Genomic DNA, 230,686 nt, shown 5'->3' with positions numbered 1-230,686 from the left:
GAGAATGTCGGCGTCATCGTGCGCACAGCGGCCGAAGGTGCGACCGAAGAGCAGCTCACTCTCGACGTGCAGCGACTGACGAGCCAGTGGGCCGAAATCAGTCGCTTGGTCGAGACCCAGCAGGCTCCTGCCTTGCTGCACTCCGAACCGGACCTGCTCATCAAAATCGTCCGCGATGTCTTCAACGAAGACTTCCAGAAGCTCGTCGTCGATGGCATCGATGCCAAGGGCACGATCGAGGGTTACCTGAACGCGGTGGCCCCCGACCTGTCCGAGCGCGTCGAGAGCTACGACGACACGAACATCGACTCCTTCGATAAGTTCCGCATCACCGAGCAGATCGAGAAGGCGCTCGACCGCAAGGTCTGGCTGCCCTCCGGTGGCTCGCTCGTCATCGACCGCACCGAGGCCATGACGGTCGTGGACGTGAACACCGGCAAGTTCGTGGGCTCAGGGGGAAACCTCGAAGAGACAGTCACGAAGAACAACATCGAGGCTGCCGAGGAGATCGTCCGCCAGCTCAGGCTGCGCGACATCGGCGGAATCATCGTGGTCGACTTCATCGACATGGTGCTCGAGTCGAACCGCGACCTCGTGCTGCGTCGACTCGTGGAGTGCCTGAGCCGCGACCGCACCAAGCACCAGGTCGCCGAAGTCACGAGCCTCGGTCTCGTGCAGATGACCCGCAAGAAGCTCGGTCTCGGACTCCTGGAGACCTTCAGCGAAGCCTGTGAGGTCTGCGCGGGTCGCGGCGTCGTCGTCCATCACGACCCCGTCACCAAGCACCGCCAGCAGCAGCAGACCGCACAGCCCGCAGCCGACGGCAACAGCCGTCGTGGTCGCAACCGTAACGGCGGCGGGAACAACGGCGGTGGCTCGAACAGCGGCAACGGAAACAGCAACGGCAACGGGCAGTCCGCTCCGTCGAACGCCGTCAAGAACGGCATGGGCAGTGCTGGCACGCACGCCATCACCGAGGATGTCCGCAACGCGCTCGCACGGGTCGCTGCGAGCACCGTCACTCACACCACCGAGATCCCCGTGCAGCAGGCTGCCGCCTCCGAGGCGAAGGCCGCTCCCGAGCAGCCCAGGGCAGAAGAGCAGTCGAAAGCGGAAGAGGCGTCAGTCGCGGCCGCTGAAGCAGCCGTCGCGATCCTCGACATCCCCGTGAAGAAGAACTCGCGCTCGCCGCGCAAGATCTCGACGCACGACGCCGAACAGATCCTCGATTCTGTGCTGGATGCCCTGCCCGAGCCCAAGCAGGCGGGCCAGGGTCGCTCACGGGTGTCCCGGCGCGTCTCGTCGCCGGTGATCACGACCGAGAGCAGCGCGTCAGAGTAGAACGTCGCGATTCGCCGGGTGCGCTGTAGAGGCGCCCGGCGGACCGCAATTCACGCGAGGGTGAGAAACAGCTTCTCCAGCTCATCGGGGGTGACGGACTCGCTGTCGGGATCTGACAGGCAGTTGCGCATGGCCGACGACACGATGGTATAGCCGGCGCGATCCAGGGCTTTGGAGACGGCGGCGAGTTGCGTGACGACGTCACGACAGTCGTCACCACGATCCACGGCCGCGATGACAGCGGTGAGTTGCCCCTGTGCTCGCCGGAGCCGGTTCACGATCCTGCGCTGCTGGGCGGCACGGTCCGCCGAGGGATCGGTGCGGGCAAAGTCTGTCATCGGATTCGTCCTGTCGTCGTCGTTCCGGCCAACCAGGTGAGGTAACCGCCGTCGAGGTTGGTGACAGTGTGCCCGGTCTGGGTCAGGATGCGCGTCGCCGTGTTGCCTCGCTGGCCGACCTGGCAGTGCACGATCACCGGTCCCGCCGGTATCTCTGAGACTCGATCGCGGATCTCGTCCAGTGGGATGTTGATCGCGCCAGGAATCTGCCCGCGTTGGAACTCGGCGGCGGTGCGTACATCCAGGATGGTGGTCCCGGCGTCGGCGACGGCATCCACCTCGTGCCACTGCACCGTCGGCACGAGCCCGGAGGCGGTGTTCTCGGCCACGTAGCCGGCGATGTTGATGGGATCTTTGGCCGAGGCATACTGCGGCGCGTAGGCCAGTTCGAGGTTCTTCAGCTGCGATGCCGCGATACCGGCACTCATGGCGACGGCGAGCACGTCGATGCGCTTATCGACACCCTCACGCCCGACCACCTGCGCGCCCAGAATAAGGTCGGTCGCTGGATCGACCAGGAGCTTGATCGCCAGGGGAGACGCGCCGGGATAGTAGGTGGCGTGGGAGGCAGGATGCACGTGGATGATGCGGTGCGCCCGACCACTGGCGCGCAACCTGGACTCGTTCCACCCCGTCGAGGCCGCGGTGACGCCGAACACTCCGATGATGGAGGTGCCGAGCGACGGCACGGTGTCTTCTGGCGTGCCCGCGATCACATCGCCGACAGCGCGACCGTGGCGGTTCGCGAGGCCCGCGAGGGCGACCAGCGTCGCAGTGTCGGACACGAGATCGGTCTTCTCCGCGACATCGCCGACGGCGTAGACGAATGGATCGCTCGTGCGGTGCCGGGCGTCGACCCGGATGCCGCCGGTCTCGCCGATGCGCAGGCCGGCGGCGGCCGCAATGCTCGCGCTGGGTGTGACACCAGTGGAGTCGATGATCAGGTCGGCCCTGATCGTGCTGCCATCGCTCAGGGTCACGGTGTCGCCGTCGATCCCGCGCACCTGCGTGCCCGTGCGGATCGTGACCCCGTGCTCGGCCAGTTCGGCGACGAGGGGTGCGACCATCTCGGGGTCGAGCAGCGGGAACAGTTGGGGGCCGCGCTGGATGATCGTGGTGGCGAATCCGCGATGCCGGATGTTTTCTGCGGCCTCCAGCCCGATGAATCCGCCGCCCACGACCACCACCGACTCTGTGCCGGGGTCGCCCAGGATGGCGTGGATGCGGTCCATGTCGTCGATCGTTCGCAGGGTGTGGGTTCGCGGCGACTCGAGGGCTGCTGGGAGGTTGGCTGTCGCACCAGCGGCGATGATCAGCGTGTCGTAGTTATCGACGCTGTCGGTGCCAGCCTCGTGGTTGTGCACCGTCACCGTCTTCGCGGCTGGATCGATGGCCGTGACCTCGTGGTGGAGCTTCACGTCGATCTGGAACCGGTTACTGAACGATTCAGGGGAGTGGGAGATGAGGGCGTCGCGGTCGGTGATCACGTCGCCGACGAAGTAGGGGAGTCCGCAGTTGGCGAACGATACATACGGCCCGGCTTCGAACACGACGATCTCGGCCAGTTCATCCAGCCGTCGAAGTCGGGTTGCCGCAGCCATGCCGCCGGCAACCCCGCCGATGATGAGTGTTTTCATGTATGCCTCCGTCGAAGAGTATATACCCCGGGGGGTATAGCATTCGGATCAGCAACCAACCGAAGGAGACCCTATGTGCCGAGCTGTGACGTGTAAGAAGTGCGGAAAGACGACCTGGGCGGGATGCGGTGAACACGTCGACCAGGTCATGCGCGGAGTTGCCAGCGCGGATCGATGCCGCGGCCATGAGGCCGAGGAATCCGTAACGAAGCCGAGCCTCCTGACACGCCTTTTCAGACGGACCTAGGCTCGAACCACCCCCGATCTGCGGAGGTCAGGCGATTCACCCCCGACCCTGACATCTCGAGCAGTAGCATTCTCCCGTGGCAACGGGCGTACAGGAACTGGTGCACGATCACTCCCGGCACCGCAAGCCCAGCCGTAGACGATGGACCTGGCTGGCGGTGGGAACGGCAGGATTGGCGGGCCTGTTCCTGCTCAGGGGAATCATCGAGGGCTCCGGGTTTTCGCTCCCGAACGAGATTCAGGATCTGCTGACCCTCAGCATCAGTGTCGTCATCGAGTCGCTGCCGTTCGTGATCCTCGGCATCCTGTTGTCCATCATCGTGCAGGTGTGGCTACCCGACGGTGCCTTGATGAAGTACCTGCCCCGCCACCCCGTGCTGCGGCGCGCCTGCATCTCGATGTTCGGCATCTTCCTGCCGGTATGCGAGTGCGGGAACGTGCCGCTGGCTCGCGGCCTGATCGTCGGCGGATTCACGGTTCCCGAAGCCATGACCTTCCTGCTGGCTGCGCCTATCGTGAACCCCATCACGATCATCACGACCCATCAGGCCTTCGGTTTCGACGACGGCATTCTGGTGGCTCGAATCGCGGGAGGGCTCGCGATCGCGAACCTCGTCGGCTGGCTGTTCAGCAGGCATCCCAACCCGGTCGCCATGCTCACCCCCGGATTCGCCCTGCAGTGCAGCCGGCCGCCCGACGAACACTCGCACTCGCGCCGAAGCGGGAGCGTCGACATCTTCGTGCGCGAGGCGAGCGTGATCATGCCAGCCCTGTTCATCGGTTCGCTCGTGGCCGGGGCTATTCAGGTTCTCGTGCCTCGCGACGTACTGGTGACTCTCGGCGGAAATCCGCTCTGGTCGATCCTCGCCATGATGGTGCTGGCTTTCGTTATTGCGGTGTGTTCCAGCGTGGATGCGTTCTTCATCCTTCCGTTCGCGAGCACCTTCATGCCGGGATCCATCGCGACATTCCTCGTCTTCGGGCCGATCATCGATATCAAAATGCTCGCCATCCTGCGCACCACGTTCACCACGAAGGTGCTTGTCCAGCTCACGGTCATCGTGGCCCTGGTGAGCGCCCTGATCGGACTGGTGGTCAATTATGTGGCGTAGTGCAGCACCGTGGCGGGGTGTGGTTCTCATCGGAATCGCCGTCATCGCGACCCTGTGGTTGGCCGTGCGGAACGAGCTGGTGCTCTACATCCACCCTCGGTACATCGTCTTCACCGTGATCATGGGTGTATTCGCTCTCGCGTTGGTGGTTGCCAGCGTGCTGTCCCGGCCTCGACATGACGAGGATGAACCCCCGTCGCGTCGCACCGCGAAGACCCTCTCGATCGTCGCCGCGTCGGTTGCGGGCCTGCTGGCGGTCTCGATGGTCGTCATCCCACCCGCAACGCTGACGAGTGCGACGGCGAGCCAGCGTGATATCAACAGCACCTCGATCGGAACCGAGAAGCAGTCGGTGAGCGAGGCATCGACCGCGCCTACCGCGGTGTTCGCCACGTTCACCGTCGTCGACTGGTCGTCCCTGCTGCGCCAGTCCAGTGATCTCGCGTTCTATGACGCCAAACCGGTCGATGTGGTCGGTTTCGTCACGGCTGACCCGGACGACCCGAGGAACGTCTTCTACGTATCGCGATTCGTGGTCACGTGCTGTGCCGTCGATGCACAACCAGCAGGGATTCCCGTCTACCTCCCCAACTGGCCCGACACGCTCGCTGTCGACCAGTGGGTGCGGGTGACCGGCGAGTTCGAGGCAAACGGCAGCGCGAAGAGCATGCAGTCCATCGCGCTCGATCCCGAGACCGTCACACCTGTGGAGCGGCCGAGTGAGCCATACCTCTATTGACACGGGGGGCGGGCGGCGCTTCAGGATCACGTTCGGTGTCACGGCAGCCGCCCTCACCCTCCTGTGCGCGCTCTTTCTCGGGCTCGGATATCTCCAGGGTCCGAAACTGTCGAGCGCGCAGGTCGACACCAGCGGTGTCGTCACCCAGGGCAACCAGCAGTTGCGGCTGTTCGCGAACCAGGATGTCGCGCAGGTACGCGCCGATCAGGTGACGGTGTCACCTTCCGCCGACGTCAGCGTGACGACGACCGATGACGTGATCTCTGTCCAGTTCGATGAACGACTGGATTACGGCACGGAGTACACGGTGAGGGTGGAGGGGGTCTCCAGCGTCTACCTGTCGCAATCGTCCACCATCGAGTACAGCTTCATCACCGATTCGCCGACGATGCTGTTCCTCGATCGGGCCGACCCCGCGAGTGGATCTAGCGCGGCCGACCAGATCATCAGCACTGGACTGTCCGGGGCCGACCGTTCTGTCATCTACTCCGGCACCCAAATCCAGGACTTCCGACAGCTCCTCAATTCGCTTGCCGTGGTCTCGCTGGCGGACGATGACTCGAGCATGTTGGAACTGGTGAGCATCAGGGACGGGGTCACCGAGCAGGTGAGGTTGCCTGGGGCGGTCACGATCCGGGACCTGGACGCGGCATCATCCGGTACCGTCATCGGATTCACGCTCACGAGCACGGCGGACGGCGCCGATCCGGCCGAGGCGAACACCCTGTACACGCTCGACCTCGATTCCGGCCGCTCGGTGGAGGCCGTCGTCGGAATCGACGGCCAGCCGCTGCGGGTGCTCGGCTGGCAGTTCATTCCAGGGACGTCGACGCTGTTGGCGCTGTCGACCGACAAGAGCCTCGTGCTGGTCGACACCGTGGACCGCGCGGTCACGCCCCTCGGGCAGTTCTCGGAGTTCGGCAGGATCTCGGGCGATGGCAGCATCATCACGATGGTGGATACGGCAGGAGCGGTAGCCCTGACGATCGCCGATGGCTCGCAGGAGCGGCTGGTGGCGTCTCCCGTGCTCGGTGAGGCCGGTTTCCTGGGCGAGACAGCTGTAATGGCTAACGGCGATCGCATCGAGAAGGTGGTCGTGCCCGATGAGAGCGGCACCAGGTTCGCGAGCCTCCTCGTCTACGATGACGGCACTGAGTCGCGTGTTATTTATCAGACGCCAGAGGGGAAAGGGAGCATTACCGGCTTCACCGTCTCGCCTAATGACCAGTATGTCGGCATCGACGTCGTGTTGGACAACAGTTCGAGCGAGTCGGACGGCTATGCCGTCGATGCGCGGTCGACGACCGCGACGACCATCATCGTCGATATCGCGTCGGGTGCTCAGGTGCGCAGCTTCGAGGGTTTTGCGCTCGAATGGTGAGTGGCGCTACCGGTCCCGCTGGGGCACCCTGAGTCCGCTGGCCTCCAGCCTGCGGACGAATTCGCGGATGCTGACGGGCTCGGCACCCAGAGCGACGAGTTCGATCCACATTCTGGCCGGCACGTCGTAGTGGTCGAGGTCGAAGGCCCGGCGGGGGAGCCCAGCGGATGCCGCGAACTCATGCAGCTCGACCAGTGACGAGTCGCTCACGATGTGGGCCCAGACCGTGTCGTGCGCGGGCCAGATCGGCTGGTCGATCAACACGGTCATCCGAAAATACTAGGGGTTAGCATGGGGGCCATGACCATGACCATGAAGCAACTCGTCCGCAGGCACGGTGCCTTCGTCTCGGGGATCACGGGAATCGCGCTGGTCGTGGTGCTCGTCACCCAGGACATGGTTCAGACGGCGACCAATTACCTGTATGCGAGCGGGCAGGTCATGCCGAACATATTCCTGCTGACTGTCGGCTACTCGATCGTGCGAGCTATACCGTTCGGAATCGGGTTCTTCCTCAGCCTGTGGCTCGTCGCCCCGATCGCGGAGGAGCTCAGGGTGCCGCATGTGATAACCCGTGCGATCCTCGCCACGGGAATCGCGGCAACCCTGACGTTCGTCGTGATGGCGGTGATGGCCGTGATTGGCTCTTTCGACACCTCAGGCTCACTGTTCGGCAACTCATTCCCGCTCCCTACCTTCAGTGGCAGCAGTGCTGCAGCGGGGCTCCTGAACGCCCTGGCGGGGGCGATCAGCCTGTTCGTCATGCGACTGCCCCTGGGCGTGCTGGCGGGCATCCTGCTGTGGATCTGGCGCAAGGATCACCCACCGAAGCGCCCCCTCGAGGGCATCATCGACCTGTAGACTCGAGGCACGCCTTTCGGGGCGTATTGGGTTTGACCGCTCCGACACTCTCGGGTACTGTTGACCCTTGGTGTCTGCTGGGCCGAGCCCGCTCTGAACACCAACAGCTTCCAACAGGTTTGATTCATTGCATTGATTCGTTCGAGCGCTCCGGATTTCCGGTCGACTCGACAAAATAGGTAGGGAAACCAAGTGGTTTACGCAGTTGTGCGCGCCGGTGGGCGCCAGGAAAAGGTAGAGGTCGGCACGATCGTCGTCCTCGACCGCATCAAGGGTGACGAGAACGGCAACGTCGAACTCGTTCCCGTGCTGCTTGTCGACGGTGAGAAGATCACGCACGGCGCGAAGGACCTGGCCAAGGTCAAGGTCGTCGCCGAGGTGCTGAACGACCTCCGTGGCCCGAAGATCGTCATCCAGAAGTTCAAGAACAAGACCGGATACAAGAAGCGCCAGGGCCACCGCCAGGAGCAGACCCGTATCAAGATCACCAGCATCGCGTAGAGGAGTCGACTAATGGCACACAAAAAGGGCGCAAGCTCCACCCGTAACGGGCGCGACTCGAACGCGCAGTACCTCGGCGTCAAGCGCTTCGGCGGCCAGGTCGTCAAGTCGGGCGAGATCATCGTCCGCCAGCGCGGCACCCACTTCCACCCCGGCGTCAACGTCGGTCGTGGCAATGACGACACACTGTTCGCCCTCGCCGCCGGCGCGGTCGAGTTCGGCGCAAAGGGTGGCCGCAAGGTCATCAACATCGTCACTGCTGTCTAATTTCACGTTTCACCGCGATGGCGAGCTTCGGCTCGCCTTCGCTGTTTAAGACCAGAACCAAGCAAGAACGGAGAGTGCCATGGCGTCATTCGTCGACCAGGTCACGCTCCACCTCCGCGCCGGGCACGGCGGAAACGGCTGTGTGTCGGTCAAGCGCGAGAAGTTCAAGCCGCTCGCTGGCCCTGATGGCGGCAACGGTGGTGACGGCGGCAGCATCGTGCTCGTGAGCGACTCCGGCACGACGACGCTGCTGGGCTTCCACCGCGCGCCACACCGCAGGTCGGACCACGGCCAGCCCGGCCAGGGAGATCACAAGAGCGGAACATCCGGCGAGGAGATGATCCTGCCGGTTCCCGTCGGCACCGTCGTCAAAGACGCTGACGGCAACCAGCTTCTCGATATGGATGCCCCTGGCCTCAGGCTCGTCGTCGCCCAGGGAGGCCAGGGCGGCCTCGGCAATGCGGCCCTTGCGACCACGAAGCGTAAGGCGCCGGGATTCGCCCTTCTGGGCACCCCCGGTTTCGAAGGTGATGTCTTTCTCGAACTGAAGGTCGTGGCGGATGTCGCGCTCGTCGGGTACCCGTCAGCGGGCAAGTCGAGCCTGGTCGCCGCCATGAGCGCCGCGAAGCCCAAGATCGCCGACTACCCGTTCACGACCCTTCACCCCAACCTCGGAGTCGTCGAGTCCGGCGAGACGCGATACACGATCGCCGACGTTCCCGGCCTCATCGAGGGCGCGAGCGAAGGCAAGGGTCTCGGCCTCGAGTTCCTGCGGCACGTCGAGCGCTGTACCGCCCTGCTGCACGTGCTGGACTGTGCCACGCTCGACCCCGGCCGCGACCCGATCAGCGACCTCGAGATCATCCTCGCCGAGCTCGCCGCCTACCCGGTTCCCGAGGGCCAGTTGCCGCTGCTCGAACGTGAGCAGCTCATCGCCCTCAATAAGGTCGACGTGCCGGAGGGGCGCGAACTCGCCGACTTCGTGCGCGCAGAACTCGAGGGTCGCGGATACCGCGTCTTCGAAGTATCTGCCGTGTCGCGATCCGGACTGCGTGAGCTCTCTTTCGCCCTCGCGGCCCTGGTCGAGGCAGATCGCGCCGCTCGGATTCTCGAACCGGCCAAGCAGCGCATCGTCATCCGCCCCCGCGCCGTGGACGAGAAAGACTTCGTCGTCAAGGTCGAGGGTGGAACCTTCGGAAACATCTATCGCGTCATCGGAGCGAAGCCGGAACGCTGGGTCGCGCAGACCGACTTCGCGAACGAAGAGGCCGTGGGCTTCCTCGCAGACAGGCTCGCCAAGCTCGGGGTAGAAGACGACCTGTTCAAGGCCGGCGCCGTACCCGGGTCGACCGTCATGATCGGTGCCGGCGGCGGCGTCGTCTTCGACTGGGAGCCGACCCTGTCGTCAACGGCAGAGCTCATCACGAGCCCGCGCGGAACAGACTCCAGGCTCGACAATAACCAGCGGGACACCAACCGCAAGCGTCGCCAGACCTACCTCGAGCGGATGGATGCCAAGTCCGCCGCTCGCGCAGAACTCCAGGCCGAGCGCACCGCCGGCATCTGGGTCGACGACGAAGGATTCGCGATCGACAAGTCCGGCCGCGGCGCCAAGAAGACCGATGGCGACGACGACGGTTCCACGGTGTTCAGTGACTAGCGGTGTTCGGTGACCGGCGGCGTCCGGTCCCGATCTGATCTCTCCACCGCGCGACGCATCGTCGTCAAAGTGGGTTCATCATCGGTCAGCGGGCCGAACGTGGGTCAGATCGCGCCCCTTGTCGATGCACTGGCCGCGGCGCATGCCCGCGGTTGTGAAGTGATCCTCGTCTCGTCGGGGGCTATCGCCACGGGCATCCCGTTCCTGAAACTGGATGGCAGGCCCACCGACCTCGCGACCCAGCAGGCCGCGGCCGCCGTCGGCCAGAACGTGCTGATCTACCGCTACCAGGAGAGCCTCTCGCGCTACTCGATCGTCGCGGGACAGATCCTGCTCACGGCGGGAGACATGGAGAACGCCACGCACCGCAGCAACGCGCAGCGCGCGATGGAGCGCCTGCTCGGGCTGCGCATCCTTCCTATCGTGAATGAGAACGACACGGTCGCGACCCAGGAGATCCGGTTCGGGGACAATGACAGGCTCGCGGCGCTCGTGTCGATCCTGGTCAGCGCCGACGTGCTCGTGCTGCTCAGCGATATCGATGCGCTGTACTCCCGACCTCCCGGCGAACCCGGCGCGATGAAGATCGATCATGTGGAGTTCGCTGACGACCTCTCGGGGGTCACGTTCGGCGACATCGGCTCGGCCGGAGTGGGAACCGGGGGAGCGGGCACGAAGGTCGCCGCGGCGAGGCTCGCCGCTGCATCCGGAATCCCTGTGCTGCTCGCCGCCACGGGGAGCGTCTCCCAGGCTCTCGAAGGCGCAGATCTCGGCACGTGGTTCGCCCCGGCACTCCCGCACTGACAGCGCCGAGGTGAGGGTCTCGCGGATAAACTACGGCCATGGCCGACACCCTCACCCTGACCCTCACCGATAAGCTCACGGCCGCTCGCGAAGCGGCCAGGGCGCTGGCGACGGCGACGACGGCACAGAAGAACGCCGCGCTGCGGTCGATCGCCGAAGCAGTGGTGGCCGATGCCGCCCGAATCCTTGCGGCGAATGAGGAGGATCTCGTTCGCGGTCGAGAGTCCGGCATGCCCGCAGGGCTGCAGGATCGACTGCGGCTCGACGAGAAGAGGCTCGGGTCCCTGTCTGCCGCGGTGCTCGAGATCGTCGCCCTTCCCGATCCCGTCGGTGACGTCGTGCGGGGGTCTTCTCTGGAGAACGGGTTGAAACTCACCCAGGTGCGCGTGCCTTTCGGGGTGGTCGGCGCCATTTACGAGGCTCGACCGAATGTGACCATCGACATCGCCGCCCTCACGCTGAAGAGCGGCAACGCCGTCGTGCTGAGGGGCGGGTCGGCAGCCGAACGCACGAACACCGTACTCGTCGAGGTGATCCGCTCCGCGCTCGATGCGACGGGGATGCCGGTGGATGCCGTGCAGTCCATCGACGAGTTCGGCCGCGAGGGCGCGCAGCAGCTCATGCGTGCGCGTGGGTTCGTGGACGTGCTGATCCCTCGGGGAAGCGCTGACCTCATCAACACCGTGGTCGCGGAATCCACAGTTCCGGTGATCGAGACGGGTGCCGGAATCGTGCACGTGTATCTCGACGAGTCGGCCGATCTCGACCAGGCCGTCGACATCGTGCACAACTCCAAGGTGCAGCGACCGAGCGTCTGCAACGCCCTCGAGACTCTGCTGGTGCACGAGAGCGCGGCGGCGAGGCTGTTGCCGCCTGTCCTGGCCCGACTGCGCGAATCCGGAGTGACGATCCATGCCGACCAGCGCACGCTGGCCGTGTTCGGCGATGCGGTCGCTGCCACCGATGATGACTGGGCGACCGAGTACATGAGTCTCGACCTGGCGGTGCGGGTGGTGGATGACCTCGACGAGGCTCTCGACCACATCCGCCGATACTCCACCCATCACACCGAGTCGATCCTGACCAACGATGTCGGGCGGGCGGAACGGTTTCTCGCCGAGGTCGACTCCGCCGTGGTGATGGTGAACGCATCCACCCGATTCACCGATGGCGGTGAGTTCGGATTCGGAGCCGAAGTAGGCATCTCCACCCAGAAGCTGCATGCCCGCGGCCCGATGGGCCTGTCGGAACTGACCAGCACGAAGTGGGTCGTGCGCGGCTCAGGCCAGGTTCGCGGCTAGTATTTAAGAGCAACCCCGAATGGAGAAACATGTCGCTGCTCGTCGTCCTCGCTGAAAGCACCGAGGAACTCGCACCACTGCTCATGCCTCCGCTGGCGTTCGCTGGCATCGCGGCGGCCATTTTCATCGCTCTCGGGTTTGTCGTGTTCAGCTTTCGTGACGTCGCCAACCGGCAGGGACAGGGCGCTGGCAAGTCCAGTGATACCCACGGCGCTGGTCACTAGGGCTTTCGAGCTTCAATGGCCGAACTAGCTCCGGTGGCCGAGCCAGCGCTGGATTCGACCGCGCAGGAATCGGTTCCGCCGAGGCGGGCCCGCATCGGCGTGATGGGCGGCACGTTCGACCCGATCCATAATGGCCATCTCGTCGCCGCCAGTGAGGTGCAGCAGAAATTCGATCTCGACGAGGTCATCTTCGCTCCGACCGGCGAACCGTGGATGAAGAAGACCGTCACCGAGGGCGAGCATCGTTACCTGATGACCGTGATCGCCACCGCGGCGAACCCGAGGTTCACCGTCAGCCGAGTGGACATCGATCGCCAGGGCCCGACCTACACGATCGATACCCTTCGGGATATTCGCAGGGCCCGGCCCGAGGCCGACCTCTTCTTCATCACCGGGGCTGACGCGGTCGCTCAGATCATGGAGTGGAAAGACGTCGAAGAAGTCTGGTCCCTTGCTCATTTCGTCGCGGTGTCCCGACCGGGCCACCCCCTGACCATTAGCGGTTTACCAGAGCAGGGCGTAAGCTCGTTGGAAGTGCCCGCGCTCGCCATCTCCTCCACGGACTGCCGAAACCGGGTAAGCGGGGGCTTCCCGGTCTGGTATTTGGTTCCCGATGGTGTGGTTCAGTACATCGCCAAGCACCATTTGTATCGGAGTATTTCATGACGACATTCCAAGAATCGCAGCCCCAGTCGAGGCGGGCGGCTCGTCAGAGTGAGCGCGGAGAAAGCGCCGAGCAGGCTGACTTCACCGGAGAACAGCCCGACGCACCGCAGACCTACTCGCCCGACTCCGCGGCAGTGGGCGCCTGGAGCGCACCAGACGGTGCCGCAGAGTCAGCGCCCAAGGGCCGCCGCGCCGCCGCGCCGGCTGGACCACCCAGTGCTGTCACCGAGCAGATCGCCATCGTCGACCAGGCCGATGCCCTGGCCGCGGCCGAGCATCCCGTGGTCGAGCCCGGACTCGAGAACTTCCCTCCCACCCAGGCCATCCAGCAGACAGACCGCCCCGCGTACCGTGTCAGGGACTACAGCCCGGAGGGCCGTCGATCCTCGGTGCCGTCTGCGGCCGGATGGATGCCTGCTGCAGCCGACACCGCGCAGCCCAGCGCTGTGGACAATCCCCCCGCGGTGACGGCGTTCAGCCCTCCGGCTGCAAGCGCACTCGCCGGAGTTCGACCCCAGTTCTTCGTCCCTGAATCTGCGCTTCAGGACACCATCGTGCCGCCCGCGCCGGCGACATCGACTCCGAAATCCGAGGCCACGGCCGTCGACGAGATCGATGTTCCTCTCGCGCCTGCGCCGGCATTCGTTATTCCGGAACACACGATGACCCGTCGTGAGTTGCGTGCCCTAGAGGCCCAGCAGCTCGCGGCCCAGCAGCTAGAGGCCCAGCAGCTCGCGGCCCAGCAACTCGGCGAGCAGGCACCGCCGCGACTGCCGGAATTCGCGCCGGACGGATCACTCACTGGCGCGGCGGCTGCTGTGTTCGTCGAGACCACCTTCAACGATGACAACGAGGGCGATGCGGAGGCAGAGTCATTTCCCGCGGCGGAGTCACTTCCCGCGGCAGAGTCACCTCCCGCGGCAGAGTCGGCACCGGCGGAATCGGACGTCACCAGCACCCCGCCGCCACTCGTCGATCCGACCATTCCCGCTGGGAGCGCCGAAGAGATCGCGGCCGATGATGCTGCCGCTGTCGACGAGGTGGCCTTCACTGCTCCCGCTCTCTCGCCCTTCGACAGCCTGTTCCAGGTCCCTCCGGCCGCGCCTACGGTCGCGCCTGCCGACCTTCTGTCCCCGGTTCCGGCGGATTCCACCGACGCCGCCTCGCCGACGCCGCTGGTCGACCCGCTTCTGCCGCCCGTCGCGCCCGCGGCCGAGGAGAGTCCCGCTCTCTCTGACGCCTTGGCGGAGTTCGACGCTCTGACGAGAGTCCCCGCCGAGGATGGCTCCCGCGACGTCGAAAATGCTGCCGTCCCCGTTGCGCCGACCGAGTCTCACTGGACGCCCCCTACGGGCCACTGGTCGGCCCAGGACGACGTCGATGAGGATGGACCTGCTGAAGGCACCATCAGCCGCACGATCGGCAGTGGAATCTCCACCACCAATGCCCTGGTCCTGCCGTCCATTCCCGATGGTGCTGACATCCGCGGGCCGCTGACGGGCGCGGGTGAGATCATGCTCACCGGCTCCATCGATCTGCCTCGCAATCTCTCGTCGACCGGTCAGTCTGACCGCTTCGACGGCGAAAGCATGGATGCACTGTTCGACCTGAACGATGCCGAAGTCATCTCGACCGACTCGTCTCCGGTGCGCGCCATCCGTGCCGTCAGCACCCACGCCTCGGCTCATGGGGTCACCCACACCCAGAAGCCCAAGGGCACCAAGGCCCTGACCGGACTGCTCATCGCTGCGTCGTCGCTTGCCGTCGTTGTCGCCGGACTGTTGGTGGCGGCTTTCGCCTTCAACGTATTTTGATTCTCTTCCCTTGCTCAATTCCCTCCCACTAAGGATCTTGTGACTGCCACTTCGCGCGCCCGCGAACTTCTCACCGTTGCCGCTCTTGCCGCCGACGCCAAGCAGGGTGAAGATATCGTCGCGCTCGACGTATCCGGACCCCTCCCGCTGACCGACATCTTCCTTCTCGTGACGGGGCGTAACGAGCGCAACGTGCAGGCTATCGCCGGTGAGATCGAAGAAAAGATGCTCGAAGCCGGAGCAAAGACCCTGCGCCGTGAAGGTCGAGCGGAGGGCCGATGGATCCTGCTCGACTTCGGTGACATCATCGCGCACGTCTTCCACGAGGAAGACCGGCTGTACTACTCGCTTGAACGCCTGTGGAAAGACTGCCCGGCGATTCCCCTCGAACTCACTGCCGCCAAACCAGCGGAGTAGGCGCCGCAACACGGGGTAACGAATTCGCTGCGAGCAACGATCGCGGCGAGACTGAGTACTGAGCCTGTTGTTTTTTGTCGCCCGTTGTCGTGTGACCTTTCACCACGACCCCGGAAAGACGATGATTCAACTCCAGCATGTCACCAAGTTCTTTGGGCGCGCCGACAACTCCGTGCGTGCACTCGATAACGTGAGTCTGGATGTCGCGCCCGGCGAGATCTTCGGAGTCGTCGGGCAGAGCGGCGCAGGCAAGAGCACGCTCATCCGCACGATCAATATGCTCGAGCGGCCCGACTCAGGATCCATCGTGGTTGCCGATCGCGACCTCACCGCGCTCCCGGTCGGGCAACTGCGCGAGGCCCGCCGCAGCATCGGAATGATCTTCCAGCACTTCAACCTGCTGTCGAGCCGCACGGTGCGCGGCAACGTTGAGCTGGGGCTCGAGATCGCCGGCGTCGGGTCGAAGGAGCGCTCGAAGCGGTCATCCGAGATCCTGGATCTGGTGGGGCTGGGCGATAAGTCGGGCTCCTATCCCTCGCAGCTTTCCGGCGGCCAGAAGCAGCGAGTGGGTATCGCGAGAGCCCTTGCGTCGAAGCCCAGTGTTCTGCTGTCTGACGAGGCGACATCGGCGCTCGATCCGGAGACCACCCGTTCCATTCTCCAGCTCGTGAAGACGATCAATGCCGAACTCGGACTGACTGTGCTTCTCATCACGCACGAGATGGAGGTAGTCAAGTCGATCTGCAACTCCGCGACCCTGCTCGAGAACGGGCGGGTCGTGGAGACCGGCAAGCTCGTCGATCTCATCTCCACGACGGGCTCCCGCCTCGCCCGTGACCTGTTCCCTCTCGGTCCCGTGGAGCCACGATCCGGGGGGACGGTCATCGACATCACCTTCAGCGGGGGCACCGCCGACCGGCCCGTCATCTCGCAACTCTCCAGGACCCACGGTCTCGACGTCAGCATCCTCGGTGCCGTCATCGAGACGATCGACGGAAACCAGGCCGGCCGCACGCGACTGGAATTGCCCGGCTCGCCGGGGGAGAACGATGCTGCGATCGCTGACCTGAGATCCCAGAACCTGCTCGTGGAGGTGGTGACGTGATCGACCCTAATGCTCCGGGCTTCTGGGAGGGCCTCATCCAGGTGCTGCTCGTCGGCACCGGGCAGACGCTGTACATGGTCGGCGTCGCCCTGCTCGTGACCGTGATCGTGGGCCTTCCGCTCGGCGTCGTTCTCGTCGGGACCGAGGCAGGGGGAGTGTTCGCGCGCCCCTTCGGTTCGCGAACGGCCGGTGTGGTGATCAACCGCGTCCTCGACTTCCTGGTGAATCTCGGCCGTTCCGTGCCATTCATCATCCTCATGGTGGCGCTCATCCCGTTCACCCGTCTCGTCGTAGGAACGTTCATCGGCTCGACGGCGGCGATCGTTCCGTTGTCGGTGGTGGCGATCCCGTTCTTCGCGCGCATGGTCGAGATCTCGATCAAGGAGGTCGACTCTGGCCTCATCGAGGCCGCAGATTCCCTCGGAGCCACGCGCTGGCATGTGGTGTCGAAGGTGCTCGTTCCCGAGGCACTGTCGTCGATCATCCTGGGCCTGTCGACCACCGTCACGTCGATCATCAATTTCTCCGCGATGGTCGGTACGGTGGCCGGCGGTGGGCTGGGCGATGTCGCCATCCGCTACGGCTACCAGCGCTACAGCGTCATCCACATGACCGCCGTCATCGTCATCACCTTCGTGATCGTCATGATCCTGCAGGCAATCGCCACCCACTTCGCTCGTCGGTTCGCGAGGCGCTCATCGTCGACATCGAGAGTGGATGCCGCGTCCCGCTCGTTGCTGCGCAGCGTGCGCCCCGGCGCCTGACCCCCCAACCCTTCCCACCTCCGTCACCACTGCAGAAAGAGACTCCACCATGCGATTCACCTTCCCCCGCCGCGCCCGACTGGCCGTGGCAGCCTCCGCCGCCGTCGTTGCGCTCGGCCTGTCCGGCTGCGCCTCGACCCCTGCCGCCGACGACACCTCGGGCGCCGATGGCAGCCTCGGCTCGATCTCGGTCGGCGCTCTCGCGACCCCGGCGGGCGACATCCTGAACTTCGTACAGGAGAATCTGGCGGCGGATGCCGGCCTCGACATCACGTTCCAGGAGTTCACCGACTACAACACCCCCAACATCGCGCTCAGCGACGGGTCGATCGATGCGAACCTGTTCCAGAACTCGACCTTCCTGGAGACCTACAACGAGTCGACCGGCAGCGACCTCGTGAGCGTCGGCGAGGCCTACCTCCCGAGCGCGGCGTTCTACAGCGATTCGGTGTCGAGCCTCGACGACCTGAAGAATGGCGCGAAGATCGCCATTCCGAACGACCCGACGAACGAGGGTCGCGCTCTCGGCCTGCTCGCGAGCGAAGGGTTGATCGAGATCGCCGATGGCGCGACCACCCTGAATGACATCACCGACAACCCGAAGAAGTTCGAGTTCGTCGAGATCGAGAACGCGACGCTGCCGCAGGCGCTTCCGGACGTGGATGCCGCGTTCGTGACGATCTCGTTCGCCCTGCCCGCCGGCCTCAGCTCAGAACAGGCCATCCTGATTGAGGGCGATGACAGCCCGTACTTCAACATCCTCGCGACACGACCTGAACTGCAGGACGACCCGCGCATCCAGAAGCTCTTCGAACTGCTCACCTCGCCCGAGGTCGCACAGTTCGAGCAGGACACCTGGGGCGGCCTCGTCGTCCCCGTCTCCTAGGTTCTGTCGCAGCGTCCCTGGCGGCCCGCTCAGCGGGTCAGCCAGGGGCGCAGGGCCCTCGTGACGAGCGGCATGGCGAGGTAGGTCATGACCGGCGTGACCAGCACCACGGTGATGAGCACCCGGAAGACGAGTGGCCAGTCGTGGGTGAGGGGCGTCAGCGCCCAGTTGGCGAGCAGGCTCAGCGGGAAGAACGCCACGAAGATCGAGATCATCTGCTTCCAGCGCGGCGGAGTGGATGTCGCGGTGTCGATAATCTCGACAGTGGACGGTGTATCGAACCACCCTTCGATCCCGGTGCGATGTTCCTCGGCATCGTGCTCCACCATCCCGAGGGCGGAGGCAACCCACCACGCACGTTCGGGGGATTCCTGCCAGCGGGCGAGGGATGCGGCATCCGCGAACCTGAAGAGCATGTGCCACTCGGGGCTCGCGGGATCGGGTCTGACCCAGCCCGAGCCGAGATACCCGGGGGAGGTGCTGAGCAGATCCTGCCCGGCCCTGGCCCAGGCCGCGACCTCCTTCGCCCGCTCGGGGTCGACGTGGCGGGTGACAGAGACGGTGATCGGTTCCGGGGCCATGGTTCCATTGTCCCCGGGTTCGCGACCGCATCCGGATGTAGTATCCTTGACAAGTTGTCTTCGCGCTTGCGGGAAGGCTGGGGTCCATGGCGCAGCCCGGTAGCGCACCTGCATGGCATGCAGGGGGTCAGGGGTTCGAATCCCCTTGGATCCACCCAGGAAGCCCCGGAATCGAAAGGTTCCGGGGCTTTTTCCTTGCCCGGGCGGGTTCCGGCCCCGGTGAGAGCGCACCTTTCGCCCCCAACCGGTGCGCAAAAGGCGAAAACTGCGCTCTCAGCGCCGCCGGCCTCGACATCGCCACGAAACGTGATCGAGAGTGCAGTATCTGCGGGAATCCGGTCCCGGATAACGACACAAGCTGCACTCTCGATCCGCCGCGACGAGTCTGCGGCGAGTCTGGGACCGTGAAGATCCGCGAAGTCGAGCGGGTGAGAGCGCACTTTTCGCCCTCAAGCGATGCGTAGAAGGCGAAAACTGCGCTTTCAGTGCCGACGGCCGCCGGCGGGGGTGCGGCAGCAGCATCCTGTCTGCAGGTCCGGATATGGTTCTACGGGGCGCTGCGTGTGACCACGCCCCGAGTCGAGCGACATCCGAAAGGACCCTCCGATGCACGAGATCACGTGCCCGCACTGTGGCAAGGCCTTCACGATCGATGAGGCAGGATACGCCGACATCGTGAAGCAGGTTCGCGACAGCGAATTCGAACAGCAGTTGCACGACCGGCTGGAGCTGGCTGAGCAGGACAAGCGCAGCGCCGTCGAGCTCGCCGAGGCGCGACTCACCACCGAACTGCAGCGGGCGGCGGCCACGAAAGACGCCGAGATCCAGGCCCTGACATCGAAGCTCGAAGGCGGAGAGGTCGCGCGAAAGCTCGCGGTAGTCGAGGCCCTCAGTGAGGTCGAGAAGGAACGGGATGCCCTGCGATCCGAGCTGGATCAGGCCAGGCGGAGCTCGACTTCGGCGGAAGAGCTGGCCGAAGCGAAGCTGGCCAACGAGGTGCAGAAGATCGCCGCGGCGAAAGATTCGCTGATCCAGGACCTCGAGGCGAAGCTGCAGGCGGGAGAAGTATCGCAGCAGCTGGCCATCACCCAGGCGCTCGGCGCCGTGGAGAAGGAGCGCGACGAGCTGAAGAACGGTTTGGAGCGTGTCGAGCTGGAGAAGAAGCTGGCCGAGACGTCGCTCAGGGATAAGTACGAGACCCAGATCCGGGATCGCGACGACGCTATCGAGCGACTGCGCGACATGAAGGCGAGGCTGTCGACGAAGATGATCGGCGAGACCCTGGAGCAGCACTGCGAGGTCACGTTCAACCAGATCCGCGCGACGGCGTTCCCGCGGGCATACTTCGAGAAAGACAACGACGCTCGCACCGGCAGCAAGGGCGACTACATCTTCCGTGACTCCGACGACGCCGGCACGGAGATCGTCTCGATCATGTTCGAGATGAAGAACGAGAGCGACACGACCGCGACGAAGCACAAGAACGAGGACTTCCTCAAGGAGCTCGATAAAGACAGGATCGAGAAGGGCTGCGAGTACGCGGTGCTCGTCTCCCTTCTGGAGCCGGACAGCGAGCTCTACAACTCGGGAATCGTCGACGTCTCGCACCGCTTCCCGAAGATGTACGTGGTGCGCCCGCAGTTCTTCATCCCCATCATCACGGTGCTGCGTAACGCCGCCATGAACTCGCTCACGTACAAGTCCGAACTGGCGCTCGTGAAGGCGCAGAGCATCGATGTGACCCGCTTCGAGGAGGAACTCGAATCGTTCAAGGGCGGATTCGCGCGCAACTTCGACCTGGCATCGCGGCGGTTCCAGACTGCCGTGGACGAGATCGACAAATCCATCGATCACCTGCAGAAGACGAAAGAGGCCCTGCTCGGCACAAACCGCAACCTGCGGCTCGCCAATGACAAGGCTCAGGATGTCACGATCAAGAAGCTGACCCGCGGCAATCCGACCATGGCGGCCAAGTTCGTCGATCTCCGGGGAGAACAGCTCGGCGACTGAGCAGCTCGGCGACTGAACAGCACTGAGCCGTCAGGCGGCCTCGAGTTCCTTGCGCAACCTCGCCAGCCCGGTGCGGACTCGGGTCTTGACGGTGCCGAGCGGCACGGACAGCAGCTCGGCCGCCGCGGTCTGCGTCAGGCCCTGGAGGTGGGTGAGATCGATGGCCTGGCGTTGGAGTTCGGGAAGGGCATCCATCGCCTCTGCGATCTTCACGCTCTGGAGACGGAGTGAGACTACCTCGTCGGTCGAGTCCTGCGAGTTGTTGAGTTCCCGGATGCCCTGCCGCCAGTCACGCGCGGTGCTGGCCTCGGACGCCCTCACCCTGTCGACCGCGCGGTTGTGGGCTGTGCGCAACATCCATCCCACGGCGCTGCCACGTGCGGGATCGAACCGTGCCGCCTGCTGCCAGATCTCGAGGAAGACGTCCTGGGCGACCTCTTCGGACTGCGCGCGGTCGCGGAGTATCCGGACGATGAGCCCGAGGATGCGCGGGCTCATCCGGTTGTACAACTCGCTGAAGGCGGCAATATCGCCGGTTGCCGCACCCTGCAGGAGCCTGGCTTCAATCTCTGTGACAACAGCGTTGGCAGACATCTCTTCCGTTCGTCTCGACCGTGCACGCGGGTACGCGCGCGAGCAGGGGGTAGCTGCTCACGGGAAGAGACTGCGGATCGGCACCGCTATGACGCCGATCCACAAAGAAAATCAGGCCGCAGAAATCAGGCCGCAGAAATCAGGCCGCAGAAATTCAGGCTGCGACGTATCCGTACTTATTGCGAAGCGAGTTCTCGACGATGGTGAGCCCGTCGAGCCCCGGCATGCGGGAGATGTGCTCGTCGAGCTTGCGGATCTCGCGCAGCCCCTCGGGCCCGGCGAAGATGTGACCCATCACGTGGGTGACCTCGGCCGGCTCCATGACGCTCGAACCGACGGGGCCCCAGGCGTTCTTGAGCGCGAAGCGCGCGAGCACCTGTGCCTTCCTGCTCTTGCCGAGTCGCTCCCTCGCCTGCGTCGCGTAGAAGGCCACGTGACGCGCCTCCTGCTTGGCGATACGGCGCAGCAGCTCGGCCAGCACGGGGTGCTGCTCGAGCTCGGCCATGCGGTTGTAGGCGGCAACAGCCGACCATTCGTTGGCGGCGCCCCAGATCATGTGCACGGCGATGAAATCCTTGCCGACGATGTTGCCGAGCAGTGACTGCTTGATCGGATCGAGGCGGTCTTTCCAGCCCAGCTTCAGGCGCGTGGCCTTGAGCTGGTCGAAGTCGAGAGTCACACCGTGAGCGCCGAGGACAGCAGCGAGAGCCTCGCCGTGCCAGAACTCTTCGCGGTTCCACATGGTCATGAACGCACTGACATCGGCCTCCTTGTGGGAGGGAGTGACAAGCAGGTCCCGAAGGTAACAGACCGTGTGGTACTCGATATCTGCCATGTACCTGAGGCTCCGCAGCGTGCTTTCGGGCAGCGGGTTGGTGCGGAACTGGTCGAAATCGAGGTCACCCCAAACGACCTTCTTGGACGTGGAGGTGTACTTGTCGATATCAAATGCCATGGGATGCCGCGGACCGACCTAGGAGGTCTGCCCGACTCCTTCCGTGCTCTGTGGTGCTTCGGGTGCAGCGGTGTCTGATGCTGTTCTCTTGTTGTTCGTAGGCATCGGCAGGATGGGCTTGGATGTCGCGGAACCGCGTTTCCAGTCGAGCACGTTCCAGTGCTTTTCCATGGCGTGCCGGTAGAGGCTGATGTCGGGATTCACCACGCTCGGGTTTCCGAGCAGCTGGAGCCAGACGAGGTCGGCGTGGCTGTCCCCGTAGCCGTAGGAGTGCTCGAGATCGAACCCGTTCTTGGCCGCGTAGTGACGCAACCACGCTGCGCGGGCTTCATCGACCAGCGGCGGATCGGCGAGGAATCCGGTCAGGACGCCGTTGCGTTCGTGCATGCTTCCGGCAACGACCTCGTCGAAGTAGGGCAGGAACGGTTCGACCATGAGGTCGATGGTTCCCGTGACCAGCACGGTGCGGTGCCCGGCGTCGCGATGCGCCTGGACCCGGCGGAGGGCATCCGGCAGCGCCCGCCTGAGCATGGCGCGACCGAAACTGCCGCTGACGAGACCCTGGATCTCGCTGACCTTGAAGCCCTGGTAGCGGCGCATGAAGGTGCGGATGAACTCTCCACGGTCGCGACGCTCTGCCCTGAAGTATTTGGGCAGCGAGAATGCGAAGTTGCCGAGGTCGTGAGCGACCCGCTTGCGGGGAACGCTTCCCGACCACAACTGCAGGTACTGCTTGACGAGGTTCGACTCGAGCACCGTACCCTCGAGGTCGAAAATCGCGACGACATCGGACCGCTGGGGGAGGGCGCGGGTGGCGCGCTCCTTGGCGGCCGGTCGCTTGCCGAATGCGCGAGTGAGAGTGGTGACCGCGGGGAAGTGCACCTTTTGGAAGTAGTCTTCCCAGTCGATCTCGGTGACGTCGAATCCCTCGTTCTTCTGCACATCGTCCGGGAGGGAAAGGAACAGTGCCCTGGTGTTCGTGTCGTCGAAGATGATCTCCGTCTGCACGTATGCACGGTAGAGCTCGGTGAAGGCGCGGAGCTTCTGCAACCCGTGCTTGCCCTTGGTGACGGTATCGAGCCAGGTTCGAGTGCGCGGGGTCGTCGGAAGGTGCTCGATGAGCCGCTCGGCGGTCGCCGCCTGCTTCTCGCGGCGAGCCAGCGCGTTCTCGACGCGGACGCCGCCGGGGAATCGCCACAGCGGAACGGTGATGTGGCCGGTGCCATCGGGAAGCGGGTTCTCGGTGAAGTAACGGTTGACGTTCTCGTACATGCGGTGGAACGGCAGCGGATTGCTGGCTCCCGAGCTCACGTGGTAGTACTTCGGCTCGTTCGGCTTCGCGTCGCGAGCGGCGACAGCCAGCGCGGCGTTGACCACGAAGTCGACGGGGATCACGTCGAGGATCGAGTCCGGCAGACCCGGGAAATCCGGGAGCTGGCCGCGGCCGTAGGCGATGATGAGCGGGTCGGCGACCTTGTAGCCGTCGATCCAGCCCGGGAACGGGTGATGCAGCGAGCTCTCGATGATGGACGGACGCACGATCGACAGGCGGTGGCCGGACTGTGCCCACAGCTCTTCTGCCGCGCGCTCGGCGAATGCCTTGGTGAGCGTGTAGACGTCGGTCCAGCCCAGGCTCTCGGCGCGGGTGCGGCCATAGTCGACGAGGCGCTCGCGCACCCAGGCTGTGCGGGCGGCTTCGGCGAATCCTGCAACGGCCTGCGGGCCGGTCTTGCCGTGGCGAGCCTTCGCCGCGGTGAGTTGCGCGCGTAGGGCTTCCGGCTGGCGTGACTCAAGCTCGACCCTGATCCTGGCCGACTTCGCCGCTTCGTACTCCGCGCGCCAGTCGACGTTGTGGGTGAGGGATGCCTCGGGCGCGATGCCCTTGCGGATTCCGCCGACATACGCCGTGGAGATGTGCACGACGTGGGGGGTGCTCTTGCTGGCCAGCAGGGCGCCGTAGATGCCGTGCGCTCCGCCGACATTGGTGTCGAATGCTTCGTCGATCGGTGGATCGAATGAGACGGTCGAAGCGCTGTGGATCACGACGTCGATGTCATCCGGAAGCGTTCCGACGTTGCCGAGGCTGCCCTCGTGGGCGGTGACACGGGTCGAGAACTGGCGGTGCGCCTCATCCTCGCCCACGGTCTCGATCCAGTTCTTGAAGACCGGCTTGCGCAGCAGCCCGGCGAGTCGCGCCTGGCCCGTCAGGCTGCCCTTTCCGCGCACCAGCACGGTCATGCGGGTGTCAGGATGCGACGACAGCAGTCGTTCGAGCAGTGCCTGCCCGACGAACCCCGTCCCTCCCGTAATGAACACGTGCTCGTTGGTGAGCACGGTGTTCTTCGTGGCCGGAGCCCGTGCCGCAAGGGGTTTCTTGCGAACGGGCGTCTTGCGTGCAGGCTTTGCGCCTGCGGGAGTGTGGGGAGCGTCAGTCACAGCCTGGCGGCCTTTCCGATGAGGTTGAGCCCGGACTGGCCGGGAAGGGTATCGATGCGGGCGTCGAGCTCGCTGATGATCTCTTTCGCTGATCCGAAGAGCCGCTGGAAAAAGAATTCTGTTTCATGGGGCGGCTCGGCTTTCGCACCGACCGGCCATGGGGTCTTCTGAAGTCGTCGCTTCGTGATCTTTCGAGCCTGCGCCGACTCTGTGAGACGGTACCGGGACTGGAGTTCGAAGAACTCGAGCTGACGGTCTTTCAGCGCAAGGAACTTCTCGATAGTCCTGGTGAGCTGCGGGTGCGGCTCGATCTCGATGAGTCGACGGTAAGCCGCCTGGCTCAGCCAGGTGTCGATCGTGCCGAGCGTCATGTGCACTGCGATCATGGGGAGCCCCACGATGTTCGCGTAGATGGCTTCACGGATGGTGCGCTCCACGGGCGTGATGAACGGAGCACGGTCGACATCGGTGCCGTCCGGCTGATGCGCGAGACCGATCTGTTCGAAGGCGTCAGCGATCCAGTACTTCTCGAAGGCCCAGGTCGTCAGGAACGCCGTGATCCGAGCGTCCTTGTGGGTGGCCGTGACCAGGACACCACGCAGGTGTGTCATGGTGGCGCGTTCGATGATCTGCAGGTACCTGAGCAGGCGCAGGGCGTCTGCGCTGAGCGGAGCGCTCTTGTATTCGTCGAGCTCCAGTTCGTCGCGATGACTCGCTGCAGCGTCCCTCGCATACTCCCGGACATCGAAGTCGGGTGCGGGGAATCGCATGATGTCGACCTCCCTCTCCGCGGGAGCTTCTTTATGTTCCGGCATGCGAACTACCTCCAAAGCGCGGGACGAATCCCGTCAAGTGTACTAGCCAGTCGCTACGGGGCCCGTAGCGTAATGTAAGGGACATGGCAACGGCTCTCATCACGGGCGGCACATCCGGCATCGGAGCCGAATTCGCCCGGCAACTCGCTGCCCAGGGGTTCGATCTGGTGCTCGTCGCCCGCGATAAAGCGAGGCTGGACGCGATGGCGGCCGAGCTGTATGCCGCTTCAGGCATACAGGTAGAGACGATGGCCGCCGATCTCGCCGATCGGACGGATGTCGCGAGAGTGGTCGCCCGCATCGAGGACCCAGCTCGCCCCCTCGACGTGCTGGTCAACAACGCCGGCTTCGGACTGCGGGCACCGTTGACGTCCACCGACACGTCACCGCATGACCACGCGTTCGACGTCATGTGCCGCGCAGTCCTCGTGCTGGGCGGAGCAGCCGGACGCACGATGAAGGGGCGCGGCGGGAAGATCATCAACATCTCGAGCCTGCAGTCGTACCTCGCCACCGGCTCATACGGCGCCATCAAGGCGTGGGTGACAGCGTTCAGCGAGGGATTGTCCGTAGAACTCCGTGGCACCGGTGTGAGCGTCACCGCAGTGCTTCCGGGCTGGGTGCGCACGGAGTGGCACGAACGCTCAGGGGTGCGTCGGAGTTCGATTCCCGGGGTCCTGTGGACCGAGCCCGATACCGTCGTGCGCATAGCTTTGCGCGACGCACAGCGCGGCAGGGTCATCTCCATACCGACTCTTCGCTACCGTGTACTCGGGTGGTTTGCCCGGCACGCGCCTCGAGCCGCAATCCACTGGATCTCGTCCAAAATTTCGTCAAGCAGAACTGACACAGCCCAACCAGCGCAGGGCTCCGAACATAACGACATGAAGGCCGAAAACCAGTGAGCCCGTCGATGGATCGATTCACGTCTTCAGGGGTTGCGGGAGTCAGGTTCCTCGCCCAGCGCGGAATCCTGAAGCCCGTGGTCTGGCGGCTCGTGCGGGTGACGATCCGTGGCGAAGACGCGATCCGCAACCTCGACGCGCCCTACATCGCGGTCGCCAATCATTCGAGCCACCTGGATGCCCCGCTTGTGATCGGGGGACTGCCGAGGCGGCTCTCGCGGTACCTCGCTGCCGGGGCGGCCGCCGACTACTTCTTCGACGTGCAGTGGCGCAAATGGCTCACGACACTGTTCTTCAACGCCTTCGCCATCGAGCGGAACTCCGAGGGCAAGCGCACGGGATCCTCGCGCGCGCTGCTCGAGCGCAAGGTGCCCCTTCTCATCTTTCCCGAGGGCGGCCGGTCGAAGTACGGCGAGATGGGCCCGTTCAAGCCCGGCGCTGCAGCGCTCTCCATCACCACGGGAGCACCGTGTCTCCCCATCGCTCTGGTCGGGGCGAGTGAGGCCATGCCCCGGGGCGTGAACTGGCCCCTTCGCGGACGGTATCCGGTCACCATCGTGTTCGGTGCACCGATGCGACCTGACGAGGGCGAGACTGCCGAGCAGTTCTCGCGACGACTTTCAGGCGAGGTTCGTCGCCTGCATGAAACTGTGCGACCGATGCCGGCTCGCGCCCGGAAAGGAACGACATGACCAAGGCTATTGACCGCACCGCTGTGCACCACATGAAGTGGTGGGGCTGGGGCGTTGACGGTGTGGGGTTCCACCATGAAGACAAGCCGGGTTTCGCGCCCTTCGTCAAGTTCGCGGTCGGCCTCGACCTCGGCACCGCAGTGCGCGCGGGGGAGCCGTCGTTCGACGACCTCAACGTGCCATCCAGCAATGCCACCGAGGAGTTCACCGCGCGGTTGACGGAGATCGTCGGCGCCGAGAACGTCACGACAGACGACATGGCTCGCGTGGTCCACACCTACGGCAAGAGCATCCGCGACCTGATCCGCGTGCGAAGCAACGCGATCCTCCGTAGCCCCGACGTCGTGATCTACCCGGCCGACGAGGCCGAGATCCAGCAGATCGTGGATGCCGCGGTCGCAGCCAACGCCGTCATCATCCCGTTCGGCGGCGGCAGCAACATCGCCGGCAGCCTCGAGCCGATCCCCACTGAGACCCGCACGATCGTCTCCCTCGACCTCGGTCGCCTGCGGGCCGTGATCGACATCGACACGGATTCGGGACTCGCCCGCATCCAGGCCGGATCCCAGGGTCCCGATCTCGAGGAGCAGCTGAACAAGCTGGGCTGGACCATCGGTCACTTCCCCGACAGCTTCACCCACTCCACCGTCGGTGGCTGGGTCGCGACCCGGTCATCCGGAATGCAGTCTGACAAGTACGGCGACATCGCCGACATCGCGCGCGGCATGCGCGTGGTGCGCCCCGGCGGGGTGCTCGTGCTGCGACCGCTGCCGTCGACGTCGAGCGGCCCGAGTGTGCGCGAGATGATCCTCGGAAGCGAGGGGAAGCTCGGCGTTATCACCGAGGTGACCGTGCAGGTGCACCGCATCCCCGAGAAGCGCGATGTCTATGCCTACTTCTTCCCGAACTGGGCGTCGGGGATCGCCGCCATGCAGGCCATCAGCGAATCGGATGCCGCCCCCTCGATCACCAGGATCTCGGACTCGCGAGAGACCTCGTTCTCGCTCGCGACGTCGAAAGACCGCAAGGGCGTGTCGAAGTTCATGGCGGAGTCGGCGCTCCCGGGCATCATGAAAGCCAAGGGCTGGAACCTCGACGACATCTGCCTGTCGTTCATCGGATTCGAGGGCAGCGTCTCCCACGCGAAGCACCAGAAGTCGCTCGTCGATGACATCGTGAAGAAGCACGGTGGCATGGGCGTGGGCACCGGCCCCGGCATCCTGTACGACCAGAAGAAGTTCGACACCCCGTACCTGCGCGACTTCCTGCTCGACATGGGGGCGGCGGGCGACGTGTCAGAGACCGCGGCGCCGTGGTCGAAGCTCGTCGGTGTGCACAAGGCTGTTTACGAGGCGGCCCAGGGCGCCTACGACCAGCTCGGTAACGACGGCTGGATCATGAGCCACATGTCGCACTCCTACCACTCGGGGGCCTGCCTGTACTTCACGTTCGCCTTCACCTTCGGTGACGACCCGATCGCGGAGTACAACCTCGTCAAGAACGCCATCCAGCAGGCCTTCGTCGACAACCACGCCACGATCTCGCACCACCACGGTGTGGGCCTCGAGCACTCGCCGTGGATCACGCAGGATATCTCGGAGGAGGGCGTGAAGATCATGACGGGGCTGTTCGAAAGCGCAGACCCCGCTCAGAACTTCAACCCGGGCAAGATCCTCCCGCACTGAGCCCGATAACCCTCGTGGCCCGCCGGCTCAGACGCTGAAGGCGGGCCACAGCAGGGTGAGTACAGAGTCGACCCAGGCTTCGTCTGTCGCGCGGCCGCGGATCAGTTCGGCCACGACCACGCCGAGAAGGATGCTCATGGCCAGCTCGATATCGACGTCGCGGTTGATCTCCCCGGCGATCGCGCGTTCGCGCAGGTCGTCTCTGAGTGCCTTCGTGGAGCCCCGGATCATCCCGAGCAGCAGTTGCGTGAACTGCGGATCCTCGTTCATGATGATCGCGGCCACCGTGCCGCGACCGACCACGTTCTCGATGGTGTCGCTCGCGTGACGCAGCACCCACCTCAGCGAATCCTTCGCGGTGAGTCCTTCGGGAAAGCTGACCGAGGTGGCTGCGGTGGAGATCGCGGCGGTGAGCAGCGACTCACGATTCTCGAAGCGACGGTAGATGGTTGTCTTCGCGACCCCCGAGGCCGCAGCGACCGATTCGATGCTGACGGCGAGCGGGCCCCTGCCGCGCAGGATGTGGAGAGCAGCCTCGAAGATGCGGGCGTCGACATCGGGATGCCGCGGCGGGCGTGCCGGTGTCGCTTCGGTCACACGCCATCACCTCGCAGGGTCTCGGGCTCCCATGATATCGGCGACCCTCGCAGGTGCGGATGACTGTCGCTGACGGTACCCTGCGACGAGGTGACGTCGGGGTCGCCGCCGAAGGGGGAGCAGATGCCGTTCATCGATAGCGCGGGCCGGGAGTTGGCATCCATCGAACTGGGCCAGGTTCCGGTGACGGCGCCGACCTTCCAGCTCAGGGAGCGCATCGGTTATGTGGAGGCCGGCGCCTCCCCGGAACACATCACCTGGGCGGAGGCGCACATTCGCGCCACAGAGCCGTTGCCCGGCAATCGCACCGACCTGGCCTCTGTCCCGCTGATCTTCTGGAGCCTGATCGCGTCATACGGGAGGCAGACGGCCGCCGCGGTGGTGCACGACAGCGAATGCTGGAGGGTGCGGCAGTCTGTGCTTCCTGTCGTGGATGCACTTGCCGAGCGTGAGCGCATTGACCGGGCGTTCCGGCTCGGGCTCCGCGAGCTCGGAGTAGCTCCATTCAGGGCCTGGCTGATGTGGACCGTGGTGTCGTTCGAGCGCTACCAGAAGCACTCGACCTCCCGCTTCGTCGCAATGCTCGCGCTAGGCATCATCGGTCTCCTTCTCGTGGTGGCGGGCACCACTCTCGCCGTCACCGGAACTCCTGCCGCAGCGGCCCTCATCGCGCTTCCCCTGGCGTCGAGTACGATCGGCGGTCGCCACTGGAGGCTCCTCGTCTGGGCCAGCTACGCCGGAGCGCTCATGCTGCCGGTCGCCGTGCTCCAGGTCGCGGCCTATCTCCCGTATTTCGCGATCGAGAATATCGTGTGGGCGCTCGTCGACCTGCCCAGGAGACGGGGATCTCCCGTGCTGGGGCCGACCGACGTCCGCAACCTCCGCCGGGTGGGAAGCTAGCGGGGAGCGGGTGCCGGAGGCACTTCTTTGGCGGCGATCACGGTGTCGACCGCGATCCGTTCCACCCCGCGCTTGCCGTCGACTACGAGCGTCGATGCGTCTGCGCTGATCAGCATGCCGAGAGCATCCGTCGCCTGGCCCGACGGCAACCTGTACCGCACGACGACCCGCATTCCCGGGGTGGGGATGGCTACCATGACCCGGGTGCGTAGTCCTTGAGGAAGATGCCGAACAGGTCTTCGCCGGCCTCTCCACGCACGATCGGGTCGTAGACGCGAGCGGCTCCATCCACCAGGTCGAGTGGCGCGTGGAAGCCCTCCTCGGCGAGCCTCACCTTCGTCGGATGCGGTCGTTCGTCGGTGATCCAGCCGGTGTCGACACTCGTCATCAGGATCCGGTCGCTCTCGAACATCTCGCGCGCGCTCGTGCGGGTGAGCATGTTGACGGCGGCCTTGGCCATGTTGGTGTGGGGATGCCCCGGCCCCTTGTACCCGCGACCGAAGACACCCTCCATCGCGCTGACGTTCACCACGTATGTGCGGTGCGCGTCGCTCGACGCCATCGATGGCCGCAGTTTGGAGATCAGGATGAACGGCGCCGTGGTGTTCGCCAGCTGCACCTCGAGCATCTCGAGTGGGTCGACCTCGTCGACGTGCTGTGTCCACGAATTGACGGTGTCGAGGTCCGGAAGCAGCCCGCCGGCATCGATCGCCGTCCCTGCGGCGAGCCGCTCGAGCGAGCTCGAGCCCGGCGCCATGGCCTGCTCGGTGAGTTCGTCGGCCCTCGCGGCCGCTGCCGCCAGGATCGGGTGCGCGCTGACGGATCGCGCGAGAGCCTGGGGGTGCTGGTCGTTGGTGTGCCCGAAGGTCACCAGCTCGGGCCGCGGCCCATCCGGCAGCGGAGCGAGCTCGGCATCCACGAGCGGCTGGTAGGCGCCGGGGGAGCGCCGCACTGTCTGGGTTGCGTTATTGATCAGGATGTCGAGGGGTCCGGCGGCCGCGACATCGTCGGCGAGACCGATCACCTGGGCGGGGTCGCGCAGATCGATTCCGACGACCTTCAGCCTGTGCATCCACTCCGCCGAATCGGGAAGGCTCGTGAACCTGCGCACGGCGTCCCGGGGGAACCTGGTCGTGATCGTCGTGTGGGCGCCGTCTCGCAGCAGCCGCAGGGCGATGTACATCCCGATCTTTGCGCGACCGCCGGTCAGCAGCGCGCGCTTGCCGGTCAGGTCGGTGCGTGCGTCGCGCTTGGCGTGGCTCATCGCCGCACAGTCGGGGCAGAGCTGGTGATAGAACGCGTCGACATGCGTGTACGGCTTCTTGCAGATGTAGCAGGCGCGCGCCTTGATGAGTGTTCCGGCGGTGGGCGCGGTGGTGGTCGTCGAGATCGGGATGCCGCGGGTCTCGTCGTCGATTCGATCCGGCGCTCCGGTGGCGGTCGCGGCGATCACGCTGCGGTCGGCGTCGGCGATCACTGCGCGTTTCTCGAGCCTTCGTTCCTTCTTGACGGCCTTGAACATCTTCGCGGTCGCCCGGCGGACCGTGATGAAGTCAGGATGTTCCTCGTCGATATCCGCCATCTGCGACAGCACTTTCAGCACGACATCGAGATCGTCAGGGTCGATGCCGCTGGGCTCGTTCTTCTCGAAGGTCACACGAGATTCTACGGCGAACCCCGGGCGTGCCCGGCCCGCGGTCACCTATGGTGAGGGCATGAAGGTTGTCGCCGTGTACAGCACTAAGGGCGGGGTCGGTAAGACGACGGCCGCGGTGAACCTCGCGTGGGAAGCCGCCAAAGACCTGCGCGTGCTGCTATGGGATCTGGATCCGCAGGGTGCGGCGACGTTCCTGTTCGACGTCAAGCCGAAGGTCAAGGGCGGTGTCGATGCCCTGATCAGCGGCAGGACCGATGCGGGCAGCGCTGCCAGGCCCACAGCGTTCGAACGACTCGACGTGATTCCGGCCGACGACAGTTACCGTGACCTCGAACTCGTCATGGACGGGGCCAGAAAGTCGACTCAGCGCATCGCGAAAGTGCTGGATTCGATCAGGGGCGACTACGACGTCGTCATCCTGGACTGCCCACCCGGCGCATCGCTGGTCGCGGAGAACGCCATCCATGTCGCGGATGTTGTCGTGCTTCCCCTGGTGCCGTCACCGCTGGCGCTGCGCTCGCTCGAGCAGGTCGGCCGCCTCGTCGCAGACACGGATAAGAAGACACCGGTGCTGGCCTTCCTGTCGATGGTGGATCGACGCAAGACCGCTCACCGTGTCGCCCTCGAAACGTTGCCGACAGCCCACAGGGACGTCATCGATGTGTTCGTCCCCGCGACCGTGCTCATCGAGCGGATGGGAATGGAGCTCGCGCCCGTCGGTACCTTCGGGCCGACCTCAGAGGCCGCGCGATCGTTTGCCGCACTCTGGGGCGCTGTGCGGAAGGCCGCCGGGCTGAAAAGCGCCGGCACGAAAAAGTCCAGGCACTAGCCTTCAGCTATGCCGTACAAGCTGCTTCTCGACTGCGATCCAGGGCTCGATGACGCGCTGGCGCTGCTGCTCGCGCACGGTGATCCGGATATCGAGCTCGTCGCGGTGACGACGGTCGGCGGCAATGTCGCCCTGCAGAACACCACCAGGAACGCGCTCCAGCTGCGGGAGTACCTGAAGTTCCCGAAGGTTCCGATCTCCGCGGGCGCGGCCGGGCCGCTCACGAGGTCGTTCCGTGACGCGGCACACGTGCACGGGGCCGGCGGCCTCGGCGCCGTGACACTGCCCGAGGCGACTCTGGAGGTCACCGGCATCCACGCCGTCGACGCCATCATCGATGTGCTCAGGGCGACTCCCGGCAGCATCCACCTGGTGGCGACCGGCCCCCTGACCAATATCGCCCTGGCGCTTGAGAAGGAACCGGCCATCGCCCGCTGGGCTGCGTCGTTCACGATCATGGGTGGGTCATACACCCGCGGCAACGCGACAGTGGCCGCCGAGTTCAACATCTGGGCAGATCCAGAGGCCGCCCGGATCGTGTTCGACGCCGACTGGCGCGTCACCATGATCGGGCTCGACCTGACCCTCCAGGCGCAGGCCAATTCGATAGTTATCGAGCGGATGACGCGGCTGGGCGCGCTCGCCGACGAACTGATCGTGCCGCTGTCGACCTTCTACTTCAATCCGAACGTTCCAGACTGGGACGGCCAGGCCGTCCACGACGTCTGCGCTGTCGCCTACGTGGCGCGGCCCGACCTCTTCGACACCCGGCCCGCACGCGTCGACATCGAGACCACCGGTGAATTCACCACGGGGATGACCGTCGTCGACTTCGATTCGCCGTCGCCCAACGCCGTGGTGGCGACGACTCTCGACGTGAGCGGATTCTGGGCATACGTGGAGACCGTCTACGCGCGAGTGGCCGCCGAGCACTCGGCGTAGCGCCGCCGCTGAGCCGGACCGCCGCCGCGCATCCGTCCCCTCGCGCCCGTCCCCTCGCGCATCCTTTCCCTCGCGCCCGTCCCCTCGGATCCGTTCCCTCGCGCATCCGTCCATCTCGCGAACTGCGCCATATCGTGGAGGCGGCCTGAGCGCTCCCACGATATGCCGCAGTTCGCGGCAGGGTGAGCGCGGTAGTGACGCGAGAAAGGTAGTGGCGCGGCGGGCGGCGGGCAGCGCAGCGCGGCAGGCCGGGCAGCGGGCGGCGCGGCGCGGCGGGCGGCGCGGCGGGCGGCGGGCAGCGGCGGGCGGCGCGGCGGCCCCGGTGCGCGCAGCCGGATACGGTTGAGGGATGGCAGCCCTCCTCGACCTCGCGCCGAGTCCGTTCGATGCGGATGCCGCATACACCGCGTTCGCGGGTTGGGCCGAAAGCCGCGGACTCCCGTTGTACCCCGCGCAGGATGAAGCCCTCATCGAGATCGTCTCCGGCGCCAACATCATCCTGAGCACCCCGACCGGAACCGGGAAGTCCCTGGTCGCGATCGCGGCCCACTTCACGGCGCTCGCGCAGGGCAAACGCTCGTTCTACACGGCACCCATCAAGGCCCTCGTGAGCGAGAAGTTCTTCGCTCTCGTCGACATCTTCGGCGCCGAGAACGTGGGCATGGTCACAGGCGACTCGAGCGTCAACCCCGACGCCCCGATTATCTGCTGCACAGCGGAGATCCTGGCCAACATGGCCCTGCGGCAGGGCGCTGACGCCGAGGTCGACCAGGTCGTCATGGACGAGTTCCATTTTTACGCAGACCCGGATCGCGGCTGGGCGTGGCAGGTCCCTTTGCTGACACTGCCGCGCGTGCAGTTCATCCTGATGTCCGCGACTCTCGGCGACATGAAGCCGATCGCCGACGACCTGACGCGCCGCACGGGCCGCGAGACCGCGCTCATCACCGGTGTCGATCGTCCGGTGCCTTTGCACTATTCCTACGTGATGACTCCGGTGCATGAGACGGTCGAGGATCTGCTCGGGACCGGGCAGTCACCGATCTACATCGTCCACTTCTCCCAGGCTGCCGCGCTCGAGCGAGCGCAGGCCATGACGAGCATCAAGGTCATCAGCCGCGAGCAGCGCGACGAGATCGCGGAGGCGATCGGCGGATTCCGCTTCACCACGAGGTTCGGGCAGACCCTCAGCCGCCTGATCCGATCCGGAATCGGCGTGCACCACGCCGGCATGCTGCCCAAGTACCGCAGGCTCGTGGAGCAGCTCGCCCAGCGTGGCCTGCTGCGCGTGATCTGCGGCACAGACACGCTCGGCGTGGGCATCAACGTGCCCATCCGCACGGTGCTGCTGACCGCTCTCACCAAATACGACGGCGTCAGGATGCGCCAGCTGAGCGCTCGCGAATTCCACCAGATCGCGGGCAGGGCCGGGCGCGCCGGCTACGACACGGCCGGAACCGTCGTCGCCGAGGCTCCGGACCACGAGGCCGAGAACGCGAGACTCGTCGCCAAGGCGGGGGACGACCCCAAGAAGGTGCGCAAGATCGTGCGCAAGAAAGCGCCGGAGGGCTTCGTGTCGTGGGGTCAACCCAGCTTCGAGCGGATGATCGCCGCGGAGCCCGAGCTGCTCACGAGCCACATGAAGGTCAGTCACTCGATGATCCTCAACGTGATCGCCCGCGGTGGTGACGCGTTCGCGAACATGCGGGACCTGATCTTCGACAGCCACGAAAGCTGGAACGGCAAGCTGGCCCTGGCGCGCCAGGCGCTCGCGATCTACCGCACCCTGCGTGCCGCCGGTGTCGTCGAGCAGATCACCGTGCCCGTGATGGCGCTGTACGACGGCGAACTCGTCGAGACCTTCGAGGAGAACATCGAGATCAGGCTGACCGTCGACCTCCAGCCGAACTTCGCGCTCAACCAGCCGCTCTCGCCGTTCGCGCTCGCCGTGTTCGAGCTCCTCGACCCGGAGTCGCCGACCTACCCGCTCGACATGATCTCGATCCTCGAATCGACCCTCGACGACCCCCGCCCGGTTCTCCAGCAGCAGCAGTTCATGGCTCGGGGCGAGGCCGTCGCCGCGATGAAGGCCGAGGGCATCGAGTACGACCAGCGCATGGAACTGCTCGAGCAGGTCACGTGGCCTAAACCGCTCGAAGAGCTGCTGGATGCCGCGTTCGAGCAGTATTCCGCGACCCAGCCGTGGATCGGAGACTTCGCTCTCAGCCCCAAATCGGTCGTGCGCGACATGTTCGAGCGTGCAATGACGTTCGCCGACTTCACCGGCTTCTACCAGCTCGCGCCCCGGGAGGGGCTTGTGCTGCGCTACCTCTCGGATGCCTACCGGGCGGCTCGCCAGACCATCCCTGACGAGGCCAAGACCGAGGGGCTGCTCGACGTCATCGAGTGGCTGGGCGAGCTCGTGCGCCAGGTCGACTCGAGCCTGCTCGACGAATGGGAGGCGATGATCAACCCGTCGGCCGACCCGACCGCGCCAGTGGTGCCCCCCGCGCCACCCAGCGTGCTGGGGAATCCTCGGGCGTTCCGCGTGCTCGTGCGCAACGAGATGTTCCGCCGCGTGCAACTCGCGGCGCTCGAGAACTGGGAGGCGCTCGGGGAGCTGGATGCGGCATCCGGATTCACGGCCGACGCCTGGGCCGACGCGATGGACCTGTACTTCGACGAACACGACACGCTCGGCACCGGCGGCGACGCTCGCGGCCCCTCGATGATCGTGATCGAGGAGGGCGCCCGGCAGTGGACCGTCCGGCAGATCTTCGACGATCCGGCGGGCGATCACGACTGGGGGATCAGCGCGACTATCGACCTCGCCGAATCCGCCGAGCTGGGTCTCGCGGTGGTGCGCCTCACCGCCGTAGGAATGATCTAGAAGACGTTGCGCTGCAGGTAGTCGTTGCGGAACTTGCCCGTCGGGTCCAATTCTTCGGCCAGGGAGACGAACTCGCCGAGCTTCGGATACAGCTCACGGCGCACCGCGTGGAACAGCTTGCCCCAGTGCGGTCTGGCGTCGAACGGCGCCAGGGCATCCTCGATCACGGGCAACAGGGCGAGCACAGCGTCTGGCTCGAACTTCCAGGTGAAGTGGATGCCCACCGCGTCGGTCTCGTATGCGCCGCTCAGCCACAGCGAATCCGCCGCCATCGTCCGCAGTTCTGAGACGTAGAGGTGGGGCGCGATGCGGTCGCCCAGCCCCCGGATCGCGGAGATGGCAGCGACCGCGTGCCGGCGCGGCACGAGGTACTCGGTCTGAAGCTCGTCCCCGTTGCTCGGGGTGAACCCCATCCTGAAGTGGGGGAGCCTGTCGATCCACGGTCCGGGGATTCCGCCCTGGGTGGTGGTGCTGCTGGACGAGGCGTCGGGCAGCGGATGCAGGTCGGTCGCAGCGCGGGCGGCACCGTAGAGCTCCTGCGGGGGCTTGCGGTCGCCGATCCTGGATTTCAGCCACACGTCGCCGACCGCGTCATCCACCCAGCGGGTGAAGATGCTCGTGCTGTAGGCGCGCGTCACGATGCCGTCGTAGTTCTCGAGCAGCGAGTTCCAGCTGAGGCCCGAGAAGACATCCTGTCTCACGTCGAAGGTCGGCTCGATATCGAGGGTGATCCTGGAGACGATCCCGAGTGCCCCCAGGGAGACGACGGCGCCGTCGAATTCGGGATCGACCGGTCCGATGGTCCGCAACTCTCCGCTCGCCGTGACGATCTCCAGCCCGGAGACGGCGCGCGCGAGGGTGCCGTTGGTGACACCGGAACCGTGGGTGCCGGTCGCGATCGCCCCGGCCACCGAGATGTGCGGTAACGACGCCAGGTTGCGAAGGGCCCAGCCAGCGCCCTGCAGTACTACGCCGAGTTCGCCGTAGGTGAGCCCGGCCGAGAACGACACGGTCTCGGTCTCCTCGTCGATGACGATGTTCGGATCCATCGCCGCGAGGCTGACGAGTTCGGTGGAATCGGCCAGGTCGTTGAACGAGTGCCTGCTGCCGAGAGCCCGGATGGTGCTGGCCGCTGAGACGAGCTGCTGGAGCTCATCGATCGTTCCCGGCTGGTGGAGGGTGCTGGCGCGATATTCGTGGTATTTCGCCCAGTTCGTTCCTATGCTCACCTGCCCATTCTGCTCCAGCGGCAGGCTCAACCCTGCATTCGTCGCTGCCCGCGCGCCCGATGCAGTGCTCGCCGCCGCGGTTGCCGGGGGATCGGTGCGCTCGGGTGTTGAATGAACCAGTGACTTCAGAAACCTCCCAGCAGGCGGGGATGACGCGCGAACAGCGCCTCATTCTCGTGATCGCCATACTCGCGTCGTTCGTGGCATTCCTCGACGGTTCGGTGATCAACGTCGCGCTGCCGAAGATCAGCGAAGAACTCGGCGGAGGGCTCACGACCCAGCAGTGGGTGGTGGATGCGTACCTCATCACGCTCGGCTCGCTCATCCTGCTCGCGGGCTCACTGTCTGATGTGTTCGGTCGCATCGTGGTGTTGCGCACCGGGCTCATCGCCTTCGGCGTGGCCTCCGTGCTCATCGTGATCGCACCCACCGCCGAGCTCGTCATCATCCTGCGGGCCGTGCAGGGGATCGCGGGAGCCCTGCTCGTGCCGAGTTCGCTCGCGCTGATCATCTCGACGTTCCGCGGAGCGGCCCAGGCGAAAGCCATCGGCACGTGGACGGCGTGGACGAGTGCCTCGTTCCTGGCCGGTCCGCTCGTCGGAGGTCTCTTCGTCGACTATCTCTCCTGGCGACTGGTGTTCGCGATCAACGTGATCCCGATCGGCCTGACCCTCGTGCTGCTGTTCGTGCTCAGGCACAAGGACACCAGGGCCGAAGGGGTGAAGCTCGACTTCGTCGGCGCAGCGCTCGGGATTGTCGGTCTCGGCGGCCCGGTCTTCGCGCTCATCGAGCAGGCGAATTTCGGTTGGGGAGACCCCAGGATCTTCCTCCCGTTCGGTCTGGGACTGCTGTCGTTCGCGGCATTCATCTGGTGGGAATCACGCGTGAAAGCTCCCATGCTGCCGCTCGGCATCTTTCGCAACCGCAACTTCGCGTGGGGCAACCTCGCGACCCTGTTCATCTATGCGGCGCTCTCCATCGGTGGGTTCATCGTGGTGATCTTCCTGCAGCAGGTGGCCGGATATCCCGCGACCATCGCCGCGCTCGCGTTCCTGCCGGTCTCCCTCGGCAACGTGTTCCTGTCGGGAATCTTCGGCTCGCTCAGCGGCAGATACGGTCCACGGCTCTTCATGACGGTGGGCCCGATCATGGCGGGATTCGGCTATCTGCTGCTGCTCACGATGGGGGAGAACGTGAACTACTGGTGGAACGTGCTGCCGGGCATCCTCGTGTTCGCCGTCGGCATCTCGATCACGGTGGCCCCGCTGACCTCCGCCATCCTCGGCTCCATCCCGTCGAAACAGGCGGGAATCGGCTCGGCGACGAACAACGCCGTGGCGCGGGTCGCCGGTCTTGTCGCCATCGCTTTCATCGGGGTGATCGTGGCCGGCCAGCTCGACGTGGCGAGCTTCCACCGCGTGCTCATCGTCACGGCCGCACTGCTGTTCCTCGGGGGGATCGTGTCCTTCGTCGGCATCCGCAATCCGACCGCCCCTGTCGCCGAGGATGCACAGGTCTAGGCGAGCAGCCTGGCGCCGGACAGCGCCAGCATCACGACGTCGATAAGGGCGCCGAGGATGATGATCCTGAACACCAGGCGGGTGGGTTGCCCCCGCACGATGAGCACGGCACTCGTGATGGCGAGGATAAGGCTGAGTGCGAGCCCCGCCAGCAGATAGGCGGGTGCCGGTCCCGGCATGACCACGATGCTGATGGATGCCGCCGCCAGCGCTCCCGCAACGACGAGTCCGCTTGACCGCGGTCCGAGCCGGTGCGGCAGCCCTCTCACGCCGGTGGCCCTGTCGTCGTCCAGGTCCGGGAGCACGTTGGCGAAGTGTGCGGACACCCCCAGCAATGCCCCAGCGAGCATCGCCCAGGGGGATGCGACGGCAGGCTCGCTGCGCGACAGCGTGACGATGAGGGGCAGCAGGCCGAAGCTCACGATGTAGGGAGCGACCGAGAGCGCAGTGGATTTCACCCCGAGGTTGTAGGCCCAGGCCGATGCGATGAAGACCGAGTGGGCCACCGTCGCCGCCCAGCCGAGGGGAACCGTGAGAGCGATCGCTGCCGCCGCAGCGATGATCGCGGCGTTTCGGGCCGTGGTGCCGCTCAGCAGGCCGGCCGCGACGGGCTTATCGGTGCGACCGACGGCGCGATCCCGTCCAGCGTCGATCCAGTCGTTCGACAGTCCCACCGATGCCTGGCCCAGCAGGAACGCGGCCCCGAGCGTTGCCCATTGCCATGGGTCCAGCCCGATGCCGACGCCGAGGATGACCGTAATGGCCGTCACTGCGACGGTCGGGCCGGGGTGGGTCGACCGCGCCAGCGCGCTCGCTGTGCGAAGCATCCTGTCATCGTATGTGCCGACACGCAGGTCGGCTGTCACTATCGAGGGTAGTTTGGTCGGATGCACGTGCCACTCGATGACCAGGCCCTGGCCGACCTGCTGCCCGGCAGCTGGATCGTGGCTGCGACGAACTTTCCGATGTGGTTATCGGGGGAACGGCGCGAGCCACGCTTCAACTACGGCCTGATCTCGCGCGACCCACTGGTGCTCTCCGACGATGTGACCTTTGTGGCGGCGCACGGGAAGCGCTCGGGAGCTCATCGGCACATCCTCGGTAAGGACACCTATACCGACGGCGGCTTCGTCTGGCGTGGCACCGGGATGCTGAAGCTGTTCACCAGCCGCTGGCGCGTCGGTGGCCTGAGCGACGACGGTTCGATCGCCGCTATCCACTTCACGAAGACCCTCGGCACCCCGGCCGGTGTCGACATCATCGTTCGGGAGGGGACGGCGGTGCCCGAGCTTCGCGCCATCATCGCCCATTCGACCGAGGATTACGGTCTCACCCCCGAGCAGTTCGCCTCTCTCACCTGGCTCGGCTCCGGCGTCACAGTCTGAGTGACCTGATGCCAGCCCTGCGATGGAGCACCGCGACGGTCTCGCTCGCGCTGCTGGTGGGAACCTCAGCGCTCGTTGGCTGCACGGCGCCCGCTGCTCGCCCGTCGCCACCGTCGGCCTCGCCATCCGCGTCGAGGCCAACGCCGCCCCCGGTCGACCCTGTCCAGCACTACGCGGACGACCGGCTCAGCGTCATGACTCTCGACGAGAAGATCCGCTCGATGATCATGGCCCACCAGCCCGGTCTCGACGCGGAGGCACTGGGCCGATACGCCTCGGAAAACGGTCTCGGCGGGCTGATCCTCATGGGCGACAATATTCCAGGCAGTGTCGATGAACTGCGGGCCATGACGGGAACGATGGCCGGGGAGGCGGGGCTGCCCGTGCTCGTTGCGACAGACCAGGAGGGCGGGGTCGTGCGTCGCATCCCGTCCGACGAGTTGCCCTCTGCCCTCCAGCTACGGAACCTCCCAGCGACGGCTGCCGACAGCGCATTCACACAGCGCGGGTCGCTGCTCGAGTCGGCGGGAATCACCGTCAATTTCGGGATCGTCGCCGACGTCGTCCCCGATGCATCGTCGTTCCTCTACGACCGTTCGCTGGGGTCGACGGCGCAGGATGCCGCGGCCAGGGTTGCGGCGGCGGTCGCCGGTGAGCGTGGCGAGGTGCTCTCGACGCTCAAGCATTTCCCCGGCCACGGTGCGGCCCCCGGCGATTCGCACTCGAGTGTGCCGCAGACGGCGCTGACTCTTCCGCAGTGGCGTGCGGACCACGCGCCCCCGTTCGAAGCGGGGATCGACGCCGGCGCTGAGCTCGTCATGTTCGGGCGCCTCCAGTTCGATGCCGTCGACCCGGTTCCGGCGACCCTCTCAGCGCGCTGGCACGAGATCCTGAGCGACGAACTCGGTTTCGATGGCATCACCATCACCGACGATATGAACATGCTCGAGAATTCGGGCAGGCCCGAATACCTGTCACAGGGCCAGAACGCGGTGCTCGCCATCGCCGCGGGGAACACGATGCTGTTGTACGTGCAGCAGGTCGACATCGCCGCCGTCGTCGCGGCCGTGCACGCTGCCGTCGAGGCCGGGACCATACCGATGGCGACGATCGACGACGCCGCTCATGCGCTGCTGGTGGCCCGACGCACGATCTCGGGGGAGACGGGCAGGTTCGTGCACTGCTTCGACGAGTGCCTCGCGGTTATCGACTGAGGGCGCCGACGAGCTGCATCGCGTCGAGCACGGCATCCGGTCGCTCGATATTCGCGAAGTGACCACAATCGGCGACGACCACGGTTCGGGATGCCGGGAGCAGCCCCCGGAGCCGCTCGAGGTCGGAGTCCCGCACGAGCGCATCCCGGTCTCCCTTCAGGGCGGTGACGGGGCAGATGATGCCAGCCCACACCGCATCGGGGTCGTAGCCGCGCGTGATGTCGACAGCGGCCAGGAACGACGGCGGACGGATCTCGCGGGCCAGCGCATCGACGACGCTGGCGCTGATGCGGAACGGGTGTCGAAACAGTGGAACAACCGCGGGGCGAAGCAATCGGGCGGACTGCATCCAGTTCACGAGCGCACGGCCCGCGGGGCCGAGCGCGGACAGCAGGGCCATGATGCGCCAGAGGGCGATGAAGTTCGGTAGCACTGAGAAATTCCGCACGGGGTGCGCGACACTCTCGACGAGCGACCACGTCGTGCCCGAGACGGTGACGACCGACTGCACCTCGTCGGGCCAGCGAGCGGCCAGATGCATCGCGATGAATCCACCCATCGAGTGCCCGACCACATCCCAGCTCGCATAGCCGAGCTTCAGGGCCGCGGCCCGCACGAGTTCGCACACGGTGTCGATGGTGGGCCCGCCCGCCAGGGGGTCGAGAGCTGCCTCACCCCACCCTGGCAGGTCGAGAAACACGGGATCGGTGAGCGCGGATCCCGAGTCGGCAGCAGCACGCATCAGGGGAGTCCAGGTGCTCCACGAGCCTGCGGCGCCATGCAGGAACAACGTCGCACGGTCCGACCGACGCTCGGGCAGGTGGTGTGCGACGGTCGAGCCAGCGAACCCCGACACTGTCGTGCTGACGAGCCCCAGGGCCGCGTCCTCGAGCCCATTGGGCGCATACAGGCGAGTGCGGGTAGGGCGGTTGGAAAGCATGACAGGTATTCGTCACCACAGCTCCGGGTGATGGGTCTGCCGGCGGCCCGACTGATCCCCGTTCAGCGCTGATCCTCGTCGGCGGAGGCACATGGCGGGCGGGTAGGCGACCCACCAGGTGCTATCTCGTCGACGAGGATCACTAGCGCTGTCACCGCACTGAGTCCCGCCGTGAAGCGGCTCAGCAGAGCGTCGGTCGCACACGCGGCCGAGTTCGGGGTGAACAATTGCTGCGTTCCGTCGGGGGAGGAACCAGGTCCGTCGGGTGCGGACCTGAAGCACCGATGTCCCCCGTTAGGAGGACACCGGCCAGCTCTCAAAAAGTAGCAGCGCGCTCCGCCGGCGTCAAGTCAATGTTTGAGTTTAGTTCAACCCTGTCGACCGGGTCACTGCCGTGGAGATCGCGTCAGCCGCCCGCACGAGTGTCAGGTGGGTCAGAGCCTGCGGCGTATTCCCGGCCTGACGGGAGTTTCCGACGTCGTATTCCTCGCTCAACAGGCCGACATCGTTGGCATAGCCGACAAGCCGGTCCATGAGCTCCCTGGCATCATCCAGTCGTTCCGACATCGCATACTGCTCGACCAGCCAGAACGAACACGCGAGGAACGGATTCTCGCCGGCCGGCAGTCCGTCGACTCCTGACTCGCTGCGGTACCTGAGCAGCAATCCCCCCTCGAGCAGTTCGGCTTCGATCGCTGCCACGGTGCCGAGCATGCGGGGATCATCGGCAGCGATATAGCCGACGTGGGAGAGCTGCAGCAACGAGGCATCCACCCCATCGCTGCCGTAGTACTGGGTGTAGGTATTGCGCTTCTGGTCGAATCCCTTCGCCTCGATCTCGTCGCGGAGCTGCTCGCGGAGTTTCTCCCAGCGTTCGACCGGCCCTGCGAGCCCGAAGTCTCGCACGGCAGAGATTGCGCAATCCAGCGCGGCCCACAGCATCACCTTCGAGTGGGTGAAGTGGCGCTCCGGTCCCCGGATCTCCCAGATGCCGCGATCGGGTCGCTGCCAGTTCTCTTCGACGAAGCTCATGAGAGCCCTCTGGACGGGCCAGGAGAAATCGGGCTCCTCGGTGCCCCGTTGCCGTGCGGCGCGCAACGCGATCATCACCTCACCGAAGACGTCACCCTGGTACTGGGTGTACGCCGCGTTTCCCACCCTCACCGGGCTGGCGCCCTGGTAACCGGGAAGGCTCGGGACGTCCCATTCCTCGAGCCGTCGCTCGCCCGCGAGCCCGTACATGATCTGCACGTCTGCGGGGTCCCCTGCGATCGCACGCAACAACCAGTTGCGCCAGGAATCGGCCTCACCGACGAATCCGTGATCGAGCAGGACATGGAGGGTCAGGGATGCGTCCCTGAGCCACACGAAACGGTAATCCCAGTTGCGGGATCCCCCGAAATCCTCGGGGAGGCTCGTCGTAGCTGCAGCCACGATGCCGCCGGTGTCTTCGTGCGTGAGTGCTCGCAACACCAGCAGCGACCTGCGCACCACGTCGGAGTATTCGGGGGAGACGGAACCCGCTGACGCCCAGCGCTGCCACCACTTCGTCGTCTCCCTGATCCGCTTGGTGACTTTGATGGGCACAGGAGGTTCGCGGTGCGACGAGTACCACGCCATGGTCTGGTCGACCGTCTCTCCCGCGCTGACGGTGAACTCGGCAGTGTGGTTGTGATCTTCTGCGTGCAGCCTGGGTCCGCGCACGACCACCGCATCCGGCCCGGCGACCGCGATGAGCTCATGGTGGCCTTTTCCGGGCATCTGCCGGATCCACGGCATGGCATTGGCGTAGTCGAACCTGAATCTGAGATCGACGTGCATGACGACGGTCCCCGTGATCCCGCGGACACGCCTGACGATGTCTGCCCGCCGGTCTCCGACGGGCATGACGTCGGTGACCTCGACTTCTCCTGTGGGGGTCACCCACCGCGTGACAAGGGTGAAGGTGTTCGGGATATAGCTTCGCGTGGACGTGACGCCATGATGGCCGTGTACTGACGCTTCGGGCGCGAGCAGCCAGCGACCGTGATTCTCATCGCCCAGTAGTGCACCGAACATCGACGCGGAATCGAACCTGGGAAGGCACAACCAGTCGATGCTGCCGTCGCTGCCGACGAGCGCGGCAGTATGGGTATCGCCGATGACGGCGTATTCCTCGATGTTCAGGGGCATTCATCCATCATGACAGTCCTGAATCGTGCGGAGCCCGGCGGTGCTCAGATCGATCTGGACCTGTGTTTGACTCTGTTATGGCCAACACCGCAGTCGCCCTCACCGAGATCGTCATCGACCAGAAGCCGGATGGTGCGAGCCCTGTGCTGCGTGGGCTTCTCGGTATTCCGGCAGGGAGCGGTCCGTGGCCCGCTGTGGTGATCGTGCACGAGGTGTTCGGGATCGAAGAGCAGATGCGCAAGCAGGTTGAGCATCTCGCATCGCTCGGCTACCTGGCGGTCATGCCGGACCTCTACAGCGACGGCGGCGCACGCCGATGTCTCGTCGCGACCATGAAAGCCATGCGCAGCGGAACCGGGCGGGCCTACCTCGATATCGAGGCAGCGCGGCAGTGGGTCCTCGCGCGACCGGAAGCCAACGGCGCCGTGGGTGTGATCGGATTCTGCATGGGTGGCGGATTCGCGCTCATGACGGCAGCGTCGGGTTTCGATGCTGCCGCGAGCAACTACGGCATGCTCCCGCAGGATCCGGATGACGCACTGGGGCAGGCCTGCCCGGTCATCGGGAGCTATGGCGCCACTGACTCGAGCCTCAAGGGGGCCGCCGCGACCCTCGAGAAGTCGCTCACGCGCCAGAACATCGTGCACGACGTCAAGGAGTACCCGAATACCGGCCACGCCTTCATGAACGAGGGTCCGGCGGGTCCCGTGTGGTTCAGGCCGCTCGCCAGAGTGATGAAGATGGGGCCGAATCCGGATGCCGCGGCCGACGCCTGGCAGCGGGTGGACGCGTTCTTCCGCGAGCACCTTCAGCCACCGAAGCTCTAGGGCCGGGTCGGCTCATCCACCAACAGGCCGGCAGCGGATAATTCGGCTGCGAGCTCAGCGCCGTTCTGCCCGTAGAACCACCGCACGTTCGAGGTGCGTTCGCGCTCGGCCGCCGTGCTCCGACCACCGGCCAGCACCGCCTCGCCGTTCGAGAGCTGCCTGATGGCGATCCCGGCGACGTTCTCTGGATGAGCTGCGGCGAACTCGCCGTAGAGCGATTCGTCGTGCTGCCCGTCGTCGCCGATGAGCAGCCACTTCATGTCGGGAAACTCATCGGCCAGCCGCGCGAGACTGGAGCGTTTGTGTTCCTGACCGCTGCGGAACCAGCGGTCGTGGGTCGGCCCCCAGTCGGTCAGCAGCAGCGGACCCGCGGGGTAGAGATTCCTGCCGAGGAACCTGGTCAGGGTGGGCGCCACGTTCCATGCGCCGGTCGAGAGATAAATGACCGGCGGAGTCGGTGCAGCACGGGTGAGGCGCTCGTAGAGCACGGCCATTCCGGCGACGGGGGTTCGCGCGTGCTCATCCAGCACGAAAGTGTTCCATGCTGCGAGGAGCGGTCGCGGCAGGGCCGTGACCATCACCGTGTCATCGATATCGGAGATGATCCCGAAACCAGCGCCGGGGTCGAGCGCGAAGATCGGTGCCGTCACGGACTCCGTGTCGGCGGCTCCGATGGTCACCTCCTGCCATCCGAGATCGAGCGGGGCGTCCAGTCTCACGTCGACGATGCCGCCTCGGGTGGGCCGCACTCGATGTTCGATCCCTCCGACCGTCACCGTGACATCCACGTCCTCGACGGGGATGCTGAAAAAGCTGCGCCAGCCCCGGACTTTATCGGCACGTTGGGTGGGAGCTTCGGTCGGTTGGGCCAGCACGACACGACAGAGAACCCGCGCCCAGGTTGTCGTGCCATACCCGGCATAGGGCACGATCGTCGTGACGAGTCCGCGCTTGCGGCCCCGTCGTTCGCGCCAGCGATGGAAGCTGTCCTCGATGCGCGCTGCCCTGTGGGACAGTCGCTCGGAAGGCTCCGACCCTGCTGTCGTCGCGTCGGTTACCATTGCTCAAGCCTACGGGCGACCGGGCCTGCCAGCTCTCAGGCGGAGCCGACGGGCTCGATCAGGGACGGTCCAGAGCTCCGGACATTGCCGACGCCACTGTCTACCTCGTGGAATTCGGTGTACTCGGCGACCTCCACGCCGCCGGCCGAGATCTCGTCGAGTAGCTCGGTGCTGCCCTCTGTGTGCGGATCGAGCCACTCGTCGAGCAACCCGGGGGAGAGGAACACCGGCATCCTGTCGTGGATGCCGGCAAGCGCGCCGGTCGAATCGCGGGTCAGAATCGAGGTCGACAACAGCCATTTATCGGCAGAGTCGTCTGCCTCTGCGGGGTTGCGCCACCATTCGTACAGCGCAGCGAACACCATCGGCTGGCCGTCGGGCATGTGGATGAAGTGCGGGCGTTTGACGCCGTCCGTCACCGTCCACTCGTAATAGCCGGTCGCGGGGATGATGGCGCGGCGCTTCTTCACCGCCGTCGCGAACGTCGATTTCTCCGCAGCGGTCTCGATGCGCGCGTTGATCGCACTGGCTCCCGATTTCGGGTCTTTCGACCAGACCGGCACGAGCCCCCAGCGCGCGGCTTCGATCCTCCGCACCGGTTCATCGTCCTCGGCGGCATCCTTGCCGATCGTGTCGAGAATGATACTGACGCGGTCTGTCGGGGCGACATTGAACGAGGGGCCGGGAAGGCCGGGAGCCACCAGATCGATGTCGAACATCTCGACCAGGTCGGCTGTCGCACCGGCAACGACGAATCTTCCACACATGCTCCCATTGTGCCAGCGGACGATCTCCCGCGTGGGGATTGCGCCCTCGCGCGAAACTTGCTGTATAACCGAGAAGCGAGGTGGGGCGCGCAGTAATGTTTGGACAGAAGAAACGAGGCACACTGTGGCACTTCAAGAGATCCCGATCCCGAGTGATCCGGTCGCTTCATTGCGCAACGAGCCGGTCCAGGCCCGCAGCACCGCGCGCCTGACCGCGTTGCTCGATGCCGCCGCGGCTGTTGTCGACGAGATCGGCTTCGAACGGATGACCACAGCCATGGTCGCGGAGCGGGCTGGTGCATCCATCGGCACCGTCTACCGCTACTTTCCGGACCGCATAGCGGTGTTGCAGGCGCTGTCCACCCGCAATCTCAATCGTGTTCTGACGAGGGTGAGCGACGAGATCCTTGATGAGCGTCACACCAACTGGGCCGATGCGTTCGCCTCAGCGTTCGGCGTCTTCACCGAGGCGTACAGGTCGGAGCCGTCGTTCCGCGGCCTTCGATTCGGTGACGTTCTCGACATGCGCCCGGCCCCGCAGGAGGCCACGTTCAATTCGATCGTCGCGAATCGACTGCTCGACAACATGCTCTCGCGGTTCGGGCTCGCCGACGGCCCCGACGTGCGCTTCACGTTCGAGACGGTCGTAGAAGTATCGGATGCGCTCGCGACACGCGCCTTCGCTCGGGACTCGAACGGGGACCAGGCCTTCCTGGACGCCGGTCGGGAGCTCGTGTTCGGCATGCTGGCCCGACATTTCGGCAGCGCGCAGCCGACAACCTAGCGCCGCACGGCGCATTGTCAAGGGTTCGTAATACTTAGACGCTGATGTATGTCTGCGGCCCCGCATAGGGTTAAGTGGATGTACTGGCAAGTGTCGATCCGTGTCCGCACGAGGAATGAGCCCCGCTGATGATCGAGTTCCGTGGTGTGTCCAAGCGCTTCCCCGACGGGACAGTCGCTGTAGAGGACTTCAACCTCGTCATACCATCCCGCAAGACGACCGTGCTCGTCGGTTCGTCCGGCAGCGGCAAGACGACGCTCCTGAGGATGATCAACCGCATGGTCGACCCGACTTCCGGTTCCATCGAGATCGATGGCGACAGCATCCTCGATAGCAACCCCGTAGCACTGCGTCGCAGCATCGGTTACGTGATGCAGAACTCGGGCCTTCTTCCCCATCTCAAGGTCATCGACAATGTCGCGACAGTGCCCGTGCTCAACGGGGTTCCCCGGAAGAAGGCTCGACAGGACGGTCTGGAGCTGCTCGACACCGTCGGTCTCGAGAGGTCGGTCGCCAACCGCTACCCGAGCCAGCTCTCCGGCGGGCAGCAGCAGCGAGTGGGGGTGGCGCGCGGCCTTGCTGCGAACCCCAACATCCTGCTCATGGATGAACCGTTCGGCGCTGTCGATCCGATCGTGCGTGCAGAACTGCAGCAGGAGACCATCCGGTTGCAGCGGGATCTCGACAAGACTGTGGTCTTCGTCACTCACGACATCGATGAGGCGTTCCTCCTCGGCGACCAGGTCGTGATCCTCGAAAAGGGTGCGAGGGTTGCGCAGATCGGCAGTCCGCGGGAAATCCTCGCGAACCCGGCCAACGACTTCGTCGCGAGCTTCATCGGCGCAGACAAGGGCAAGCGGTCGCTCACGATCCAGCAGACCGAGCACGGCTCGATCCTCGTCGACAGTGAGGGCAGGCCGCAGGGCGTCCTGGCAGAAGGACCGGCGGCGTGAATTGGGTCACCAACAACCTTGACCTGATCGCCCAGCTGACCCTCGAGCACCTGAGGCTGAGCATCCCGCCGATCCTCATCGGCTTCATCATCGCGCTCCCGCTCGGCTACCTCGCGTATCGCTTCAAGCTCACCCGGGGCCTGCTGCTGACACTGGCGGGCCTGCTGTATACGATCCCGTCGCTCGCGCTGCTGCCGATCCTGCCGACGATCTTCGGAACGAGCTTCCTAAGCCCGCTCAACCTCACCATCGCGCTGACGATCTACGCCGTCGCGATCATGGCCAGGTCGATCGCGGACGCCCTGCAATCGGTCGACCCGGCGATCCGCCAGGCCGCCACCGCCATGGGGTACGGGTCATGGCGTCGATTCTGGACTGTCGAGTTCCCCCTCGCCGGACCCGTCATCCTCGCCGGGCTGAGGGTCACCGCCGTCAGCACGATCAGCCTCGCGACAGTCGGCATCCTGATCGGCGTCCAGAGCCTCGGGTATCTCTTCACGAACGGCCTCCAGCGCCGCATCGTGCCCGAGATCCTCGCTGGCCTCGTGATGGTCGTCGTCATCGCGCTGCTGGTGGATCTGCTGCTCGCACGCGTCGGCAGGGCCCTCATGCCGTGGGCGCCGACCCAGGCGGTGCGGCCGAAGCTCGAGCGACTGCCTCTTGTTCCCATGGCGGGACGCGGAGCATGAACCTTCTCGCCGAGGCGTTCGCCTGGATCTTCTCGCCTGACAGGCTGTCAGGCTCGTCGCCGCTGCCGGCAGCCATTGCTCTGCATCTGTACTACACCTTCATTTCGGTGGTGCTGGCCGCGATCATTGCCGTCCCGCTCGGGTACTTCATCGGCCACACCGGCAAGGGCCGTAATGCCGCGATCGCGATCTCCGGTGCGGCGAGGGCAGTGCCGTCCTTCGGTCTCATCCTGCTGCTCGTGCTCGTCATGGGCGTCACTCAAAAGCCGCTGGCAGCGACCATCGCCTTCGTGCTGTTGGGAATCCCTTCGATCCTCGCCGGCGCGTACTCCGGGCTCGAGGCGGTTGACCGCCGAGTCATCGATGCCGCACGGGCGGTCGGAATGACGGAATGGCAGATCCTCACCAGGGTGGAGATTCCGCTCGGCCTTCCGTTGCTCATCGGGGGAATCCGTGCCGGTGCGCTCCAGATCGTGGCGACTGTCGTGCTCGCGGCCTATGTCACGCTCGGCGGCCTCGGCACGTACATCATCCAGGGCATCCCGCTCAGCCGCTACGACATGATTCTCGGTTCCGCGATCGTCATCGTCGCGCTCGCCCTCGTGCTCGACGGCCTTTTTGCGCTGCTGCAGCGCATCGTCGTGCCCCGTGGAGTTGCCGCTGGGCGCACTCAAGACATCCGCACGGCGTCACCCCGACGCCGCGCGGTGGTGGGAACTCCCCTCCAAGAAGGAAAAGGATAAGAAATGTTCACAGCGAAGAACAAGGGCCGGCTCGCCATTGGCGCAGTCGCGGTCGGGGCGGCATTGGCCCTGTCAGGGTGCGCGTCGGGTGATCCACTGGACACCGGATCGGATGCGCCGAGCGACAGCAGCACGATCACCGTCGGCTCGCAGGCGTACTACTCCAACGAGATCATCGCCGAGATCTACTCGCAGGCCCTCGAAGATGCCGGATTCACGGTCGAGCGCCAGTTCAACATCGGCCAGCGCGACGCGTACCTGCCGTCGCTCGAAAACGGTGACGTCGATCTCTTCCCGGAATACACCGGAAACCTCCTCCAGTTCTATAACGCCGAGACGACGGCCACCACGTCTGACGACGTCTACGCCGCCCTCGCCGACGCGCTTCCCGACGGCCTGACTGTGCTCGACCAGGCCGAGGCCACCGACGAGGACTCCTACAATGTCACGTCCCAGTTCGCCGAAGACAACAACCTGGAGAGCCTCGCCGACCTAGCGAACGTGACCACGCCTCTCACCCTCGGCGGCAACGCCGAGCTCGAGGAGCGCCCATACGGCCCCGCCGGGCTGCTCGCCACCTACGGTGCGACCGTCGGGTTCTCGGCCACCGGTGACACCACGGTCGAAGACCTCGTCGCGGGAACTGTCAACATCGCCAACGTCTACAGCGCGGACCCCCGCATCCAGACGGAGAACCTCGTCACGCTCGACGACCCCGAGGGACTGTTCCTCGCGTCGAACGTCGTTCCGCTCGTGAACGCCGACATCGCCGACGAGATCGCTGACGTCATCAACGCCGTCCAGGCCAAGCTGACGGCAAAGGGCCTTGTCGCCCTGAACGTGGAATCCACGGTCGACCAGCAGTCGCCGGCCGACATCGCCACCAAGTGGCTGACGGACAACGACCTGCTGTCGTAGTACCGAGTTCGGAAGGGGGCGGATGCTGCGGCATCCGCCCTCTTTGTCGTTAGGGTCTCGGCGTTAGGTGTCGCTGCTCTCGATGGTGTTCGCGTCACCGTCGCCGCGGCGGCTCATGTGTCGCGCTTCCCTGCGTTCGATGAGCTTCTTGGCGACGAGCACGACGATCGAGAAGACCAGGATGATGCCGACGAACAGGTATCCGGCGTAGTGCAGGCGGTCGATCGAGGCGGTGAAGCTGTCGGCGGCAAGACTTCCCACCGAGACGTAGGCGAAGCTCCAGATCACGCAGGCCGGCAGCGTCCAGGCCATGAACTTGCGATAGCTCATGGTGCTCATGCCGACAGTGACGGGAATCAGCGCATGAAGCACGGGAAGAAACCGTGAGATGAACACGGCGATACCACCACGCCGGTCGATGTAATTCTCGGCGCGGATCCAGTTCTTCTCGCCCAGCCGGCGGCCGAGGCGCGAGGCGCGGATTCTCGGTCCGAAGAAGCGGCCGAGCAGGAATCCGATGCTCTCACCACACAACGCCCCGATGATCACGGTGATGGCGAGGGCGAAGTACTCCAGCGGCCCGTCGACCGCGGTGGCAGCGACGACCACGATCGTATCCCCCGGGATCACGAGTCCGATGAAGATCGAGGTCTCGAGCAGAATGCCGACTCCGGCAAGAATGGTGCGGAGCACGGGATCCACCGATTGCACGATGGCCAGGATCCACGCGAGCCCGCCACTGAGCAGCTCGCCCAGCCATTCGACCGGATTGGCGACCTGTGCGACGAGCTCGAGCACGGTCAGATCTCCCTGCGCAGCGCGTCTAGTCGCGCCCGCCAGGTCGCCAGCCGGCCCGGCTGTTCTGCGAGTTCCGGCCCATCGACCCAGGCCGTGGCGATGCGGATGCCGTGCAGGGCGCTCAGCGCCCAGAGCTCGGTGCCGTCCAGTTCCTCCGGGGTCACAGCTTCTTCGTGCGTGTCGAGACCGAGAGCAGCAGCGAGGGTGAGCGCACTCCGGCTCGTCACACTGTTCACTCGCGCGAGGTCAGCGGGAGGGCCGCACAGGATGTCGCCGCGCCACCACAGCAGCCCGGAATATGCGCCCTCCACCACGAACCCGTCCTCGGAGAGGATCACGGCCTCTGAGGCACCAAGCGGCTGGACGGCGGTGCGGATGCGCAGCATGGCATCGAGATCAGGGCCCTTCACGGACGGCCGGGTGCGCGGATCCGGGCCCGTCCAGGTGGCGAGCACGGCGGCGCGCTGGCGTTCCGGGGCGGTACGCAGCCTGAACAGCAGCCGTCCATTCGCGTGCTTCTCGACCCGGGGAAACCAGTCGCCCTGCGACGGAATGGCGGCGATCGAGGCATCCCAGAACGACTCGGCCTCAGGTGCGTTCTCCAGGAATCGTTCGCGGTGCAGCCCGATCGCGAGCGCGCGACCGTCACTGACGAACCAGGAGTCCGCGGCCACCATCGACGTGTCGATCATGTCGCAGTACTCGAGCGGCACGAGGGCGTCCTCATGCCACCGGGAGATCGACGTGACACTCATAGTCTTAGGGTATGCCCCGCGTGCTGTGTGCTCCCCTTGGTCGCTGGGTCGATCCCGCTGTCGCCTTCCGCGCCATCTGCGGTAACGCGGATGCCGCATTCTGGCTCGACAGCGGCCCCGGTGCCACCACCGGCATGAGCTACCTCGGTCTCGCCTCAGAGGTCGTGTCGGGCTTCGACCGACCGGTGCTGGACTGGCTGCGTGAATCACTGGCGGCGGAGCAGGTGGACGCGTCGGATGCCCCACCCGGATTCTCCCTGGGCTGGGTCGGCTGGCTGGGGTACGAACTGCGCGGGGAGACCATGTCGTTGCCGGTGCAGCGAGAGTCGCGGTATCCGGATGCCACATGGCTGAGGATCGAGCGCGCGCTCGCCTTCGACCACTCGACGGGGGTGGTCACGGCCATGGCCCTCGACGACGCCGAAGCCTGGCGTGCCGAGGTGCTGGTCGCACTCTCGCAGGATGCTCAGCCTCTGCCTGCGCCGGGCGCCCTGGGCGAACCGGCCTGGGCGTATCCGGACGATGAGTATCTGGAGCTGATCGCGCGGTGCCAGCACGCGATCGTGGAGGGTGACGCCTACCTGCTGTGCCTCACGACCGAGGTTCGCGTCGATGGCAGCCCCGACCCGTTCGCAACCTACCTCGCGCTGCGGGAGTCGAGCCCCACCCACCACGGCGCTCTGCTGCAGGCCGGCGGCATCTCGCTGCTCAGCGCGAGCCCTGAACAGTTCCTGGCGGTGAGCCCGGATGGCGTCGTGACGACGAGTCCCATCAAGGGAACCCGTCCCAGGGGGAGCACCGAGGCGGGGGACTGGCGACTCAGGCGCGAGCTCGAGGCCAGCGTGAAGGAACGCGCGGAGAACGTGATGATCGTCGACCTGATGCGTAACGACATCGGGAGGGTGTCGAAGCCGGGCACGGTCGGCGTGACCGGCCTGCTCGCCGTCGAGAGTTACGCCCAGGTGCACCAGTTGGTGAGCACAGTGCGCGGAGAGCTCGAGGATGGCCTCACCGGCGTCGATGCGATCGCAGCGTGCTTCCCCGCCGGGTCCATGACAGGCGCGCCCAAGCTGTCGGCGACCACGATCCTCGATCGGCTCGAGCAGAGACCCCGGGGGATCTACTCCGGGGCCTTCGGCTACCTCGGCTTCGACGGCACGGTCGACCTCGCCATGGTCATCCGGTCGATCATCATCGACCAGGATGGCGCGACCATCGGGACCGGCGGCGGAATCACCGCGCTGTCTGTGCCCGCGGAGGAGCTCGCCGAGACGAAACTGAAGGCGGCGGCGCTGCTCGCAGCCCTCGGAGTGGTCACTCCCTGACGAGAACGAGAGGACCGCACGCGTAACCGGTAGCCTTGACGGGGTCGTTCGCGCTGCCGCGACCGTCCGCGATCAACGGCGATCGTCACCAGCCCCAACCTGAAGTGAGAACCAAGTGACCGAGCCCCGTGATCCAGACCACCGCGACGAGCGTGACGACACCCACGGCTACGACATCGCGGCGATCCAGGCGAAGTGGCAGCCGATCTGGGACGAGCTGAAGCCGTTCGCGACCGACGACCCCGCCGACAAGCGCCCGCGCAAGTACATCCTCGACATGTTCCCCTACCCCTCGGGCGACCTCCACATGGGTCACGCCGAGGCGTACGCCTTCGGCGATATCGCCGCACGCTACTGGCGCCAGCGCGGATTCAACGTGCTGCACCCCATCGGTTGGGACTCATTCGGGCTCCCGGCCGAAAACGCCGCGATCGAACGCGGCATCGATCCCGTCGGCTGGACCTATGACAACATCGCGCAGCAGAAGGCGAGCATGCGCCGCTATGGCGTCTCGTTCGACTGGAGCCGTGTGCTGCATACGAGCGACCCCGAGTACTACAAATGGAACCAGTGGCTGTTCCTCAAGCTGTACGAGAGGGGTCTCGCCTACCGCAAGGAGAGCTGGGTCAACTGGGACCCGAAAGACCAGACCGTGCTAGCCAATGAGCAGGTGCTGCCGGATGGCACCTCTGAGCGTTCAGGGGCGATGGTCGTCAAAAAGAAGCTCACCCAGTGGTACTTCCGCATCACCGAGTACGCCGACCGGCTGCTCGACGACCTGAACCAGCTCGAGGGTTCGTGGCCGGCCAAGGTGCTGTCGATGCAACGCAACTGGATCGGTCGATCCATCGGTGCCGACGTCGACTTCGAGATCGAGGGCAGGGACGGAAAGCTCACCGTCTTCACGACCCGACCCGACACGCTCTACGGCGTCACGTTCATGGTCGTCGCCCCCGACTCCGACCTGGCGGCAGAACTCGTCGCGGGATCCACCCCGGCGGTACAGGAGGCCTTCGCGGGCTACCTCGCCTCGGCCCAGAAGAACACCGAGATCGAACGCCAGGACGCCAACCGGGAGAAGACGGGCATCCCGCTCGAGCGATTCGCGATCAACCCGGTGACCGGTGAGCGCATCCCGATCTGGACCTCGGATTACGTCCTCGCGGACTACGGCCATGGCGCCGTGATGTCGGTGCCGGCCCACGACCAGCGCGACCTCGACTTCGCCATCACGTTCGACCTGCCCGTGCGCGTCGTGCTCGACGTCAACGCGCCGATGACCGGAGCGATCCCGGTGCTCGAACTCGACGAGAACGGCATGGCGATCCTGCCGGATGACCTGCCTCCGCTCGACCCGAAGAACACAGGCAAGGCCCTCATCGGCGACGGTCGCATGATCAACTCGGGCCCGCTCGACGGGCTCAGCAAGAACAACGCCATCAAGAAGGTCATCGAGCAGCTGGAGACCGCTGGCACGGGTCGCGCAGCCAAGACCTACCGGCTGCGTGACTGGCTGATCTCGCGCCAGCGCTTCTGGGGCACGCCCATCCCGATCATCCACGGTGATGACGGCGAGCTCATGACCGTTCCGTTCGACCAGCTGCCCGTCGTGCTTCCCCCGACTGATGGTCTCGACCTCAAGCCGAAGGGGCAGTCGCCGCTGGCCGCCGCGACCGACTGGATCACCGTCGCGGACCCGCGCGATGGACGCCCGGCGCTGCGCGATGCCGACACGATGGACACCTTCGTCGACAGCTCCTGGTACTTCCTGCGCTTCCTGTCGCCGAACGATCTCGATAAAGCCTTCGACGTCGCTGAGGCTGAGAAGTGGGCTCCGGTCGACCAGTACGTCGGAGGGGTCGAGCACGCCATCCTGCACCTGCTGTATGCGCGCTTCATTACCAAGGTGCTCTTCGACCTCGGGTACGTGAGCTTCACCGAGCCGTTCAGCGCGCTGCTGAACCAGGGCATGGTGCTCTCTGAGGGCAAAAAGATGTCCAAGCGCAGCCCGAAAGGTACGACGTTCACCGCCGAGGTCGATAAGCATGGTGCAGACGCACTGCGCCTGACGCTCGCCTTCGCCGGGCCGCCGGAAGACAACATCAACTGGGAGGATGTCTCGCCCGCCGCGTCGGCGAAATTCCTCGCCCGCGCGTTCAGGCTCGCCATCGACGTCACGAGCGTTCCCGAGATCGAGTGGAAGACCGGGGATGTGGCGCTGCGCCGCCAGACCCACCGCTTCCTCGCGGATGGGCCTGCCCTCGCCGAGACCCTCAAGTTCAATGTGCTCGTCGCCCGCATGATGGAACTCACCAACGCCACCCGCAAGGTCATCGACTCCGGCGCCGGCGGAGGCGATGCCGCCGTGCGTGAAGCCGTCGAGGTCATCACGATCGCGCTCAGTATGTTCGCTCCGTTCACCGCGGAAGAGATGTGGGAGCGGCTCGGTTACCAGCCGACGGTGGCTCTAGCGGGCTGGCGCAAAGCGGATCCGACGCTCCTGGTCGAGGAGTCCGTCACCGCCATCGTGCAGGTCGACGGCAAGGTGCGCGACCGCATCGAGGTGGCGCCGAAGATCTCGAGCGACGACCTCGAAGCGCTGGCACGGGCATCCGGTGCCGTCGCTCGGGCCACCGCTGGCAGGGAGATCGTCAACGTGATTGTCCGAGCCCCTCGACTCGTCAACATCGCGACGAAGCCCGCGTAGTCCACCAGGCGTCGCAGGAGGTCAGAGACGGGTCGAGGTCCACGTAGCGTTCGTGCGTGGATGACGTTCCAGACCCGCGGCGACAGCGACGTCGCGTCAGGGTCGGCGCCGTCGTGGTGCTTCTGCTGGTTGCTCTCGCCTGCGCGGTGCTCGTTGCCGCGCTCGGAGACCACGGCACGGCCGCGAACGTCGTCAGGACGCCACCGACGAGCGCCGCGGGGGAGCCAGGCGCAGCGGCATCGGGGTCGGGCGGCACGATCCTCGTGCACATCCTCGGTGCGGTCGAGCGCCCGGGGTTGTACGAACTGGCCGAAGGCGACCGGGCGATCGATGCGGTGGCGGCTGCTGGCGGATTTCTCGACACAGCAGACCAGCGCCAGTTGAACCTGGCCCGGTTCGTCGTCGATGGCGAGCAGATTGCGGTTCCGGCCATCGGCGAGATACCCGATGCAGTCCCCGGTGTTCCCGGGTCGGCTGCCGGGGGCAAGGTGAACATCAATACCGCCGACGAAGCGGCACTCGATACCCTGCCGAGAGTCGGCCCGGCCATGGCGGCCCGCATCATCGCCTACCGCGAAACCAATGGCCGGTTCACGACGATCGAAGACCTGATGAACGTGACAGGGGTCGGCGACAAGACGTTCGAGGGTCTCCGCGACCTGGTCACCGTGTGAGCGTCGACCTCAGGCTCGCTATCCCGGCGGCAGCGGGGTGGCTGGCGGCCGGCGTGATCATCGGCTGGCCCGGCGCGGCGGTTCCCGCCCTCGTGGTGGCGTGGGTCGCCGCGGGCTGCCTGGTCCTCCTCAGGCCTCAGCTGGCTCTTGTGTGTGCGGCGATGGCACTGTGCTGCACGTCTGTCGCACTCCAGGCGCCAGCTCGCGCGCCCGCCGTGCTGGTGGATGCCGCTGCGCACCATGAGCGGATCGACGCGGTCGCCACGGCCACCCAGACCGTGCGGCCGGGCCGTGGCTCTTTCGAGGTGCAGCTGGAGTTCGCGGATGGGGTGCCGGTCTCCGTTCCTGTGCTCGTGTTCGGTGAGGGTCCCGCGAACCGCCTCGGCATCGGAACCGTCATCGGCGTCGAGGGCACCGTCGTGCGAGCCGAACCCGGGGATGATCGTGCGTTCCTCCTGTTCCCCGATGACGCTCCTGTGGTCATCGAATCGCCACCGTGGTACCTCGACTGGGCGAACGGGCTGCGCAGCGGGTTCCTCGCGGCCACTGAGCAACTACCGGGAAACGGAGGAGACCTGCTTCCCGGCCTTGCCATCGGCGACACCTCTGCGGTGTCCACGGAGCTGGACAACTCGATGCGATCGAGTTCGCTCAGCCACCTGACCGCGGTATCGGGAGCGAACTGCGCGATAGTGATCGGGCTGGTGATGCTCGCGGGCGGGGCACTGGGGCTTCCGAGATGGCTCAGGATCGGGGCATCCATGCTGATGTTGCTCGCCTTTGTCGTGCTCGTCACCCCCGAGCCGAGCGTGCTGCGCGCCGCGCTGATGGCCACGCTCGTGCTGCTGGCACTGCTGGGCGGTCGGCCAGCGAGAGGGCTGCCGATCCTGTCTCTCGCCACGCTCGCGCTGCTGGTGATGGATCCCTGGCTGGCCAGGAACTTCGGCTTCGTGCTCTCGGTGCTCGCGACCGCGGGGCTCCTTCTGCTCGCGGGCCCGCTCGCCGGTGTACTGGGGCGCTGGCTGCCGCGCTGGCTGGCCCTGATCATCGCGGTGCCGCTCGCCGCACAACTCGCGTGCCAGCCCGTGATCGTGCTGCTCAACGCCTCACTGCCCACCTACGGAATCGTCGCGAACATTCTCGCTGCTCCCGCGGCACCGATCGCCACGGTTGTGGGCCTGGCCGCGTGCGTCGCGCTGGTGATCCTGCCGCCGCTGGGCACGATCCTGAGCCAGCTCGCCTGGGTACCGTCGGCATGGATCGCCGCGGTAGCGACCTTCTGTGCGGCGGCGCCCGGCGCACAGTTGCCGTGGCCACCAGGAGCGGCTGGGTTGGCACTGCTGGTCTGTGCGAGCGCCTGCGCCGTCGTCGCCGTTCTTGGCCGGGGCCGGTGGCGGCGATGGTCGAAGAAGGCGATCGTCGTGGCGACCGTGCTGTACCTCGCGGCAGTTACCGGCCTGCGAATCGGCGAACAATGGGGCCGTCCCGACGACTGGCAGATGGCCGGGTGTGACGTCGGCCAGGGGGATGCATTCGTCGTCCGAAGTGCGGGAGCGGTTGCCCTCATCGACACGGGTCCTGACCCCGCCCCACTCGCCGCCTGCCTGAAAGACCTCGGCATCGACCGCATCGACCTGCTCGTTCTCACCCACTACGACCTGGACCACATCGGTGGTGTCGATGCCGTGGTCGGCCGAGTCGATGTCGCGATGATCGGTCCCATCGGGGAGCCGGACGACGACGGCATCGCAGCCGCCCTGAGGGCGGGAGGGGCCGAGGTGCAGCAGGTATCGAAAGGTCCGAGCGGGCTGCTCGGCGAACTGCGGTGGCATGTGTTGTGGCCACCGGCACGGCTGTCGGGAATAGAGCCCGGCAATCCGGCCAGTGTGACAGTGGAGTTCGACCCGGTGGGAGAGTGTTTCCCCGGCTGCCTCAGCTCGATGTTCCTCGGTGACCTCGGCGAGGAAGCTCAGAATCGGGTCCTCGCCGCGAATACTGTGCGTCCGGTCGACGTCGTGAAGGTGAGCCACCACGGCTCTGCCGACCAGAGCACACGGATGTACGAGCGGCTCACAGCGCTGGTGGGGATGATCGGTGTCGGCGCAGACAACGGATACGGGCATCCGACTGAGAAGATGCTCGACATCCTTGAGAGCACAGGAACTGCGGCGCTTCGCACTGACCTGCACGGGCTCATCCTGCTCTCACCGGGAAGTAAGCCCGGCTCCGTTGCCGTGTGGAGCGAACGTTAGTCGGCACTGAAGTGTCGGGCCCGCGCAATAGGCTTAGCCGGTGGCAGCCTCCAAAGTCGTGATCCCTCAGCTCGCCTTCAACAAGGTCAGGCCCGCTCCGGTCGTTCTCGTCAGCGGCACGGAGGGTTTTCTGGCGGATCGCGCCATCAGAGCGCTTCGCGAGTTGCTGAAGGCCGAGGATCCGAGTCTCGAGATCCACGATCTCGAAGCCGACCAGTACTCGCCGGGCGAGCTGATCACTCTCGCGAGCCCGTCGCTGTTCAACGAGCCTCGCCTGATCAGGGTCGTGAACGTTGAGAAGTGCACCGATGCGTTCATCACGGAGACGATCGCGTATCTGGCGCATCCCGCGGACGACACGTACGTCATGCTCCGCCATGCAGGGGGAGTGCGCGGAAAGAAGCTGCTCGATGCGATCCGCGGTGGCGCCGGTGGCGGCATCGAGATCATGTGCCTCGAGCTCAAGAAGGACTCAGAAAAGACGGATTTTGCAGCCTCAGAGTTCGCGACGGCCGGTCGCCGCGTGACCGGGGGAGCGCTCCGTTCCCTCGTGTCGGCGTTCTCCGATGACCTCGCTGAGCTCGCGTCTGCCTGCCAGCAGTTGCTCGCCGACGACAGCGACGAGATCACTGAGATCACCGTCGAGCGGTACTATTCCGGCCGGGTGGAGACCAATGCGTTCAAGGTAGCCGACGCGGCCATTGCTGGGCGCACGGGTGAGGCGCTGGTGCTGCTGCGCCACGCCCTGTCGTCAGGGGCGGATCCCGTTCCGATCGTGGCGGCGTTCGCCTCGAAGATCCGCACGATGGCGAAGATCTCGGGTACGAACGCCCCGTCGGGCCAACTCGCGTCGAAGCTCGGTCTCGCGCCGTGGCAGATCGACCGCGGCCGTCGCGACCTTCAGGGCTGGAACGATGAGGGCCTCGGGCACTGCATCGAGGCCATCGCGTCGACCGATGCGCAGATCAAAGGACTCGGTCGCGATCCGGTCTTCGCTCTCGAGCGAATGGTCACCGTCATCGCCGGTCGCGGGTACTAGAGGTTCGACTCGACCCGGATCTGGATTGCCGATCGAATCGTCTTGGCGTTGTCACACTCCGGTGTTCGTAACTCCTGCACGTGTCGGTCCGACGCGTTCGGATCGAGGAGTTTCCGGGAGTCGCAGCCGTAGTGAGCGCGTGCTGCAGGAGTTATGAACCGCGCGGGAGGCACGCGGGCCTCAACGCAGAATGCCCCCGCCGTAAGGCGAGGGCATTCTGTCGAAGACGGTGGTTACAGCGATGCAACCTGCTTGGCGATGGCCGACTTGCGGTTCGCAGCCTGGTTCTTGTGGATGACGCCCTTGGCGGCAGCCTTGTCGAGCTTCTTGCCAGCGACGACGAGCGACGCTGCAGCTGCGGCTTTGTCGCCCGTGGCGATCGCGGTGCGGGCGGCGCGGACGGCGGTCTTGACCTCGCTCTTGACGGCGCGGTTGCGGTCCTGCGACTTCTTGTTGGTCAGGATTCGCTTGATCTGCGACTTGATGTTTGCCACGTTGTTGTACCTTCTCGTTCGTTGAGTGATTATGGGCAGCCGAGGGAATCGTTGTCCTGAGACGACCGATCCTGCTCGATCCCGGCTGCATTCGCATGATCAAAAACCACGCGCAAGCCAAATAGCAACAATACCAGCGCGGTGGAGCTATGGCAATTGCGCCAGCAATTGTGCGACCCCAGCGCCGAACGAGCTTGCGAGCGCGGTGGAGCTATGGCAATTGCGTCAGAGCCTCGAACAGCGCCCGAGTGAATTCCGCTGACCGGGTCACCGACACCATGTGGGTGGCGCCGCTGATGTGCACGAGCGTTGCGCGGGGCGCTGCGGCAAGGTAGGCACGTTCCTGAAGCCTGAAGTGGTCCAGCGTTCCGTTGACGAGGGTGACGGGAACGTCGATGCGTCGCAGCGAGGCGACAGGATGCAGCTGCCTCAGCTCGCGGAGCGCATCATCCATCACCTCCAGCGCCACCCCGCCCCGCAGTACGTCATCGGCGAGCCTCGGGTCCTTCACCGCTGCACGCACGGCCCAGTTGTTGAGTACGAGACCGCGGTCGGGCAGACGGTGGATCGCTTTCGCCGCAATCCGCCAGGAGTCGAGGACGACCCGGTGGGGCTGGGTTCCGCAGCTCGCGGCGAGCAGTCCGGCGATCGGCCGGGCGCCGCGTCCCGCGTAGTGGATGGCGGTGTACCCGCCGAGCGAGAATCCGCACAGCATCACGGGGTGGGCAGCCGAGTCCACGGCCTCTGCGATCGTGGCGACAGCGCCGTCGAGGGTGAAGCGCCCTCCGATCCTCGAGCCGTGCCCGGGGAGGTCGACGGCGATGGCCTCGTGCCCGGCCGCTTCGAGCGCTTCGACCTGGGCGCGCCACATCGTTGCCGAGGTGCGCAGTCCATGAACGAGCACAACGCTGAAGGTCATCGTCCGAGAGTAATAGCCTGTGATCATGCCTTCGATCGCCGCCCACATCGCTGCAGTTCCCGGTAGCGGCATCCGTCGCATCCACGAGATCGCGCTGACGATGGATGACGTGATCTCGCTGGCTGTGGGGGAGCCGGATGTCGCGGTCGCCCCGCACATCGGCGAAGCCGCTGCCGGCGCGTGGCACCGTGACGCCACCAACTACACGGCCAACGGGGGAATAGCACCGCTGCGGCGGGCCATCGTGGACAAACTCGCGCGCGACAACGACGTCCACGTCGACACTGAGCAGGTGTGGGTCACTGTCGGTGCGACTCAGGGGCTGCACCAGGCCATGGCGATCACCCTGGCGCCGGGAGACGAGGTGCTGCTCCCCGATCCCGGTTACACCACCTTCACCATGAACGCCCATATGCTCGGAGCAACGCCAGTGCCGTATCCGCTGCGCGCCGATGCCGGCTTCATGCCCGATGTGGATGACCTCGAAAGACTCGTCACGTCGCAGTCCCGCGCCATCATCGTGAACTCGCCGTCCAACCCGCTCGGCACGGTCTTTCCGCGAGAGCTGCTGCAGCGGCTGCTGGACTTCGCGAGGCGCCACGACCTCTGGGTGATCAGCGACGAGGTCTACGAGGTCTTCACCTGGGACCAGCCCCATGTCAGCATCGCGAGCCTTGACTCGGATGACAGGGTCTTCTCCGTATTCTCACTGTCGAAGACCTACGCGATGACGGGCGCCAGGATCGGGTATCTCGTGACCCCGCCCGGGCTCGCCCATACCCTTCGCACGGTCCAGGAGGCGACCATCAGTTGTGCGAGCGAGCCGGGCCAGTTCGCGGCCCTCGCGGCGATCAGCGGCTCGCAGCAAGCCGTTGTGGAGGCTCGCGAGCACTATCGGGCCAACCTCGCGGCCGCGACGGAACTGCTCGACTCGCGCGGAATCGCATTTCTGCAGCCGGGCGGCACGTTCTATCTCTGGATCGACATGGGCCACGCCTCGGAGGGGGACGTTGCCGGCTGGGCCGAGACCTTCCTCATGAGGGACCGGGTCTCGGTGGCTCCGGGCAGCGCGTTCGGGCGGTCGGGCGAGGGCTGGATCCGCGTCAGCCTCGCGGCCGATCGCGACACTTTGCTGGAGGGTCTCGGGCGGTTGCCCTCCCCGAGACCCGGGGGTTAGCCGGATACCGGGCCGCTGCGCCGATTCTTATCGTTGGGGTATGACAACGACAGCCCCCACCACTTCGATCCACACACCCGCCACCACGTCCGCAGACCGCGCTCTCGGTATCCTCGCGATCGTCTTCGGCATCGCGTCTATCGCTCTCGGTTTCCAGTTCGTTTTCGCTGTAGCCGGACTGGTGCTGGGAATCCTCTCCCTGCGGCGTGAACAGGTCACCAGAGGCCTCGCCATCACCGGCATCATCACGAGCTCGGTAACACTCGCGGGAAGTCTGTTCGGCGCCGCTATCGCGCTCGCCGTATTCCCGTTCATCGCGCTCGCGGCACTCTGGAGCTGACCCGCTCCAGCACATACAACAGGGGCATGGGGCCAGCTGGCCCCACGCCCCTGTTGTCGGTTCTAGCTAGGCCTTGGCGAGAGCCTTGCGTCGCATCGAGTACAGGAGGAATCCTGCGCCGGACACGAGGAGCACAACGGCCCCGATCGTGGCAGTCGACGGGTCGACGCCGGTATTGGGGAGTGTGGGCGCTGCTGGGGTGACGACGGCGTCAGCGACGACGGAGAACGTCGTGGTCGCCTGGAACAGGGCGCTGACATCGGAGAACGTGAAGCTGTAGTCGCCGATTTCTCCGGGCGCACCGGTGAAAGCGATGATGGCATTTCCGTCGGCGTCGGCCACGACCTCCTCAGTGCCACCTGAACTCGGTGCTGACACACCGATGATCACAGTCTCACCCGGCGCGAAACCGGAGCCGATGATGGTGACCGCGGTGGTCGTGTCCGACACGGCAACGCTGGATGGCGTCGCCGTTGCGGTCGGAGCAGCGGCAAACAGGAAGTTATCGCCATTCCAGCCGATCGCGCGGACTGTGACGGTCTCGCCAGCGTTCACGAACACTCCGTAGGCGAGGACCTGGGCGGGTTCCCCAGCGTCGAGAAGCGCTACGTGGGTGTCCAGGGGGGCCTCGGTGCCGGCCGGCGTGGCACCGATAGCGCGACTGTTGACCCAGTTGCCCGCCAGATCGCCAGCGACGACAGGGCGGAGGGTGGTGAACTGCTTGTCGCCATCGGAGGTCGGCTCTCCGAACACCGAGACCTGGTAGAACGCGTCCCCTCCGGTGGTGCTGACACCCAGGCCGGTCGCCGCTGCAAGGGTGACAGTGCCGGCGACAGCCGGATCTCCATTGAGCAACTGGTAGCCCGCAGCGCCCCCGACGATCTCGAGTCCCGCGGCAGACTGGGTGGCGGAGCCGTTGCCTCCAGAGACATCACCAGCGAACCAGCCACCGGAATACGGACTCGTTTCCGCCGGAACAGGGGTGGGGACCGTCGTGACGATGGTCTCCGCGCTGGCGGGCGCAGCTCCCAGTAGCACCGAACCGGCGACAAGCGCCACTCCTGCGAATGCGGCTCCAGTTGATCTGAGCTTCATATCTGTGTTCCATTCCATGGCCGATTAATGTCTGCAAAAGTCGTGCAATTATCAACATAACGAATTCTCAGGAAATTCCTAGCACAAGCTCGAATTTCCTGCGAAAAACTCACAATCGTGATGTGGTTGCAGTTACTGCAGGCATGAACCGGGTGTGTGACCCCATCGGGTTCGGCGTACCCGTCCTCGTCTCGTAAACTTGGTGCTCGACCCTGCGTCGCCAGGGCCGTTACGAGAGGCACGCGTTGAGTCCCAGAGCCACCACGGCATTACAGCCGGCCTCCACCGACCCCGCGTTCATCCGCAATTTCTGCATCATCGCCCACATCGACCACGGCAAGTCGACGCTGGCAGACCGGATGCTCGGCATCACCGGTGTGGTCTCGGATCGCGACATGCGCGCGCAGTACCTCGACCGCATGGACATCGAGCGCGAGCGCGGCATCACCATCAAGAGCCAGGCCGTCCGCATGCCGTGGGCGCTCGAGGGACAGTCGTTCGCCCTCAACATGATCGACACACCCGGTCACGTCGACTTCACCTACGAGGTATCCCGCAGCCTCGCCGCCTGCGAGGGCGCGATCCTGCTGGTGGATGCCGCCCAGGGCATCGAGGCGCAAACTCTCGCCAACCTGTACCTGGCTCTCGATAACGACCTCACGATCATCCCGGTGCTCAACAAGATCGACCTGCCGGCGGCCGACCCGGATAAGTACGCGAAGGAACTGGCCAGCCTCATCGGTGGCAAGCCCGAAGACGTACTGCGGGTGAGTGGCAAGACCGGCATGGGTGTCGAGCAACTGCTCGACCGCGTCGTCGAGCTTATTCCGGCGCCGAAGGGTGACCCGAACGCTCCGAGCCGGGCGATGATCTTCGACTCCGTCTACGACTCCTACCGTGGTGTCATCACCTATGTGCGCATGATCGACGGGCACCTGAGCCCGCGCGAGCGCATCCAGATGATGTCGACGCGAGCTGTGCACGAGTTGCTCGAGATCGGTGTGTCCAGCCCGGAACCGACTCCCACCAAGGGGCTCGGCGTCGGCGAGGTCGGCTACCTGATCACGGGCGTGAAGGATGTGCGCCAGTCGAAGGTCGGCGACACCGTCACGAACGCCCAGCGTCCCTCGACGACGGCGCTCGCGGGCTACACGGACCCAAAGCCGATGGTGTTCTCGGGGCTGTACCCGATCGACGGCAGCGACTATCCGGTGTTGCGTGAAGCGCTTGACAAGCTGAAGCTCTCCGACGCCTCCCTCAACTACGAACCGGAGACCTCTGTGGCACTCGGATTCGGGTTCCGCTGCGGATTCCTCGGACTGCTGCACCTCGAGATCGTCACCGAGCGCCTCGAGCGCGAGTTCGGCCTCGACCTCATCTCCACGGCTCCGAGCGTGACGTACGAGGTGATGACAGAAGACAAGAAGCAGTTCACCGTCACCAACCCGAGCGAGTTTCCCTCGGGCACGAAGATCGCACACGTCAGCGAGCCGATGGTGCGGGCCGCCATCCTCGCCCCCAAGGATTACGTCGGCACGATCATGGAATTGTGCCAGTCCCGGCGCGGCACCCTCATCGGCATGGATTACCTCGGCGAAGACCGGGTCGAGATCAAATACACGATCCCGCTCGGCGAGATCGTCTTCGACTTCTTCGACCAGCTGAAGAGCAAAACCGCGGGCTACGCGAGCCTGGATTACGAGCCATCCGGTGAGGCCGAGGCCGACCTGGTGAAGGTCGACATCCTGCTCCAGGGCGAGGCCGTCGATGCTTTCAGCGCCATCGTGCATCGCGACAAGGCCTATGCCTATGGCGTGCTCATGACGGAGCGCCTGAAGAAACTGATTCCTCGCCAGCAGTTCGAGGTGCCGATCCAGGCCGCGATCGGCGCGCGCATCATCGCGCGTGAGTCGATCAGTGCGATCCGTAAAGACGTGCTCGCCAAGTGCTACGGAGGTGACATCACCCGTAAGCGCAAACTCCTCGAGAAGCAGAAGGAGGGCAAAAAGCGTATGAAGATGGTGGGTCGCGTCGAGGTTCCGCAGGAGGCGTTCGTCGCAGCGCTCACCGGGGACACCGAGAAGAAGGACAAGAAGTAGCGCTGTTTCGCGGATACGCTGGCTCAGGTGAGCTCACTCGACGACCTCGAACTGACCTACCGTGCGGTGGGCGCTACGGCTGATCCGTTCGCGGCATCCTCGCCTCCCGATGGGTACCGCGGGATCGAGCGGACCGCCCGGATCGGCACCGGTTCCGCCCACTTCGCCGCGGCGTCCAAAGCGGTGCTCGAGTGGGGCGTGCAGCGGGGCAGCGGCTTCGGCATCCGGGGTTCGCAGGTCGTGACCGAGGGCAGCACCGTCACACTCCTCATTCCGTTCGGTCCATTCAGGGTGCCCGCGGCTGCCAGGGTCGTGTTCGTCGTACGGGAGCCGCGCAGGGTCGGTTTCGCGTACGGCACCCTGCCGGGGCATCCGGAGAATGGTGAAGAAGCGTTCATCGTCGAACACCGCGACGATGACTCGGTGTGGATCGACATCCGCGCGTTCTCGCGCCCGGCGAACCGCTTCTGGTGGCTCGTCTCGCCCGTGTTGCGCCTGACGCAGGAGTTCTACACCCGCCGGTATCTCCGCTCGCTCGCCTGACCGGGTCGGGAGAGCTGTTCCCTTGCCGGCATGGTGATGGCGCAACCCGTCACCTGCGAGAATTGACGGATGACCCGGAACCGTCGGCATGCCTAGCGCCCTGCCGATCGCCGACCCCGCTCCGCTGGACGGACTGCTGCCGGCGAGCGTGAGCATTGGCGCTTCCTCGCGCAACTTCGGGGTCTACCTGCACGTGCCCTTCTGCCGGGTGCGCTGCGGGTACTGCGACTTCAACACCTATACGAGCGACGAACTCCGCGGAGCGAAGCGTGGCGACTTCGCGAGCCAGGCGATCGCGGAGATCGCGCTGGCACAGGGCGTGCTGCGCACCTCGACGGTGCCGGAACGGCCGGCATCCACGGTGTTCTTCGGGGGAGGGACCCCGACCATCCTTCCCGTCACCGATCTCGCCGACATGCTTGCCGCCGTGGTCGACACCTGGGGGCTCGCCGAGGGTGCAGAGGTGACGACCGAAGCGAATCCGGACTCCGTCGACCGTGACTACCTGTTCGCGCTCCGCGCCGCAGGATTCACGAGAGTTTCGTTCGGGATGCAGTCCGCCGTGCCCCACGTGCTCGCCACCCTCGAACGCACTCACGATCCCGAGCGGATTCCGCTCGTCGTCCAGTGGGCTCGGGAGGCCGGGCTGCAGGTCAGCCTCGACCTGATCTACGGCACGCCGGGGGAGTCTCTCGCTGATTGGGAGGCGTCTGTCTCGCAGGCGCTCGCGCAGCATCCCGACCACATTTCGGCTTATGCGCTGATCATCGAAGACGGCACGAAACTCGCCGGCCAGATTCGTCGGGGGCAGGTCGAAATGCCCGATGACGACCTGCAGGCCGACATGTACGAGCTCGCCGAGTCACGATTCTCCGCGGCTGGATTCCAGTGGTACGAGGTATCGAACTGGGCCAGGGCTGACGGCTTCCGGTCGGCACACAACCTCGGATACTGGGTCGGCCACGACTGGTGGGGCGTCGGGCCGGGAGCACACAGCCATGTCGGCGGGGTGCGCTGGTGGAATGTCAAGCATCCCGCGGCGTACGCCGATCGCATGGCTGTGGGAGCGTCACCCGCTGCGGGCAGGGAGACTCTCGACGACGAGACGCGCAGGGTCGAAGCCGTGCTGCTCCAGACCAGGGTGCGGGACGGCCTGCCAGTCGCCCGGCTCGACGCCGCCGGCCGCACCGCCGTGGCCGGGCTCATCGCCGATGAACTGGTGGATGCGCGCGCGGCCCTCAGCGGCCGCGTCGAGCTGACGATGCGCGGCAGGTTGCTCGCGGATGCGGTCGTGCGACGACTGCTCGACGACCCGACGCCCTAGCTTACAAACTTGATCGCGAGCGGGTACTGGTAGGCCTGCCCGTTATTCGCAGCGATCGCGGCCATGATGCCGAACACGATGGACAGCACCCAGGCTGCGAGCAGGATGAGCAGTCCGATCCCGATGAGGGACGTGATGGTTCCCGCGATGTACGCGATCATCAGCGTGATCTGGAAGTTCAGGGCGGTGGCGGAGTGGGCGCGGATGAACGGGCCGCGATCCTTCAGCACGATGTATCCGATCAGGGCGGGCAGGAACGAGAGGATGATCCCGCCGACGTGGATCAGCGTCGCCCAGAGTTTCTCGTCGCTCGGGCTCAACGGCTGAACTGTTGCATACGGGCTGGTGGGAGGCGTGGAATCTGACATGGCCCCATTAAAGCAGCAGGGGCGGCGATAGTCGCCGCTTAACGACAACGGGCCCGCGAGCACGTGCTCACGGGCCCGATGTCGGGCGGGATTACTTGATGAGGCGCAGCGCGAACGGGTAACGGTACGCGATGCCGTCCTTCGCCTTGAGGAAGCCCATGATGGAGAAGATGACCGAGATGATGATGATCACCCACGACAACCCACTGAGGAGGAAGCCGATACCGAAAGTGATCACGGCGAGCACCGCAGCGAGAATCTGAACCGCGACCTGGCCGATCGCAAGTGTGATCTGGAAGTTCAGGGCCTCCTTTGCCTCGGTGTTCGTGAACGATCCGCGATCCTTGAAAACGAGCCAGATGATGAGGGACGGGAGGAATCCGATGATGCCGCCGAGGTGAGCGAACGACGCCCACTGGCGGTCTTCGGTCTCGGTAAGGGGAGCTGACGGTGCTGCCTGCTGGTGGGAATCGGTCATGGTGATGTGCCTTTCGAGGGTGACGTTCGGCGTGGTGCCTGGGTCGGTGCTGGGAGAACGGTGCGGCTGAGCTAGGAATCGTCGCTCTGTCTCAGCACAGGGAACAAGGTAGTGCCTACCGCGCAGCGCGTGCAACGATCGTTGCGCGGTGTGTCACGGTACAATTGGCAGTCCACATGGTGGAGTGCCAATGGCGAGAGGCGGACGGGGCATGGTTTCAGATCGTGGACTCGAAGTCCTGCGTGTCATCGTGCAGGATTACGTCGCCTCCCGGGAGCCCGTCGGCTCCAAATCGATAGTCGAGCGACACTCCTTCGGTGTCTCGGCCGCCACCATCCGCAACGACATGGCGCTCCTCGAAGACGAGGAACTGATTACAGCCCCGCACACGTCGTCCGGCCGGGTGCCGACGGATAAGGGCTACCGTGTCTTCGTCGACCAGCTCGCTGATCTCCGGCCGCTGACCGTCGCTCAGCGTGGTGCGATCGAGGCCTTCCTCGGCCAGTCCGTCGACCTCGATGACGTGCTTGCGCGTACCGTCAGGCTGCTCTCCCAGCTCACCCACCAGGTCGCACTCGTCCAATACCCATCGTTGTCCACGGCCCGTGTCCGGCATGTGGAACTCGTCCCACTCGCGGAAACGCGGTTGATGACGGTGTTCATCACGGACTCCGGTCACGTGGAGCAGCGCGTGCTCGATGTCGCGTCACCCATCGACGACGTGCTCATCGGCGAACTCCGCGCGAAACTGAACGCCTCGCTCGGTGGGCTCGGACTGCAGGATGCCGCCGCAAAACTGGCCACGTTCGTGGACGGTTTCGCACCGGAGCGACACCCCGTGGTGCAGCAGATCGTGGCGAGCCTGTCTGAGCAGGTGCTCGCCAATAAGCAGGACCGGCTGATCATGGCCGGTACGGCGAACCTCGCCCGCACCGAGGACGATTTCAGCGGAAGCATCTTCCCGGTGCTCGAAGCGATCGAAGAGCAGGTGACCCTGCTCAGGCTCTTCGGTGAAATGGAGATCCAGCCCGGCGGGGTGCTCGCGAGGATCGGCCGCGAGAATGCGGGATACGGCCTCGGCGAGACATCCGTTGTGACCAGCGGATATTCGTCGTCGGGGGGAAGTGTGGCGCGACTCGGGGTGTTGGGCCCGACGCGCATGGACTATTCGAACAACATGGCCGCGGTGCGAGCAGTCGCCCGCTATCTCTCGCGGCTTCTCGGCACGGAATAACTGAGGAATATCGACTCTTGGCAGACCATTACGAGGTACTCGGCGTAGAACGCAGTGCCACTCCAGAAGAAATCAAGAAGGCCTACCGCCGTTTGGCGCGCGAACTTCACCCCGACGTGAACCCGAGCGCTGATGCCTCGGAACGCTTCAAGTCGGTCACGCACGCCTACGACGTGCTGAGCGATGCGCAGCAGCGCCAGCAGTACGACATGGGCCCGCAGGCGGGATTCGGCGCCGGCGGTGCCAATTTCGGATTCGGCGACATCTTCGAGACGTTCTTCGGCGGCGGCGGGGGTGGCGGCCGCTCGACGGGACCGCGATCACGCAGCGAACGCGGGCAGGATGCGCTCGTTCGTGTCGAGGTGGACCTCGACGAGGTCATCTTCGGCACCAAGCGCGACCTCGAGGTCAACACAGCTGTGCTGTGCGAGACCTGCCACGGTTCGTGCACGGCACCGGGAACCTCTCCGGTCACGTGTGACATCTGCCACGGTTCAGGCCAGATCCAGCGCACGATGCGCAGCCTGCTGGGCAACGTCATGACGTCGAACCCGTGCGGAACCTGCCGCGGCTACGGTTCGATCATCCTGAACCCGTGCGCGACGTGCGCCGGGCAGGGTCGCGTACGTGCATCGCGCACCATCCCGGTCGACATCCCGGCCGGCGTCGAGACCGGACTGCGCCTGCAGATGCCGGAGCAGGGAGAGGTCGGGCCCGCGGGCGGACCGAACGGCGACCTGTTCCTCGAGATCAAGGTGCGCCACCATGAAACGTTCAGCCGCAACGGCGACGACCTGCTCGCGACGGTCGAGGTCGCCATGACCGACGCGATCCTCGGCACGCGCACGACCGTGAAGGGGCTCGACGGCGACATCTCGATCGAGATCAAGCCGGGTATCCAGAGCGCGGAGGTCATCACGATCCGCGATCGCGGCATCACCCACCTTCGCGGAGCGGGCCGCGGTGACCTGAAGATCGGCGTGCAGGTCATGACCCCGACGAAGCTCAACCATAAGGAGCAGGAGCTCATCAAGCAGCTGGCCGGAGCCCGCAAGGCCACGCCGCCGCACTTCGCGCACTTCCAGCAGGGACTGTTCACGAAGCTGCGCGATCGGTTCCTGAACCTGTAACCGTGGCCCACTTCTACATCGATGAGACCCTGGAGTCGGCCGCGGTCGGCGACAGGGTCTCGATTGTGGGCTCTGAAGCTCGGCACGCCGTGACCGTGTCGCGCCTCGCGGTGGGGGAATCCATCGCTATCGGCAACGGCTCGGGTCTCGTCGTCACCGGCGCCGTCGTCACGGCCGAACACACCGAACTCGCGATCGAGGTCGACACTGTCGACAACGATGAGCGACGCACTCCTGCCGTCTTCCTCGCTCAGGCGCTTGCCAAGGGCGATCGCGACGAACTGGCGGTGCAGGCAGCGACCGAGCTCGGTGTCGACGGGGTCATCCCGTGGACGGCGGCGCGCAGCATCTCCCGCTGGGAGGGCGCGAAAGTGGCCAAGGGTCGTGATCGCTGGACGGCAGTGGTGCGCGAGGCATCCAAGCAGTCCCTTCGATCCTGGATTCCCGACGTGCTCGACCTGGTCAGCACCCGCCAGCTCGTCAAGCTCGCCGAGGGGGCCAGGATGCTCGTGCTCGAGCCGACCGCCGAGCTGACCCTGAGCGCGCTGGAACTCGACGATCGCGACCTCATCCTCGTCGTCGGTCCGGAGGGTGGCATCGCCCCCCACGAGCTCGACGCCCTTGCAGCGGCGGGAGCCTCCGTCGTCCGGCTCGGCAGCGAGGTGCTGCGCACCTCGACCGCGGGGCCCGCAGCCCTCGCCGTCCTGAACGCGAAGCTGGGGCGCTGGTAGGCGCGCTGTCAGCTATCGCGCCTTAAGCTGTATTCATGTCGAATTCGCCGAGCATCTTCTCCCGCATCATCGCGCGCGAGATCCCGGCCGACGTCGTCTTCGAGAGCGATACCCTCATCGCGATCCGCGATATCGCGCCGAAGGCGCCCGTGCACATTCTCGTCATCCCGAAGACCGAGGAATTCAGCAACGTCGCCGAGCTCGCTGCCGGAGACCCCACCCTGCTGTCCGAACTGGTCGCGGTCACCCAACAGATCGCCGATGAGCACTGCGGCGGCCAATACCGCCTGATCTTCAATACCGGTGAGAACGCCGGACAAACCGTCTTTCACGTGCACGCACACGTGCTGGGCGGAACCCTCACGGAAGGCTCCCTTGGGCTCTAGCGACACATCCACAGCACGCGGCCGCGACGACGACGGCCAGCTCGAGAACAGGGTCGACCTTGAGGTGGACGGGGTCGCCATGGTGCGACTGCTCGGCCCTCAGGATCGACTGCTGCTCACCATAGAGAAGCAGTATCCGCTCGTCGTGGTCGCCGTCAGGGGCAACAGGATCACCCTCAGCGGCGACGCCGACCAGGTACATTCCGCGCGCGTCCTCGTCGACGAGCTCGTGCACATGGTGAGAGAGGGAGTCGATCTCGGCCCCGTCGAGGTCACGTCATCGGCGCGCATCCTCGAGTCGAAGTCAGGCAGCCCGGCCGAACTGCTCAGCCAGTCGATCCTCACCTCGCGAGGCAGGAGCATCAGGCCGAAGACCCTTGGGCAGAAAGAGTATGTCGACGCGATCGACACCAACACGATAGTTTTCGGTATCGGCCCCGCCGGCACCGGCAAGACGTACCTCGCGATGGCCAAGGCCGTGCAGGCCCTGCAGCGCAAAGAGGTCGAGCGCATCATCCTGAGCCGGCCGGCGATCGAGGCGGGCGAGCGGCTGGGGTTCCTGCCGGGTTCGCTCACCGACAAGATCGACCCGTACCTGCGGCCGCTCTACGATGCGCTCAACGAGATGATGGATCCCGAGCTCGTGCCCAAGCTGCTCGCCGCGGGAACCGTCGAGGTGGCGCCTCTCGCGTACATGCGCGGCCGCACGCTCAACAACGCCTTCGTGGTGCTCGATGAAGCGCAGAACACCACGCCTGAGCAGATGAAGATGTTCCTCACCCGACTCGGGTTCGGCTCCAAGATGGTCGTCACGGGCGACGTCACCCAGGTCGACCTGCCGGCCGGGGCATCCGGACTCCAGTTGGTGACGACGATCCTCGACGAGATCGATGAGATCCACTTCGCTCGGTTGACCAGCGCCGATGTCGTGCGTCACAGCCTCGTCGGGCAGATCGTCGACGCGTACACCGAATACGACGCCGGGAAGCAGCTCGAAAAGTTCGAGCGCGACGAGCGCCGCTCCAGGAAGGCCACTCCGTGAGCATCGAGATCAACAACGAATCGGGCGTCGAGGTCGACGAGCAGGCGATCCAGCGACTGTCCGTGTTCGCTCTCGACCAGATGCACGTGCATCCGGACGCCGAGCTCGCTATTGTCTTCGTCGACGAAGCCGCCATGGAACAACTCCATGTGCAGTGGATGGACGAGCCAGGGCCCACGGACGTGCTGAGCTTCCCGATGGACGAGCTGCGACCCGGCAGTGAAGAGGCCCCGACACCGGCTGGGCTCCTCGGAGACATCGTCGTGTGCCCCCAGGTCGCGATCGCGCAGGCAGAGACCGCCGGGCACAGCCCCATCGAGGAGATGCTGCTGTTAACGACCCACGGCATCCTGCACCTGCTCGGTTTCGACCACGCGGAGCCGGATGAGGAGAAGGAGATGTTCGGGCTGCAGCGCGATATTCTCGTCGGTTTCGCCCTTGCCGAACAGCGGAAGTAGCCTGTCATGCTGATCGGAATCTTCATCAGCGTCGCGGTTCTGCTCGTCGTGTTCGGCGGCCTGCTCGCGGCAGCCGACGCGGCGCTCAGCGTGCTGAGCCGCACCGACCTGTCGGATCTCGCAGCGACGAGCCGGTCACGATTGTCCCTCCTCGCGATAGCGCGGGATCCCGGCGCCCATATCAACGCCCTCAATTTCATGAGGATCGTCTCGGAGACGACCGCGGCAGTGCTGGTGACCCTCGCCTTCGCGTACTCCATCTCGCAGTGGTGGATCAGCCTTCTGCTGTCAGCGCTCATCATGACCGGGGCATCGTTCGTGCTCGTCGGCTCCAGCCCTCGCAGCGTCGGCCGGGCCAACGCCAGGCCGATCATGAAGTTCGCGGCCCCGATCGTGCACGCCGTCAGGGTCGTGCTCGGCCCGATCGCCGCCGCCCTCGTCGCCCTCGGCAACAGGGTTACTCCGGGCCGGCCCCCGAGCGCCACCTTCTCCAGCGAGGAACAACTGCTCAGCATGGTGGATGAGGCGACGGAACTCGAGGTGCTCGAGGAAGACGACCGCGAGCTCATCCACTCCATCTTCGAATTCAACGACACTGTCGTGCGCGAAGTGATGCTCCCGCGAACCGACATGATCACCATCGACGACGACGAGACGATGGGCGCGGCCATGGGGCTGTTCCTGAGCAAGGGCGTCTCGAGGATGCCCGTGCTCGGCGGCAACATCGACGAGGTGCTCGGCATCATCTACCTCCGAGATGTGTCACGGGTCGTGTACGAGCAGACCCTGGATGCGGAGACCCTGACCGCCGCTGAACTCGCGCGACCGGCCCTGTTCGTTCCCGAATCGCAGAAGGCAGACAGCCTGTTGCGCCAGATGCAGCTCGAATCGAACCACCTCGCCATGGTGGTCGACGAGTACGGCGGAATTGCCGGGCTCGTCACGCTCGAAGACCTCATCGAAGAGCTCGTCGGCGACATCTCCGACGAGTACGACAACGACGTTGCCGAAGTGGAAGACCTCGGCAACGGGCGGTACCGCGTCAGCGCGCGTCTCGCCATCGACGAACTCGGCGACCTGTTCGGTCTCGAACTCGAAGACGACGAAGTCGACTCCGTCGGCGGACTCATCACCAAGGTGCTCGGCAAACTGCCCGTCGCCGGATCCAGTGCAGAATTCTCGGGGCTCGTGCTCACCGCCGACCGCACAGAGGGGCGCCGCAAGCGCCTCAGCACCGTGCTGGTCGAACGTGACCAGGCCCTCATCGACGCCGTCGAGGCGTTCTCTCACGAAAAGGCGGACTAACCGTGGCCCAGACCGATGGCGCACCATTCCGGGCGGGGTTCGTTTCCTTCGTCGGGCGACCCAATGTGGGAAAGTCGACGCTCACCAACGCGCTGGTGGGGGAGAAGGTGGCGATCACCTCGTCGAAGCCGCAGACCACCCGCCGCGCCATCCGGGGCATCGTGCATCACCACGATGGCCAGCTCGTCATCGTAGATACCCCCGGAATGCACAGGCCGCGTACGCTGCTCGGCGAGCGACTGAACAGCATCGTGCAGGAGACGCTCGGCGAGGTCGACGTCATCGGGCTGTGCCTGCCGGCCAACGAGAAGATCGGCCCCGGCGACCGCTACATCAACGAGCAGCTCGACTCCTTCCCGCGCGCGAAGAAGGTGGCGATCGTCACCAAGATCGATGCGTCGTCGCGACCGGGCGTGGCCGAGCAGTTGCAGGCCGTCAGCGAACTGCGCGACTGGGATGCGATCATCCCGATCTCGTCGTTCGACAAGATCCAGCTCGACATTCTCGCCACGGAACTCGTGAAGCTCATGCCCGCGTCACAGGCCCTGTACCCGGATGACGCGGTCACCGACGAGTCGACAGAATCGCGGATCAGCGAACTCATCCGCGAGGCCGCGCTCGAGGGTGTCACGGATGAGCTGCCGCACTCGATCGCCGTCACCATCGACGACATGATCGAGAGCGAGTCGAAGGACCTGCTCGAGATCTACGCGAACCTCTTCGTCGAGCGCGATAGCCAGAAGGGCATCATCATCGGCCACCAGGGGCAGCGGCTCCAGGAGGTCGGCGCAAGGGCGCGCACCCAGATCGAGAAGCTGCTCGGTCGCCAGGTGTTCCTGTCGATGCGGGTGAAGGTCGCCAAGGAGTGGCAGCGCGACGCGAAGCAGCTCGGCCGGCTCGGGTTCTAGGCCGCGAGTCAGCCCCGTTCGGTCGCCTGTCGCGCCCGAAACTCCACTTTTTGCGTCGTCGGGCCTCTATTCCGCAACAACTGGAGTTTCGGCGCCGGTGTCGACCGTTTTGGGGAGCGGCATCAGGGGCTCACGGGTGCAGCGCATGCTCACGTCATGTCAACACCTGCGCCCCTTCCCCCTGAGCTTCGATACGGCCCGTTCTCGGTGGCCGAGGCGCGATCGCTGGGAGTGCCGGATGCGCGCTTGCGACGCAGGGACCTGGTCACCCCGTTCCGCGGTGTGCGGACCATCGGTCAGCCGACATCCGTCGTCGAACGGGCGCACTCGTTCGCCCCGATTCTCGGATCGGACCAGTTCTTCAGCCATTCGACGGCGGCAGCCCTCTGGGGCATGTGGCTTCCCCGGCGGTTGTCCGGCAGTGATATCGACGTGTCGGCGATCCATCCCCGGCGAGAGCCCAGGATGACCGGAGTTCGCGGACACAGGCTCGGCGGTGCTTCAGTGCGGCTGATGCTGCGTGACGGCATCCCGCTGAGTGCTCCCGTGGACACCTGGCGACTGTTGGGCAGCCAACTGTCGCTCGACGAGCTGGTGGCGTCGGGCGACAGTCTGGTGCGCCGGCAGAATCCGCTCGCCACGCTCGACGAGCTCGTCGCCGAGCTCGACAGTCACCCTGCTGTACCGGGGATCGTCCGGCTGAGGCGAGCACTGTCATGGGTTCGGGCTGGAACTGATTCACCGCGCGAGACCGACCTGCGGCTGCTCATCGCGCGAGCCGGTCTTCCGGAGCCCACGGTCAACGAGCGCGTCTCCGCGGATGGGGCACCCGTTCGATTCGGCGACCTGGTTTTTCGGAAGTGGCGCACCATCGTCGAATACGACGGGCGTCACCATCGGGCGGATGCTCGGACGTTCGCCAGCGACGTGCTCAGGCTCGAACAACTCGCAGCAGACGACTGGAGTGTGATCCGTGTGTTGAACGAGCACATGAGCGATCCGCGGGCCGTCGCGCGGCGGATTGCGGCCGCGCTGGCGCGAAACGGATGGCGCCCACCGCGGTCGAAACTCCACTTATTGCGATCATCCTGACGGAAACCGCAATAGCTGGAGTTTCGGGAAGGGTCAGCGACGGCCGCATACCTCGGGAGGATGATTCACTGCGTCGAGAGGATGATCATCCGCTGTCCACTGCAGTATTCGGCATAGCGTGGGGGAATGATCAGAGCCATCACTTCGCGGCAGCTTGCTTTTGACGTGTGCTGTGGGCTGGCTTTCACGGTCTTGCGCTTGTTGTTCGGAGTGGACAACACAGCGTTCGCCCTCGCGGTCGGCCTTCTGGGGATTTCGCTTGCGCTGAGGCGGGTGAGTCCAGCACTCGCACTGGCAGTCGCCTGGCTTGCCGCCATTCTCCAGATGCACTCCGGAACAACACCCGACTTAGCGGATGTCGCCATTCTGGTCGTGCTCTTTTCGACAGCCAGGTACGGCAACCCTGTCGTGAAATGGCTCGGTCTCGCCTCGGCAGTAGTCGGTGCTTTCGTCGCAACCCTCTACCTCCTCTTTCGCCGACCTCCGACGGTCAACGCCACTGAGTACCTGGATTTCGTCTCTAGCATGCTCAGTCCCTCGTTTTTCGTCGCCCTGATCGGGTATTTCGTAGCGCTTTTAGCGGTACTCGTCCTCAGCTGGACGGCCGGTCTGCTGGTGAGAACAAGAGCAACTGCCAGAGACAGCCGACGCGACCAGCTGCTGGCCGAGCAGGCAGTCGCGGTGGAGCAGGAGCGCAACCGCATAGCCCGCGATATGCACGACGTCGTGGCGCACAGCCTCGCCGTGGTCATCGCGCAGGCTGACGGCGCGCGGTATGCCCGCGAGGCCGATCCTTCGGCCGTCGATGTCGCCCTGACGACCATCTCATCCACGGCTCGAGAGGCGCTCGCCGATGTGCGGATCCTGCTCGGCCAGTTGCGACATAGCCAGGACGCGGGCCCCCAACCTGCGCTCGTCGACCTCGAGCGGCTGGTCGACCAGTTGCGGGCATCCGGGCTGCTGGTGTCGCTCGAGCAGAACGGCGACCCCCTCTCCATCCCGGCCGGTCGCCAGCTCGCGCTGTATCGCATCGTGCAGGAAGGGCTGACGAATGCTCTGCGACACGGCGACATCGAGCGGGAGGTCGTTGCCGCCATCGACTGGTCGCCGGATGCCGCGAGCCTGACCATCAGGAACGCCGTGGCCGAGCACGCCTCCGTGGATCACGTGGGGCACGGCCTCGTCGGCATGCGTGAGCGTGCGCTGCTCGCGGGCGGCACGTTCTCGGCGGGCCCGGAGGGCGGCGATTTCGTCGTGAGGGCGAGCATTCCCGTGCTGGTGGCGTCGTGAAGAAGATCCGCGTCGCCCTCGTCGATGACCAGTCGCTGTTCCGGGCCGGCATCCGGATGCTCGTCTCCTCCCAGCCCGATCTCGAGTTCGTGGGCGAGGCGGGCGACGGCCGGGAGAGCATCGGCATGGCCGCCTCCACCCGGCCCGACGTCATCCTGATGGATATCCGGATGCCCATCATGGACGGCATCGACGCGACCTCCGCGATCCTGGCCGCAGCCGGACCGGTGCCGCGCATCATCGTGCTCACGACGTTCGACCTCGACGAGGCGGCGGCGCGGGCCATCAGGGCTGGGGCGAGTGGCTTCGTGCTGAAGGACGCAGACCCCGAGTTCCTGCTCGCGGCGATCAGGGCCGTCCACACCGGCAATTCGGTTATTGCGGCCTCCGCGACGAGAGAGCTGTTCGAACACTTCGGCGCCTCGCGGATCCCCGTGCCGGCGGCGTTCGAGTCGCTCACGGCGCGAGAGAAGGAGATCTTCCTGCTGGCGGCCAGGGGGCTCAGCAACGCCGAGATCGCGGCGGGGGAGTTTCTCAGCGAGGCGACGGTCAAGACTCACATCAGTCGGGTCCTCGGCAAGCTCGGTCTTCGCGACCGGGTGCAGCTCGTGGTGTTCGCCTACGAGAACGGCCTCACGTAGATCATCCTTCCGATGTAGTTGAGGGAGACTCCAGACCGATTCGGCGGATGCGGCTTCTGCGGGAGGCTGGGACCATGGACAACACCGCGCAGGACAGCGACATCGTCGCTCGGGTCTCTGACCTCACCAAATCGTACGGATCGGGATCGACCAGCGTGACGGCGCTCGACTCGGTATCGGTCGAGCTTCGCCGCGGTGAATTCACGGCGATCATGGGCCCGAGCGGTTCGGGCAAGTCGACCCTCATGCACATCATGGCTGGACTGGATTCCGCCACCTCGGGCGGGGTGTTCATCGGGGACACCGACATCTCGAACCTGGATGACACCGAGCTCACCCTGGTCCGTCGGCGCCGGGTCGGGTTCGTCTTCCAGTCGTACAACCTCGTGCCGACACTCGACATCCGCTCGAACATCATGCTGCCGTTCGAACTCGACGGTCGGGAACCCGGCGTCGAGGATCACCGGTGGATCGATGAGCTCGTCATCACGCTCGGGCTCGCGCCGAGGCTGGGTCATCGGCCCCACGAGTTGTCAGGCGGGCAACAGCAGCGCGTCGCCATCGCCCGCGCCCTGGGTGCCAGGCCCGAGCTCGTGTTCGCCGATGAGCCGACCGGAAACCTCGACTCCCGCACCAGCCGCGAAGTGTTGGGATTGCTCGCCTCGGCCAGCGCCGACTATGGACAGAGCATCGCGATGGTCACTCATGATCCCATCGCAGCGAGTTATGCCGACCGGGTGATCTTCCTTGCCGACGGCAGGATCGTGGCAGATCGCGGCAGGTCGAACGCCTCGGAGATCAGCCAGTTCATGCTCAGGATGGATCACGTCTCATGAACACGTTCAACGTGCGCGAGCATGCCCCGAGCATCCTTGTCGCCACCCTCAGCACGGCTTTCGGGGTCTCCCTGCTGCAGGTGACGACCAACCTGTCGATCATGATCGCGGCCGACGATGTCGTGGGCTCCAGCGGGACTGTCGGCGTCATCCTCGCCATCATCGCCGCCGTGTTCATCGTGATCGCGACCTACGTCGGAGCCGTCGTCACGACGAACACCTTCTCCACGATCATCGCCGGACGCACCCGCTCCATCGCACTCATGCGATTGATCGGCGCCACGGCCCGGTCGCAGAGAAACGCCGTCACCGTCGAGGGATTGTTGGTCGGCATCGTGGGCGCGATCTCCGGACTGGTCATCGGCACTATCGTGTCTACCGCGCTCGTGCTCATCGCCGTACGCACCGCCCTCATCCCCGACCTGGGATACATCTTCCTTGAGCCCATAGTGCTCGCCCCCATGGCGGCGGTGCTGGCGACGACCTGGCTCGCCTCGTGGGCGGGGTCACGGCGGGTGCTCACGGTCAGCCCGATGCAGGCCACAGGGGCGGTCGTCGAAGAGAGCCGGGCCGAAGCCGCCGGTCATCGCGGGCGCAACCTGGCAGCGGTCATCCTGTTCTCGGCGGGCTCACTCCTGCTCGCACTGGGGGTCGTCGCCGGACTCGTGAGCCCCGTCGGCATCCTCATCGGCGTCGTGGGCGGAGTGCTGTCGTTCTCGGGCGTGGTGCTCGGGTCAGAACTCGTGATGCCACCGGCCCTGAAGCTGGTCGGCAGGATGCTCGGCTCGCGCGCCCCGGCGAGACTCGCTGCCGAGAACGCCGTGCGGTACCCACAACGCAGCTCACGCACGACCATCGGACTCGTGATCGGGGTCACGCTCGTGACGATGTTCGCCGTGGCGACAGCGAGCTTCCAGCGACTGATCGACGCGGCACGGGTTGCGGAGCCCGAGGTCTACGAGGGCATCGAACCGATCATGCAGACGACCGTCGGTGTCTTCTCCGTGCTCGTCGGATTCAGTGCGCTGATCGCCGCCGTCGGTCTCGTCAACACGATGTCGCTCAGCATCCTGCAGCGCACCCGCGAATTCGGCCTGCTGCGCGCCCTCGGCTTCAGCGCCAGCCAACTCCGGGCGATGATCCGGGCCGAGAGCGCCCAACTGGTGATCGCCTCGATGCTCGTCGGTGTCGTGCTCGGGATCGGCTATGGCTGGGCGGGAGCGCAGTCGATGCTCGGGTCGATCAACGGATCACCCGGGCTCATCTTCCCGGTGGTGCCACCGTGGCTGCTGGCCGTGATCGCCGGTTCCGCCGTCGTGCTCACGGTCGCGGCATCCACTCTTCCGGCCCGCAGAGCGAGCAGGATCTCACCCGTGGTCGCGCTCGCGGTGGACTAGTCGTGCCTCAGCGCTCGGTGAGGTCCTGCAGGGCAGATCGCACCGCGACGACATCCGGCCCGTAGGTCTGGTCGGCCCACGCCTGGACTGATCCGTCGTCGTGCACGACCTGCACGAACAGGTAACCGTTCTGCGGAAAGCTCGAGAGCACTTCGACCGGAGCTGTGTCGGATATCTCGGCCTGGATGTCGGCGAGCTGCTGCTCGCTCGACGCTCCGGCGTTAGCCTCATCGAGCTGGGGATCGACAACGGGGACGGTGTCATAGAGGGCGAGCATGATGGCGCTGTCGACGGCGAGGGCAGCGCCGTCCCAGCTGCCGAAGACCGCATACGTGCCCCAGGTCACGTCGCTCGCGGTCTCCGAGCCCTCGTTCGCCGCCCAGTCCCAGCCGACGAGCTCAGGGCCGGAGCACTGCGGCGGGTACGACTCGGCCACGGCACCCAGGCAGAACTCGGGAGCGGCATCGCCGACCTGGATGACGGTGCCCTGCCCGACGACGTCGACGGGAGCCGCTATTCCGCCGTCGCTGGGAGAGGCGGAGGGCGTGGCACACGCGCTCAGGAGGAGAGCTGCAGCGACGATAGCGGGGAGCAGGGCGACACGGGTGCGGGGCGACATGAGTCAATTGTTCGCGGTGGCAGCGGCATCCACCACCCAACGTTTTGGGCCATTCACACGTCAGCTTCTTGGCAGTGCTACCCTGAATTCGTGCTGTTCGGTCTGCTCCTTCTTAGCTGCCGCGACGAGTCCTAACTTCAGGCCTCACTCGTCGCGGTGTTTCTGCGTTCTCACACGCAGTGGCTGACCACATCCAACACGAGAGACTACAGAGACCATGAAGAACACACAGTCGGCTTCTGCAATGCCGATCCACAAGTACCGCCCGTACCACGAGACATTCGCCGTCGACCTGCCCGACCGCACCTGGCCGACGAAACACATCACCGAGGCGCCGCGCTGGTGCGCGGTCGACCTGCGCGACGGCAACCAGGCGCTCATCGACCCGATGAGCCCCGAGCGCAAGCGCATCATGTTCGACCTGCTCGTGAAGATGGGCTACAAAGAGATCGAGGTGGGGTTCCCGTCGGCGTCGCAGACGGACTTCGACTTCGTCCGCTCGCTCATCGACGGCAACCTGATCCCGGATGACGTGCGCATCCAGGTGCTCACGCAGGCCCGTGGTGAGCTCATCAACCGCACCTACGAATCGCTCATCGGGGCGAAGCAGGCCATCGTGCACCTGTACAACTCCACGAGCGTGCTGCAGCGCGATGTGGTGTTCCGCACCGATAAGCAGGGCATCATCGACATCGCCCTGAACGGTGCCCGCCTCTGCAAGGCCGCGGAATCCATCGCCACGGGCACCGAGATCTTCTACGAGTATTCGCCGGAGAGCTTTACCGGCACCGAACTCGAATTCGCGCTCGAGGTCTGTAACGAGGTGCTCGAAGTGCTCGAGCCGACCCCCGATCGCAAGGTCATCATCAACCTGCCGTCGACTGTCGAGATGGCGTCGCCGAACGTCTACGCCGACTCCATCGAGTGGATGTCGCGCAACATCAACCACCGCGAGAACGTGCTCATCTCGCTGCACCCGCACAACGACCGCGGCACAGCGGTCGCCGCCGCCGAGCTCGGATACCTGGCCGGAGCCGACCGCATCGAAGGCTGCCTGTTCGGCAATGGCGAGCGCACCGGGAACGTGGACCTCGTCGCCCTCGGCATCAACATGTTCACACAGGGCGTCGACCCGCAGATCGACTTCAGCGACCTCGACGAGGTCAAGCGCACCGCCGAATACTGCAACCAGCTTCCCGTACACGAACGCAGCCCGTGGGCCGGTGACCTCGTGTACACCGCGTTCAGCGGATCGCACCAGGACGCCATCAAGAAGGGCTTCGAGGCGATGCAGGCGGATGCCACGGCCAAGGGCGTCTCGGTCGACGAGCTGCTCTGGGCCGTGCCGTACCTGCCGATCGACCCCAAGGACCTCGGCCGCGGGTACGAGGCCGTGGTGCGCGTCAACTCGCAGAGTGGCAAGGGAGGCGTGGCCTACCTGCTCAAGGCCGACCACGCGCTCGACCTGCCGCGCAAGCTCCAGATCGAGTTCAGCGGAGTCGTTCAGGCCAAGACCGATGCCGAGGGTGGCGAGGTCACGAGCGACCAGATCTGGGAGATCTTCCACGACGAGTACCTGCCGGCCCACCACGTCGACAACAAGTGGGGGCGGTTCGAGCTGCACTCCACGGCGACGGCGAGCGATCTCGCGGGATCGACCAGGCTCGATGTCACTCTCCGCGTCGGGGACACCTCGGCTCCGGCCGCCGGCACGGGCAACGGTCCGATCGCGGCGTTCCTCGGCATCATGGCCGAGCAGGGCGTCGAAGTGAAGCTCTACGACTACGTGGAGCACGCGCTGTCTGCCGGAGGTGACGCCCTGGCGGCCGCCTATGTGGAGCTGAACGTCAACGGCAAGCGCCTCTGGGGCGTCGGTATCGATGCCGACATCTCGACGGCATCCCTCAAGGCTGTCGTCTCCGCGGTGAACCGCGCGGTGCGCCTCGAGGCCGGCGACCGAGACCTCGTCAGCGCCTAGCTGCCTGTGGGATCGGCTTTCACGGCGCCTGCTTTCGGAAATTCAGGAAGTCCGGCGCGGAACGGCATCATTCGCCGAGTTCCGCGACGGAATCGTGCTGAGTTCCTGAATTTCCGAAAGAGGGTGCGCGGCCGGGGCCGTCAGCGACGACGGATGCGCGGCATCTTCTCGATGGCGCGCTGCTCCGGCAGCGTCCAGTTGAACAGCACTGCGAGGATCCGCACCCCGAACGTCAGTGCGACGCAGGTGGATGCGGCAAGGAAGACCTCGACGTCGAGCCGCAGCAGCAGTGTGAGAGTGCCTGTGCCCGCCACCGCGGCCAGGGCGTAGAGCGAACCGACGTGCATGAGCGCGATCGGCCGGTTCAGCAGCAGATCGCGCAGGATGGAGCCGCCCACGGCCGACAGTACGCCGACGAAGATCGCGGGCACTTCCGGCAGGCCGATCGCCAGCGCCTTCGTCGTACCGATGGCGCCGAACAGCCCGATGGTGAGCGCATCGAGAACGGTGACGAGCGGCCCGAGCCGCGAGATCAGTCTCTCGAGCAGCATGCCCATGAGGGCGGCGCCGGTCGCCACGATCAGATACCAGTTGCTTGTGAGTGCCGCCGGCACCTGTGCCAGCAGCACATCGCGCAGAATTCCGCCGCCGAAACCCGTCGCGATACCGATGATCGCCACGCCGAGCAGGTCGAGCCTGCGGTCGCGGAACTGGGCAGCGAATAGCGCGCCCTGAGCCGCTCCGATACCGATGGCAAGAAGGTCCGCCCACAGGGGGATCACAAACGTGGGAGTCACGCCCTATTCGTACCATGACGAGCGAGACCTCTTGTCGCGGCCCCACCGTTTCGCCGCGGATGTCGCGCAGATCCGCCGAGGCTGTCGGCCGGGCATCCAGACAGTGACGGTGGAGGAGAGGATAATCGAGGTGTGCCGACCTACCGTGACGAAGCCGTTGTGCTGCGGACCCACAAGCTGGGTGAAGCCGACCGCATCGTGACGATGCTCTCCCGGCAGCACGGCAAGATCCGCGCCGTGGCCAAAGGAGTTCGCCGCACGGCGTCGAAATTCGGCGCCAGGCTGGAGCCGATGATGGTCGCCGACGTGCAGTGCTACATCGGGCGGAGCCTCGACATCATCCAGCAGGCGGAGTCCCTCGGATCGTACGGAGCCGAAATCGCTGACGACTACGCGAGCTACACGGCGGCCAGCGCCATGATCGAAACGGCCGACAAGATCACGGATGATGACGGCAGCCTCCAGCAATACCTCCTGCTGGTGGGCGCCCTGCGGTCGCTCTCGCGGCGCGAGCATCATCCGAGCCTCACACTCGACTCGTACCTGTTGCGGTCGCTGTCGATCGCGGGATGGGCGCCCAGTTTCGAGGACTGCGCCGTGACCGGCGCCCCCGGACCGCACACCGTCTTCGTCGCTCAGCTGGGTGGAGTTGTCGCGGATGAGGTTGCTCCTCCCGGTGCCCCGCGGCTGGACCCAGACACCCTCGACCTTCTCGGGGCTCTCATCGAGGGCCGCTGGGAGGTCGCTGAGGCCGCGGACGACCGCTCGCGTAACCAGGCGAGTGGCGTGGTGGCGGCGTACACGCAGTTCCACCTCGAGCGATCGCTCCGATCGCTGCAGCACGTCGATCGCTCCACCGAGGCGGGGCCCGCCCGGATGGGACGCACGGCATGAGTCCGGTCGGTAAGACGCATAAGGATGCCGTCGAGTTCCGCCCGATCGACTGGACGGGCATCCACCCTCCACCCACGCCTCGTAAAGCTGTGCCCGAGCATGTCGCCATCGTCATGGATGGCAACGGCCGCTGGGCCAATGCCCGCGGCCTGACCCGCGTCGAGGGGCACAAGGCGGGTGAGGCGAGTCTTCTCGACGTCGTGGCCGGCGCCATCCAGATCGGTGTGAAGCACCTGAGCGTGTATGCGTTCTCCACGGAGAACTGGAAGCGTTCGCCCGACGAGGTGCGGTTCCTGATGGGGTACAACCGCGACGTGCTGCACCGCAGGCGGGATCAACTCAACGACTGGGGCGTGCGGATCCGCTGGGCGGGCCGGCGACCGCGGCTGTGGGGCTCCGTCATCAATGAGCTGCAGTTCGCCGAGAGGCTCACCGCGCACAACTCGACCCTGACGCTCACCATGTGTGTGAATTATGGCGGGCGCAACGAGATCACCGACGCTGTGCGGGCGCTTGCGGAAGAGGTCGCGGCCGGGCGGCTGAAGCCGTCCGGCATCTCGGAGAAGAGCATCCAGAAGCACCTGTACGTGCCCGACCTGCCCGATGTCGACTTGTTTCTGCGCAGCTCGGGGGAGCAGCGGACGAGCAACTTCATGCTCTGGCAGAGTGCCTATGCCGAGATGGTGTTTCTCGACACTCTGTGGCCCGACTTCACGCGCGAGGACCTGTGGCAGGGGATCACCACCTACGCGAACCGCAACCGGCGCTTCGGTGGAGCGATCGACGCGCCCACCGCCTGACGGCAGCGCCGACAGAGTGTTCACGCTCGCGTCATGTTGGAAATTCAGGAAATCGCGCATGCCCGCTGATTGCACGCCCGGCTTCTGGCGGGGTGCGTCACGGCACGGCCGCGCAGTTCCTGAATTTCCGAAAGGGGAGGGGGCGGAACCCGGCATTCCGGCGTTTAGGTCACGCTGACCTGAAGTGATACACTCGCTTCAGGTCACAATGACCTTTACTGATCGGATGCAGATGTCGGCTTCACCGCGAGACGGAATCCCGCTGGCCGTATCCACCGTGATCTTCGCGCTGCGCGCCGATGCCGAGTCCGGTCTCGGCGCGCTGTGGATCCCGTTGGTGCGCCGCATCACCGAGCCGTTCGGCGGTCGCTGGGCACTGCCCGGTGGCTGGGTGCGCGCCGAGGAGGGGCTCGCGGATGCCGCATCCAGGAACCTGCTCGAGACCACAGCTCTCGAGCCGAGCTACCTCGAACAGCTGTATGCGTTCGGTGATGTGGACCGCTCGCCCTCCGGTCGCGTCGTCTCCATCGTGTACTGGGCGCTCGTGCGGGCCGACCAGGCCGCTCAGGCGAACGAGGGCGAGAACGTGCGCTGGTTCCCGGCCGATGACCTCCCCGAACTCGCGTTCGACCACAACGTGATCATCGACTACGCGCTGTGGCGCCTGCGGACCAAGCTCGAGTACAGCCGAATCGCGCAGGCGTTCCTCGGCGAGACTTTCACGCTGACCGACCTGCGCGAGGTGCACGAGGCCGTGCTGCGTCGACCGCTGGATCCCGCGAACTTCCGGCGCCAGGTCGAATCGACCCTCGTCCCGACGGGTGCAGTCGTCTCCGGCGGCAGGCACCGCCCACCCAAGCTCTACCGCTACAACCAGACCATCGAACTGGTCGACAATGGCCCACTCGGTGATCAGAAAACACTCGGTGATCAGAAAACACTCGGTGAGAAGAAAACTCTGGGTGATCAGAAAGCACTCGGCCCGGAAAGAACAGGGAGCACCCATGTCATCAGTTGACGCCATCATCCGCAGCGCCCCGGGGGAGAGTTGCGCCCCGGCACTCGCCGACGGCCCGTGGACATTCGACCTCGGAACGCCGGGCTACGGCCCGGGTTCGTCGATGGGTGACGTGATCCCGACGGGATCCCCGCGCCAGGGGCAGTTGCCGCTCGAGTACCAGAACGCGTCCAACGAGGAGCTGCACGAGCGCATCCGGGCGGCCAAAGCGCGCCTCGGAAGCCGCGCCATCGTGCTCGGACACTTTTACCAGCGTGACGAGGTCGTGCAGCACGCCGACTTCCTCGGTGATTCGTTCCAGCTCGCCAACGCCGCGCAGACCGTGCCTGATGCCGAGGCGATCATCTTCTGCGGCGTGCACTTCATGGCAGAGACAGCGGACATCCTCGCTAAGCCGGGCCAGGCGGTCATCCTCCCGAATCTCGCCGCGGGCTGTTCGATGGCCGATATGGCCGACATCGATTCGGTCGAGGAGTGCTGGGAGCAGCTCACCGAGGTGTACGGCACAGCGCCGGATGCCGCGGGCCGGGTTCCGGTCATCCCTGTCACCTACATGAATTCCTCGGCGGCGCTCAAAGACTTCTGCGGCCGCAACGGAGGCATCGTCTGCACGAGTTCGAATGCGGCGAGCGTGCTGGAGTGGGCCTTCGAGCGCGGGCAGCGCGTGCTGTTTTTCCCCGACCAGCACCTCGGACGCAATACGGCGAAGGCCATGGGGATTCCGGTCGAGCTCATGCCGATGTGGAACCCGCACAAGCCGCTCGGCGGTAACGCCGAGAGCGACGTACTCGACGCGAAGGTCATCCTGTGGCACGGATTCTGCAGCGTCCATAAGCGATTCACGGTGGCGCAGATCGAGGCGGCGCGAGCCGAGCACCCCGGTGTCAGGGTGATCGTGCACCCGGAATGTCCGATGGCCGTCGTCGATGCGGCAGACGAGGCGGGGTCGACCGACTACATCCGCACGGCGGTTGCCGCGGCGACCGAGCCGACGACCTTCGCCATCGGTACCGAAATCAACATGGTCAACCGGCTTGCGGCGGAGTATCCACAGCACCGGATCTTCTGCCTCGACCCCGTGATCTGCCCGTGCTCGACGATGTACCGCATCCATCCCGGCTACCTGGCCTGGGTGCTCGAGGGGCTCGTACGCGGGGAGGTCATCAACCGCATTTCCGTGTCGGAGGATGTCGCCACCGGCACCCGCGTGGCGCTCGAGCGCATGCTCGCTGTGCGGCCGTCACCCCCTCGGGTCGTGGCCTGATGGCAAGGATCGTCATCGTCGGCACCGGAATCGCCGGGCTGATCGCCGCCTATAGGGCCAGCGCCGAGCACGACGTGGTGCTGGTGACCAAGGCGGACCTCGGCGAGAGCAACACGAAATATGCCCAGGGCGGCATTGCGGCGGCGCTCTTCCCCGACGACAGCCCTCGGGCTCATGCCGCAGACACCGTACGCGCGGGTGACGGGCTGTGTGACGCGGCCATGGTCGACATCCTGTGCACGGAAGGCCCTGGCCGGGTTCGCGACCTGATCGCGCTCGGTGTGGAATTCGACCGCGTCAACGGAGAACTCGAGCGCGGCCACGAGGCTGCTCATTCGGCGCGGCGCGTCATTCATGCCGGAGGGGACGCCACGGGGCTCGCGATCGAGACGGCCCTGGTCGCCGCAGTGCGTTACCTCGCTCTCGAGGTGCACGAGAACACGTTCATGCGCGACCTCGTGATCGACGACAGCGATGTCGACCAGATCGGCGACCGGCGCCGGGTGTGCGGCATCGAGGTCGTGCACGGGGATGGCGGCTCACGGGTGATCGACGCTGACATCGTGATCCTCGCGAGCGGCGGTGCCGGCCAGTTGTACACTCACACGACCAACCCGCTCGTGGCAACGGGTGATGGCACGGCGGCGGCGCTGCGCGCGGGAGTCGAGCTCGCCGATCTCGAGTTCTACCAGTTCCACCCGACGGCGCTTGCCGTTCCCGGCACACCGCTGGTCTCCGAGGCCGTGCGCGGCGAGGGCGCAGTGCTGCTGGACGAGGCGGGTCACCGTTTCATGATGGACGTTCACCCGGATGGCGAGCTCGCACCGCGCGATGTCGTAGCCCGCGGGATCGCGGCGGCGATGGCGAGGCAGGGCGGTCGACCCGTACTGCTGGATGCCACGACCCTCGGCCGCGAATTCCTCGAGCAGCGCTTCCCCGGTATAGACAGGTCATGCGCCGCCCACGGTTTCGACTGGGCGACTACCCCGATCCCCGTGACGCCGGCGGCGCACTACTGGATGGGCGGAATCCGCACCGATGCCCACGGCCGAACGTCGCTTCCCGGGCTGTTCGCGGTCGGCGAGGTCGCGTGCACGGGTGTTCATGGCGCAAATAGGCTCGCATCCAATTCGCTGCTCGAATCTCTTGTGTTCGCGTGGCGCGCCACCGACGTGCTGGGAGATCCATGGTCCACGCCCGGTCGACGCGACGTGACTGTCATCGAGCCGACCTCCGGCACCCAGCCCGTGGAGCGTGGACAGCTGCAGCAGCTGATGTGGGACCTCGTGGGTATCGAGCGCACCGCGGACGGCCTGGGGGCGGCGGCCGCCCAGCTCGCACGATGGACGGTGCCGGGCGAGTCGATCCATGACCTCGAAACCCGCAACCTGCTCGATCTCGCGCGATTCGTGGTCTTCGCGGCGCTGCGGCGCGAGGAATCCCGGGGCGCCCACTCGCGCACTGACTTCCCGGAGATGTCAGAAGATTTCGCCAGCTCGTTCGACTGTGCCGGCGCCGTGAATGTGAGACAGAAGGCTGAGGCACTCCAGTGAATCCCGACGTTGTGGATGACATCATCCGTCGCGCCCTCGAGGAGGATGCGCCGTGGGGCGACATCACCTCCGAGGCATTCCTTCCTGAGTCGGCGGTAGCGCAGGCGAGCCTGGTCGCACGCGAGCCGGGCGTGCTGAGCGGCATCGGGGTCTTCTCGAGGGTGTTCGAGCTGGTCGACGCCGGTGCTGCGATCGAGGTGCTCGTCGAGGACGGTGCCGTGTTCGAGCCAGGGGACGTTCTTGCTCGCGTCGACGGCAGCGCTCGCGGAGTGCTGCGGGCTGAGCGGATCGCACTCAATCTCTGCCAGCGCATGTCAGGCATTGCCACTCTCACGGCCAGCTACGTGCAGTCCGTGGCCGGCACCTCGGCGCGCATCGTCGACACCCGCAAGACGACTCCGGGGCTCAGGATGCTCGAACGGAAAGCCGTGCGCGACGGGGGTGGCCACAACCACCGCTATTCGCTCTCCGATGCCGTGCTCGCCAAAGACAACCACCTCGCGATCCTCCAGCAGGCTGGCATCCCGCTCGAGGACGCGATCCGCGCAGCCCGGCAGCGACTCGGGCACACGACCCATCTCGAGGTCGAGGTCGACCGCATCGACCAGATCGAGGCCGTGGTCGCGGCGGGCGTCGACACGATCATGCTCGACAACTTCACCCCCGCCCAGCTGCGCGAGGGCATCGCCATCGTGGCCGGCCGCGCCCTCGTGGAGGCCAGCGGCGGCGTGAATCTCGCTACCGTCGGCGAGATCGCCCGGTGCGGCGTCGATGTGATCTCTGTAGGAGCGCTGACCCACAGCGTGCGGGCTCTCGACCTCGGCCTCGACATGGCCATCTCGTGATCTACCTCGATGCGGCAGCCACGACCGCGGTGCGCCGAGAGGTGCTCGAAGCGATGTGGCCGTACCTCACCGGGGACTTCGGTAATCCGTCCAGCCATCACGAACTGGGCGAGACGGCATCCGCTGGGGTGATGGATGCCAGGGCCACCGTCGCCGATCTCTTCGGGGCGAGGCCATCCGAGGTCGTCTTCACGTCAGGAGGAACCGAATCCGACAACCTCGCGATCACGGGTCTCGCGCTCGGCAACCCCAGGGGCAGGCACCTCGTCATCTCGGCGGTGGAGCACGAGGCCGTGCAGGAGTCGTGTGCGTATCTCGAACGGTTCCACGGATTCGACACCACCGTGGTCGGGGTAGACGAGTTCGGGGTCGTCGACCCGGCAGCGGTGGCCGCAGTCCTGAGGCCCGATACGACGCTCGTCAGCGTCATGCTCGCCAATAACGAAGTGGGCGCAGTCCAGCCCGTCCGGGAGATCGCTGCTCTCACGCACGGAGTCGGAGCCGTCATGCACACCGACGCCGTGCAGGGCGCGGGGTGGATCGACCTGCGTGAGCTCGACGCCGACGCGATCAGCATCTCCGGGCACAAGCTCGGCGCTCCCAAGGGGATCGGCGCGCTCTACGTCCGGCGTCGACTCCCGCTGGAGCCGCTCATCCACGGCGGCGGCCAGGAGCGGGGTCGCCGCTCCGGCACCGAGAACGTGCCGGGAATCGTGGCGCTCGCGGCGGCCATCCGCCTCAGTGAGGGCTCCCGCGCGGCCGGTGCCGCCCGAGTCTCTGCGCTTCGGGACGACTTCATCACCGAGGTGCTCGACACAGTGGTCGGCGCACAGTTGACCGGTCCGCGGCAGGGGCGGCTGGCATCCAACGCCTCGTTCTGCTTCCCGGGCACGAGCGGCGAGTCGATCCTGCTCGAACTCGGCCGGCGCGGGGTGATCTGCTCAGCGGGCTCGGCCTGTGCCGTCGGCAGCGACGAGCCATCGCACGTGCTGCTCGCGATGGGTATCCAGCCGGAGGTCGCGCAAACAGCCGTGCGGTTCAGCCTGGACTCGACCGTCACCGCGGAACAGCTTCGGGAGGCCGCGGGGCATCTGGCTGAGGCATCCCTCGCCGTGCGCACTCTCGGCTCATCCCTCTTTGGCTAGGCTTGCGGGATGCCCACCACGCAGAACTCCAGCCCCATCCGCACCGGCATCATCGGCTTCGGCCTGTCGGGCCGGGTGTTCCATGCTCCGTTCATCGCCACGAACCCGGCGTTCAGGCTCGACCTGATCTCGACCGGCAGTCCCGATCGCGCAGCCCAGGCCGCGGCCCAGCACCCCGGCGCCGAGATCGTCGGGAGCCCCGAGGAGCTGCTCGCGCGCGCCGGCGACCTCGACCTCGTGATCCTCGCCTCGCCGGCGCACGTGCACCTGGAGCAGGGGCTTGCCGCTTTCGAAGCGGGCGCCAACGTCGTGATCGACAAGCCTTTCGTCCCCACGGTCACCGATGCGAAGCAGCTCATCGCCGCGGCCGAGGACGCCGGGAAGCTGCTCGCTGTGTTCCAGAACCGCCGGTGGGACGGGGACTTCCTGACGATCAGGAGGCTGCTCGCCGAGGGTGCGCTGGGGGACATCCACCGCTTCGAATCGACCTTCGAACGCTGGGGCGGCGCACTTCGCGACCGCTGGCAGGACTCGACCACCCCGGAGCAGGGTGCCGGAATCACGTACGACCTCGGCAGCCACCTGATCGACCAGGCTCTTCAGCTGTTCGGCCCGGCGACCGTCGACGCAGCAGAGCTCACAATCGTGCGTGACGGGGGAGTGAGCGACGACGACGCGTTCATCTCGCTGCTGCACGACAGCGGAGTCCGCTCGCACCTGACCATGAGCCGTGCCGCCGGTCAGACCGGGCCCCGCTTCAGGGTGCTCGGCTCGGAATCCTCATACTCGGTGAACGGCCTCGACAACCAGGAGCCTTTCCTCAAAGAGCAGCGCTGGCCGGGATCCGACGGCTACGGCGTCACGCCCGAGGCCGAATGGGGACTCGTCGGTGTGGCCGATGCCCTCGAGTCGGTCCCGACCGAGCCCGGCGCCTATCCCGACTTCTACGCGGGCGTCGCCGCGAGCATCCTCGACGGCGCGCCGTCACCGGTCGACCCCAAGGATGCGCTCGAAGTCGTCCGCATCATCGAGCGCGCCCACGCGCTCTCCGCCGCGGTCTCGGCCTAGTCCCGGTTGATCAAGAGGTTTTGTGGCCGTGTCGGTGATTCTTGATGTGTGACGCGTGCGGAGATCTCGGATGAGGTGTGGGCTGTTCTTGAGCCGCTGATGCCCGTGCCCGCGGGTCGTTCGCGGCCGTGGGCGGATCATCGACTCACGGTTGAGGGGATGGCCTGGAAGTACCGTACGGGTGCGCCGTGGCGCGACTTGCCCGAGCGGTTCGGGAAGTGGAACTCGGTCTATAAGAGGTTCACCCGGTGGGCGCACGATGGCACGTGGGACAAGTGCTCACCCGGGTGCATCAGCACGGCGCGACCCTGACCAGGGATACAGGGGCTCTGACGAATTACAAGAATCCGTGGCTCGAGCCGCCTGATCATGCGATCGGTCGTTCCCGAGGCGGTCTGACCTGCAAGATTCATCTGGTCGCCGCTGGCAAGGGTAGACCGCTGGGTTGAGTGCTCACTGGCGGCAACATCAACGACACCACGATGATGACGACCACGCTCGAGCACATCCGTGTTCCCCGCGCCGGAACCGGGACGCCGCGGACCAGGCCCGATCGGATACTCGCCGACAAGGGCTACCCGTCAAAGGCGAACCGAGCTTGGCTGCGTCAACGCGGGATCGCCGCGACCATCCCAGAGTGCAATGATCAAATCGCCCATCGTCGCAAGAAGCCTGATCGTCCCATCGACTTCGGCGACGATCAGAAGCTCCGCTGCCGCGGCCGCAACGTCGTCGAGCGCTCCTTCAACAACTCAAACAATGGCGCGGAATCGCCATGCGCTCCGACAAGACCGCCCGCAACTACCGAGCCGCCATCAGCCTCGCCACCACCCTAATCTGGATCAAGAGCGACTTGATCAAAACGGCCGTGGGCGCGCCTCCTTGTGGCGCAGCCAGGTAAGGGGCGCAGGCGACCTCCGCTGGGCTCTTCCCGTCCGCCTCGATGCAATTGATGCACTTGAGGCCGCGGGCGCGCCCGAACCGGACAACGACGTCGTGCACTCGCTGCTCGGGATGCTCCCGTCCGCAGATGGCCGTCGGGTCGAAGCTACGGAGCACTGGAAGCGGGCGGTCGAGCTCAGCCGGGCTGACGCCGTCTTTTCAGAACACGGCGCTTGCTGCGTACAACATCCCCAACGACAAGGGCCGGGCATGGGCGCGATACGCCGAGGGCCATCGAGCTCCGCCTGCAGACCCCACCTGCGCTTCGAGCAGGACCAGCTCGCGCTCCGGCTCAGGCACTCACCTCCCGCGCGCCTTGCGCGCCTACACGGCAGCGACAACCTCCTTCTGAAACGAGACGATTTCACAATCGATTTCGTTGCGCTGCTCGTCGCAGAGGCGCGGCGTCGGCGGCGCACCGCATCAAAGCGCGAGCTCTCTCACCTCACAACACGGTCGTGGGTTGCTGCTGGGCTTTGCGCCACGCTCCTGGCGCGGATCCGGTCTCGCGTTTAAATGCCGCACTGAAAGCGTAGGCAGATCCGTAGCCCACATCCAGCGCGATGAGGTGAAGAGGTTGGTCTGATTCGCGGAGCCGTTCCTTGGCGAGGCGCATCCTCCATGAGGTGAGATAGGCCAGGGGCGGCACGCCGACGAGCTCCGTGAAGCGCTGGGCTAGAGTCGCCCTGGAGACGTGCGAGAGTTGTGCCAACGATGCGACGGTCATTGGTTCGGCGGGTGATCCGTGCATCGCCTCGAGTGCCGTCTTCACGGCGGGATCACGCAGGGCCGTGTACCAGGTTGGTGCGTTGCGCGGCTGTGCAGCGAAGTGAGCGCGCAGCACGTTGATCAGCAGGACATCCAACAATCGATCCAGCACGGTTCGTTTACCCGCCGAAGAGTTTTCTAGTTCGTGCTCGATGAGCTGCACGACGCCGCTGATAGGGGTTCCAGGCTCGGATCGAACGATCATCACCTCCGGCAGCTTCTCTAGTAGTGCGCTGCACAAGTCACCGTCGAACAGGTAGGCGCCGCACAGGAAAGTGGTGACAGGTCCGTCACCGCGCACGACGAAGACGTCATCTGCCTGCTCGGTGTCCGGGCTCGCGATGAATTCCAGCAGGTCGACCATCCCGGTCGATAACTCTCCGGACAGGCTGTACGGCTGGGTTGTGTGAACCGCAGCGATGTCACCGGATCGCAGGATGTGCCTTCCCGCGCTGGTCGTGATGACCGCCTCACCGGCGATCACGACATGGATAGCGAGACGAGACGGAGGGAAGCGTAGCCCCCATTCCGTGCGCCAGATGGAGGTCGACGCAAACGCTGCCCCCCGCGCCCGGGCCCGGTCAAGCAGGTCAGCGAGCACGTCCATCCCTAGACTCTTGCACATTTAATCTGGCTAAACAAGTATCGTGCGTCTAGATTCAACAGTTTTGACTTACACCATGACCCGTTCTGATTCCTTGACCCTGATCCTCGGCGGCACCGGTAAGACCGGCCGTCGTATCGCCCGCATCCTTCGTGAAGCGAACACGCCGGTGCGCACGGCAGCCCGTTCCGGCGCCGATGTCTCCTTCGACTGGGACGACACCGCGACACACGCGAATGCTCTCCTCGGCGTTGACCGCATGTATGTCGTACCGCCGGCTTTCCAGACCGACTTCGCGTCGACGGTGATCGGATTCATCGAGCAAGCGAAGCGCGCGGGGGTCCAGCACTTCACGTACCTCAGCGCACGGGGCATCGAGCATGCCCCGGACAATGTCGCCCTCCGCGCGGTAGAGCTGCACCTCCTGAACGAGGACTCGCCCACATTCACGATCTTGCGACCGTCCTTCTTCATGCAGAACTTCACAGAAGGAGCCTTCGCCTCCGCACTCTCGACCGGAACGTTGGCGCTACCGGCGGGGGATGGTGCTGAGGCTTTCATCGACGCCTACGACATCGCGTCTGTCGCAGCAGCCACTCTGCGCGACCCCTCCAGTCACGCAGGCAGCCAGTACGAGCTGACGGGTCCGGCCGCCCTCACCCATGCCGAGGTGGCTCGTAATCTCAGCGCCTCCGGGCACCGCGTCGAGTATCAGCCTGTCTCGCCTGCTGACTGGATCCAGCAAGCGACGTCGCATGGATTGCCGGCCGACTACGCCGGCTTCCTGGCAGCCCTCCTGTCGGAGATCGGCGAAGGAAACGGCGCCCGACCGACCGGGGAGGTCGAACGCATACTCGGCCGGCCGGCGACTGCCCTCTCAGAAGTCGTCAAGCGCGAGATCACTGCTGCGGGCTAGACGATATGGGGTATTGAGCTGAGGCCTCCCGATCGCATAGACCGTGGGTTGCGGGCCCGGATGCTCTCGCACCTCGTCGATGATCACCGTGTCGACGCCCGCGAGCGTCTCGCCCGCCGTGCTGGTGAGCAGGAGATACAGCGACTCGCGCGTCGTGATGAGGATGTCGGGCGGACCGGCCACGAGCTTGCGGCGGTCGGACGACGTGGTGTCGCCGGAGCGGACGCCCACCGTCACCTGCGGGACCGGGATGCCGAGGCGGCGGGCGGACTGCCCGATCCCGACCAGCGGCGAGCGGACGTTGCGCTCCACGTCGAACCCGAGGGCCTTGAGCGGTGAGATGTACAGGATGCGCGTGGCCGGCGGGGGCGGCGGAGGCTTGGGTGCGGCGCCCAGGGGCGGGGTGTGGAGTTCGTCGGTCTTTGGCGCAGTTCTGTGATCGCTCCGTGTCGCAGTAGGTGAATCTTGCAGGTCAGACCGCCTCGGGACCGACCGATCGCATGATCAGGCTGCTCGAGCCACGGATTCTTGTAATTCGTCAGAGCCCCTGTATCCCTGGTCAGGGTCGCGCCGTGCTGATGCACCCGGGTGAGCACTTGTCCCACGTGCCATCGTGCGCCCACCGGGTGAACCTCTTATAGACCGAGTTCCACTTCCCGAACCGCTCGGGCAAGTCGCGCCACGGCGCACCCGTACGGTACTTCCAGGCCATCCCCTCAACCGTGAGTCGATGATCCGCCCACGGCCGCGAACGACCCGCGGGCACGGGCATCAGCGGCTCAAGAACAGCCCACACCTCATCCGAGATCTCCGCACGCGTTACACATCAAGAATCACCGACACGGCCACAAAACCTCTTGATCAACTCGGCCTAGTCCCGGTCCAGAGCAGGTCCAGTCCACATTCGTGAGGCGGCTCTTGCCTGCTGCTGGCTGCAGGCGGGATGCTGAGGCATGACCTCAGCATCCCTCCAGTCGGCGATCGACAGCTTCGGCGACCCGCGCGGCTACCTGGCCGTGGCATCCATCGGGCTGCCTCCCCGCCAGTCTGTCGACGCGCTCACCGCCGATCTCGCGGCCTGGAGCCGGGCCGACCGGGATCCACAGGGCTACGACGCGGTGATCGAACGCACCAGGGCGTCCTATGCCTCACTCGTGGGCGTGCATCCGGATCGCGTCGCCCAGGGATCGCAGACCTCCGTCCTCACATCCCTCATCGTCGCCGCCGTGCCAGCCGGTGCCGAGGTGCTGTCCGTGGACGGCGACTTCTCGTCGATCGTGTTCCCGTTCCTCCAACGGACCGACATCTCGGTGCGCACCGTGGCGCTCGAAGCCCTGGCCGACTCGATCACGGATGCTACGTGGCTGGTCGTCTTCTCCCTCGTGCAGTCGTCCAGGGGAGTCGTCGCCGACGTCGAATCGATCACCGCCGCGGCAGCCAGGCACGGCACGTACACGATGTGCGACACGACGCAGGGAGCTGGCGTGCTGCCGGTGGATGCCTCGCTGTTCGATGCGACCGTGTGCCACACCTACAAATGGTTATGCGCGCCGCGCGGAGTCGCCTTCCTCACGTTGTCCACCAGGTTCGATGCGCTCCTGACGCCGCTGCACGCCGGCTGGTACGCCGGCGACGACGTGTGGCAGAGCTGCTATGGGCCGTCCATGTCATTAGCGCCGACCGCGAGACGATTCGATGTATCGCCGGCATGGCAGGCCTGGATCGGTGCTGAGCAGTCCATCGCGCTCTTCGACGGGCTCGACATCCACGAGGTCTGGGATCACGCGAGTGGGCTCGGTGACACGTTGTGCGACGGTCTCGGGATCCCGCAGCAGCACCAGGCGATCGTCAGCTGGCCAGACGCCTCCGGGCGCGACCTGCAGAAGCTCGTCGGGGCGGGGATCAGGGCGTCAGGTCGGGCGGGCCGGCTGCGGGCATCCTTCCACCTCTGGAACACCGAAGGCGACGTCGATGCGGTGCTCGACGCCCTGCGGTAGCGGCACGCACCGGTAGGCTGGACGCTTCGCCGACCGGGCATCCAGCTCGGCTGACTGATGGCCTGCCCCGCGCGAGCGGACAGGCCGAAGGAGAGTGACACCGTGGCAACGCCCAGCAAGATCGACGCCGTTATCAACCTCGCCAAGCGACGGGGATTTGTTTTCCAGTCCGGAGAGATCTACGGTGGCTCCCGGTCAGCCTGGGACTACGGACCTCTCGGCACAGCCCTCAAAGAGAACATCAAGAAGCAGTGGTGGCAGACCGTCGTCCAGGGTCGCGACGATGTCGTCGGCATCGACTCCGCGGTGATCCTTCCCCGTCGGGTGTGGGAAGTCTCCGGCCACGTCGAGGTGTTCTCCGACCCGCTGGTCGAATCGCTGCACACGCACAAGCGGTACCGCGCCGACCACCTCCTCGAAGCGTATGAGGAAAAGCACGGGCATCCACCCGTCAACGGCCTTGCCGACATTCGCGACCCTGACACCGGCCAGCCCGGGTCGTGGACCGAGCCGCAGAACTTCTCGGGCATGCTCAAGACCTACCTCGGCCCTGTCGACAACGAGGAAGGGCTGCACTACCTGCGTCCAGAGACCGCGCAGGGGATCTTCACGAACTTCGCGAACGTGATGGGTGCCTCGCGCATGAAGCCGCCGTTCGGCATCGGGCAGGTCGGCAAGTCGTTCCGCAACGAGATCACGCCGGGAAACTTCATCTTCCGCACGCGCGAATTCGAGCAGATGGAGATGGAATTCTTCGTCGAGCCGGGCACGGACGAAAAGTGGCACCAGTACTGGATCGACGAATCGATGCGCTGGTACACCGATCTCGGGATCAACCCGGAGAACCTCAGGTTCTTCGAGCACCCGCAGGAGAAGCTCTCGCACTACTCCAAGCGCACGGTCGACATCGAGTATCGCTTCCGCTTCGCGGGAAGTGAATGGGGCGAACTGATGGGTGTCGCCAACCGCACCGACTACGACCTCCGCACCCACTCCGAAGGTTCCGGCGCCGACCTCTCCTACTTCGACCAGTCGAAGGACGAGCGGTGGATCCCCTACGTGATCGAGCCCGCGTTCGGCCTCACCCGGGCGCTCATGGCGTTCCTGATCGACGCGTACGCGGAAGATGAGGCACCCAACGCCAAGGGCGGCATCGACAAGCGCACGGTGCTGCGTCTCGACCGTCGACTGGCTCCCGTCAAGGTCGCGGTGCTCCCGTTGTCGCGCAACGAGCAGCTCTCGCCCCTCGCGCGCAGCGTCGCGGCCGATCTGCGCAAGCTGTGGAACGTCGACTTCGACGACGCCGGAGCAATCGGGCGCAGGTACCGTCGCCAGGACGAGATCGGAACTCCGTTCTGCGTCACGATCGACTTCGACTCGCTCGACGATAACGCGGTGACAGTGCGGGAACGCGACACCATGGCCCAGGAGCGCATCCCGCTCGAGGGCCTTCGCGCGTACCTCGCCGCGCAGCTCGTCGGGGCCTAGCCGCCCCGGTCCAGCCTCCGCCACCTCCGCCGCCCCGCCCCACGCCGGGGCCGCCCCGGTCCAGCCTCCGCCACCTCCGCCGCCCCACCCCGGGGCCGCCCCACCCCGGGGCCTCTTCTCGTGCGCCCCAGCTTCGGAAATTCAGGAAGTCGGACGCTTGCGAGCGGGAATCCCGCGTCCTGATGTGGACTGATATCGGCGCGACGTCCGTGTTCCTGAATTTCCGACATTAGCGGCTCCTCCACCGCGGCGGGATCCGGGGCGACTGCACAGTTGTTCGTGCTGCTTAAGCAGTCGCCAACGGCGCGGTGATGCTGGAGCGATGGTCGACATCGCACAACTCATTCATCGCCTTGGCGGGCTCGCGCAGAAGCAGCAACTCGTGTCGAGGGGCGCGCGCGATCTCGACCTCACACGCGCAGTCCGAGACGGTATCGCCGTGCGGGCGCGTCAGGGCTGGTACACAACAGTTGATGAGTCCGAGCCCCGCGTGCGTGCTGCACGCGTGGGCGGCAGACTGACCGGAATCTCCGCGATACAGGACTGGGGAGGCTGGGTTCTTTCGAACAGCACGTTGCACGTATCTGTCCCGCGAAACTCGGCCAGGCTTCGAAACCAATGGAACAGGAGACGTCGGCTCGGCGCGGCCAGAGGCGTCCATGTGCACTGGGACGCGCCGGGCGTGAGCGAACGAGGATCGTCGTGGAGTGTGTCTCTCGTTGACGCTCTCATTCGTGTGGGGCTCGACGAAGAGCCCGAGACGCTGATCGCCGCGCTCGATTGGGCCATCCACTCCGGATCGTTGGATGAGATCGACGTCCAGCGCGTGTTTCTCGGATTTCCGAAGAGTATGTCGTGGATGAACGATTGGGTGGATGGCGCCTGCGAGAGCCTCCCCGAAAGCATCGCTCGCACCCGGCTTCGGCTTGCGGGTTATGACGTCAGCATCCAGGTGCCGCTAGGCCCCCAGCGGATCGACATGGTGATCAACGGGACCGTAGCACTCGAGGTCGACGGCAAGGAGTTTCATGCAGAGACCTTCGAGAAAGACCACCTCAAGGCGATAGACATCACGATCGCGGGATTCCACGCCATGGCGGTGAGCGCCAACATGGTCTTCGCGAACTGGGGTCACTTCTTCCGTGCACTGGAACTCGCGGTGGCCTCCCATGCTCCGCCGTCTTTCGGAAATTCAGGAAATCCGGCTCCGGGTCGGAGCTCTGCCCAGCAACCGCGAGGCAGACGCCGTCCCTGGCGCGGCAGTTCCTGAATTTCCGAAAGGGGAGAGCGGGAATACCGGGGGCGGCTCGGTGTTGACCCCGGGGTGAGCAATCCCATTAAGGTAGACATCTGGTCAGACGTGCAGTGCCCCTGGTGCTACATCGGCAAGCGCAAGTTCGAGGCTGGCGCCGCCCAGTTCGGTGGCGACGTCGAGGTGGAATACCATTCCTTCGAGCTCGCGCCCGATACCCCGATCGACTTCGACGGGACGCCTACCGACTACCTCAGCCAGCGCAAGGGCATCCCCGCCGCGCAGGTCACGCACATGCTAGCGAATGTCACAGACATCGCCAAGAGCGTCGGCCTCGACTACGACTACGACCACGTTCACCAGACGAACACTGTCATCAGCCACGAGCTCATCCACTTCGCGAAGAGCAAGGGCCGCCAGATCGAGATGAAGGAGCGCCTCCTCGACGCGTACTTCGTGCGTGGCGAGCATGTCGGCCGCATCCCGGATCTTGTCGCGATCGCCGAAGACATCGGATTCGACGGCGCCGAGGTCACCGAGGCGCTCGAGAGCCACCGCTTCCTGGCCGACGTCAAGGCCGACGTCGCCCTCGCTCAGGAGTACGGCATCCAGGGCGTGCCGTTCTTCGTGATCGACGGCAAGTACGGGGTGTCCGGCGCGCAGGATGCCACGACCTTCGCTAACGTGCTGACACAGGTTCAGACAGAGCGGTCAATCGAGAAGAGCGAATAGTGGATGCCACGACGAAGCCCCAGCCCATCATCGCCCTTCAGCCACTGGGCGATGACAGCGCCGCATCCTGTGTCGGCGACTTCTGTGCTGTTCCCGAGCACCACACGCAGGCCATCGTCAACCGTCGGCTCGACGACGACGCGGTCTAGCTCCCGATCCTGCTCATGATCCACGCGAGCATGTAGCTGCGGCTGTTGCCGTCGTCGGTGCGGTCCTCGTTGAGGTTCGCGGTTTCCTCGAGCGCCGCGGCGGCATCCTCGTTCCCGCCGAGCGCCGAGTACATGAGCAGGTAGTCACCGAACAGCACATCAGACCCGTTGGGGGCTGCCTCGGCGATGTTGGTTCTCACCCGCTCGGGGTCGGCGCCGAGATAGCCGGCCACTGGGCTCATAGGCAATACGAGAATTCCGAGCATGGCGCTCGGCTCCGGGCTGAACCAGGTCGCGTAATCGCGCTTTCCTCCCCAGTTGATGGAGGCGACGTTGTGGTCGAAGCCTTCGTACACCGGCTCGGTCCTGTCGAAGTTCGTCCAGTAGGCGAGCGCTGAGTCCGCTTCGGCCGAGAGCATCCACCGGGCTTCTGCGGCGAGTTCAGGCTGGTTGCTGGCCGACGCCCACAGGGCAAGTCCGTTCCAGGCGTTCACTGCTTCCGAGCTGGATTCCTGGTTGTTGCCGTCGGCGAATGGGGACGTTCCGCTGGCCCAGGAGTGTCCGGCGTACGCGTCGAATGCTCGACGCTCCGGGAAGTACGTGCTCTCGCCCTGCGTGGCGATATCCGCCGCGAGGAGGTTCATGACGGGCGCCCATTTCTCCGCCAGGGCTGGATCGTCTTCGGCGAGCACGCCCGCTGCATAGAGGAAGTAGCCGTAGTGGAAGTGGTGGTCGTTGAACTCGTCAGAGCCGAACGATGCGGCAAGCCCGACGATGCCCCTGGCTTCGGTGTCGTAGACGAAACACCGCTCGGTGCCGGTGTCGCAGCCGGCGGGATCCATCCAGCCGTCCATGGCCTGCTGCAGCTGGGTCTTGATCGTGGCGGCGTGATCATCGGCACCGATCTGGCGTGCCACATCGAACATGGTGGCGAGCCGGTACATCCATTTGCCGCCGAAGTAGGTATCGGCGGGTTCGGGGAGCGTGGATGCCACGTCCACCGCCAGCTGGTCGGCCAACCGTGACGTGTCATCGGCCGTGAGCGTCGACAGGTCGAGTGATCCGGCCGGGTCGAGAGTGGGGACCGACCATGCGAGGTCGGTCGTTGCGCAGGCTTTCAGCTCGCCGTACACGCTCGGCCAGCTGCCGGCGTCGCAGGTTGTGGCGTCGTCCAGGTCGGCGTACTGGTGGGGCATGGCGGCGACGATCGTGGGGGATCCATCGCTCGTCCGGTAGGTGATGCTGGTCGTGGTCGATTCGTCTCCGACCGAATACAGGATGTCCGTCCCCACGATCGGGGACACCGCGGCTGCGACGAAGTCGGCCAGAGCTCCACTCGTGGACACGGTGAACCAGGTCGCGACCTGGCCGGGGGAAAGGGTCAGCTCGGCGCCCGAATCCGACATGCTGCCTGCGCTGACGAGTCCATACTGCATGCCGTCCACCTCGGTGGTCCAGACACCGTCACCGGGGTCGAGGGGCTGGCCGAGGGCAATGGTCACCGGTTGCGATGCCGTGAAACTCACGAAGGGTGACCCCTGAGCGATCACCGTCGTACCGAGTTCGGCATCTCCCGCGAGGCTCGCGACGGTCACAGAAGCTTCGTCGTACGCACTCACGGAGAAGGCGTCGGCTCCGACATCCGCTGTCAGCGCGGGGAGGAAACCTCCCATGATCACTTTTTCGCTCGCGACTACCTTGGGCACGCCGAACGCGAAGCCCTCATCCGTCATCTGGAACGAGAGCGGCATCGGGAACACGGGCATAGAGGTGTCGCCGAACACGAGGCCCGAGAACCAGCTGTTGGTCGGCGGAAGGAGTCCGTCATCGAGGCGTGCAGGGGGGAGCGGTGAGATCGTGCGTTCTGGCAGTGCCTCGACGAGCGGGGCGATCATGCTGTCGGGGAAGATGCCGTCCGCGCCGGATGGCGCCGGGGTGGTGGAAGTAGTTGAAGTGGTGCATCCGGTGACGACCGCGAGGGTCACCACCATGGCGGGGATGGAGAGGTATCGGGAAAATCGAGTCACTCGATTACAGGCCAATCTTTTGGAGGAAGTCGGAGACGCCATCGACGGCACCGGCCAGGATGCCGTCGTCCCGCAGGCTCAGGGTCGCCGTGATCGGGGTACCGGCCTTGACGAGGCCGTTGTACGCACCGTCAGTGAGGGCGTCGCTCGCCACGCGAATCGTGGTCTCTGCTTCGCCACTCACGGTCTGCACGTCGATGGTGGAGACGGTGCCGTCGAGGCTCGCGCCGTTCGGGAGGCGCAGCGTGACGGGTGCGCCGTCACCGATGCGCGAGTAGTCCCGCCCTGACAGCTCGTACTGGGCCACGACCGAAAGCGAGCCTGCCCGCTCGATGGTGGCGAGAACCTGTCCAGCCTGCACAAAGGATCCCGGTTTCGTCGTCACGTCCCTGACCGTGCCGGATACGGCGGCAGTCAGGGTGATGGTGCCGTCGTCCGCGACGGTGTACGCGACAGTTTCGGGCTTGAGCAGCCCTTCGGCGAGGTCGGACTGAAGGGACGGGCTCTGCAAGGTGAACAGCACGTCACCCTTGTTCACCCGCTGGTTCTCCTCGGTGATGAAACTCTGGATGAGAGTTCCGCCGTAGTCGATGCCGACCGGGTATCGCTCGGCTTCGATGGATGCGGACACGCTCGTGACCTGGCCCTGGCGCTGCGTGAACACCACGGTGAGGCCGAACACGAGCGCAAGAACGCCGATAAGTCCAATGAAGAGTTTGATGTTGCTGCGCCAGGTCATGCTGATACTCCAGTGGTCGGGGTGGCTCGTCGGGCGAGCCGGTATGCGCGGCCGAGGGAGATGTGCTCACGCATGGCGGCCGCGACGAAGCTGCCCATGATGATCGTGTTGGTGACGTTCCAGCCGGTGGCGAGCGTCAGCACGCCGTTGTCGAAGTCCCTGTAGATCGCCACGAATGAGGTGAGCAGCAGGAAGACGAAGAACAGCACTTGCGGAATCATGAAGTTGAACGGGGACGACACCCTCGATCGGTCACCGGTGGCGCTCCACGACTGCTCCTTGCCGGTGAGCACATTGATCAGCGCGGCGAGATAGATGGGCGCTGACACCGTGGCGAGCATCAGGGTCTCCCAGCGGAATGACCCCATCGTGTAGAACGCGAGCACGATCTGCATGACATAGAAGCCGGCGTAGTAGAGCACCCAGGTCACGACGGTGGTCGACAGGTTCATCGGGCGCAGGTCGAAGTAGATCTCGAGGGCGGGCACCACCATGAGCAGCAGTGGGCAGATCCCGGTGAGGTAGAAGGATGCCGTCACCAGGTACTGCAGCCGCTGGTCGAGGCTGAGCTTGCGTTTACGGCTGAGGGGATTGTGCTTGAACAGGATCTCGAATCCACCGGTGGCCCAGCGGAGCTGCTGCTTCGTGTACGACTCGACGGTGTCGGGCGCGTGGCCGACAGCGAGTGTCATCGGGATGAAGATGGTGTGCCATCCCCGCTCATGCAGCATGAGGGAGGTCCAGACGTCTTCCGACTTGGAATCGGTGTAGATACCGCCCACATCGTCGATGGCCGCCCGGCGGAAGATGACGTTGGTTCCGACGCAGAACGCGGCATTGAACCTGTTGCGGCCGGGCTGGATGAACCTGTAGAACACCGACTGCATGTAGCCGGCTCCCCGGGAGATCACGTTGTGAAGGTTGCCGTAGGTCTGCGGGGTCTGAACGAAGGCGACCTCTTCCCGTGAGAAGAACGGGATCGTCTCGACAAGGAACTCTGGCGAGGGAACGAAGTCAGCGTCGAAGATCGCAAAGAACCGGCCTTTCGACAGGCTGAGTGCGTGGTTGACGTTTCCGGCTTTGGCCCCGCCCGAACTGAGGCGCCGTACGTATCGCGCGCCGAGTTCGGCGGCCATGTCCCTGACCTCGTCGGACTTGCCGTCGTCGAGCACCCACGTGATGTGAGAGCCGCGCATCGCCATAGCGGCGGTGACGGTCTCCCGGATGATGTGCACGGGTTCGCCGTAGGTCGTGATGAACACGTCTGTCGTCGCCTGGGCCGCATCGAGATACATGTTCCAGCGTGAGGGTATGTTCGTCAGCCCGTCGCGCAGGATGTCGCGCTCCCGGAACAGCTTCGCTTTGGCGTCGTGGAATGCGAAGTCGCGAGGGTCCTGCGAGGCCGACAGGATGGTCCACATCGACAGCAGCGCCTGCAGTACGAGGATCGTCTCCGCGACGATGACGAGGGTGTACGGCAGCCAGTCGCCGCGGCTGGCCGGGTTCAGCAGGAACGACGCGTAGGCCAGGATCCCGAGCGTGGCGATGAGCACCAGGATCACGAGCGAGGGCGACTGTGCCTTCACCGGTACGGCTGCTCTGGGTTCCTCGGGAGTTTCGGGCTTAGGGCCAGGGTTGGTGATGAATCGGGATTGGAGGGTCGTCATGGCGGCTTCTTTCGGGAGAAGTTATGAACGACGCAGCGTGCCGCTGGTGGATGCTGCGAGCGTCCGGGTTCGCGAGGGTAACGAATGCGACCGGAACGTCACAGCGGCATCGTTGGCGAGCGCGGAGGTAAGCGACGGGGTGAGTCGCGGCGCCGAGCAGAGCGAGAAAGGGGAAGCGGGTGATTCAGGGGAAGCGGGTATTCGGGTACTGCGGGGGTAGAACTGTCTACGGTACGTCAGGATTGTGAGTTTGACAACGGGGGATCCAAAATTTCCCGAGGGATTGTCGGGATCAGGTTTTCGTGATATCGGAAATGTTCGCGGCTATTCGACGAAGCCCCTGCTCGACCATTCGATAACCTGCTCCGCCGTAGCATCAGCAGGCGCGGCCCTCGCCACGCGCGGGGGAACTCGCGTCAGGAGCACCGTCGTCGGTCGCTCAGGGAGCGACGCGTGCTGCCCTGTCGGATTGAATCTCTTGTTGACGAGGGCACCGAGCACGGCTCCTATGCCGAATCCGATCGGAAGCAGCAACAGGTACACCGCTGGAGCCAGGGCGGCCGCGTTCCCGAACGCGAGGGTAGCCCCAACGCCGACGATCGAGCCGATCGTGATGGCAACCCACCAGCGCTGCAGCTTCGCATTGGCGGCATCCCATTCCCGCTGAGACTGCAGTTGGGAGAGCGCGAGTTCCCGCGGTGCGAGACTCGCCCAGGTGCGCCCCTCGAAACGGAAGATGTTCGGATGATCGTCCAGCGCCATCAGTCGACCTCCGCCTCGACAGTGATGTCGGCGACAGTGGCCTGGAGTCCGGCCACGAGGTCGTCAGCGGCGACCCACGCGCTCGTGCCGCGGGCGCCCGCACCGATGGCGATCCGCCGACCGGGGATGCGTTCATCCACGAAGACCGGCCAGGCCGTGGTGCTCCCGAGCGGCGTGATCGTGCCGCGTTCGTACCCCGTCACTTCGAGAGCGAGTTCGGCTGTCGGCAGGGTCAGTTTGTTCACTCCGACGACCGCTCGCAGCTTGGGCCACGAGATCTGGCGGTCGCCGCCGACGAGAGCGAAAAGGAAACTTCCGTCGTGTCGCTTGACGACGAGGGACTTCACGAGCTCACCGGGAGTGACACCGAGCAGCGCAGCGGCCTCCGCGAGAGACCGGGCTTCTGGGCGCGACACGAGCTCGATCGGGATGCCCCGGCTGGCCGCATCCTGAAGCACCCGCTGGGTGCCGGCGCCTGTGCCAGCCCCTGTGCTGGCGCCCTGTTCTGAAAACTCTGGGAGAATTGCCACATGACCATTGTTGCCGACCCACGCACGGCCGCGGCGCCAGCGTCGACACCGGCGCTGAAGATCGGGCCTATCGCGCTCGACGTGCCCGTCGTGCTCGCGCCGATGGCTGGCATCACGAACACGGCGTTCCGCAGGTTGTGCCGCGAATACGGCGCAGGACTGTACGTCAGCGAGATGATCACCAGTCGCGCCCTGGTCGAGCGCACCCCGGAGAGCATGCGACTCATCCGCCACCACGAGTCTGAGACGACCCGAAGCATCCAGCTCTATGGGGTCGACCCGAAGACTGTCGCCGAGGCCGTCACGATGCTCGTCGCCGAAGACCGTGCAGATCACATCGACCTGAACTTCGGATGCCCCGTGCCGAAGGTCACCCGCAAGGGCGGAGGTGCTGCGCTGCCGTGGAAGCGCGACCTGTTCCGCGACATCGTGGAGGGCGCCGTGAAGGCTGCCGGCGCCGTCCCGCTCACGGTCAAGATGCGCAAGGGCATCGATTCAGATCACCTCACCTATCTCGAGGCCGCGAAAGCCGCCGAGGGGGCGGGTGTCGCAAGCATCGCGCTCCACGCACGAACCGCGGCCGAGTTCTACTCGGGCACGGCGGACTGGTCGGCGATCGAGAAACTCAAGAACACGATCACCGGCACCCCGATCCTCGGCAACGGCGATATCTGGAGCGCCCAGGATGCCCTGCGCATGGTCGACGAGACGGGCTGCGACGGCGTGGTCGTCGGTCGTGGATGCCTCGGTCGACCCTGGCTCTTCGGCGACCTGGCCGCTGCCTTCCGCGGTGAAGAGCTCAAAGCAGAGCCGAGCCTCGGCGAGGTCGCCCGTGCGTTCAAGCGCCACGCCGAACTGCTGACCGAGTTCTTCGAGGAAGAGGATCGCGCCTGCCGCGACATCCGCAAGCACGTCGCGTGGTACTTCAAAGGGTATGCGGTCGGCGGCGAATTGCGTGCGGCGATGGCGACGGTCAGGGATCTCGCACAGCTCGACGAACTTCTCGCGCAACTCGATGGGGACCAGCCCTATCCTGGCGCCGATGCGGAGGGCCAGCGGGGTCGAGCCGGAACTCCGAAGAGTCCGAGCCTGCCCCAGGGCTGGCTCGACAGCAGGGAGCTGCAGGAGACTCACCGCGCCGAGCTCACCGAAGCCGAACTGAACACCAGCGGTGGTTGACGGGTACACGGCGTTCGACGCCGAACGCTGGCTTCCTGAGGAGCACTCCAGCCGCCGCAGCGACTTCGCCAGGGACAGGGCACGGGTGCTGCATTCCAGTGCCCTGCGCAGGCTCGCCGCGAAGACCCAGGTGCTCAGCCCGACGACGGCGCTCGACTTCGCCCGCAACAGGCTGACCCATTCCCTGGAGGTCGCCCAGGTCGGCAGGGAGCTGGCAGACAGCCTCGGGCTCGATCCCGATGTCGTGGATACGGCCTGCCTCGCTCACGACCTCGGTCATCCGCCTTTCGGTCATAACGGCGAACGCGCTCTCAACGAGTGGGCCGACGACATCGGCGGCTTCGAGGGGAATGCGCAGACACTGCGCTTGCTGACCCGGATAGAACCGAAGGTCTTCGGAGCAGACGGCGCGAGCTACGGGCTCAACCTCACGCGCGCCTCCCTCGATGCGAGCTGCAAGTACCCCTGGCCGAGCGCACAGGGCGTCGCCGACCCCAGCGGGCGCAGCAAATACGGCTTCTACGACGACGACACCGCGGCATTCGAGTGGCTGCGCGCCGGGGCTCCGGATCGCCAGCGCTGCATCGAGGCCCAGGTCATGGACCTCTCCGACGACATCGGCTACTCGGTGCACGACTTCGAAGACGCGATAGTCAACGGGTATGTGGATGTCACGGCCCTCGGTGCACGTGTCGACCACGACGAGCTCGTCAACTCGATGTTCGCCTGGATCGGGGGAGAGGTCGATCACGACGAGCTCATCGCGGCGTTCGACAGGCTCGACAATCTCGATGTGTGGATCGACCGCTGGGACGGAAGCAGGCAGGCCCACGGCCGGCTGAAAAACCTGACGAGCCAGCTGATCGGTCGCTTCGCGGGCGCTGCGGTCCAGGCGACGAGGGAGTCGCACTCGGGCAGCCTCGCGCGGTTCGGGGCAGACCTCGTCGTTCCGCGGGAGATCCAGGCTGAGATCGCCGTGCTCAAGGGCATCGTCGCGGCGTTCGTGATGTCGACGAATGCCCGCCGGCCGATCTACGCCCAGCAGCGCGACATGCTGTCCGAACTCGCGGACGTGCTGTTGTGGACGGCTCCCAGAAACCTCGACGCCGGATTCGCGGCCGACTTCGACGCCGCCGACAGCGATGCCGGGCGCAAGCGGGCTGTCGTCGACCAGGTCGCTTCCCTCACCGACCAGTCCGCGGTGGTCTGGCACACCCGCCTCGTGGGCTGAGCTCGTCCGCAGCGCGGGCCCGCCCCGCGACCGTAGAATTGCACGGTGGCTGGACTGATCCGACGAAGCGATATCGACGAGGTACGGTCGCGGACGAACCTCGCTGACATCGTCGGCGATTACGTCACGCTCAAGAACGCGGGTGTCGGATCCATGAAGGGCCTGTGCCCATTCCATGAGGAACGCAGCCCCAGCTTCCACGTGCGCCCGACCGTGGGCTTCTACCACTGCTTCGGCTGCGGCGAAGGCGGCGATGTGTTCACCTTCCTACAGAAGATGGATCACGTCAGCTTTTCCGAGGCCGTCGAGCGGATGGCGGGTCGCCTCGGGTACGAGCTGCGCTATGAAGACGGCGGGGCAGCCACGGATCACGGCAACCGCGCCCGCATCCTCGCCGCCAACCAGGCCGCGGCCGACTTCTATGTGCAGCAACTGACGACGCCGGAGGCCCAGCCGGGGCGCACGTTCCTGGGCGAGCGGGGCTTCGATGCGTCGGCCGCCGAGCGGTTCGGAATCGGGTTTGCTCCGCGCGGCCAGGCCCTCGGAAAGCACCTCACGGCCAAAGGTTTCAGCGAAGACGAACTCGTCACGGCGGGACTGTTGGGCCGGGGCGAACGCGGTGACGTCTACGACAGGTTCCGCGGCAGGCTGGTCTGGCCGATCAGGGACGTCACCGGCGCCACCCTCGGTTTCGGCGCCCGCAAGCTCCTCGACGACGATAACGGGCCCAAATACCTCAATACCCCCGAGACGCCGGTGTACCACAAGAGCCAGGTGCTCTACGGCCTGGACCTGGCCAAGCGCGACATCGCCAGGGGAAAGCAGGTCGTGGTCGTCGAGGGCTACACCGACGTCATGGCGTGCCATCTCGCCGGCGTCACGACGGCGGTGGCGACCTGCGGCACCTCCTTCGGCGTGGATCACATCAAGATCGTGCGCAGGATCATCGGTGATACCGACAACCCGGACACGAGGGGCACCGGCGAGGTGATTTTCACCTTCGATCCGGATGAGGCCGGCCAGAAGGCGGCCAGCCGGGCCTTCGCCGAAGAGCAGCGCTTCGCGGCCCAGACCTTCGTCGCCGTCGCCCCTGACGGCCTCGACCCGTGCGACCTGCGGCTCAATAAGGGTGACGACGCTGTGCGGCGCCTGATCAAGACCCGCAAGCCGATGTTCGAGTTCATGGTGCGGAGAGTGCTGCGGGGCTTCGATCTCGAGACAGTGGAGGGCAGGGTGTCTGCCCTGCGGGCGGCCGCGCCGGTCGTGGCCGGCATCCGGGACCAGTCGATGAGCGTGGGCTATGTGCGCAACCTGGCCGGATGGCTCGGCCTCGACCCCAACGAAGTGCAGCGCGCGGTCTCGACGGCGCGCTCGGCGCTGGGTAACCAGTCCCAGCAGGAGAGCGCCAGGCCCTCGAGAGACGAAGCCCAGCAGGCGCCGTCGGCTCCCGCGGTCGATGAACCGTCCATCACGCGACTCGCGACCGATACCACGACGAGAACCGAGCGGGACGTGCTGATGGCGATCCTGCAGCATCCGGAGCTTGTCGGGCAGTCCCTGATGACGAAGGCCGCCTCCGTCGGCTTCGGTGACGCGTCGCTCGAGATCGTCAGGGATGCGGTTGCCGTGAGCATCGCGCACGCCGACAGCGCCGACTGGATCGCGCGAGTCTCAGCAGAGGTTCCACAGCGCTACGCGACGCTCGTCAACCAACTCGCCGTCGCTCCCATCCCGGCCAGGGAAGACAAGCTCGCGGTCTACTGCACGAGCATCGTGTCCGATTTCATCGACAGGGATCTCCTGCGCGAAAAACGGTCGGTCATGGGCACTATGCAGCGACTGGATGCCGCGGCAGAACCCGAGCGGTATGCCGAAGTGCAGCGCGAGCTCGTCCGGATCGAAACGGAACGGCGCGTCCTGCGCAACGAGTAGCGTGGTGTTGCGGCGCGAATAAGCCTGCATTTCTATTGCGTAAAGATCCTTCATTTTCAGGGTCATCGCGACCTCGCTGTTCGGCGACTGTGTTACTACTGGGATACAGCAACGCCGGGGCCTTCTTGTGCCCCGAGGCGTTCCTTGCCATGCAGTGCCTATTCAGGCATTCACATCAGGAAGAGGTAGACGGATATGACGTCCGCATCCAATAAGAAGCGCGCTCTCGCAGCGGTCGCAGGCTCGGCAGTGTTCGCACTCGCCCTTGCCGGTTGCGCCGCAGGCGGAGACTCCGGCAGTGGTTCGAGCGAATCACTCATTATCGGAACCACCGACAAGGTCACCTTCATCGACCCGGCAGGCTCGTACGACAACGGATCCTTCGCGATCATGAACCAGGTGTATCCCTTCCTCCTGAACTCGAAGGCGGGAACGGCCGACGTCGAGCCCGACATCGCGGTCTCCGCCGAGTACACGAGCGACACCGAATACACCGTCGTCCTCAAGGAGGGCCTGACGTTCGCCAACGGCAACGAACTCACCTCGTCCGACGTAAAGTTCTCGTTCGACCGCCAGCTCGCGATCGCCGACGAGAACGGCCCGTCAGTTCTGCTCGGCAACATCGCCAGCATCGACGCTCCGGATGACACGACCGTCGTCTTCACGCTGAACAATGGCAACGACCAGACGTTCGCCCAGATCCTCTCGAGCCCGGCAGCACCGATCGTCGATGAGGAAGTCTTTTCGGCTGACTCGGTGACTCCCGACGCCGACATCGTCGACGGGAACGCCTTCGCCGGCCAGTACGTGATCTCAAGCTACGACTTCAACAACCTCGTGTCGTTCGAAGCGAACCCCGACTACAAGGGTGTGCTCGGCGCAGCCGCGACGAAGAACATCGACCTCAAGTACTACACGGACGCTTCGAACCTGAAGCTCGACGTGCAGGAGGGCAACATCGATGTCGCGCACCGCAGCCTCTCGGCAACTGACGTTGCCGACCTCGAAGGCAACGACGCCGTCAATGTCGTAGTCGGCCCCGGTGGCGAGACCCGCTACATCGTCTTCAACTTCGACACCCAGCCCTTCGGTGCGACGACTCCGGAGGCCGATGAGGCCAAGGCGCTCGCCGTCCGGCAGGCTGCTGCCGACCTCATCGACCGCGAAGAGCTCGCAGACCAGGTCTACAAGGGCACATACCTGCCGCTCTACTCCTACGTTCCTGCCGGCCTGACCGGTGCCACAGAGGTGCTCAAGGACCTGTACGGCAAGGACGGCGGCCCGGATGCTGATGCAGCCGCCAAGGTTCTCTCTGACGCCGGAGTCACCACCCCGGTGGCGCTGAACCTGCAGTACAACCCGGATCATTACGGTGAGTCGTCGGGCGACGAGTACGCGCTGGTGAAGAGCCAGCTCGAAGCGACCGGCCTGTTCGCGGTCAACCTGCAGTCGACCGAGTGGGTCACATACGCGAAAGACCGTACCCAGGATCTCTACCCGGCTTACCAGCTCGGATGGTTCCCTGACTACTCCGACGCTGACAACTACCTGACGCCGTTCTTCGCCACGGAGAACTTCCTCGCCAACCACTACGACAACCCCGAGGTCAACCAGTTGATCCAGGACCAGGCTGTCGAGACGGATTCCGCCGCCCGCCAGGCGCTGATCGAAGAGATCCAGGCCAAGGTGGCCGCCGACCTGTCGACGCTTCCCCTGCTCCAGGGATCGCAGATCGCCGTGACCGGCTCGGCCGTGACCGGCGCGGTGCTGGACGGTTCGTTCAAGTTCCGCTACGGCAGCCTCGTCAAGGGCTGACCGACCGCACGTGAACCACGGCTAGAGTTTCTCTAGCGCAAGGAGAGGGGGCGACCCGCGTCGAGCGGGTCGCCCTCTTTCGTTCCCAGCATGATTGGTAGATATGACGACGACCGTCCCGGCTCCACTGTTACCAGTGGGGCCACCGCAGACCCCCCGACGATCCAGGGGCGGGGGAAGCCCGTTGCTGCGGTTCATCATCGTCCGCTTCCTGCTGATCTTCCCGACGATCTTCATCCTCGTCACCATGGTCTTCCTGCTCATGCGCACCATCGGCGATCCGATCACCGCGGCGCTGGGTGGCAGGCTCAATGCGCAACAGCTCGCTGAGCGCATCGAGGCTGCGGGCTACAACCGACCGCTGATCGTGCAGTACTTCGAATACATCGGGCAGGTCGCCACCGGCAACTTCGGCACGGCGATCAGTGACGGGCGCCCCGTCTCCGAGCTGCTCCTCACCTATGGTGGTGCCACCCTCGAACTCGCCTTCTACGCGCTTCTCGTGGCATTCATCGTGGGAATCCCGCTCGGCATGGTTGCTGCCTACCTGCGTGACCGCTGGCCGGATGCCGTTCTGCGCATCGTCGCCATCCTCTTCTACGCCACTCCCGTGTTCTTCGCCGGGCTGCTTCTGAAGCTCGTCTTCTCGGTCTGGCTGAACGTGCTGCCGGTGGCCGGTCGTGCCAGCACCCGCACCGAACTCCAGATGGCCCGTCTCGACAATCGCACGGGAATCTACCTGATCGACGCGATCCAGCTCGGAAGCCCGGCGGCCGTCGCCGACGTTCTCCAGCACGCCGTGCTCCCCGGCCTCGCGCTGGGCCTGCTCACCGCCGGAGTGTTCCTGAGGCTGGTGCGCACGAACGTCATCGGCACGCTGTCGATGGATTACGTGGACGCGGCGCGATCGCGTGGCGTCAGCGAATACCGGCTCGTGCGCCGACACGCGTACAAGCCGGCCCTCATCCCGATCATCACCGTCATCGGGCTCCAGATCGCGATGCTGCTCGGCGGTGCGGTGCTGACCGAGACGACCTTCGAATGGAAGGGCCTCGGCTTCAAGCTCGCCGAGTACCTCAGTGCCCGCGACTTCGTCGCTGTGCAGGGGATCGTGGCCTTGCTGGCGGTGATCGTGGCGCTGAGCAATTTCATCGTCGACATACTCGCGGCGATCATCGACCCGAGAGTGAGGTACTGACGTGACTGCTCCAGATACGACGTCGGACCTGGCAATGTCCGCTCCACGCACCCCTCGCTGGCATCGACTCCCCGTCGTGCGACAGTTGCGCCAGAGCGTCGGGCTTCAGCGCGGGATGCTCGTGGTCGGCCTCGTCATCACAGGGATCTTCATCCTGACCGCGATCTTCGCTCCGCTGCTCGCCCCGTATGGGTTCTCGCAGCTGCAGGATGAGAATGGCAATTTCGGTGCGCAGCAGCCCCCCGGTGGCGCGCACCTGCTGGGAACAACGGTCGGCGGATACGACGTGCTGTCCCGCGTGATCTGGGGAACCCAGACCGCGCTGGCGGTCATCGTGGTCGCCGTGGTGCTGTCCATCTTCGCCGGAGTGCTGCTCGGGCTCATCTCCGGATATCTCGGCGGGTGGCTCGACCGCGTGCTGGTCGTCATCGCAGACGCGGTATTCGCGTTCCCGACTCTCCTGCTCGCGATCGTGGCCGCCATCGTCATCAGCGGCGGCCAGTCGCAGGTGCTAGGCGGGATTCTCGCGGCGGCGCTCTCGATCACCGTTGTCTACATTCCGCAGTATTTCCGGGTTATCAGGGCCGAAACGGTCCGCATCAAGTCAGAGGCCTACGTCGAGTCGGCCAAGGTGATCGGCTCGAGCACCTCCCGCATCATGTTCCGCCACGTGCTGCGCAACGCCACACGCACGCTGCCGCTGATCTTCACCCTCAACAGCTCCGAGGCGATCCTGACGCTCGCCGGCCTGGGATTCCTGGGTTTCGGAATCCAGCCGACGTCGGCGGCCGAGTGGGGCTACGACCTCAACCGGTCGATTTCGGATGTCACGAGCGGCATCTGGTGGACATCACTGTTCCCGGGCCTCGCGATCGTGCTCGTGGTGCTCGGCATCACCCTCGTGGGGGAGAGCCTGAACGACCTGGCCGACCCGCGCCTGAGAACGAGGCGCAAAGCGGATTCTCCGACGGCGACTCCGCTGTCATCATCCGACATGGCCGCCACGTCAGCTACAGATTCGACGGGAGCGCCAGCATGACCCGCACGCCGGTATCAAAGGTGGTGGACATCACCAACCTCGAGGTCACCTTCGCGACAGACGGCGGCGATGTCGTCGCTGTGAACAACGTCACACTGTCGGTCGATGCCGGCGAGGTGCTGGCGATAGTGGGGGAGAGCGGCAGCGGAAAGACCGTCACAGCGAAGACGATCCTCGGCCTGCTCCCCGACACGGCCGTCACGCGCGGCGCCATCGTGCTGAACAACCGGGATGTTATCGGGATGACGGGTTCCCAGTTACGGGAGATCCGCGGAACCGACGTCGCCATGGTGTTCCAGGAGCCGTCGCTCGCCCTCAATCCGGTGTACACCGTCGGATGGCAGATCATCGAGGGCCTCAGGGCCCACAAAGGATTCGACGCGAAGCAGGCGCGGGCCAAAGCGATCGACATGCTCGGCAAGGTCGGGATCCCCGACCCCGAAATCCGGATCGACTACTACCCCCACCAGTTCTCCGGTGGGCAGAAGCAGCGCGTCGTCATCGCGATGGCACTCGTGCTCGATCCCGAGCTGATCGTCGCCGACGAGCCGACGACGGCGCTCGACGTGACGGTGCAGGCCGAGATCCTCGATCTGCTGCGCCGGTGCCGCGACGAGTTCGGCACCGCGATCATCCTGATCACCCACAACATGGGAATCGTCGCAGACCTCGCGGATCGCGTCGCGGTGATGTACCAGGGCGACGTCGTGGAGGAGGCCGGGGTCGAGCAATTGTTCTCGGCGCCGAAGCATCCATACACCCAGAAGCTGCTCGCCGCCGTTCCCCGCATCGGCATGGGCGGCGCCCTCGCCTCGGCCCGCACGGCAGAGCGGGTCGCAGCGGGAACCGTGAACACAGCGGCCCCCGTCGTGGTGGCGCGCGACCTTCAGATCGAATACGGCGGCAGGTTCGGACGCAACAACTTCCGCGCCGTCGACGGGGTGAGCTTCACGATCTCTCCGGGTGAAGTGCTCGGCCTCGTCGGCGAGAGTGGATCGGGAAAGACGACGATCGGTCGCGCGATCGGTGGACTGACGAAGATCACCGGCGGATCGCTCGAAGTGCTCGGCCACGAGATGCTCGGCATTCGGGAACGTACCTTCAGGCCCGTGCGCAGCGACATCGGATTTGTCTTCCAGGATCCGGCGTCCAGTTTCAACCCGCTGCTGACCATCGCGCAGTGTGTCGCCGAGCCGCTCATCGTGCATGGCAGGGCTCGGGATGCGGTCGAGGCGCGACCCCGAGTGAACGAATTGCTGGAGGCCGTGCAGTTGCCGAAGACCTTCGCCGACAGGTTCCCTCACGAACTCAGCGGCGGGCAGCGCCAGCGCGCCAGTCTCGCACGTTCCCTCGCGCTCAATCCCACACTCCTGATCGCTGACGAACCCACGAGCGCCCTCGACGTGTCGGTGCAGGCTCGGGTCCTCGAGCTCTTCGCCGAGTTGCAGAGGGAACTGGGTTTCGCCGCACTGTTCATCAGCCACGATCTCGCGGTCGTCGACATGCTGTCCGACCGCATCGCTGTTCTGTTCAAGGGCAAGCTCGTCGAGGAAGGCACGGGTGACGAGGTGCTAGGCGCTCCGAAACATCCTTATACCCAGCGGTTGCTCGCGTCGCTTCCCGTTCCCGACCCGATCGAGCAGGGCAGGCGCCGGTCGGCTCTCGCCGCGCTGAAGGCGGCTGACTGAGTCGTGGCCATACCATCGACAACCATTCCCGTGACCGGGGCGGCGGTGAGCGCTCGGGATCTCTCGGTGCGCTACAGCTCGAGCAGCCCCGAGACTCGGGCTGTCGCGCTCGACGGCGTCGATTTCGACCTCGCTCCCGGCGAAGTGCTCGCCGTCGTCGGGGAGTCGGGATCGGGCAAGAGCACCCTCGCACGTGCCGTTGCGCTCGACGTCGACCGGCTGGATGACTCGTCCCCCCGCATCAGCGGCGGCGAGCTCACCGTGCTCGGCACGCGCGTCCGCGGCGTCTCTCCGCGGCGTCGCAGCCGTGTCGGGCTCTATGTCGGCTACGTGCAGCAGGAGGCTGGCGACCGGCTCCAACCGCGACTGACGGTGGGCGAGAACGTCGCAGAACCTATCTACGCGCGCGACCGGCGGTTCAACCAGAACGATGCTGGCCAGGCCGTCGCCACCGTCATCGATGCCGTGCGGCTTCCGCTGACGATCATGAACAAATATCCCCACGAGCTGAGCAAGGGGCAGCGCCAGAGAGTGGCTATCGCGAGGGCGATGATCCTCGAGCCGAAACTGCTGGTAGCGGATGATCCGACGGCCGGAATCGACGTGACGGCCCGCCGCGCCATCCTCGACATCATCGTGTCGCTGCAACGCGAGCGTGGCTTCTCGACGCTGATCGTGACGGCCGACCTCGCCGAGGTGCGCCGGGTGAGCACCAGGGTGGCGATCATGCATCGTGGGGTGATGGTGGCGAGCGGCCAGCTCGACGACGTGCTTGCCACGGCCGAGCATCCCTATGTGAAGGGGCTCGCGAGATCGCTCGACGGCGGCGCGGGGTCGACTCGGTGAGCGACGTGGGGTCGACCCGCGCGCCCGGCCAGCATCGCGACCCTGTCGCCGCGCTCGCGCGACCGATCGACGGAACCCGTCCCGCGGCAGGGCCGGTTGCCATCCTGCCGTTCGATCACGACGGGTTTGCCGCGGCCGTGCGTGACGGCGGTGGAGCGGTCGGCCCGCTCGACGGCTGTACGCGTGGCATCGTCTGGCTCGACCTCGATGGCGACGCGCTCGGCGAGGTCCTGGCAGCGCATCCCGCCGTCGAATGGGTGCAGGTGCCGATGGCCGGCGTCGAACGATTCGCGCGGCTGTTCGAGGCCCAGGGTTCTCGTGACCTTCCCCTGTGGACCAGTGCCAAGGGCTCGTTTGCGGAGCCTGTGGCCGAGCATGCTGTAGCTCTCACTCTTGCCGTGCTGCGAGGCCTGCCGGAGAAGAGCCGCTCCACGAGCTGGGCGGATCCCAAGACCGGGATCTCGCTGTATGGCCGCAACGTGCTGATCGTCGGGGCAGGCGGTATCGCCCGTGAGATCATGCGTCTTCTCGCGCCCTTCGAGGTGTCTGTCACGATCGTGCGACGGACCGCCGGCGACGTTCCTGGCGCGCGGCGCACTGTTGCGGCATCCGGGCTCATGGAGGTGCTTCCTGACGCGGATGTCGTGATCCTCGCCGCCGCGGCCACCGACCAGACGGCACACCTGATCGGTCGTGACCAGCTCGCGGCCATGAAGCCCTCCGCGGCGCTTGTGAACATCGCCAGGGGGCATCTCATCGATCAGGATGCCCTCGCCGATGCCCTCGCCGGCGGGCACCTCGTCGGGGCTGGCCTCGACGTCACGACCCCCGAGCCGCTTCCGGACGGTCATCCGTTGTGGAGCTCACCGCGGATCGTGATCACGTCGCATTCCGCTGACACGCCCGAGATGACGGAGCCCCTGCTCGCGGAGCGCATCAGGGCCAACGTCGCCGCACTCGTGGGAGATGGCGCCTTCGTGGGCATCGTCGACCCCGTCGCGGGGTACTGATGGTTCAGCCGTTTTGTACCTCGATTTGGCGAACCCGCAACCTTTGGTAAAGTAGCCAAGCTAAATGCCAATCCTCGATAGCTCAATTGGCAGAGCAGCCGACTGTTAATCGGCAGGTTCTTGGTTCGAGTCCAAGTCGAGGAGCTAAGGCCCGGATCCTCCACGATCCGGGCCTTTTCTTTGCGCAGGCCATTTCTCTGCCACCGGGGTGCGCCGCCGACTACGCCCGGGGGAGTACTCGGGCGACACCACCGGGCCGATGACGGCGCAGTCGGCCGCAACTACGATCGACACATGCCATTGCCCGATTCCCTGCGTGCCGAGAGCAGGCGTGAGCGATGGCAACAGCACGCCATGCGCAAGCAGTGGATGCAGGATCAGTGGTCGTCCGACGGTAGCCGATCGGAACTGCGCCCGCCGCCGCCGTTCCACTTCTCCTCCAGGGCCAGGCTCGTCATCCCGGTGATCCTGTCCCTGTTCGTCCAGATTCCTCCCACCCTGTGGTGGCTCACCCAGTCGCGCGACCTCGCGTCGGTGATCACGATCGTGCTCGCCGTCGTGGGGCCATTGGCCCTGTTGTTGATCAGGCGCTTTCCCGGCCCCGTGGTCGCTTTCGTCTCGCTCGCTGCCTGTATCGACTTCGTCATGTCGGAGCAGATGCAGGGCGGCCCGTTCGTGGCACTCGCGTTCGCGATCATCGTCTCCATCGCCAGGGGCGCCCGTGTCTGGGCCTGGATCTCCGTCGGTGTCTGCTGGATCGGGACGATCACGCTGGGCCTTCTCACGGGAGTGGAGTGGCATCCCGGCCGGATCGCGGTGACCACGCTCGGCATTCTGGTGACCTTCGGCATCGGTGAGGCGTTCAGGACCCGCGCCGAGCACTTCGATGAGTTCCGCCGGGCTCAGAAGCAACGCCAGCAGACCGAGGTGCAGGCCGAACGGGTGCGGATCGCGCGCGAGTTGCACGATGTGCTTGCCCACTCGCTCAGCCAGATCAACGTCCAGGCCGGGGTCGGGCTGCACCTCATGGAGAAGCAGCCCGCCAAGGCCGCTGAGGCCCTCGCGAGCATCAAGGGGACGAGCAAGACCGCCCTCGACGAGGTGAGGTCGGTGCTCGGCCTGCTGCGGGCTGAGGATGGCCAGGATCCGAGTGCGCCGCTGATTCCCGAGCCCGACCTGTCGCGACTGGCGGGGCTGGTGGCATCCGTCACCTCGCAGGGTGTCGTGGTGACGATGGACTGCGAGGTCACCGACGCTCCGAAAGCAGCGCAATTGGCGATCTACCGGATCGTGCAGGAGTCCCTCACGAACGTTGTGCGCCACGCGCATGCGACCTCAGCCCACGTCAGCGTCACTGCTGACGACACCGGGTACGTCGTTGCGATCGCCGATGACGGCAGCGGCCTGTCCGAGGCTCCGGTCACCGGTCGCGGGCTGCTCGGGATGCGCGAGCGTGCCGAGCTGCTGGGCGGCACCCTCGCCGTCGGTGCCGCGCCCGGCGGCGGAACGATCATCACGGCGCGCATCCCACTGTCCGAGCGACACCCGGGAGGCCCCCAGTGATCCGTGTAGCCATTGCCGACGACCAGCAGTTGATCCGTGCCGGGTTCCGCAGCCTCCTCGAGGCCGAACCCGATATCGAGATCGTCGGTGAGGCCGGCACCGGTGCTGAGGCAGTCTCGCTCGTCGTAGCGACCCGTCCCGATGTCGTGCTGATGGACATCCGGATGCCCGATGGCGACGGCCTCTGGGCGACCGAACAGATCGCGAAGAGGCCGGATCTCGCTGGCACCCACATCGTCATCGTGACCACCTTCGAGCTCGACGAGTATGTTGGCCGGGCGATTCGCGCCGGAGCGAGCGGATTCCTCGTCAAAGACACGGAACCGGTCGAGCTGATCAGGGCCGTGCACGTGGTCGCCGGAGGGGACGCACTCCTGAGCCCCGGCGTCACGAGGAGGCTGCTCGAGCGCATCTCCACCGACCTCCGCGAACAACCCGACAGTTCGCAGCTCTCGGTCATCACCGAGCGTGAGCGCGAGGTGCTCGGCCTCGTCGGGCTCGGACTCACCAACGACGAGATCGGCGCACGGCTCTTCCTGAGCCCGCTCACGGCCAAGACACACGTATCCAGGATCATGTCGAAGCTGGCAGCCCGGGACCGGGTGCAGCTCGTGGTCATCGCGTACGAGACCGGACTCGTGCGCGCAGGGCACGGGGAGTAGCAGGCGGAGTAGTCCACAGCTCGAATCCTGCGTCTGCCGGAGTACGAGCAAGACACCTCAGGGCAGATTCGCGAAGGAGTCTCGACGACGAGGCTGGTGGTAACGGTTCATCCGCAACCGCCAACTCTCTCGTGATTGGACCTGTTATGTTCTCGACACTCGTTACATCTGCTCTCGCTGCGCCGACCCTCGCCGCCCACATGGGCGGCATCGGATTCGGCTTCGGAATCCTGTTCTTCCTCGTTCCGCTGTTCTTCATCGGACTGTTGTTCCTGGCCGGCGGTCTCGCTCGCCGCCGCTGGGCGCGCAACGGCTTCGAACCCGGTCACTTTGCGGGTGGTCACTTCGGCTACGCGCACAATGGCGCAGCTCGCGGTGCCGAGTCGACCCTCGCCGAGCGCTTCGCCCAGGGAGACATCGACGAGAAGGAGTATCGCGCACGACTGGAAGTGCTTCGCGCGAACAACCAGTTCACGCCCCCGGCGAAGTAAGCGCCGCGAACGCCACCGGATGTGCGGCACCAGCCCTGATCCCGTTGCAGATAGAGTCTCCCTTCGGAGCAGGATCGGTGCCACCGATGCCTCCCCGGAGGGAGATTCGTCGGTGGTCGATGATGCAGGCGCCGCCCAGGCGCAGGGCACAGCGGACCGCGCCGCTGCGATCCGCGCCAGTCTCGGTGTCGGGGTGGCGGTGTCGGCCTATGGCCTGTCGTTCGGGGCGCTGTCCGTGGCATCCGGTCTCGACGTGTGGCAGACCTGCGTGCTCAGCCTGGTGATGTTCTCCGGAGGCTCGCAATTCGCGCTTATCGGCGTGCTGGCGTCGGGTGGCACCGCAGCAGGCGGCGCCGCCATCGCCAGTGCCGCCCTTCTCGGCACCCGCAACGGTCTCTATGGACTGCGGATGGCTCCTATCGTCGGTGGAGGCTGGCCGAAGAAGCTTCTGGCCGCCCACTGGACCATCGACGAGAGCACCGCCGTCGGCTCGGCGCAGCCCACTGCCGAGAGCCAGCGCACGGGCTTCTGGTTCACCGGCGCGATCATCTACGTCGGCTGGAACCTCACGACGCTGATCGGCGCCCTGATCGGTGACCTGCTGGGTGATGTGAGCCAGTACGGGCTGGATGCCGCTGCCGCCGCCGCGTTCCTCGGGCTCCTGTGGCCCCGACTCAGGCGACTGCAGCCGATCGTGGTCGCCGTCGGGGCCGCTGTGGTCGCCGCTGTGCTCACGCCGTGGCTGCCGCCCGGAGTCCCCGTTCTGCTGGCTGCGGTCGTGGCGGTCGTGGTGGGCTTCACTAACTGGTGGGGGAGGAAGCCGTGAGCATCTGGCAGGTGGTGATCCTCGCATCCATCGCGGTGCTGGCGCTCAAAGTTCTGGGCTACCTCGTTCCGCCGTCCCTCATCGAGAGGCCGGTGCCCGCCCGCATCGCCGGTCTGCTGACCGTCGCGCTGCTCTCCGCGCTGATCGTGACTCAGACCATCGGCTCGGGCCAGGGGGTCACGCTCGATGCTCGAGTGCCCGCGCTGGTCGTCGCCGCCGGGCTGTTCGCTCTCCGGGTGCCGTTCATCATTGTGATCGTTGCCGCCGCCGCGACAGCCGCGCTGATCCGTGCGCTCACCTAGGCGCAGGGGCCTCAGCTTTCGAGGTCGTCCTCGCCGGGCATCCAGCTCTCGCCGGGAATGCCCCAGCCGCTCTTCCTGACAACTTTCGCCACGGCTTTCGACTGGGCGTGATCGAGGCGATCCGCATACAGGGTTCCGTCGAGGTGGTCGTACTCGTGCTGGAAGATCCTGGCAAGCCAGCCTTCGGCCTCGATCTCGAAGACCTTCTTGTCGAGGTCGGTCGCGCGCAGCCTGACCCTGTCGGCGCGCCTGAGGGCATACCGCGCACCGGGGATGGAGAGGCATCCTTCGGAATCCGCGTCCTCGTCGGGTTCGCCGGCCGGGATGGGTGAGAGCCACAGTTCCGGATTGATCGCGACTCCGCGCCACAGCACCTCGTCGTCATCGACCCAGTTGTAGACGAACAGGCGCAGCCCGATTCCGACCTGTGGTGCGGCGAGCCCGACTCCCGGCGCCTGCTCCATCGTCTCGAACATGTCTTCCACGAGGGTGCGCAGCGTCGCGTCGACGTCGACCACGGGCTCTGCGATCGAGTGGAGTACCGGTTCGCCGGTGATTCGGATGGGGAGCACGGCCATGCCTCCAGAATAACCGAGGCCGAAAGGGTAGATTCGTCGGGTGCAGCCGGACCTGACAGAAATCGCAGACAATCTCGGGGGTAACGCTCCCATCGGGATCGCCCTCGCCGTCATCGCCGCGGTATTGCTGGCGCTCGGCACCCAGTTCCAACATGGGGGAGTCGCTCTCGTCAACAAGAGATCCCGCCACGAGGGTAAGACCGGGCTCAGCCTCGGGCAGCTCAGATCCCTTCTGGCGCGACCGTCGTGGGTCATCGGCACAGTCTTCCTCGGCCTGGCCGTCGTGCTCCAGCTGACGAGCCTCACCCTCGCGCCCATCACTGTCGTGCAGCCACTCGGCGCTATCGCACTCGTCATTACGGCGATCGTCAATTCGCGCATCTCCGGGATTCCGCTCGACCGCATATCCATTCGCTCGATCATCATCTGCATCGGTGGTGTCGGTGTGTTCGTAACGATTGCGGCCCTCGTCACGAAGAAGCACCCGATCACGGCGACCCAGCTGTCGATCGTGCTGATCATCCTGACGGTGGTGCTCGCGGTGTTCATCACGCTCTTCGTGCTGATCCGCAGGCGCGCGCCCAGGCCGATCTTCTACGTCATCGCCGCTGGTGTGCTGTTCGGCTTCGTGGTCACGCTCGCCAACGTGGTGATCGGCCGCGTGCAGACCATCCTGCAGAAGGAGTTCGAGTTCAGCTCGGCCGACATCCTGACGCTGCTGTGTCTTGTCGGGTTGATCCTCGCTGCCCTGCTCGGAACCTACTTCGTGCAGACCGCCCACTCGTCCAACCCGCCGGACCTCGTCGTCGCCGGGCTCACCGTGATCGACCCGATCGTGGCCGTGGCCATCGGCATCATCGTGCTCGGCGAGGCCGCCGGTGCACCGCTGTGGGCTGTCTTCGCGTTCATCGCGGCCGGAGGATGTGCCGTGTGGGGTGTGACCTCACTCTCGAGGCATCACCCGCAGGCGCTCGCGAATACGCCACTCGCCGACGTGGTTGGAGATGGCACCTAGAGCCATTGGGGTACGGTGTACAGCGTGTCTGACGCCCCTCGAATATCTCCCCACGACGGCAAACCTCGACTGCGGATCCTCATGGGAGCAGACACCTTCTGGCCGGAGATCAATGGTGCCGCGAGCTTCATCGCGCGGTTGTCGGCAGGGCTGGCCGAGCGCGGGCACGACGTGCACGTCGCTGCACCGTCATACTCCAACAAGAAGCTGGGCGCCCAGGTCGAGGAGCACGAGGGCCAGAAGTTCACGGTTCATCGCATCTACTCCTGGCGCTGGTATCCGCACCCCTGGCTGAGGTTCTCGCTGCCGTGGCGCATCAGGCGCAACAGCGCAAGCATCATCGATGCAGTGAAGCCCGACGTCATCCATTTCCAGTCGCACATCGTGATCGGGCGGGGAATGACGATCGAGGGCAGCAAACGCGGCATCCGCATCATCGGTACCAACCACTTCATGCCCGAGAATCTTCTCGAGTACACGCTGATCATTCCGCCGTTCCTCACGGAGAAGGCGATCAAGGCTGCCTGGAAAGCCGCGAACCGCACGTTCGGTCGCGCCGAAAGGGTGACAACGCCGACCCGCAAAGCCGCCGAGTACCTCGAGGCCAACACCTCTGTGAAGAATGTGGTCGCGATCTCGTGCGGCATCGACGCCCACAACTACACGCCCACCATGGAGCCGAGAACAGACAACCTGATCGTCTTCCTCGGCCGGGTGGTGGAAGAGAAGCAGATCGACAAGCTGCTCAGGGCGTTCGCGACTCTCGATTCATCGCTGGATGCCCGGCTCGAGATCGTCGGAGGCGGCGACCAGGAGGCGAGGCTCAAGTCGCTGGCCGCGCAGCTCGGCGTCACCGATCGCGTGAAGTTCACCGGCTATGTGGATGAGGCCTACCTCCGCAACGCGCTCACCAGGGCTTCGGTGTTCGCGATGCCGTCCATCGCTGAGCTGCAGAGCATCTCGACCATGGAGGCGATGGCATCCGGACTGCCGATCGTGGCCGCCGATGCGATGGCCCTTCCCCATCTCGTGCACGACGGGGAGAACGGCTTCCTGTTCGAACCCGGCAACGTGGCGCAGCTCGCCGACAGGCTGACGAAGGTGCTCAGCATGCCGCACGAGGAGATCCTGAAGTTCAAGCAGGAGAGTCTCAAGATCGTCGCGGCTCACGATATCCAGCGCACCCTCGACACCTTCGAATCGCTGTACCGCGGTGAACTCGTCGAGGGTGATGTCACCGGCCAGAAGTCGGCCTGATTCCCGATCGGTTCGGCCGGGTGACCGGCTCTTTTATGGTCCACTGAGGCGCATCGAATGTCGGTGGCTACCTGTTCACTGACGGTATGGAAAGCCTCCACACGCTCCTCGATCCACGTCATCCCGACGTGCGGATCGAGTGCAGCATGGCGCGTGCCGAATACGCGCTGAGGGCGGCGACGATGGCGCAGGCCGAGCAGCTCGCCGCCATCCACGAGACGCTGGTGGAGGCCAGGGCCTTCCCCGAGATCTTCGTCGGCCCTTCGGCTGGGTCGACGCAGGATGCCGTCGCCTTCGCCGAGCGCGCTGCCGTGGCCGACCTCGCCGTCCGCCTCGGTCTCGCCGAGCAGACAGTTCGAGCACAGGCCGAGCAAGCGCGCGTGCTGCGGCTGTGCGCCCCGCGGGTGTGGAGTGCTTTCCGGGCCGGTGAGGTTCCCGCGGCGAACGCGAGGGTCGTGGCCGAGCTGGCTGCCACGCTGCCCGAGGCGGCGTGGAAGCCGTTCGAAGACGCGATTCTCGAGGCGGCCGCCGTGCTTGCTACGGCGCGCTTCCGTGCCAGGGCGAGATCGGCCCGGGAGCGGGTGCAGCCGCAGGAGGCAGCCGCACTCCATCGGATCACGGCGCAGGAACGCCGAGTCTGGGTCGACCACGATATCGATGGCATGTCGTGGCTTACGGCATACCTGCCGTCGGCTGTAGCACAGCGCGCAACGGCGCACATCGATCGTTCCGCTGCGTCCCTCTTGAGGGCGGCGGACGAGACCCGCACTCTTGCGCAGCTTCGGGCGGATGTCGCGGGCGACCTGCTCGCCGGCGTGCTGGGCAGCGCCGCACCACATGTCGGTGTCTCGGTCGGTGTGTTGGTTCCCGTGCTGACGCTGCTGGGCGGCGATCAGCCCGCGACCCTCGAAGGCTACGGCCCGATCGATGCCGCCACGGCTCGCGAGATGGCCGGCCACGCGCCGTCGTTCTTCCGCATCCTCACCGATCCGATCAGTGGCACCGTGCTCGACGTCGACCGCAGCACCTATCGGGTTCCGGCAGATCTCAAACGCTGGCTCGAGTTGCGCGACCAGACCTGTGCCTTCTCCGGTTGTGGCCGCAGGGCCCGGGACTGTGATGTCGACCACACCATCGACTGGGCTTTCGGTGGCACCACGAGCGCCGACAATCTCGCGCATCTCTGTCGCCACCATCATCGGCTGAAACACCACAGCCGCTGGACGGCAGAGCACGGAGCGGGCGGGATGACCTGGACCAGTCCTACTGGCGCGCAGGCTAGGCCGGATCCGCCGCCGCCGTTCTAGTCGGAGAGGTGTGGCGCCTGCGGCTCGGGGACCGGCTGGCTGGTCAGAAGAATGATCTCCATCTTCGCAATCACGCGCTCGCGTTCAGGGTTCATCTCCACACGCCGAGGGTCGCCCATGAAGTTGTTCATCATGTCTTCATTGGGAAATTCGAGGATGTGCACTTCGAGCGGCTGGTCATCAGACCCATCGCTCAACCCGCGATACTTCACCGTCCCCCCGTGTTCGATCTCGAGATCGACGACCGTGTCGATGTAACGGGAAAGATCGGATTCCAGCCCAGAATGGGCCCAGAACAGGACGCAGCAGGAGATCACCATGCCCCGAACATACCGCAGAGCGGGGTGGTCGGGCGGGTGGTAGACGGGTGATCCGCGGTGGGTCTCGTCGCCCTGTATCGTTGTATTCCGCCCGCGCTCGTCGGGCTCGGGGCGGTAGCTCAGCTGGTTAGAGCAGCGGACTCATAATCCGTCGGTCATGGGTTCAAGTCCCATCCGCCCTACTGTGCAATCACACCCAGCGGTTCACACACCCCGGCGTAGCCGCCAAGCGCGCCAGGCGCCGGTCGACCACAGTGCCCACGCGATGAGCACGGGCTGGAACGGCATCCTGATCCACCGCTTGAGGTCGCTGTCGAGACTGAGCGAGTCGACGCGGTTGACCAGCTGGGAAATGTTTCCGGGGTACACGGCGGCGAAGAACGCCGCTGCAACCCACCCGACCTTCGTGCGCTGCTGACGGCTGAGGATCAGGGCGCTGCCGAGCGCGATCTCCACGACACCGGATGCCACCACCACGAAGTCCGGATCGAGAGGTTGCCACTCCGGAACCTGTGCCTGGAAGTCTGTGCGAGCGAAGGTCAAATGGCCCACTCCAGCGAAGACGAGTGACGCCCCCAGCGCGATGCGCCCCACCCGTCGTCCGATCCGGCTGGTGCGGGAGAGTTCAGCGGTCGAGGTCGGATCGGTGAGTTCAGGAGTTCGCGACATGCCATCCATTGTGCTCCGGCTGGCTCGAGGTCGGCACCATCGGCGTGCGGGCTACGCCTTTTCTGGCTCCGGGATCGGGGTCAGTCCGTTGACGGTCGACGCCGCCTGGGACAGCTGCTCGAGCCATTCCCGGTTCATCTCCGGGGGAGTCGCGTCATCGAATTCGAATTCGAGCGGGATCTGCGCCGAGATCCAGACGCTCGATCGGCCACCGCCGTCACTCTCCGGCTTGTCCCACGAGAACGTGAACGCCTCATTGCGTCGCAGCTTGTTGACGATGACGAATTTGATGTGCGCGAGATCGCGGTCAGGCAAGGGAATGGCGACGCGCGTGGCATCGGCGTAGTACATGGTTCCCAACGGGGACTCCCAGACGGTCAACGGAAACAGGAACCTCAGGATACCCCGGGCGAGCAGCGAAACATGCATGCTGGGGCGCGGTGGATTCGCCCCGAGCGGTCCCCGCCACGCGGAGGGTAGCCCGTCCTGCCGGTCTTGACCAGTATCCGGGAAAGGATTGCTTATGGATGCCGACCACTGGACAGTGGAGACATGAAACGAATCCACTACTCTGGCGGCTCGGTTCTCACAGGGGATAACATCGCGCATTCCTTCGCCCTGTACGCGGCGTCACTGGCCATTGCCGGATCTGCCGACGCGGTCATCATCCCCGTCGTCAAGGATGGCGCGTTCGGCACGGCCGAGATCGTGATCGGTCCGGCCAGTCAGCTGATGGTCGAAGATGCCGGCATCGAATTCGATGCGGAATTCGACGAGGCTCCCTATCTCGCGCAGCTCGATGAGCGTCGGGGCAGGCTCGATTCGCCCGTAGGTGTGCAGCCCAGCGCGGCGGGTGAGGTCGCGTCGAGCATGATCGACGATTTTTGACGGTTCCTGGTGCTGGTGCCTAGGGTGTGTGGCCGAGACGGTCCTTGTCCGGACCATGGGTGATGAGTTGCGGCGCATCTTCCAGAATCGCGAGATCGGCCGATTCGAGCGTGGGGAAGTAGCCGATGAGCCGCCGCTCAGCCGACGCCGGTGCCCAGCTCACGGCCCTGAAGAAGGGTGGATACCCCGGATCCGCCTCCATGCGCCGGATCACTGCTTTGGGGCGGCTCGCGCTGTTGCGCATGACCACCCATTCCGTGTCGCTGATGCGGATCGGGGGCCAGGGCCATGCCGCCATGCTGAGTCTCTCCTCTGGTCGCGGTGAGTGCAGTGCCGGTGCCGTCCGGACGCGCACCGACCAATCCCAGAGACGATCGCACGCCGTCTCGAGCACCCAGGCGTAGCCGACGACAGCCTCGACGCCGGTGTGGGGGTCCGGTCGGGTCACGGAACGGAACGCGGGTCGCCGGGCGACCCGCCCGTACTGGATACGGCCGAGCTGGATGCCGCGGTGCACAAGCAGCCACTCGCTGCGCCCCGGGGCCCGTTCGAGCTGGTCGCTCGGCCTCCAGTGATGCGTCATAAATAGAACATACGTTCGAATGACGGGGCACGTCAATCGCGATTCGTGCGAGGTCTGGCGTCGGTTCAGGTCTTGGTAGTGTTCCAGTCGGACGCATTAGCAGCAGGAGAGGGGCCATCGTGGGAACGCTGTACTACGGAGACTCCCGATTCGCCATCCCCGTCGAGGATCGCACCCTCGCCCACCTCAAAGTGGTGATCATCAACAAGCTGCGCCGCGGTGAGTCGTTCACGTTCTCCTGGGCGAAATCGCGCAGTGAGGGTCACGGCCGATCGACGGTCTGGATCGCTCCGTCGCTTCCCCTGCACTTCGACTTCGACGGCAGCAAGTCGCCGTCCCTCAACCGACGGTGGCTCGAAGAACTCTCCCTCGTCGCGAGCAGCGGCTCCGGACTCGTCATCCTGGATGAACCGGCGGAAGCCCCAGAAGCGACAGCCTGAGATCCGAGCCCGGGAATTATCCCGCGGTTGTCGCGTTCTCTAGCGTGAGACCCGACCCCGGCCGAAGAGCAGCCAGAGGATCGATCCGAGCACCGACAGGAAGAACGCGACGAGGATCCACACGAACTTGCCGAGGGCACCGTGGTTGGGGTTTTTCACGATGGAGACGAGAGTAATGATGAAGATGACGAAGCCGATGAGGCCGCCGAAGGTAATGGTTACGGGATCCATGGGGCCAGCATAATGGAGAGCATGACCGACCAGACCGCTCCCTCCGCCGAGTCGCGACTCGCCACATTCCGCTCACGCCGCGAGGCTTCGGTGGTGCAGCCCAAGGGCAGTCTTGCGCTGGTCAACACGCAATGGATCGACTCCGAGCAGACCATCTGGGGCGTGCCGGGAACCTGGGCCCCGGCAGAAGGAGGGCTGCGGGTCACCGCGGCCGCATCCGACAACATCGTCGTCGATGGCGCTCTCGTCGATGGCGAGGCGATCGTGCGCGGCAAGGACAATGCGGAGCCGAGCGAGATCGTGTTCAGTGACACCGTCACCGGCTTCGTCATCGCGGGCGACGAGGGAAAGTATGCGCTTCGCGTGTGGGATTCGGCCTCGGAGGGTATCCAGGAATTCGGCAGCATCGATGGCTACGCCTACAACCCGGACTGGGTGATCACCGCCACGTTCACCGAGAATCCCGCCGGCACCACCATGGGGTTCGAGCACCTGAAAGACAACGGCAAGACCAAGGAACAGGTCATTCCCGGTGACATCTCGTTCACCAAAGACGGCGTGGACTACAACCTCGTCGCGTTCAAGTCGGGGCGCGCTCTCCAGCTCGTCTACGCGGACGCCACCAACGGCGTCGACACCTACAGCGTCGGCCGCTTCCTGTTCATTGCCCCGAATCCGGATGGCTCGATCACCCTCGACTTCAACCTCGCAGTGCTGCCACCCTGTGCTTTCAGCTATAACTTCAACTGCCCCATGCCGCCGAAGCAGAACCGCTTCAGCGTGGCCATCGAGGCTGGCGAGAAGAACGTGCTGAAGAAGGATGGATCGCTGCTTCACGAGGTGTGAGGCTTCGCGCTCAGGCGTTGTGGTGCTCGAGGAATTCGAAGACCTCTGTCGCGTCGACTCCTGGATACATCCCGGTGGGCATCGCCGCGAGCAGTGAGCTGTTCAGCCTCGCGCTCGGGAGGGAGAACTTCTCCCAGCGCTCGGCCAGGGATTCCGGAGCTCGTCGGCAACAGGATTCATCGGGGCAGGTGGAGGTTGCGCGGTTCGTCGTGTCCCGTCCACGGAACCATTTCGAGGTCGCGAACGGCGTGCCGACACTGACCGAGAAGTATCCGCGATTGCTCGACTGGATGCGGGAGGTGCACCAGTACGTCCCGCCGGGCTTGTCGGTGTACTGGTGATACGGGCTGAACCGGTCTGAGACGTCGAACACGCGGCGCGCACTCCAGTAGCGGCACACGATCTGGCCCTCGACGGCTCCGAGGGCATCCGTCGGGAAGGCAGCGCTGTCGTTCTCGTAGGCCTTCGAGATCGTGCCACCGTCATGCACCTTCAGGAAGTGCACGGGAATCCCGAGGTGCTGCGTCGCCAGGTTCGTGAATCGGTGCGCGGCGGTCTCGTAGCTGACCGCGAACGCATCGCGGAGGTCCTCGACGGAGAGCTCGCGCTTCGACTTGGCGGCGAGCAGGAACTCGACGGCGGTGTGCTCCGGCACCATGAGCGCGGCGGCGAGGTAGTTGGTCTCCACCCGCTGCCGGAGGAAGTCGGCGTAGTCCCGCGGTTCGCCGACCCCGAGCACATGGCCCGCCAGCGCCTGCAGGAGCGTGGATCGGGGGTCTGAACCATCGGCCTGACCGACGGGGAGGTAGATCCTGCCATTGCGAAGGTCGGTCACGCTCCGTGTGGACCCGGGAAGGTCCGGCACGAAGTGCAGCGAGAACCCGAGATGAGTCGCCAGGTCCGAGGCGACCCGCTGCGACAGCGGCCCTCCAGCGTGGCCGACGGCATCGAGCAGCTGCTTCGCCGTCGACTCCAGCTCGCCGAAATAGTTGTTTCGCGTCCTCATCGTTTTCCGCAGTTCGGTGTTGGCCCTGCGCGCTTCCTCCGGAGTGGCCGCGCGCTCCCGATGCAGTCGCTTCAATTCGTCATGGAGCCCGAGAATCGTCTCGATCGCTTCGTCACTGAGCGACTTGCGCACCGGGAGGCTCGGCAGCGTCAGGCTCGAGTAGAGCGGCCCGCGCTGGGCCCGCTCGAGGGCGATCTCGAGAGCGGCGCGACGGGAGGGAGCCTCAGGGCTGAGCAGCTGGTCCACCGTCACACCGAGAATGCGCGCGAGCTTCTGAAGTTCGCCGAGCTTGAGTTCGCGCTTGCCGTTCTCGATGACGGAGACCTGCGATGCCGCCCTGCCGAGTTCCGCACCGAGGTCGTCGAGGGTCAGGCCGCGATCGGTTCGAAGCTGCCGGATGCGACGGCCGACGGTGAGGGAATCGAGCATGTCTTCATCGTGCTCGGCGTTCGTGTCCTGTGCGTCCATGCGACGGCCCTCCAGCCCGGGGTTCTTCCAGTAACCAGAAGAATCACGTTTATTCTGCCGCAAAAGCGTGAGAAGAACCATGGATGACGCCGCAGAGTCGATGCAGGACAGCAACGACCAGGGAGTTTCACATGACGAACGACACCACCGCCCGTCCGGGCGACCAGACGCAGACAGCAGCACAGCTCGAGACCGAGTGGAAGACCGACTCACGCTGGAACGGCATCGAGCGCAACTACACCGCCGAGGATGTCATCGCCCTGCGCGGCAGCGTCAGCGAGGACCGCACGCTGGCCCGTCGTGGCGCCGAGAACCTGTGGAGGCTCATCCACTCAGAAGAATGGGTGCCGGCGCTCGGGGCACTCACCGGCAACCAGGCAGTTCAGCAGGTGCGGGCGGGCCTCAAGGCGATCTACCTCAGCGGCTGGCAGGTGGCGGCAGATGCGAACCTGTCAGGCCAGACCTACCCCGACCAGAGCCTCTACCCGGCGAACAGCGTTCCCGCCGTGGTGCGTCGAATCAATAACGCCCTGCTGCGCGCCGACCAGATCGAGGTCGCCGAGCACGGCAGCCCCCGCACAGACTGGCTCGCCCCGATCGTCGCGGACGCCGAGGCCGGCTTCGGCGGCCCGCTCAACGCCTACGAGCTCATGTCGTCGATGATCGAGGCGGGTGCGGCAGGGGTGCACTGGGAAGACCAGCTCGCCTCGGAAAAGAAGTGCGGGCACATGGGCGGCAAGGTGCTCATCCCCACCGCCCAGCATGTGCGCACCCTCAACGCCGCGCGACTCGCAGCGGACGTCGCCGGGGTGTCGACCCTTGTGATCGCTCGAACCGATTCGCTCGCCGCCGACCTGATCACGAGCGACATCGACGAGCGTGACCAGGAGTTCCTCACGGGGGAGCGCACCACAGAGGGCTTCTTCCGCACGACGCCTGGCATTGCGACCGTGTTGTCACGGGGTCACGCGTACGCCCCGTTCGCCGACCTGCTGTGGGTGGAGAGTGCCGAGCCGGATCTCGAGCTCGCGCGCACCTTCGCGGAGAGCATCCACAAGGAGTTCCCGGGCAAGAAGCTCGCCTACAACTGCTCGCCGTCGTTCAACTGGAAGAGCCACCTCGACGATGCGCAGATCGCCACCTTCCAGCGGGAGCTCGCGGCCATGGGGTACGCCTTCCAGTTCATCACCCTCGCGGGCTTCCACGCGCTCAACCATTCGATGTACACGCTCGCCCGCGATTACTCGCAACGCCACATGAGTGCGTACGTCGAACTGCAGGAAGCGGAATTCGCGTCAGAGCAGGACGGCTACACGGCGACACGCCACCAGCGTGAGGTCGGGACGGGATACTTCGACCGCATCGCGACCGCACTCAACCCCACGAGCGAAACGCTCGCCCTGGTCGGCAGCACCGAGACCGCCCAGTTCCACTAGACACCCACGATTTCACAAGGACATCTCATGAACCGCATGGATATCACCGGCGCTGACGGCGACCGTTTCGACGAGATACTGACTCCCCAGGCTCTGCAGTTCCTCACGAGGCTGCACGACCAGTTCGCGGGCCGCAGGCACGACAGGCTGGCCGCCCGGATGGAGTCGCGCAAGCACATCACCAACGGACGCAACCTGAGGTTCCTGCCGGAGACGGCGGCAATCCGCGAGGAGCCGACCTGGCGAGTGGCTGGAGCGGGCCCCGGCCTGGAAGACCGTCGCGTGGAGATCACCGGTCCGACCGACCGCAAGATGACGATCAACGCCATGAACTCCGGTGCCAAGGTGTGGCTGGCAGACCAGGAGGATGCCACCAGCCCGACCTGGGAGAACGTGATCGGTGGGCAGCTGAACCTCCACGACGCGATCCGGCGCCAGATCGACTTCACGAGCCCGGAGGGCAAGGAATACCGGCTGGGGGAGTCGACTCCCACGATTGTGATGCGACCGCGCGGCTGGCATCTCGTGGAGAAGCACGTCAGGTACACGGACCGCGCCGGCCAGCGCTCACCGGCATCCGGCTCGCTCGTCGACTTCGGGCTGTATGCGTTCCACAACGCGAGGGAGCTCATCGAGCGTGGCTCCGGGCCCTACTTCTACATCGCGAAGATCGAGAATCATCTCGAGGCGCGGCTCTGGGATGACGTGTTCACCTTCACCGAGAATGCGCTGGGGATCGAACACGGCACCATCAGGGCGACCGTTCTGATCGAGACGATTCCCGCGGCGTTCGAGATGGAGGAGATCCTGTACGAACTCCGCGAGCACTGCGCGGGCCTCAACGCCGGACGGTGGGACTACATCTTCTCCATCATCAAGAACTTCCGGGGGCGCGGTGCGAGCTTCGTGCTGCCGGACAGGTCTGACATCACGATGACCGTTCCCTTCATGAGGGCGTATACCGAGCTGCTCGTCGCCACCTGTCACAAGCGCGGCGCCCATGCCATCGGCGGCATGAGCGCGTTCATCCCGAACCGCAGGGACCCCGAGGTGACGGCTCGAGCGCTCGCCGCCGTGACGGCGGATAAGCGCCGGGAGGCGACCGATGGGTTCGACGGCACCTGGGTGGCGCATCCTGACCTCGTGTCGACGGCCCGCGCCGAGTTCGACGCCGTGCTCGGAGATCGGCCGAACCAGGTCGACCGACTGCGGCCCGACGTGCACGTCACGGCCGACGACCTGCTCGACCTTCGGATTGACGGGCAGGTGACGGATGCCGGTGTCGCCTCGAACGTCTCCATCGCTGTCAGGTACATCGAGAGCTGGCTGCGTGGAGTCGGTGCCGCCGCGATCGACAACCTCATGGAGGATGCCGCGACCGCGGAGATCAGCCGGAGCCAGTTGTGGCAGTGGATGCACCAGCGGGTCGTCACCGCCGAGGGCACCCTGATCACCAGGGGAGTCGTCGAGCGGGAGCTCGCGGCCGTGCTGGAGTCTGCGCCAGCGGGTGGGCGATTCCGAGAAGCAGCCGACGTCTTCAGGGCTGTGACGCTCGAGGAGGACTTCCCGACCTTCCTCACGCTCACCGCCTACAGCCGGTACCTCGTCGAGAACAGGGAGGCCGTCGCCGCATAGTTCTCCCACCGCACAATTCTGATCCTGCACAGGGGGTTTCACGGGCTGGCACGCGTACCATAAGTGCACTCGACCAACGTTGATCGGAGTGACAGTGTCCAGCCCGTGGAGTGTCCCGCCAGCCGATCCGGCGCGCGTTCGGCTGGAGCGGGCTCACGAAGCGGTCGTCGACCAGCGGATGCCCGTGGCCGGGGTTCGCAAACTGGTGCAGGAATCGTGGGAGCGTTCGCTGCAACTGCTGCTCGATCCGGACCAGCCGCTCGACGGCCGGCAGTTCGACGAATCGGACCTCAGGGACTATCGGGACGCGCATCCGCTCGCGCTCGCGCTGCCGACTATCCATCGCCTGTTGATCCGCCACACGTTCGACGCCGGACTGATCGTGGCGATCGGCGACCAGGATGGCCGGCTGCTGTGGATCGACGGGGATCGGAACCTGCGACGCAAGGCCGAGGGCATGTTGTTCGTCGAGGGCGCCGACTGGAGTGAGCGTGCCGTGGGTACGAGTGCGCCTGGCACCGCGCTCGCGCTCGATCGCGGCATCCAGATCCATGGCGCTGAGCACTTCAACCGGATTGCCCACCCGTGGAGCTGCACGGCGGTGCCGGTGCACGACCCCGTCACGGGTTCGATGCTCGGGGTGATCGACATCACCGGGGGAGATGACGCGGCGGCACCGGCGACGCTCCCGTTGCTGGAGGCAGCGGTGGCGGCCGTCGAATCCGAGTTGCGCATCCGCCGACTGGACGAACAGGCGTCGAGGCCGCGTCGCACAGTGCGCCGTGCCGTCGCTCGCCCCGATTCATCCCCGGCGCTGTCGGTGCTGGGCAGCGAGGGAGGCAGGCTCGAGAGCGGCGGACGGGCAACGGACCTCAGCACGCGGCACGGCGAGATCCTCACCCTGCTGGCGTGGCATCCCGCCGGCCTCACCGCCGAGGGGCTGGCTGCGCTGTTGGGCTGCTCGACGGAGACGCTCCGTCCCGAGATGGTGCGCTTGCGCAGGCAGCTGACCGGTTTCGATCCGACGCTCGTCCCGCTGTCGAGACCGTACAGGATGCCGCGGCGACTCGAACTCGACGCACACCGCGTGCTCGCTTTTCTCGACAGGGGTGCGCACAAGGTAGCGCTCGCGGGATACTCGGGCCAGCTGCTGCCGGCCTCGACAGCGCCGGGCGTGCTCGTGATCCGCTCAGAGGTCAGTCGCAGGCTGCGAGACGCGTTGCTGACCGATGCGGCCGTCGACACTCTGCTGACATACGCCCGCACCGATGAAGCCGCCTACGACGTGGAGGTGTGGCGCGTGTGCTTGCAGCTGCTGCCGGCGAGATCGCCGAAGCGGGCCGCGGTGGTGGCGCGCATCGAGCGGATCGAGGCGGAGCTGCGCTGAATCGGCTGCGAATTGATTCGAACATAGCTTCGAATGTGTGGTAGAATAACCCCATGACGATCACCACGGTGATTGTGCCGGATCACGTCGAACTCACTTCGCTGCCTGATGCAGCGCTTCTTGCGCTTCAGGTGGAGATTGCCACCTCCCGCCGCCGACTCGACTCCCTCAGCGCTCGTGTCGCGGCTGAGGTGGGCAGGCGATCCGCGCCCGATCTCGGGTACGCGGGACTGGCTCAGCGATCGGGTGCTCGCACTCCCGAAGCGCTGGTGCAGCAGCTCACCGGGGTCACTCGTTCGGAGGCACGCTCGCTCATCCGGATCGGATCGGTACTCGAAACCGGGTCACCCTGGTGTGCACCAGTGGCTGATGCGGTGAGTGATGGCAGTATCTCCATCGCTGCTGCTGACGGAATCGTGGCCGGTCTTGGTCCGCCATCATCCTGCGTGGCTGCCGATGACCTTCTCGACGCGGCCGTAAGGCTCGTGTCCGCTGCCGCGCATACATCGCCAGAGCGTATTGCCGCGGCTGCACGATACATCCGCGATGATCTCGATGCAGGAGGCGTGGATGACCGCGAAGCTGCACTGCGGGAGAAGCGATTCCTCAGGCTGATCCCACAACCGGATGGCATGACCAGAATCACTGGGCTGCTCGACCCTGAATCGGCTGCGATCGTGTCTGGTGCGGTCGATTCTGTCACTGCTCCGCGCCGTGGTGGACCTCGGTTTGTCGATCCCGCGCGGGCGGCCCGCGCAGAGCGGATCGTCGACGACGCACGCACTACCGATCAGATGACGGTCGACGCCCTTGTCGACATGGTGGTCGTTGCAGTCGGTGCAGACTCGGGGAGCCTATTCGGAGGTCGAAAGCCCGGGCTCCGAATCCATGTATCGATCGCCGACCTGGACACGGGGCGCGGTGGAGCTCAACTGGAGGGCCAGACCGCCCATGTAGGCATCTCTACAGTCCGGAGGATTGCGTGTGCCGACGGGATGGCGGGTGTATTTTCCCCGGCTGTGACCGGCCGCCAGGATGGTGCGAAGCCCACCACATCGAATTCTGGGCCAGGGATGACGGCCGTCAGCCGCTCGCAACGTCGGCGCAACCTCGGCGCAACGTAGTGGCTCGTAGCGTGGCCGACACCAGACAATGTCGTCGATAGGAGCCAACATGACTGTCTATGCAGCCCCGGGATCCCCGGATTCGAAAGTCACCTTCAAGCCTCGCTACGAGCATTGGATCGGGGGTGAATGGGTAGCGCCGGTCAAGGGCCAGTACTTCGAAGACATCTCGCCGGTGAACGGCAAACCCTTCGCCGAGGTCGCTCGAGGCACAGCCGAAGACATCGATGCGGCTCTCGACGCAGCACATAAGGCAGCCCCGGCCTGGGGCAAGACCTCGACCACGGAACGAGCCAACGTACTCAACCGCATCGCGGATGTGATCGACGCCAACCTCGAGCTGCTCGCCGTCGCCGAGACCTGGGACAACGGCAAGCCGATCCGCGAGCCACTCAACGCCGACCTGCCGCTGGCAGCCGACCACTTCCGCTACTTCGCGGCCGTGATCCGGGCGCAGGAGGGCAAGTTCGCCGAGATGGACGGCACCATGACGGCCTACCACTACAAGGAACCGCTCGGCGTCGTCGGGCAGATCATCCCGTGGAACTTCCCGATCCTGATGGCAGTGTGGAAGCTCGCTCCCGCACTTGCCGCCGGCAATGCGATCGTGCTGAAGCCGGCCGAGCAGACTCCCGTGTCCATCCTCGTGCTCATGGAGCTGATCGGCGACATCCTGCCCCCGGGCGTCGTGAACGTCGTCAACGGTTTCGGAGCAGAAGCCGGCAAGCCGCTTGCGTCGAGCCCACGCATTCGCAAGATCGCGTTCACGGGTGAGACCACGACGGGCCGCCTGATCCTCCAGTACGCGAGCGCGAACATCATTCCCGCGACGCTCGAGCTCGGTGGCAAGAGCCCCAACCTGTTCTTCGCCGATGTCGCCGACAAGGATGACGCGTTCTACGACAAGGCGCAGGAGGGCTTCGTGCTCTTCGCGTTCAACCAGGGCGAGGTCTGCACCTGCCCGTCGCGCGCGATCATCCAGAAGCCGATCTACGACTCGTTCCTCGGCGACGCGGTCGAGCGCACGAAGAAGGCGGTGCAGGGCAACCCGCTCGACACCGACACGCAGGTCGGAGCGCAGTCGTCGAACGACCAGCTCGAGAAGATCCTGAGCTACATCGACATCGGCAAGCAGGAGGGCGCGAAACTGCTGCTCGGGGGCGAAAAGGTCGACCTCGGCGGTGACCTGAGCGGTGGCTACTACGTGCAGCCGACCATCTTCGAGGGCCACAACAAGATGCGCATCTTCCAGGAAGAGATCTTCGGCCCCGTCGTTTCCGTCACCAGCTTCGACGACTACGACGACGGTATCGCGATCGCCAACGACACCCTCTACGGTCTCGGTGCCGGAGTGTGGTCGCGTAACGGCAACGTCGCGTACAAGGCAGGCCGTGACATCCAGGCGGGTCGCGTCTGGGTGAACAACTATCACGCATACCCCGCCGGTGCCGCGTTCGGTGGCTACAAGAGCTCGGGCATGGGTCGCGAGAACAACGTGCTCGCGCTCGACCACTACCAGCAGACCAAGAACCTGCTCGTGTCGTACTCGGAAGACAAGCTGGGCTTCTTCTAAACCGGCAGGGGAGAACAGCTTCCGGTGGTCATCCTGTGTCAGGATCGGATGACCACCGGAGGCACTCTGATCGCGCAGATCGCCAGGCAAAGGAGCATGGGAATGATCGAATCCACCGTCGTTATTCCGGGCGAGACGCTGCCCAGGGTCGCGCTCACCTCCGAGAGCGTCGACCTGCTGCGCAAGCTGTGGGACCAGCACGGGCCGCTGATGTTCCACCAATCCGGCGGGTGTTGTGACGGCAGCTCGCCTATGTGCTTCGGGGCCGGCGAGTTCTGGACGTCCGATAACGACATCCTGCTGGGCGTCTTTGATATCGCTCCGGCGGGTTCGGCGGCCCAGAACATCGATTTCTGGATGTCCAAAGAGCAGTTCGAATACTGGAGCCATACGTTCCTCACGATCGACGTGGTCAAGGGCAGGGGCAGCGGATTCTCCCTGGAGGGCCCTGAGGGCCTGCGCTTCCTGATCAGATCCAGGCTGATGGAGACCGCACAACCCTTCGCCTGAGCCTCGGCGACGGTGGCAAGGGGCAGACTGGTGCCGTGCACATAGTCCTCGCTCGCGTCCAGGGCACCGTGCAGGCCACGACCTTCGGCGACGACGGGGCGGTGGAGGCCCGGGAGCCGGTGGACGATCTGCCGGCGTTCGTCGCTGAGCGGGAGGCCGGGCATCCACGCTGGGTGTGGGATGACACCTCCCGCTGGTACCCGCCCCTGCTGGCCGCGGGAGTGCGGGTTGATCGGTGCTTCGACCTGAGGCTGTGTCACGCGATCCTGCGATCGTCATCCCTGACGTCGGATTCGGCGCTTGCGCGCTTACGCCGTGGCCCGTGGGATGCCGCGGCCCCGGTCGTCGGCCCGGGCCCCGCGGCGCCCTCCCACTCTGCCCTGTTCGAGTGGGATCAGGTCGCGGTACCCGAATCGTCCGGCGAACCGGATCCTGTGGCGGAGTTCGAACTCCAGCGCTTGGCCGTCGAGCATTGCCCAGAGCCGCCCCGACTCGGCAGGCTGCTCGCCGCAGAATCGGTCGGCGCGTTGATAGCCGCCGAGATGCACTTCGCCGGGCTCCCGTGGAGTGCTGATCGGCACGACGAGATCCTCTCGGGTGCACTCGGTCCTAGGCCGCCAGTGGACGGCGACAGGCCGGCGAAGTTGCAGGCACTGCTCGACATCGTGCGGGACCGCCTCGAAGCGCCTGAGCTGAATCCGGATTCACCGGCAGACCTGCTGCGGGCGCTCGGGCTTGCGGGGCTGATGGTCACCTCGACCCGATCCTGGGAACTCAGCAGGCTGAAGCACCCTGCAATCCCTCCGCTGCTGGAGTACAAGAAGCTCTCACGCCTCCTGGCATCCAACGGCTGGAGCTGGCTCGACACCTGGGTCGTCGACGGCCGGTTCCGTCCCGACTACGTGCCGGGTGGTGCGGCGACCGGGCGCTGGGCCACCAGCGGCGGGGGAGCGCTCCAACTGCCCAGGAACATCCGCGGAGCCGTGGTCGCCGACGCGGGATGGAAGCTGATCGTTGCCGACGCGTCGCAACTGGAGCCGCGCATCCTCGCCGCGATGGCCGTCGACCGTGGAATGATCGAGGCCGGTTCAGCGGGGGACCTGTATGCGGGGATCGTAGCGAGCGGTGCCGTAGAGACCCGGGACCAGGCCAAGGTCGCCATGCTCGGTGCCATGTACGGCGCCACCACCGGTGAAAGTGGACGGCTTATGCCGGCCCTCGCCCGCGCATACCCGCGAGCGATCGAGATGGTCGAGAATGCCGCTCGAGCCGGGGAGCGCGGGGAGGTCGTGACGACGAGGCTGGGTCGAAGTTCTCCACCAGGACGCGACACCGGCACGTGGAACGAGACTGTGTCATCGGCGGAGTCCACCCGAGCCCGGGAACGCGGACGTGCCTGGGGCCGGTTCACCCGCAACTTCATCGTTCAGGGTACGGCGGCCGAGTGGGCACTGTGCTGGATGGGGAGTATCCGCCGACGCTTGCTCGAATTGAACGGCGGTGGCGGCCTGCTCGACGGCCCGCACCTGGTGTTCTTCCTCCACGATGAGGTCGTCGTCCACGCCCCGGCTGCGCGAGCCGACCTGGTCGCCGAGGTGATCGCGCAGGCTGCTGTCGAGGCGGGCAGGCTGCTGTTCGGCCAGCTCCCTGCCCAATTTCCGGTCACGATCGCAACCGTGGACAACTATGGGCAGGCCAAGTAGGCACTCGACCTATACCGTGTATGCATGTCGATCCGCCAGAGCCTTCTCGCCATCCTCGACGAGGGCGATTGCTATGGGTATCAGCTCAGGGTCGAATTCGAGCGGAGGACGGGTCATTCCCGCTCACTCAACGTGGGCCAGGTCTACGCCACCCTCGACAGGCTCGAGCGGGACGGGCTGGTCTTGAAACTCGGAGCGAACTCCACGGGCCACGTCTACTACGCCATCACCGACGGCGGTCGCCTGGCCGTGCGCGACTGGTTCGGGATTGCCATGCCGTCGGCGGCGCTCGACGAACTCGCGCTCAAAGTAGCGCTCGCGCAGTCCCTTCCTCGGGTGGATGCCGCGGCAGTGGTGGCCCTGCAGCGTGAGTCGACCGCTGCTGAGGTGGATGCCCTCCGTCGCGAGGAGTCCGCGGGCGCGGTCGCGCGCCAGCTCGTGGGGGAGGCGCAGCTCGCGGCTGCCGAGGCCGAGCTGGGCTGGTTGCTCCGAGCCGAGGTGCTCGTGAGGGGATCGGAGTCCTTCGGGCTCGAGGCCGAGCCACCCCGTCGCGGCCGACCTGTGCGCGGCTGAGGCTGAGCCCGGGTCCGGCCATGCGCGGGTGAGGCAAGCCCGAGTGGTTTTTCACGCCCGGCCGAACTACATGCTTGTGATTTCCCGACATCATGGGCGATAATGACCGGAGTGGGCCTGCGAGAGCAGCCCTGCCCAACTGAATATTCGGTCACACCAGATTGCAACACACCGTTCCACGGGTCGATGGGGAAGTCGCACCCAACCGGAACGGAGTTATCGTGACTGCATCACACGCTCGCGGAGTGCTATTTGTGCACTCTTCGCCACGCGCACTGTGCCCTCACATCGAGTGGGCAGCAGGTCGCGCACTAGATCGCGCCGTAAATTTCGATTGGGATCAGCAGCCCGTGCTCAAGGGCTCGCAGCGCGCTGAGTTTTACTGGGAAGGCCCCAAGGGCACCGGAGCACGCCTTGCCTCGGCTCTTCGCGGTTGGGAACACCTCCGCTATGAGGTGACCGAGGATGCCGGTCTCGGCACCGACGGCGGCCGGTGGATGCACACCCCCGACCTCGGAATTTTCTATGCCCAGACCGACACGGCAGGCAACATGGTCATCCCCGAGGATCGGATCCGGTATGCGATGGATATCGCAGGAGCGAACACTATCGAGCTCCATCGCGAGTTGAGGCTCGCACTAGGGCAGGCTTGGGACGACGAACTCGAGGTCTTCCGTCACGCCAGCCAGGATTCGGCCGTCGTCTGGCTTCATAAGGTCGGCTGACAACGCTTCATCACTGCACTACAACGCCTGGAGGAATCATGGATACGCTGCACCGCGAATTGGAAGACCTCATCGGTGAGGTCGCGCCGACCTTCATCGATCTCGAGCAACTCGAGCGGCTCGTCACTGAAGACGACCTGCTCGCGTTCGAGGGCGAATGCGCGCTCCACGACGGTTGCCGGCAGATCGCCGCGTAACGGCGATACTTCCCGGCAGCGATACTGCCCGGCAGCGATACTGCCCGGCAGCGGTCGGATCAGTTGCTCTCGTAGCTCCTGAAGGCGACGACGGCATTGTGGCCACCGAAGCCGAACGAGTTGCTGAGGGCCAGCAGCGGGCCGTCACCCAGCGCGCGAGGCGACGTGACGACGTCGAGCGGAATCAGCGGATCCTGCTCGGTGAGGTTGATCGTCGGGGGCGCTATGCGGTGGTGGAGTGCGAGCACCGTGAAGATCGCCTCGAGTGCGCCGGTGCCGCCCAGGAGGTGACCGGTGGCCGCCTTCGTCGCTGACACGGGGATGTTCGGCAGCAGGTCTCCGAAGACCCGCAGCAGAGCCTTGTACTCGGCGATGTCGCCGACCGGGGTGCTCGTCGCGTGCGCGTTGACGTGCCGGACATCCTCGATGGATGCTCCGGCCTGCTCCAGCGCGCCGAGCATGGCACGCGCGGCCGCCGAACCTTCGGGATCCGGGGCCGTGATGTGGAAGGAGTCGCTCGTGACCGCTCCACCGGCGAGCTCGGCATAGATGCGTGCTCCACGAGCGAGAGCGTGCTCTTCGGTTTCGAGAATGAGTGTTGCCGCACCCTCGCCCAGCACGAATCCATCGCGGCTGACGTCGTATGGCCGCGATGCGGTCGCCGGGTCGTCGTTGCGCTTCGACAGAGCCTGCATCGAGGCGAACGCGGCGATCGGCAGAGGATGCACCACGGCTTCGGTGCCACCGGCGATGACGACGTCGGCCAGACCCTTTTGGAGGTGGTCGTAGGCGTTCGCCAGGGCCTCGGTGCTCGACGCGCAGGCCGAGACATCGGTGCGTGCGTATGCCCGCGACGGAATGGACATGCTGATCGCGGCGGCTGCCGCGTTGGGCATGAGCATCGGGATCGTCATCGGAAGCACCCGGCGCGGGCCCTTTTCCTTGAGCGTGTCCCAGGCGTCGAGCAGTGTCCACAGGCCACCGATGCCGGTCGAGTAGTCGACTCCCACGCGGATCGGATCGACATCGGGGGATCCGGCGTCGGCCCAGGCTTCTCGCGCAGAGATGAGAGCGAACTGGCTCGAAGGGTCGAGTCGCTTGTATTCGACGCGCTCGAGCACTTCCTCGGGCCGGACCTTCGCTTCTGCGGCGAACGTGACGGGGAGCCCGTGCTGCTCTACCCAGTCGTGTTTCATGCTCCTGGTGCCGGATTCTCCCCGAAGGAGAGCGTCCCACGATTCGGTGGCGGTCCCGCCGATGGGGGAGGTGGCGCCGATGCCGGTTACAACGATCTTCTTGGTCATGTCATTCCTTTGGGGCGTGGCACTGCCGTCGGAATGGCGACCCGTTGACCGGCTCGCCATTCCGTTGAGGGACTATCAGCCCTGTGCGCTGGTGATGAAGGTGACGGCGTCGCCCACGGTCTTGAGGTTCTTAACCTCTTCGTCCGGGATCTTCACATCGAACTTCTCTTCTGCGTTGACGACGATCGTCATCATCGAGATCGAGTCGATGTCGAGGTCGTCAGTGAACGACTTGTCCATCTCGACAGTGTCAGTCGCGATGCCGGTTTCATCGTTGATCAGTTCAGCCAGGCCGGCGAGGACTTCTTCGGTGGACAGTGCCATTGTTTTTCTCCTTGGGGGATGTGTTTTGACCGTGGGACAGTTTACGGGAGTACGACTACCTGCGCGCCAAACACGAGGCCAGCGCCGAAACCGATCTGGAGGCACAGGCCGCTACTCAGCTCAGGATGCTCGGCCAGGAGCCTGTGCGTTGCAAGCGGGATCGACGCAGCCGAGGTGTTCCCCGTCGTGGCGATGTCGCGCCCGATGGTGACGGTCTCCGGCAGTTTGAGCTGCTTGGCGAGTTCGTCGATAATGCGCATGTTCGCCTGGTGGGGTACGAACGCGGCGAGATCGGCGGCGGTGATGCCGGCGACCTCGAGGGCCTGCTTGGCCACCTTCGCCATCTCCCAGACGGCCCAGCGGAACACAACCTGGCCATCCTGGCGGAGGGTGGGCCACGAGGCAGTCCCATCGCGGAAGTCGACGAGGGTGTGGTCCATGCCGACGGCATCCGCTTTGGAGCCGTCCGAGCCCCACACGGGAGCGGCGATGCCGGGGAAGTCGCTAGGGCCGATGACGACGGCGCCGGCACCATCGCCGAGCAGGAACGAGATCGACCTGTCGGTGGGCGAGACGATGTCGGAGAGCTTCTCGGCCCCGACGACGAGGGCGTAGTGTGCTGCGCCCGACCTGATGAGCGCGTCAGCCTGCGTCACGCCGTAGCTGAATCCTGCGCAGGCTGCGTTGGTGTCGTAGGCGGCGGCCGGGTTCGAACCGACCCTGTCCGCCAGCACGGCCGCCAGCGAAGGGGTCTGCTGCACGTTGCCGATCGTGGCGACGATGACGAGGTCGATCTTGTCCGCGGAAATTCCGGACTTCTCGATGGCTTCCCTGGCCGCATCAGTGGCCAGGTCGACCGCGAGAATACCGGCGGAAGCGCGGGTTCTCGTGATGATGCCCGTGCGCTGCTGGATCCATTCGTCGCTCGAATCGATCGGGCCGATGAGGTCGCTGTTCGGGACGACGAGGTCGCCGCGAGCGGCTCCGTAGCTGTAAATGCGGGTGAACTCGACGCCTGTGGACTGGGTGAGGCTTGCTGTGGTCATGCTGTTCAGATCCCGTCGATCATGGCGAACGCTGCAGGCAGGTCGTCAGGGGTTTTCACGGCAACCGAAGGGATGCCCTTCAGGCCGCGTCGGGCGAGCCCGACCAGCGCTCCCGCTGGGGCGAGTTCGATGATCCCGGTCACTCCGGCTCCGGCAAGAGATGCCATGGACATGTCCCACCGTACCGGGGACGAGACCTGGCCGACCATCAGCTCGACGAAGTGGGTGCCGCTCTCGGTGCGTGAACCATCGCGGTTCGTCCAGATCGGAATGGTCGGATCGTGCTTTTCGAGCCCTGCCGCGAAGAGCTCGAGTCGGCCGACCGCGGGCTGCATGTAGCGGGTGTGGAAGGCTCCGGCCACCTGCAGGGGGATGACCCTGGCGCCGGCGATCGGATTCCCGGCGAACTCGGCGAGGGCTGACAGCGCTCCGGCGATGACGATCTGGCCGCCACCGTTGAAGTTGGCGGGCTGGAGCCCCAGCTCTGCGAGTCGCTCGAGCAGGGCGACCTCATCGCCGCCGAGAACGGCGGACATGCCCGTGGGCTCGAGCGCGGCGGCATCCGCCATCGCCTGGCCGCGTTCGCGCACGAAGGCGACGGCGTCGTGGTCACTCAGGATGCCGGAGACCGCAGCAGCTGTGACCTCGCCCACAGAGTGGCCGGCGACGCCGCCGACCCTGTCCCGACGGCCGTCCGCCAGCAGGGCCGAGGCAGTGAGAAGTCCGGCTGCAACAATGAGCGGCTGGGCCACCCTGGTGTCGCGGATGGTGTCCGCGTCGCTCGTGGTGCCGTGAGCCACGAGGTCGATTCCGACAGAGTCGGACATGGCGGCGAGTTCGTCGCGGAAGCGCTCCTCTGCCAGCCAGGGTTCGAGAAATCCGGGAGTTTGGGAGCCCTGTCCAGGCGCGACGATGACGATCACTGCTCTAGTCTGCCAAGATTCGGCAGCTTTGGACGTGTTGAACCTCCGAAGAAACTGAAGCAACGTTGTCGATCATGTTCAAAGACGGCCCGCAGGCTCGACGGGGCACGGCTGCGATCAGCGTCGCTTCGAGGTCAGCGTCGCTTAGAAGAATCGGGATCGGCGATCGAGCCGACGATGAGCGCGGCCTGCAGGATGAGCGCCTCCCGCGCACCGGTCGCATCCCAGCCGATCACATCACTGACACGCTTCAGGCGGTACCGCACAGTATTGGGATGAACGAACAGTTCTCGGGCGGTCGCCTCGAGGGAACGACCGTTGTCGAGGTAGCACCAGAGTGTCGCGAGAAGGTCGGTGGAGTGCGACTGCAGGGGCTTGTAAATGCGGTTGATGAGGGTCGATCTCGCGAGAGGATCACCGGCGAAAGCGCGCTCCGGCAGCAGGTCGTCCGCGAGCGTGGGCCTCGGGGCGTTGCGCCACGATCTCGCGACCGCGAACCCCGCCAGGGCGGCCTTCGCGCTCTTCGACGCGTCGACGAGACTCGGCACTTCGTGGCCGAGCACGAGATGACCGGGGCCGAACCCGGGCTCGAGCTGTTTGGCGATCTCGAGGAAGGGCATCGGTTCAGCGACATCCGGATCATCGGTTCTCGGGCTGGCCCGGCCGATGACGAGCACGAGCCTGCTGCCCTGCACGCCAATCAGGACGTCGGCACTCAGGTGGCGGGCTGTGCGGCGCAACTGGTCGACATCGAGCATTTTCGGCGCGGTTCCCACCAGCACGCAGACTTCGCCGTGTCCGTTCCACCCGAGGGCGGCGATGCGTGACGGCAGCTCGTTGTCGTATTCGCCGCTCAGGATCGAGTCGACGACGAGCGCCTCGAGCCTGGCGTCCCAGAGCCCGCGAGCCTCGGCCGCCCGGGCGTAGACGTCGGCCGCGGCGAAGGCGATCTCCCGCGAATACAGCAGGATGCCCTCCCGCAGCACATCGTCGTCATTCTTGATGCGATGCTCGACGACTTCCACGGTCAGCCTGATGAGCTGCAGGGTCTGGGTCAGGGAGACCGACCGCAGCAGTTCCCGCGGAGCGGCGCCGAACACATCGGCGGCGATCCACGGAGTGGACTTCGGATCGTCGAACCAACTGATGAAACTCGTGATGCCCGCCTGCGCGACCAACCCGACCGCGGAGCGCCGCCCCGGTGGCATGTCGCCATACCAGGGCAGCGTCTCCTCGAGTCGCTTCAGCGTCGCCGTGGACAGCTCACCGGTGATGGTGCGCAACCAGGCGAGCGTCTGCTCTTTGGTCTTCTGGACGGGGGGAATGTGCGTGCCTAGCTTTCCCCGCCGGCCGAGCCGGTCGTTCCTGCCGTGACGTCGAGCAGGCGGTACTTCTCGATCGCCTGCGCCGGCACGGACCTGTCCACCAGTCCGCGCTTCGCGAGAGACTCGAGCGTGCGCACGACGACGGACGGACCGTCGATCTTGAAGAATCGGCGAGCGGCGGCACGGGTATCCGAGAATCCGAAGTCATCGGCACCGAGGGTGGCGAAGTCTCCGGGCACGAACTGCCTGATCTGGTCGGGCACAGCGTGCATGAAGTCGGTCACCGCCACGAACGGACCGTCAGAGCCCGAAAGCTTCTGGGTGACGTACGGCACGCGTTCCTCAGCATCGGGGTTGAGGAAGTTGTGCGCCTCGGCGTCGAGCCCTTCGCGGCGGAGTTCCGTCCAGGACGTGACCGACCACACATCGGCTGATACGCCCCAATCGTCGGCCAGCAGCTGCTGGGCCTCGAGAGCCCAGGGAACCGACACCCCCGACGCCAGAATCTGCGCGCGGGGTCCCTCGATCGGCGAGGTCTTCAGGTGGTAGATGCCTCGCAGGATGCCGTCGACGTCGAGGTTCTCGGGTTCGGCCGGCTGCTGGATGGGCTCGTTGTACAGGGTCAGGTAGTACATGACGTTGGGGTCAGGATGCACCCCGCCGTACATGCGCTCGAGCCCGGCGCGCACGATGTGCGCGAGCTCGTATCCATAGGCCGCGTCGTAGCTGACGACGGCCGGGTTGGTCGATGCCAGCAGGATGGAGTGACCGTCAGCGTGCTGAAGCCCCTCACCCGTGAGCGTGGTACGGCCGGCTGTCGCGCCCATGATGAACCCGCGGGCCATCTGGTCGCCCGCAGCCCACATGGCGTCGCCGGTGCGCTGGAACCCGAACATCGAGTAGAAGACGTACACCGGGATGAGCGGCTCGCCCTGGGTCGCATACGACGTACCAGCGGCCGTGAACGCTGCGAACGCTCCGGCCTCGTTGATTCCCACGTGCACGATCTGGCCCTGCGGGCTCTCCTTGTACGCGAGCAGCAGCTCGCGGTCCACGGAGGTGTAGTGCTGCCCGTTGGGGTTGTAGATCTTCGCGGTGGGGAAATAGGCGTCCATTCCGAAGGTGCGAGCCTCGTCCGGGATGATCGGGACAATGCGGTTGCCGATGCCTTTATCGCGCAGCAGGTCCTTGAGCAGTCGCGCGAAGGCCATCGTGGTGGCGATCTCCTGCTTGCCGGAGCCTTTCTTCGCGAAGTCCCACACCGATTCTGCCGGCAGGTCGAACTGGGTGTACTTCGACCGGCGCTCCGGCACGAAGCCGCCGAGCTCGCGTCGACGTTCGTGCAGGTACTGGATGGCCTCGTCGTTCTCACCGGGGTGATAGAACGGCGGCAGGTACGGGTCAGCCTCGAGCGCCGCGTCCGTGATCGGAACACGCATCTCGTCACGGAATTGTTTGAGGTTGTCGAGCGTGAGCTTCTTCATCTGGTGAGTCGCATTGCGGCCCTCGAATGACGGGCCGAGGCCGTATCCCTTGACGGTCTTCGCAAGGATGACCGTGGGCTGGCCCTTGTGCTCCTGGGCGGCCTTGAAAGCCGCGTAGACCTTGCGATAGTCGTGGCCACCGCGCTTGAGGTTCCAGATCTGGTCGTCGGTGTAGTCCTTGACCATCTCGAGCGTGCGGGGATCGCGACCGAAGAAGTTCTCCCTGACGTATGCGCCGCTCTCGGCCTTGTACGTCTGGTAGTCGCCATCGGGGGTGCGGTTCATGAGATCACGCAGGGCGCCCTCGGTGTCGCCGGCGAGCAGGGAATCCCATTCGCGACCCCAGACCACCTTGATGACGTTCCAGCCGGCTCCACGGAAGAAGCTTTCGAGCTCCTGGATGATCTTGCCGTTGCCTCGCACAGGGCCGTCGAGGCGCTGCAGGTTGCAGTTGATGACGAAGTTGAGGTTGTCGAGGCCGTCGTTGGCAGCCCACTGCAGGGCACCACGGCTCTCGACCTCATCCATCTCGCCGTCGCCGAGGAAGGCCCAGACCTGCTGGTCGGACGCATCCTTGATGCCGCGATTGGTGAGGTACCGGTTCGACTGAGCCTGGTAGATCGCGTTGATCGGGCCGAGTCCCATCGAGACCGTCGGGAACTGCCAGAACTCGGGCATCAGGCGGGGGTGCGGGTAGCTCGAGAGCCCACCGGACGGGTGCGACTTCTCCTGGCGGAAACCGGTGAGCTGGTCCTCCGTCAGTCGCCCCTCGAGGTATGCCCTCGCGTACATCCCGGGGGAGGCGTGACCCTGGTAGAAGATCTGGTCGCCGCCGCCGGCGTGGTCGGCCCCGCGGAAGAAGTGGTTGTGGCCCACCTCGTAGAGCGCCGCAGACGAAGCGTACGTCGAGATGTGGCCGCCGACGCCGACGCCGGGGCGCTGCGCGCGGTGCACCGTGATGGCAGCGTTCCAACGGATCCACGCACGGTAGCGCCGCTCGATGTCTTCGTTGCCGGGGAACGCCGGCTCATCCTCCGCCGCGATCGTGTTGAGGTAGTCCGTGGTCGGAACCATCGGCACACCGAGATGGAGGTCTTTGGAGCGCTTCAGCAGGCTGAGCATGATCTCACGACCACGCTCATGTCCGTGAGTTGCGACGAGGCCGTCGAGTGACTCCTGCCACTCGGCCGTCTCCTCCGGATCCCTGTCGATGTTGTTCACCGAGTACGGGTCCTGGTCGTTCACCGTCACCGTTGACCTCTTTCTTATGAGATGTGGGGTTTGAGAACTCACGCCTCGATCGCCGGGTTGCGACTGCCGTGACCTGTGGTTCTGGATGAGCCGCGACAAAAGTTCTGTTGCGCCAATAGATTCTAGCGACCACCGCTGTGTGCGCTCGCACGAGCGTAGTATTGCCCTTCGTGCCTGCCCGACATGGGGACATGGCGCGAAAGGAACTGTTTCAATGACTCTCGCAAACGACACGACCGCGCCGGACTTCGAGCTGCCCAATCAATTCGGCGAGCACGTGCGGCTGCACGACTTCCGCGGCAGGAAGCCCGTCGCCCTCGTTTTCTTCCCTCTCGCGTTCTCGAGCACATGCACAACCGAGTTGTGCGACCTCCGGGACAACCTCGCGCTGTTCAAGGACGAGCAGGTCGAGCTCATCGGTATCTCGGTCGACTCGAAGGCGACGCTGCGGGCCTTCGCCGACGCAGAAGGCTACGATTTCACGCTGCTCGCCGACTTCTGGCCGCACGGCAGCGTCGCTAAGGAATACGGCGTCTTCCTCGAAGAAAAGGGATTCGCGACCCGAGCGACGTTCCTCATCGACATCGACGGCGTGATCCGCGCGACCTTCGTCACGGCTCCCGGCCAGGCGCGGTCCATGAGTGAATATACCGCCGCACTGGCAGAGCTCCACGCGGCACGAGTCTGAGTCAGGACGGAACGCACATGAACGAACGAGACCTCATCGAGCTGTGGGGGAAGACCCGCTGGCACGTGATCGTGTCGCAGCTGGCGCCCACCGGACTGCTCGGATTCACCGTCTGGCTGGGCATCCTGAACCTCGCAGATACGTCGCTTGCGCTCAGGATCTCCGCGGCTGGCATCCTGCTAGCCTCGGGAATTCTCGGGGCTCTCGCACAGTATTCGGCTGCCACCGAGGGTATGGCGATCGCTCGCGACCTGGCTTCACTGCCCGTCACGACCGCCGCTGGCCGACAGGTCGTCAGTCTTGCGCCGCTGCTGAACGTCGTGCGGTTCGTCACTCCCGCCATCTTCATCGTTGTGTTCGTGGCACTCATAATCGAGTTGTTCCTGCCGTAGCTTTCCCCGAGCTGTCACTTAGCCGAGCAGCGACACTGCCCTCGCGATGACCAGCGCGAGGATCACGAAGCCGGCAAACGACTGCAGCCCCATCAGGATTTTCGCCCGGTGCGACAGCGGCATCGTGTCCGCCGGGCTGAAGGCCATCGAATTCGACAGTGAGAAATACAGGTAGTCGATGAAACCGGCCGTCCAGTTGAGTCGGTGGGATGATCGGATGGCGACTTCTTCGACGGCATCATGATCTTCGTCCTGCGGAAAGCGGAAGTCCGCTGGCGGCAGGTCATCGCGGGCGCGCGTGGCGCGCGACACCGCGCCACCCCGGTCGATCTCCCAGTACAGCAGCGCGAAGACGATCACGTTGGTGACCCACACCTGCAGCGCCGCGAGCAACAGGGTAGGTCCGTCATCCTTACCCGGCGAGACGAGTTGCACGATGAGCTGGATGAGCGCGATCTGGTTCGCCACCAGCAGCAGCACCGTCTGCCCGACCGAGAGAGCCCTCGACCAGCGCGTTTGGCGATGCATCCGCAGCGGATTGACCGCGAGGACGGGGATCAGCAACAGCACACCGAGGGCGACCACGCCGTACCTCAGTGGCGGGAAGAATGAACTCGGCAGCAACGCGTACAAGGCGAGCGCCACGACCAGGGCTATGGCTGCCGGCCATCGATGCTCGGCTCGGCCGGACTTCTCGGAAGAACTCACTGTCCGAGTGTAGGAGCGCGCCGCCGTCAGGTCAGGATGTTGACAGCGCGGGAGATAACAAGGGCGAGTAACACGAACCCTGTCAGCGCCTGATACGCCATGAGAGCCTTCGCGGGCCGGCTGAGAGGCATCACATCCGTCGGGCTGAAGGCCATCATGTTCGACAGCGAGAAGTAGGCGTAGTCGAAGAACTCGGGAGTCCACGGCCGGGTCGGGTGGTCGTCCTGCTGGGGGAACCGGAAATCCTGCCTCGCGTCGTCCCGCATGCCGTCGATCCGCCGTGCAATGGGGCCGCCCCTGTCGAGCTCCCAGTAGACGAGCGAGAATGCCACCACATTGGTGCCCCACACCCCGAAAGCGGTGAGCAGGATCGCCGGCCCTGTCGCAACCCCGTTCACCAGTTCGCCGATGATCAGCACGATGTACACCTGGTTCACCGCGGCGAGTCCCACGGCGAATCCGATCCCGAGCCAGCGGGTAAGAGCCGTTTCACGATTGAGCCGTCGCGGATTGGACACCACAAGGGGCACCAGCACGACGGCTCCGATCGCGGGTATCACCCACGACGGCAGGAAGGTCACTTCGTTGGGAAGGAACAGGTAGATCACGAGCGCCCCGAGCGTGATCAACAGCACGGGAAACCTGTGCTCGGTGCGGTGGGTTGCCATGACGGGAGTGTATTCCCGCGGCTCCGGCCGCTGCGCTTTCCGTTGCGCGGGCGCGTGTTCGGGTCATCTGGCACTTGGGATTTTCCGGACGCCTGACTTACCGCTACCCTTGGAAATCTGCGGATCTTCGCCGCGGGCCTTTAGCTCAGTTGGTAGAGCGCCACGTTTACACCGTGGATGTCATCGGTTCGAGCCCGGTAGGGCCCACTCAGATTCCCACATTTTAGAAGCTGAAAACTTATATTCGATCTTTATAAGTTGTAGGCTTATTGAATGGTACAGTTTCGGGTAGCAGTCATCGCCGATCTCGTCGATTCGAAAAGTATCTCCGATCGCAGGTCTGCACAGGCGACCATCGCGGCGGCATTCGGGCGAGTGGATGCCGCAGTCCCGCACGACCAGCCCTTGCGTGCGACTGTCGGCGACGAGTTCCAGGCCGTATACACGACCATTGCGCGCGCACTCGAGGCGACGCTGCTGGCGCGACTCGCGCTGCCGGCTGGCCTCGATTGCCGCTTCGGGCTCGGGCTGGGGGAGGTCATCGACGTGGGCGATGGAGTTGCCGGCGCCGTGCAGGACGGATCCGGATGGTGGCGTGCCCGGGACGCGATCAACCAGGCCCACGCTCGGGAAGATTCCCGCACCCCCAGTGTCAGGGCGTGGTTCAGGGCCGGGGACGGTGACGTGGCAACCGAAGCTCTCGTGAACGCATACCTTCTTGCTCGTGACCACGTCGTGGGCAGCATGACCGAGCGCAGCCGTCGGCTGGTCTTCGGATCCATGCTCGGTTCGTCCCAGGGTGACCTCGCCGACGCGGAAGGGATCACGCAATCCGCCGTGTCGCAGTCCCTTCGCCGCTCCGGCGGTGCAAGCCTTATGGCGTCCATCGAACAACTGAGAGCGGGAGGCCTGTAATGCTCGGCGCTATCCTGCTCGTGCTGATCGGCAGTGCGGATCTCGCGAGATCGGGGATCTCCTCGACTCTCGGCCGCGTAGTCGCCATTGTCATTGCCTGGCTCGCGGTGATCCTGCTCGCCACCCTCGGGCTCGGTATCGCCGTGTGGTGGGTAGCGATTCCCGTGCTGTTGGCGGTGGCCTGGCTTGCCACGACGACCACGTCGATCGACCGGAGGACCGCTCCCGGCATCGTTCCTGCCGTCGGGGTGCTGCTGTCTCTACTCGCGTTCCTGGTCTGGGATCGCACGTCACTCGGGATGAGTGGATTCATCGTCGACTGGCACGCCGGCGTCGTTTCTGCAGTCATCAGCTCCTTGTCACTGGCCGCGCTAGCCGTTGCGGTGGGCGTCACGCTCTTCGCGGTCGAAAGCGCGAACCTGGTGGTTCGGGCCGCGCTCAGGCCCGCGACCGCGGCGTCGAAGCCGGTCATCATGCCGGGGTCGCGGTCACCGTGGTGGAAGCGCACTGCGGCGCCGGCCCTCGCTGTCGCAGACCTGCGCGGCGGGAGACTGATCGGGCCGGTCGAGCGTGTGCTCATCATCGCCCTAACTCTTGCGGGTGCCCTGCCGATCGTCGCCGGATTGATTGCGGCGAAAGGGATCGTGAGATTCCCGGAGATATCGAACGACGGCGCCGGGGGATCGAAGGCCGAGTACTTTCTGGTCGGCAGCCTGGTCAGCTGGGCGATCGCGGTCGCCGGGGCTGGCCTGATCTGGATAACAGTTGCTGGCTAATATCACGCCTATATTAGCTCAGAGCTACTGCTACAAGGCGAGCGCCTGCAGGATGCCGTGACCGGCGGCAATCGGCCAGCCGGAGCGTGGGCGCTCATCGTCGCGTCACTGCTGTGGGGCACGACCGGAACGGCCGCCAGCTTTCTGCCGGATGACGTCAGCCCGCTCGCGGTAGGGGCGGCGACGATGATGTTCGGCGGAGTCCTGCTGTTCGCTATTTCTGCGAGGAGCTCGATCGCGGCACTCAGGAATGCCGCGAGTCGCCGCTGGCTTGTGGTGGGCGCCCTGGGCGTCGTGGTGTATCCGCTTGCCTTCTACAGCTCCATGAGTCTCGCCGGAGTGGCGATTGGAAACGTCGTGTCACTCGGATCCGGCCCGGTCTTCGCTGCTCTGCTCGAGTGGGCGTTCGAGCGCCATCGACCCTCGGGAATCTGGGCAGCGTGCACGGCATCCGCCCTTGTCGGGATCATCCTGCTGGCGTGGGGGAGCGACCGGAGCCAAGGCGCACTCAACGGACAATCCAGCGGGGATGCCGCCGCGGGGATCGGTCTTGGCCTGCTCGCGGGACTGGCCTACGCGCTGTATACCTATAGTTCGAGCCGGGCAATCCGGGCGGGCGCCGGCTCCGGTGCGGCCATGGGCGGGATGTTCGGTGTCGGTGCCGTGGCGCTCGCACCGGTCCTCCTGGTGCTGGGCGGTCCCTTGCTCCATTCCACCGAAACGGTCGGGATAGCCGCTTACCTCGCCCTCGGTCCCATGTTTACGGCATACGTTTTCTTCGGGATTGCGATGCGGACGCTGCGGAGCAGTACTGCGACATCCATCACCCTGCTCGAACCCTTCGTCGCGACGCTGCTCGCCGTGGTGGTCGTGGGAGAGCGCCTTCTTCCGATCGGATGGCTCGGTCTGGCCGTGGTGCTCGCCTCCGTTGTTGCGCTCGCAACGGCTCGGCAGCAGCGATCGACCCCAGAGTCGCCGTAGGATTTCGGCATGGCACACGACGACGAGGCTCCTTACCCGGGCTCTATCGACCCGGCGGGCGCCAGGGGCACCACCTCCGGATCGACACCCGCTCGCGCCGGCAGTGACGAGGCTGACGACGTCCACGACGACGATGCCCTCGCCGATGCCCTCGCCGCCGAATACACCTGGTTGGCTACGGCCGCCATTCCGATCGTCACCCAGCCCACGACGGGTGCGGCGAGCGCCTCCGGGGAAGACTGGCTGTCGCGCATGGTCGACGAGCCCGAGTCCGAGTCCGATGGTGCACCTGCAGATGTGCAGGAGGCCGAGCCCACGGGGATTCCCGAAGACCTCCCGGTGGCACAGGATGAACCGACCTCTGCCAGTGAGCCCGAGGCGCCGGTCGAACCAGCCAACTTTGACGAGCCCGTTGCCACGGTCGAGTCCGGAGCCCGGGACACGCTCGCCGATGAGGTACCGCCCGTAGCGCCTGTGGAACCCGAGCAGTCCGTCGAGGTGCCGCCCACGCTGACTTTCGTGTCGCCATTCGACCCGCCCACCGCCTCCGCAGGTGTTCCCGATCCTGCCGCCGCCCCGTGGAGCCTGTTCCCTGCCCCTGATCCGTCTCAGGCTGTGGAACTCCCTGACGGGCCCCCACAGTTCACGACTCCCTCCGATGTGCGGGACTGGCCGGCCCCGACGTTCGACACGCCTCCGTCGCGTGAGCCCACAGTCGTTGAGTCGGCGCCTGACCCGGCTGCTGATTCAGGCCAGGCCGATCTGGCTCAGGCGAGCGAGGATGCGGTGCCCGAGATCGTGTCCTCGGTTCCCGCGTGGGAGCGACCGCAGAATGAGCCCACGGGCGACTTCCTCGATTCACCACCGATCGATTCACCACCCACGGACAACACCCCGGTCTGGCCATTCGACGAGATGGAATATCAGCCGGGCATCGAGGACGCGCCAACTGATGACGCCCCGGTCGATCAGATGGCTGATCTGGCTGAGGAAGCTCCGGTCGATCAGATGGCTGATCTGGCTGAGAAAGCGCCGGTCGATGCAGCGCCGATTGATGCAGAACCGATTGATGCAGAACCGGTCGATGCAGAACCGATTGATGTAGAACCGGTCGATGCCGAACCGGTCATCGAGCCAGGTGTTGCGCAACGCGAGGCTCCCAACGCCTGGACAGCGTGGGCACCGAGCGCGGTAGTGCCATCGGAGTGGGAAGCGGCCGCGCCAGCCGTGAGCAGTGACGCTCCCGAACCCGATCCCGCTACTGATGCGACTCCCGACATTCCCGCCGACATTCCCGCAGACTTCGACTCTGAACCGGTCGAGTCATCCCGGGATTCGATTCCGGATCCAGCACCCGAACAGTTCCCGTGGATCGTCGCTGCGGCCGCTGCGGCCGCAGCCCAGCCGCTGGTCCCGCCCGTGGATCGCGACCCGCTCAACTGGTCGATTACAGCAACCGGCAAGGTTTCATACCAGGATGACGAACCCCAGGCGCCTGCGGGCGTCGTTCCGGAATCCGATGCCACGCTCATCTTCCAGGAACCGGAGTTCGCCGAACCGGTGACCGCGGCGCCGGAAGACGAGCCTGAGACGACAGAGCCCGAGACGACAGAGCCCGAGTCATTCCAGCCCGAATCAGCAGAGCAGGTTCCGGTCGATGACGCGCCCCGGATGTTTGCGCCGCCGCCGCTCATCGAGCCGTTGTCGCCACCGCAGTACCCTGCGCCGACATCGGGACTCCCCACAGCGCCCCCCGCGTACTTCCCTGTCGACAGCGTGCAGGAGTCTGATGCCAGCGGCTCCGCGGACGAAGAGCTCCCCATCAGATCGATCGAGGATGACGCCGCGGTCCCGGCGCAATCGATGCCGATAGAGCCGAGCGCGTTCGACTCCCTGTTCGTGGTGCCCCTGCCGACGGCGTCAGGTAAGCCGGTTCCGACGACCAGTGGTTCCATCACCGTGATCGACCAGGCCTATGAGGAGGAGCTCGACGACGACGTCGACGACACCGACCGGGCATTCGGAGCGCTCCTCTCGGGCGGCGGGACTGCCGGCCCTGTCTCCGCGGTGACGCCACCATCCGGGCCGATCTCGACGGTGCGCCTCACCGAAGACGAACCGGTCTTCTTCGACGATCAGCCCAAGAACCCCGGCATGTTCAGCCTCGAACACAGTGGGCTCGAACCTACTCCCGTCGATATTCGTGCCGGCCGTGCCATCCGATTGTTCTGGTTGTGGTTCTCGGCGAATTCGTCGGTCATCAGCCTCGCGCTCGGGGCCGTGGTGCTCGCGACCGGAATGAGCCTGCGGCAGTCGATCGTGGGCATCCTGGGAGGCGTCGCCCTGTCGTTCTTCCCACTCGCGCTCACCACGCTCGCCGGCAAGTGGAGCGGCCAGCCCACCATGGTCGTCTCCCGGGCGACCTTCGGGGTGCTGGGGAATGTTCTTCCTGCTGTGCTGGCCGTGATCTCCCGGCTGTTCTGGGGAGCTGTGCTGTTGTGGCTGCTGTCAACCTCCGTGGCCGCCGCTCTGTCGACCGTGGGTGGGGGATCCGATCTCCAGCCGGCGTCCCTCGCGACGCTGGCAATTGCCGCCGTTATCTCTCTTCTCGTCGCCTTCGTCGGGTATCCGCTCCTGGCCCGAATCCAGTTGGTGCTCACTGTCGTGTCGGCCGTGCTGATCGTCGGTCTCATCGCCCTCACGGTGCAATACATCGATATTCCACGGGCCCTGACGGTCGGGGACGGTTCGTGGGTGCTTGCCGTCGGCGGTGCCGTGCTCGTGTTCAGTGTGGTGGGGCTCGTGTGGGCTTTCAGCGGAGCTGATCTCGCGCGGTACCAGCGTCCGACATCAGGGGGCGCCTCATCCATGCTCTCCGCCACGTTCGGAACGGCGATCCCCGCTTTCGTGCTCATCGCGTACGGCGCGATCCTTTCGGCATCGAGCCCCGCTATTGCTACGGGACTCGCGATGGAACCCGTGCAGACTCTCGCTGGCCTGCTTCCGGAGTGGTACCTGTTCCCCCTCCTGGCAGCCACGGCACTGAGCCTGCTGTCGGGTGTCGTGATCACCGTGTACTCGGGTGGACTCGCCCTGCAGAGCGCGGGAGTGAAACTGCCTCGGCAGTGGTCGGTCGTGATCGTCGGGCTCGTGCTGGCAGGACTGGCTGCGCTGATCGTCGTGTCGGCCACCGACGGCATCGGCGACGTCTTCAGGGATTTCGCGACCACCATGGCGGTGCCCACTGCAGCCTGGATCGGGATCTTCGGAACGGAAATGATGATCCGCAATCGTCGATTCGACGGTGAGTCGTTGCTCAGGCGCGGGGGTGTGTATCCCGACGTGCGATGGGTGAACCTTGCGGGGCTCGTGCTGATCAGCGTCCTCGGATTCGGGCTGACCACGGCGACCGTCGGTTGGTTGTCGTGGCAGGGCTTCGTCTTCTCGGGGCTGGGAGTTCCCCTCGGCAGCGAGCTGGCCAGCACCGACCTCGGAGTCGTCGTCGCCCTCGGACTCGGCATCATCCTGCCGCTCGTCTCAGGGGTGCCCACGATTCGCCGCCAGGAGTCACTGCGGGCCTGATCGCGGGGACAGCCGGCCGCGGTCGCACTCGCCGTAGACTGGAATCGTGTCTACGACAGTTGCCGATGTTGCCGCCGCCGCAGAACGGCTCTGGCCCGCTGCCGGCGCCGAGAGCTGGGATGCTGTCGGCCTGATCTCCGGCGATCTCGATGCTCCGGTCGACTCGATCCTTCTTGCCGTGGATGCCGTTCTCGATACCGCGGATGAGGCCGTCGACCGCGGTGTCGACATGCTTCTTGTCCATCATCCTCTGCTGCTGCGTGGCGTTACCTCGGTGTCGAGCGACCGCTACAAGGGTGCGACCCTGACCCGGCTCATCCGCGGGAATTGTGCGCTCCTGGCAGCCCATACGAACGCCGATGTGGTGGAGACCGGTACGTCAGCGGCGTTCGCCACCAGGCTCGGCCTGGTCGATCAGAGTCCGATCGTTCCCGCCGAGAATCCCGACCGCGGTATCGGGCGGGTCGGCACTCTGCCGCACCCGGTCACCCTCGGGACGCTGGCGCGTGCCCTCGGCGATATCCTGCCCGCCACGGCGAGTGGAATCCGGGTCGCGGGTGACTTCGACAGAGTGGTCTCCACTGTCGCCCTGTGCGGCGGTGCGGGTGACGCCTACCTTTCGGATGCTGCGGTGACCTCAGCAGACGTGTACATCACGAGCGACCTGCGCCATCATCCCGCGTCAGAAGCGAAGGAGAATGCCAGAGTGGGCGGTGGGCCTGCACTCATCGACGTGTCACACTGGGCCAGCGAGTGGCTGTGGCTCGAGAACGCCGCGATGGAGTTGCGTCGTGAACTACCCGGCGTCACCATTACCGTGAGCGAATTGCGCACCGATCCCTGGGACTTCGCGATAGTCCAGTGACCAGCACCGATATTCGAACAGCACGGCTGAGTTTGTACAGCACAACCGAGAGAGTGAACACATGGCGTTGAAAGCCAGCCCCAATGACCAGGCCCTGCTGCTCGAGCTGCAGGCGTTCGACACGAGACTCGCGCAGCTGGACCACCGCGCCAAAAGCCTCCCGGAGCTTGCCACCCTCGCTGGCTTCGAGAAGGACACCGCAGTGGTGCGCCAGAGGTTCGCCGAGCAGAAGGGCGGCCTGGAAGACATCGAGATCGAACTGAAGCGCATCGAATCCGACGTCGAGGTCGTGGAAGCGCGCATCAAGCGTGACGAATCCCGGGTGCAGTCGAGCTCATCGGTCAAGGATGTCGCCGCGCTGGAACAGGAGCTGACCGCTCTGCGCAAGCGGTTCAGAGATCTCGAAGAGATCGAACTGGCCGTCATGGAGCGAATGGAATCACAGCAGAAAGAGGTCGAGAAGACCACGGCGCAGCTCGATGCCCTCGCGCTCAGGACGGGCGAGATCGAGGCGGAGAAGTCGGCGTCGCTCAGCACGGTCACAGCCGAGCGCACTGTCGCTGCCTCGGGCCGCGACGCCATCGCCGCGAAAGTCCCTGCCGACCTCCTCGCACTCTATGAGAAGCAGCGAGCGCGCTACGGAACCGGCGCATCGATGCTGCGTGGAGGAGTTTCGCTGGCGTCCGGTGTGAAGCTTCTCGAGAATGAGATGCAGGCCATCCGAGCCGCCGCCCCCGACGACATCATCATGTGCGCGTCGAGTGAGGCCATCCTCGTGCGCACGGCAGAGTCCGGACTGTAGGCTTACACACCGAATGGGTCGGCAAGACGGCCGCGTGGGGCAGTAATGCCTCCCGAGGAACGTCCGGGCTCCGCAGAGCATGGCGGTGGGTAACACCCACCCGGGGCAACCCGCGAGACAGTGCAACAGAAAGCAGACCGCCACCGCGTGTTTCGACACACGGGGGTAAGGGTGAAACGGTGGTGTAAGAGACCACCAGCGGCCGGGGTGACCCGATCGGCTATGTAAACCTCGCCAGGAGCAAGGTCAGACAGGAAGCGTTCAAGGCTGCTCGCCCAGCTTCCGGGTAGACCGCTAGAGGCGTGCGGCAACGTACGTCGTAGATAGATGGCCGTCCATCGCCTTCGGGCGAAGACAGAACCCGGCGTATCAGCCGGCCCATTCCTCCTTCGGAAGCATCGGCGCACGACGCATCGGATCCCTAGCCCACATCCAGACATCGGGCATACAGTGTGGCCATGTCAGAACTCCCGGCGGGGCACAGCTTCGTCACTCCGGGCGGAATCCTCGCTGCGCTGTTCGGATTCCTGGTCGGTGGTGTATCCCTGGCCTTCAATCCGTTCTTCGCGCTGTCGGTCATTGCGCTGGCGCTGTCGTTGGTCGCGCTGCGCAGTGCCGCGAAGATCGAGAACATCGTCGTGCAGGGAATGCTCCGGATCTTCGCGATCATCGGGATCCTGGGTGCCGCGGGCGGGGTCGTCGTCATCCTGTTCCCCGGCCTCGGTGTTCAAAGCTGACGATGACAGCGCCGGCGTGACCTATTCTTGATGTGCATCGCCCCTGGCGCGATCCGGGAGGTGGACCATGTTCGAGCGCGTTTTTTCCAGTGACAACACCGCTGGCGTGTCGCCGGCGATCGTCGCGGCGATAGCCGGGCAGGCTGATGGCCGTTCCGCTCCCTATGGCGCAGATGCTGCTACCGAGCGAGTGACCGCGCGCTTGCGCGAGGTCTTCGAGTGCGACCTCGATGTGCTCATCGTGAGCACGGGATCTGCGGCGAACGGCCTCGCACTGGCGGCACTTACTCCGCCGTGGGGTTCGGTGCTGTGCCACGGGGACAGCCACATCAACAACGACGAGGCCGGGGCCCCTGAGTTCTTCACGAATGGCGCCAAGCTGGTACCTCTGCCGGGGGACGACGCCAAGCTCCACCCCGACATCCTCGCCAGCGCAGTGGACCGCGGGCGTGGTGACGTCCACTCGGTGCAGCCCTCAGTGATCAGCATCACTCAGGCGACCGAGACGGGAAGCGTGTATTCGCTGGCTGAACTCGGCGAACTATCCGGGATCGCGCGCAGTTCCGGGCTCGCCGTCCACATGGACGGGGCCCGGTTCACCAATGCTCTCGTGAGCATCGGTGCGGCCCCCGCCGACATGACCTGGCGCTCCGGGATCGACATTCTCTCCTTTGGCGCCACCAAGAACGGCACGATGAATGCAGAGGCCGTCGTCGTCTTCGATCGGTCGAAGACCGAGGAGCTCCGATTCCGCCAGAAGCGCGCTGGCCAGCTTTCGTCGAAAATGAGATTCCAGGCTGCGCAGCTCGATGCGTACCTCGCCGACGATCTCTGGCTCGAGAATGCGACCCATGCCAACAGGATGGCCGCCCACCTCGCCCACGGCCTCGCGTCGATCCCCGGGGTGGGTGTGCTCGGATCGCCGCGCGCAAACATGCTGTTCGCCACCCTCGCCGAGTCGACGATCTCGACCCTGCTCGCCGAGGGCTTCTCGTTCTACCACGACAGGTGGGAGCCGAATCGAGTCAGATTCGTGACCGCGTTCACCACCACCGAGGCCGATGTCGACGACCTGTTGTCGGCTATCGTGGCGTCGTCCCTGTCGCGCCTGAATTGAATCGGCATCCCACCGTCATGCCCGGGATCTAGGCGAGCAGCCCGCGCTCGATAGCGCGGGGCATGGCTTCCGCCACGGAAAGAGTCAACCGCCGGGATGCTGAGTTTCTGAGGTTCCTTACGGTTCCCTGACGCGGTTCGTCGAATTCCTCACGGTGGGCGAACACGCCACCCGTTCGGTTACGTCGTGGCGGTCGGTTGGGGCACCATCGTCGCCACCGGCTCCGTAGCGAGGGCTGCCGCTCCGAGAATGCCGGCGTTGTTGCGGTGCACGGCCGGCACAATCGTCGACTGCAGGTCGAGCAGCGGCAGAAACTCCTCGTAGTGCTTCGACACCCCGCCACCGACGACGAACAGGTCGGGGGAGAAGAGCAGCTCGAGGTGGGAGTAATACTTCTGCAGGCGCTTCGCCCAGTGTTTCCAGTCCAGGTCGTCCCGCTCTTTGGCCGCGTACGACGCCCTGGATTCTGCATCCTTGCCGTCGAGCTCGAGGTGCCCCAGCTCCGAGTTGGGAACGAGCACCCCGTTGTAGATCAGCGCGGTACCGATGCCGGTTCCGAGGGTCGTCAGCAACACCAGTCCTGCAACATCCTTCGCGGCACCGAAGCGCACCTCGGCATAGCCCGCAGCATCGGCATCATTGACGAAGTGGATGTCGCGACCGAGGGCTTTCTCGAACAGTGCCTCGGCCTCCAGCCCGATCCACTTCTTGGACACGTTCGCGGCAGACATCGTGCGCCCGTTGCGCACGACGGCGGGGAAGCAGAGCCCGACGGGAACGCCGTCATCCAGCCCACCGATCTTCTCGATGAGAGCGACGACGGTGTCGACGATGTCATCCGGGGCGCCACCCTCCGGAGTCGGCAGCTTGACCCTGTCAGTGATCAGCTGGCCGGTCTCGGTGTCGACGAGCGCTCCTTTGATACCTGTGCCGCCGATGTCGATGCCAAGCGCCTTTGCCATGCTGTTCTGCTTTCTCTGGGGGCCGTCAGGGGAGGGTCAGGATCTCGGCGCCACGTTCGGTGACGACGAGGGTGTGCTCGAATTGCGCGGTGATCGACTTGTCGCGCGTGGTGATGGTCCAGTCGTCGTCCCACTGGTCCCAGGCGACCGATCCTGGACTCTCGACGGTGCCGAGGGTGAGCATGGGCTCGATCGTAAACACCATGCCTACCTCGATCACATCGTCGAATGCCGGGGCTGCGTCGTAGTGGGGGATGATCAGCCCGGAATGGAAGGCCGAGCCGACGCCGTGCCCCGTGTAGTCGCGGATCACGCCGTAGCCGAACCTCCGGGCATAGGACTCGATCGCGCGCCCGATGACGTTGACCTGGCGGCCGGGGGCGACAGCCTTGATGCCGCGGGCGAGCGCTTCCCGGGTGTGGTCGACGAGGGCCGCGACATCCGGAGCCGCGTCGCCCACGATGAAGGTCTTGTTGAGGTCTCCGTGCACGCCATTCTTGAAGGCGGTGATGTCGATGTTGATGATGTCGCCGTCGACGAGCTCGGTGTCATCCGGGATGCCGTGACAGATCACCTCGTTGAGGCTCGTGCAGCTCGACTTGGGAAATCCCCGGTAGCCGAGGGTGGAGGGATATGCGCCGTTCGCCACCATGTAGTCGTGGGCTACGCCATCGAGTTCGTCGGTGGTGACGCCGGGCCGGATCGCAGCCCCCACGGCTTCAACAGCGCGAGCGGCGATGGTTCCGGATTCACGGATCAGTTCGACGTCAGACGCCGAGTACACGTCAGTCCCCGTGAAAGGCCGGGGAGCGGGGCGGCCGACGTATTCGGGGCGAGCGATGGATGCTGGCACTGCGCGAGCCGGTGAGATTCGCCCCGCGACGAGGTGTCCCTGTGAATCGCGAGGCATACAGTTGATCCTAGCTTCGATACGTGGGGCATGACTGGAGGTCGGCATGACCGAGTGGTGGTACAACAACAAGACCGGTGTCGTCGAGGAGGGCCCGCAGTCGCTGGGTGCCGATCGTGACGGGCCATACGCCACCGAGGCTGAGGCACAGCGCGCTCCACAGATCGCAGCAGAGCGCGCACGCCAGTGGGCGGCGGATGAGGCCGACGGCAACTAGCGTCACCGGTCCGTTCTTACGAGCGGTCGGTCGCCTGCCATGGTTCAGTCTTCGTAGGAGTGCTCCGGGCCGGGGTAGACGCCCTCGGCGACGTCGCCCCTGTACTCGGCCACGGCATCCGACAGCGTCTTACGCAGGTCGGCGTACTGCTTCACGAATTTCGGGAGGCGGCCCTTGGTGAATCCCGCCCAGTCCGTCCACACGAGCAACTGGCCATCGACGTGTGGGCCTGCGCCCACACCGATGGTCGGAATGGACAACTCTCTCGTCACCCTCGCGGCGGCCTCGGCGGGAACCATCTCCAGTACGACGGCAAACGCTCCTGCCTTCTCCACAGCGTGCGCGTCGGCGAGCAGCTGCTCGATGCCGTCTCCTCTGCCCTGGATGACGTGCCCACCCAGCCCGTGCTCGCTCTGGGGGGTGAAACCGATGTGCGCCATGAGCGGGATCCCCGCGCTGACTATGCGTTTGATCTGTTTCGCGCTGCGGACTCCACCCTCGAGTTTGACGGCGTGGGCGCCGGTCTCCTTCATGAAACGGAAGGCGGTGTGCAGCGCCTCGTCAGGGCCGGACTCATATGACCCGAACGGCATGTCTGCGACGACAAAGGCCCTGGTCACGGCTCCGGCGACGGCGCGAGCGAGCGGAATGAGGTCGTCGATGGTCACCGGGAGCGTCGTTTCATACCCGTAGACGTTGTTGCCCGCGGAATCCCCGACGAGCAGGAAGTCGATGCCGGCTTCGTCGAAAATCCCCGCTGTCAGCTGGTCGTAGCTGGTGAGTCCGGTGATCTTGATCCCGTTCTCTTTCGCGCTCTGGAAGTGTCTCGTCCTGATGCGCTTGAGATTGGCCTGTGCTGCGACAGCTGCTGGGTCATTCATAACTGGGAGTCTAGCCAGAGCGGTACTCTGGTAACGCTGCCCTCAGGCAGTCGAGTGGATTGACGTCCAGTGGATAAACAGGGAGCTTGATGGACAAGCAGCGCGACTTCGTTCTTCGCACTATCGAGGAGCGAGGCATCAAGTTCATCCGACTCTGGTTCACCGATGTGGTCGGCACGCTCAAGAGCGTCGCGATCGCTCCGGCCGAGGTCGAGGGTGCGTTCGCCGAGGGTCTCGGCTTCGACGGTTCTGCGATCGAAGGATTCACTCGTGCGTACGAAGCCGACATGCTCGCGCATCCGGATCCCACCACATTCCAGATCCTGCCCTGGCGCGGGGAGATCGATCCGACGGCGAGGATGTTCTGCGACATCACCACGCCGGACGGACAGCCGGCGGGTTCCGACCCGAGGAACGTGCTCAAGCGTTCGCTCGCGAGGGCTGCCGATCGTGGATTCACGTTCTACACGCATCCGGAGATCGAGTTCTACCTCCTGAAGTCGTCGAAGCTCAAAGGCGGCAAGCCGGAACCCGTCGACTCCGCGGGATTCTTCGACAACGTTCCCGGGGGCACGGCTCACGATTTCCGTCGTCGTTCGGTTCGCATGCTCGAAGACCTTGGGATCTCCGTCGAGTTCAGCCACCACGAGGCTGGTCCAGGGCAGAACGAGATCGACCTGCGGTACGCCGATGCGCTCACCACGGCAGACAACATCATGACGTTCCGCACGGTCATCAAAGAGGTGGCGATCGAGCAGGGCGTATACGCCACCTTCATGCCAAAGCCGATGTCCGGTCATCCTGGGTCAGGCATGCACACCCACATGTCGCTGTTCGAAGGTGACGCCAACGCGTTCTACGACGCGAGCGGCCACTACCAGCTCTCCAAGATCGGCAAGCAGTTTGTGGCGGGTCTGCTCAAGCACGCTCCGGAAATCACCGCAGTCACCAACCAGTTCGTCAACTCCTACAAGCGACTATGGGGTGGGGACGAAGCGCCGAGCTTCGTGACGTGGGGCCACAACAATCGCTCGGCCCTCGTGCGGGTTCCGCTGTACAAGCCGAACAAGGGCCAGAGTGCCCGCGTCGAGTACCGCGCGATCGACTCTGCCGCCAACCCGTACCTGTCGTACTCGCTGCTTCTGGCAGCGGGGTTGAAAGGTATCGAGGAGGGCTACGAGCTTCCTCCTGAGGCCGAGGACAACGTCTGGGAGCTCTCGGATTCAGAGCGCCGCGCACTCGGCTACAACCAGCTTCCGGCGTCGCTCGACCATGCCGTGTCGATCATGGAGGATTCCGAACTCGTCGCCGAGACGCTGGGCGAGCAGGTCTTCAACTACGTGCTGCTGAACAAGCGGCTCGAGTGGAAGGAATACCGGGCACAGGTCACGCCATACGAGCTGGAGTCCAACCTCGAGATGCTGTAGCTCGAGTCAGGACAACCGGGGGTTCCACCACGATGCAGAGGTCATTGGCGACACTGACGGAGCTTGCGCGGCTCGGATTTGCCGAGCTCGGCTCTGCGAGTGCCGGTCTCGAAGAACTCGACATGCCTGGCCTCCTTCCGCATTTCGCCGTCGCGGCGGATCCGGACCAGGCCTTGCGCGCCGTGCTGTCTCTTCGGGAGAATGCGCCGGAGCAGGTTCAGACCGTGCTCGACGACACGGATGCCGCGGGCAGGCTGATCCAGATCCTGGGGGCGTCGACGGGCCTGGGTGACTTCTTCGCGCGCAGGCCAGAGCAGCTCGAGGTGCTGCACACCGTGCTTACGTCACCACCCGGGTCCGATTCCTACGACTCCGACCTCCTGCAGAGCGTGGACGGGCTGGAGGGTGAGGCGGCGTGGGTCGCCATGCGGGTGCGCTATCGCCGACACCTCGCACAGCTCGCCGCGTGGGATCTTTGTCAGCCAGATCCTCTCGCCGCTGTCGACCGGGTTGCTGCCGCCCTCGCCGACCTCGCCGGCGCCGCACTCGACGCGGCGATTCTGGTCGCGCGCAACGAGGTAGGGTTCCCCGCCGCCGAGGTGGACAGGACGAAGTTTTCGATCATCGGCATGGGTAAAGCAGGGGCGAGGGAACTCAACTACCTCTCTGACGTCGACGTGATCTTCGTGGTTGAGGGCGGCGAAAGTCTCTCTGATGACAGGGCAGTACAGATCGGCACGCGCATCGCCATGGCGACGATGAAGGGGATCAACGACCTGGCGGCCGAACCCGGACTGTGGGAGGTGGACGCGAACCTGCGGCCCGAGGGCAAAGACGGTGCCCTCGTGCGCACCCTCGAGTCGCACGTCGCGTACTACGAGCGCTGGGCGAAGAGTTGGGAGTTCCAGGCGTTGCTCAAGGCGCGGCCGCTCGCGGGTGACCGCGAACTCGGCCAGCGCTATGTGGATGCTGTGGCCCCCATGGTGTGGTCCAGCGCGTCACGCGAGAACTTTGTCGAGTCTGTGCAGCGCATGCGTGAACGGGTGACGGCGAACATCCCGAGCGGTGAGCTGGATGTGCAGTTGAAACTGGGCCCTGGTGGATTGCGCGATGTCGAGTTCACGGTGCAGTTGTTGCAGCTCGTGCACGGTCAGACCGATGAGAATGTGCGGCAGGTGGCGTCGCTTCCGGCACTTGTCGCCCTCGCGGAACAGGGCTACATCGGCCGGGTCGAAGCTTCGGAATTCGCGCTCGATTACAGGTTCCTGAGGTTGCTCGAGCACCGACTCCAGTTGTCTCGACTGCGCAGGACCCACCTCATGCCGACCGACCCTGACGCACTGCGGGTTCTCGCCAGGTCGACGGGACTCGCGTCGACGGCAGACAAGCTCATCGAGCAGTGGCAGCGCACGAAGCAGGCAGTCCGGCGACTCCACGAGCGGCTGTTCTACCGCCCATTGCTGTCTGCGGTCGCTGCACTCCCCGACGGTGGTATCGCCCTGTCGACCGGGCAGGCCGAGGCGCGACTGGCTGCGATCGGTTTCAAGGATCCCCGGGGTGCACTCAAGCACATCGGTGCCCTGACCGGTGGCGTATCGCGGCGGGCGAGCATCCAGCGCGCGCTGCTGCCCGTGATGCTCGCCTGGCTGGCGGAAGGCGCAGACCCGGATAGAGGGCTGCTGTCGTTCAGGAAACTCAGCGAAGACCTGGGGGAGACATACTGGTTCCTCCGTATGCTGCGGGACTCTTCCGGCGCAGCCGAGCGACTCACCCAGGTGCTGTCCGCCTCGAAGTTCGTGGGCGATATCTTCGAGCGTATCCCCGAGGCCACGGCGTGGCTCGAGAACGACGAAGACCTCAAGCCCCGTCCGCTCGCGACGCTGCTCGAGGAGTCCCGCGCGATCGTCGCCCGGCACGATGGGGACGTGGATGCCGCGGCTCTCGCCCTGCGCACGGCGCGCCGCCGCGAGGTGCTCCGCACCGCGCTCGGCGCCATCCTCGGGATGACCTCTATCGAGGAGATCGGGTGTGCACTTTCCGACATCACCACCACTGTGCTCACGGGAGCCCTGTCCCTCGTCCATCATTACGGCGATGGAATCGAGTTCGGCATCATCGCGATGGGACGCTACGGGGGAGGCGAACTGGGGTTCGGGTCTGACGCCGACGTCATGTATGTGTACCGGGCCGCCGGTGCCTCAGCTGACGATGCGCAACGACGGGCCGAGCAGATCGTGCGGGGCCTCAGCAAGTACACCGAAGACCTCAGGATCCCGCTGGATCTCGACGTGGGGTTGCGGCCCGAGGGCAAGAACGGCGCGATCGTCAGGTCTCTCGATTCCTATCGCGCCTACTACGCCCGGTGGTCGCTCACGTGGGAGGCGCAGGCCCTCCTGCGCGCGCGCGGGGCCGTCGGCGACTCTGGCGTGCTCGAGGAATTCGAAGCACTCGCCAACGAGATGCGGTACCCCGTGAACATCGCCGAACAGGATGTCCGAGAGGTCAAGCGCATCAAGGCTCGCGTCGAAGCCGAGCGACTTCCCCAGGCGGCGGATCCCGCCCGCCACCTCAAGCTCGGCCGGGGCAGCCTGAGCGATGTCGAATGGTTCGTGCAGTTGCAGCAGCTCGAGCATGGCGCCACGGTCGCCGGGCTTCGCACCACCTCGACCCTCGAAGCGCTCATGGCAGCCGTGCACGAGAAACTCATCCCGGCCGAGGAAGCCCGCAAGCTCCGCGACGCATGGGTCCTGGCCTCCCGAGCGAGATCCGCGATGACCCTGTGGACGTCGAAGACGGCCGATGTCCTGCCGACCGATCGCCAGCAGCTCGATGGAATCGCGAGGCTGATGGAGTACCCACCAGGCTCAGCGAGCCAGCTGGAGGAGGACTACCTGCGCGTGACGCGCCTTGCAAGGCAGGTCTTCGAGAAGCGCTTCTACGGGCCTCCATCGCGCGGACCCACCACAGGCTGACCTGTCGAAGATGCGCCGGATGCCGTGTGCTCAGTGTCGCGGTATTCGAGCGGCCCCGCGCTCCTAATGTTACGAACGTGTTAACAAAGTTTGTGTAAATGGTGTGATTTCGGGGCTCATTCCGCGATGGAATTTTGTACCCCGTTCTGGGGAGGGTCACCCTGCACTCACCCTCCAAAATTCTGTGACTATTCATCAATAGACAATCTTGTCTACCCTCGTTCTGCGACTCCGACGATGGGCTAAAGGGCATCCGACGTGCATTTTTGTGCGCGCTCACAGGGAGAGCCGGACGCCGTCGACGAGCGAGGCCGATGAGGCGTCTCGGGCTCCAATTCGCATCTGTGACGACCATGATCCGCGTCAGCCGAAGTGCCCACACGGCTGGTCGTCGCTCGCCCGAATCCCCTCGTGACATCGAGGCTGGTCGGCCTAATGGCCGTCTTGCACGCAGCAAATTCATCCGGCAATAATCAAGCAACTCAATGCCGAGCCGCATCCTCAGCGTGGCGGATGATCATCCATCACAATGACAATGTCGGGGGCATTCGTGTTCATTTTCCTGCTTCAAGTGCGCCACATGATCGACGGGCATCCCGAGATCTACATGTTCGCGGTCTATTCGGCCCTCATCTGGCTGCTGTGGGTACTCAAGGTCGTCATCTCGTCGCGATACCGGCCGTTCACGGGCACCTTCGAGGGCACGACGAGTGTCGTCGTGCCGGTGCTCGACGAGCCGGAGGACCTGTTCCGCAGCGTGCTGGCGCGCATGGTGGAACAGAAGCCCTCCGAGATCATCGTGGTGATCAACGGAGCCCAGAACCCCACACTCGAGCGCATCAGCGAAGAATTTTCGCCACTCGTGCGCTGGGTGCACACGCCGATCCCGGGAAAGCGCAACGCGGTCATGATCGGCACCGAGCTGTCGACGGGTGACATCACCGTGCTCGTCGATTCGGACACCGTCTGGACCGACAACACGCTGTCGGAGCTCGTGCGGCCCTTCGCCGACCCTCAGGTCGGTGGCGTGACGACGCGGCAGCGCATCCTCGAACCAGAACGAAGCTGGATCACGCGCTGGGCCGACTGGCTGGAGAACTCCAGGGCGCTCTACTCGATGCCCGCCCAAAGTGTCATGGGCCAGGTCGGTTGCCTTCCCGGTCGCACCATCGCGTTTCGCCGGTCGATCATGACCAGGGTGATGGACAGGTTTATGACCCAGCGGTTCATGGGCGTCTTCATGGAGGTCAGCGATGACCGGACGCTCACCAACCTGACCCTCCAGGAGGGCTTCCGCACGGTCTACCAGCACACGTCGCTGGTCTACACCGACGCGCCTCTCGAGGTGAAGAAACTCTTCAAGCAGCAGCTTCGGTGGGCACGGGGCAGCCAGTACAACACGCTGAGAATGCTCCCGTGGATGCTCGGACACGCGCCAGTACTCGCGCTGTTCTTCATCATGGACATCATTCTTCCGTTCCTTCTCGCCGGGGTCATCGCGGGGTGGGTCTACCGTGCCGCAACCGGCCAGGGCTACAACTTCTATGAGGGAATCCTCTCGGAGTACGGCGTCCAGAGCGGGGTGCTGCTGGTGCTCGGTCTCATGGTCATCTCATCCGTGCTCAGCATGGCGATCCGCCAACTCAGGCACCTGTCTGAGAAGCCGACCGACTTCTTCAGGCTTCCTGTTTTCATCGTCGTCTCGACCGCGTTCCTGATGCCGATCCGGCTTCTCGGATTCTTCAGGATGGGCCATGCCAGCGGATGGGGAACCCGGGCAGGCGCCTATGCCGGCGGAAAGTCGAACGACCGGATAGTCGACCAGCTGGGGGAGTCCCAGGAGGTGGAGATCGAGCCGGAGGCGGCGATGAACCACTCGACCCGTCCGGGTGCCCTTCTCGAGGCGACCCGGCGCCGGTCCATGAATGTTGCGACAGTTGCGCCGCAGCGCCGTCAACTCAATCCCAAGGCCGCATGGCCGTATGTCATCGGATTCTCAATCTTCGCTCTGGAGGCGTTTTTCATTGTCAACTTCTCGTAGTCTCAAGGCCCGCCGCGGGCCCGCCGCATGGTGGGCCGTCAGCAGTACACGATCGCGCTGGACAGGTGTCGGTGCGGCCACGCTGGTCCTGGCCCTCGGAGCCACCAGCGTCTTCGTCTGGACCTCGCCGGGCAACACGGTCACGGAAGCGCTCGGCACGGCCGCGCGAAGCGTCATCGAAGCGGAGTCCCTCGCCGAGGAACGCGCTGCCTGGGAGAAGGAAAAGCGCACACTACAAAGCGAGATCAGGGTTCTCGAATCCTCGATGGTGCTCAGCAAGGCGAATCTCAAGGAGACCAACGCCAAGACCGCCGCACTCCAGCAGGCGCTGTGGAGCACCCAGGGAGCCCTTACCGCGCTGAAGGCGAGCAAGCCTGCGTCCACGCCTAAGTCCGCGCCTCCTGCCGCAGTGCAGGCGGGCGGCGCCCCGGCGGAGGATGTCATCACCGCACCGTCGAAAGCCGAGCTCGTCAACCCTGCCTCGTCCTATCTCGGGCTGTACACCGAACAGGCTCCCTTCAACTGGGCGACCTATGACGCCACGGCATCGAGACTGGGAACCACCCCGAGCGTCGTGGGCTACTTCGGAGGCTGGGATGAAGCATTCCGCGCCAACGCCGTGACTCGCGCCTGGGAGCGCGACACCCTCCCTATCCTGACGTGGGAGTCACGGCCGATCGGGTCGGCGAATGACCAGATCATCGAGCCCGACTACACATTGCCGGCCATCATCGGTGATCCTGAGGCCGGGGTTCCCGGAAGCTATGACGATTACCTCCGCCAGTACGCCCGCGACATCGTGTCGACGGGGCTGCCGATGGGAATCCGTCTGAATCATGAGATGAACGGTGTCTGGTATCCGTGGGCCGAGACCGACGGGCAGGGCAACTCGCTCAATTCCAACCGGGTCGGCGACTACGTGAAGATGTGGAAGCACGTCCACGACATCTTCGCCGAGGAGGGCGCGAACGATTTGGTGATCTGGATCTGGTCGCCCAACATCATCAACAACCTGCCGGCGACCCACAAGGCTGCAGGATTCCTCAACGGGCTGTATCCCGGTGACGACTATGTCGACTGGGTGGGTCTCTCCGGATACCTGCGACCGGCCTACAAGCCGGAAAACGACTTCTCCTTCGCTTACTCGTTCGACGCGAGTCTGGCCGAGCTTCGCAGGATCACCGCCAAGCCGATCTTCCTCGCTGAGATCGGGGCCTCGGAGATCGGAGGCCACAAGGCTGCCTGGGTCACGAGCCTGTTTGAAGCTCTGGCCAAGCCCGAGAACGACGACATCGTCGGTCTCTCCTGGTTCAACATGGCGATCACCACCTACGTCGAGGGAGAACGCGCGACCAACGACTGGCGCATCGACTCCCGTCCGGATTCCCTCGCAGCATTCGTCGATGGACTGGCGCGGCCAGACAGCGACTTCGCACTCACCGCACGCTGAACCGATGACTAAGGAGCACTCATGAACAGCACGGAAACATCAGGGCACGACAGCGAATCCGGTGGAACCGTTGTGCGGCCCCGACTGAGCGTCATCGGCACGGGATACCTGGGGGCGACCCACGCCGCAGCCATGGCCGAGATGGGTTTCGACGTGATCGGTGTCGACTCCGACCCGGCCAAGGTGCAGCAACTCAGCGAGGGAAAGGTCCCGTTCTACGAACCCGGACTCCCCGAGCTCATCCGTACCCACGTCGACAGTGGCCGGCTGCGCTTCACGACCGACCTGGCGGATGCCACGGCGAACTCCGACGTCCACTTCATCTGCGTCGGCACGCCGCAGCAGCGGGGGAGTAACGCTGCAAACCTGAGCTATGTCGAAGAGGCGACGCGCCAGGTTGCAACCCATCTGACTCACGATGGGCTTATCGTGGGGAAGTCGACAGTGCCCGTGGGGACGGGTGCGCGACTGCGGTCGATCATCGCCGACGCGGCACCCGACGGAGTCGACGTCGAACTGGTGTGGAACCCCGAGTTCCTGCGTGAGGGCAAGGCTGTCGATGACACCCTCGCTCCCGATCGCATCGTGATCGGAGGGGCAACGCCGCGCTCGGAGGCGACCCTCCGCGCGGTCTACGCCATCCCCATCGCTGCTGGTACTCCCGTGATCTCGTGTGACCTGCCCACGGCCGAGCTCGTGAAGGTCAGCGCGAACGCCTTCCTTGCGACGAAGATCTCGTTCATCAATGCCATTGCCGAAGTCTGCGACGCAGCTGGTGCCGACGTCGCCGTGCTCGCCGACGCGCTGGGCCACGATGTGAGGATCGGGCGCCAGTTCCTGAATGCGGGGCTGGGATTCGGCGGCGGATGCCTGCCGAAAGACATCAGGGCGCTCATCCATCGCTCCAGTGAACTCGGGGCCATGAAGGCGGCCGCGCTGCTCCAGCAGGTGGACGAGATCAACATGTCGCAGCGACTGCAGGTCATCGACCTCGCGATCGAGGCGTGCGGCGGATCCGTGCTCAATCGCCGAATCGGTATTCTCGGCGCCGCGTTCAAGCCGCTCACTGATGACGTGCGCGACTCGCCGGCGTTGAACGTAGCGGCGGCACTGCACCTCCGAGGTGCTCAGGTCGTGGTCTACGACCCCGAGGCCACGGCGACGGCCCAGCGCATGTTCCCCACCCTCACGTACGCAGACAGCCTTGAGGAGGCCGTGACGGGGGCCGACGCCATCCTCGTGCTGACGGAATGGGATGAATTCAGGTCAAGCGACCCGATCGAACTCGGAGCGATGGTCGAGAGCAGAGTCATGATCGATGCTCGCAACTGCCTGGACGCTGGCGCGTGGCGAGCGGCGGGCTGGTCGTTTACCGGGCTGGGCGCCTCATCGTCGCGGGCACCGATCATCGACGGTGTCGGCCAGGATCTGACTCGACGGATGCCACAGCTCATGGGCGCACATTGACCCGTCACGGTTAAAAAGAATGGCCCGACAGGGTAACCAATCCCGCCGGACCTGGCAGGAGTCCGATCAGGGAACGTTCTGCCGACATAAAGCTACGCATACTTGGCTCAGTATTCAAGCTCTTTGGGGTACAAAAATGTCCCCAATGTAGGGGACCGACAAAAATTGCGGTCGCACCCTCTTCAGGGTGCGACCGCAATCAATAGTTAAACGACTGACTACACCGAGTAGTACAGCTCGTACTCGAACGGAGTTGGTCGCTGCGCGGCCGGGATGATTTCCTTCTCGCGCTTGTACGCGATCCAGGTCTCGATCAGGTCAGGCGTGAACACGTTGCCTTCCGTCAGGAAGTCGTGGTCGGCCTCGAGGGCGCGCAGTGCCTCCTCGAGCGAGGCAGGAACCTGGGGGATGAGCTTGGCCTCTTCGGGAGGAAGCTCGTACAGGTCCTTGTCGACGGGCTCGTGCGGTTCGATCTTGTTCTTGATGCCATCGAGGCCGGCCATCATCTGAGCCGCGAATGCGAGATACGGGTTACCTGAGGCATCGGGCGCGCGGAACTCGATGCGCTTCGCCTTCGGGTTCGTGCCCGTGATCGGGATACGGATCGATGCGGAGCGGTTGCCGGCCGAGTACACCAGGTTGACGGGGGCTTCGAATCCGGGGATCAGTCGACGGTAGGAGTTCAGCGTCGGGTTGGTGAAGGCGAGCACGGCCGGAGCGTGCTTGAGCAATCCACCGATGTACCAGCGAGCGATGTCGCTGAGCCCGCCATAGCCCTTTTCGTCGTAGAACAGCGGCTTGCCGTCACTCCACAGCGACTGGTGGGTGTGCATGCCCGAGCCGTTGTCGCCGAAGAGCGGCTTCGGCATGAATGTGACGGTCTTGCCCCACTCGAGCGCGGTGTTCTTGATGATGTACTTGAACTTGAGCAGGTCATCCGCTGCGTGCACCATCGTGTCGAAACGGTAGTTGATCTCGGCCTGGCCGCCCGTTCCCACTTCGTGGTGAGCGCGCTCGAGCACAAGGCCGGCGTCGATGAGCTTGAGGCTCATGTCATCGCGGAGGTCGGCCTGCTTGTCGATCGGGCTGACGGGGAAGTAGCCACTCTTGAACGGAGTCTTGTTTCCGAGGTTGCCACCTTCTTCGGAGCGGCCCGAGTTCCACGCGCCCTCCTCTGAGTCGACCGACCAGAAGCTGCCGTTCTGCTTCACGTCGTAGCGCACGTCGTCGAAGATGTAGAACTCGGCTTCGGGAGCGAAGAAGGCGGTGTCGGCGATACCGGTCGAGACGAGGTACTTCTCGGCCTTCTTGGCGACCTGGCGCGGGTCGCGACCATAGATCTCACCGTTGCGGGGGTTGTAGATGTCGAAGATCATGATGAGCGTGCGCTCGGTGCGGAACGGATCGACGTATGCCGTCGAAACGTCCGGAATCAGCTGCATGTCCGATTCGTGGATCGATGCGAAGCCGCGGATCGATGATCCGTCGAACATCTGGCCGACCGAGAAGAACTCCTCGTCGACAGTGGACGCGGGGATGTTGAAATGCTGCTGTACACCGGGAAGGTCGGTGAAGCGGATATCAAGGAACTTGACGTCAGTGTCCTTGATGAACTTGAGCACTTCGGAGGAATCACTGAACATAGGTGGAACTCCAATGAACTTGGTGCTGAGAGGCAGCAAACGCAGCCACCCCCCGAGGCTACGGGTAAGTGGTTTCCCCGCGGTCACGCAAATGTTTCGGGCATGTTACGCATGTGGTGATCGATAGGCTTGAGCGGTGTCGAATGCATCCCCAACCCCGCCGACCTGGCCTGGTCGAAGGCTCGGCCTTCCGGAGTCGGGACCTCGCTCGATAGTGCGCCCCGGCAGGCGATTTGCGGCAATCGCCATCGACTGGGCGAGCGCCGTCCTGGCGTCTGTGCTGTTCTTCAGTTATGACGAGCTGGCTACACTCGCGATCTTCGCGATCCTTCAGTCGGTCTTTCTGCTGACGGCGAATGGCAGCATCGGGCACCTCGCCCTCGGGATGCGCGTGGTTCCGCTGGTCGGCGGATATCTCGGCATCTGGCGACCCCTGGTGCGAACCCTGCTGCTGTGCCTCGTGATCCCCGCCGTTATCTGGGATCTCGACCAGCGTGGAATGCACGACAGGGTCGCCGGAACCATCCTCGTCCGGCGCTAGTGACGCCGACGGTCGTCGGCCGAAAACTACGTGGCTCAGCGCGGACGCGGTGAGCGGACCTTCGAGGGATCCATCCCCTTCGGAATCGGCAGACCGTTTCGGCCCAGCGAGTTCAGGCGGTTCGACACTGCCAGGATCTCCGGCTTGCGAAGAGCCGACTTGATCGACCGTAGCTTCACGGGAAGCTTGTGCAGCGGGATCGACTCCGGATCCGGTCCGACATAGAGGAACGTCACGGGCACGTTGGGGAGGATACGCGTGATGTTGCGGCGTTCGCCCTCGAGCATGGACTGCGTGCGACTCTTCGGACCCTCGCCGATCAGAGCTACTCCGCCGCGACCCACGGCGCGATAGACGGCATCCTGCGTCTTCGGGCTCACAGCCACCGGCATCTCGCTTGCGGTCCACCCTCGTCGGAGGGAACTTTTCAACACGGCCCCGACGGCACCGGGCTGGCCAGCGATCTGGCCGTACGCGGCGCGCTCGGCACGGCGGCCCAGCACGATCAGGAAGACCAGGATTCCCCCGAGCACACCGGCGATGATGTACAGCACGAAACCGAGCACCTGGCCGCTGGAGAGCAGGAACGCCAGCAACAGCCCCACCAGCACGGGGCCGAGGAAGGCGAGCAGGAGGAACCAGATCGCGAGGTTGTCGTAGCGCCGGGTCATCTGGAAGACCTGGTACATCTGCTTCAGTCTGCCCGGCTCCTTGGGAGCCGCGGGCGCGGAGTTAGTGGTGCGTGCCATGATCCAAGGATACGGCCTTCCCGGTGGCTGCCTGGGCGAACCCGAGATCCTGATCCGCGAGGTGGTTCAACGATTCGGGCAGGTCACGGCCTTTCGCGCGCATCGACCTGGCCCAGAGACGACCGGCGCGATAGCTGGACCTCACGAGCGGACCGGCAAGCACACCGAGGAATCCGATCTGTTCGGCCGCCTCGCTGAATTCGACGAACTCCTGCGGCTTGACCCAGCGCGCTACGGGAAGGTGACGAGGTGTCGGTCGCAGGTATTGCGTGATTGTGATGATGTCAGTGCCGGCATCGTGGAGATCCTGAAGTGCCTGGATCACCTCCGACGGCTCTTCCCCCATGCCCAGGATCAGGTTCGACTTGGTGATCAGTCCGGCCTCGCGGGCCTGGCTGATCACTCCGAGGGAACGTTCGTAGGTGAAGGCCGGACGGATCCGCTTGAAGATCCGCGGGACGGTCTCGACGTTATGTGCGAATACCTCAGGCCGTGATGAGAAGACCTCGGCCAGGAGATCGGGGTTGCCCGAGAAGTCCGTGGCGAGGATCTCCACACCGATGCCCGGATTCTGCTGGTGGATCTGCCTCACGGTCTCAGCGTGAAGCCAGGCCCCCTCGTCGGGCAGGTCGTCTCGCGCGACACCCGTCACCGTCGCGTACCTGAGGTTCATCTTCGTGACGGACTCGGCGACCCGACGCGGTTCGTCTCGATCGTAGTCAGCGGGCTTTCCCGTGTCGATCTGGCAGAAATCGCACCGACGTGTGCACTGGCTGCCACCGATCAGGAACGTCGCCTCCCTGTCTTCCCAGCACTCGAAGATGTTGGGACATCCTGCCTCCTGGCAGACGGTATGGAGATTCTCGCCCTTGACCAGTTCCTGGAGCTGCTTGTACTCCGGACCCATCCTGGCGACCGTCTTGATCCATTCCGGCTTGCGCTCGATCGGTGTCTCGGCATTGCGGATTTCGAGCCGAAGCAGCTTGCGCGTGCCGTGCTGCTGGGGGGACGTGTCAATACTCATGCTGCAACCACCATGCTGTTGGAGAAGGCTTCGCGAACCAGCGGCAGCGCATCTTCTGTTGTCACCGTGCGCCCCAGTTCACGCGAGATCGACGTGACGCCGGCTCCCACGATTCCGCAGGCGATAATCCTGTCGTATGCCTCGAATGAGTTGTCGCAGTTGAGCGCGAACCCATGCATCGTGACCCCGCGAGAGACCCGGATGCCGATGGCGGCGATCTTCCTGTTCTCGCCGATCCAGACTCCGGAACGGCCATCGACCCTGTTCGACTCCAGCCCGAGAGCGGACAGCGCCTCGATGAGAATCCCCTCGAGCCTGCGCACGTATCCGACCACATCGATCGGCTCGGACAACCTGACGATCGGATAGCCGACCAGCTGGCCGGGTCCGTGCCAGGTGATCTTCCCGCCGCGGTCGACGTCGATGACGGGAGTGCCGTCCCGAGGTCTCTCGACGATCTCCGTGCGTTTTCCCGCGGTGTAGACCGACGGGTGCTCGAGGAAGATGACGGTATCGGGTGAACGCTCGTTCACCACATCATCGTGTGTTGCGCGTTGAAGCTCCAGAGCTTCTAAATACGGCACGGAGTTGGCGCTTAGCCCCGCGACGACGTAGTCGACCACGATACGAGTCTACGTGGCGCCGAGCCCACGACATCCCGTTCTGCACAGTGGACTTCGGTGCGCGGCATCCACGATTCGTGGTCGAAGCGCCACACCCATCCACCAGCGCAAGGACACTGGGGTCGTGGTGGTTGACTCTCTCGGCGGATACAGGCTGGTGCGAAAGGTCAGCGATGGTGAGAGGGCCGAGATCTTTCTGGCGCATCCTCTGCGGACTGAACCAGATGCATGTCCCGCCGCTATAAAGATCTTCCGGCCCGACGCCACCGAGCAGTCGATCATGGTCGAAATCGAGGCTCTGTCCAGAAGCAGCGGTGCGCACGTGATCGATCTACTCGATCTGACGACGGCACCGGATGGTCGGCCGGCCCTGATTCTCGCGCGATGTGCGGCTGGCACCCTGGGCAGGCTTCTCCGGGAGAGGGCGGAGTTCCGACCAGGGGAGGTCGCAACGATTCTTATTCCCGTGACGCTGGCACTCCGGCGATTGCACGACCGTGGAGTGGCCCATGGCGGGATCCGACCGGATGCCGTGCTGTTCGACGGCGCAGGATCTCCGACAGTCGGGTGCTTCGGACGTGCGAGGTTGTTTCCACCTGACCTTCCCACTGCGGCTCGCGACGCCGAGCCCGCATTCTCTGCAGATCTGGCTTCTTTACGGGAGCTCGCGGCCATCGTGCTCGGCAGGGTCCGCGACGATCGCACCCGTGCGGTGCTGGACTGGCTGCATCGGTCCAACACCACGGGTGCAGAGTGGCTCGATTCACTGGACGAGCAGCTGTTCAATCTCGGTGAACCGACCGCCATCGACCTGCGGCCCGACGACCCTTCACCGACCGAGGTCGTCCCGTCCAGGCTGGTCACGGCAGATCCGCTGGGGATCCCTGACGTGCCTATCCTCGTCGCTGGACTGGCCATACCGGAGGCGATTGCACGCTATCTTCCTCGCGCTTTACTGGAGATCGACCTCGAGGCGCGCGTGCGTCACTCCGTGTCTACCGTGAGACCACGGTTTTGGGTGGCCGGAGCAGCAGCGATCGCTCTCCTTCTGGTCGCCGTTGTGCTCGTCCCCGTGGGGGAGCCGGATGCTGTTCCATCGACTCCGAAGGCGGATTCGACATCGGCGGCCGATGCGCCGGATGCCGGGCCCATCGTCGGAGACGATCCCGCCGCAGCCGCCGGATCCCTGCTTGCGGCACGGGAATCGTGCATCAGGGAGATGTCGGTGTTGTGCCTCGATTCCGTCGTCCAGCCAGACTCCGCCGCGTCAATGGCAGATCAGGACCTCATTCGGGGAATTCAGAACGGAGACGAGGCGCCGACTGCGTGGACTGTGTCAACCGGAGAGGCAGTTCTCGATGAGCGTCTCGGAGACTCTGCGATAGTCAGCCTCGGTGATACCGCAGACAACGAACCGGCCTCGCTTCTTCTCATGAAGAGCGAGGCCGGTTGGCGCATCAGGGACTACCTGATGAAGTGACGGATGCCCCGTCGTGACGTCAGATGCCGAGGTTTCCTTCGAACGCTCCGGCCTCGAGACGGTTCTTGATCGTCACGAGGAAGCGCGCAGCGTCGGCGCCATCGACAATGCGGTGGTCGTAGCTCAGCGCCAGGTAGACCATCGAACGGATCGCAATGGCGTCTCCCGCAGCGTCGCTGACGACGACGGGCTTCTTGACGACGATGCCGGTGCCGAGGATGGCAGACTGCGGAAGGAACACGATCGGGGTGTCGAACAGGGCACCGCGAGAACCTGTGTTGGTCAGCGTGAACGTGCCGCCAGCGAGCTCGTCCGGCTTCAGCTTGTTCTCACGAGTGCGTGCGGCGAGATCGGCGATCTGCGCTGCGAAGCCCGCAAGGTCGAGCGAAGCGGCGTCCCGGATGACCGGAGTGAGCAGCCCGCGCTCGGTGTCGACCGCAATCGCCATGTTCTCCTGCGGCGGGTACACGATCGTGTCGCCGTCGATGGTGGCGTTGATGATCGGGTTCGTCGTGAGGGCTTCCGCAGCTGCCAGCGCGAAGAACGGCAGGAACGAGAGCTTCTGGCCGGTCTTGGCCTGGAAATCGGCCTTGACCCTGTTGCGAAGGTTCGCCACGAGGGTGACGTCGACCTCGACGACCGAGGTCAGCTGTGCCGACGACTGCATCGAGATGACGGCGCGCTCCGCGATGACCTTGCGGAGTCGCGACATCGGGACTGTGGTTCCCCTGAGCGGCGACACCTCTGGTGCCTCTGCGGCGGCTGGAGTTTCGGCAGACTCGGGGGCGCTTGTATCAGCGGCGCTCGAGGCTTCGAGAACATCCTGTTTGCGGATCCGCCCGCCGACTCCGGTCCCGGTGAGACCGTCGAGCGACACTCCGTGCTCGTTCGCGAGCTTGCGCACGAGGGGAGTGACGTAGCCGGCGTGTGCGTCGGGAGCGGTGACCGGGGCCTCAGCGGTCTCTGCTGAAGCGGTCGCAGCGGGCGCGGCCTGTTCTGCCGACACGGCGGGAGCGGGCGCTGCCTCGGGGGCTGGCGCAACTTCTGCCGCAGGCGCAACTTCTGCCACAGGCGCGGCGTCAGGCGCGGGAGCGGCCGGAGCTGCCTCTGCTTCAGCGGGTGCTGACTCAGTCGGTGCTGTTTCAGTTGGTGCTGCCTCAGTCGGTGCTTCTTCAGCCGGTGCTGGCGCATCGGTGGAGGGCACTTCGGCGACCGGAGCACTCTCAGCGGGGGCTGCAGCAACCTCTGCGGGCGTAACAGGAGACTCGACAGCCGGAGCCTGTTCCGCTGCGGGAGCGGGTGCTTCGGCGACGGGAGCCGCTTCTGGCACTGGCGCTTCTGCCGGTGCTTCCTCGGCTGCAGGTGCATCGGCTGCGGGTGCCTCGGCGGGTGCCTCGGCACCACTGCCGATCGTCACCAGCACGGTGCCGACCTCGACAGTTTCGTCCTCTGCGACCAGGATCTCCTCGATCACTCCCGCGACAGGGGAGGGGATCTCGGTGTCTACCTTGTCGGTGGAAACTTCGAGCAGTGGCTCATCCACCTCGACTCGGTCGCCGACCTGCTTCAGCCAGCGGGTGACCGTACCCTCGGTAACACTCTCGCCGAGTGCTGGAAGGCTGACGGATTCGCTCATCAGTGATGCTCCTTTGTAACGCTTCTACTCAATAGCTTAGTTTGGCGATCGGGTCGGTGGACTAGATCGCGTGGAGTGGTTTGCCAGCCAGGGCGAGGAATGCCTCGCCGAGAGCTTCGTTCTGCGTCGGGTGCGCGTGCAGCAGCGGTGCGATGTCTTCCGGGTACGCTTCCCAGTTGACAGCGAGCTGCGCTTCGCCGATGAGTTCACCGACGCGAGCGCCGATCATGTGCACTCCGATGACAGGGCCGTCATTGACGCGGATGACCTTGATGATGCCGGCCGTTCCGATGATGTGGCTCTTGCCGTTGCCCGCGAGGTTGTAGTCGTACGACGTGACCTTGTCTGCGCCGTACTTCTCCGCTGCCTTCGCTTCAGACAGTCCCACCGAGGCGACCTCGGGGTCACTGTAGGTGACCTTCGGGATGTTCAGATCGTCGATGACGACGGGGTTGAGCCCGGCGAGTTCTTCTGCGACGAAAATACCGTGCTGGAATCCGCGGTGCGCGAGCTGGAGCCCTGGCACGATGTCACCGACGGCGTAGACGCCGGGGATGTTGGTGGCGAGGCGCTCGTTCGTGAGCACGAATCCACGATCCATATTCACGCCGACCTCTTCGTAGCCGAGATTGGCGGTGACGGGGCCTCGGCCGACGGCGACGAGCATGAGCTCGGCCTCGAAGGTCTTGCCGTCCTCGAGAGTCACGACAACACCGTCATCGTTCTGCGTAACGCTCTGGAAGCGCGTGCCCAGGTTGAAGTTGATCCCGCGCTTGCGGAAGGCGCGCTCGAACTGCTTGCTGATGGCCTCGTCTTCGTTGGGCACGAGGTGGGGAAGCGCTTCGATGATCTGGACGTCGGTGCCCCAGCTCTTCCAGACACTGGCGAACTCGGCGCCGATGACTCCACCGCCGAGCACGATGACCTTTTTGGGCACGAAGTCGAGCTCGAGAGCCTGCTCCGAGGTGATGACGCGCCCGCCGATGTCGAGCCCGGGAAGCGACCGTGAGTACGAGCCGGTCGCGAGAATCACGTTCTTACCGGTCACGGTGTCGTCGCCGACCTGCACCGTCGTCGGGGAGATCAGCTTGCCTGCACCCTCGATGGTCGTGACGCCACGGGCCTTGAGGAGCCCCTGCAGTCCCTTGTACTTGCTGGCGACCACCTCCTGGCGATAGGCGGTCACCGCGGCGATGTCGACACCCTCGAAGGTCGAGGTGATGCCGTACTTCGCGGATTCGCGGGTGACATCGGCGACCTCGGCGGAGTGGAGCAACGCCTTCGTCGGAATACAACCGACGTGGAGGCAGGTGCCACCCACCTTGCTCTTCTCGATGAGTCCGACGGTCATTCCCAGTTGGCTTGCACGGAGCGCTGCGGCATAACCGCCGCTTCCGCCACCGAGAACAACAAGGTCAAAAGTGTGCTCTGACAATCCAGCAACTCCTCTGTAAGGATCTGTGCTCCGGCACGCCGATTAAGGTGGTGGGCGGCCGGGCTGGGCGGAAAAAGCCGCCTTAAGCACCTTACTACGATCGGGAAATTTCCTCGGCCAACTCGATGAGGGCGCGCACGGAAACTCCCGTGGGGCCCTTGCCCGTGAACCCCCATCCTGAGCCGCCATTATTGGCGGGACCGGCGATATCGAGGTGGGCCCAGGGGATGGATTTCTCGTCGGCACCTTCGCCGTTGGTTCCCACGAATTCACGCAGGAAGGCCGCAGCGATCATCATGCCGCCTGCGGTATTGCCTGGCTTGATGTTGGCGATGTCGGCAAGATCGGATGCCAGCAGCGGGCGGAGCTCCGCGGCGATGGGCATGTGCCACAGTGTCTCGCCCACCCGGTCTCCCGCGGCGACGAGCTGGCCGGCGAGCGCCGGGTCGCCCATCGTGCCGACATAGCGAGTGCCGAGAGCGACCATGGCGGCTCCGGTCAGGGTGGCGACGTCGATGATCGCATCGGGGTGTTCTTCGCTTGCTGCGGCGATTCCGTCGGCCAGCACCAGCCGTCCTTCGGCGTCGGTGTTCAACACCTCGATGGTCTTGCCGCCGCGAGCCGTGATGACATCGTTCGGTCGCATGGCCGAACCGGATGGCAGGTTCTCGGCCAGGCACAGCCATGCCGTGACCCGCACCGGCAGCGCCAGCCGTGCGATCGCGAGAGTAACGGCGAGCACCGTCGCCGCGCCGGTCATGTCGTACTTCATTCCGATCATGGATGCCGGTGGCTTGAGGGAGAGTCCGCCGGAGTCGAACGTGATGCCCTTGCCGACGAGGGCGATATGCCTGGCAGCCCCGGATGGCGCATAGCTGACCTTGACGAGCCGTGGACCGCGGGTCGACCCGAGCCCGACCCCGAGGATCCCCCCGAATCCACCCTCGGTGAGTTCCGCCACTCCCAGCACATCGACAGTCACATCGGCGTGTTCCGACAGCGAGAGCGCAGCGTCGGCGAATGTCTCGGGATAGAGGTCGTTGGGCGGCGAATTCACCAGGTCCCTGACGGTGTGGATGGCGTCGGCGATGGCGGTTGCCCGCTCGACCAGCGCGTCGTTCTCGGTCGCGGTGGCGACAGTGATGTGCGTGGCGGGAAGAGTGGTGCCCGCGAGTGAGCTCACCCGGTACGACGTATAGGCGTACGCGCCGATCCCGGCGCCCTCGAGCACGGCGAGCACGGCGTCGTCGTCGAGCGCGGGGAATCCGAACACGAGCGACTCGATGCCGCGTAGTTGCCTGGCCGCTGATCCTGCCGCATAGCGCAGGGTGTCGGGGGAGACTGTCGCAGAGCCGAGCCCTACCAGCGCGACACTGGCGATGGAGCGGAGGCCGCTCGGAACCCTCACAACCTCGTCCTGGGCACCTGTGACCCCGATGGCGATAAGTGACGCGTGCAGGTGCTGGAGCGCTGGGTCGTCGGTCTGGAGCTGTGGACCTTCCTTCGACTTGAGCACCCCGAGAACGAGGACATCGGCGGCAATGGTCGAAAGCGGCTGGGCGGAGACGGCGAGCGTGGCAACGGTCATCCTTCCATCGTATCGAGGCTCACGTGCGCGTCCCGACGGGCAACCGGGGCCCCGGGTGGGCCTGTTCGCTTTCGGCGCTATGGCTCAGAAGGCAACAGACCCGAATGCGCTGATCGACGCGATTAGTCTTGAAACATGCAAGATCCGGCTGGTCTCTACGACCTCACACCCGACGTCACTGTGCCCGTTGGCCTGAATCTGGTGGCAGCGCTCACGGGGTTCTCTGATGCTGGTTCTGCGGTGACCCAGCTGAGCGACTACCTGCTCGACACCATGAACCACTCGGTCGTCGCGCGGTTCGACAACGACGCGTTGCTCGACTACCGCGCCCGGCGTCCGACAATCTACTTCGATCAGGATCACATCGCGGAATTCACGCCTCTGGCACTGAACCTCTACCTGATGAAAGACGAGCTCGACCAGCCGTTCCTGCTTCTCACCGGCTATGAGCCGGATTTCCAGTGGGATCGGTTCACGGCCGCCGTGCTCCAGCTCATCTCGCGATACGAAGTGAAGGCTACGACCTGGGTGCACGCAATCCCCATGCCGGTGCCTCACACGCGGCCCGTCGGCACCACGGTCAGCGGAAATCGCACCGAGCTCATCGAATCGATGTCGATCTGGCGCCCGCGCACCCAGGCCCCGGCTAATGCCCTGCATCTCGTGGAATACCGCCTCAGTGAACTGGACCACCCCGTGGCCGGGTTCGTGCTTCTGATCCCGCACTACCTTGCGGACACCGAGTTCCCCCTCGCCGCCGTGTCGGCCCTGGAGAGTGTCAGTGCCGCGACCGGACTCATCTTCCCCACCGATCGCCTGCGTGAAGACGGCAGGGACTTCCTCGCGAAGATCGACGGCCAGGTTGAGAACAACCAGGAACTCGCGCGCCTCGTCGGCACCCTCGAGGAACGTCACGACAGCTATATCCAGGACAACCCCCTGCGTTCGCCGCTCACTGACGTCGACGGGGAACTTCCTACGGCAGACGAGATCGCGGCCGAACTGCAGAATTTCCTCGCGATCAGGCGCAATGGGGACAACCCGGATGGCGTGATCTGACCCCTGGGGTGATTCACCGGGGTGATTCGCTGGGACTGAGCGTGCGGTGACCATGCCGCGCGGGTGCCCATAGAGTTGACGCAATGAATTCGCGTCGGGCGTGGGTGATCTACGGGGTCGTCACTTTCGCGTACATCATCGCCTTCATGCAGCGGAGTTCGCTCGGCATCGCCGCCGTCGAGGCGACCCAGCGTTTCGAGGTGGCGGCAGCAGCGCTGTCGACACTGGCGGTGGTGCAACTCGCGGTGTACGCGGGGCTGCAGATCCCCGTCGGCGTGATGCTCGACCGCGTCGGCCCGAAATTCCTGCTCGTCGCCGGCGCGTCGCTCATGGCAGCCGGACAGGTGACCCTTGCGGTGTCACCCACACTCGGCGTGGCCATCGTGGGTCGGGTGCTGGTCGGCGCCGGTGACGCCATGACGTTTATTTCGGCCATCCGGCTGCTCGCGTCCTGGTTCTCGGGTCGCAGGCTCACGTTCGCGTCGCAGGTGTTCGGAACCCTGGGCCAGTTCGGCCAGCTGCTCTCGGCGTTCCCTCTTTCTCTGGCGCTCCACGCCTGGGGTTGGACGCCCACCTACCTGTCTGCAGCCTCTGTCTCCGTCATCGCCGTAGTGGCCCTGCTCGTCGTCGTCAGTAACGCACCGGTCGTCGCGACCGGCTCGCGGATCGAGGTTGCGGAGCGCCCGTCCTGGTCAGCCTCGCTACACCACCTCCGGGAAAGCATGGGAAGACCGGGCACCCAGTTGGGCTTCTGGTCGCACTTCGTGACGCAATCGTCCCTGACGACGTTCACGCTGCTGTGGGGCTTCCCGTTCCTCTCGGTCGGCCTCGGTTACGGTCCATCCGGAGCGGCGGTGCTCATTACTGTGACCGTGGCGAGCGCGCTGGTGAGCGGGCCGATCCTGGGCATCCTGACCGCCCGGTATCCGTTCCGCAGGAGCAACATCGTCATCGGCATCGTGGTGGCCATGGCGGTCGCGTGGGGGATTGTTCTCGCCTGGCCCGGAATCCCGCCGACCTGGGCGGTCATCGGGCTGTTGATCGTCATCGCGGTGGGCGGCCCCGGCTCCCTGATCGGATTCGACTTCGCCCGGAGCTTCAACCCGATGCGGGCATACGGTTCTGCGAGCGGCATCGTCAACGTCGGGGGATTCCTTGCGACCTTCGTCATGATGTTCCTCATCGGAGTCGTGCTCGATGTCATCGATAAGGCGACAGGGGGCTCGGGGCGCCCCGCGGACCTGTACGCGTTCGATTCATTCCGGATCGCGTTCCTCATGCAGTACGTCATCGTCGGAATCGGGGTGGGGATGCTGCTTCATGCCCGGCACCGTACCCGGCGACGGCTGCACGAAGAAGAGGGAATAGAAGTGGCGCCGCTCTGGGTTGCATTGGTACGGACCTGGCGCCGCGGAAAAGCCTGAGCCCGTCGTAAGCGCTTGTTATACGGGCAGTTACGCATATGTGTCAAGAGCAGGCTCCGACTCGTGCAATACTTGAGTACGAGACCCGGTCTGGTTCCGTGGTTCGTTGCATCCCCGAGATGCTTCGGCCCAGAACTTGACAAGGGTCTTAGTGCTGCCCGAAAAAGTGCTGCCCAAAAAAGTACTGCCCAAAAAACTGCTGTCCAAAAAACTGCTGTCCAAGCCAGCCTGGCCACACAGGCTGGCACAAACGAGCAGGTGCTGCAGAAGAGCAGCAAAACAGTGCCCCAAACTCCTGGAAGGTGTTTCGAATGGCAACCCGAGCGAAAACCGCGACAGTCGACGACGAGATCGTCGACACCGACGCCCCGGCGAAGAAGGCCCCTGCAGCCAAAGCTGCGGCAACCAAAGCTGCTGCGGCGAAAGCACCCACCAGGGCAGCAGCGGCAAAAGCGCCTACCAAAGCCGCAGCCGCGAAGGCCGCTGCGAAGAAGGCCAGTGCTTCGACCGACGACGATGGTGAGCCCGACGAGCCCGTAGACATCAAGGATGGCGATGACGTCGTCGTTCCCGTCGTCGAGACTGACTACTCGAAAGAAGACTCGGGCGACGACGAAGACGACGACGACGCTAAATCCACGAGCAAGGACGAGGCCCTGCCCACGGGCGCCCTGGTGCTCTCGCTGGTAGACGATGACGATGATGTCCCCGTCTACTCGGCCGCGATCACCGGTGCGACCGCTGACCCCGTCAAGGACTACCTGAAGCAGATCGGTAAGGTCGCCCTGCTCAACGCGGCCGAAGAGGTTGAACTGGCCATGCGTATCGAGGCCGGGCTGTTCGCCGAAGACAAGCTCTCCGGCATGTCGCCCACCGAACTGCGTTCTGCCGTCGGTCGCGAGCTCCAGTGGGTGGCGAAGGATGGCCAGCGCGCGAAGAGCCACCTCCTGGGCGCCAACCTTCGACTTGTCGTGTCCCTCGCCAAGCGTTACACCGGTCGTGGAATGCAGTTCCTCGACCTCATCCAGGAGGGCAACCTGGGCCTGATCCGTGCCGTCGAGAAATTCGACTACACCAAGGGGTTCAAATTCTCGACCTACGCGACCTGGTGGATCCGCCAGGCGATCACCCGCGCCATGGCAGACCAGGCGCGCACCATCCGTATTCCGGTGCACATGGTCGAGGTCATCAATAAACTCGCTCGCGTGCAGCGCCAGATGCTGCAGGACCTCGGTCGCGAACCCACGCCCGAGGAACTCTCGCGCGAACTCGATATGACACCGGAGAAGGTCATCGAGGTGCAGAAGTACGGCCGCGAGCCGATCTCGCTGCACACGCCGCTCGGTGAGGACGGCGACAGCGAATTCGGTGACCTCATCGAGGACACCGAGGCCGTCGTGCCCGCGGATGCCGTGGGCTTCACGATGCTGCAGAAGCAGCTCGAGAGCCTTCTCGACTCCCTCTCCGAACGCGAGGCGGGCGTGATCCGCATGCGATTCGGCCTCGGCGACGGCATGCCGAAGACTCTCGACCAGATCGGTGACACGTTCGGAGTGACGCGCGAGCGCATTCGTCAGATCGAGTCGAAGACTATGGCCAAGCTGCGTCATCCGTCACGATCGCAGTCGCTGCGCGACTACCTCGAGTAAACCGGTGACGTCGAATCCGATGGAACAGGCCAACGAAGGCAAACCGCTCACGGTCACAGTGGACGGGGTGGCGTATCACCGCATCCCCATCAAGACCCACGTGGTCATGCGGGACGATGTGCTGCTCGACGTGATCACCCGATACGCGAGCGACGTCGTGCGCGATGGAGATGTCTTCTTCGTGACGGAGAAGATCGTCGGGATCACGCAGGGTCGGGCTTTCCCGCTCGACGAGATCCAGCCGCGCAAGCTCGCCGTGACCCTCTCGAAGTACGTGACGAAGACCTCGCATGGCATCGGTCTCGGCATCCCGGAAACCATGGAGATGGCGTTGCGGGAGTGCGGTACACCGCGCATCCTGTTCGCCGCTGCCGTGGCGGCCGTGACCAAGGCGCTCGGTCGTCGGGGAGACTTCTACCGGATCGCCGGCCCCAAGGCGCGGGCGATCGACGGGCCGACGAAGAACACCATCCCTCCGTACGACTCCCAGGTCGTGCTCGGTCCCGACCGCCCCGATGGGGTGGCAGCCGACGTCAAGGCAGCGCTCGGGAAGTCGATCGACGTGCTCGTCGTCGATATCAACGACTTCGGGGGCAATATCCTCGGCTCGACCGCAGCACGGAGCGTCGACGACCTGATGGTCAGGGTGTTGAAAGACAACCCGCTCGGCCAGGATCGCCAGTCGACCCCGATGGGCGTCATCCGTCGAGCCTGATCTGCTCTGGCGTCGAGCCTGATCCGCTCGTGTCATTCGCTTCGGTTAGAAGTCGATGACCTCGCGGAAGCGGGGGAGCAGGCCGGTCTTGCTTCCGGTCAGGCTCGGTTTCATCTGGAACACCCCGGTGTTGTAGTTGCCTTCGATGATGATCGGTCCGAACTCGCCGATGGCGACATCCCAGCCGACGTACTGGATTTCGGGAACCACCCTGGCGATCTTGTCCAGGAGTTCGAGCACCTGCGGATACAGCGGAACCTGGAATCCGACGATCGGAGTGCCCGTCAACGGATGGGTGATGAACGTGTTGGCGTACTTGTCGAAGGCGCCGTAACGCGCCACCCCGGTCTTCTCATCGAGAACCGTGTACATGCCGCCTCGCGCATAGTTGTCCACTTCTGCGCCATTGCCCATGCGCAGGACCGCCTCCATCACGTGCACCGACCTTCCGTCGAAGAAGGTGATCATGCGCAGCGAGTTGACGCTGGCCGGTGACAGGGAGGCCATCGCAGGATGCTGCGTGATGAACGACTCGACGAGATACTGGCGCTGTTCGAGCAGCGTCATCCTGAACTTCTCGAAGTCCTGGATCTCGTCGGCGCGATGCTTGCTCATCCCCGCACCGCCCATCCCGTCGACCTGTTTCGCCATGACCGTGCCGTGGGTGGTGATGAAGTGCTCGAGTTGTGCAGCCGTGGACTCACGGACGTTGAGCCACGATCGGCCGAGGTACTGGTCGAACAGCGGATTGAAGGTCAGCTTGTCGGCGAACCGGCTACGGAAGGCACGCTGGTTATATCTGAGCACAATCGAATTCGCGTTGCCGCTGGTGATCCAGGTACGTCGCTCCTGACGCGTCAACGACCAGAATTCGAACTCCTGATAGTCGAGGTAGCCGGCCTGGTAGATAACCGAGCAATACGCCATATCGATCAGGATGAACACCCGGGGTCGACCGCTTTCCTGCGCCACCGCGGCGGAGACGGCAAAGAAGTTGCGGACGTCGAGGCTCTTCAAGCGGGAGAGATAGTGCCTGATGCGATTCACGATGCTCCTGCGTGCGTGCGTGGTGGTGCCGACAAAGAAATGAGGGTCGGCGTAAACGCCGACCCTCACGAACCTAGTGTGCGGGAGCTTAGACCGTGCGGTCTTCGAGCAGTCGGCTCGACTCGTCGTGCCAGTTCAGGGCCGTGGGGAACAGCTTCTCTTTGAACTGGTTTCCGTGGTGTGCGCAGAACAGCAGGTCGCCGCTGTTGAGGGTCACGCGAATGTACGCCTGCGCACCGCAGCTGTCGCAGCGGTCGAGAGCCGACAGGGTGTAGTCCGTTGCGGGGTTTAGCTCGGTGGTGATCTGAGACATGAGCGGCTCCATTCGGGTATTGCGTGAACTTTCGTTCCTCAATACAAACACGACTGTGTTACAGCGGTGCGACATTTGCCGGGTATTTCGCTGAACGCGTATCGAGCAAACCGATGGGGCCGTCACTACGGCGTTCATGGGTGTCGAAAGGGGGCCGTGGCAGTGGAAAACCGTATGGTTGATGTCGGCCGCCACCCAGAACGCCCCGCGACCGATCAACCTCATTCACCATCATCGTCACTCACCCCGGAGGCAGTCATGTCGAGCGCTGACTACACCGCCCGCCATCTCTCGGTGCTCGAGGGCCTCGAAGCCGTGCGCAAGAGGCCGGGTATGTACATCGGCACCACCGATTCGCGCGGGCTCATGCACTGCCTGTGGGAGGTCATCGACAACTCTGTCGATGAGGCGCTCGGTGGCCACGGCTCCGAGATCAGCGTCGTGCTCCACAAAGACGAGAGCGTGACCGTGCGTGACAAGGCGCGCGGTATCCCCGTCGACATCGAACCGAAGACGGGGCTCTCCGGTGTCGAGGTCGTGTTCACAAAGCTGCATGCCGGCGGCAAGTTCGGCTCAGGGTCGTATGCGGCATCCGGTGGACTCCATGGCGTCGGCGCGTCGGTCGTCAACGCTCTGTCCGAGCGGCTCGACGTCGAAGTCGACCGCAACGGGAAGACCTGGGCGATGTCGTTTCATCGCGGCGAGCCCGGCATCTTCGACGATCGGGGAGGAGAGCCCACCCCCGATGCGCCATTCACTCCGTTCGTCTCCAACAGCGAGCTGCGCGTCGTGGGCAAGGTGGCTAAGGGGGTCACGGGCACGCGCATCCGGTACTGGGCCGATCGCCAGATCTTTGCGAAGGGTGCGACCTTCCAGACCGATGAGTTGCTCGACCGTGTCAGGCAGACCGCGTTCCTGGTGTCCGGGCTCAGGATCGACATCAGGGATGAGCGGCCAGTCGAGCCGACACACGAGAGCTATCACTTCGACGGTGGCATCGGCGAGTTCGTGGAGCATCTCGCGACCGACGCACCCATCATGGACACCTGGCGCATGAGCGGCGAGGGCACGTTCACCGAGACGGTGCCGGTACTGCAGGACAACGGGCACATGACCCCCACGGAACTCACCCGCATCTGCCAGGTGGATGTCGCGCTGCGATGGGGCACCGGCTACGACACGGTCTTCAAGAGCTTCGTGAACATCATCTCGACGCCGAAGGGCGGCACTCACCAGGCAGGCTTCGAGCAGGGGATGCTCAAGTTCCTGCGAGCTGAGGCCGACAAGAATTCCCGCAGGCTGAAACTCGGCAACGACAAGCTCGAGAAGGATGACGTGCTGGCGGGGCTGACGGCCGTGCTGACGGTACGGGTGCCCGAGCCGCAGTTCGAAGGGCAGACCAAGGAGATTCTCGGCACGCCAGCGGTGCGCAACATCGTGGCGCAGGTGGTGAGCAAGGCGCTGGCCGAGCGCTTCACCTCGACGAAACGGGACGATAAGGCACAATGCGCCCTCGTGCTCGACAAGGTCGTCGCCGAGATGAAATCCAGGATCTCGGCTCGCGCCCACAAGGAGACCCAGCGCCGTAAGAATGCGCTCGAGAGCTCCTCCCTGCCGGCCAAGCTCGTCGACTGTCGTTCGAGCGACGTGGCCAACAGCGAGCTCTTCATCGTGGAGGGTGATTCGGCTCTCGGAACCGCAAAGCTCGGTCGCGACAGCGAGTACCAGGCACTGCTGCCGATCCGCGGCAAGATCCTCAATGTGCAGAAGGCTTCGGTGAGCGACATGCTCTCGAATGCCGAGTGCGCCTCGATCATCCAGGTGATCGGTGCCGGCTCGGGTCGAAGCTTCGATCTCGACGCGCGACGCTACGACAAGGTCATTATCATGGCCGACGCCGACGTCGACGGTGCACACATCCGCACGCTGCTCCTCACCCTCTTTTTCCGCTACATGCCCGAGATGATCGCAGCCGGGAAGGTCTATGCGGCCGTGCCGCCCCTGCACCGCGTCATCGTGATCAATCCCGGCTCCAAACCCAACGAGACGATCTACACATACTCCGAGAGTGAACTGAACGGGGTGCTCGCCGGGTTGAAGAAGGCCGGAAAGAAGTACCAGGACCCGATCCAGCGCTATAAGGGGCTCGGTGAGATGGATGCCGACCAGCTGGCCACGACGACGATGGACCGCCAGCATCGAACGCTTCGACGCGTCAATTCGCCCGATGCGGAGATGGCTGCGACGGTGTTCGAGCTGCTGATGGGAAACGATGTGGCCCCTCGCAAGGAGTTCATCATCGCCGGGAACGGCCTCGACAGGGACCGCATCGACGTCTAGAGCCGTGATCGACGTCGCCCGTCCACACTCGCTCCGTAGAATGCGCGGGTGAGGGTCCAGACAACCGGCGGCATCGTCGAAGGCGCGGTCAGGCGAGGGCTGAGGATGTGGCGGGGAATCCCGTACGCGGCACCTCCGGTCGGCGAACTCAGGTTCCGTGCCCCCGCGCCCGTCAGGCCGTGGGAGGGCGTCCTCGACGCCACGGACTTCGGCGCCGTGGCCCCGCAGGACCGCAATGGGCAGTTTCTCGGACCGGCATCCCACGTTCCCATCTCCGAGGACTGCCTGACGCTGAATGTCATAGCGCCTCCGCAGGGCGACGGGCTGCCGGTGATGGTCTGGGTGCATGGCGGCGCGTACAGTGTCGGCTCGTCACGCGAGATCCGTCACCAGGGCGAGGTGCTGGTCCGACGGGGCGTGGTCTTCGTGAGCATGAACTACAGGCTCGGTGCACTGGGATTTCTCGACGTCAGCAGTTTCTCGACACGGGAACGGCCGCTCGAATGCAACCTAGGGCTCAGGGACGTCGTGGCGTCCCTGGAGTGGGTGCGTGACAACATCCGACAATTCGGGGGAAACCCGGCGAATGTCACCCTGTTCGGAGAGTCGGCGGGAGCCAATGCGGTGACGACCCTCATGACGGTTCCGAGCGCCCGCGGCCTCTTTGCGAGGGCGATTGCGCAGAGTTCGCCCGCGAACGCCGTCTATCCGAGTGACGTGACGGCGCAGTGGGCCGGGGAGTTCCTGGAACTGCTGAGCGAGGTGGCCGATGATTCAAGCACAGACAGCACGTCGCCCGACGAGGCCGGCAGGCTCCTCTCCACCGCGAGCGTGGACGACATCGTGACGGCGACGACGAGGATGCAGTTGCTCGCTCCGGATCGGCACCCGGGGACCATTGCGCTGTGCCCGGTCATCGATGGTGAATTCCTGCCGGAACGACCCCTGGATGCGTTCAAGGCCGGGCGCGCCCATCAGGTTCCCCTCATCATCGGTACCAACGATCGCGAGGGTTCGCTCTTCACGGGCAGGCTCGACATTCTCGCCACAACCCCGCCGCGCATCCGGGCCATCTTCGCCAGGACGCGCAAACGCTCGCGCAAGGCGCTCAAGGCTCTCTATCCCGGCTTGCCGGCTCGTCGCGCGGCCGCAGATTTCGGCGGGGATTACGCGTTCTGGTTCCCCTCGGTGAAAGTGGCGGAGCGGCATGCCCGGTTCGCCCCCGTGCACTTCTATCGCTTCGACATCGCACCGAGACTCGTGCGGTGGGCCGGCTACGATGCGACTCATGGGCTGGACCTGTTCGCGCTCTTCGACAGGATGGACGGCACGTTCGGCCGGTTTATGGGCTCGCTGGGCGGCAGGAGGGCCTTCAAACGCGCGGGAGTGCGGATGCAGGATCACTGGGTGAGTTTCGCGCGCGACGGCGCCGTGGTGGACTGGCCGAAGTACACGTCACGCCGCCGCAGGACCCTGGTCATCGATGTCGTCGACGCGATCGAGCAGGATCCACGCGGGGACAGGCGCAGGGCCTGGCAGGAATTCGTGCCGCACGTCTGACCGGTGACGACCACGGTCGCTGCTGCTCCCGCAGACTGGGCTTCATGGGGATCTCGTGCTTTACTTAGGTAATGCTAACCTTCCCTGCGGCGCTGGATATCGATCGCGACAGCAGAGCCCCATACCGTCCGTATACGGCGGTGGTGTCCCGGATCGTCGAGCTCAGCCCGGGCTTCCGCAGGGTGACATTCGTCAGTTCCGACTTCAGGTTCTTCGCACCTCACGGGCTCGACCAGCGCATCAAGCTGATGTTCCCGCTCCCGGGTGCCGGTGCCTCAGACCTCGGTGCGGACGACGATCACTGCATGATGACCGGCGGCTGGTTCGAGAAGTGGCGAGCACTGCCCGATGCGAAGCGCAGCCCAATCCGTACCTTCACGGTCAGGGGGATCCGACCGGAACTGAACGAACTGGATGTCGATTTCCAGTGGCACGGCGACGGCGGTCCGGCCGCCCAGTGGCTCGCAACCGCATCCCTCGGTGACAACATCGTCATCGTCGGTCCGGATGCCCGCAGCGAGACATCGACAGCGGGTATCGATTGGCGGCCGGGGGCGGCCCGCGACCTTCTCCTGGTGGGGGACGGAACGTCAGCACCCGCGATCTGCTCGATTGTGGAGTCACTTCCGACGGGCGTGAGGGCTCAGGCGTTCATCCTGGTACCAACGGCCGCTGATGCGCAGGATGTCGTGTCGCGCGCCGATGCCGATGTCACCTGGATGACCGGTGACATCGATGGTGCAGTGCGTGCCTGGGGTGAGAGCACCCTCCACGGTGTGCGGACTCCCTCTGCCACCGATCTTCGATCCCTTTCTTCCGACGACGACGATGCTATGCCCTGGAGTTCGCCAGCATCGTCGGCCGGGGAGGTCTACGCCTGGGTGGCCGGGGAGTCAACACTTGTTAAGCGTCTCCGACGTCTGCTGGTGGGCGAACTGGGACTCGATCGCTCCAGCGTCGCGTTCATGGGGTACTGGCGCCGCGGTGCGTCCGAGGGCCAGGCCTGATCACGAAATCCGTTCGGCTCAGGCTGCCCTCCTAGAGGGCGGAGCCGATTGAGCCGATCACTCCGTCCAGCGGACTTCCCGATGCGTCACGCTTAGCCCCCGCTTCTGGCAGGTGGCGCACGGTGCCGTCGGCGGCCACGGCCAGCGCTGGTGCGGAACCAGCCCAGGCTATTGCGAGGGAATCTTCTCCCTTGAGGAAGCTGTGCGCTCGCACGCCTCCTGTCGCTCGGCCTTTCGCGGGGAATTCGCTCAGGGTCGATACCTTCGCGCGCCCCGGATCCGTACCAGCGATGGTGGCGGTCGACGTCGACACCGTGGCAACGACAGAGTCGCTGGAGGGATCAACGGATCCGAAGAAGATGACCGATGCCGTCTTCGAGAGGGTGATGCCGGCCATTCCGCCGGCCGCCACACCCTGTGGCCGCACGAGCGCCGATCCGAATCTGAGCAGTTGCGCGTCGGTGGTGACGAAGAGCAACTCGTCTGCGTCTGCCGAATGGGCGGCTCCGACCACCTGGTCGCCGGGCTTGAGTGCGATGATCTCCACATCTGGCCGGGAGGGCCACGACCCGGGAATCACCCGCTTGACCACGCCCTGGCGCGTTCCGAGCGCGATCGGTATCTCCGAGTCGAGGGACACGATCCCCACCACCGTCTCCTTGCCGCTGACAGCGAGGTAGTCGGTGATCTTCGTGCCGGCGGCAAGCTGGATCGAATTGGATGGCACGCTCGGGAGGTCGACGGCGGTGAACCGGATGAGTCGGCCGAGGTTTGTGATGGCGCCGATCTCCGTGCGGCTGGAGGTGATGAGCCGGGAGCGGATCGCATCGTGTTTCGACCTCCGCCTCGCGGGCTGCTCGGCCACCGGTTCGTCACCGGTGCCCGCTGCGACGTCGACCCGGATGGCGCGACCCGTCGTCGAGAGGATTACCTCACATGGGGCATCCGCTATTTCGAGGACGACGGGGTTCCGTCGCGACGCGGCTGTCGTGGCGATCGATGCCCTGGCTTCGGTGAGCAGAGTGCGCCGCGGCGTTCCGAAGCGCTCAGCGACTTCTTCGAGCTCGTCAGACACCAGCCGAGCTATGCGCGCCGGATCTGCCAGCAGCTCCTCGAGGTAGGCGATCTCGGCTCTGAGCTTCTCGGCTTCGGCTTCGAGTTCGATCCGGCTGAACTTGGTGAGTCGTCGGAGCCTGAGTTCGAGGATGTACTCGGCCTGGATCTCGCTGAGGTCGAAGACGTCGATGAGCCTCGCTCGAGCCTGTTCGCTGTCGTCGCTCTGCCTGATGACCTGGATCACTTCGTCGATGTCGACGATCGCGACGAGCAACCCTTCCACGAGGTGCAGCCGCTCCTTGCGCCGAGCGAGCCTGAAGAGGCTGCGGCGCCTGATCACACTGAGCCTGTGGTCGAGGTAGACCTGCAGCAGTTCCTTGAGTCCCAGGGTGCGCGGGCCGCCGTCGACGAGCGCGACGTTGTTGATGCTGAAACTGTCTTCGAGCGGGGTGAGTCGATACAGCTGCTCGAGCACGGCATCCGGGCTGAAACCGGTCTTGATCCCGATGACGAGCCTCATGCCGTGTTTGCGATCGGTGAGGTCCGTGACATCCGAGATGCCACTGATCTTCTTGGAGTTCACCCCGTCTTTGATCTTCTCGATCACTCGCTCGGTGCCGACGAGGAACGGGAGCTCGGTCACGACGAGGCCCATCTTGCGGGCGGTGATCGGCTCGACCGATACCCGCGCCCGCGTCTTGAAGGCTCCACGGCCGTTGGCATAGGCGTCTTTGATGCCGTCAAGGCCGACGATCGTGCCGCCCGTGGGAAGGTCGGGGCCGGGCACAAATGCCATGAGATCGTCGAGCGATGCTGCCGGGTTTTCCAGCAGGTACCGCGCAGCGGCCACGACCTCGATGAGGTTGTGCGGTGCCATGTTGGTGGCCATCCCGACGGCGATGCCGCTCGCGCCGTTGACGAGCAGGTTCGGGAATGCCGCAGACAGCACTTCGGGCTGGGTGAACTGGTTGTCGTAGTTCGGGATGAAGTCGACGACGTCCTCGTCGAGGTTCTCGGTCAGGGCGAGGGCCGTGGCGTGGAGCCTCGCCTCCGTGTACCGGGGAGCTGCCGGACCGTCGTCGAGCGTGCCGAAGTTTCCGTGTCCGTCGATCAGCGGCACGCGCAGCACGAAATCCTGCGTCAGACGCACCATCGCGTCATAGATGGATGCGTCGCCGTGAGGGTGCAGCTTTCCCATCACCTCGCCGACAACGCGCGATGACTTCACATGGCCACGGTCAGGGCGAAGCCCCATCTCCGACATCTGGTACAGGATCCTGCGCTGCACGGGTTTGAGACCATCGCGGGCATCGGGCAGCGCGCGGGAGTAGATGACCGAGTATGCGTACTCGAGGAATGAGCCCTGCATCTCGGTGGTGACATCGACGTCTTCGATGCGCTCGCCTGAGGCAGCGATGTTGGTGTGGTTTTCGGGAGTAGCCATAAGATTGCCCCCATGTTACCGGCGCCCAAACCTGATGGATTGAGCCTTGCCGATGTGTTGCGAAGTTGCCTCGATGCCGTCAACGGGCAGGAGAATCGCCTGGCCTTGCCCGCGGTCGGGAACGCGGTGGTCGTGCTGATCGATGGGCTGGGCGCCGACATCCTGAAAGCCAGCTCAGGGCACGCTCGAACTCTTGCCGGCGCCATGACATCGAAGTCCGTGATCGAGTCCGGATTCCCCACCACGACAGCCGCGGCTCTCGCCACGCTGACCACCGGCGTGAAGCCGGGCCAGCACGGAATGGTCGGATACAGCGTGCTGGATGCCGCGCATGACCGCGTCGTCAACCAGCTGTCGGGCTGGGACGCCCTGATCGATCCCGCGACGTGGCAACGGGTGCCCACCCTGTTCGAAACCGCCAGGGCCCAGGGGCGGGATCCCGTAGTGATCGGGCCCGCGAGATACCGCAACTCCGGCTTCACCGCTGCTGTCCTGCGGGGTGCGCGGTATGTGCCGGCCGCGTCGATAGCAGATCGGATGGCGGCGGCCTCGACCGAGATCGCCACCGTCGGCGCACCGAAGCTCATCTACGTGTACGTCCCCGAACTCGATCAGGCCGGCCACGCACACGGCTGGCAGTCGAGAGAGTGGACATCGGCACTCGAAACGGCGGATGCCGCTGTGCGTGACCTCGTGGTCTCTCTCGGGCCGAAGGACGGCCTGCTCGTCACAGCGGACCACGGACTCCTCGATATTCCGCCGCATGCCCACGTACTGGTGGACGGCGAGCTTCTCGACGGTGTGAGATTCATGGCGGGGGAGCCGCGCTGCCTCCAGCTCTACTTCGAGCCCGGCGCAACAGAGTCGCAGCGTGAGGCCACCATCGCACGCTGGCGTGAGGTTGAGGGCGGTCGCGCCTGGATCGCGACCCGCACGGAGGCAGTGGCGGCCGGGTGGTTCGGCGACGTCAGCGAGGAGGTGCTTCCGCGCATCGGGGACGTCCTGGTCGCAGCACGCAAGGGAATCGCGTACTACGACGGTCGCATCGACAATCCGTCCGGCCGCGGCATGGTCGCCCAGCACGGTTCGTGGTCACCCGCAGAGTCTCGAGTGCCTCTGCTCAGATTCGGCGCGTTCGCCTGACCAGCCCTCGCGTCATGCGGGGTCGTCGTCCGGCCTGGCGCCGAATACTATCTCGTCCCAGCTCGGCATCGACGCTCGTGACTTTCGGCGGACGGCCGGCTGGGGAGACGTGGTGCGCACCGGATCCTCAGACTCGTCATCGAACAGGTCCATCTGCACGTCGACGATCCTGATCGAGCCCGTCGACGGATGCGAGGCGCGGGACTGCGCATCATCGAAATTCGCGCTCTCCCGTTCGCCGCGTCGGCGTCGGAGGGCCTCGAGCAGGTCGGAGGTCTGGTTGCCCTGCACGGGCTCATCGGTGCGGCCCCTGCTGATGGACACGGGATCCTGAGCAGACGGCGTGGTCGTCGACAGTTGCTGCGACTCGCTGAGCGCGAACGCCCCACTGTCGAAGCGCGACGAATCCGAGTCAGCCGAATCGGGGGCGGGTTCGCTGACCGCCCTCAGTCGCGGCATCATGCTGCCGCTGGCGTCTCCCTGCTGGGAGAGGGTGACAGCCTCGCTGTTGGTCGGAGTGAGGGACTGCTTCTTCGGATCGAAGCCCCAGCGGGCGTCGTGATCGATCTCCTTGGCCGTGAACGAGAGCTTGACGACCCAGCCCGTCTCCGGGTCTTTCCAGCTCGCCCAGCGCTCGTCGCTTGCACCGAGTTCGTGCAGGCGTTCCCGGATGACGGTGCCGAAGTTGCGACCCAGGCTCATCGGATCGGTATCCGCTGTGGCCTTCACCGGCACGCCGAGTGCTGACTGCACGACGAATTCCCGCTCAGCGATGACCGGGCCCTCGAAGCGCTGGATGTACTCGAACGATGCTCCGGTGATGGACGCGACATCCTGTGCCGACATTCCCGAACGGATGTGTGCCTGGATCTCGCGCGGGGACAGTTTCGGCCCTGAGCCGGGGTCCGGCACGCTCTGACGCAGTTTCGACTGCATCAGCTCGTCGATGGGGATCCGGAATCTGGTTCCGTCGTCAGCGACGGCAAGCAGCGCGCCGCTCTCTACTCCGATTACTCGCAGGTCCTGCATGCTGAAGCCCTCCAGCCGTGGATATTTGCTGTCAGGATCGCACGGCATCGGGGTGATTCGTGGGAATAGAACGGGCGCGCCGCAAGTTGCACGCAGAGCGCGAAGCTCACGGGGGCCCAGTGGTTTGCTATTCCAGATTGTTTGTTGCACACTGTCCCCGCGATTTCGTTAAAGAACTTCAAAAACGAGACGCTGACAGAAGTGGATGGGCATGGCAACCGATTACGACGCACCCCGAAAGACCGACGACGATTCAGAATCGATCGAGGCACTGAAGGAGCGCGTTCCGGACAAGACGTCAGGGTCGATCGACTCGGACGACGCAGACAATCCCGGAAGTTTTGAGCTTGCCGGGGCCGATCTTTCAGACCTCGACCTCGACGTCGTGGTGCTCCCGGCCCAGGCCGACGAGTTCACCTGCGTCGAGTGCTTCCTGGTGAAGCACCGCTCGCAGGTCGATCACACGACCAAGCTCGGTGCGATTTGCCTGGAGTGTGCAGCCTAGGCAGTCGAGTTCGTCCTGGCCTGGTCGATCGCCTGGGAAACCTTTTCAGGATTCCTGGTCGAGACCAGCCAGTACGGCACCGGATCGTTCGGGTCGACGAGTTCGATCCGGACGACAGGATCCACCCATCCTCGAATCACCAGGAACGACCTCGCGTCGAGCCGCTGGCCCCTCTCGAGGGTTGCCTCGGCTCCGCGGAATCCGTCGACGGATCCGATGATCTCGATGGGAAGTCGGGCCTTACCGGCGATCAGTTCGGACTGCGTGACCTCGATCTTCGTGGCGGATAGCAGTAGCCCGGCGAGGCAGAGCAGGTAGAGCGCGATTGCTGAACCCACCCCGACGAAGATATTGATGGGGAGGAACACCAGCAGGCTGGCCGGTATCACCAGGGCCGTACTGATGAACAGCCAGGGAGCGGGCCACAACTTTTCGCGATAGATGGTCACCTCTCTATTAGACACCGCGGGGATGGGACGCTGCGCACGATCATGGGCCGCGCAGGGTTCTGCACTAGCCTCGACTCGTGGCCGAGAACATCGAAGTGCTCATCGCGAGCGGTGAGACTCCCGTGTATGCCCATCCCGGTGACGCCGGCGCAGACCTGCACTCCGCCGAGCAGCACATTCTGCAACCCGGAGCTCGAGCCACCGTGGGTACGGGTGTCAGCATTGCCCTTCCGAACGGATTCGCAGCGTTCGTCGTACCCCGTTCCGGTCTCGCTGCCCGCCATGGGATCACCATCGTCAACAGCCCTGGGACCGTGGATGCCGGCTACCGCGGTGAGATCAGGGTCACCATCCTCAATACCGACACCGAGCATCCTTTCGCCATCGAGGTGGGAGACCGGATCGCCCAGCTCATCGTCATGCCCGTGGCACGGGCGGAATTCACCAGGGTGGCCTCCCTTCCCGGAAGCCACCGCGGCGGATCGGGCTTCGGCTCGACCGGCGTGAGACCCACCACCGTCGTCGACGAATCAGACATCGACCCAACACGACCAGGAGCTACATCGTGAGTGATATCGCACCAGACCAGGGCGAAGCCCCATCAGAAGATCAGCCGAAGTCAGCTCCGGCTGATCGGGCGACCACGGGACCCCTCGACGAGAGCGAAGCCAACGCCGTCAGGCCCTACGTCGATCTCGGGGGAGTGAAAATCCTGCCACGGCCCGACCTGCACCTCAGACTCGAGGTGGAGGAGGGCAGCAAGCGGGTCGTGGCCGTCGGGCTGGACTACGCGGGTTCGACCCTCCAGGTGCAGCCGTTCGCGGCTCCGCGCTCTAGCGGCCTCTGGCACGAGATCCGTCAGCAGATCGTCGACCAGATCCATAAGCAGGGTGGGACGACGAAGGTTGCCGACGGCCCGTTCGGTCCCGAAGTCCAGGCGGAGATCCCGGTGGCAGCGGGCCAGCCCGGCGGCAGCCGAGTGGCGCGCTTCATCGGGGTCGACGGCCCCAGGTGGTTCCTTCGCGGGGTCATTGCCGGCGAGGGTGCAGCGGGTGGGGATGCCGCGGCACAGATCGAGGATCTCTTCCGTTCGATCGTGGTAGTGCGCGGCAACACACCCATGCCGCCTCGCGACCTGATTCCCCTGAGCATGCCGGCGACCGGGCCGGCTGCCGCCCAGGCATGACCGGAGACACGGGCATGACCGATGAACGCGGTCCGGGCGAAGCCCCGCGCGACAGCGAGAACGGCAGTACTAACGGCACCGACAGCGACACCGCCTCAGTAGCCGAGACGTTCGCCGCGGCCGCCCGTCGTTCTGGGCTCGGAGCAGTCTCGCCCGGTGAGACGCCGAGCGGCGGTGCACTGCTTACGGCGATGGGCGGAGTGCGGGGACTGGTGGAGTCCATTCTGCCCGGGCTCGCGTTTCTCGTCGTCTACACGATCACTCGCGACCTTCTCGTCTCTGTGCTGATTCCCCTCGGAATCGCGGTGTCGTTCGTCGTGGTGAGGATCGTGACGAGATCGCCGTTCACGTCGGCCATTGCCGGGGTGATCGGGCTCGCGCTCTCTGCCGGACTCGCGCTGATCACCGGCCGCGCCGAAGACAACTTCCTGCTCGGATTCTTCATCAACGGTGTATCCCTGGTCGCACTGGTGATCAGCATCGCGGTACGACGGCCACTGATCGGCGTGATCGCCTCTCTGATCGTCGGTGAGGGCGGAGGCTGGCGGGCGGACAAAGCGAAGTTCCGCGTGGCCCTCATCGCCACCTTCCTGTGGTGCGGGGTTTTCGGCCTGAGGCTCGGAATCGAAGTGCCGCTGTACTTCGCGGGCAACGTCGACGCTCTCGCCACCCTGAAGCTCATCCTCGGCGTTCCGCTCTATGCCGCCGCACTCTGGGTCACCTGGTTGCTCATGCGCACCGTCTATCGTCGACAGTCGAGCGAAGAAGCGCACTGACACGCGCACGCGGTGCTATATTTATCTCGATATCAACATAGTTTTGATCGCAACAGCATGGTTTCCAATGCTCGAGCGGTCTTAGGCTTGCCTTGGTGGTATTCGATGCCCCTGGCAGTAAAAATGGCAGGGCACCCGCGGACATCACGGGTTCAGCAAGGGAGACGACAGTGTCGGCAGTGAACAGCTTCGGATCAAAGGACACGCTCACAGTCGGTTCGACCGACTACGAGGTGTTCCGAGTCGATAGGGTCCCCGGTTTCGCCAAGCTACCGTTCAGCCTGAAGGTGCTGCTCGAAAACCTGCTGCGCACGGAAGACGGCAAAAACGTCACGAGGGCTCAGATCGAATCACTCGGATCGTGGGTCCCCACCGCGGAGCCCGACACCGAGATCCAGTTCACTCCCGCCAGGGTGATCATGCAGGACTTCACGGGCGTGCCGTGCATCGTCGACCTCGCCACGATGCGTGAGGCCGTGGGGGCGCTCGGTGGAGACCCCAACAAGATCAATCCGCTCGCCCCGGCCGAGCTCGTCATCGATCATTCGGTCATCGCAGACCTCTTCGGAAGCGAGAACGCCCTCGAACGCAACGTCGAGATCGAGTACGAGCGCAACGGCGAGCGCTATCAGTTCCTCCGCTGGGGACAGACCGCGTTCGATGACTTCAAGGTCGTTCCGCCGGGAACCGGCATCGTTCATCAGGTCAACATCGAATACCTCGCCCGCGTCACGTTCACCCGCTCTGTCGACGGAGCGCTGCGCGCCTACCCCGACACCTGCGTGGGCACCGACTCGCACACCACGATGGTCAATGGCCTCGGTGTGCTCGGCTGGGGCGTCGGCGGCATCGAAGCCGAGGCCGCAATGCTCGGCCAGCCTGTCTCGATGCTCATCCCGAAGGTCGTCGGATTCAAACTCAACGGGTCTATCCCGACCGGCGTGACCGCCACCGACGTCGTACTTACCATCACCCAGATGCTGCGCAAGCATGGCGTGGTCGGAAAGTTCGTGGAGTTCTACGGGGCCGGCGTGAGCGAAGTTCCCCTCGCCAACCGCGCCACCATCGGCAACATGAGCCCGGAGTTTGGTTCGACCGCCGCGATGTTCCCCATCGACGACGTAACGCTCGACTACCTTCGACTGACCGGTCGCACCGACGACCAGGTCGCTCTCGTCGAGGCGTACTCCAAGCTGCAGAAGCTGTGGCATGACCCTGAGGCCGAGCCCGACTTCAGCGAGTATCTCGAGCTGGATCTCGCCACCGTCGTGCCGTCGATCGCCGGACCCAAGCGCCCGCAGGATCGCGTGGAACTGACCAACGCGAAGTCGCAGTTTGCTATCGACCTCGGTGACTACACCACGCAGGACATGACCGTGGTGGATGCCGCCAATGACGGCAGCTTTCCTGCCTCTGATCCCATCAGCTTCACGCCGGAAGACGAAGGCAAGGCTCACGAGCACTCGCACAGCCACACCAGCCACGCGCCTGGCGACCTCTCGCGGCCCGTCAAGGTCACGACTGCGGGAGGGCTCAACTACACGCTCGACCACGGTGCTGTCGCCGTGGCCGCGATCACATCGTGCACGAACACCTCCAACCCCAGCGTGATGCTCGCCGCAGGACTTCTCGCCCGCAACGCTGTGAAGAAGGGCCTTACGTCGAAGCCGTGGGTCAAGACGACACTGGCGCCTGGCTCGAAGGTCGTCACCGATTACTACGCCAAGGCTGGACTCACCGACGATCTCGAAGCCCTCGGCTTCTATACCGTCGGCTACGGCTGCACGGTCTGCATCGGGAACACCGGTCCGCTGATCGACGAGGTGACGGCGGCCATCAACGAGAACGACCTCGCCGTGACCGCGGTGCTGTCCGGTAACCGCAACTTCGAGGGTCGTATCAGCCCCGACGTGAAGATGAACTATCTGGCCTCACCGCCGCTCGTCATCGCATACGCTCTCGCGGGTTCGATGAACTTCGACTTCGAGACCGATTCGCTCGGCACGGGAAGCGACGGCAACGAGGTCTACCTGAAGGACATCTGGCCAAACTCCGCAGAAGTGCAGCGCACGATCGACACGTCCATCGACACCGGGATGTTCCTCAAAGAATACGGAGAGGTCTTCGACGGTGACGAGCGCTGGCGTTCGCTGCCGACGCCGGACAGCGAGGTGTTCGAGTGGGACGACGCGTCCACGTATGTGCGCCGCCCACCGTATTTCGATGGCATGACGCTCGAGACGACCCCGGTATCCAGCATCACGGGTGCGAGGGTGCTTGCGAAGCTCGGCGACTCTGTCACGACCGACCACATCAGCCCCGCGGGAAACATCAAGGCCGACAGCCCTGCCGGCGCCTACCTCCAGGAGCACGGCGTCGCTCGAGGCGACTTCAACTCCTACGGCTCGCGCCGGGGCAACCACGAGGTGATGATCCGCGGAACCTTCGCGAACATCCGCCTCAGGAACCAGCTGCTGGATGGGGTCGAGGGCGGATACACCCGCGACTTCACGCAGGCGGATGCCCCGCAGTCGTTCATCTACGACGCTGCGCAGAACTATGCGGCGCAGTCCACGCCCCTCGTCATCTTCGGTGGCAAGGAGTACGGCTCGGGTTCGAGCCGCGACTGGGCAGCCAAGGGAACCTCGCTGCTCGGGGTCAAGGCTGTGATCACGGAGAGCTTCGAGCGCATCCACCGGTCCAACCTGATCGGCATGGGAGTGCTGCCCCTCCAGTTTCCCGCCGGTGAGAGCTGGGCTTCGCTCGGTCTGGACGGCACGGAGATCGTCGAGATCGCCGGTGTCGAAGAGCTCAACGAGGGCACCACTCCGAAGACGCTGCACGTCACGGCGACGCCGAGTGAGCACTCGGCTGCGGGCAAGTCCGTTATCGAATTCGACGCGGTGTTGCGAATCGACACCCCCGGCGAGGCCGACTACTACCGAAACGGCGGCATCCTGCAGTACGTGCTCAGGAGTCTCGTTTAGGCTGGCGTCATGACACTTCTCGAGGAAATCCGTGGCCCTCGTGACCTCGACAAACTTTCACCTGAGCAGCTTGTCGAGCTTGCGGCGGAGATCCGTGAGTTCCTGGTCCGTGAGGTCTCGAAAACAGGCGGTCACCTGGGCCCGAACCTCGGAGTCGTCGAACTGACGATCGCCATGCATACGGTGTTCAATTCGCCGCACGATGCGATGGTGTTCGACACCGGCCACCAGAGCTACGTACACAAGATCCTCACCGGGCGTCAGGACTTCAGCCACCTCCGGGAGGAGGGTGGACTCGCGGGCTACCCGCAGCGCGCCGAATCCGAGCACGACATCGTCGAGAGTTCGCACGCGTCGAGTTCGCTGTCGTGGGCCGATGGCATCTCCCGTGCGTTCACGATGACGGGGCAGTCAGACCGCCATGTCGTCGCTGTCGTCGGTGATGGCGCCCTCACCGGCGGTATGACCTGGGAAGCTCTGAACAACATCAGCGACGACAACAGTCGCAACCTCGTCATCATCGTCAACGACAACGGTCGCTCGTACGCGCCGACGATCGGTGGGATGGCGCACTTCCTCAACGACGTTCGCACAAGGCGCTCATACCGCAACCTGTACTCGACCACGAAGACGGCGTTCCACAAATTCGGGGCTCCAGGTCGGGCTCTCTATCGCGGCATCCGCGGTGGAACGCACGGCTTCCTGTCGCGCCTGACGAACAACGAGGCGCTCTACTCCAACCTCGATATCAAGTACCTCGGGCCCATCCATGGCCATGACATCAAGGCCCTGACCGAAGCCCTCCAGCAGGCGAAGAACTATGGCGCCCCCGTGATCGTGCACGCGATCACGGAGAAGGGCCGTGGTTACCAGCCAGCTCTGCTCGACACGGCAGACCAGTTCCACGCCGTCGGGCAGATCGATCCAGAGACCGGCGAGCCCATCGATGTGGCGAGCAAGCCATCGTGGACCTCCGTGTTCGCCGACGAGATCGTGAAGCTCGCCGACGGGAATCCGCGACTCGTGGGCATCACGGCCGCCATGCTCAGGCCTACGGGGCTGCATAAGTTCGCCGAGAAATACCCTGAACGCGTGCTCGATGTCGGCATCGCGGAGCAGCATGCCGTGACCTCGGCCGCTGGCCTGGCGTTCGGCGGGTTGCATCCTGTGGTCGCCATGTATGCCACGTTCGTCAACCGGGCGTTCGACCAGGTGCTGATGGATGTGGCGCTGCATGAGGCTGGCGTGACATTTGTGCTCGACAGGGCCGGTGTGACGGGCCCGGACGGCGCGAGTCACCACGGCATGTGGGACCTCGCGATTCTGCAGGTCGTTCCCAACATCATGATTGCGGCCCCCAGAGACGCTGTGCGCCTTCGTGAGGAGCTGGGAGAAGCCGTGCGGGTGGATGACCGCCCGACGGTTCTGCGCTTCTCCAAGGGCGTCGTGGGCACAGAGTTCGAGGCCATTCGTCGCACAGACGACGGCGTCGATGTACTGCGCGAGACCGAGAACAAAGACGTCCTGATCGTCACGGTCGGCCCCATGGCGAAGACCGGCCTCGAGGTGGCGGACAGGCTCGAAGCCCAGGGCATCGGAGCCACGGTCATCGATCCGCGCTGGGTCGTTCCCGTGGCCCAGGGCGTCATCGATCTCGCCGCCGAATACCGGCTCGTGATCACGATCGAAGACGGTGTTCGCGTCGGCGGCATCGGCACCCGCATCCGCCAGGATCTCAGGGCCGCCGGGGTCGATACCGCGGTGACCGAGCTCGGACTTCCCGACCAGTTCCTTCCGCACGGCAGCCGGGATTACATTCTCGAGCTCGTCGGGCTCACGCCCCAGGCGATCGCCAGGGGAGTCGTCGAGCAGGTGCTGGGGAGCAAGCTCCCGGTTGCTCGCCCCCTACCCGCCGAGTCCGACGTGGAGTCGCCGGTTCGCGGTGACTGAGTCACCGGTCTCATCCTCAGCCCGTTCAGCCCCTCGCAGCCGCAGGGTCAACCGTTCTTCACCCTGATGACGAAGCCCACCGAGCCGTCGACGTTGCCCGTATCGTCCCGTTGCACCACCACCACCTCGTAGTTACCGGTGGCTGTTTTCGGGGCGATGATGCCGCCGAGCACCAGAAGTGTCAGGCGGTCGGCGGGTGCGGGCACCGGCACCCGAACCCGCTTCACCGGATCGAGCAACACCACCTCTCGGCCGTCCAGGAAGCCCAGGGACCAGGCCTGTCGTCGTGTGAGCGTGATTCCCTTGATCGCGCGCTCGAGAACGAGGGTCCCCGAGCCGGTAGTGGGGCCGAATCGACGCGAGGTCTCGACGGGCTCCCGGGTCTGTCGCTCTGTCACTACGCGAATCCGTCGTCTCAACACGGGGTCCACAAGGTCGAGGTAGAGCTGCACCGACTCCGGAAGATCGCCGCGCTCGATATCCAGCCATAGGGATGCCGCACCGTTGAGTTCCTGGCCGATGACGAATCCCGCGGCGAAGTCGCCACCCCCGGCGTCGGCATCAACTATCGAGATGTTCTTCTGAGCCAGGTTGTTGTCGTCCCAGACATGGGTGCCCGTGGGCAGCGGTCCGTCGTGCGGGGTGAGTTCGGCCAGGAGGCAGGGGTGCCACTTCACCGGTGATCCGGAGATCGTCACCGAGTCGGGTGGGATGAGAGATGCCGGCCATTCGATCGATACTGTCTGCTCGGCACCGGGCGCCAGCGGGCCGACCTTCACCTCCCCGATGAAGTACGTGCCGTGGGCCATCGGCGACGGGATGGGGTCGCCTGGGCCGTTCGTCGGAATGAAGGAGTTCGGCCAGATGAATTCGGTGCCGGGCCAGTGTGTGACCGACAGGCGTACCCATGCCTCGTTCGAGGCAACGGGGCCGCGGTTCTTTACTCGGGCATAGATCCAGTTGGCCTGGCCGCGGATCGGGCTCTCGTGAGGGCCTTCGATCGCGTACGAGGCAGCGAGCGCCCCCGGGTCGGCCGCGGGTGCGGTCGTGCGGCACCATATATCCGGAGTGTTCCAGAACGCCGACGCCGACGGCACGTTGCCAGTGTCTGCGATGTTGTCACGCAGCACCATGTCGGGCAGGGCGCCGAAGCTGATGGCACCCTGGACAGCGGCGGCAGCGTTGATGCGACCATAGCCGTACCAGCCACTGCGGACAGCCGGCATTCCCGAACTCACCGACGGGTTGCCGGCGGCATCCAGCCACTGTCCGACCGGATCGGTGTTTGTCAGATCGAATCGCACGGCGGTATCTCTGAGCACCTGCCGCACCTGGACCCAGGTGAGATTCGGCCTGCCCGAGAGCACCAATGCGGCCACGCCGGCGGCGAGCGGGGTAGCCGACGACGTCCCGCCGAAGGCATTGGTGTGACCTGCTGGACCCTGGGTGACCGCGCTGCCGTTGGCGTGGGCGTTGAGGAGTCCGCCAGAGAATCCGCCGGAGAATCCGCGCACAGCGAGAGTCCCGGCGGCGACATTGACAGACACTATCTGCGCCGGTTCACTGCCGTTTGCGCCGATCTGACCCAGATGGATCACCTGGTTCGCGGCAAGACCCGTGACGCTGGCCACGGTGATGGTCGTCGCCCCGACAGCGCTGGCGGCGGTCATCGACGTCGTGATCTGCGCGTAGCTGGGCAGGTTGCCCTGCCCCGCATGTGACGCTCCCCACGTCATGTAGCCCGTCGGGGGGTTGTGGATGCCTGAGTAGTCCTCGGTGGGGGACGACAGTGCGATGCTTCCCCAGCCGGAAAGTGCCGCGCGCACCTCGGTCACCCCGTCGTCGGCAAGAGTCGTACCGCCAATGCCGAAGGCCTTCTCATAGGCACCCCAGGGGCGCGCCGTGACGTTGTTCTGGTTCTGGTTTCCCGTCGAGAAAAAGCACAGGGTGCCCCGCCCGCCACGACCGAAAGTCGTGACGAAGTCGAGCGCGGCCCGGGCCGTGCCGGAAAGCGGTGATCCTGCACCGGGCACGAGGCTGCAGGTGATTACATCGGCCCCGCGACTCAGGGGTGCCGGGAATCCGGTGAGCGGGCTGGCAGGGTCGAACCCGGCCATCCAAACGTACTGGTCGGACACCTCAAGGTCGACATGCGGTGTCCTGCCGACGATGCTCATCATCTGCACATTCGGTGCAGCGCCGGCGACCCCGAAACCGCCGCCAGAGGGCGCGACGTTATTCGCTCTCGCCACCGAGACTCCAGCGACGCCGGAGCCGTGATTACTCCACGGTGTGTTGTTGTTGGCGACCATGTTCTCGAAGTCGAACGATGCGAAAACTTTCGGCTGGCCGTTCGTCAGCGACCCGGTGAAGTCGGCATTGGTTGGCACGCCGCCGGATTCCTGCACCCCCGAGTCCCAGACGGCGAGCAGGATGTTGGGGTCGCCGAAGGTCTGGAGGCCGTTGTCCTGCAGGATCTGCCACGCATCAGGACAGCCGACGAGGATGCGATCCCAGGCGCCGGGAAAGAGAAAGTCCGTGGGATTGACCGAGTCGACCTGTGGCGACACCGCGAGGCTCGGCTCGGCCCATGCCACGTCATCGCGGGACGCAAGTTTCTCGACGATATCCAGGGAGTCCAGCGACGCTCCACGCTGCAGTTGGAACACGAAGGTGGTGCTCGCATAAGGAAGTTCGCGGGTCAGAACGCAGTCCAGCTCTCGCGCGATAGCTGCGGCCTTTTCTCGGCGAGGTCCCCTGAATTGCACGACGATGTCGCGGGTGAGGTGACTGAACCCTTCGTGGTCACGCACCACGACGGCGCCGGCGTGCTCGACCTCGTCGAGGTCGTCGAGCCTGCGCAGGATTTCGTGGAGGGGTTGCCCGGCGCGGTACAGCCTCATCCCGGCCCGATGGGCCAGTTCGGGAAGCGGCTCCTCGTCGAGTTGCAGGTCGGCAGCTCGAGCATCCAGCCCCTTCTCGCGGTGCGACCTCGCGAGGGTGACCCCAATGAGATCGGGCTCAGCGGTGACCGGCACCCGCACAGTCTCGCGGAAGAACGTGCGAGTGCCTGGCCGGGCCAACAGCACCAGCTGGGCGTTCTCTCCCTCTCCGAGAGTCACCTGTCTCGACTGATCGTCAAAATCCGGATGCCGGACAAGCAGCGTCGCAGAGCCGACAGGGAGTTTCTCACCGCGGTACACCCCTGACGTGCTGAGGAAGTCCAACGGCCGGGCGTCGCCGGAGTGGCGGAACCGCAATTCCACGCTGGCATCGGGAACGGGGATGTCGTCGAAGTACACATCGACGCGCAGCATTGCAGTCATGGGAGACCTCCAGGAGAGAGCGATTGTTGCTGGAAAGGAGGTTGTCCGTGGGTCGCGTGATACATCCACGTTCAGAATTGATGCTCAGCGACCCAGCCTCGATATCGAGGTTTGACTTAGAGCGCCCTCTAAGTTCTAGCCTGAAGTCATGACCATCATCGACCCAGGGCGCACCATCTCAGAAGCAGCTGAGGCGACCGGGCTGTCCAGCCACACGCTCAGGTATTACGAGCGCGTGGGCCTCATGCTCGTGCCCGTGGATCGGGCACCGTCGACCCATCGTCGCTACTCCGATCTGGATGTGAGGTGGGTTGGCTTTCTCACGAAGCTCCGCTCGACGGGGATGCCTATCGCGACGGTGCGGGAGTACGTCGAGCTGGCGAGAGCCGGTGACGGTACGTCGGAAGCGCGCATGGAGTTGTTGCTGCGCCATCGCGTCAGCGTGCTGGCTCAGCTCGATGAGATCACCCAGAGCCTCGCGGCCATCGACACCAAGATTTCGATCTATCGAGAGAAAGTTGACCCATCATGAAGCAGGTAGACCTCGGCACCACAGCACAGGAGATCGGCCGGATCGGGCTCGGCCTGATGGGCATGAGCGCGTTCTACACCGGAGCCGCTCTCGACGATGCGTCGTCGATCCGCACCATCCATCGCGCGATCGAACTCGGGGTGACGTTCTTCGACACGGCAGAGATCTATGGGCCATACATCAACGAAGAACTGCTCGCGAAGGCAATCGCAGGTCGACGTGATGAGATCGTCATCGCCACCAAGTTTGGCACGATACTGCACAGGGGCGACGGCAGTCGTGGTCTCGACGGGAGTGCGGAGAATGTGCGACTGTCGGTCGAGGGCTCGCTCATGCGGCTCGGCACCGACCACATCGACCTGTACTACCAGCACAGGATGGACCCTGGCACGCCGGTGGAGGAGACTGTCGGAGCGTTGACCGAGCTCATCGCCGAGGGAAAGATCGGCGGATACGGGCTGTCAGAGGCGGCACCAGCCACGATCCGTCGTGCGCATGCCGTGCATCCTGTGACGGCAGTGCAGACCGAGTACTCGTTGTGGAGCCGCGAGCCTGAGGCGGAAATCCTGCCGGCGGTACGCGAGCTCGGCATCACGTTCGTGCCGTATTCGCCCCTAGGTCGCGGGTTCCTGACCGGTACCATCAGGTCGCTCGACCAGCTCGATGACACAGACTTCCGGCGGAGCAACCCCCGATTCGAGGGTGACAATCTCGAAGCGAACATCCGGATCGTCGAGCAGGTGGATGCGGTAGCGAGAGAACTCGACGCCACCCCGGGCCAGGTCGCGCTCGCCTGGCTACTGGCCCAGGGCGACGACATCGTGCCGATTCCCGGCACCAAGCGCATCAGCTATCTCGAAGAGAACGTGGGAGCAGATGCTCTGACGCTCTCGGTCGAGCAGCTGGTCGCCCTCGGAAACCTTCAGGCTCCCGAGGGCGACCGCTACGCGGACATGTCGCCGCTCAATAAGTAGCGACGCGGCCGACGGCTACGTCATACCGTTACTTCACACCGACGATCTTGGGGGTGTGGAACGTGCCACCGAAGGCACGCTCCGACGCTCCGACCCGGTCGAGGTAGGGCGTTGCTCCACCCATCTGGAACGGGTAGCCCGCTCCGAGGATGAGGCACAGGTCGATGTCTTCGGCCGCTGCCACGACGTTGTCGTCGAGCATGCGGTGGATCTCGTCGGCGAGGCCGTCTTCGATGCGAACCTGGAGCTCGGAGGCGGTCATCGGTGTCGAGCCGCCCTTGACGATCTTGAGCGCGGCCTTGTCGATTCCCTTGATCTTGCCCTTGGAGTCGCGCTCGAAGATGTGGCCGAGTTCTGCGAGCCTGTGCAGGTTCGCGCTCTCGAAGAAGCGGTCCGGGAACGCCTTGTGGTGGGTGTCGAGCACGTGGGCGCCGACCTTCAGCCCGACGAGCTCCAGCAATTCGAACGGCGTCATCGGCAGCCCGAAGGGTCGCGTCGACTCTTCGACGACCTCGAACGGCGTGCCGGTGTCGACGGCATGCATGGCTTCACCCAGCACCTTGGCCAGGATGCGGTTGACCACGAAGCCGGGCGTGTCCCGGGTGATCACTGCATTCTTGCGCAGTGCCGCCGCTGTCACCATGGCGGTGGACAGGGACTCGTCGTTGGTGTGCGGCGTCTTCACGACCTCGATCAACGGCATCACCGCGACGGGGTTGAAGAAGTGGAAGCCCACGACACGCTCAGGATGCTCGAGCTTCGCGCCGATCTGCTCCACCGACAGGGATGACGTGTTCGTGGCCAGCACGGCCTCGGGGGAGATGAACTTCTCCACCTCCGCGAACACGTTCTGCTTGGCCTCGAGTTCTTCGTAGATCGCCTCGATCACCCAGTCGCAATCCGCGAAATCGGCCTTGTTCGTGGTGCCGGTGACGAGGGCAGTGAGCCGGTTGGACTCGTCGGGGGAGATGCGGCCTTTCTCGAGCAGGTCGTGGATCTCCTTGTGGATGGCGGCAACGCCGGCATCCGTCGCGCCCTGGTCCAGGTCGGTGATGACGACGGGCACCTGCAGCCTGCGCACGAACAACAGCGCGAACTGGCGCGCCATGAGCCCGGCGCCGATGACGCCGACCTTGGTCACCTTGCGAGCAATGGCCTTATCGGGGGCGCCGGCTGGTCGCTTCGCGCGTTTCTGCACGAGGTTGAATGCGTAGATGCTCGCGTGGAACTGGTCGCCGGAGATGAGATCGGCGAGAGCCTCATCTTCTGCAGCGAATCCGGTCTTCTTGTCCGTGTTCCTGGCGGCCTTCAGCAGCTCGAGAGCACGGTATGGCGATTGCGCGACCTTGCCGATCCGGCTTTCCAGCGTCTTCTGGGCGATCCCGATGGCGATGTCCCACTTGACGGCGCGCTCGATCTTGCCGGGCTCGTTCGGGCGCTTGACCTTCGTGGAGCCGTTGATGACGCCGTCGGCCCACGCGATCGAGTCCTCGATGAAGTTGGCCGGTCCGAACATCGCGTCGGCGATGCCGAGCTCGAAAGCCTGCGGGCCTTTGAGCATCCGGTTGCTCTTGAGGGGATTGGAGATCACTACCTCGAGCGCGTTCTCGATTCCGATCAGGTTGGGCAGCAGCCACGCGCCACCCCATCCGGGAATGATCCCGAGGAAGACCTCGGGAAGCGCGAGCGCCGGAACCGAGCTGTCGATGGTGCGGTAGTTCGAGTTGAGGGGAATCTCCACTCCGCCGCCGAGCGCGAGCCCGTTGATGAAGGTGAACGAGGGCACGCCCAGCTCGCTCAGCTTGCCGAGAGCCCAGTGGCCCAGTTGCGCCATCTGCTTGCCGGTCTCGCGGTCGGGCAGCTCGCTCACCTTCGAGAGGTCTGCGCCGGCGGCGAAAATGAAGGGCTTTCCGGTGACGGCGAGCCCGTGGATCTCGCCCCGTGCCGCGCGTGCTTTCTGCTCGTCGAGCACGCGAGCGAACTCCAGCAGCGTCTTCGGTCCAAGAGTATTCGGGCGGGTGTGGTCTTTTCCGTTGTCGAGGGTGAGCAGAGCCAGGGTCTTGCCCCCCGAGATCGGGATGTCCCTGACGAACGAATAGGTCATGACCTCGTCGGGATCGAGCGAGGCGATCTTCGCGAATGACTCGGCGGTCGTGGTGTCGGTGGTCACGGTCATTACTTCTTTCCCTTGTAGTTCGGGTTCTCCCAGATGACGGATCCACCCTGGCCGAGGCCGACGCACATGGCGGTGAGTCCGTAGCGCACCTCGGGGTGCTCGGCGAATTGTGCGGCGAGCTGGATCATCAGTCGAACACCGGATGATGCGAGCGGGTGCCCCATGGCGATGGCGCCGCCCCACTGGTTGACGCGGGGGTCATCGTCGTCGATGCCGAAGTGGTCGAGCAGCGACAGCACCTGGATGGCGAAGGCCTCGTTGAGTTCGAACAGCCCGATGTCGTTGATCGTCAGCCCCGCCTTGCGCAGCGCTTTCTCGGTCGACGGTACTGGGCCGATTCCCATGATTTCGGGCTCGACCCCGGCGAAGGCGAAGCTCACCATGCGCATCTTCGGCGTGAGGCCGAATTCTTTCGCAGCGTCGGCACTCGCGATGATGCTCGCGGTTGCGCCGTCATTGAGGCCGGAGGAGTTGCCCGCTGTCACCCTGCCGTGGGGGCGGAACGGCGTGCGAAGGGCCGCGAGTCCCTCGAGTGTGGTCTCGGGGCGGAGCGCCTCATCGCGCGTCGCCAGCCCCCATCCTGCCTCGCTCTTGATTGCCACAGGAACGAGGTCGGGCTGGAGTTTGCCGTTCTCGTAAGCGGCGAACGCTTTCTGCTGGCTGGCGAAGGCGAACCGGTCGGCGCGCTCCTTCGTCAGGTGTGGGAAACGGTCATGGATGCGCTCCGCGGTGTTTCCCATGTTCAGCGCTTCGCCGCTGACGAGCTTCTCCGAGAGGAACCTGGGGTTAGGGTCTGCGCCGAATCCCATGGGGTGTCGACCCATGTGCTCGACACCGCCGGCGATGCCGATATCGTACGCGCCGAAGGCGATACCGCCAGCGATCGCGGTCACGGAGGTCATGGCGCCGGCACACATGCGGTCGATCGCGAATCCAGGAACAGACTTCGGCAGGCCGGCCAGCAGTGCCGCCGTGCGGCCGATCGTCAGGCCCTGATCGCCCTGTTGTGTCGTCGCAGCGATGGCGACGTCGTCGAACCGGTCTTTCGGGATCGAGGGGTTGCGCTCGATCAGTCCGATCATGGCCTTCACGACCAGATCGTCCGCCCTGGTGTTCCAGTACATGCCCTTTTCGCCTGCCCGGCCGAACGGGGTTCTGACTCCATCGACGAATACAACTTCAGCTTGCTTGGCCACGATGCCTCCACTTTCCTTAGGTCGTTATCGATCCTAGGCTTGCGGATTTTCGGCCCGGAATCCTTTGACTGTTCCTACGACTCGGATTCGGGCGACTGCTCAGGCGTTTGGCTGGCTTCCACAAAGGCATCGGCGATTACCTGTGATGTTGCGTCAATTTGCCAGCGTCGCGCGCCCAGTTCGGTCAGTGTCTGCGCGATACCGGAGCGATCCGCCTCGGCCGGAGGATGCCAGGCCACGCGTCGCAGCAGCTCGGGGGTCAGCATGTTCTCGACGGGAATCGCCATCTCCGTGGCAACCTCGGTGATGCGGGCGCGAGCAGTCTTCAAGCGCCTATCGGCATCCGGATTCTTGTCGCTCCACACCCGCGGTGGCGGCAGTACATCGCTGGCCACGCGCAGTACGGGGAGGTCATCGCTGGCCATTCCTGCCTGGATGGCGTTCCACCAGCGGTCGATCTGGGAACGGCTGGCGCGACCGGTGAATTCCTTGAGTGCGGCGAGATCGCGTTTGGTTTCCGGCAGCATGCGTGCGGCTGCCACGAGAGCAGAATCCGGAACGAGTCGACCCGGTGCCGTGTCGATCTCGCGGGCGTACGCGTCTCTCGACTGCCACAGCTCGCGGGCAATGGCGAGATTGCGTCCGCCGCGAATGGCGTGCACCCCGCTCAACCGCCTCCACGGCTCCTGCCTGACGATCACGAAATCGCGAGTGAGAACCGACGAGAACTCCTCGTCGGCAATACCGGTCTTCCCGTCGCGTTCGAGCACCTTCGCGAGTTCTTCCCTCAGGTCGACCAGTAGCTCTACGTCGAGGGCCGCGTACACCAGCCAGGCCTGCGGCAGGGGGCGGGTCGACCAGTCGGCGGCAGAATGCTCCTTGGCCAGATGGATGCCCAGCAGGTCCTCCACAACAGCGCCGAGTCCGACTCGCGGGAGCCCGGCCAGTCTCGCAGCGAGTTCGGTGTCGAACAGGCGGGTGGGATCGAGGCCCACTTCCCTCAGGCAGGTCAGATCCTGGCTGGCCGCGTGCAGGATCCACTCCTCGCCGGCGATGACGTCGTTGAGCTCGCTGAACGATCCGATGGCGGGAGGGTCGAAGAGGAAGGTGCCGGCGCCACGGCGGAAGATCTGGATGAGGTACGCACGCTGTGAGTAGCGGTAGCCGGATGCCCGCTCTGCATCGATAGCGATGGGACCGTTGCCGGCAGCTAACGCGTCGACTGCCTCGAGGTATTCATCACGGGTCTCGATGACGTGCACCTCGACGTGCGCGGCCTGCTGCGGCGCAACGGTATCCGCCGCAGCCGAATCGGCTGGGGCGTCATCGTTCGCGCTACTCACGACCTGCTCGGCGTGCAGACAACAGACTTACTCCCTCGATCGCTGGCGGCAGGCCCGCGAGCATGCACAACAACTCACCCCAGCCTTCCACATGCGCGGCGATGTCATTGTCATCGGGCGTCCATGACGCGCGAAGCTCGATCTGTGCGCCGTCTCCCTGTGACTCGAGTTCGCCGAATCCTGTCGACAGGATGCGAGTCGCCGTCCCGCTGGCCGAGGTGTACCTGGCGCCGCGGGTGTCGAGCGCATCGACGAGCCATGACCACGCGACATCCGCGAGAAAAGGGTCGACACCCATCTCGGTCTCGAGCGGTGCCTGCGCGAAACAGATGACCCGATACTGCCCGCCCCAGGCCTCCGGGGACTCTGGGTCGTACAGGAGAACAAACCGGCCAGTGCCCAGCTCCGAATCATTTCCATGGCGAACAGGCGTGACATCGGCGGCGAGAGCGATGGACCATGGCGCGAGTGAACCTGGCGCGGGGATCTCGGACACCGATAGTTCCGAGCGCGAGGTTGCTGACCTCATCGATGCGATGGCGGCGGCGAAGTCTCGGGGGAGCTGCGGCTCTGCTGGCGTGTCGGGCACGAGTGAAGATTAGGCTTCGTGAGGGCTATCCCGGTCTAGGCACGCCGGGGTACACCACCCGTGGCCCATTGACAGCAGGAGCAGGATGACACGCAACGAGCGACCGACGTCGGTGGCCGCGCGGGTCGTGGCCGGCGTTGCGATCGCCGTGGGAAGTGCCCTGGCAGCCACCGCTATCGCGGGCGGTGCGCTCTCGGTGGTGTTCGCGCGAACGGTCCTCACCCCGCCAAAGAAGCGCGATGAAGACCTGAGGATCCTCGGCCACGACGCGACGACGGTCACCCTTTCTCCCTCCATCGACGCGATGACACCCGGCCTGTACAGCATGTGGTTTACGCAGGATGCGGGTCACGCCCGCATCGGCGAGATCGTCACATATTCTCCGACGGCCGTCACCCGCCAGTTGCTCGGTGTGGATCGCGGCACACTCGATGGCGTAAGCCGTGCTCGCGTCGGCGGGTGGTTTTATCTGCACCCCTCCGACCTCGGCGTGGAATGGGTCGATGTGGATATCGACACCGAACTGGGACCGGCGCCGGCCTGGCTGATCCCCGCGGCGGAGCCGTCGACCCGCTGGGTGATCGGGGTTCACGGCCGAGCAGTACGACGCGAAGAAGCGTTGCGGGCGGTTCCCGTGTTCAGGAAAGCGGGCTTCACGTCCCTGCTGGTGTCGTACCGCAACGACGGCGACGCGCCATCCAGTTCCGACTATCGGTACTCGCTCGGTGACACCGAATGGAGGGACATCGAGGCGGCCGTGCAGTACGCGGCAGATCACGGCGCCACACAGATCGTGCTCATGGGCTGGTCGATGGGCGGCGCCACGGTGCTGCAGGTAGTGACGAGGTCGACGCTGGCGCACCTTGTGGCCGGCCTCGTGCTCGAATCGCCCGTCGTCGACTGGATCACTGCCCTGCACTATCAGGGTCTCGCGCACCGCCTCCCGCGACCGGTGCGGGTGGCTGCGATGGACCTCGTGTCCCGGCGCTGGTCCCGGGCGCTGACCGGACAGGCCAGCCCCATCGACCTGAATCGGCTCGACCTCGTCACCCGTGCGCAGGAGCTCCGGATTCCCATCCTGTTGCTGCACAGCGATGACGACGGATTCATCCCGCCGACGGCATCGCGGGCGCTGGCCGCAGCACGGCCGGATATCGTCACCTTCGAGGAATTCGACACAGCACGCCACACGCGACTGTGGAACTACGATCCGGATCGCTGGAACTCAGCGATCCGTCGCTGGCTCGAGCGCCTCGCCCTCTGATCGTTCCGCGCTGCAATTCAGGCGGTTTTGGAGCGGATCTGCCGCTTCACGCGCGCGAGCATCCCGGTCATGCCCCTGATGCGCAGCGGACTCACGGCCTCCGTCAGTCCGATGCTGTTCGGGTAATCGTCGGGAACGGCGAGAACGGCCTCGGCGCTCAGTCCGCTGAGACCCTGCACGAGAATCGACGCGAAACCGCGGGTCGTCGGTGCTTCCCTCGGTGCCGTAGCGAACATCTGCACGACGCCGGCGTCATCCACGTCCACGAAGATGAAGACGGGGGACTGGCACTCGACCACCCGCTCGAGCAGATCGGGATGGTCGGCATACTGTGTGGGCAGCTCGGGCAACTCGTTCGAGAATTCGAGCAGCAGCTGGAGCCGGGTCTTCACTTCCAGGTCGAGGAAGTCATCCCGGATCTCGGCCAGTTGTTCGGGGAGTGCCTGTTCAGTCACCCGTCCAGCCTATCGAGCAGGTACCTCGCCGGGCTCTGCGCCCTGCACGATAGGCACGCGTACTGCCGATCCCCATTCCGTCCACGATCCGTCGTAGTTGCGCACGTTCTCGAAGCCCAGCAGGTGGGTGAGCACGAACCAGGTGTGGCTCGAACGCTCACCGATGCGGCAGTAGGCGACGACGTCATCGCCATCGGCGAGCCCGGCACCATCCCGGTAGATCGCGTCGAGTTCTGTCGTCGGCCTGAAGGTGCCGTCATCCGCAGCGGCTTTCGCCCACGGCACGTTCTGCGCGCTCGGGATGTGCCCAGCGCGAAGGGCACCCTCCTCGGGATACGCGGGAGCGGTAGTGCGTTGGCCGCTGAACTCCTCGGGGGACCGGACGTCGATGAGCGGCTTGCCGAGGTGGGCCAGAACGTCGTCTTTATAGGCCCGGATGCGCGAGTCATCCCGTTCGACGACGGGGTAGTCCACCGGGGTGGTGCTCTCGGGGGCCGTCGTGTAGGCGCGGCCGTCTGCCTCCCATTTGGCCCTGCCGCCGTCGAGCAACCTCACGTCTTCGTGGCCGAACAGCGTGAAGACCCAGAGGGCGTAGGCCGCCCACCAGTTGCTCTTGTCTCCGTAGATCACGATCGTTGTGTCGCGGGAGATGCCTTTGGAGCCCAGCAGCGCGGCGAACTGTTCGCCGTCGATGTAGTCGCGCTCCACAGGATCATTGAGGTCGGTGTGCCAGTCGATCTTCACCGCGCCCTCGATGTGGCCGGTCTCGTAGAGCAGCACATCCTCGTCTGATTCGACCACGACGAGCCCTGGCTCACCGAGGTGGGCTTCGAGCCACTCCCCGGAGATAAGCCGCTCGGGGTGGGCGAATGTCGCGAACTGCTCTGCTGGGTCATGTCCTACGGGCATGGGTTACCTCCGGTGGCGCTGTGGTGACGGGTGTCTGAATGCCGAGTGTGCGATCGAACCATCGTGGCGATCCGGCTAGGCTGACATTTCCCTGACGTCAAATCTACGCGCTGGACGATCGAGTCGTTGTAAGACTTCGACACAAACCGAGGCTGAACCCATGAGTGCCGAAGCAGTATCTTCGCCGGGTCGATTGGTCGACCGTATCCCCACCCTCGACGGGGCCGAAATGATCGCCCATCTGGTGCCTCCGCGCCAGTTCGCGACCGCCACGCTCGATTCGTACAGACCCGACCGCGATTACCCTTCCCAGGGTGGAGCGGTCGCAGCAATCCGGAACTTTGTCGCCGGCTGGCACTCCGGACGTTCCGGTGGACTTTTCTCGCGCCGCAAAGCGCCGGTCGAATTGCCCGGCATCTACCTCGACGGCGGATTCGGCGTGGGCAAGACCCACTTGCTCGCTGCGCTGTGGCATGCGGCCCCCGGCCGTAAATACTTCGGGACGTTCATCGAATACACCGCTCTCGTCGGTGCTCTCGGGTATGCGCCGGCCGTGAGGCTTTTCACCGGTGCTTCGCTTATCTGCATTGACGAATTCGAACTCGACGATCCCGGCGACACCCGGTTGATGTCACGGCTGCTCAATGAGCTGGCCTCCTCGGGCACCAGGATCGCCGCGACATCCAATACCCCTCCGAACGCGCTCGGCGAGGGGCGATTCGCGGCGCAGGACTTCCTTCGCGAGATCGACTCTCTTGCCGCACGGTTCACCACGATCAGGGTCGACGGTCTCGACTATCGCCGCCGCGATGTCGAGGCGCATGCCGTGACGTCGACGGATGTCGCGGCAGGGTTGTCAGCGATTTCCGGAGAATCGACTCTCGATTCGTTCGATGAGATGCTCAAGCATCTCGGAAGCGTTCACCCCTCCCGATACGTGAAGATCGTCGAGGGCCTGTCGGCCATCGGTCTGACCGGTGTTCATCCGTTCCTGAACCAGACCGATGCCCTGAGGTTCGTGGCATTCGTCGATCGGCTGTACGACGCGCAGGTGCGAATCGTCGCCGAAGGCACCCCGCTCGACGGCGTTTTCCCCGACGAGATGCTCGCAGGCGGGTACCGCAAGAAGTACCTCAGGGCCGTCTCTCGGCTCATCGCGCTGACCAACGGCGTCGACTAGACCCTCGGCCTCTGGGCGAAACACGATGTTTACGTGGGCCATTGCCACGTAACACGAATGAAACACGCAGACACACCCGGCGAAACCTCACATCGCCAAACTGTGTGCGTACCCGAGGTGAGACCCCTATCGCAGTGACCCAACGGTGCACCCTTCGCAATTCAGAGAGAGGTACACAATGGATCAGGGCAATACAGCCTTTATTTTGATCGCAGCAGCGCTCGTGCTGTTGATGACACCGGGCCTGGCGTTTTTCTACGGCGGCCTCGTCAAGGCCAAGAGCGTGATCAGCATGATGATGATGAGCTTCGGAGCCATCGGACTTATCGGTGTGCTCTGGGCGCTCTACGGCTACGCCATCGCCTTCCCCGCGGCCGAGGGCACTGTCGCTCCCTTCGCGATCGATGCCGGCGCTCTCGGGCTCAGCAACCTGCTGGAGACACCGGAAGGCGCCGCGTTCCCGCCGCTCGCCTTCGTGGCGTTCCAGGCCACCTTCGCCATCATCACCGTCGCGCTCGTGTCTGGTGCGATCGCCGACCGTGCGAAGTTCGGTGCGTGGATGATCTTCGCCGGCATCTGGGCGACAGTCGTGTACTTCCCGGTCGCCAGCTGGGTCTTCAACTTCGGCCTCGCAGAAGATGGAAGCTTCGCCTATGGCGGATGGCTGACCCACGGCCTGCAGGACGTCTTCGGTGTCGGAACCATCGACTTCGCCGGCGGAACCGCCGTCCACATCAATGCCGGTGCAGCCGCACTGGCACTGGCTCTCGTGCTCGGTAAGCGAGTCGGCTTCGCCAAGGGCATCAGTATTCCCCACAACCCGCCATTCGTGCTTCTGGGCGCTGGCCTCCTGTGGTTCGGCTGGTTCGGGTTCAACGCCGGTTCAGAGCTCGCCGCAGACAACACCGCGGCCCTCGCCTTCGTCAACACCATCGTCGCTCCGGCCGCTGCCCTGCTCGCCTGGCTCGTTGTCGAGAAAATCAGGGACGGCAAGCCCACCTCTGTCGGTGCAGCGTCGGGTGCCGTCGCCGGTCTCGTCGCCATCACCCCCGCGTGTGGTTCGCTTACCCCGTTCTTCGCGATCCTGCTCGGCGTCGTCGCTGGTGCGGTCTGTGCGCTCGCTATCGACCTGAAGTTCAAGCTCGGCTTCGACGACTCACTCGACGTCGTGGGCATCCACCTCGTCGGTGGACTGATCGGAACCCTGTACCTCGGCTTCTTCGCCAACGGCTCCGGACTCATCTACAGCGGCGAGCTCACCCAGTTGCTCGTGCAGGCCATCGCCGCCTTCTCGGTGCTGGCGTACTCGTTCGTGCTCGCCTTCGCCATCGGTTTCGCGATCGAGAAGACGATCGGGTTCCGCATCAAGAACGAAGACGAAATCGCCGGCATCGACTCGGTCGTGCACGGCGAAGAAGGCTACGTGCTCACCGACGCGAAAGCCTGATCTGCAGCATCACGGCATAATCGAATAATCACACAGCAAGGGGTGCCTCTCTTCGGAGTGGCACCCTTTCTGTGTCGTGAGAAGGAGCAGGGTGGGGAACTGGGAAGTGTCAGTCGGCTCGATGCTGGCGATCGCGCTCGTGCTCGTCTCGCTCGCCGTCGTCGACGCGCGCATGCTCCCGGCTGCGCCCTGGGTGCGGTCGATACTGCTGTCGCTGGCGTGCGCGGCGACAGGCATCGTGTCGTGGCTGATTCTCGGCTCACTACTGCTGCCGGATGTCACGGAGCCGCTGTTCCTGCCGGTGGCCGTGCTCGGCGGGGTCGGGTCCTACCTTGCCACCATCGCGGTGCGTGCCGCGGGTGGTGGCGTTGTCGTCACACTCGTCTTCGGTCTGCTGTGGAGCCTGCTGGTCTACGTGCCTACCGCTATCCGCACGTTCTCGTCGTTCGTGCCGAGCTGGAGCCTGGGCATCCTGCCCATCGACCACGGGGGATCGCTGCCCGTGAATGTCGCGGCAGGTGCTGCCGCGCTGGGCGTGCTGCTGTGCGGGGGGTCCAGAGTGAAAACCGCGACGATCAGCCGGACAACCGGCCTGCTCGGGGTGATCGGTCTGTGTTCGGGATGGATCGTGTGGCTCGCCGGGGCGGAGTTCGCGGTGGATGAGGTGAGCCCGAGCATCCTGGGCAACGGCGTGGTCGGCGCCGTGGGCGGAATGGTCGGATGGCTCGTGGTGCAGCGCATCCGTCATCGATCGGTGACTCTCAACTCGGTCGCGGCCGGGCTCATCTGCGGGCTCGTGGCCGTTACCGCCGGAGCTCCGCTTTTCACCCCGGTGTCTGCCGCGGCATCGGGCATTCTGGCGGGAGCCGCCGCATGTGTTTTCACCCTGGCCAGGGTCGGCAAAAGCAGGCGGCAGCAGTGGTATGTCGTCGGTACCCACCTGATCGCCGGTGCGGTCGGTGTCGTGCTTCTGGGGCTGCTCGCGACGAACATGGGATTCGTCTTCACGGGCTCTGTGGCGCTGATCCAGGACCAGGTCGTCGGCACTCTCATCGTCGCCGCATACTCCACCGCGGTCTCCGTGGGGCTCTGGCTGGCGCTCAGATCACTCGCAGGCGTGGTCAAGCGCAGGGGAGTAGCGTCACCAGCATGATCGAACCCATTCGCCAGATCGCACCGGAACTGACAGGTCGGGCCGTGGCAAGCCAGCGGTGGTCGAAGCTGGCATTCCTGCACTGGCGGGTTCCGGCATCCGCGCTGGCCGGTCTCATGCCGGAAGGGGTGCGCCCCGACGAACACGACGGTTCGAGCTGGGTGGGACTGATCGCCTTCTATCTCGATCGCGCGACGCTGTTCGGCAGCCCGCCCATTCCGTATCTCGGCTCGTTCGCCGAAATCAATGTGCGGCTCTATGGCGTGGATGAGCAGGGCAGGCGAGGGGTGATCTTCTGTTCGCTCGAGGCATCCCGGCTCGCCTCGGTGCTCGCGGCCAGGGCCGCGTTCTCCATCCCCTATTTTTGGGCGAAGACTGAACTCATCGAGCGCAGCGATACCGTCGAATACACCTCGAGCCGAATGGTCGGAGACGGCGAATTCAGGATGATCCTCCGGCCGGGATCCACGCCGGTGGCGGATGACCCGACCGCCGACTTCCTCACCGCCCGCTGGGGCCTGTTCACCCGCCGTTTCGGCCGGACCATCTTCCTGCCGAATCATCACGAGCCGTGGCCGCTCGTCGATGCCGAACTCCTGTCGCTTGACGACACTCTGCTCGAACGGGCCGGAATCCCCGGGGTCTCGAACCGGCCACCAGACTCCGTGTTGTACAGCGAGGGCGTTACGACGTGGTTCGGTCGAGCCCGGTAGCCGGTTTGGGCTCCGACGCCAGCACGGCGCGGCTGAGGGTCGCAGCACCCGCCACCGCCACCGGCATCATGATGACGGCGCCGAGAGGGATAAGGAACACCAGGTAGCTCGCGAGGCCGAAGCCGGTCACCATGGGTCGGTGGGCCCGCAGCACCCGTCGGCGTTCGGTGAGGGTCTTTCCCCGGGATTCGAAGGCCGGGCCGGTGAGTTCCACGGCGAGGAACCATCCGCCGGCGATCGCGCCGAGACTGGCGGCGAGAATGGTCCCCGCGACGGGGACGAAGCCGAGCAGGAACAGGGCGGCGGCCGTGAGCGCCGTCGGGATGAGCATCCGGATGCCGTCCGTTATGCCTCGAGCCAGACCGGCGAAAAATGTGACGTCCGGGGCATCGGGGACCCCGCCGCCGAGACTCTCGACATGCTGCCAGATGCGTTCGTACAGGGGCTGGCCGACGACGAGAGTGACAGCCGTGAATACATTGATGATGACCAGCACTGCGACGACCACGAGAGCGATACCGGCCAGGATGCGGAACCCTGCGCGCAGCGTTTCGTCCCACTCCGAGGCGAACGGAGTGATCGCGACAGTGATGGCCTCGAGGTTCAGGGCGAGAGCAACGACTCCGAATCCGAAGACGATGGCCACGATGACGGCGGGCAGGAGGCCGAGCATCATGAGTCCGGGGGCCGTGCGCCAGACGCCGAAACCCGCGCCGAGCATCCTGACTCCGGCCAGGAACTGGCGCAAGGATCCCGGGTTGTCCGCTGAACGAGCCACGCGAGAATCCTAGTGTTCCGAGACCAGCCAGCTGCCGCTGGACGCGGGGAACGAAGTGAATGGTGGGCGATACCGGACTCGAACCGATGACCTCTTCGGTGTGAACGAAGCGCGCTACCAACTGCGCCAATCGCCCGCGACTGCGGGTTTCTGCCATCAGTATCTTGCCACAGGTTCTCGGCGCTCTCGACACACGAATTGCAACACGGCTGTCACACGATTGGCTCTCGCCGCCGACTTCGGATACAGTCATCTAGCACGCAGCAATGCGGGCAGTGCGGATGTGGCGCAGTGGTAGCGCATCACCTTGCCAAGGTGAGGGTCGCGAGTTCGAATCTCGTCATCCGCTCGAGTGGGAAGTGTCAGGACCTACGAAATTTGTGCGTTCTGACCTTCCCGCATGCGGTGGCGTGGCCGAGAGGCGAGGCAACGGCCTGCAAAGCCGTGTACACGGGTTCAAATCCCGTCGTCACCTCGAAAGCCTGGGCGGCATGACAGCAGCCCGGTATAATTCAATAGCTTGAGCGATTGGCGCAGCGGTAGCGCGCTTCCCTGACACGGAAGAGGTCGCTGGTTCGATCCCAGTATCGCTCACTGATGAATGGCCCCGACTCTGTCGGGGCCATTCTTTTGTGCCCAGGGCGGTAGGCCCTCACGAACCGCGGACGCTCCGCTGCGCC

At 65.1% G+C, this 230,686-nt stretch carries 211 protein-coding genes, 8 tRNA genes, 1 other RNA gene and 3 pseudogenes (1 of these 223 only partly in view); 150 read left to right on the top strand and 73 right to left on the bottom strand.

Translation table 11 applies throughout. The features are described from left to right. Positions 1 to 1,341 carry the 3' portion of an Rne/Rng family ribonuclease gene (locus IWX81_RS04545; RefSeq protein WP_199280030.1) on the top strand. It extends 1,320 nt beyond the left edge of the window, so 1,341 of the gene's 2,661 nt are visible here — the last part of the coding sequence; its start codon lies off the left edge, out of view; its stop codon occupies positions 1,339 to 1,341. A gap of 50 nt (positions 1,342 to 1,391) precedes the next feature. On the opposite strand, the gene IWX81_RS04540 is transcribed toward IWX81_RS04545, so the two are convergent. Together IWX81_RS04540 and IWX81_RS04535 are read right to left on the bottom strand one after the other, a co-directional pair. Beyond that, positions 1,392 to 1,679 carry a metal-sensitive transcriptional regulator gene (locus IWX81_RS04540; protein WP_199280029.1) on the bottom strand — a complete coding sequence of 96 codons (288 nt, stop codon included), beginning with the start codon at positions 1,677 to 1,679 and terminating at the stop codon, positions 1,392 to 1,394. Further along, a complete protein-coding gene (locus IWX81_RS04535; RefSeq protein WP_199280028.1) occupies positions 1,676 to 3,316 on the bottom strand; it encodes an FAD-dependent oxidoreductase in 1,641 nt (546 codons plus the stop codon). The genes IWX81_RS04540 and IWX81_RS04535 overlap by 4 nt, the downstream gene beginning before the upstream one ends. A gap of 398 nt (positions 3,317 to 3,714) precedes the next feature. Between IWX81_RS04535 and IWX81_RS04530 the strand changes: the two genes are divergently transcribed. The 3 genes from IWX81_RS04530 to IWX81_RS04520 are packed head-to-tail and all read left to right on the top strand — an operon-like array spanning position 3,715 to position 6,794. Continuing rightward, a complete protein-coding gene (locus IWX81_RS04530; protein WP_199280452.1) occupies positions 3,715 to 4,674 on the top strand; it encodes a permease in 960 nt (319 codons plus the stop codon). A gap of 19 nt (positions 4,675 to 4,693) precedes the next feature. Next, the gene (locus IWX81_RS04525) at positions 4,694 to 5,413 is read left to right on the top strand and encodes a TIGR03943 family putative permease subunit (protein WP_334593038.1); all 720 of its coding nucleotides are present in this window, start codon (positions 4,694 to 4,696) and stop codon (positions 5,411 to 5,413) included. Next, positions 5,394 to 6,794 carry a hypothetical protein gene (locus tag IWX81_RS04520; protein ID WP_199280026.1) on the top strand — a complete coding sequence of 467 codons (1,401 nt, stop codon included), beginning with the start codon at positions 5,394 to 5,396 and terminating at the stop codon, positions 6,792 to 6,794. Before IWX81_RS04525 ends, IWX81_RS04520 begins: the two co-directional genes overlap by 20 nt. A 6-nt stretch (positions 6,795 to 6,800) precedes the next feature. Here the strand turns inward: IWX81_RS04520 and IWX81_RS04515 are convergent, their stop codons facing one another. Further along, entirely contained in the window at positions 6,801 to 7,064 is a 264-nt protein-coding gene (locus IWX81_RS04515) for a DUF4031 domain-containing protein (protein ID WP_199280025.1), read from the bottom strand. A 30-nt stretch (positions 7,065 to 7,094) separates the two neighbouring features. Between IWX81_RS04515 and IWX81_RS04510 the strand changes: the two genes are divergently transcribed. The 13 genes from IWX81_RS04510 to IWX81_RS04450 all read left to right on the top strand — a co-directional run bounded on the left by IWX81_RS04510 (position 7,095) and on the right by IWX81_RS04450 (position 18,064). Beyond that, positions 7,095 to 7,655, top strand: coding sequence for a hypothetical protein (locus IWX81_RS04510; RefSeq protein WP_199280024.1), 561 nt, complete (start codon positions 7,095 to 7,097; stop codon positions 7,653 to 7,655). A 192-nt stretch (positions 7,656 to 7,847) separates the two neighbouring features. Then, complete coding sequence (gene rplU / locus IWX81_RS04505) at positions 7,848 to 8,156, top strand: 50S ribosomal protein L21 (RefSeq protein WP_199280023.1); 309 nt, start codon at positions 7,848 to 7,850, stop codon at positions 8,154 to 8,156. Between the two features lie 12 nt (positions 8,157 to 8,168). After that, a complete protein-coding gene (gene rpmA, locus IWX81_RS04500) occupies positions 8,169 to 8,423 on the top strand; it encodes a 50S ribosomal protein L27 (protein ID WP_199280022.1) in 255 nt (84 codons plus the stop codon). A gap of 79 nt (positions 8,424 to 8,502) precedes the next feature. Further along, the gene (gene obgE, locus IWX81_RS04495) at positions 8,503 to 10,083 is read left to right on the top strand and encodes a GTPase ObgE (protein WP_199280021.1); all 1,581 of its coding nucleotides are present in this window, start codon (positions 8,503 to 8,505) and stop codon (positions 10,081 to 10,083) included. Positions 10,084 to 10,092: 9 nt separating this feature from the next. Then, a complete protein-coding gene (gene proB / locus IWX81_RS04490; RefSeq protein WP_199280020.1) occupies positions 10,093 to 10,887 on the top strand; it encodes a glutamate 5-kinase in 795 nt (264 codons plus the stop codon). A gap of 38 nt (positions 10,888 to 10,925) precedes the next feature. Continuing rightward, complete coding sequence (locus IWX81_RS04485) at positions 10,926 to 12,188, top strand: glutamate-5-semialdehyde dehydrogenase (protein ID WP_199280019.1); 1,263 nt, start codon at positions 10,926 to 10,928, stop codon at positions 12,186 to 12,188. A 29-nt stretch (positions 12,189 to 12,217) separates the two neighbouring features. Further along, positions 12,218 to 12,412: a hypothetical protein gene (locus IWX81_RS04480; RefSeq protein WP_199280018.1), complete on the top strand. Its 195-nt coding sequence runs from the start codon at positions 12,218 to 12,220 to the stop codon at positions 12,410 to 12,412. 15 nt (positions 12,413 to 12,427) lie between these two features. Then, entirely contained in the window at positions 12,428 to 13,078 is a 651-nt protein-coding gene (nadD, locus tag IWX81_RS04475; RefSeq protein WP_199280017.1) for a nicotinate-nucleotide adenylyltransferase, read from the top strand. Next, positions 13,075 to 14,892: a hypothetical protein gene (locus IWX81_RS04470; protein ID WP_199280016.1), complete on the top strand. Its 1,818-nt coding sequence runs from the start codon at positions 13,075 to 13,077 to the stop codon at positions 14,890 to 14,892. The genes nadD and IWX81_RS04470 overlap by 4 nt, the downstream gene beginning before the upstream one ends. Positions 14,893 to 14,931: 39 nt before the next feature. Further along, positions 14,932 to 15,309, top strand: a complete 378-nt coding sequence (gene rsfS, locus IWX81_RS04465) for a ribosome silencing factor (RefSeq protein WP_199280015.1) — start codon at positions 14,932 to 14,934, stop codon at positions 15,307 to 15,309. Positions 15,310 to 15,400: 91 nt separating this feature from the next. After that, positions 15,401 to 16,414: a methionine ABC transporter ATP-binding protein gene (locus IWX81_RS04460; protein WP_334593032.1), complete on the top strand. Its 1,014-nt coding sequence runs from the start codon at positions 15,401 to 15,403 to the stop codon at positions 16,412 to 16,414. Next, positions 16,411 to 17,178: a methionine ABC transporter permease gene (locus IWX81_RS04455; protein ID WP_334593030.1), complete on the top strand. Its 768-nt coding sequence runs from the start codon at positions 16,411 to 16,413 to the stop codon at positions 17,176 to 17,178. The genes IWX81_RS04460 and IWX81_RS04455 overlap by 4 nt, the downstream gene beginning before the upstream one ends. Before the next feature lie 49 nt (positions 17,179 to 17,227). Then, entirely contained in the window at positions 17,228 to 18,064 is an 837-nt protein-coding gene (locus IWX81_RS04450; protein ID WP_199280014.1) for a MetQ/NlpA family ABC transporter substrate-binding protein, read from the top strand. A 29-nt stretch (positions 18,065 to 18,093) separates the two neighbouring features. Here IWX81_RS04450 and IWX81_RS04445 read toward each other — a convergent pair whose 3' ends face one another. After that, entirely contained in the window at positions 18,094 to 18,645 is a 552-nt protein-coding gene (locus tag IWX81_RS04445; protein WP_199280013.1) for an antibiotic biosynthesis monooxygenase, read from the bottom strand. Positions 18,646 to 18,725: 80 nt separating this feature from the next. Here IWX81_RS04445 and IWX81_RS04440 point away from each other — a divergent pair. Both IWX81_RS04440 and IWX81_RS04435 read left to right on the top strand, forming a co-directional pair. Next, a tRNA-Ala gene (locus IWX81_RS04440) sits at positions 18,726 to 18,799 on the top strand. A gap of 452 nt (positions 18,800 to 19,251) precedes the next feature. Continuing rightward, positions 19,252 to 20,655, top strand: a complete 1,404-nt coding sequence (locus IWX81_RS04435; protein WP_199280012.1) for a DUF2130 domain-containing protein — start codon at positions 19,252 to 19,254, stop codon at positions 20,653 to 20,655. 30 nt (positions 20,656 to 20,685) lie between these two features. On the opposite strand, the gene IWX81_RS04430 is transcribed toward IWX81_RS04435, so the two are convergent. The 4 genes from IWX81_RS04430 to IWX81_RS04415 all read right to left on the bottom strand — a co-directional run bounded on the left by IWX81_RS04430 (position 20,686) and on the right by IWX81_RS04415 (position 25,455). Beyond that, the gene (locus IWX81_RS04430; protein ID WP_199280011.1) at positions 20,686 to 21,249 is read right to left on the bottom strand and encodes a sigma-70 family RNA polymerase sigma factor; all 564 of its coding nucleotides are present in this window, start codon (positions 21,247 to 21,249) and stop codon (positions 20,686 to 20,688) included. A 154-nt stretch (positions 21,250 to 21,403) separates the two neighbouring features. Beyond that, positions 21,404 to 22,204 carry a ferritin-like domain-containing protein gene (locus tag IWX81_RS04425; protein ID WP_199280010.1) on the bottom strand — a complete coding sequence of 267 codons (801 nt, stop codon included), beginning with the start codon at positions 22,202 to 22,204 and terminating at the stop codon, positions 21,404 to 21,406. A gap of 18 nt (positions 22,205 to 22,222) precedes the next feature. Next, positions 22,223 to 24,640 carry an SDR family oxidoreductase gene (locus IWX81_RS04420; protein WP_334593024.1) on the bottom strand — a complete coding sequence of 806 codons (2,418 nt, stop codon included), beginning with the start codon at positions 24,638 to 24,640 and terminating at the stop codon, positions 22,223 to 22,225. Further along, the gene (locus tag IWX81_RS04415) at positions 24,637 to 25,455 is read right to left on the bottom strand and encodes a hypothetical protein (RefSeq protein WP_199280009.1); all 819 of its coding nucleotides are present in this window, start codon (positions 25,453 to 25,455) and stop codon (positions 24,637 to 24,639) included. The genes IWX81_RS04420 and IWX81_RS04415 overlap by 4 nt, the downstream gene beginning before the upstream one ends. 83 nt (positions 25,456 to 25,538) lie before the next feature. Here IWX81_RS04415 and IWX81_RS04410 point away from each other — a divergent pair, with 83 nt between their 5' ends. Genes IWX81_RS04410 through IWX81_RS04400 form a run of 3 tightly spaced genes read left to right on the top strand, consistent with a single transcriptional unit; the run spans position 25,539 to position 28,737 of the window. After that, positions 25,539 to 26,360 (top strand): SDR family NAD(P)-dependent oxidoreductase, encoded by an 822-nt coding sequence (locus tag IWX81_RS04410; protein ID WP_199280008.1) that lies wholly within the window; start codon positions 25,539 to 25,541, stop codon positions 26,358 to 26,360. An 8-nt stretch (positions 26,361 to 26,368) separates the two neighbouring features. Next, positions 26,369 to 27,052 carry a lysophospholipid acyltransferase family protein gene (locus IWX81_RS04405; protein WP_334593021.1) on the top strand — a complete coding sequence of 228 codons (684 nt, stop codon included), beginning with the start codon at positions 26,369 to 26,371 and terminating at the stop codon, positions 27,050 to 27,052. Continuing rightward, a complete protein-coding gene (locus IWX81_RS04400; protein ID WP_199280006.1) occupies positions 27,049 to 28,737 on the top strand; it encodes an FAD-binding oxidoreductase in 1,689 nt (562 codons plus the stop codon). Before IWX81_RS04405 ends, IWX81_RS04400 begins: the two co-directional genes overlap by 4 nt. 27 nt (positions 28,738 to 28,764) lie before the next feature. On the opposite strand, the gene IWX81_RS04395 is transcribed toward IWX81_RS04400, so the two are convergent. Next, positions 28,765 to 29,334, bottom strand: a complete 570-nt coding sequence (locus IWX81_RS04395) for a TetR/AcrR family transcriptional regulator (RefSeq protein ID WP_199280005.1) — start codon at positions 29,332 to 29,334, stop codon at positions 28,765 to 28,767. 123 nt (positions 29,335 to 29,457) lie between these two features. On the opposite strand from IWX81_RS04395, the gene IWX81_RS04390 reads away from it, so the two are divergent. Continuing rightward, positions 29,458 to 30,234, top strand: a complete 777-nt coding sequence (locus IWX81_RS04390) for a DUF1353 domain-containing protein (protein ID WP_199280004.1) — start codon at positions 29,458 to 29,460, stop codon at positions 30,232 to 30,234. Here IWX81_RS04390 and IWX81_RS04385 read toward each other — a convergent pair. Together IWX81_RS04385 and IWX81_RS04380 are read right to left on the bottom strand one after the other, a co-directional pair. Then, entirely contained in the window at positions 30,231 to 30,431 is a 201-nt protein-coding gene (locus IWX81_RS04385; protein ID WP_199280003.1) for a putative acetyltransferase, read from the bottom strand. The genes IWX81_RS04390 and IWX81_RS04385 overlap by 4 nt on opposite strands. Continuing rightward, a complete protein-coding gene (locus IWX81_RS04380; RefSeq protein ID WP_334593018.1) occupies positions 30,425 to 31,891 on the bottom strand; it encodes an SDR family NAD(P)-dependent oxidoreductase in 1,467 nt (488 codons plus the stop codon). The genes IWX81_RS04385 and IWX81_RS04380 overlap by 7 nt, the downstream gene beginning before the upstream one ends. 58 nt (positions 31,892 to 31,949) lie before the next feature. Here IWX81_RS04380 and IWX81_RS04375 point away from each other — a divergent pair, with 58 nt between their 5' ends. The 3 genes from IWX81_RS04375 to IWX81_RS04365 all read left to right on the top strand — a co-directional run bounded on the left by IWX81_RS04375 (position 31,950) and on the right by IWX81_RS04365 (position 36,552). After that, positions 31,950 to 32,720 (top strand): ParA family protein, encoded by a 771-nt coding sequence (locus tag IWX81_RS04375; RefSeq protein WP_199280002.1) that lies wholly within the window; start codon positions 31,950 to 31,952, stop codon positions 32,718 to 32,720. Positions 32,721 to 32,729: 9 nt separating this feature from the next. Further along, a complete protein-coding gene (locus IWX81_RS04370; protein WP_199280001.1) occupies positions 32,730 to 33,662 on the top strand; it encodes a nucleoside hydrolase in 933 nt (310 codons plus the stop codon). 349 nt (positions 33,663 to 34,011) lie between these two features. Beyond that, on the top strand, positions 34,012 to 36,552 hold the full coding sequence (locus tag IWX81_RS04365; protein WP_199280000.1) for a DEAD/DEAH box helicase: 2,541 nt from the start codon (positions 34,012 to 34,014) through the stop codon (positions 36,550 to 36,552). Here IWX81_RS04365 and IWX81_RS04360 read toward each other — a convergent pair. Continuing rightward, the gene (locus IWX81_RS04360) at positions 36,549 to 37,781 is read right to left on the bottom strand and encodes an FAD-binding protein (protein ID WP_199279999.1); all 1,233 of its coding nucleotides are present in this window, start codon (positions 37,779 to 37,781) and stop codon (positions 36,549 to 36,551) included. The genes IWX81_RS04365 and IWX81_RS04360 overlap by 4 nt on opposite strands. A gap of 119 nt (positions 37,782 to 37,900) precedes the next feature. Between IWX81_RS04360 and IWX81_RS04355 the strand changes: the two genes are divergently transcribed. Continuing rightward, the gene (locus IWX81_RS04355; protein ID WP_334593013.1) at positions 37,901 to 39,301 is read left to right on the top strand and encodes an MFS transporter; all 1,401 of its coding nucleotides are present in this window, start codon (positions 37,901 to 37,903) and stop codon (positions 39,299 to 39,301) included. On the opposite strand, the gene IWX81_RS04350 is transcribed toward IWX81_RS04355, so the two are convergent. Continuing rightward, entirely contained in the window at positions 39,298 to 40,128 is an 831-nt protein-coding gene (locus tag IWX81_RS04350) for a UbiA family prenyltransferase (RefSeq protein ID WP_199279998.1), read from the bottom strand. The two genes, IWX81_RS04355 and IWX81_RS04350, sit on opposite strands and share 4 nt — an antisense overlap. 60 nt (positions 40,129 to 40,188) lie before the next feature. On the opposite strand from IWX81_RS04350, the gene IWX81_RS04345 reads away from it, so the two are divergent. Beyond that, positions 40,189 to 40,686: a hypothetical protein gene (locus IWX81_RS04345; protein ID WP_199279997.1), complete on the top strand. Its 498-nt coding sequence runs from the start codon at positions 40,189 to 40,191 to the stop codon at positions 40,684 to 40,686. An 8-nt stretch (positions 40,687 to 40,694) separates the two neighbouring features. Then, complete coding sequence (locus IWX81_RS04340; RefSeq protein ID WP_199279996.1) at positions 40,695 to 41,900, top strand: glycoside hydrolase family 3 N-terminal domain-containing protein; 1,206 nt, start codon at positions 40,695 to 40,697, stop codon at positions 41,898 to 41,900. On the opposite strand, the gene IWX81_RS04335 is transcribed toward IWX81_RS04340, so the two are convergent. After that, a complete protein-coding gene (locus IWX81_RS04335; RefSeq protein ID WP_199279995.1) occupies positions 41,890 to 42,840 on the bottom strand; it encodes an alpha/beta fold hydrolase in 951 nt (316 codons plus the stop codon). The genes IWX81_RS04340 and IWX81_RS04335 overlap by 11 nt on opposite strands. Positions 42,841 to 43,203: 363 nt before the next feature. After that, positions 43,204 to 45,012, bottom strand: coding sequence for a glycoside hydrolase family 15 protein (locus IWX81_RS04330; protein WP_199279994.1), 1,809 nt, complete (start codon positions 45,010 to 45,012; stop codon positions 43,204 to 43,206). A 77-nt stretch (positions 45,013 to 45,089) separates the two neighbouring features. On the opposite strand from IWX81_RS04330, the gene IWX81_RS04325 reads away from it, so the two are divergent. Then, complete coding sequence (locus IWX81_RS04325; protein ID WP_199279993.1) at positions 45,090 to 45,839, top strand: dienelactone hydrolase family protein; 750 nt, start codon at positions 45,090 to 45,092, stop codon at positions 45,837 to 45,839. Here IWX81_RS04325 and IWX81_RS04320 read toward each other — a convergent pair. Together IWX81_RS04320 and IWX81_RS04315 are read right to left on the bottom strand one after the other, a co-directional pair. Continuing rightward, positions 45,836 to 46,900 (bottom strand): App1 family protein, encoded by a 1,065-nt coding sequence (locus IWX81_RS04320; RefSeq protein ID WP_199279992.1) that lies wholly within the window; start codon positions 46,898 to 46,900, stop codon positions 45,836 to 45,838. The genes IWX81_RS04325 and IWX81_RS04320 overlap by 4 nt on opposite strands. Positions 46,901 to 46,935: 35 nt before the next feature. Further along, on the bottom strand, positions 46,936 to 47,667 hold the full coding sequence (locus tag IWX81_RS04315; protein WP_199279991.1) for an SOS response-associated peptidase: 732 nt from the start codon (positions 47,665 to 47,667) through the stop codon (positions 46,936 to 46,938). 124 nt (positions 47,668 to 47,791) lie between these two features. On the opposite strand from IWX81_RS04315, the gene IWX81_RS04310 reads away from it, so the two are divergent. From IWX81_RS04310 to IWX81_RS04290, 5 genes are all read left to right on the top strand, one after another. Continuing rightward, positions 47,792 to 48,451, top strand: coding sequence for a TetR/AcrR family transcriptional regulator (locus tag IWX81_RS04310; protein ID WP_334593003.1), 660 nt, complete (start codon positions 47,792 to 47,794; stop codon positions 48,449 to 48,451). 128 nt (positions 48,452 to 48,579) lie between these two features. Beyond that, positions 48,580 to 49,404 carry an ABC transporter ATP-binding protein gene (locus IWX81_RS04305; RefSeq protein WP_199279989.1) on the top strand — a complete coding sequence of 275 codons (825 nt, stop codon included), beginning with the start codon at positions 48,580 to 48,582 and terminating at the stop codon, positions 49,402 to 49,404. Continuing rightward, positions 49,401 to 50,093 carry an ABC transporter permease gene (locus IWX81_RS04300; RefSeq protein WP_199279988.1) on the top strand — a complete coding sequence of 231 codons (693 nt, stop codon included), beginning with the start codon at positions 49,401 to 49,403 and terminating at the stop codon, positions 50,091 to 50,093. Before IWX81_RS04305 ends, IWX81_RS04300 begins: the two co-directional genes overlap by 4 nt. Next, positions 50,090 to 50,836, top strand: coding sequence for an ABC transporter permease (locus IWX81_RS04295; RefSeq protein ID WP_199279987.1), 747 nt, complete (start codon positions 50,090 to 50,092; stop codon positions 50,834 to 50,836). Before IWX81_RS04300 ends, IWX81_RS04295 begins: the two co-directional genes overlap by 4 nt. Before the next feature lie 3 nt (positions 50,837 to 50,839). Beyond that, positions 50,840 to 51,754 carry an ABC transporter substrate-binding protein gene (locus tag IWX81_RS04290; RefSeq protein ID WP_199279986.1) on the top strand — a complete coding sequence of 305 codons (915 nt, stop codon included), beginning with the start codon at positions 50,840 to 50,842 and terminating at the stop codon, positions 51,752 to 51,754. Between the two features lie 63 nt (positions 51,755 to 51,817). Here the strand turns inward: IWX81_RS04290 and IWX81_RS04285 are convergent, their stop codons facing one another. Further along, positions 51,818 to 52,510 carry a DedA family protein gene (locus tag IWX81_RS04285; protein ID WP_442977628.1) on the bottom strand — a complete coding sequence of 231 codons (693 nt, stop codon included), beginning with the start codon at positions 52,508 to 52,510 and terminating at the stop codon, positions 51,818 to 51,820. 44 nt (positions 52,511 to 52,554) lie between these two features. Further along, positions 52,555 to 53,307, bottom strand: a complete 753-nt coding sequence (locus IWX81_RS04280) for an aminotransferase class IV (protein ID WP_199279985.1) — start codon at positions 53,305 to 53,307, stop codon at positions 52,555 to 52,557. 11 nt (positions 53,308 to 53,318) lie between these two features. On the opposite strand from IWX81_RS04280, the gene IWX81_RS04275 reads away from it, so the two are divergent. The 5 genes from IWX81_RS04275 (at position 53,319) to holA (ending at position 61,304) form a co-directional block, all read left to right on the top strand. Further along, positions 53,319 to 54,632, top strand: coding sequence for an anthranilate synthase component I family protein (locus IWX81_RS04275; protein WP_199279984.1), 1,314 nt, complete (start codon positions 53,319 to 53,321; stop codon positions 54,630 to 54,632). 115 nt (positions 54,633 to 54,747) lie between these two features. Next, positions 54,748 to 57,339 (top strand): leucine--tRNA ligase, encoded by a 2,592-nt coding sequence (leuS, locus tag IWX81_RS04270; RefSeq protein WP_199279983.1) that lies wholly within the window; start codon positions 54,748 to 54,750, stop codon positions 57,337 to 57,339. Between the two features lie 56 nt (positions 57,340 to 57,395). Beyond that, positions 57,396 to 58,013 (top strand): helix-hairpin-helix domain-containing protein, encoded by a 618-nt coding sequence (locus tag IWX81_RS04265; protein WP_199279982.1) that lies wholly within the window; start codon positions 57,396 to 57,398, stop codon positions 58,011 to 58,013. After that, entirely contained in the window at positions 58,010 to 60,265 is a 2,256-nt protein-coding gene (locus IWX81_RS04260) for a ComEC/Rec2 family competence protein (protein WP_199279981.1), read from the top strand. The genes IWX81_RS04265 and IWX81_RS04260 overlap by 4 nt, the downstream gene beginning before the upstream one ends. Positions 60,266 to 60,305: 40 nt before the next feature. Next, complete coding sequence (gene holA / locus IWX81_RS04255; protein ID WP_199279980.1) at positions 60,306 to 61,304, top strand: DNA polymerase III subunit delta; 999 nt, start codon at positions 60,306 to 60,308, stop codon at positions 61,302 to 61,304. 233 nt (positions 61,305 to 61,537) lie between these two features. Here holA and rpsT read toward each other — a convergent pair whose 3' ends face one another. Beyond that, positions 61,538 to 61,798 carry a 30S ribosomal protein S20 gene (gene rpsT, locus IWX81_RS04250; protein ID WP_097060766.1) on the bottom strand — a complete coding sequence of 87 codons (261 nt, stop codon included), beginning with the start codon at positions 61,796 to 61,798 and terminating at the stop codon, positions 61,538 to 61,540. A gap of 211 nt (positions 61,799 to 62,009) precedes the next feature. Continuing rightward, complete coding sequence (locus IWX81_RS04245; RefSeq protein ID WP_199279979.1) at positions 62,010 to 62,717, bottom strand: alpha/beta fold hydrolase; 708 nt, start codon at positions 62,715 to 62,717, stop codon at positions 62,010 to 62,012. Positions 62,718 to 62,742: 25 nt separating this feature from the next. Between IWX81_RS04245 and IWX81_RS04240 the strand changes: the two genes are divergently transcribed. Both IWX81_RS04240 and IWX81_RS04235 read left to right on the top strand, forming a co-directional pair. Further along, entirely contained in the window at positions 62,743 to 63,894 is a 1,152-nt protein-coding gene (locus tag IWX81_RS04240) for a pyridoxal phosphate-dependent aminotransferase (protein WP_199279978.1), read from the top strand. A gap of 40 nt (positions 63,895 to 63,934) precedes the next feature. Further along, positions 63,935 to 64,234, top strand: a complete 300-nt coding sequence (locus IWX81_RS04235) for a hypothetical protein (RefSeq protein ID WP_199279977.1) — start codon at positions 63,935 to 63,937, stop codon at positions 64,232 to 64,234. Positions 64,235 to 64,300: 66 nt separating this feature from the next. Here IWX81_RS04235 and IWX81_RS04230 read toward each other — a convergent pair whose 3' ends face one another. Beyond that, on the bottom strand, positions 64,301 to 65,347 hold the full coding sequence (locus tag IWX81_RS04230; RefSeq protein ID WP_199279976.1) for an LPXTG cell wall anchor domain-containing protein: 1,047 nt from the start codon (positions 65,345 to 65,347) through the stop codon (positions 64,301 to 64,303). A 227-nt stretch (positions 65,348 to 65,574) separates the two neighbouring features. On the opposite strand from IWX81_RS04230, the gene lepA reads away from it, so the two are divergent. From lepA to hemW, 3 genes are all read left to right on the top strand, one after another. Then, complete coding sequence (gene lepA, locus IWX81_RS04225) at positions 65,575 to 67,428, top strand: translation elongation factor 4 (RefSeq protein WP_199279975.1); 1,854 nt, start codon at positions 65,575 to 65,577, stop codon at positions 67,426 to 67,428. 27 nt (positions 67,429 to 67,455) lie between these two features. Then, complete coding sequence (locus tag IWX81_RS04220; RefSeq protein WP_334592992.1) at positions 67,456 to 67,971, top strand: DUF1990 family protein; 516 nt, start codon at positions 67,456 to 67,458, stop codon at positions 67,969 to 67,971. Between the two features lie 88 nt (positions 67,972 to 68,059). Further along, the gene (hemW, locus tag IWX81_RS04215; protein WP_199279974.1) at positions 68,060 to 69,295 is read left to right on the top strand and encodes a radical SAM family heme chaperone HemW; all 1,236 of its coding nucleotides are present in this window, start codon (positions 68,060 to 68,062) and stop codon (positions 69,293 to 69,295) included. Here hemW and IWX81_RS04210 read toward each other — a convergent pair. Further along, the gene (locus IWX81_RS04210; protein WP_199279973.1) at positions 69,292 to 69,663 is read right to left on the bottom strand and encodes a DUF4870 domain-containing protein; all 372 of its coding nucleotides are present in this window, start codon (positions 69,661 to 69,663) and stop codon (positions 69,292 to 69,294) included. The genes hemW and IWX81_RS04210 overlap by 4 nt on opposite strands. Before the next feature lie 91 nt (positions 69,664 to 69,754). Further along, the gene (locus IWX81_RS04205; protein ID WP_199279972.1) at positions 69,755 to 70,141 is read right to left on the bottom strand and encodes a DUF4870 domain-containing protein; all 387 of its coding nucleotides are present in this window, start codon (positions 70,139 to 70,141) and stop codon (positions 69,755 to 69,757) included. Positions 70,142 to 70,352: 211 nt separating this feature from the next. Here IWX81_RS04205 and hrcA point away from each other — a divergent pair, with 211 nt between their 5' ends. The 13 genes from hrcA to IWX81_RS04140 all read left to right on the top strand — a co-directional run bounded on the left by hrcA (position 70,353) and on the right by IWX81_RS04140 (position 82,591). Then, complete coding sequence (gene hrcA, locus IWX81_RS04200; protein WP_199279971.1) at positions 70,353 to 71,375, top strand: heat-inducible transcriptional repressor HrcA; 1,023 nt, start codon at positions 70,353 to 70,355, stop codon at positions 71,373 to 71,375. Between the two features lie 17 nt (positions 71,376 to 71,392). Further along, on the top strand, positions 71,393 to 72,505 hold the full coding sequence (gene dnaJ, locus IWX81_RS04195) for a molecular chaperone DnaJ (protein ID WP_199279970.1): 1,113 nt from the start codon (positions 71,393 to 71,395) through the stop codon (positions 72,503 to 72,505). A 2-nt stretch (positions 72,506 to 72,507) separates the two neighbouring features. Next, positions 72,508 to 73,236, top strand: a complete 729-nt coding sequence (locus tag IWX81_RS04190; protein WP_199279969.1) for a 16S rRNA (uracil(1498)-N(3))-methyltransferase — start codon at positions 72,508 to 72,510, stop codon at positions 73,234 to 73,236. A 35-nt stretch (positions 73,237 to 73,271) separates the two neighbouring features. Beyond that, on the top strand, positions 73,272 to 73,622 hold the full coding sequence (locus tag IWX81_RS04185) for a histidine triad nucleotide-binding protein (RefSeq protein ID WP_199279968.1): 351 nt from the start codon (positions 73,272 to 73,274) through the stop codon (positions 73,620 to 73,622). Positions 73,623 to 73,701: 79 nt separating this feature from the next. Next, a complete protein-coding gene (locus IWX81_RS04180; RefSeq protein WP_199280444.1) occupies positions 73,702 to 74,664 on the top strand; it encodes a PhoH family protein in 963 nt (320 codons plus the stop codon). Next, positions 74,661 to 75,122 (top strand): rRNA maturation RNase YbeY, encoded by a 462-nt coding sequence (gene ybeY, locus IWX81_RS04175; RefSeq protein ID WP_199279967.1) that lies wholly within the window; start codon positions 74,661 to 74,663, stop codon positions 75,120 to 75,122. Before IWX81_RS04180 ends, ybeY begins: the two co-directional genes overlap by 4 nt. A 6-nt stretch (positions 75,123 to 75,128) precedes the next feature. Further along, entirely contained in the window at positions 75,129 to 76,427 is a 1,299-nt protein-coding gene (locus IWX81_RS04170) for a hemolysin family protein (protein WP_199279966.1), read from the top strand. 2 nt (positions 76,428 to 76,429) lie between these two features. Then, positions 76,430 to 77,335, top strand: coding sequence for a GTPase Era (gene era, locus IWX81_RS04165; RefSeq protein WP_199279965.1), 906 nt, complete (start codon positions 76,430 to 76,432; stop codon positions 77,333 to 77,335). A 156-nt stretch (positions 77,336 to 77,491) separates the two neighbouring features. After that, positions 77,492 to 78,427 carry a DUF559 domain-containing protein gene (locus IWX81_RS04160; protein ID WP_199279964.1) on the top strand — a complete coding sequence of 312 codons (936 nt, stop codon included), beginning with the start codon at positions 77,492 to 77,494 and terminating at the stop codon, positions 78,425 to 78,427. 126 nt (positions 78,428 to 78,553) lie between these two features. Then, positions 78,554 to 79,717 carry a sensor histidine kinase gene (locus IWX81_RS04155; RefSeq protein ID WP_199279963.1) on the top strand — a complete coding sequence of 388 codons (1,164 nt, stop codon included), beginning with the start codon at positions 78,554 to 78,556 and terminating at the stop codon, positions 79,715 to 79,717. After that, entirely contained in the window at positions 79,714 to 80,358 is a 645-nt protein-coding gene (locus tag IWX81_RS04150) for a response regulator (RefSeq protein ID WP_199279962.1), read from the top strand. The genes IWX81_RS04155 and IWX81_RS04150 overlap by 4 nt, the downstream gene beginning before the upstream one ends. Positions 80,359 to 80,432: 74 nt before the next feature. Further along, positions 80,433 to 81,194: an ABC transporter ATP-binding protein gene (locus IWX81_RS04145; protein WP_199279961.1), complete on the top strand. Its 762-nt coding sequence runs from the start codon at positions 80,433 to 80,435 to the stop codon at positions 81,192 to 81,194. Further along, positions 81,191 to 82,591 (top strand): ABC transporter permease, encoded by a 1,401-nt coding sequence (locus tag IWX81_RS04140; protein WP_199279960.1) that lies wholly within the window; start codon positions 81,191 to 81,193, stop codon positions 82,589 to 82,591. The genes IWX81_RS04145 and IWX81_RS04140 overlap by 4 nt, the downstream gene beginning before the upstream one ends. A 7-nt stretch (positions 82,592 to 82,598) precedes the next feature. Here the strand turns inward: IWX81_RS04140 and IWX81_RS04135 are convergent, their stop codons facing one another. Further along, the gene (locus IWX81_RS04135) at positions 82,599 to 83,210 is read right to left on the bottom strand and encodes a hypothetical protein (protein ID WP_199279959.1); all 612 of its coding nucleotides are present in this window, start codon (positions 83,208 to 83,210) and stop codon (positions 82,599 to 82,601) included. A gap of 217 nt (positions 83,211 to 83,427) precedes the next feature. On the opposite strand from IWX81_RS04135, the gene leuA reads away from it, so the two are divergent. Then, positions 83,428 to 85,188 carry a 2-isopropylmalate synthase gene (gene leuA / locus IWX81_RS04130; protein WP_199279958.1) on the top strand — a complete coding sequence of 587 codons (1,761 nt, stop codon included), beginning with the start codon at positions 83,428 to 83,430 and terminating at the stop codon, positions 85,186 to 85,188. A 140-nt stretch (positions 85,189 to 85,328) separates the two neighbouring features. Here the strand turns inward: leuA and IWX81_RS04125 are convergent, their stop codons facing one another. Continuing rightward, a complete protein-coding gene (locus IWX81_RS04125) occupies positions 85,329 to 85,985 on the bottom strand; it encodes a trimeric intracellular cation channel family protein (protein ID WP_199279957.1) in 657 nt (218 codons plus the stop codon). A gap of 132 nt (positions 85,986 to 86,117) precedes the next feature. Here IWX81_RS04125 and recO point away from each other — a divergent pair, with 132 nt between their 5' ends. The 9 genes and pseudogenes from recO (at position 86,118) to IWX81_RS15045 (ending at position 95,473) form a co-directional block, all read left to right on the top strand. Continuing rightward, positions 86,118 to 86,879 carry a DNA repair protein RecO gene (gene recO, locus IWX81_RS04120; protein ID WP_199279956.1) on the top strand — a complete coding sequence of 254 codons (762 nt, stop codon included), beginning with the start codon at positions 86,118 to 86,120 and terminating at the stop codon, positions 86,877 to 86,879. After that, a complete protein-coding gene (locus IWX81_RS04115) occupies positions 86,876 to 87,679 on the top strand; it encodes an isoprenyl transferase (RefSeq protein WP_199279955.1) in 804 nt (267 codons plus the stop codon). Before recO ends, IWX81_RS04115 begins: the two co-directional genes overlap by 4 nt. Before the next feature lie 208 nt (positions 87,680 to 87,887). Beyond that, positions 87,888 to 88,697, top strand: coding sequence for an NUDIX hydrolase (locus IWX81_RS04110; protein ID WP_334592978.1), 810 nt, complete (start codon positions 87,888 to 87,890; stop codon positions 88,695 to 88,697). After that, positions 88,684 to 89,961 carry a quinolinate synthase NadA gene (gene nadA / locus IWX81_RS04105; protein ID WP_199279954.1) on the top strand — a complete coding sequence of 426 codons (1,278 nt, stop codon included), beginning with the start codon at positions 88,684 to 88,686 and terminating at the stop codon, positions 89,959 to 89,961. Before IWX81_RS04110 ends, nadA begins: the two co-directional genes overlap by 14 nt. Next, on the top strand, positions 89,961 to 91,514 hold the full coding sequence (gene nadB, locus IWX81_RS04100; RefSeq protein ID WP_199279953.1) for an L-aspartate oxidase: 1,554 nt from the start codon (positions 89,961 to 89,963) through the stop codon (positions 91,512 to 91,514). Before nadA ends, nadB begins: the two co-directional genes overlap by 1 nt. After that, positions 91,511 to 92,359, top strand: a complete 849-nt coding sequence (gene nadC / locus IWX81_RS04095) for a carboxylating nicotinate-nucleotide diphosphorylase (protein WP_199279952.1) — start codon at positions 91,511 to 91,513, stop codon at positions 92,357 to 92,359. The genes nadB and nadC overlap by 4 nt, the downstream gene beginning before the upstream one ends. Continuing rightward, a complete protein-coding gene (locus tag IWX81_RS04090) occupies positions 92,356 to 93,504 on the top strand; it encodes a cysteine desulfurase family protein (protein WP_199279951.1) in 1,149 nt (382 codons plus the stop codon). The genes nadC and IWX81_RS04090 overlap by 4 nt, the downstream gene beginning before the upstream one ends. 9 nt (positions 93,505 to 93,513) lie before the next feature. Next, complete coding sequence (locus tag IWX81_RS04085) at positions 93,514 to 94,572, top strand: Gfo/Idh/MocA family protein (RefSeq protein ID WP_199279950.1); 1,059 nt, start codon at positions 93,514 to 93,516, stop codon at positions 94,570 to 94,572. A gap of 48 nt (positions 94,573 to 94,620) precedes the next feature. Further along, positions 94,621 to 95,473 (top strand): annotated as a pseudogene (locus tag IWX81_RS15045) (IS5 family transposase). A 486-nt stretch (positions 95,474 to 95,959) separates the two neighbouring features. Here the strand turns inward: IWX81_RS15045 and IWX81_RS04070 are convergent. Further along, on the bottom strand, positions 95,960 to 96,889 hold the full coding sequence (locus tag IWX81_RS04070; RefSeq protein ID WP_199279947.1) for a helix-turn-helix domain-containing protein: 930 nt from the start codon (positions 96,887 to 96,889) through the stop codon (positions 95,960 to 95,962). A 73-nt stretch (positions 96,890 to 96,962) separates the two neighbouring features. Here IWX81_RS04070 and IWX81_RS04065 point away from each other — a divergent pair, with 73 nt between their 5' ends. Next, entirely contained in the window at positions 96,963 to 97,802 is an 840-nt protein-coding gene (locus IWX81_RS04065) for an NmrA family NAD(P)-binding protein (RefSeq protein ID WP_199279946.1), read from the top strand. Positions 97,803 to 97,871: 69 nt separating this feature from the next. On the opposite strand, the pseudogene IWX81_RS04060 reads toward IWX81_RS04065, so the two are convergent. Both IWX81_RS04060 and IWX81_RS04055 read right to left on the bottom strand, forming a co-directional pair. Then, positions 97,872 to 98,165, bottom strand: a pseudogene (locus IWX81_RS04060) (DEAD/DEAH box helicase); the annotation flags it as partial. A gap of 89 nt (positions 98,166 to 98,254) precedes the next feature. Then, positions 98,255 to 98,574 (bottom strand): annotated as a pseudogene (locus IWX81_RS04055) (transposase); the annotation flags it as partial. A 181-nt stretch (positions 98,575 to 98,755) separates the two neighbouring features. Here IWX81_RS04055 and IWX81_RS04050 point away from each other — a divergent pair. The 5 genes from IWX81_RS04050 (at position 98,756) to IWX81_RS04030 (ending at position 103,420) form a co-directional block, all read left to right on the top strand. After that, entirely contained in the window at positions 98,756 to 99,799 is a 1,044-nt protein-coding gene (locus IWX81_RS04050) for an aminotransferase class V-fold PLP-dependent enzyme (protein ID WP_199279944.1), read from the top strand. A gap of 102 nt (positions 99,800 to 99,901) precedes the next feature. Beyond that, entirely contained in the window at positions 99,902 to 101,287 is a 1,386-nt protein-coding gene (locus tag IWX81_RS04045) for a glycine--tRNA ligase (protein ID WP_199279943.1), read from the top strand. A 682-nt stretch (positions 101,288 to 101,969) separates the two neighbouring features. After that, positions 101,970 to 102,557 carry a hypothetical protein gene (locus tag IWX81_RS04040; RefSeq protein WP_199279942.1) on the top strand — a complete coding sequence of 196 codons (588 nt, stop codon included), beginning with the start codon at positions 101,970 to 101,972 and terminating at the stop codon, positions 102,555 to 102,557. Between the two features lie 54 nt (positions 102,558 to 102,611). Then, positions 102,612 to 103,271, top strand: a complete 660-nt coding sequence (locus IWX81_RS04035; RefSeq protein WP_199279941.1) for a DsbA family oxidoreductase — start codon at positions 102,612 to 102,614, stop codon at positions 103,269 to 103,271. Then, entirely contained in the window at positions 103,271 to 103,420 is a 150-nt protein-coding gene (locus IWX81_RS04030; protein WP_199279940.1) for a hypothetical protein, read from the top strand. The genes IWX81_RS04035 and IWX81_RS04030 overlap by 1 nt, the downstream gene beginning before the upstream one ends. Here the strand turns inward: IWX81_RS04030 and IWX81_RS04025 are convergent. The 5 genes from IWX81_RS04025 to IWX81_RS04005 form a co-directional block, all read right to left on the bottom strand. Continuing rightward, positions 103,417 to 105,447 carry a glycosyl hydrolase gene (locus tag IWX81_RS04025; RefSeq protein WP_199279939.1) on the bottom strand — a complete coding sequence of 677 codons (2,031 nt, stop codon included), beginning with the start codon at positions 105,445 to 105,447 and terminating at the stop codon, positions 103,417 to 103,419. The genes IWX81_RS04030 and IWX81_RS04025 overlap by 4 nt on opposite strands. 4 nt (positions 105,448 to 105,451) lie before the next feature. Further along, complete coding sequence (locus tag IWX81_RS04020) at positions 105,452 to 106,186, bottom strand: HlyD family efflux transporter periplasmic adaptor subunit (RefSeq protein ID WP_199279938.1); 735 nt, start codon at positions 106,184 to 106,186, stop codon at positions 105,452 to 105,454. Further along, positions 106,183 to 107,853 carry a glycosyltransferase gene (locus IWX81_RS04015; protein WP_199279937.1) on the bottom strand — a complete coding sequence of 557 codons (1,671 nt, stop codon included), beginning with the start codon at positions 107,851 to 107,853 and terminating at the stop codon, positions 106,183 to 106,185. Before IWX81_RS04015 ends, IWX81_RS04020 begins: the two co-directional genes overlap by 4 nt. 324 nt (positions 107,854 to 108,177) lie before the next feature. Continuing rightward, the gene (locus IWX81_RS04010) at positions 108,178 to 108,615 is read right to left on the bottom strand and encodes a hypothetical protein (protein ID WP_199279936.1); all 438 of its coding nucleotides are present in this window, start codon (positions 108,613 to 108,615) and stop codon (positions 108,178 to 108,180) included. Continuing rightward, the gene (locus IWX81_RS04005; protein WP_199280442.1) at positions 108,615 to 109,139 is read right to left on the bottom strand and encodes a YbaK/EbsC family protein; all 525 of its coding nucleotides are present in this window, start codon (positions 109,137 to 109,139) and stop codon (positions 108,615 to 108,617) included. The genes IWX81_RS04010 and IWX81_RS04005 overlap by 1 nt, the downstream gene beginning before the upstream one ends. A 6-nt stretch (positions 109,140 to 109,145) precedes the next feature. Between IWX81_RS04005 and dusB the strand changes: the two genes are divergently transcribed. The 15 genes from dusB (at position 109,146) to IWX81_RS03930 (ending at position 124,927) form a co-directional block, all read left to right on the top strand. Further along, positions 109,146 to 110,324 carry a tRNA dihydrouridine synthase DusB gene (gene dusB, locus IWX81_RS04000; RefSeq protein WP_199279935.1) on the top strand — a complete coding sequence of 393 codons (1,179 nt, stop codon included), beginning with the start codon at positions 109,146 to 109,148 and terminating at the stop codon, positions 110,322 to 110,324. Beyond that, complete coding sequence (locus IWX81_RS03995) at positions 110,317 to 111,555, top strand: deoxyguanosinetriphosphate triphosphohydrolase (protein ID WP_199279934.1); 1,239 nt, start codon at positions 110,317 to 110,319, stop codon at positions 111,553 to 111,555. Before dusB ends, IWX81_RS03995 begins: the two co-directional genes overlap by 8 nt. Positions 111,556 to 111,600: 45 nt before the next feature. Next, positions 111,601 to 113,487 carry a DNA primase gene (gene dnaG / locus IWX81_RS03990; RefSeq protein ID WP_199279933.1) on the top strand — a complete coding sequence of 629 codons (1,887 nt, stop codon included), beginning with the start codon at positions 111,601 to 111,603 and terminating at the stop codon, positions 113,485 to 113,487. A gap of 195 nt (positions 113,488 to 113,682) precedes the next feature. After that, positions 113,683 to 115,302 carry an ABC transporter substrate-binding protein gene (locus IWX81_RS03985; RefSeq protein ID WP_199279932.1) on the top strand — a complete coding sequence of 540 codons (1,620 nt, stop codon included), beginning with the start codon at positions 113,683 to 113,685 and terminating at the stop codon, positions 115,300 to 115,302. Positions 115,303 to 115,405: 103 nt separating this feature from the next. After that, a complete protein-coding gene (locus IWX81_RS03980; RefSeq protein ID WP_199279931.1) occupies positions 115,406 to 116,500 on the top strand; it encodes an ABC transporter permease in 1,095 nt (364 codons plus the stop codon). A 34-nt stretch (positions 116,501 to 116,534) separates the two neighbouring features. Continuing rightward, positions 116,535 to 117,539, top strand: coding sequence for an ABC transporter permease (locus IWX81_RS03975; protein ID WP_199280441.1), 1,005 nt, complete (start codon positions 116,535 to 116,537; stop codon positions 117,537 to 117,539). Further along, entirely contained in the window at positions 117,536 to 119,227 is a 1,692-nt protein-coding gene (locus IWX81_RS03970; RefSeq protein ID WP_199279930.1) for an ABC transporter ATP-binding protein, read from the top strand. The genes IWX81_RS03975 and IWX81_RS03970 overlap by 4 nt, the downstream gene beginning before the upstream one ends. A gap of 3 nt (positions 119,228 to 119,230) precedes the next feature. Continuing rightward, a complete protein-coding gene (locus tag IWX81_RS03965) occupies positions 119,231 to 120,073 on the top strand; it encodes a dipeptide/oligopeptide/nickel ABC transporter ATP-binding protein (protein ID WP_334592963.1) in 843 nt (280 codons plus the stop codon). Continuing rightward, positions 120,070 to 121,083, top strand: coding sequence for a D-isomer specific 2-hydroxyacid dehydrogenase family protein (locus IWX81_RS03960; protein WP_334592962.1), 1,014 nt, complete (start codon positions 120,070 to 120,072; stop codon positions 121,081 to 121,083). The genes IWX81_RS03965 and IWX81_RS03960 overlap by 4 nt, the downstream gene beginning before the upstream one ends. Before the next feature lie 71 nt (positions 121,084 to 121,154). Continuing rightward, positions 121,155 to 121,227, top strand: a tRNA-Asn gene (locus tag IWX81_RS03955). A 150-nt stretch (positions 121,228 to 121,377) separates the two neighbouring features. Next, positions 121,378 to 122,646, top strand: a complete 1,269-nt coding sequence (locus IWX81_RS03950) for a sensor histidine kinase (protein WP_199279929.1) — start codon at positions 121,378 to 121,380, stop codon at positions 122,644 to 122,646. After that, a complete protein-coding gene (locus IWX81_RS03945; RefSeq protein WP_199279928.1) occupies positions 122,643 to 123,308 on the top strand; it encodes a response regulator in 666 nt (221 codons plus the stop codon). Before IWX81_RS03950 ends, IWX81_RS03945 begins: the two co-directional genes overlap by 4 nt. A 146-nt stretch (positions 123,309 to 123,454) precedes the next feature. Beyond that, entirely contained in the window at positions 123,455 to 123,799 is a 345-nt protein-coding gene (locus tag IWX81_RS03940) for an SHOCT domain-containing protein (protein WP_199279927.1), read from the top strand. Positions 123,800 to 123,911: 112 nt separating this feature from the next. After that, complete coding sequence (locus IWX81_RS03935) at positions 123,912 to 124,625, top strand: AzlC family ABC transporter permease (RefSeq protein ID WP_442977618.1); 714 nt, start codon at positions 123,912 to 123,914, stop codon at positions 124,623 to 124,625. Continuing rightward, positions 124,622 to 124,927, top strand: coding sequence for an AzlD domain-containing protein (locus IWX81_RS03930; RefSeq protein WP_199279925.1), 306 nt, complete (start codon positions 124,622 to 124,624; stop codon positions 124,925 to 124,927). The genes IWX81_RS03935 and IWX81_RS03930 overlap by 4 nt, the downstream gene beginning before the upstream one ends. A gap of 11 nt (positions 124,928 to 124,938) precedes the next feature. On the opposite strand, the gene def is transcribed toward IWX81_RS03930, so the two are convergent. Beyond that, positions 124,939 to 125,505 (bottom strand): peptide deformylase, encoded by a 567-nt coding sequence (def, locus tag IWX81_RS03925; protein ID WP_199279924.1) that lies wholly within the window; start codon positions 125,503 to 125,505, stop codon positions 124,939 to 124,941. Positions 125,506 to 125,545: 40 nt separating this feature from the next. Between def and IWX81_RS03920 the strand changes: the two genes are divergently transcribed. The 3 genes from IWX81_RS03920 to IWX81_RS03910 all read left to right on the top strand — a co-directional run bounded on the left by IWX81_RS03920 (position 125,546) and on the right by IWX81_RS03910 (position 129,084). Further along, complete coding sequence (locus IWX81_RS03920) at positions 125,546 to 126,520, top strand: multidrug DMT transporter permease (RefSeq protein ID WP_199279923.1); 975 nt, start codon at positions 125,546 to 125,548, stop codon at positions 126,518 to 126,520. An 81-nt stretch (positions 126,521 to 126,601) separates the two neighbouring features. Beyond that, entirely contained in the window at positions 126,602 to 127,777 is a 1,176-nt protein-coding gene (locus IWX81_RS03915; protein WP_199280438.1) for a glycosyltransferase, read from the top strand. An 86-nt stretch (positions 127,778 to 127,863) separates the two neighbouring features. After that, positions 127,864 to 129,084: an HNH endonuclease signature motif containing protein gene (locus IWX81_RS03910; RefSeq protein ID WP_199279922.1), complete on the top strand. Its 1,221-nt coding sequence runs from the start codon at positions 127,864 to 127,866 to the stop codon at positions 129,082 to 129,084. Here IWX81_RS03910 and IWX81_RS03905 read toward each other — a convergent pair. Continuing rightward, the gene (locus IWX81_RS03905) at positions 129,081 to 129,404 is read right to left on the bottom strand and encodes a hypothetical protein (protein ID WP_199279921.1); all 324 of its coding nucleotides are present in this window, start codon (positions 129,402 to 129,404) and stop codon (positions 129,081 to 129,083) included. The genes IWX81_RS03910 and IWX81_RS03905 overlap by 4 nt on opposite strands. 108 nt (positions 129,405 to 129,512) lie before the next feature. Here IWX81_RS03905 and IWX81_RS03900 point away from each other — a divergent pair. Beyond that, a tRNA-Ile gene (locus IWX81_RS03900) sits at positions 129,513 to 129,586 on the top strand. 22 nt (positions 129,587 to 129,608) lie between these two features. Here IWX81_RS03900 and IWX81_RS03895 read toward each other — a convergent pair. Together IWX81_RS03895 and IWX81_RS03890 are read right to left on the bottom strand one after the other, a co-directional pair. Beyond that, complete coding sequence (locus IWX81_RS03895; RefSeq protein ID WP_199279920.1) at positions 129,609 to 130,073, bottom strand: DoxX family protein; 465 nt, start codon at positions 130,071 to 130,073, stop codon at positions 129,609 to 129,611. A gap of 51 nt (positions 130,074 to 130,124) precedes the next feature. Continuing rightward, positions 130,125 to 130,502, bottom strand: a complete 378-nt coding sequence (locus tag IWX81_RS03890; protein ID WP_334592956.1) for a DUF7882 family protein — start codon at positions 130,500 to 130,502, stop codon at positions 130,125 to 130,127. 123 nt (positions 130,503 to 130,625) lie between these two features. On the opposite strand from IWX81_RS03890, the gene IWX81_RS03885 reads away from it, so the two are divergent. Then, positions 130,626 to 130,961 carry a hypothetical protein gene (locus tag IWX81_RS03885; protein WP_199279919.1) on the top strand — a complete coding sequence of 112 codons (336 nt, stop codon included), beginning with the start codon at positions 130,626 to 130,628 and terminating at the stop codon, positions 130,959 to 130,961. A 19-nt stretch (positions 130,962 to 130,980) separates the two neighbouring features. On the opposite strand, the gene IWX81_RS03880 is transcribed toward IWX81_RS03885, so the two are convergent. Then, complete coding sequence (locus IWX81_RS03880) at positions 130,981 to 131,544, bottom strand: hypothetical protein (RefSeq protein ID WP_199279918.1); 564 nt, start codon at positions 131,542 to 131,544, stop codon at positions 130,981 to 130,983. A gap of 119 nt (positions 131,545 to 131,663) precedes the next feature. Between IWX81_RS03880 and IWX81_RS03875 the strand changes: the two genes are divergently transcribed. Next, positions 131,664 to 131,984: a DUF7882 family protein gene (locus IWX81_RS03875; protein ID WP_199279917.1), complete on the top strand. Its 321-nt coding sequence runs from the start codon at positions 131,664 to 131,666 to the stop codon at positions 131,982 to 131,984. A 39-nt stretch (positions 131,985 to 132,023) separates the two neighbouring features. Here the strand turns inward: IWX81_RS03875 and IWX81_RS03870 are convergent, their stop codons facing one another. Further along, positions 132,024 to 132,215, bottom strand: a complete 192-nt coding sequence (locus IWX81_RS03870; protein ID WP_199279916.1) for a PLDc N-terminal domain-containing protein — start codon at positions 132,213 to 132,215, stop codon at positions 132,024 to 132,026. A 21-nt stretch (positions 132,216 to 132,236) separates the two neighbouring features. Between IWX81_RS03870 and IWX81_RS03865 the strand changes: the two genes are divergently transcribed. Beyond that, positions 132,237 to 133,061 carry a DUF1684 domain-containing protein gene (locus IWX81_RS03865; protein WP_199279915.1) on the top strand — a complete coding sequence of 275 codons (825 nt, stop codon included), beginning with the start codon at positions 132,237 to 132,239 and terminating at the stop codon, positions 133,059 to 133,061. Positions 133,062 to 133,071: 10 nt separating this feature from the next. On the opposite strand, the gene IWX81_RS03860 is transcribed toward IWX81_RS03865, so the two are convergent. Further along, the gene (locus IWX81_RS03860) at positions 133,072 to 134,535 is read right to left on the bottom strand and encodes a helix-turn-helix domain-containing protein (RefSeq protein WP_199279914.1); all 1,464 of its coding nucleotides are present in this window, start codon (positions 134,533 to 134,535) and stop codon (positions 133,072 to 133,074) included. Between the two features lie 131 nt (positions 134,536 to 134,666). Here IWX81_RS03860 and aceA point away from each other — a divergent pair, with 131 nt between their 5' ends. From aceA to IWX81_RS03810, 10 genes are all read left to right on the top strand, one after another. Beyond that, positions 134,667 to 135,971 (top strand): isocitrate lyase, encoded by a 1,305-nt coding sequence (aceA, locus tag IWX81_RS03855; protein ID WP_199279913.1) that lies wholly within the window; start codon positions 134,667 to 134,669, stop codon positions 135,969 to 135,971. 27 nt (positions 135,972 to 135,998) lie between these two features. Beyond that, a complete protein-coding gene (gene aceB, locus IWX81_RS03850) occupies positions 135,999 to 137,606 on the top strand; it encodes a malate synthase A (RefSeq protein ID WP_199279912.1) in 1,608 nt (535 codons plus the stop codon). Between the two features lie 94 nt (positions 137,607 to 137,700). Beyond that, positions 137,701 to 138,993 carry a GAF domain-containing protein gene (locus IWX81_RS03845; RefSeq protein ID WP_199280436.1) on the top strand — a complete coding sequence of 431 codons (1,293 nt, stop codon included), beginning with the start codon at positions 137,701 to 137,703 and terminating at the stop codon, positions 138,991 to 138,993. Positions 138,994 to 139,046: 53 nt separating this feature from the next. Then, a complete protein-coding gene (locus IWX81_RS03840; protein ID WP_199279911.1) occupies positions 139,047 to 140,117 on the top strand; it encodes a DUF222 domain-containing protein in 1,071 nt (356 codons plus the stop codon). A 49-nt stretch (positions 140,118 to 140,166) separates the two neighbouring features. Beyond that, a complete protein-coding gene (gene exaC, locus IWX81_RS03835; RefSeq protein ID WP_199279910.1) occupies positions 140,167 to 141,690 on the top strand; it encodes an acetaldehyde dehydrogenase ExaC in 1,524 nt (507 codons plus the stop codon). A gap of 102 nt (positions 141,691 to 141,792) precedes the next feature. Continuing rightward, positions 141,793 to 142,200 (top strand): DUF779 domain-containing protein, encoded by a 408-nt coding sequence (locus tag IWX81_RS03830; RefSeq protein WP_199279909.1) that lies wholly within the window; start codon positions 141,793 to 141,795, stop codon positions 142,198 to 142,200. 35 nt (positions 142,201 to 142,235) lie between these two features. Beyond that, positions 142,236 to 143,903 (top strand): bifunctional 3'-5' exonuclease/DNA polymerase, encoded by a 1,668-nt coding sequence (locus IWX81_RS03825; protein ID WP_199279908.1) that lies wholly within the window; start codon positions 142,236 to 142,238, stop codon positions 143,901 to 143,903. Positions 143,904 to 143,927: 24 nt separating this feature from the next. Beyond that, a complete protein-coding gene (locus tag IWX81_RS03820) occupies positions 143,928 to 144,476 on the top strand; it encodes a PadR family transcriptional regulator (protein WP_199279907.1) in 549 nt (182 codons plus the stop codon). 221 nt (positions 144,477 to 144,697) lie between these two features. After that, positions 144,698 to 145,201: a DUF3145 domain-containing protein gene (locus IWX81_RS03815; RefSeq protein ID WP_199279906.1), complete on the top strand. Its 504-nt coding sequence runs from the start codon at positions 144,698 to 144,700 to the stop codon at positions 145,199 to 145,201. A gap of 38 nt (positions 145,202 to 145,239) precedes the next feature. Beyond that, positions 145,240 to 145,398 (top strand): hypothetical protein, encoded by a 159-nt coding sequence (locus IWX81_RS03810; protein ID WP_199279905.1) that lies wholly within the window; start codon positions 145,240 to 145,242, stop codon positions 145,396 to 145,398. Positions 145,399 to 145,457: 59 nt separating this feature from the next. On the opposite strand, the gene IWX81_RS03805 is transcribed toward IWX81_RS03810, so the two are convergent. From IWX81_RS03805 to aceE, 6 genes are all read right to left on the bottom strand, one after another. Further along, complete coding sequence (locus tag IWX81_RS03805) at positions 145,458 to 146,702, bottom strand: beta-ketoacyl-[acyl-carrier-protein] synthase family protein (RefSeq protein ID WP_199279904.1); 1,245 nt, start codon at positions 146,700 to 146,702, stop codon at positions 145,458 to 145,460. A 75-nt stretch (positions 146,703 to 146,777) separates the two neighbouring features. Continuing rightward, positions 146,778 to 147,026: an acyl carrier protein gene (locus IWX81_RS03800; protein ID WP_199279903.1), complete on the bottom strand. Its 249-nt coding sequence runs from the start codon at positions 147,024 to 147,026 to the stop codon at positions 146,778 to 146,780. Between the two features lie 41 nt (positions 147,027 to 147,067). Next, a complete protein-coding gene (locus IWX81_RS03795) occupies positions 147,068 to 148,072 on the bottom strand; it encodes a beta-ketoacyl-ACP synthase III (RefSeq protein ID WP_199279902.1) in 1,005 nt (334 codons plus the stop codon). Positions 148,073 to 148,077: 5 nt separating this feature from the next. Then, entirely contained in the window at positions 148,078 to 148,995 is a 918-nt protein-coding gene (locus IWX81_RS03790; RefSeq protein ID WP_199279901.1) for an ACP S-malonyltransferase, read from the bottom strand. A gap of 134 nt (positions 148,996 to 149,129) precedes the next feature. Further along, a complete protein-coding gene (locus tag IWX81_RS03785; RefSeq protein WP_199279900.1) occupies positions 149,130 to 150,278 on the bottom strand; it encodes a PucR family transcriptional regulator in 1,149 nt (382 codons plus the stop codon). 50 nt (positions 150,279 to 150,328) lie between these two features. After that, the gene (gene aceE, locus IWX81_RS03780; protein ID WP_199279899.1) at positions 150,329 to 153,055 is read right to left on the bottom strand and encodes a pyruvate dehydrogenase (acetyl-transferring), homodimeric type; all 2,727 of its coding nucleotides are present in this window, start codon (positions 153,053 to 153,055) and stop codon (positions 150,329 to 150,331) included. Between the two features lie 214 nt (positions 153,056 to 153,269). On the opposite strand from aceE, the gene IWX81_RS03775 reads away from it, so the two are divergent. Together IWX81_RS03775 and IWX81_RS03770 are read left to right on the top strand one after the other, a co-directional pair. Beyond that, positions 153,270 to 153,743: a peroxiredoxin gene (locus IWX81_RS03775; RefSeq protein WP_199279898.1), complete on the top strand. Its 474-nt coding sequence runs from the start codon at positions 153,270 to 153,272 to the stop codon at positions 153,741 to 153,743. 17 nt (positions 153,744 to 153,760) lie between these two features. Then, on the top strand, positions 153,761 to 154,135 hold the full coding sequence (locus IWX81_RS03770) for a hypothetical protein (RefSeq protein WP_199279897.1): 375 nt from the start codon (positions 153,761 to 153,763) through the stop codon (positions 154,133 to 154,135). Positions 154,136 to 154,153: 18 nt separating this feature from the next. On the opposite strand, the gene IWX81_RS03765 is transcribed toward IWX81_RS03770, so the two are convergent. Both IWX81_RS03765 and IWX81_RS03760 read right to left on the bottom strand, forming a co-directional pair. Further along, positions 154,154 to 154,843 carry a DUF1345 domain-containing protein gene (locus tag IWX81_RS03765; protein WP_199279896.1) on the bottom strand — a complete coding sequence of 230 codons (690 nt, stop codon included), beginning with the start codon at positions 154,841 to 154,843 and terminating at the stop codon, positions 154,154 to 154,156. Positions 154,844 to 154,869: 26 nt separating this feature from the next. Continuing rightward, entirely contained in the window at positions 154,870 to 155,511 is a 642-nt protein-coding gene (locus tag IWX81_RS03760) for a DUF1345 domain-containing protein (protein ID WP_199279895.1), read from the bottom strand. Between the two features lie 134 nt (positions 155,512 to 155,645). Here IWX81_RS03760 and IWX81_RS03755 point away from each other — a divergent pair. The 10 genes from IWX81_RS03755 to IWX81_RS03710 all read left to right on the top strand — a co-directional run bounded on the left by IWX81_RS03755 (position 155,646) and on the right by IWX81_RS03710 (position 165,286). Then, positions 155,646 to 155,718, top strand: a tRNA-Val gene (locus tag IWX81_RS03755). A 66-nt stretch (positions 155,719 to 155,784) separates the two neighbouring features. Beyond that, the gene (locus tag IWX81_RS03750) at positions 155,785 to 156,426 is read left to right on the top strand and encodes a SatD family protein (RefSeq protein ID WP_199279894.1); all 642 of its coding nucleotides are present in this window, start codon (positions 155,785 to 155,787) and stop codon (positions 156,424 to 156,426) included. Continuing rightward, complete coding sequence (locus tag IWX81_RS03745) at positions 156,426 to 157,202, top strand: hypothetical protein (protein ID WP_199279893.1); 777 nt, start codon at positions 156,426 to 156,428, stop codon at positions 157,200 to 157,202. Before IWX81_RS03750 ends, IWX81_RS03745 begins: the two co-directional genes overlap by 1 nt. A gap of 57 nt (positions 157,203 to 157,259) precedes the next feature. After that, the gene (locus IWX81_RS03740) at positions 157,260 to 158,183 is read left to right on the top strand and encodes a DMT family transporter (RefSeq protein WP_334592940.1); all 924 of its coding nucleotides are present in this window, start codon (positions 157,260 to 157,262) and stop codon (positions 158,181 to 158,183) included. A 9-nt stretch (positions 158,184 to 158,192) separates the two neighbouring features. After that, a complete protein-coding gene (locus IWX81_RS03735) occupies positions 158,193 to 161,765 on the top strand; it encodes a purine-cytosine permease family protein (RefSeq protein ID WP_199279892.1) in 3,573 nt (1,190 codons plus the stop codon). A 46-nt stretch (positions 161,766 to 161,811) separates the two neighbouring features. Continuing rightward, complete coding sequence (locus tag IWX81_RS03730) at positions 161,812 to 162,630, top strand: Nif3-like dinuclear metal center hexameric protein (RefSeq protein WP_199279891.1); 819 nt, start codon at positions 161,812 to 161,814, stop codon at positions 162,628 to 162,630. Positions 162,631 to 162,691: 61 nt separating this feature from the next. Further along, complete coding sequence (locus IWX81_RS03725) at positions 162,692 to 163,432, top strand: zinc ribbon domain-containing protein (protein WP_334592937.1); 741 nt, start codon at positions 162,692 to 162,694, stop codon at positions 163,430 to 163,432. Between the two features lie 14 nt (positions 163,433 to 163,446). After that, positions 163,447 to 163,817: RNase P RNA component class A (rnpB, locus tag IWX81_RS03720), an RNA gene on the top strand. Between the two features lie 73 nt (positions 163,818 to 163,890). Next, positions 163,891 to 164,169, top strand: coding sequence for a hypothetical protein (locus tag IWX81_RS03715; RefSeq protein ID WP_199279890.1), 279 nt, complete (start codon positions 163,891 to 163,893; stop codon positions 164,167 to 164,169). A 67-nt stretch (positions 164,170 to 164,236) separates the two neighbouring features. Further along, positions 164,237 to 165,286, top strand: coding sequence for a threonine aldolase family protein (locus IWX81_RS03710; RefSeq protein ID WP_199279889.1), 1,050 nt, complete (start codon positions 164,237 to 164,239; stop codon positions 165,284 to 165,286). A gap of 179 nt (positions 165,287 to 165,465) precedes the next feature. Here the strand turns inward: IWX81_RS03710 and ppgK are convergent, their stop codons facing one another. After that, the gene (gene ppgK / locus IWX81_RS03705; protein WP_199279888.1) at positions 165,466 to 166,248 is read right to left on the bottom strand and encodes a polyphosphate--glucose phosphotransferase; all 783 of its coding nucleotides are present in this window, start codon (positions 166,246 to 166,248) and stop codon (positions 165,466 to 165,468) included. 25 nt (positions 166,249 to 166,273) lie between these two features. Beyond that, positions 166,274 to 167,158, bottom strand: a complete 885-nt coding sequence (gene map, locus IWX81_RS03700) for a type I methionyl aminopeptidase (RefSeq protein ID WP_199279887.1) — start codon at positions 167,156 to 167,158, stop codon at positions 166,274 to 166,276. A gap of 46 nt (positions 167,159 to 167,204) precedes the next feature. On the opposite strand from map, the gene IWX81_RS03695 reads away from it, so the two are divergent. Then, positions 167,205 to 167,375 (top strand): methionine aminopeptidase, encoded by a 171-nt coding sequence (locus tag IWX81_RS03695; protein WP_199279886.1) that lies wholly within the window; start codon positions 167,205 to 167,207, stop codon positions 167,373 to 167,375. A gap of 44 nt (positions 167,376 to 167,419) precedes the next feature. On the opposite strand, the gene panB is transcribed toward IWX81_RS03695, so the two are convergent. Continuing rightward, positions 167,420 to 168,256, bottom strand: a complete 837-nt coding sequence (gene panB / locus IWX81_RS03690; protein WP_199279885.1) for a 3-methyl-2-oxobutanoate hydroxymethyltransferase — start codon at positions 168,254 to 168,256, stop codon at positions 167,420 to 167,422. An 89-nt stretch (positions 168,257 to 168,345) separates the two neighbouring features. Here panB and IWX81_RS03685 point away from each other — a divergent pair, with 89 nt between their 5' ends. The 5 genes from IWX81_RS03685 (at position 168,346) to IWX81_RS03665 (ending at position 177,613) form a co-directional block, all read left to right on the top strand. Then, positions 168,346 to 169,683, top strand: a complete 1,338-nt coding sequence (locus tag IWX81_RS03685) for a glutamine synthetase family protein (protein WP_199279884.1) — start codon at positions 168,346 to 168,348, stop codon at positions 169,681 to 169,683. A 32-nt stretch (positions 169,684 to 169,715) separates the two neighbouring features. Continuing rightward, on the top strand, positions 169,716 to 172,655 hold the full coding sequence (locus IWX81_RS03680; RefSeq protein WP_199279883.1) for a bifunctional [glutamine synthetase] adenylyltransferase/[glutamine synthetase]-adenylyl-L-tyrosine phosphorylase: 2,940 nt from the start codon (positions 169,716 to 169,718) through the stop codon (positions 172,653 to 172,655). Between the two features lie 550 nt (positions 172,656 to 173,205). Then, positions 173,206 to 174,696, top strand: a complete 1,491-nt coding sequence (locus tag IWX81_RS03675) for a glycosyltransferase family 2 protein (protein WP_199280433.1) — start codon at positions 173,206 to 173,208, stop codon at positions 174,694 to 174,696. Next, complete coding sequence (locus IWX81_RS03670; RefSeq protein WP_334592932.1) at positions 174,680 to 176,146, top strand: glycoside hydrolase family 26 protein; 1,467 nt, start codon at positions 174,680 to 174,682, stop codon at positions 176,144 to 176,146. The genes IWX81_RS03675 and IWX81_RS03670 overlap by 17 nt, the downstream gene beginning before the upstream one ends. A gap of 21 nt (positions 176,147 to 176,167) precedes the next feature. Beyond that, positions 176,168 to 177,613 (top strand): UDP-glucose dehydrogenase family protein, encoded by a 1,446-nt coding sequence (locus IWX81_RS03665; RefSeq protein ID WP_199279881.1) that lies wholly within the window; start codon positions 176,168 to 176,170, stop codon positions 177,611 to 177,613. Positions 177,614 to 177,831: 218 nt separating this feature from the next. Here IWX81_RS03665 and glnA read toward each other — a convergent pair whose 3' ends face one another. After that, positions 177,832 to 179,256, bottom strand: a complete 1,425-nt coding sequence (gene glnA, locus IWX81_RS03660) for a type I glutamate--ammonia ligase (protein WP_199279880.1) — start codon at positions 179,254 to 179,256, stop codon at positions 177,832 to 177,834. Positions 179,257 to 179,392: 136 nt separating this feature from the next. On the opposite strand from glnA, the gene IWX81_RS03655 reads away from it, so the two are divergent. Continuing rightward, on the top strand, positions 179,393 to 179,797 hold the full coding sequence (locus tag IWX81_RS03655) for an RDD family protein (RefSeq protein ID WP_199279879.1): 405 nt from the start codon (positions 179,393 to 179,395) through the stop codon (positions 179,795 to 179,797). A gap of 35 nt (positions 179,798 to 179,832) precedes the next feature. Here IWX81_RS03655 and IWX81_RS03650 read toward each other — a convergent pair whose 3' ends face one another. From IWX81_RS03650 to lipB, 3 genes are read right to left on the bottom strand one after another with little or no spacing between them, the layout of a single operon-like run. Continuing rightward, complete coding sequence (locus tag IWX81_RS03650) at positions 179,833 to 180,546, bottom strand: DUF4191 domain-containing protein (RefSeq protein WP_199279878.1); 714 nt, start codon at positions 180,544 to 180,546, stop codon at positions 179,833 to 179,835. Beyond that, entirely contained in the window at positions 180,530 to 181,570 is a 1,041-nt protein-coding gene (lipA, locus tag IWX81_RS03645) for a lipoyl synthase (RefSeq protein WP_199279877.1), read from the bottom strand. The genes IWX81_RS03650 and lipA overlap by 17 nt, the downstream gene beginning before the upstream one ends. After that, on the bottom strand, positions 181,567 to 182,193 hold the full coding sequence (gene lipB, locus IWX81_RS03640; RefSeq protein ID WP_199279876.1) for a lipoyl(octanoyl) transferase LipB: 627 nt from the start codon (positions 182,191 to 182,193) through the stop codon (positions 181,567 to 181,569). Before lipB ends, lipA begins: the two co-directional genes overlap by 4 nt. Before the next feature lie 124 nt (positions 182,194 to 182,317). Between lipB and IWX81_RS03635 the strand changes: the two genes are divergently transcribed. Then, positions 182,318 to 183,673, top strand: coding sequence for a protein kinase domain-containing protein (locus tag IWX81_RS03635; RefSeq protein ID WP_199279875.1), 1,356 nt, complete (start codon positions 182,318 to 182,320; stop codon positions 183,671 to 183,673). Between the two features lie 19 nt (positions 183,674 to 183,692). Here the strand turns inward: IWX81_RS03635 and sucB are convergent, their stop codons facing one another. The 3 genes from sucB to IWX81_RS03620 all read right to left on the bottom strand — a co-directional run bounded on the left by sucB (position 183,693) and on the right by IWX81_RS03620 (position 188,332). After that, positions 183,693 to 185,309, bottom strand: coding sequence for a 2-oxoglutarate dehydrogenase, E2 component, dihydrolipoamide succinyltransferase (gene sucB / locus IWX81_RS03630; RefSeq protein ID WP_199279874.1), 1,617 nt, complete (start codon positions 185,307 to 185,309; stop codon positions 183,693 to 183,695). 61 nt (positions 185,310 to 185,370) lie between these two features. Further along, entirely contained in the window at positions 185,371 to 186,744 is a 1,374-nt protein-coding gene (lpdA, locus tag IWX81_RS03625; RefSeq protein ID WP_199279873.1) for a dihydrolipoyl dehydrogenase, read from the bottom strand. 94 nt (positions 186,745 to 186,838) lie between these two features. Further along, entirely contained in the window at positions 186,839 to 188,332 is a 1,494-nt protein-coding gene (locus IWX81_RS03620) for a leucyl aminopeptidase (protein ID WP_199279872.1), read from the bottom strand. Positions 188,333 to 188,467: 135 nt separating this feature from the next. On the opposite strand from IWX81_RS03620, the gene IWX81_RS03615 reads away from it, so the two are divergent. The 4 genes from IWX81_RS03615 (at position 188,468) to IWX81_RS03600 (ending at position 193,179) form a co-directional block, all read left to right on the top strand. After that, positions 188,468 to 189,391, top strand: a complete 924-nt coding sequence (locus IWX81_RS03615; RefSeq protein ID WP_199279871.1) for a proteasome assembly chaperone family protein — start codon at positions 188,468 to 188,470, stop codon at positions 189,389 to 189,391. 83 nt (positions 189,392 to 189,474) lie between these two features. Continuing rightward, positions 189,475 to 190,815 carry an MFS transporter gene (locus IWX81_RS03610; protein ID WP_199279870.1) on the top strand — a complete coding sequence of 447 codons (1,341 nt, stop codon included), beginning with the start codon at positions 189,475 to 189,477 and terminating at the stop codon, positions 190,813 to 190,815. Between the two features lie 311 nt (positions 190,816 to 191,126). Next, a complete protein-coding gene (locus tag IWX81_RS03605) occupies positions 191,127 to 192,464 on the top strand; it encodes an RNA polymerase sigma factor (RefSeq protein ID WP_199279869.1) in 1,338 nt (445 codons plus the stop codon). Between the two features lie 19 nt (positions 192,465 to 192,483). Next, entirely contained in the window at positions 192,484 to 193,179 is a 696-nt protein-coding gene (locus IWX81_RS03600; protein ID WP_199280432.1) for a coenzyme F420-0:L-glutamate ligase, read from the top strand. Between the two features lie 45 nt (positions 193,180 to 193,224). Here the strand turns inward: IWX81_RS03600 and IWX81_RS03595 are convergent, their stop codons facing one another. Together IWX81_RS03595 and IWX81_RS03590 are read right to left on the bottom strand one after the other, a co-directional pair. After that, positions 193,225 to 194,295 carry a sugar-transfer associated ATP-grasp domain-containing protein gene (locus tag IWX81_RS03595; protein WP_334592926.1) on the bottom strand — a complete coding sequence of 357 codons (1,071 nt, stop codon included), beginning with the start codon at positions 194,293 to 194,295 and terminating at the stop codon, positions 193,225 to 193,227. Positions 194,296 to 194,314: 19 nt separating this feature from the next. Beyond that, positions 194,315 to 194,539 carry a DUF7455 domain-containing protein gene (locus tag IWX81_RS03590; protein ID WP_199279868.1) on the bottom strand — a complete coding sequence of 75 codons (225 nt, stop codon included), beginning with the start codon at positions 194,537 to 194,539 and terminating at the stop codon, positions 194,315 to 194,317. A 258-nt stretch (positions 194,540 to 194,797) separates the two neighbouring features. Between IWX81_RS03590 and IWX81_RS03585 the strand changes: the two genes are divergently transcribed. The 3 genes from IWX81_RS03585 to IWX81_RS03575 all read left to right on the top strand — a co-directional run bounded on the left by IWX81_RS03585 (position 194,798) and on the right by IWX81_RS03575 (position 199,446). Then, the gene (locus IWX81_RS03585) at positions 194,798 to 196,879 is read left to right on the top strand and encodes a DNA gyrase/topoisomerase IV subunit B (protein WP_199279867.1); all 2,082 of its coding nucleotides are present in this window, start codon (positions 194,798 to 194,800) and stop codon (positions 196,877 to 196,879) included. 48 nt (positions 196,880 to 196,927) lie between these two features. Continuing rightward, the gene (locus IWX81_RS03580) at positions 196,928 to 198,439 is read left to right on the top strand and encodes a carboxylesterase/lipase family protein (protein WP_199279866.1); all 1,512 of its coding nucleotides are present in this window, start codon (positions 196,928 to 196,930) and stop codon (positions 198,437 to 198,439) included. A 71-nt stretch (positions 198,440 to 198,510) separates the two neighbouring features. After that, positions 198,511 to 199,446, top strand: a complete 936-nt coding sequence (locus IWX81_RS03575; RefSeq protein ID WP_199279865.1) for a siderophore-interacting protein — start codon at positions 198,511 to 198,513, stop codon at positions 199,444 to 199,446. A 31-nt stretch (positions 199,447 to 199,477) separates the two neighbouring features. Here the strand turns inward: IWX81_RS03575 and IWX81_RS03570 are convergent, their stop codons facing one another. Beyond that, positions 199,478 to 201,946 carry a DNA gyrase/topoisomerase IV subunit A gene (locus IWX81_RS03570; RefSeq protein ID WP_199279864.1) on the bottom strand — a complete coding sequence of 823 codons (2,469 nt, stop codon included), beginning with the start codon at positions 201,944 to 201,946 and terminating at the stop codon, positions 199,478 to 199,480. A 12-nt stretch (positions 201,947 to 201,958) separates the two neighbouring features. On the opposite strand from IWX81_RS03570, the gene IWX81_RS03565 reads away from it, so the two are divergent. Next, positions 201,959 to 203,089, top strand: coding sequence for an alkaline phosphatase family protein (locus tag IWX81_RS03565; RefSeq protein WP_199279863.1), 1,131 nt, complete (start codon positions 201,959 to 201,961; stop codon positions 203,087 to 203,089). A 12-nt stretch (positions 203,090 to 203,101) separates the two neighbouring features. Here IWX81_RS03565 and sepH read toward each other — a convergent pair whose 3' ends face one another. After that, complete coding sequence (sepH, locus tag IWX81_RS03560; RefSeq protein WP_199279862.1) at positions 203,102 to 204,118, bottom strand: septation protein SepH; 1,017 nt, start codon at positions 204,116 to 204,118, stop codon at positions 203,102 to 203,104. 211 nt (positions 204,119 to 204,329) lie between these two features. Here sepH and IWX81_RS03555 point away from each other — a divergent pair, with 211 nt between their 5' ends. Continuing rightward, positions 204,330 to 204,623: a DUF4193 domain-containing protein gene (locus IWX81_RS03555; RefSeq protein WP_199279861.1), complete on the top strand. Its 294-nt coding sequence runs from the start codon at positions 204,330 to 204,332 to the stop codon at positions 204,621 to 204,623. Here IWX81_RS03555 and IWX81_RS03550 read toward each other — a convergent pair. After that, on the bottom strand, positions 204,620 to 205,072 hold the full coding sequence (locus IWX81_RS03550) for a DUF3093 domain-containing protein (RefSeq protein ID WP_199279860.1): 453 nt from the start codon (positions 205,070 to 205,072) through the stop codon (positions 204,620 to 204,622). The two genes, IWX81_RS03555 and IWX81_RS03550, sit on opposite strands and share 4 nt — an antisense overlap. A 77-nt stretch (positions 205,073 to 205,149) precedes the next feature. Between IWX81_RS03550 and dut the strand changes: the two genes are divergently transcribed. From dut to dxs, 5 genes are all read left to right on the top strand, one after another. After that, positions 205,150 to 205,641, top strand: coding sequence for a dUTP diphosphatase (dut, locus tag IWX81_RS03545; RefSeq protein ID WP_199279859.1), 492 nt, complete (start codon positions 205,150 to 205,152; stop codon positions 205,639 to 205,641). Continuing rightward, positions 205,635 to 206,258 carry a DUF3710 domain-containing protein gene (locus IWX81_RS03540; protein WP_442977627.1) on the top strand — a complete coding sequence of 208 codons (624 nt, stop codon included), beginning with the start codon at positions 205,635 to 205,637 and terminating at the stop codon, positions 206,256 to 206,258. Before dut ends, IWX81_RS03540 begins: the two co-directional genes overlap by 7 nt. 14 nt (positions 206,259 to 206,272) lie before the next feature. After that, the gene (locus tag IWX81_RS03535) at positions 206,273 to 207,034 is read left to right on the top strand and encodes a DUF3159 domain-containing protein (protein ID WP_199279858.1); all 762 of its coding nucleotides are present in this window, start codon (positions 206,273 to 206,275) and stop codon (positions 207,032 to 207,034) included. A 170-nt stretch (positions 207,035 to 207,204) separates the two neighbouring features. Further along, entirely contained in the window at positions 207,205 to 210,021 is a 2,817-nt protein-coding gene (gene acnA / locus IWX81_RS03530; RefSeq protein ID WP_199279857.1) for an aconitate hydratase AcnA, read from the top strand. Positions 210,022 to 210,030: 9 nt separating this feature from the next. Then, on the top strand, positions 210,031 to 211,971 hold the full coding sequence (gene dxs, locus IWX81_RS03525) for a 1-deoxy-D-xylulose-5-phosphate synthase (RefSeq protein ID WP_199279856.1): 1,941 nt from the start codon (positions 210,031 to 210,033) through the stop codon (positions 211,969 to 211,971). Between the two features lie 47 nt (positions 211,972 to 212,018). Here the strand turns inward: dxs and IWX81_RS03520 are convergent, their stop codons facing one another. Then, entirely contained in the window at positions 212,019 to 215,297 is a 3,279-nt protein-coding gene (locus IWX81_RS03520) for a S8 family serine peptidase (protein WP_199279855.1), read from the bottom strand. Between the two features lie 148 nt (positions 215,298 to 215,445). Between IWX81_RS03520 and IWX81_RS03515 the strand changes: the two genes are divergently transcribed. After that, positions 215,446 to 215,829: a MerR family transcriptional regulator gene (locus IWX81_RS03515; protein ID WP_199279854.1), complete on the top strand. Its 384-nt coding sequence runs from the start codon at positions 215,446 to 215,448 to the stop codon at positions 215,827 to 215,829. Beyond that, a complete protein-coding gene (locus IWX81_RS03510) occupies positions 215,826 to 216,803 on the top strand; it encodes an aldo/keto reductase (protein ID WP_199279853.1) in 978 nt (325 codons plus the stop codon). Before IWX81_RS03515 ends, IWX81_RS03510 begins: the two co-directional genes overlap by 4 nt. A gap of 28 nt (positions 216,804 to 216,831) precedes the next feature. Here the strand turns inward: IWX81_RS03510 and IWX81_RS03505 are convergent, their stop codons facing one another. The 4 genes from IWX81_RS03505 to IWX81_RS03490 all read right to left on the bottom strand — a co-directional run bounded on the left by IWX81_RS03505 (position 216,832) and on the right by IWX81_RS03490 (position 222,107). Next, positions 216,832 to 218,979: a 3-hydroxyacyl-CoA dehydrogenase NAD-binding domain-containing protein gene (locus IWX81_RS03505; RefSeq protein ID WP_199279852.1), complete on the bottom strand. Its 2,148-nt coding sequence runs from the start codon at positions 218,977 to 218,979 to the stop codon at positions 216,832 to 216,834. Beyond that, on the bottom strand, positions 218,979 to 220,175 hold the full coding sequence (locus IWX81_RS03500) for a thiolase family protein (RefSeq protein ID WP_199279851.1): 1,197 nt from the start codon (positions 220,173 to 220,175) through the stop codon (positions 218,979 to 218,981). The genes IWX81_RS03505 and IWX81_RS03500 overlap by 1 nt, the downstream gene beginning before the upstream one ends. Positions 220,176 to 220,249: 74 nt before the next feature. Further along, positions 220,250 to 221,437: an HRDC domain-containing protein gene (locus IWX81_RS03495; protein WP_199280429.1), complete on the bottom strand. Its 1,188-nt coding sequence runs from the start codon at positions 221,435 to 221,437 to the stop codon at positions 220,250 to 220,252. Positions 221,438 to 221,510: 73 nt separating this feature from the next. After that, a complete protein-coding gene (locus tag IWX81_RS03490; protein WP_199279850.1) occupies positions 221,511 to 222,107 on the bottom strand; it encodes a DUF3000 domain-containing protein in 597 nt (198 codons plus the stop codon). 85 nt (positions 222,108 to 222,192) lie between these two features. Between IWX81_RS03490 and IWX81_RS03485 the strand changes: the two genes are divergently transcribed. Next, positions 222,193 to 223,371 (top strand): alpha/beta hydrolase family protein, encoded by a 1,179-nt coding sequence (locus IWX81_RS03485; protein ID WP_199279849.1) that lies wholly within the window; start codon positions 222,193 to 222,195, stop codon positions 223,369 to 223,371. Positions 223,372 to 223,388: 17 nt separating this feature from the next. Here IWX81_RS03485 and IWX81_RS03480 read toward each other — a convergent pair whose 3' ends face one another. Beyond that, positions 223,389 to 223,826: a SufE family protein gene (locus IWX81_RS03480; protein WP_199279848.1), complete on the bottom strand. Its 438-nt coding sequence runs from the start codon at positions 223,824 to 223,826 to the stop codon at positions 223,389 to 223,391. Between the two features lie 9 nt (positions 223,827 to 223,835). After that, positions 223,836 to 224,735, bottom strand: a complete 900-nt coding sequence (locus IWX81_RS03475; protein ID WP_199279847.1) for a sulfurtransferase — start codon at positions 224,733 to 224,735, stop codon at positions 223,836 to 223,838. Between the two features lie 160 nt (positions 224,736 to 224,895). Here IWX81_RS03475 and zapE point away from each other — a divergent pair, with 160 nt between their 5' ends. The 4 genes from zapE to IWX81_RS03455 all read left to right on the top strand — a co-directional run bounded on the left by zapE (position 224,896) and on the right by IWX81_RS03455 (position 229,228). Continuing rightward, positions 224,896 to 225,915, top strand: a complete 1,020-nt coding sequence (gene zapE, locus IWX81_RS03470) for a cell division protein ZapE (protein ID WP_199279846.1) — start codon at positions 224,896 to 224,898, stop codon at positions 225,913 to 225,915. 178 nt (positions 225,916 to 226,093) lie between these two features. Further along, positions 226,094 to 227,362, top strand: a complete 1,269-nt coding sequence (locus IWX81_RS03465) for an ammonium transporter (protein WP_199279845.1) — start codon at positions 226,094 to 226,096, stop codon at positions 227,360 to 227,362. 106 nt (positions 227,363 to 227,468) lie between these two features. Continuing rightward, a complete protein-coding gene (locus tag IWX81_RS03460; protein WP_334592908.1) occupies positions 227,469 to 228,515 on the top strand; it encodes an ammonium transporter in 1,047 nt (348 codons plus the stop codon). After that, positions 228,512 to 229,228 (top strand): YqjF family protein, encoded by a 717-nt coding sequence (locus tag IWX81_RS03455; protein ID WP_199279843.1) that lies wholly within the window; start codon positions 228,512 to 228,514, stop codon positions 229,226 to 229,228. The genes IWX81_RS03460 and IWX81_RS03455 overlap by 4 nt, the downstream gene beginning before the upstream one ends. On the opposite strand, the gene IWX81_RS03450 is transcribed toward IWX81_RS03455, so the two are convergent. Next, a complete protein-coding gene (locus tag IWX81_RS03450; protein ID WP_199279842.1) occupies positions 229,200 to 230,006 on the bottom strand; it encodes an EI24 domain-containing protein in 807 nt (268 codons plus the stop codon). The genes IWX81_RS03455 and IWX81_RS03450 overlap by 29 nt on opposite strands. Positions 230,007 to 230,066: 60 nt before the next feature. Continuing rightward, positions 230,067 to 230,142 (bottom strand) — tRNA-Val (locus IWX81_RS03445). A gap of 141 nt (positions 230,143 to 230,283) precedes the next feature. Here IWX81_RS03445 and IWX81_RS03440 point away from each other — a divergent pair. The 3 genes from IWX81_RS03440 to IWX81_RS03430 all read left to right on the top strand — a co-directional run bounded on the left by IWX81_RS03440 (position 230,284) and on the right by IWX81_RS03430 (position 230,600). Then, positions 230,284 to 230,355 (top strand) — tRNA-Gly (locus IWX81_RS03440). A 55-nt stretch (positions 230,356 to 230,410) separates the two neighbouring features. Then, positions 230,411 to 230,481, top strand: a tRNA-Cys gene (locus IWX81_RS03435). 47 nt (positions 230,482 to 230,528) lie between these two features. Then, a tRNA-Val gene (locus IWX81_RS03430) sits at positions 230,529 to 230,600 on the top strand. The last annotated feature ends 86 nt before the right edge of the window (positions 230,601 to 230,686 follow it).

Source organism: Salinibacterium sp. CAN_S4 (genome assembly GCF_015752305.1).
In the GTDB taxonomy this organism is placed as follows: Bacteria; Actinomycetota; Actinomycetes; order Actinomycetales; family Microbacteriaceae; genus Rhodoglobus.
This window is presented reverse-complemented; position numbering and strand designations above follow the sequence as displayed.

Bases quoted from the DNA above. Each gene is read 5' to 3' on its own strand.
- IWX81_RS03800 (WP_199279903.1), bottom strand. From the start codon at position 147,026: ATGGCACTGTCCACCGAAGAAGTCCTCGCCGGCCTGGCTGAACTGATC.
- IWX81_RS03880 (WP_199279918.1), bottom strand. From the start codon at position 131,544: ATGACGCATCACTGGAGGCCGAGCGACCAGCTCGAACGGGCCCCGGGG.
- glnA (WP_199279880.1), bottom strand. From the start codon at position 179,256: ATGTTCAGTGATTCCTCCGAAGTGCTCAAGTTCATCAAGGACACTGAC.
- obgE (WP_199280021.1), top strand. From the start codon at position 8,503: ATGGCGTCATTCGTCGACCAGGTCACGCTCCACCTCCGCGCCGGGCAC.
- IWX81_RS04375 (WP_199280002.1), top strand. From the start codon at position 31,950: ATGAAGGTTGTCGCCGTGTACAGCACTAAGGGCGGGGTCGGTAAGACG.
- nadA (WP_199279954.1), top strand. From the start codon at position 88,684: ATGTCATCAGTTGACGCCATCATCCGCAGCGCCCCGGGGGAGAGTTGC.
- panB (WP_199279885.1), bottom strand. From the start codon at position 168,256: ATGAATGACCCAGCAGCTGTCGCAGCACAGGCCAATCTCAAGCGCATC.
- IWX81_RS03735 (WP_199279892.1), top strand. From the start codon at position 158,193: ATGGCACACGACGACGAGGCTCCTTACCCGGGCTCTATCGACCCGGCG.
- IWX81_RS04145 (WP_199279961.1), top strand. From the start codon at position 80,433: ATGGACAACACCGCGCAGGACAGCGACATCGTCGCTCGGGTCTCTGAC.
- ppgK (WP_199279888.1), bottom strand. From the start codon at position 166,248: ATGGCAAAGGCGCTTGGCATCGACATCGGCGGCACAGGTATCAAAGGA.
- IWX81_RS04400 (WP_199280006.1), top strand. From the start codon at position 27,049: ATGACCAAGGCTATTGACCGCACCGCTGTGCACCACATGAAGTGGTGG.
- exaC (WP_199279910.1), top strand. From the start codon at position 140,167: ATGACTGTCTATGCAGCCCCGGGATCCCCGGATTCGAAAGTCACCTTC.
- IWX81_RS03615 (WP_199279871.1), top strand. From the start codon at position 188,468: ATGCAAGATCCGGCTGGTCTCTACGACCTCACACCCGACGTCACTGTG.
- IWX81_RS03680 (WP_199279883.1), top strand. From the start codon at position 169,716: ATGCAGAGGTCATTGGCGACACTGACGGAGCTTGCGCGGCTCGGATTT.
- IWX81_RS04115 (WP_199279955.1), top strand. From the start codon at position 86,876: ATGAGTCCGGTCGGTAAGACGCATAAGGATGCCGTCGAGTTCCGCCCG.
- aceA (WP_199279913.1), top strand. From the start codon at position 134,667: ATGACGAACGACACCACCGCCCGTCCGGGCGACCAGACGCAGACAGCA.
- hrcA (WP_199279971.1), top strand. From the start codon at position 70,353: ATGGTTTCAGATCGTGGACTCGAAGTCCTGCGTGTCATCGTGCAGGAT.
- IWX81_RS04050 (WP_199279944.1), top strand. From the start codon at position 98,756: ATGACCTCAGCATCCCTCCAGTCGGCGATCGACAGCTTCGGCGACCCG.
- IWX81_RS03795 (WP_199279902.1), bottom strand. From the start codon at position 148,072: ATGACCACAGCAAGCCTCACCCAGTCCACAGGCGTCGAGTTCACCCGC.
- IWX81_RS03860 (WP_199279914.1), bottom strand. From the start codon at position 134,535: ATGGACGCACAGGACACGAACGCCGAGCACGATGAAGACATGCTCGAT.
- IWX81_RS03585 (WP_199279867.1), top strand. From the start codon at position 194,798: ATGTCGAGCGCTGACTACACCGCCCGCCATCTCTCGGTGCTCGAGGGC.
- IWX81_RS04020 (WP_199279938.1), bottom strand. From the start codon at position 106,186: ATGACCTGGCGCAGCAACATCAAACTCTTCATTGGACTTATCGGCGTT.
- IWX81_RS04015 (WP_199279937.1), bottom strand. From the start codon at position 107,853: ATGACGACCCTCCAATCCCGATTCATCACCAACCCTGGCCCTAAGCCC.
- IWX81_RS04155 (WP_199279963.1), top strand. From the start codon at position 78,554: ATGATCAGAGCCATCACTTCGCGGCAGCTTGCTTTTGACGTGTGCTGT.
- IWX81_RS04510 (WP_199280024.1), top strand. From the start codon at position 7,095: ATGACCATGACCATGAAGCAACTCGTCCGCAGGCACGGTGCCTTCGTC.
- IWX81_RS04230 (WP_199279976.1), bottom strand. From the start codon at position 65,347: ATGGAATGGAACACAGATATGAAGCTCAGATCAACTGGAGCCGCATTC.
- IWX81_RS03895 (WP_199279920.1), bottom strand. From the start codon at position 130,073: ATGTCGCGAACTCCTGAACTCACCGATCCGACCTCGACCGCTGAACTC.
- IWX81_RS04295 (WP_199279987.1), top strand. From the start codon at position 50,090: ATGAACCTTCTCGCCGAGGCGTTCGCCTGGATCTTCTCGCCTGACAGG.
- IWX81_RS03910 (WP_199279922.1), top strand. From the start codon at position 127,864: ATGGAAAGCCTCCACACGCTCCTCGATCCACGTCATCCCGACGTGCGG.
- IWX81_RS03455 (WP_199279843.1), top strand. From the start codon at position 228,512: ATGATCGAACCCATTCGCCAGATCGCACCGGAACTGACAGGTCGGGCC.
- IWX81_RS03905 (WP_199279921.1), bottom strand. From the start codon at position 129,404: ATGGTGATCTCCTGCTGCGTCCTGTTCTGGGCCCATTCTGGGCTGGAA.
- IWX81_RS03870 (WP_199279916.1), bottom strand. From the start codon at position 132,215: ATGGATCCCGTAACCATTACCTTCGGCGGCCTCATCGGCTTCGTCATC.
- IWX81_RS03575 (WP_199279865.1), top strand. From the start codon at position 198,511: ATGCTAACCTTCCCTGCGGCGCTGGATATCGATCGCGACAGCAGAGCC.
- IWX81_RS03590 (WP_199279868.1), bottom strand. From the start codon at position 194,539: ATGTCTCAGATCACCACCGAGCTAAACCCCGCAACGGACTACACCCTG.
- IWX81_RS04070 (WP_199279947.1), bottom strand. From the start codon at position 96,889: ATGGACGTGCTCGCTGACCTGCTTGACCGGGCCCGGGCGCGGGGGGCA.
- IWX81_RS03940 (WP_199279927.1), top strand. From the start codon at position 123,455: ATGTTCTCGACACTCGTTACATCTGCTCTCGCTGCGCCGACCCTCGCC.
- IWX81_RS03745 (WP_199279893.1), top strand. From the start codon at position 156,426: ATGCTCGGCGCTATCCTGCTCGTGCTGATCGGCAGTGCGGATCTCGCG.
- IWX81_RS04410 (WP_199280008.1), top strand. From the start codon at position 25,539: ATGGCAACGGCTCTCATCACGGGCGGCACATCCGGCATCGGAGCCGAA.
- IWX81_RS03975 (WP_199280441.1), top strand. From the start codon at position 116,535: ATGTCCGCTCCACGCACCCCTCGCTGGCATCGACTCCCCGTCGTGCGA.
- IWX81_RS04340 (WP_199279996.1), top strand. From the start codon at position 40,695: ATGCCAGCCCTGCGATGGAGCACCGCGACGGTCTCGCTCGCGCTGCTG.
- IWX81_RS04450 (WP_199280014.1), top strand. From the start codon at position 17,228: ATGCGATTCACCTTCCCCCGCCGCGCCCGACTGGCCGTGGCAGCCTCC.
- IWX81_RS04110 (WP_334592978.1), top strand. From the start codon at position 87,888: ATGACCTTTACTGATCGGATGCAGATGTCGGCTTCACCGCGAGACGGA.
- IWX81_RS03605 (WP_199279869.1), top strand. From the start codon at position 191,127: ATGGCAACCCGAGCGAAAACCGCGACAGTCGACGACGAGATCGTCGAC.
- IWX81_RS03485 (WP_199279849.1), top strand. From the start codon at position 222,193: ATGACACGCAACGAGCGACCGACGTCGGTGGCCGCGCGGGTCGTGGCC.
- IWX81_RS03535 (WP_199279858.1), top strand. From the start codon at position 206,273: ATGACCGATGAACGCGGTCCGGGCGAAGCCCCGCGCGACAGCGAGAAC.
- hemW (WP_199279974.1), top strand. From the start codon at position 68,060: ATGCCTAGCGCCCTGCCGATCGCCGACCCCGCTCCGCTGGACGGACTG.
- IWX81_RS03970 (WP_199279930.1), top strand. From the start codon at position 117,536: ATGACCCGCACGCCGGTATCAAAGGTGGTGGACATCACCAACCTCGAG.
- IWX81_RS04435 (WP_199280012.1), top strand. From the start codon at position 19,252: ATGCACGAGATCACGTGCCCGCACTGTGGCAAGGCCTTCACGATCGAT.
- IWX81_RS03890 (WP_334592956.1), bottom strand. From the start codon at position 130,502: ATGCATGTTTCGCTGCTCGCCCGGGGTATCCTGAGGTTCCTGTTTCCG.
- IWX81_RS03760 (WP_199279895.1), bottom strand. From the start codon at position 155,511: ATGGCAACCCACCGCACCGAGCACAGGTTTCCCGTGCTGTTGATCACG.
- IWX81_RS04170 (WP_199279966.1), top strand. From the start codon at position 75,129: ATGCTGATCGGAATCTTCATCAGCGTCGCGGTTCTGCTCGTCGTGTTC.
- IWX81_RS03665 (WP_199279881.1), top strand. From the start codon at position 176,168: ATGAACAGCACGGAAACATCAGGGCACGACAGCGAATCCGGTGGAACC.
- IWX81_RS04540 (WP_199280029.1), bottom strand. From the start codon at position 1,679: ATGACAGACTTTGCCCGCACCGATCCCTCGGCGGACCGTGCCGCCCAG.
- leuA (WP_199279958.1), top strand. From the start codon at position 83,428: ATGAAGAACACACAGTCGGCTTCTGCAATGCCGATCCACAAGTACCGC.
- IWX81_RS03725 (WP_334592937.1), top strand. From the start codon at position 162,692: ATGGCGTTGAAAGCCAGCCCCAATGACCAGGCCCTGCTGCTCGAGCTG.
- zapE (WP_199279846.1), top strand. From the start codon at position 224,896: ATGAGTGCCGAAGCAGTATCTTCGCCGGGTCGATTGGTCGACCGTATC.
- IWX81_RS03465 (WP_199279845.1), top strand. From the start codon at position 226,094: ATGGATCAGGGCAATACAGCCTTTATTTTGATCGCAGCAGCGCTCGTG.
- sepH (WP_199279862.1), bottom strand. From the start codon at position 204,118: ATGCAGGACCTGCGAGTAATCGGAGTAGAGAGCGGCGCGCTGCTTGCC.
- rpmA (WP_199280022.1), top strand. From the start codon at position 8,169: ATGGCACACAAAAAGGGCGCAAGCTCCACCCGTAACGGGCGCGACTCG.
- IWX81_RS04430 (WP_199280011.1), bottom strand. From the start codon at position 21,249: ATGTCTGCCAACGCTGTTGTCACAGAGATTGAAGCCAGGCTCCTGCAG.
- IWX81_RS04370 (WP_199280001.1), top strand. From the start codon at position 32,730: ATGCCGTACAAGCTGCTTCTCGACTGCGATCCAGGGCTCGATGACGCG.
- IWX81_RS04330 (WP_199279994.1), bottom strand. From the start codon at position 45,012: ATGCCCCTGAACATCGAGGAATACGCCGTCATCGGCGATACCCATACT.
- IWX81_RS03520 (WP_199279855.1), bottom strand. From the start codon at position 215,297: ATGACTGCAATGCTGCGCGTCGATGTGTACTTCGACGACATCCCCGTT.
- IWX81_RS04275 (WP_199279984.1), top strand. From the start codon at position 53,319: ATGCCCCGCGTGCTGTGTGCTCCCCTTGGTCGCTGGGTCGATCCCGCT.
- IWX81_RS04335 (WP_199279995.1), bottom strand. From the start codon at position 42,840: ATGCTTTCCAACCGCCCTACCCGCACTCGCCTGTATGCGCCCAATGGG.
- IWX81_RS04515 (WP_199280025.1), bottom strand. From the start codon at position 7,064: ATGACCGTGTTGATCGACCAGCCGATCTGGCCCGCGCACGACACGGTC.
- IWX81_RS04210 (WP_199279973.1), bottom strand. From the start codon at position 69,663: ATGTCAGATTCCACGCCTCCCACCAGCCCGTATGCAACAGTTCAGCCG.
- IWX81_RS03710 (WP_199279889.1), top strand. From the start codon at position 164,237: ATGTTCGAGCGCGTTTTTTCCAGTGACAACACCGCTGGCGTGTCGCCG.
- IWX81_RS04205 (WP_199279972.1), bottom strand. From the start codon at position 70,141: ATGACCGATTCCCACCAGCAGGCAGCACCGTCAGCTCCCCTTACCGAG.
- IWX81_RS04085 (WP_199279950.1), top strand. From the start codon at position 93,514: ATGCCCACCACGCAGAACTCCAGCCCCATCCGCACCGGCATCATCGGC.
- IWX81_RS04325 (WP_199279993.1), top strand. From the start codon at position 45,090: ATGGCCAACACCGCAGTCGCCCTCACCGAGATCGTCATCGACCAGAAG.
- IWX81_RS03610 (WP_199279870.1), top strand. From the start codon at position 189,475: ATGAATTCGCGTCGGGCGTGGGTGATCTACGGGGTCGTCACTTTCGCG.
- IWX81_RS04140 (WP_199279960.1), top strand. From the start codon at position 81,191: ATGAACACGTTCAACGTGCGCGAGCATGCCCCGAGCATCCTTGTCGCC.
- IWX81_RS04065 (WP_199279946.1), top strand. From the start codon at position 96,963: ATGACCCGTTCTGATTCCTTGACCCTGATCCTCGGCGGCACCGGTAAG.
- sucB (WP_199279874.1), bottom strand. From the start codon at position 185,309: ATGAGCGAATCCGTCAGCCTTCCAGCACTCGGCGAGAGTGTTACCGAG.
- IWX81_RS04305 (WP_199279989.1), top strand. From the start codon at position 48,580: ATGATCGAGTTCCGTGGTGTGTCCAAGCGCTTCCCCGACGGGACAGTC.
- IWX81_RS04240 (WP_199279978.1), top strand. From the start codon at position 62,743: ATGCCTTCGATCGCCGCCCACATCGCTGCAGTTCCCGGTAGCGGCATC.
- IWX81_RS03885 (WP_199279919.1), top strand. From the start codon at position 130,626: ATGAAACGAATCCACTACTCTGGCGGCTCGGTTCTCACAGGGGATAAC.
- IWX81_RS03980 (WP_199279931.1), top strand. From the start codon at position 115,406: ATGACGACGACCGTCCCGGCTCCACTGTTACCAGTGGGGCCACCGCAG.
- IWX81_RS04315 (WP_199279991.1), bottom strand. From the start codon at position 47,667: ATGTGTGGAAGATTCGTCGTTGCCGGTGCGACAGCCGACCTGGTCGAG.
- IWX81_RS04390 (WP_199280004.1), top strand. From the start codon at position 29,458: ATGCCGTTCATCGATAGCGCGGGCCGGGAGTTGGCATCCATCGAACTG.
- IWX81_RS03650 (WP_199279878.1), bottom strand. From the start codon at position 180,546: ATGGCACGCACCACTAACTCCGCGCCCGCGGCTCCCAAGGAGCCGGGC.
- dxs (WP_199279856.1), top strand. From the start codon at position 210,031: ATGACACTTCTCGAGGAAATCCGTGGCCCTCGTGACCTCGACAAACTT.
- IWX81_RS04185 (WP_199279968.1), top strand. From the start codon at position 73,272: ATGTCGAATTCGCCGAGCATCTTCTCCCGCATCATCGCGCGCGAGATC.
- IWX81_RS03775 (WP_199279898.1), top strand. From the start codon at position 153,270: ATGACTCTCGCAAACGACACGACCGCGCCGGACTTCGAGCTGCCCAAT.
- IWX81_RS04405 (WP_334593021.1), top strand. From the start codon at position 26,369: ATGGATCGATTCACGTCTTCAGGGGTTGCGGGAGTCAGGTTCCTCGCC.
- IWX81_RS04485 (WP_199280019.1), top strand. From the start codon at position 10,926: ATGGCCGACACCCTCACCCTGACCCTCACCGATAAGCTCACGGCCGCT.
- IWX81_RS03950 (WP_199279929.1), top strand. From the start codon at position 121,378: ATGCCATTGCCCGATTCCCTGCGTGCCGAGAGCAGGCGTGAGCGATGG.
- IWX81_RS04320 (WP_199279992.1), bottom strand. From the start codon at position 46,900: ATGGTAACCGACGCGACGACAGCAGGGTCGGAGCCTTCCGAGCGACTG.
- IWX81_RS04235 (WP_199279977.1), top strand. From the start codon at position 63,935: ATGACAACGACAGCCCCCACCACTTCGATCCACACACCCGCCACCACG.
- IWX81_RS04345 (WP_199279997.1), top strand. From the start codon at position 40,189: ATGCACGTGCCACTCGATGACCAGGCCCTGGCCGACCTGCTGCCCGGC.
- aceB (WP_199279912.1), top strand. From the start codon at position 135,999: ATGAACCGCATGGATATCACCGGCGCTGACGGCGACCGTTTCGACGAG.
- IWX81_RS03810 (WP_199279905.1), top strand. From the start codon at position 145,240: ATGGATACGCTGCACCGCGAATTGGAAGACCTCATCGGTGAGGTCGCG.
- IWX81_RS03555 (WP_199279861.1), top strand. From the start codon at position 204,330: ATGGCAACCGATTACGACGCACCCCGAAAGACCGACGACGATTCAGAA.
- lipA (WP_199279877.1), bottom strand. From the start codon at position 181,570: ATGAGTATTGACACGTCCCCCCAGCAGCACGGCACGCGCAAGCTGCTT.
- IWX81_RS04425 (WP_199280010.1), bottom strand. From the start codon at position 22,204: ATGGCATTTGATATCGACAAGTACACCTCCACGTCCAAGAAGGTCGTT.
- IWX81_RS03865 (WP_199279915.1), top strand. From the start codon at position 132,237: ATGACCGACCAGACCGCTCCCTCCGCCGAGTCGCGACTCGCCACATTC.
- IWX81_RS04350 (WP_199279998.1), bottom strand. From the start codon at position 40,128: ATGCTTCGCACAGCGAGCGCGCTGGCGCGGTCGACCCACCCCGGCCCG.
- IWX81_RS03820 (WP_199279907.1), top strand. From the start codon at position 143,928: ATGTCGATCCGCCAGAGCCTTCTCGCCATCCTCGACGAGGGCGATTGC.
- def (WP_199279924.1), bottom strand. From the start codon at position 125,505: ATGGCCGTGCTCCCCATCCGAATCACCGGCGAACCGGTACTCCACTCG.
- IWX81_RS03510 (WP_199279853.1), top strand. From the start codon at position 215,826: ATGAAGCAGGTAGACCTCGGCACCACAGCACAGGAGATCGGCCGGATC.
- IWX81_RS03685 (WP_199279884.1), top strand. From the start codon at position 168,346: ATGGACAAGCAGCGCGACTTCGTTCTTCGCACTATCGAGGAGCGAGGC.
- IWX81_RS04470 (WP_199280016.1), top strand. From the start codon at position 13,075: ATGACGACATTCCAAGAATCGCAGCCCCAGTCGAGGCGGGCGGCTCGT.
- IWX81_RS03570 (WP_199279864.1), bottom strand. From the start codon at position 201,946: ATGGCTACTCCCGAAAACCACACCAACATCGCTGCCTCAGGCGAGCGC.
- nadB (WP_199279953.1), top strand. From the start codon at position 89,961: ATGGCAAGGATCGTCATCGTCGGCACCGGAATCGCCGGGCTGATCGCC.
- IWX81_RS03840 (WP_199279911.1), top strand. From the start codon at position 139,047: ATGACGATCACCACGGTGATTGTGCCGGATCACGTCGAACTCACTTCG.
- IWX81_RS03770 (WP_199279897.1), top strand. From the start codon at position 153,761: ATGAACGAACGAGACCTCATCGAGCTGTGGGGGAAGACCCGCTGGCAC.
- IWX81_RS04245 (WP_199279979.1), bottom strand. From the start codon at position 62,717: ATGACCTTCAGCGTTGTGCTCGTTCATGGACTGCGCACCTCGGCAACG.
- IWX81_RS04160 (WP_199279964.1), top strand. From the start codon at position 77,492: ATGTCAACACCTGCGCCCCTTCCCCCTGAGCTTCGATACGGCCCGTTC.
- IWX81_RS03985 (WP_199279932.1), top strand. From the start codon at position 113,683: ATGACGTCCGCATCCAATAAGAAGCGCGCTCTCGCAGCGGTCGCAGGC.
- IWX81_RS04365 (WP_199280000.1), top strand. From the start codon at position 34,012: ATGGCAGCCCTCCTCGACCTCGCGCCGAGTCCGTTCGATGCGGATGCC.
- IWX81_RS04445 (WP_199280013.1), bottom strand. From the start codon at position 18,645: ATGGCCCCGGAACCGATCACCGTCTCTGTCACCCGCCACGTCGACCCC.
- IWX81_RS03830 (WP_199279909.1), top strand. From the start codon at position 141,793: ATGATCGAATCCACCGTCGTTATTCCGGGCGAGACGCTGCCCAGGGTC.
- map (WP_199279887.1), bottom strand. From the start codon at position 167,158: ATGCCTCGCGATTCACAGGGACACCTCGTCGCGGGGCGAATCTCACCG.
- IWX81_RS04180 (WP_199280444.1), top strand. From the start codon at position 73,702: ATGGTGCGACTGCTCGGCCCTCAGGATCGACTGCTGCTCACCATAGAG.
- IWX81_RS04385 (WP_199280003.1), bottom strand. From the start codon at position 30,431: ATGGTAGCCATCCCCACCCCGGGAATGCGGGTCGTCGTGCGGTACAGG.
- IWX81_RS03750 (WP_199279894.1), top strand. From the start codon at position 155,785: ATGGTACAGTTTCGGGTAGCAGTCATCGCCGATCTCGTCGATTCGAAA.
- IWX81_RS03805 (WP_199279904.1), bottom strand. From the start codon at position 146,702: ATGACCAAGAAGATCGTTGTAACCGGCATCGGCGCCACCTCCCCCATC.
- IWX81_RS04135 (WP_199279959.1), bottom strand. From the start codon at position 83,210: ATGTCGCCCCGCACCCGTGTCGCCCTGCTCCCCGCTATCGTCGCTGCA.
- IWX81_RS04280 (WP_199279985.1), bottom strand. From the start codon at position 53,307: ATGAGTGTCACGTCGATCTCCCGGTGGCATGAGGACGCCCTCGTGCCG.
- IWX81_RS03620 (WP_199279872.1), bottom strand. From the start codon at position 188,332: ATGACCGTTGCCACGCTCGCCGTCTCCGCCCAGCCGCTTTCGACCATT.
- IWX81_RS04480 (WP_199280018.1), top strand. From the start codon at position 12,218: ATGTCGCTGCTCGTCGTCCTCGCTGAAAGCACCGAGGAACTCGCACCA.
- IWX81_RS04290 (WP_199279986.1), top strand. From the start codon at position 50,840: ATGTTCACAGCGAAGAACAAGGGCCGGCTCGCCATTGGCGCAGTCGCG.
- IWX81_RS03715 (WP_199279890.1), top strand. From the start codon at position 163,891: ATGTCAGAACTCCCGGCGGGGCACAGCTTCGTCACTCCGGGCGGAATC.
- IWX81_RS03515 (WP_199279854.1), top strand. From the start codon at position 215,446: ATGACCATCATCGACCCAGGGCGCACCATCTCAGAAGCAGCTGAGGCG.
- IWX81_RS03565 (WP_199279863.1), top strand. From the start codon at position 201,959: ATGTTACCGGCGCCCAAACCTGATGGATTGAGCCTTGCCGATGTGTTG.
- IWX81_RS04010 (WP_199279936.1), bottom strand. From the start codon at position 108,615: ATGGCGCTGGACGATCATCCGAACATCTTCCGTTTCGAGGGGCGCACC.
- IWX81_RS04415 (WP_199280009.1), bottom strand. From the start codon at position 25,455: ATGCCGGAACATAAAGAAGCTCCCGCGGAGAGGGAGGTCGACATCATG.
- nadD (WP_199280017.1), top strand. From the start codon at position 12,428: ATGGCCGAACTAGCTCCGGTGGCCGAGCCAGCGCTGGATTCGACCGCG.
- IWX81_RS03475 (WP_199279847.1), bottom strand. From the start codon at position 224,735: ATGCCCGTAGGACATGACCCAGCAGAGCAGTTCGCGACATTCGCCCAC.
- IWX81_RS03915 (WP_199280438.1), top strand. From the start codon at position 126,602: ATGGGAGCAGACACCTTCTGGCCGGAGATCAATGGTGCCGCGAGCTTC.
- IWX81_RS04535 (WP_199280028.1), bottom strand. From the start codon at position 3,316: ATGAAAACACTCATCATCGGCGGGGTTGCCGGCGGCATGGCTGCGGCA.
- IWX81_RS03505 (WP_199279852.1), bottom strand. From the start codon at position 218,979: ATGACCGTGACCACCGACACCACGACCGCCGAGTCATTCGCGAAGATC.
- dusB (WP_199279935.1), top strand. From the start codon at position 109,146: ATGACCATTGTTGCCGACCCACGCACGGCCGCGGCGCCAGCGTCGACA.
- IWX81_RS03695 (WP_199279886.1), top strand. From the start codon at position 167,205: ATGACCGAGTGGTGGTACAACAACAAGACCGGTGTCGTCGAGGAGGGC.
- IWX81_RS03600 (WP_199280432.1), top strand. From the start codon at position 192,484: ATGGAACAGGCCAACGAAGGCAAACCGCTCACGGTCACAGTGGACGGG.